The organism is Streptomyces sp. R-07, assembly GCF_049913175.1.
GTDB lineage: Bacteria > Actinomycetota > Actinomycetes > Streptomycetales > Streptomycetaceae > Streptomyces.
The window spans coordinates 5473912-5700290 of the sequence record NZ_CP183978.1 but is presented as its reverse complement, the minus strand read 5'-3'; the positions used below and the strand labels follow the sequence as shown (position 1 = coordinate 5700290).

At 71.7% G+C, this 226379-nt stretch carries 198 protein-coding genes, 2 pseudogenes and 2 riboswitches (2 of these 202 only partly in view); of the genes and pseudogenes, 75 read left to right on the top strand and 125 right to left on the bottom strand.

Annotated elements, in window-relative coordinates; genetic code table 11:
- The 3 genes from ACN9M0_RS26290 to ACN9M0_RS26280 form a co-directional block, all read right to left on the bottom strand.
- A protein-coding gene (locus tag ACN9M0_RS26290; protein ID WP_426405328.1) for a polysaccharide lyase 8 family protein crosses the window boundary here: on the bottom strand, positions 1-1999 show its 5' portion. Its footprint begins 323 nt before the window's first position; only the first 1999 of its 2322 coding nucleotides appear in the window; it begins with the start codon at positions 1997-1999; the stop codon falls past the left edge of the window.
- 115 nt (positions 2000-2114) lie between these two features.
- Positions 2115-6008, bottom strand: a complete 3894-nt coding sequence (locus tag ACN9M0_RS26285; RefSeq protein ID WP_426404317.1) for an endo-alpha-N-acetylgalactosaminidase family protein — start codon at positions 6006-6008, stop codon at positions 2115-2117.
- Positions 6009-6137: 129 nt separating this feature from the next.
- Complete coding sequence (locus ACN9M0_RS26280; RefSeq protein ID WP_366035936.1) at positions 6138-6647, bottom strand: hypothetical protein; 510 nt, start codon at positions 6645-6647, stop codon at positions 6138-6140.
- A 261-nt stretch (positions 6648-6908) separates the two neighbouring features.
- Between ACN9M0_RS26280 and ACN9M0_RS26275 the strand changes: the two genes are divergently transcribed.
- On the top strand, positions 6909-7520 hold the full coding sequence (locus tag ACN9M0_RS26275) for a YceI family protein (protein ID WP_366035937.1): 612 nt from the start codon (positions 6909-6911) through the stop codon (positions 7518-7520).
- A 531-nt stretch (positions 7521-8051) separates the two neighbouring features.
- Here ACN9M0_RS26275 and ACN9M0_RS26270 read toward each other — a convergent pair.
- The gene (locus ACN9M0_RS26270; protein ID WP_426404316.1) at positions 8052-9203 is read right to left on the bottom strand and encodes a serine hydrolase domain-containing protein; all 1152 of its coding nucleotides are present in this window, start codon (positions 9201-9203) and stop codon (positions 8052-8054) included.
- 31 nt (positions 9204-9234) lie between these two features.
- On the bottom strand, positions 9235-9684 hold the full coding sequence (locus tag ACN9M0_RS26265) for a DUF4267 domain-containing protein (protein WP_366035939.1): 450 nt from the start codon (positions 9682-9684) through the stop codon (positions 9235-9237).
- A gap of 199 nt (positions 9685-9883) precedes the next feature.
- Between ACN9M0_RS26265 and dnaN the strand changes: the two genes are divergently transcribed.
- On the top strand, positions 9884-10987 hold the full coding sequence (gene dnaN / locus ACN9M0_RS26260; RefSeq protein ID WP_366035940.1) for a DNA polymerase III subunit beta: 1104 nt from the start codon (positions 9884-9886) through the stop codon (positions 10985-10987).
- Positions 10988-11004: 17 nt separating this feature from the next.
- Here dnaN and ACN9M0_RS26255 read toward each other — a convergent pair whose 3' ends face one another.
- From ACN9M0_RS26255 to ureA, 7 genes are all read right to left on the bottom strand, one after another.
- On the bottom strand, positions 11005-12363 hold the full coding sequence (locus ACN9M0_RS26255) for a hypothetical protein (RefSeq protein WP_366035941.1): 1359 nt from the start codon (positions 12361-12363) through the stop codon (positions 11005-11007).
- Positions 12364-12406: 43 nt separating this feature from the next.
- Positions 12407-14023, bottom strand: a complete 1617-nt coding sequence (gene cimA, locus ACN9M0_RS26250; RefSeq protein ID WP_366035942.1) for a citramalate synthase — start codon at positions 14021-14023, stop codon at positions 12407-12409.
- 282 nt (positions 14024-14305) lie between these two features.
- Entirely contained in the window at positions 14306-15625 is a 1320-nt protein-coding gene (locus ACN9M0_RS26245) for an MFS transporter (protein WP_426404315.1), read from the bottom strand.
- A gap of 75 nt (positions 15626-15700) precedes the next feature.
- A complete protein-coding gene (locus ACN9M0_RS26240) occupies positions 15701-16246 on the bottom strand; it encodes a TetR/AcrR family transcriptional regulator (RefSeq protein WP_366036134.1) in 546 nt (181 codons plus the stop codon).
- Positions 16247-16442: 196 nt separating this feature from the next.
- A complete protein-coding gene (locus tag ACN9M0_RS26235) occupies positions 16443-17459 on the bottom strand; it encodes an agmatine deiminase family protein (protein WP_426404314.1) in 1017 nt (338 codons plus the stop codon).
- A 10-nt stretch (positions 17460-17469) separates the two neighbouring features.
- Positions 17470-19152, bottom strand: a complete 1683-nt coding sequence (locus ACN9M0_RS26230) for an urease subunit alpha (RefSeq protein WP_366035945.1) — start codon at positions 19150-19152, stop codon at positions 17470-17472.
- Positions 19152-19847 carry an urease subunit gamma gene (ureA, locus tag ACN9M0_RS26225; RefSeq protein WP_366035946.1) on the bottom strand — a complete coding sequence of 232 codons (696 nt, stop codon included), beginning with the start codon at positions 19845-19847 and terminating at the stop codon, positions 19152-19154. Before ureA ends, ACN9M0_RS26230 begins: the two co-directional genes overlap by 1 nt.
- Positions 19848-19994: 147 nt before the next feature.
- Between ureA and ACN9M0_RS26220 the strand changes: the two genes are divergently transcribed.
- The gene (locus tag ACN9M0_RS26220) at positions 19995-21416 is read left to right on the top strand and encodes a cytosine permease (RefSeq protein WP_426404313.1); all 1422 of its coding nucleotides are present in this window, start codon (positions 19995-19997) and stop codon (positions 21414-21416) included.
- A 3-nt stretch (positions 21417-21419) separates the two neighbouring features.
- Here the strand turns inward: ACN9M0_RS26220 and ACN9M0_RS26215 are convergent, their stop codons facing one another.
- The 3 genes from ACN9M0_RS26215 to ACN9M0_RS26205 form a co-directional block, all read right to left on the bottom strand.
- Positions 21420-22508: a branched-chain amino acid aminotransferase gene (locus tag ACN9M0_RS26215; protein ID WP_366035948.1), complete on the bottom strand. Its 1089-nt coding sequence runs from the start codon at positions 22506-22508 to the stop codon at positions 21420-21422.
- A 258-nt stretch (positions 22509-22766) separates the two neighbouring features.
- Positions 22767-23807 carry a 3-isopropylmalate dehydrogenase gene (locus tag ACN9M0_RS26210; protein ID WP_366035949.1) on the bottom strand — a complete coding sequence of 347 codons (1041 nt, stop codon included), beginning with the start codon at positions 23805-23807 and terminating at the stop codon, positions 22767-22769.
- A 92-nt stretch (positions 23808-23899) separates the two neighbouring features.
- A complete protein-coding gene (locus tag ACN9M0_RS26205; RefSeq protein ID WP_366035950.1) occupies positions 23900-24034 on the bottom strand; it encodes a hypothetical protein in 135 nt (44 codons plus the stop codon).
- 317 nt (positions 24035-24351) lie between these two features.
- Between ACN9M0_RS26205 and ACN9M0_RS26200 the strand changes: the two genes are divergently transcribed.
- On the top strand, positions 24352-24693 hold the full coding sequence (locus ACN9M0_RS26200; protein ID WP_366035951.1) for a PadR family transcriptional regulator: 342 nt from the start codon (positions 24352-24354) through the stop codon (positions 24691-24693).
- Complete coding sequence (locus ACN9M0_RS26195; RefSeq protein WP_426404312.1) at positions 24690-25433, top strand: hypothetical protein; 744 nt, start codon at positions 24690-24692, stop codon at positions 25431-25433. Before ACN9M0_RS26200 ends, ACN9M0_RS26195 begins: the two co-directional genes overlap by 4 nt.
- A gap of 6 nt (positions 25434-25439) precedes the next feature.
- Here the strand turns inward: ACN9M0_RS26195 and ACN9M0_RS26190 are convergent.
- Positions 25440-25831, bottom strand: a pseudogene (locus ACN9M0_RS26190) (GNAT family N-acetyltransferase); the annotation flags it as partial.
- Positions 25832-25927: 96 nt separating this feature from the next.
- On the opposite strand from ACN9M0_RS26190, the gene ACN9M0_RS26185 reads away from it, so the two are divergent.
- The gene (locus ACN9M0_RS26185) at positions 25928-26806 is read left to right on the top strand and encodes an alpha/beta fold hydrolase (RefSeq protein ID WP_366035954.1); all 879 of its coding nucleotides are present in this window, start codon (positions 25928-25930) and stop codon (positions 26804-26806) included.
- 75 nt (positions 26807-26881) lie between these two features.
- Here the strand turns inward: ACN9M0_RS26185 and ACN9M0_RS26180 are convergent, their stop codons facing one another.
- Positions 26882-27337 (bottom strand): MarR family winged helix-turn-helix transcriptional regulator, encoded by a 456-nt coding sequence (locus tag ACN9M0_RS26180; RefSeq protein ID WP_426404311.1) that lies wholly within the window; start codon positions 27335-27337, stop codon positions 26882-26884.
- 131 nt (positions 27338-27468) lie between these two features.
- On the opposite strand from ACN9M0_RS26180, the gene ACN9M0_RS26175 reads away from it, so the two are divergent.
- Positions 27469-28482, top strand: a complete 1014-nt coding sequence (locus ACN9M0_RS26175) for a zinc-binding alcohol dehydrogenase family protein (RefSeq protein ID WP_399696009.1) — start codon at positions 27469-27471, stop codon at positions 28480-28482.
- 74 nt (positions 28483-28556) lie between these two features.
- Here ACN9M0_RS26175 and pruA read toward each other — a convergent pair whose 3' ends face one another.
- On the bottom strand, positions 28557-30188 hold the full coding sequence (gene pruA, locus ACN9M0_RS26170) for an L-glutamate gamma-semialdehyde dehydrogenase (RefSeq protein WP_366035957.1): 1632 nt from the start codon (positions 30186-30188) through the stop codon (positions 28557-28559).
- Between the two features lie 30 nt (positions 30189-30218).
- Positions 30219-31145, bottom strand: a complete 927-nt coding sequence (locus tag ACN9M0_RS26165) for a proline dehydrogenase family protein (RefSeq protein WP_366035958.1) — start codon at positions 31143-31145, stop codon at positions 30219-30221.
- Between the two features lie 183 nt (positions 31146-31328).
- Here ACN9M0_RS26165 and ACN9M0_RS26160 point away from each other — a divergent pair, with 183 nt between their 5' ends.
- A complete protein-coding gene (locus ACN9M0_RS26160; RefSeq protein WP_366035959.1) occupies positions 31329-32441 on the top strand; it encodes a PucR family transcriptional regulator in 1113 nt (370 codons plus the stop codon).
- Between the two features lie 113 nt (positions 32442-32554).
- A complete protein-coding gene (locus ACN9M0_RS26155; protein ID WP_366035960.1) occupies positions 32555-33547 on the top strand; it encodes an NAD(P)-dependent alcohol dehydrogenase in 993 nt (330 codons plus the stop codon).
- On the opposite strand, the gene ACN9M0_RS26150 is transcribed toward ACN9M0_RS26155, so the two are convergent.
- From ACN9M0_RS26150 to ACN9M0_RS26120, 7 genes are all read right to left on the bottom strand, one after another.
- On the bottom strand, positions 33519-34100 hold the full coding sequence (locus ACN9M0_RS26150; RefSeq protein WP_366035961.1) for a TetR/AcrR family transcriptional regulator: 582 nt from the start codon (positions 34098-34100) through the stop codon (positions 33519-33521). The two genes, ACN9M0_RS26155 and ACN9M0_RS26150, sit on opposite strands and share 29 nt — an antisense overlap.
- A 71-nt stretch (positions 34101-34171) precedes the next feature.
- A complete protein-coding gene (gene serA / locus ACN9M0_RS26145; protein ID WP_366035962.1) occupies positions 34172-35761 on the bottom strand; it encodes a phosphoglycerate dehydrogenase in 1590 nt (529 codons plus the stop codon).
- A gap of 238 nt (positions 35762-35999) precedes the next feature.
- A complete protein-coding gene (gene ilvC, locus ACN9M0_RS26140; protein ID WP_093873951.1) occupies positions 36000-37001 on the bottom strand; it encodes a ketol-acid reductoisomerase in 1002 nt (333 codons plus the stop codon).
- A gap of 119 nt (positions 37002-37120) precedes the next feature.
- Positions 37121-37648, bottom strand: coding sequence for an acetolactate synthase small subunit (gene ilvN, locus ACN9M0_RS26135; RefSeq protein ID WP_366035963.1), 528 nt, complete (start codon positions 37646-37648; stop codon positions 37121-37123).
- A gap of 31 nt (positions 37649-37679) precedes the next feature.
- The gene (locus ACN9M0_RS26130) at positions 37680-39530 is read right to left on the bottom strand and encodes an acetolactate synthase large subunit (protein WP_366035964.1); all 1851 of its coding nucleotides are present in this window, start codon (positions 39528-39530) and stop codon (positions 37680-37682) included.
- A gap of 228 nt (positions 39531-39758) precedes the next feature.
- Complete coding sequence (locus ACN9M0_RS26125; RefSeq protein WP_426405327.1) at positions 39759-42629, bottom strand: putative bifunctional diguanylate cyclase/phosphodiesterase; 2871 nt, start codon at positions 42627-42629, stop codon at positions 39759-39761.
- Between the two features lie 473 nt (positions 42630-43102).
- A complete protein-coding gene (locus ACN9M0_RS26120; RefSeq protein WP_366035965.1) occupies positions 43103-44068 on the bottom strand; it encodes a 2-hydroxyacid dehydrogenase in 966 nt (321 codons plus the stop codon).
- A gap of 75 nt (positions 44069-44143) precedes the next feature.
- Between ACN9M0_RS26120 and ACN9M0_RS26115 the strand changes: the two genes are divergently transcribed.
- From ACN9M0_RS26115 to ACN9M0_RS26105, 3 genes are all read left to right on the top strand, one after another.
- Complete coding sequence (locus ACN9M0_RS26115) at positions 44144-45139, top strand: aldo/keto reductase (protein ID WP_426404310.1); 996 nt, start codon at positions 44144-44146, stop codon at positions 45137-45139.
- A gap of 102 nt (positions 45140-45241) precedes the next feature.
- The gene (locus ACN9M0_RS26110) at positions 45242-46357 is read left to right on the top strand and encodes a PQQ-dependent sugar dehydrogenase (protein ID WP_399696012.1); all 1116 of its coding nucleotides are present in this window, start codon (positions 45242-45244) and stop codon (positions 46355-46357) included.
- Positions 46354-46680: a DUF6191 domain-containing protein gene (locus tag ACN9M0_RS26105; RefSeq protein WP_426404309.1), complete on the top strand. Its 327-nt coding sequence runs from the start codon at positions 46354-46356 to the stop codon at positions 46678-46680. The genes ACN9M0_RS26110 and ACN9M0_RS26105 overlap by 4 nt, the downstream gene beginning before the upstream one ends.
- On the opposite strand, the gene ACN9M0_RS26100 is transcribed toward ACN9M0_RS26105, so the two are convergent.
- The 8 genes and pseudogenes from ACN9M0_RS26100 to ACN9M0_RS26065 all read right to left on the bottom strand — a co-directional run bounded on the left by ACN9M0_RS26100 (position 46564) and on the right by ACN9M0_RS26065 (position 56127).
- Positions 46564-49620, bottom strand: coding sequence for a helix-turn-helix transcriptional regulator (locus tag ACN9M0_RS26100; protein WP_426404308.1), 3057 nt, complete (start codon positions 49618-49620; stop codon positions 46564-46566). The two genes, ACN9M0_RS26105 and ACN9M0_RS26100, sit on opposite strands and share 117 nt — an antisense overlap.
- A 7-nt stretch (positions 49621-49627) precedes the next feature.
- Positions 49628-49825 (bottom strand): hypothetical protein, encoded by a 198-nt coding sequence (locus ACN9M0_RS26095; protein ID WP_366035969.1) that lies wholly within the window; start codon positions 49823-49825, stop codon positions 49628-49630.
- A 161-nt stretch (positions 49826-49986) separates the two neighbouring features.
- The gene (locus ACN9M0_RS26090) at positions 49987-50565 is read right to left on the bottom strand and encodes a hypothetical protein (RefSeq protein ID WP_426404307.1); all 579 of its coding nucleotides are present in this window, start codon (positions 50563-50565) and stop codon (positions 49987-49989) included.
- 35 nt (positions 50566-50600) lie between these two features.
- Positions 50601-51158, bottom strand: a complete 558-nt coding sequence (locus ACN9M0_RS26085; protein WP_366035971.1) for a GNAT family N-acetyltransferase — start codon at positions 51156-51158, stop codon at positions 50601-50603.
- Positions 51136-53373, bottom strand: a complete 2238-nt coding sequence (locus ACN9M0_RS26080) for an MMPL family transporter (RefSeq protein WP_426404306.1) — start codon at positions 53371-53373, stop codon at positions 51136-51138. Before ACN9M0_RS26080 ends, ACN9M0_RS26085 begins: the two co-directional genes overlap by 23 nt.
- Positions 53374-53581: 208 nt before the next feature.
- Positions 53582-54364: pseudogene (locus tag ACN9M0_RS26075) on the bottom strand (phospholipase domain-containing protein); the annotation flags it as partial.
- Positions 54365-54505: 141 nt separating this feature from the next.
- Complete coding sequence (locus ACN9M0_RS26070) at positions 54506-54715, bottom strand: zinc ribbon domain-containing protein (RefSeq protein ID WP_426404305.1); 210 nt, start codon at positions 54713-54715, stop codon at positions 54506-54508.
- A 479-nt stretch (positions 54716-55194) separates the two neighbouring features.
- Positions 55195-56127, bottom strand: a complete 933-nt coding sequence (locus ACN9M0_RS26065) for a hypothetical protein (RefSeq protein WP_366035974.1) — start codon at positions 56125-56127, stop codon at positions 55195-55197.
- Positions 56128-56293: 166 nt separating this feature from the next.
- Between ACN9M0_RS26065 and ACN9M0_RS26060 the strand changes: the two genes are divergently transcribed.
- Both ACN9M0_RS26060 and ACN9M0_RS26055 read left to right on the top strand, forming a co-directional pair.
- Positions 56294-56827, top strand: a complete 534-nt coding sequence (locus tag ACN9M0_RS26060; RefSeq protein WP_399696016.1) for a DUF6232 family protein — start codon at positions 56294-56296, stop codon at positions 56825-56827.
- Entirely contained in the window at positions 56824-57171 is a 348-nt protein-coding gene (locus tag ACN9M0_RS26055) for a hypothetical protein (protein WP_366035976.1), read from the top strand. The genes ACN9M0_RS26060 and ACN9M0_RS26055 overlap by 4 nt, the downstream gene beginning before the upstream one ends.
- Here the strand turns inward: ACN9M0_RS26055 and ACN9M0_RS26050 are convergent.
- Complete coding sequence (locus ACN9M0_RS26050) at positions 57168-57566, bottom strand: ATP-binding protein (RefSeq protein WP_366035977.1); 399 nt, start codon at positions 57564-57566, stop codon at positions 57168-57170. The genes ACN9M0_RS26055 and ACN9M0_RS26050 overlap by 4 nt on opposite strands.
- Positions 57567-57679: 113 nt before the next feature.
- Between ACN9M0_RS26050 and ACN9M0_RS26045 the strand changes: the two genes are divergently transcribed.
- The gene (locus tag ACN9M0_RS26045; RefSeq protein ID WP_399696018.1) at positions 57680-58507 is read left to right on the top strand and encodes a helix-turn-helix domain-containing protein; all 828 of its coding nucleotides are present in this window, start codon (positions 57680-57682) and stop codon (positions 58505-58507) included.
- Entirely contained in the window at positions 58504-58749 is a 246-nt protein-coding gene (locus ACN9M0_RS26040) for a DUF397 domain-containing protein (protein ID WP_426404304.1), read from the top strand. The genes ACN9M0_RS26045 and ACN9M0_RS26040 overlap by 4 nt, the downstream gene beginning before the upstream one ends.
- Here ACN9M0_RS26040 and ACN9M0_RS26035 read toward each other — a convergent pair.
- A complete protein-coding gene (locus ACN9M0_RS26035; protein WP_426404303.1) occupies positions 58746-59744 on the bottom strand; it encodes a winged helix-turn-helix domain-containing protein in 999 nt (332 codons plus the stop codon). The two genes, ACN9M0_RS26040 and ACN9M0_RS26035, sit on opposite strands and share 4 nt — an antisense overlap.
- Before the next feature lie 130 nt (positions 59745-59874).
- Here ACN9M0_RS26035 and ACN9M0_RS26030 point away from each other — a divergent pair, with 130 nt between their 5' ends.
- Together ACN9M0_RS26030 and ACN9M0_RS26025 are read left to right on the top strand one after the other, a co-directional pair.
- On the top strand, positions 59875-60804 hold the full coding sequence (locus ACN9M0_RS26030; RefSeq protein WP_426404302.1) for a hypothetical protein: 930 nt from the start codon (positions 59875-59877) through the stop codon (positions 60802-60804).
- A gap of 74 nt (positions 60805-60878) precedes the next feature.
- Complete coding sequence (locus ACN9M0_RS26025; RefSeq protein ID WP_366035982.1) at positions 60879-61313, top strand: hypothetical protein; 435 nt, start codon at positions 60879-60881, stop codon at positions 61311-61313.
- 107 nt (positions 61314-61420) lie between these two features.
- Here ACN9M0_RS26025 and gatB read toward each other — a convergent pair whose 3' ends face one another.
- The 12 genes from gatB to ACN9M0_RS25965 form a co-directional block, all read right to left on the bottom strand.
- The gene (gene gatB, locus ACN9M0_RS26020; RefSeq protein ID WP_366035983.1) at positions 61421-62932 is read right to left on the bottom strand and encodes an Asp-tRNA(Asn)/Glu-tRNA(Gln) amidotransferase subunit GatB; all 1512 of its coding nucleotides are present in this window, start codon (positions 62930-62932) and stop codon (positions 61421-61423) included.
- Positions 62933-62947: 15 nt separating this feature from the next.
- Complete coding sequence (locus ACN9M0_RS26015; protein ID WP_366035984.1) at positions 62948-63193, bottom strand: hypothetical protein; 246 nt, start codon at positions 63191-63193, stop codon at positions 62948-62950.
- Positions 63190-64689 (bottom strand): Asp-tRNA(Asn)/Glu-tRNA(Gln) amidotransferase subunit GatA, encoded by a 1500-nt coding sequence (gene gatA, locus ACN9M0_RS26010; protein ID WP_399696022.1) that lies wholly within the window; start codon positions 64687-64689, stop codon positions 63190-63192. The genes ACN9M0_RS26015 and gatA overlap by 4 nt, the downstream gene beginning before the upstream one ends.
- A gap of 6 nt (positions 64690-64695) precedes the next feature.
- Positions 64696-64992 carry an Asp-tRNA(Asn)/Glu-tRNA(Gln) amidotransferase subunit GatC gene (gene gatC, locus ACN9M0_RS26005; RefSeq protein ID WP_015036350.1) on the bottom strand — a complete coding sequence of 99 codons (297 nt, stop codon included), beginning with the start codon at positions 64990-64992 and terminating at the stop codon, positions 64696-64698.
- Between the two features lie 92 nt (positions 64993-65084).
- Positions 65085-67199 (bottom strand): putative bifunctional diguanylate cyclase/phosphodiesterase, encoded by a 2115-nt coding sequence (locus tag ACN9M0_RS26000; protein WP_366035986.1) that lies wholly within the window; start codon positions 67197-67199, stop codon positions 65085-65087.
- 313 nt (positions 67200-67512) lie between these two features.
- Positions 67513-69693: an NAD-dependent DNA ligase LigA gene (gene ligA, locus ACN9M0_RS25995; protein ID WP_366035987.1), complete on the bottom strand. Its 2181-nt coding sequence runs from the start codon at positions 69691-69693 to the stop codon at positions 67513-67515.
- A 15-nt stretch (positions 69694-69708) separates the two neighbouring features.
- The gene (locus ACN9M0_RS25990; RefSeq protein WP_366035988.1) at positions 69709-70707 is read right to left on the bottom strand and encodes a methionine synthase; all 999 of its coding nucleotides are present in this window, start codon (positions 70705-70707) and stop codon (positions 69709-69711) included.
- Between the two features lie 2 nt (positions 70708-70709).
- Positions 70710-71408: an SDR family oxidoreductase gene (locus ACN9M0_RS25985; RefSeq protein WP_366035989.1), complete on the bottom strand. Its 699-nt coding sequence runs from the start codon at positions 71406-71408 to the stop codon at positions 70710-70712.
- Between the two features lie 14 nt (positions 71409-71422).
- Positions 71423-71893: a hypothetical protein gene (locus ACN9M0_RS25980; RefSeq protein WP_426404301.1), complete on the bottom strand. Its 471-nt coding sequence runs from the start codon at positions 71891-71893 to the stop codon at positions 71423-71425.
- Between the two features lie 101 nt (positions 71894-71994).
- Positions 71995-73803 carry an alpha/beta hydrolase gene (locus ACN9M0_RS25975; protein WP_426404300.1) on the bottom strand — a complete coding sequence of 603 codons (1809 nt, stop codon included), beginning with the start codon at positions 73801-73803 and terminating at the stop codon, positions 71995-71997.
- On the bottom strand, positions 73800-74174 hold the full coding sequence (locus ACN9M0_RS25970; protein ID WP_399696027.1) for a hypothetical protein: 375 nt from the start codon (positions 74172-74174) through the stop codon (positions 73800-73802). Before ACN9M0_RS25970 ends, ACN9M0_RS25975 begins: the two co-directional genes overlap by 4 nt.
- A gap of 255 nt (positions 74175-74429) precedes the next feature.
- Positions 74430-74963: a TIGR00730 family Rossman fold protein gene (locus ACN9M0_RS25965; protein ID WP_399696028.1), complete on the bottom strand. Its 534-nt coding sequence runs from the start codon at positions 74961-74963 to the stop codon at positions 74430-74432.
- 77 nt (positions 74964-75040) lie between these two features.
- On the opposite strand from ACN9M0_RS25965, the gene ACN9M0_RS25960 reads away from it, so the two are divergent.
- Positions 75041-75625, top strand: a complete 585-nt coding sequence (locus ACN9M0_RS25960) for an alpha/beta hydrolase (RefSeq protein WP_366035991.1) — start codon at positions 75041-75043, stop codon at positions 75623-75625.
- On the opposite strand, the gene mnmA is transcribed toward ACN9M0_RS25960, so the two are convergent.
- Complete coding sequence (mnmA, locus tag ACN9M0_RS25955) at positions 75622-76740, bottom strand: tRNA 2-thiouridine(34) synthase MnmA (protein WP_366035992.1); 1119 nt, start codon at positions 76738-76740, stop codon at positions 75622-75624. The genes ACN9M0_RS25960 and mnmA overlap by 4 nt on opposite strands.
- A 61-nt stretch (positions 76741-76801) precedes the next feature.
- On the opposite strand from mnmA, the gene ACN9M0_RS25950 reads away from it, so the two are divergent.
- Entirely contained in the window at positions 76802-77476 is a 675-nt protein-coding gene (locus ACN9M0_RS25950; RefSeq protein ID WP_426405326.1) for an N-acetylmuramoyl-L-alanine amidase, read from the top strand.
- Here the strand turns inward: ACN9M0_RS25950 and ACN9M0_RS25945 are convergent.
- The 11 genes from ACN9M0_RS25945 to ACN9M0_RS25895 all read right to left on the bottom strand — a co-directional run bounded on the left by ACN9M0_RS25945 (position 77469) and on the right by ACN9M0_RS25895 (position 89918).
- A complete protein-coding gene (locus ACN9M0_RS25945) occupies positions 77469-78632 on the bottom strand; it encodes a cysteine desulfurase family protein (protein ID WP_366035993.1) in 1164 nt (387 codons plus the stop codon). The genes ACN9M0_RS25950 and ACN9M0_RS25945 overlap by 8 nt on opposite strands.
- 466 nt (positions 78633-79098) lie before the next feature.
- Entirely contained in the window at positions 79099-79947 is an 849-nt protein-coding gene (locus ACN9M0_RS25940; protein WP_366035994.1) for a thioesterase family protein, read from the bottom strand.
- 24 nt (positions 79948-79971) lie between these two features.
- Positions 79972-80649: a trimeric intracellular cation channel family protein gene (locus ACN9M0_RS25935; RefSeq protein ID WP_366035995.1), complete on the bottom strand. Its 678-nt coding sequence runs from the start codon at positions 80647-80649 to the stop codon at positions 79972-79974.
- Between the two features lie 129 nt (positions 80650-80778).
- Positions 80779-82008, bottom strand: a complete 1230-nt coding sequence (locus tag ACN9M0_RS25930; protein ID WP_426404299.1) for an ABC transporter ATP-binding protein — start codon at positions 82006-82008, stop codon at positions 80779-80781.
- 8 nt (positions 82009-82016) lie between these two features.
- Positions 82017-83123 carry an ABC transporter ATP-binding protein gene (locus ACN9M0_RS25925; RefSeq protein ID WP_366035997.1) on the bottom strand — a complete coding sequence of 369 codons (1107 nt, stop codon included), beginning with the start codon at positions 83121-83123 and terminating at the stop codon, positions 82017-82019.
- Positions 83120-84118, bottom strand: a complete 999-nt coding sequence (locus ACN9M0_RS25920; protein ID WP_366035998.1) for an ABC transporter permease — start codon at positions 84116-84118, stop codon at positions 83120-83122. The genes ACN9M0_RS25925 and ACN9M0_RS25920 overlap by 4 nt, the downstream gene beginning before the upstream one ends.
- A 114-nt stretch (positions 84119-84232) precedes the next feature.
- Complete coding sequence (locus ACN9M0_RS25915; RefSeq protein WP_366035999.1) at positions 84233-85996, bottom strand: ABC transporter substrate-binding protein; 1764 nt, start codon at positions 85994-85996, stop codon at positions 84233-84235.
- Between the two features lie 110 nt (positions 85997-86106).
- Positions 86107-87135 carry an ABC transporter permease gene (locus ACN9M0_RS25910; protein ID WP_366036000.1) on the bottom strand — a complete coding sequence of 343 codons (1029 nt, stop codon included), beginning with the start codon at positions 87133-87135 and terminating at the stop codon, positions 86107-86109.
- A gap of 362 nt (positions 87136-87497) precedes the next feature.
- Positions 87498-88292, bottom strand: a complete 795-nt coding sequence (locus tag ACN9M0_RS25905) for an enhanced serine sensitivity protein SseB C-terminal domain-containing protein (RefSeq protein ID WP_366036001.1) — start codon at positions 88290-88292, stop codon at positions 87498-87500.
- Positions 88293-88369: 77 nt separating this feature from the next.
- The gene (locus ACN9M0_RS25900; RefSeq protein WP_366036002.1) at positions 88370-89110 is read right to left on the bottom strand and encodes an enhanced serine sensitivity protein SseB; all 741 of its coding nucleotides are present in this window, start codon (positions 89108-89110) and stop codon (positions 88370-88372) included.
- A gap of 145 nt (positions 89111-89255) precedes the next feature.
- Complete coding sequence (locus tag ACN9M0_RS25895; protein ID WP_366036003.1) at positions 89256-89918, bottom strand: AAA family ATPase; 663 nt, start codon at positions 89916-89918, stop codon at positions 89256-89258.
- 160 nt (positions 89919-90078) lie between these two features.
- Positions 90079-90178, top strand: a riboswitch (glycine riboswitch).
- Position 90179: 1 nt separating this feature from the next.
- Positions 90180-90291, top strand: a riboswitch (glycine riboswitch).
- 61 nt (positions 90292-90352) lie between these two features.
- On the opposite strand from ACN9M0_RS25895, the gene gcvT reads away from it, so the two are divergent.
- The 10 genes from gcvT (at position 90353) to ACN9M0_RS25845 (ending at position 99046) form a co-directional block, all read left to right on the top strand.
- Positions 90353-91477, top strand: coding sequence for a glycine cleavage system aminomethyltransferase GcvT (gene gcvT, locus ACN9M0_RS25890; RefSeq protein ID WP_366036004.1), 1125 nt, complete (start codon positions 90353-90355; stop codon positions 91475-91477).
- 77 nt (positions 91478-91554) lie between these two features.
- On the top strand, positions 91555-91935 hold the full coding sequence (gcvH, locus tag ACN9M0_RS25885) for a glycine cleavage system protein GcvH (protein ID WP_366036005.1): 381 nt from the start codon (positions 91555-91557) through the stop codon (positions 91933-91935).
- Positions 91936-91967: 32 nt separating this feature from the next.
- Positions 91968-93236, top strand: coding sequence for a serine hydroxymethyltransferase (gene glyA / locus ACN9M0_RS25880; protein WP_366036006.1), 1269 nt, complete (start codon positions 91968-91970; stop codon positions 93234-93236).
- Positions 93237-93396: 160 nt separating this feature from the next.
- On the top strand, positions 93397-94767 hold the full coding sequence (locus tag ACN9M0_RS25875; protein WP_366036007.1) for an L-serine ammonia-lyase: 1371 nt from the start codon (positions 93397-93399) through the stop codon (positions 94765-94767).
- Between the two features lie 252 nt (positions 94768-95019).
- Positions 95020-95292, top strand: a complete 273-nt coding sequence (locus ACN9M0_RS25870) for a hypothetical protein (protein WP_366036008.1) — start codon at positions 95020-95022, stop codon at positions 95290-95292.
- Positions 95289-95681, top strand: coding sequence for a type II toxin-antitoxin system VapC family toxin (locus tag ACN9M0_RS25865; protein ID WP_399696033.1), 393 nt, complete (start codon positions 95289-95291; stop codon positions 95679-95681). Before ACN9M0_RS25870 ends, ACN9M0_RS25865 begins: the two co-directional genes overlap by 4 nt.
- A 2-nt stretch (positions 95682-95683) precedes the next feature.
- Complete coding sequence (locus tag ACN9M0_RS25860; protein WP_426404298.1) at positions 95684-96223, top strand: effector-associated constant component EACC1; 540 nt, start codon at positions 95684-95686, stop codon at positions 96221-96223.
- Positions 96223-96750, top strand: coding sequence for a caspase family protein (locus ACN9M0_RS25855; RefSeq protein WP_426404297.1), 528 nt, complete (start codon positions 96223-96225; stop codon positions 96748-96750). Before ACN9M0_RS25860 ends, ACN9M0_RS25855 begins: the two co-directional genes overlap by 1 nt.
- A 25-nt stretch (positions 96751-96775) precedes the next feature.
- Positions 96776-97879 carry a hypothetical protein gene (locus ACN9M0_RS25850; protein WP_426404296.1) on the top strand — a complete coding sequence of 368 codons (1104 nt, stop codon included), beginning with the start codon at positions 96776-96778 and terminating at the stop codon, positions 97877-97879.
- A gap of 270 nt (positions 97880-98149) precedes the next feature.
- Positions 98150-99046, top strand: a complete 897-nt coding sequence (locus tag ACN9M0_RS25845; RefSeq protein ID WP_426404295.1) for a hypothetical protein — start codon at positions 98150-98152, stop codon at positions 99044-99046.
- 297 nt (positions 99047-99343) lie between these two features.
- Here ACN9M0_RS25845 and ACN9M0_RS25840 read toward each other — a convergent pair whose 3' ends face one another.
- Positions 99344-99559 carry an EF-hand domain-containing protein gene (locus ACN9M0_RS25840; protein ID WP_366036014.1) on the bottom strand — a complete coding sequence of 72 codons (216 nt, stop codon included), beginning with the start codon at positions 99557-99559 and terminating at the stop codon, positions 99344-99346.
- A gap of 73 nt (positions 99560-99632) precedes the next feature.
- On the opposite strand from ACN9M0_RS25840, the gene ACN9M0_RS25835 reads away from it, so the two are divergent.
- Complete coding sequence (locus tag ACN9M0_RS25835; protein WP_366036015.1) at positions 99633-100271, top strand: GNAT family N-acetyltransferase; 639 nt, start codon at positions 99633-99635, stop codon at positions 100269-100271.
- Positions 100272-100322: 51 nt separating this feature from the next.
- Here the strand turns inward: ACN9M0_RS25835 and ACN9M0_RS25830 are convergent, their stop codons facing one another.
- The 6 genes from ACN9M0_RS25830 to ACN9M0_RS25805 form a co-directional block, all read right to left on the bottom strand.
- Positions 100323-101516 carry a YncE family protein gene (locus tag ACN9M0_RS25830; protein WP_366036016.1) on the bottom strand — a complete coding sequence of 398 codons (1194 nt, stop codon included), beginning with the start codon at positions 101514-101516 and terminating at the stop codon, positions 100323-100325.
- The gene (locus ACN9M0_RS25825; protein WP_426405325.1) at positions 101516-102103 is read right to left on the bottom strand and encodes a polysaccharide deacetylase family protein; all 588 of its coding nucleotides are present in this window, start codon (positions 102101-102103) and stop codon (positions 101516-101518) included. The genes ACN9M0_RS25830 and ACN9M0_RS25825 overlap by 1 nt, the downstream gene beginning before the upstream one ends.
- 570 nt (positions 102104-102673) lie before the next feature.
- Complete coding sequence (locus ACN9M0_RS25820) at positions 102674-103180, bottom strand: ATP-binding protein (protein WP_366036018.1); 507 nt, start codon at positions 103178-103180, stop codon at positions 102674-102676.
- A 75-nt stretch (positions 103181-103255) separates the two neighbouring features.
- Entirely contained in the window at positions 103256-104023 is a 768-nt protein-coding gene (locus tag ACN9M0_RS25815; RefSeq protein WP_366036019.1) for an enoyl-CoA hydratase/isomerase family protein, read from the bottom strand.
- A 107-nt stretch (positions 104024-104130) separates the two neighbouring features.
- Complete coding sequence (locus ACN9M0_RS25810; protein ID WP_366036020.1) at positions 104131-105387, bottom strand: L,D-transpeptidase; 1257 nt, start codon at positions 105385-105387, stop codon at positions 104131-104133.
- Between the two features lie 163 nt (positions 105388-105550).
- Positions 105551-106801, bottom strand: coding sequence for a L,D-transpeptidase (locus ACN9M0_RS25805; RefSeq protein ID WP_399696038.1), 1251 nt, complete (start codon positions 106799-106801; stop codon positions 105551-105553).
- A gap of 143 nt (positions 106802-106944) precedes the next feature.
- Between ACN9M0_RS25805 and glgX the strand changes: the two genes are divergently transcribed.
- Positions 106945-109149 carry a glycogen debranching protein GlgX gene (gene glgX, locus ACN9M0_RS25800; protein ID WP_399696039.1) on the top strand — a complete coding sequence of 735 codons (2205 nt, stop codon included), beginning with the start codon at positions 106945-106947 and terminating at the stop codon, positions 109147-109149.
- 9 nt (positions 109150-109158) lie between these two features.
- On the opposite strand, the gene ACN9M0_RS25795 is transcribed toward glgX, so the two are convergent.
- Positions 109159-110394: a hypothetical protein gene (locus ACN9M0_RS25795; RefSeq protein WP_426404294.1), complete on the bottom strand. Its 1236-nt coding sequence runs from the start codon at positions 110392-110394 to the stop codon at positions 109159-109161.
- Positions 110395-110597: 203 nt separating this feature from the next.
- Here ACN9M0_RS25795 and ACN9M0_RS25790 point away from each other — a divergent pair, with 203 nt between their 5' ends.
- Both ACN9M0_RS25790 and ACN9M0_RS25785 read left to right on the top strand, forming a co-directional pair.
- The gene (locus ACN9M0_RS25790) at positions 110598-112376 is read left to right on the top strand and encodes an ABC transporter ATP-binding protein (RefSeq protein WP_426404293.1); all 1779 of its coding nucleotides are present in this window, start codon (positions 110598-110600) and stop codon (positions 112374-112376) included.
- Positions 112373-114217: an ABC transporter ATP-binding protein gene (locus tag ACN9M0_RS25785; protein WP_426404292.1), complete on the top strand. Its 1845-nt coding sequence runs from the start codon at positions 112373-112375 to the stop codon at positions 114215-114217. The genes ACN9M0_RS25790 and ACN9M0_RS25785 overlap by 4 nt, the downstream gene beginning before the upstream one ends.
- A 138-nt stretch (positions 114218-114355) precedes the next feature.
- On the opposite strand, the gene ACN9M0_RS25780 is transcribed toward ACN9M0_RS25785, so the two are convergent.
- Entirely contained in the window at positions 114356-115840 is a 1485-nt protein-coding gene (locus ACN9M0_RS25780) for an MFS transporter (protein WP_426404291.1), read from the bottom strand.
- Between the two features lie 135 nt (positions 115841-115975).
- On the opposite strand from ACN9M0_RS25780, the gene ACN9M0_RS25775 reads away from it, so the two are divergent.
- Complete coding sequence (locus ACN9M0_RS25775; RefSeq protein WP_399696042.1) at positions 115976-116887, top strand: TetR/AcrR family transcriptional regulator C-terminal domain-containing protein; 912 nt, start codon at positions 115976-115978, stop codon at positions 116885-116887.
- A 244-nt stretch (positions 116888-117131) separates the two neighbouring features.
- A complete protein-coding gene (locus ACN9M0_RS25770) occupies positions 117132-119156 on the top strand; it encodes a M4 family metallopeptidase (protein ID WP_366036028.1) in 2025 nt (674 codons plus the stop codon).
- Positions 119157-119228: 72 nt separating this feature from the next.
- On the opposite strand, the gene glgP is transcribed toward ACN9M0_RS25770, so the two are convergent.
- The 6 genes from glgP to ACN9M0_RS25740 form a co-directional block, all read right to left on the bottom strand.
- On the bottom strand, positions 119229-121793 hold the full coding sequence (gene glgP / locus ACN9M0_RS25765; RefSeq protein ID WP_426404290.1) for an alpha-glucan family phosphorylase: 2565 nt from the start codon (positions 121791-121793) through the stop codon (positions 119229-119231).
- Positions 121794-121905: 112 nt separating this feature from the next.
- Positions 121906-123234, bottom strand: coding sequence for an FAD-dependent monooxygenase (locus ACN9M0_RS25760; protein ID WP_366036030.1), 1329 nt, complete (start codon positions 123232-123234; stop codon positions 121906-121908).
- Positions 123235-123449: 215 nt separating this feature from the next.
- Positions 123450-124535, bottom strand: a complete 1086-nt coding sequence (locus ACN9M0_RS25755) for a monodechloroaminopyrrolnitrin synthase PrnB family protein (RefSeq protein ID WP_366036031.1) — start codon at positions 124533-124535, stop codon at positions 123450-123452.
- A 124-nt stretch (positions 124536-124659) separates the two neighbouring features.
- Positions 124660-126084, bottom strand: coding sequence for an MFS transporter (locus ACN9M0_RS25750; RefSeq protein ID WP_426404289.1), 1425 nt, complete (start codon positions 126082-126084; stop codon positions 124660-124662).
- Entirely contained in the window at positions 126081-127511 is a 1431-nt protein-coding gene (locus ACN9M0_RS25745; RefSeq protein WP_426404288.1) for a 4-hydroxyphenylacetate 3-hydroxylase family protein, read from the bottom strand. The genes ACN9M0_RS25750 and ACN9M0_RS25745 overlap by 4 nt, the downstream gene beginning before the upstream one ends.
- Before the next feature lie 137 nt (positions 127512-127648).
- Positions 127649-128647, bottom strand: a complete 999-nt coding sequence (locus ACN9M0_RS25740; RefSeq protein ID WP_426404287.1) for an AraC family transcriptional regulator — start codon at positions 128645-128647, stop codon at positions 127649-127651.
- A 118-nt stretch (positions 128648-128765) separates the two neighbouring features.
- Between ACN9M0_RS25740 and ACN9M0_RS25735 the strand changes: the two genes are divergently transcribed.
- From ACN9M0_RS25735 to glgB, 5 genes are all read left to right on the top strand, one after another.
- The gene (locus ACN9M0_RS25735) at positions 128766-129707 is read left to right on the top strand and encodes an SDR family oxidoreductase (RefSeq protein WP_366036035.1); all 942 of its coding nucleotides are present in this window, start codon (positions 128766-128768) and stop codon (positions 129705-129707) included.
- Positions 129708-130022: 315 nt separating this feature from the next.
- Positions 130023-132008, top strand: coding sequence for an alpha-1,4-glucan--maltose-1-phosphate maltosyltransferase (locus ACN9M0_RS25730; protein ID WP_426404286.1), 1986 nt, complete (start codon positions 130023-130025; stop codon positions 132006-132008).
- Positions 132005-133699 (top strand): maltose alpha-D-glucosyltransferase, encoded by a 1695-nt coding sequence (gene treS / locus ACN9M0_RS25725; protein WP_366036037.1) that lies wholly within the window; start codon positions 132005-132007, stop codon positions 133697-133699. Before ACN9M0_RS25730 ends, treS begins: the two co-directional genes overlap by 4 nt.
- A gap of 233 nt (positions 133700-133932) precedes the next feature.
- A complete protein-coding gene (locus ACN9M0_RS25720) occupies positions 133933-135270 on the top strand; it encodes a maltokinase N-terminal cap-like domain-containing protein (protein ID WP_366036038.1) in 1338 nt (445 codons plus the stop codon).
- Positions 135271-135670: 400 nt separating this feature from the next.
- On the top strand, positions 135671-137908 hold the full coding sequence (gene glgB, locus ACN9M0_RS25715) for a 1,4-alpha-glucan branching enzyme (protein ID WP_399696050.1): 2238 nt from the start codon (positions 135671-135673) through the stop codon (positions 137906-137908).
- Here glgB and ACN9M0_RS25710 read toward each other — a convergent pair.
- Entirely contained in the window at positions 137895-140189 is a 2295-nt protein-coding gene (locus ACN9M0_RS25710; protein WP_426404285.1) for a HelD family protein, read from the bottom strand. The genes glgB and ACN9M0_RS25710 overlap by 14 nt on opposite strands.
- A 261-nt stretch (positions 140190-140450) precedes the next feature.
- Between ACN9M0_RS25710 and thrS the strand changes: the two genes are divergently transcribed.
- Positions 140451-141752, top strand: coding sequence for a threonine--tRNA ligase (thrS, locus tag ACN9M0_RS25705; protein ID WP_426404284.1), 1302 nt, complete (start codon positions 140451-140453; stop codon positions 141750-141752).
- A 15-nt stretch (positions 141753-141767) separates the two neighbouring features.
- On the opposite strand, the gene ACN9M0_RS25700 is transcribed toward thrS, so the two are convergent.
- The 3 genes from ACN9M0_RS25700 to ACN9M0_RS25690 are packed head-to-tail and all read right to left on the bottom strand — an operon-like array spanning position 141768 to position 143089.
- Positions 141768-142106 carry a thioredoxin family protein gene (locus ACN9M0_RS25700; RefSeq protein WP_366036042.1) on the bottom strand — a complete coding sequence of 113 codons (339 nt, stop codon included), beginning with the start codon at positions 142104-142106 and terminating at the stop codon, positions 141768-141770.
- Between the two features lie 5 nt (positions 142107-142111).
- Positions 142112-142522 carry a MerR family transcriptional regulator gene (locus tag ACN9M0_RS25695; RefSeq protein WP_399696052.1) on the bottom strand — a complete coding sequence of 137 codons (411 nt, stop codon included), beginning with the start codon at positions 142520-142522 and terminating at the stop codon, positions 142112-142114.
- Positions 142523-142564: 42 nt separating this feature from the next.
- Positions 142565-143089 carry an Lrp/AsnC family transcriptional regulator gene (locus ACN9M0_RS25690; RefSeq protein ID WP_366036044.1) on the bottom strand — a complete coding sequence of 175 codons (525 nt, stop codon included), beginning with the start codon at positions 143087-143089 and terminating at the stop codon, positions 142565-142567.
- Between the two features lie 67 nt (positions 143090-143156).
- Here ACN9M0_RS25690 and ACN9M0_RS25685 point away from each other — a divergent pair, with 67 nt between their 5' ends.
- Both ACN9M0_RS25685 and ACN9M0_RS25680 read left to right on the top strand, forming a co-directional pair.
- Entirely contained in the window at positions 143157-144053 is an 897-nt protein-coding gene (locus tag ACN9M0_RS25685; protein ID WP_426404283.1) for an NAD-dependent epimerase/dehydratase family protein, read from the top strand.
- The gene (locus tag ACN9M0_RS25680; RefSeq protein ID WP_366036046.1) at positions 144053-144934 is read left to right on the top strand and encodes an aldo/keto reductase; all 882 of its coding nucleotides are present in this window, start codon (positions 144053-144055) and stop codon (positions 144932-144934) included. The genes ACN9M0_RS25685 and ACN9M0_RS25680 overlap by 1 nt, the downstream gene beginning before the upstream one ends.
- Positions 144935-145231: 297 nt before the next feature.
- On the opposite strand, the gene ACN9M0_RS25675 is transcribed toward ACN9M0_RS25680, so the two are convergent.
- Complete coding sequence (locus ACN9M0_RS25675; RefSeq protein ID WP_366036047.1) at positions 145232-146584, bottom strand: cation:dicarboxylate symporter family transporter; 1353 nt, start codon at positions 146582-146584, stop codon at positions 145232-145234.
- Positions 146585-146771: 187 nt separating this feature from the next.
- Here ACN9M0_RS25675 and ACN9M0_RS25670 point away from each other — a divergent pair, with 187 nt between their 5' ends.
- The 4 genes from ACN9M0_RS25670 (at position 146772) to ACN9M0_RS25655 (ending at position 150687) form a co-directional block, all read left to right on the top strand.
- Positions 146772-148424 (top strand): sensor histidine kinase, encoded by a 1653-nt coding sequence (locus ACN9M0_RS25670; protein ID WP_366036048.1) that lies wholly within the window; start codon positions 146772-146774, stop codon positions 148422-148424.
- Positions 148421-149116 (top strand): response regulator, encoded by a 696-nt coding sequence (locus ACN9M0_RS25665; protein ID WP_366036049.1) that lies wholly within the window; start codon positions 148421-148423, stop codon positions 149114-149116. The genes ACN9M0_RS25670 and ACN9M0_RS25665 overlap by 4 nt, the downstream gene beginning before the upstream one ends.
- Before the next feature lie 197 nt (positions 149117-149313).
- On the top strand, positions 149314-149922 hold the full coding sequence (locus tag ACN9M0_RS25660) for a helix-turn-helix domain-containing protein (protein ID WP_399696137.1): 609 nt from the start codon (positions 149314-149316) through the stop codon (positions 149920-149922).
- 24 nt (positions 149923-149946) lie between these two features.
- Positions 149947-150687 (top strand): tyrosine-protein phosphatase, encoded by a 741-nt coding sequence (locus ACN9M0_RS25655; protein ID WP_366036050.1) that lies wholly within the window; start codon positions 149947-149949, stop codon positions 150685-150687.
- Positions 150688-150832: 145 nt separating this feature from the next.
- On the opposite strand, the gene ACN9M0_RS25650 is transcribed toward ACN9M0_RS25655, so the two are convergent.
- On the bottom strand, positions 150833-151825 hold the full coding sequence (locus ACN9M0_RS25650) for a hypothetical protein (protein WP_426404282.1): 993 nt from the start codon (positions 151823-151825) through the stop codon (positions 150833-150835).
- A gap of 741 nt (positions 151826-152566) precedes the next feature.
- Entirely contained in the window at positions 152567-153592 is a 1026-nt protein-coding gene (locus ACN9M0_RS25645) for an ATP-dependent 6-phosphofructokinase (RefSeq protein ID WP_366036052.1), read from the bottom strand.
- A 305-nt stretch (positions 153593-153897) separates the two neighbouring features.
- Between ACN9M0_RS25645 and pta the strand changes: the two genes are divergently transcribed.
- The 3 genes from pta to pyk all read left to right on the top strand — a co-directional run bounded on the left by pta (position 153898) and on the right by pyk (position 158727).
- The gene (pta, locus tag ACN9M0_RS25640; RefSeq protein ID WP_426404281.1) at positions 153898-155991 is read left to right on the top strand and encodes a phosphate acetyltransferase; all 2094 of its coding nucleotides are present in this window, start codon (positions 153898-153900) and stop codon (positions 155989-155991) included.
- Positions 155988-157214, top strand: coding sequence for an acetate kinase (locus ACN9M0_RS25635; protein WP_366036054.1), 1227 nt, complete (start codon positions 155988-155990; stop codon positions 157212-157214). Before pta ends, ACN9M0_RS25635 begins: the two co-directional genes overlap by 4 nt.
- 82 nt (positions 157215-157296) lie before the next feature.
- Complete coding sequence (gene pyk / locus ACN9M0_RS25630; RefSeq protein WP_366036055.1) at positions 157297-158727, top strand: pyruvate kinase; 1431 nt, start codon at positions 157297-157299, stop codon at positions 158725-158727.
- A gap of 78 nt (positions 158728-158805) precedes the next feature.
- Here the strand turns inward: pyk and ACN9M0_RS25625 are convergent, their stop codons facing one another.
- The 4 genes from ACN9M0_RS25625 to ACN9M0_RS25610 all read right to left on the bottom strand — a co-directional run bounded on the left by ACN9M0_RS25625 (position 158806) and on the right by ACN9M0_RS25610 (position 163023).
- Positions 158806-160113, bottom strand: coding sequence for a hypothetical protein (locus ACN9M0_RS25625; RefSeq protein WP_399696138.1), 1308 nt, complete (start codon positions 160111-160113; stop codon positions 158806-158808).
- On the bottom strand, positions 160103-160672 hold the full coding sequence (locus ACN9M0_RS25620; protein WP_366036057.1) for a DUF6114 domain-containing protein: 570 nt from the start codon (positions 160670-160672) through the stop codon (positions 160103-160105). The genes ACN9M0_RS25625 and ACN9M0_RS25620 overlap by 11 nt, the downstream gene beginning before the upstream one ends.
- 115 nt (positions 160673-160787) lie before the next feature.
- Complete coding sequence (locus ACN9M0_RS25615) at positions 160788-161453, bottom strand: DUF6230 family protein (RefSeq protein WP_366036058.1); 666 nt, start codon at positions 161451-161453, stop codon at positions 160788-160790.
- 604 nt (positions 161454-162057) lie between these two features.
- Positions 162058-163023, bottom strand: a complete 966-nt coding sequence (locus ACN9M0_RS25610) for a tetratricopeptide repeat protein (RefSeq protein ID WP_366036059.1) — start codon at positions 163021-163023, stop codon at positions 162058-162060.
- A 331-nt stretch (positions 163024-163354) separates the two neighbouring features.
- On the opposite strand from ACN9M0_RS25610, the gene ACN9M0_RS25605 reads away from it, so the two are divergent.
- On the top strand, positions 163355-163987 hold the full coding sequence (locus ACN9M0_RS25605) for a TetR/AcrR family transcriptional regulator (protein ID WP_366036060.1): 633 nt from the start codon (positions 163355-163357) through the stop codon (positions 163985-163987).
- 61 nt (positions 163988-164048) lie between these two features.
- Here ACN9M0_RS25605 and ACN9M0_RS25600 read toward each other — a convergent pair whose 3' ends face one another.
- The 4 genes from ACN9M0_RS25600 to ACN9M0_RS25585 all read right to left on the bottom strand — a co-directional run bounded on the left by ACN9M0_RS25600 (position 164049) and on the right by ACN9M0_RS25585 (position 168035).
- Positions 164049-165749, bottom strand: coding sequence for an acyl-CoA mutase large subunit family protein (locus ACN9M0_RS25600; RefSeq protein WP_366036061.1), 1701 nt, complete (start codon positions 165747-165749; stop codon positions 164049-164051).
- A gap of 73 nt (positions 165750-165822) precedes the next feature.
- Positions 165823-166155, bottom strand: a complete 333-nt coding sequence (locus ACN9M0_RS25595) for a DUF3817 domain-containing protein (RefSeq protein ID WP_366036062.1) — start codon at positions 166153-166155, stop codon at positions 165823-165825.
- A 44-nt stretch (positions 166156-166199) separates the two neighbouring features.
- The gene (locus ACN9M0_RS25590) at positions 166200-166709 is read right to left on the bottom strand and encodes a MarR family winged helix-turn-helix transcriptional regulator (RefSeq protein WP_399696056.1); all 510 of its coding nucleotides are present in this window, start codon (positions 166707-166709) and stop codon (positions 166200-166202) included.
- Between the two features lie 9 nt (positions 166710-166718).
- Positions 166719-168035, bottom strand: a complete 1317-nt coding sequence (locus tag ACN9M0_RS25585; protein WP_366036064.1) for an MFS transporter — start codon at positions 168033-168035, stop codon at positions 166719-166721.
- An 81-nt stretch (positions 168036-168116) separates the two neighbouring features.
- Between ACN9M0_RS25585 and ACN9M0_RS25580 the strand changes: the two genes are divergently transcribed.
- Positions 168117-169109 carry an ArsR/SmtB family transcription factor gene (locus ACN9M0_RS25580; protein ID WP_366036065.1) on the top strand — a complete coding sequence of 331 codons (993 nt, stop codon included), beginning with the start codon at positions 168117-168119 and terminating at the stop codon, positions 169107-169109.
- Positions 169110-169140: 31 nt separating this feature from the next.
- Here ACN9M0_RS25580 and ACN9M0_RS25575 read toward each other — a convergent pair whose 3' ends face one another.
- The 5 genes from ACN9M0_RS25575 to ACN9M0_RS25555 all read right to left on the bottom strand — a co-directional run bounded on the left by ACN9M0_RS25575 (position 169141) and on the right by ACN9M0_RS25555 (position 172053).
- Entirely contained in the window at positions 169141-169821 is a 681-nt protein-coding gene (locus ACN9M0_RS25575; protein ID WP_426404280.1) for a TetR/AcrR family transcriptional regulator, read from the bottom strand.
- Positions 169818-170501, bottom strand: a complete 684-nt coding sequence (locus ACN9M0_RS25570; RefSeq protein WP_366036067.1) for a DUF4166 domain-containing protein — start codon at positions 170499-170501, stop codon at positions 169818-169820. The genes ACN9M0_RS25575 and ACN9M0_RS25570 overlap by 4 nt, the downstream gene beginning before the upstream one ends.
- Entirely contained in the window at positions 170498-171262 is a 765-nt protein-coding gene (locus ACN9M0_RS25565; RefSeq protein ID WP_426404279.1) for a hypothetical protein, read from the bottom strand. The genes ACN9M0_RS25570 and ACN9M0_RS25565 overlap by 4 nt, the downstream gene beginning before the upstream one ends.
- A gap of 156 nt (positions 171263-171418) precedes the next feature.
- Positions 171419-171712 carry an MTH1187 family thiamine-binding protein gene (locus ACN9M0_RS25560; protein ID WP_043219759.1) on the bottom strand — a complete coding sequence of 98 codons (294 nt, stop codon included), beginning with the start codon at positions 171710-171712 and terminating at the stop codon, positions 171419-171421.
- On the bottom strand, positions 171709-172053 hold the full coding sequence (locus ACN9M0_RS25555) for a DUF3817 domain-containing protein (RefSeq protein WP_366036069.1): 345 nt from the start codon (positions 172051-172053) through the stop codon (positions 171709-171711). Before ACN9M0_RS25555 ends, ACN9M0_RS25560 begins: the two co-directional genes overlap by 4 nt.
- A 107-nt stretch (positions 172054-172160) precedes the next feature.
- On the opposite strand from ACN9M0_RS25555, the gene ACN9M0_RS25550 reads away from it, so the two are divergent.
- The 4 genes from ACN9M0_RS25550 (at position 172161) to ACN9M0_RS25535 (ending at position 174840) form a co-directional block, all read left to right on the top strand.
- Positions 172161-172799, top strand: coding sequence for an AIM24 family protein (locus ACN9M0_RS25550; protein ID WP_041662875.1), 639 nt, complete (start codon positions 172161-172163; stop codon positions 172797-172799).
- Positions 172799-173449: an AIM24 family protein gene (locus ACN9M0_RS25545; RefSeq protein ID WP_366036070.1), complete on the top strand. Its 651-nt coding sequence runs from the start codon at positions 172799-172801 to the stop codon at positions 173447-173449. The genes ACN9M0_RS25550 and ACN9M0_RS25545 overlap by 1 nt, the downstream gene beginning before the upstream one ends.
- On the top strand, positions 173446-174231 hold the full coding sequence (locus ACN9M0_RS25540; RefSeq protein ID WP_366036071.1) for an AIM24 family protein: 786 nt from the start codon (positions 173446-173448) through the stop codon (positions 174229-174231). The genes ACN9M0_RS25545 and ACN9M0_RS25540 overlap by 4 nt, the downstream gene beginning before the upstream one ends.
- A gap of 132 nt (positions 174232-174363) precedes the next feature.
- Positions 174364-174840 (top strand): MarR family winged helix-turn-helix transcriptional regulator, encoded by a 477-nt coding sequence (locus ACN9M0_RS25535; RefSeq protein WP_366036072.1) that lies wholly within the window; start codon positions 174364-174366, stop codon positions 174838-174840.
- A gap of 63 nt (positions 174841-174903) precedes the next feature.
- Here the strand turns inward: ACN9M0_RS25535 and meaB are convergent, their stop codons facing one another.
- Entirely contained in the window at positions 174904-175860 is a 957-nt protein-coding gene (meaB, locus tag ACN9M0_RS25530; RefSeq protein ID WP_366036073.1) for a methylmalonyl Co-A mutase-associated GTPase MeaB, read from the bottom strand.
- 24 nt (positions 175861-175884) lie between these two features.
- On the bottom strand, positions 175885-177087 hold the full coding sequence (locus ACN9M0_RS25525; RefSeq protein WP_366036074.1) for an acetyl-CoA C-acetyltransferase: 1203 nt from the start codon (positions 177085-177087) through the stop codon (positions 175885-175887).
- A 137-nt stretch (positions 177088-177224) separates the two neighbouring features.
- Between ACN9M0_RS25525 and mce the strand changes: the two genes are divergently transcribed.
- The 7 genes from mce to ACN9M0_RS25490 all read left to right on the top strand — a co-directional run bounded on the left by mce (position 177225) and on the right by ACN9M0_RS25490 (position 187729).
- Positions 177225-177677: a methylmalonyl-CoA epimerase gene (mce, locus tag ACN9M0_RS25520; protein WP_366036076.1), complete on the top strand. Its 453-nt coding sequence runs from the start codon at positions 177225-177227 to the stop codon at positions 177675-177677.
- Positions 177678-177890: 213 nt separating this feature from the next.
- Positions 177891-182528 carry a polarized growth protein Scy gene (gene scy, locus ACN9M0_RS25515; RefSeq protein ID WP_426404278.1) on the top strand — a complete coding sequence of 1546 codons (4638 nt, stop codon included), beginning with the start codon at positions 177891-177893 and terminating at the stop codon, positions 182526-182528.
- Positions 182529-182642: 114 nt separating this feature from the next.
- Complete coding sequence (locus ACN9M0_RS25510; RefSeq protein ID WP_366036078.1) at positions 182643-183578, top strand: cellulose-binding protein; 936 nt, start codon at positions 182643-182645, stop codon at positions 183576-183578.
- A gap of 65 nt (positions 183579-183643) precedes the next feature.
- On the top strand, positions 183644-184612 hold the full coding sequence (locus ACN9M0_RS25505) for an ABC transporter ATP-binding protein (protein WP_366036079.1): 969 nt from the start codon (positions 183644-183646) through the stop codon (positions 184610-184612).
- A gap of 3 nt (positions 184613-184615) precedes the next feature.
- Positions 184616-185395 (top strand): ABC transporter permease subunit, encoded by a 780-nt coding sequence (locus tag ACN9M0_RS25500; protein WP_366036080.1) that lies wholly within the window; start codon positions 184616-184618, stop codon positions 185393-185395.
- A 298-nt stretch (positions 185396-185693) separates the two neighbouring features.
- The gene (locus ACN9M0_RS25495) at positions 185694-186899 is read left to right on the top strand and encodes an ATP-binding cassette domain-containing protein (RefSeq protein ID WP_426404277.1); all 1206 of its coding nucleotides are present in this window, start codon (positions 185694-185696) and stop codon (positions 186897-186899) included.
- The gene (locus ACN9M0_RS25490; RefSeq protein ID WP_366036082.1) at positions 186896-187729 is read left to right on the top strand and encodes an ABC transporter permease; all 834 of its coding nucleotides are present in this window, start codon (positions 186896-186898) and stop codon (positions 187727-187729) included. Before ACN9M0_RS25495 ends, ACN9M0_RS25490 begins: the two co-directional genes overlap by 4 nt.
- A gap of 17 nt (positions 187730-187746) precedes the next feature.
- Here the strand turns inward: ACN9M0_RS25490 and ACN9M0_RS25485 are convergent, their stop codons facing one another.
- Positions 187747-188073: an ATP/GTP-binding protein gene (locus ACN9M0_RS25485; RefSeq protein ID WP_366036083.1), complete on the bottom strand. Its 327-nt coding sequence runs from the start codon at positions 188071-188073 to the stop codon at positions 187747-187749.
- Between the two features lie 198 nt (positions 188074-188271).
- Here ACN9M0_RS25485 and ACN9M0_RS25480 point away from each other — a divergent pair, with 198 nt between their 5' ends.
- Positions 188272-189306: an LLM class flavin-dependent oxidoreductase gene (locus ACN9M0_RS25480; RefSeq protein WP_366036084.1), complete on the top strand. Its 1035-nt coding sequence runs from the start codon at positions 188272-188274 to the stop codon at positions 189304-189306.
- A 226-nt stretch (positions 189307-189532) separates the two neighbouring features.
- Here ACN9M0_RS25480 and ACN9M0_RS25475 read toward each other — a convergent pair whose 3' ends face one another.
- Positions 189533-189925, bottom strand: a complete 393-nt coding sequence (locus ACN9M0_RS25475; protein ID WP_015036224.1) for an SCO5389 family protein — start codon at positions 189923-189925, stop codon at positions 189533-189535.
- Positions 189926-190207: 282 nt separating this feature from the next.
- On the opposite strand from ACN9M0_RS25475, the gene nucS reads away from it, so the two are divergent.
- Positions 190208-190879 (top strand): endonuclease NucS, encoded by a 672-nt coding sequence (gene nucS / locus ACN9M0_RS25470; protein ID WP_366036085.1) that lies wholly within the window; start codon positions 190208-190210, stop codon positions 190877-190879.
- A 79-nt stretch (positions 190880-190958) separates the two neighbouring features.
- On the opposite strand, the gene ACN9M0_RS25465 is transcribed toward nucS, so the two are convergent.
- The 3 genes from ACN9M0_RS25465 to ACN9M0_RS25455 form a co-directional block, all read right to left on the bottom strand.
- Positions 190959-193553, bottom strand: a complete 2595-nt coding sequence (locus ACN9M0_RS25465) for an ATP-binding protein (protein ID WP_426404276.1) — start codon at positions 193551-193553, stop codon at positions 190959-190961.
- A 218-nt stretch (positions 193554-193771) separates the two neighbouring features.
- Positions 193772-194095 carry an STAS domain-containing protein gene (locus tag ACN9M0_RS25460; RefSeq protein WP_041131268.1) on the bottom strand — a complete coding sequence of 108 codons (324 nt, stop codon included), beginning with the start codon at positions 194093-194095 and terminating at the stop codon, positions 193772-193774.
- Positions 194096-194221: 126 nt separating this feature from the next.
- The gene (locus ACN9M0_RS25455) at positions 194222-195070 is read right to left on the bottom strand and encodes a 3-hydroxyacyl-CoA dehydrogenase family protein (RefSeq protein WP_426404275.1); all 849 of its coding nucleotides are present in this window, start codon (positions 195068-195070) and stop codon (positions 194222-194224) included.
- 242 nt (positions 195071-195312) lie between these two features.
- Between ACN9M0_RS25455 and ACN9M0_RS25450 the strand changes: the two genes are divergently transcribed.
- Genes ACN9M0_RS25450 through ACN9M0_RS25440 form a run of 3 tightly spaced genes read left to right on the top strand, consistent with a single transcriptional unit; the run spans position 195313 to position 198246 of the window.
- Positions 195313-196245, top strand: a complete 933-nt coding sequence (locus ACN9M0_RS25450) for an EamA family transporter (RefSeq protein ID WP_426404274.1) — start codon at positions 195313-195315, stop codon at positions 196243-196245.
- A complete protein-coding gene (locus tag ACN9M0_RS25445) occupies positions 196242-197048 on the top strand; it encodes a hypothetical protein (RefSeq protein WP_366036089.1) in 807 nt (268 codons plus the stop codon). The genes ACN9M0_RS25450 and ACN9M0_RS25445 overlap by 4 nt, the downstream gene beginning before the upstream one ends.
- Before the next feature lie 46 nt (positions 197049-197094).
- On the top strand, positions 197095-198246 hold the full coding sequence (locus ACN9M0_RS25440) for a cysteine desulfurase family protein (RefSeq protein WP_426404273.1): 1152 nt from the start codon (positions 197095-197097) through the stop codon (positions 198244-198246).
- A 41-nt stretch (positions 198247-198287) separates the two neighbouring features.
- On the opposite strand, the gene ACN9M0_RS25435 is transcribed toward ACN9M0_RS25440, so the two are convergent.
- Entirely contained in the window at positions 198288-198926 is a 639-nt protein-coding gene (locus ACN9M0_RS25435; RefSeq protein ID WP_366036091.1) for a TetR/AcrR family transcriptional regulator, read from the bottom strand.
- A gap of 105 nt (positions 198927-199031) precedes the next feature.
- Here ACN9M0_RS25435 and ACN9M0_RS25430 point away from each other — a divergent pair, with 105 nt between their 5' ends.
- From ACN9M0_RS25430 to ACN9M0_RS25420, 3 genes are read left to right on the top strand one after another with little or no spacing between them, the layout of a single operon-like run.
- On the top strand, positions 199032-199805 hold the full coding sequence (locus ACN9M0_RS25430) for an ABC transporter ATP-binding protein (protein WP_366036092.1): 774 nt from the start codon (positions 199032-199034) through the stop codon (positions 199803-199805).
- 10 nt (positions 199806-199815) lie between these two features.
- Complete coding sequence (locus tag ACN9M0_RS25425; RefSeq protein ID WP_366036093.1) at positions 199816-200565, top strand: ABC transporter permease; 750 nt, start codon at positions 199816-199818, stop codon at positions 200563-200565.
- A gap of 14 nt (positions 200566-200579) precedes the next feature.
- Positions 200580-201152, top strand: a complete 573-nt coding sequence (locus tag ACN9M0_RS25420) for a cob(I)yrinic acid a,c-diamide adenosyltransferase (protein WP_366036094.1) — start codon at positions 200580-200582, stop codon at positions 201150-201152.
- On the opposite strand, the gene ACN9M0_RS25415 is transcribed toward ACN9M0_RS25420, so the two are convergent.
- Positions 201069-201692, bottom strand: a complete 624-nt coding sequence (locus tag ACN9M0_RS25415; protein ID WP_426404272.1) for a hypothetical protein — start codon at positions 201690-201692, stop codon at positions 201069-201071. The two genes, ACN9M0_RS25420 and ACN9M0_RS25415, sit on opposite strands and share 84 nt — an antisense overlap.
- A gap of 137 nt (positions 201693-201829) precedes the next feature.
- Here ACN9M0_RS25415 and ACN9M0_RS25410 point away from each other — a divergent pair, with 137 nt between their 5' ends.
- The 3 genes from ACN9M0_RS25410 to ACN9M0_RS25400 all read left to right on the top strand — a co-directional run bounded on the left by ACN9M0_RS25410 (position 201830) and on the right by ACN9M0_RS25400 (position 205632).
- Positions 201830-203026: a sensor histidine kinase gene (locus ACN9M0_RS25410; protein ID WP_366036096.1), complete on the top strand. Its 1197-nt coding sequence runs from the start codon at positions 201830-201832 to the stop codon at positions 203024-203026.
- Positions 203023-203661: a response regulator transcription factor gene (locus ACN9M0_RS25405; protein ID WP_366036098.1), complete on the top strand. Its 639-nt coding sequence runs from the start codon at positions 203023-203025 to the stop codon at positions 203659-203661. Before ACN9M0_RS25410 ends, ACN9M0_RS25405 begins: the two co-directional genes overlap by 4 nt.
- A 210-nt stretch (positions 203662-203871) precedes the next feature.
- Positions 203872-205632 carry a glycosyl hydrolase family 18 protein gene (locus ACN9M0_RS25400; protein WP_399696139.1) on the top strand — a complete coding sequence of 587 codons (1761 nt, stop codon included), beginning with the start codon at positions 203872-203874 and terminating at the stop codon, positions 205630-205632.
- Between the two features lie 54 nt (positions 205633-205686).
- Here the strand turns inward: ACN9M0_RS25400 and ACN9M0_RS25395 are convergent, their stop codons facing one another.
- The 21 genes from ACN9M0_RS25395 to thrC all read right to left on the bottom strand — a co-directional run.
- Positions 205687-206133 (bottom strand): DUF2550 domain-containing protein, encoded by a 447-nt coding sequence (locus ACN9M0_RS25395; protein WP_366036099.1) that lies wholly within the window; start codon positions 206131-206133, stop codon positions 205687-205689.
- A gap of 146 nt (positions 206134-206279) precedes the next feature.
- Positions 206280-206654 (bottom strand): F0F1 ATP synthase subunit epsilon, encoded by a 375-nt coding sequence (locus ACN9M0_RS25390; protein WP_189799849.1) that lies wholly within the window; start codon positions 206652-206654, stop codon positions 206280-206282.
- Positions 206655-206766: 112 nt separating this feature from the next.
- Positions 206767-208209: a F0F1 ATP synthase subunit beta gene (atpD, locus tag ACN9M0_RS25385; protein ID WP_366036101.1), complete on the bottom strand. Its 1443-nt coding sequence runs from the start codon at positions 208207-208209 to the stop codon at positions 206767-206769.
- Positions 208209-209126, bottom strand: coding sequence for a F0F1 ATP synthase subunit gamma (locus ACN9M0_RS25380; protein ID WP_366036102.1), 918 nt, complete (start codon positions 209124-209126; stop codon positions 208209-208211). The genes atpD and ACN9M0_RS25380 overlap by 1 nt, the downstream gene beginning before the upstream one ends.
- A gap of 20 nt (positions 209127-209146) precedes the next feature.
- Positions 209147-210745, bottom strand: coding sequence for a F0F1 ATP synthase subunit alpha (atpA, locus tag ACN9M0_RS25375; protein ID WP_366036103.1), 1599 nt, complete (start codon positions 210743-210745; stop codon positions 209147-209149).
- Between the two features lie 152 nt (positions 210746-210897).
- Positions 210898-211713, bottom strand: a complete 816-nt coding sequence (locus tag ACN9M0_RS25370; RefSeq protein WP_366036104.1) for a F0F1 ATP synthase subunit delta — start codon at positions 211711-211713, stop codon at positions 210898-210900.
- Positions 211710-212255, bottom strand: a complete 546-nt coding sequence (locus tag ACN9M0_RS25365) for a F0F1 ATP synthase subunit B (RefSeq protein WP_366036105.1) — start codon at positions 212253-212255, stop codon at positions 211710-211712. The genes ACN9M0_RS25370 and ACN9M0_RS25365 overlap by 4 nt, the downstream gene beginning before the upstream one ends.
- 41 nt (positions 212256-212296) lie before the next feature.
- Complete coding sequence (atpE, locus tag ACN9M0_RS25360; RefSeq protein WP_024761915.1) at positions 212297-212563, bottom strand: ATP synthase F0 subunit C; 267 nt, start codon at positions 212561-212563, stop codon at positions 212297-212299.
- 91 nt (positions 212564-212654) lie between these two features.
- Entirely contained in the window at positions 212655-213464 is an 810-nt protein-coding gene (gene atpB / locus ACN9M0_RS25355; RefSeq protein WP_366036106.1) for a F0F1 ATP synthase subunit A, read from the bottom strand.
- Positions 213465-213689: 225 nt separating this feature from the next.
- The gene (locus ACN9M0_RS25350) at positions 213690-214103 is read right to left on the bottom strand and encodes a hypothetical protein (protein ID WP_366036107.1); all 414 of its coding nucleotides are present in this window, start codon (positions 214101-214103) and stop codon (positions 213690-213692) included.
- Between the two features lie 264 nt (positions 214104-214367).
- Complete coding sequence (locus ACN9M0_RS25345; protein WP_366036108.1) at positions 214368-215675, bottom strand: MraY family glycosyltransferase; 1308 nt, start codon at positions 215673-215675, stop codon at positions 214368-214370.
- Between the two features lie 107 nt (positions 215676-215782).
- Positions 215783-217054 (bottom strand): serine hydroxymethyltransferase, encoded by a 1272-nt coding sequence (gene glyA, locus ACN9M0_RS25340; RefSeq protein ID WP_366036109.1) that lies wholly within the window; start codon positions 217052-217054, stop codon positions 215783-215785.
- A 133-nt stretch (positions 217055-217187) separates the two neighbouring features.
- Entirely contained in the window at positions 217188-217835 is a 648-nt protein-coding gene (locus ACN9M0_RS25335) for a protein-tyrosine-phosphatase (protein ID WP_366036110.1), read from the bottom strand.
- On the bottom strand, positions 217832-218479 hold the full coding sequence (locus tag ACN9M0_RS25330) for an L-threonylcarbamoyladenylate synthase (protein ID WP_366036111.1): 648 nt from the start codon (positions 218477-218479) through the stop codon (positions 217832-217834). Before ACN9M0_RS25330 ends, ACN9M0_RS25335 begins: the two co-directional genes overlap by 4 nt.
- Positions 218480-218519: 40 nt before the next feature.
- Positions 218520-219365, bottom strand: coding sequence for a peptide chain release factor N(5)-glutamine methyltransferase (gene prmC, locus ACN9M0_RS25325; RefSeq protein WP_366036112.1), 846 nt, complete (start codon positions 219363-219365; stop codon positions 218520-218522).
- Positions 219366-219405: 40 nt separating this feature from the next.
- Positions 219406-220482 (bottom strand): peptide chain release factor 1, encoded by a 1077-nt coding sequence (gene prfA / locus ACN9M0_RS25320; protein ID WP_366036113.1) that lies wholly within the window; start codon positions 220480-220482, stop codon positions 219406-219408.
- Between the two features lie 97 nt (positions 220483-220579).
- Complete coding sequence (rpmE, locus tag ACN9M0_RS25315) at positions 220580-220798, bottom strand: 50S ribosomal protein L31 (RefSeq protein WP_030321069.1); 219 nt, start codon at positions 220796-220798, stop codon at positions 220580-220582.
- A 136-nt stretch (positions 220799-220934) separates the two neighbouring features.
- Positions 220935-222029 carry an LCP family protein gene (locus tag ACN9M0_RS25310; RefSeq protein ID WP_366036114.1) on the bottom strand — a complete coding sequence of 365 codons (1095 nt, stop codon included), beginning with the start codon at positions 222027-222029 and terminating at the stop codon, positions 220935-220937.
- Between the two features lie 206 nt (positions 222030-222235).
- Complete coding sequence (gene rho / locus ACN9M0_RS25305; RefSeq protein ID WP_399696070.1) at positions 222236-224278, bottom strand: transcription termination factor Rho; 2043 nt, start codon at positions 224276-224278, stop codon at positions 222236-222238.
- Between the two features lie 417 nt (positions 224279-224695).
- Positions 224696-225613 carry a homoserine kinase gene (gene thrB / locus ACN9M0_RS25300; protein WP_366036116.1) on the bottom strand — a complete coding sequence of 306 codons (918 nt, stop codon included), beginning with the start codon at positions 225611-225613 and terminating at the stop codon, positions 224696-224698.
- A 359-nt stretch (positions 225614-225972) separates the two neighbouring features.
- Positions 225973-226379: the 3' portion of a threonine synthase gene (gene thrC, locus ACN9M0_RS25295; protein ID WP_366036117.1), read on the bottom strand. The gene runs 664 nt beyond the window's last position; only the last 407 of its 1071 coding nucleotides appear in the window; its start codon lies off the right edge, out of view; its stop codon occupies positions 225973-225975.

Below are 226379 nucleotides of genomic sequence, written 5' to 3'. Positions count from 1 at the left end.
CGAGAACGTTCAGCCAGTCGGGGTCGGCGCCGCGGGCGGCGAGCGTACGCGGCGAGGCGCCCGGCATCAGGAGGTACGCGTACGAGGCGGCGACCGGGTCGGTGCCGTGGTCCAGCCAGAGGGTCTGGTAGCGGCGGGTCCGCCGCTCGGCGGAGCTGGTGGTGTTGATGTCGCTCCAGGCCCCGGTGCGGTCCTCGCGGAGGGTGCGGAGGTTCCCGGTCCCCTGGGGGAGGACCCAGCCGCCGTGACCCTCCAGGTGGGCCCAGCCGTCGCCGGTGGTGAGGGCCTGGGTGCCGCTCTCCCCCAGGAGGCGGTTGTCGACGACCGTCTCGACGGGCACGCCGTCGGTCGCGGTGATCCCGGCGCCCAGGCAGATGACCGCGTCCGCCGCGCAGAACCAGGACTTGCGGGCCTCCAGGGTGGAGCCGAGGCCCTTGAGGTGCTGGCCGACGGCCGCGTACTCGCCGTCGGTGGCCCCGCCGACCCAGTGGACGGCCGGCCGGGGCGCGCCCCACTCGCCGCCCGCCCGGTCGGCGAGGCGCTTGGTGGAGACGGTGGTGCCGGGGAGGCGGTACGGGTCGACGGTGGGCCAGAACCAGTCGGTGTACTGGTCGCCGAGGTCCGGGGTCCACCAGGAGAGCATCCCGGCGCCGGTGTGCCAGCCGCGCGGGTTCTCGCCGTTGCCGCACTCGTAGTACGTGATCCGGTTCGAGGCCATGGCGATGTTCGCGGCCCAGCCGGGGCGGCGGTGGACGGCCCGGTCCATGGCGGCGAAGAGCCGGTGCCCGGTGGGTTCGGGGGCGGCGGGGACGGGCGCGGCGGCCACGGCGTGCAGCCGGGCGAGGTCGGCGACGCCGAACTGGCGGGCGGCGAGGACCGGGGAGACGGTGTCGCGCTCGATCCAGCCCTTCACGCGCGCGTGCCACCGGTCCCGCTCGGCGGCGGACGCCCCGCCGGCGAGGAGGGCGATGGCCGCGATGACGCCCTGGGCGTGGAAGTGGTCGGAGCGCATGATCTGCCGGTCGTCGTTCTTGAGGTAGCCGCGGCTGACGGCGCGCCCGTTGACGCTGTCCATCATCAGGCCGTCGTAGATGAAGGGCGCGTAGGCCTTCTCGACGCTGTCGAGGACGATCTGCCGGTTCGGGTCGGTGACGGCCCAGCTGGAACCGGCGAGGAGGGAGAACAGCCGGCCGAGGCCGTCGAGCATGACCTGCCCGTACGTGCCGGAGTAGGCGACCCAGGTGTGCTGGACGAAGGAGCCGTCGGCGTAGAGGCCGTCGCCCTGGGTGACGTACGGGAAGACGGGCGAGAGGGCGTCGCGGGCGAGGGCGATCTTGGCGGGGTTCGCGCCGAGGACTCCGCGCAGGGTGACCGAGCGGCAGAGGTCGACGCGGTTGGCGCCGGTGGAGGTGCCGGAGTAGTTCGCGAGGATCGAGTCGGGCACGAAGTGGTCGACGGCGGCGCAGGCGGCGGCGATGCGGTCGGCGCCGAGGCGGGGGTGGAGCGCGGCCACGATGTCCATCAGCAGGCGGGGGCTGCCTATCTGCCACTCCCACCAGTTGCCGTAGCGCGGGGCGCCCGCCCTGTAGACGGTGGCGGAGAGGTGGTCGAGGCCGCGCAGCACGTCGCCGAGCAGGCTCTCGTCGCCGGTGAGGCCGGTGCCGGGCTGTACGTACGCCTGGGTCATGGTCCACAGGCGGCTGTAGCTCTGGGAGATGCCGGCCGGCGGGTCGAAGGGGGCGTCGGGCCAGAGCGAGGTGGGGGTGGCGGCCATGCCCGCGCGGAAGGCGCGCGCGAGCGTGCCCGTCTCGGCGAGGCGTCCGGCGTAGGGCTCGGCCCCGGCGTCGAAGCCGGAGCCGAGCTGGAGGTCGAGCCAGCGGAGCCGCAGGGTCTCGAACTCGTCGGCCGGGTCGGCCGCGTGGGCGGAGGGGGACAGCGCGAGGGCGGCCGCGGTGGCGGCCGTCGTGCTCAGGAAGGTGCGGCGGGACCAGAGGGGCAGGGACACGGGAGCCTCCCGGGGGAAGTGGTGGAGACCGGTCGGCGCCCGGTGTAACACCCTGTTTCCGACGCAATCAATGAGCACGACAGCACCTGGGGAAAGCGCTTACCGCCCGTCAGCTCCCGCAGTGGAAGCGGGCGCTGCCCCAGTCCGCGTGGTCGTTGCCGTTCCCGTCGCCGCCGTCGTCGACCACCAGGTCGACGTAGGAGGCGCCGGTGACGTCGGCGGTGAGCGGCCAGGCCGGGTCCGCGGCCTTGAGGACCGGGGACGTCACCTTCTCCGCGCCGTCCGCGAGGACGCTGAACCGGACGCTGCCCCGGGTGGTCTGGACGTCGTCCACCCCCACCTCGGCGGTGAGCGAGGTGCACCGGCCGCCGAGGTAGTAGCGGACCTTGGCGGGGGCGTGGGTGCCCAGGCCCTTGGCGTAGGCCACTCCCCCGATCCGCAGCGGGGAGCCGTCGCCGGTGCCCGTCTCGCCGTTGGAGAGGTCCCGCTCGACGGGTCCCCAGCCGTTGGTGGCCGAGGTCCAGTCGAGGTCGCTCGCCCAGCTGTCGGCGGAGGGCGGCGGGGGCAGGGTGCGGACGGTGGTGGCGGCGGTCAGCTTCCGCTCGCCTCCCCCGAGGCCGTACGCGACGGAGGCGCCCAGCGGGTACGGCTGGTACGCCGCGTCCACCGGCGGCGTCACCTGCCAGGTGGCGGTGGCCTCCGTGCCGGGCGCGACCGCGCCGAGGGCGACGGGGGCGGCCGGTTCGGCGGTCCAGCCCTCGGGGAGGGTGAGGACGGCCTGGGCGCCGGTGACCTCGGTGGCCTCGTCGTTGCCGAAGGTGGCCGTGACCTGGTTCGGGCGGCCGGGCTCCAGGGTCTCGGGCGCGGTGACCGTGAGGGTGCCGCAGGCGGCGCGCTCGGCGGCCGGGCCGAGGTCGGTGACGGTGAAGCCGTCCAGGACGAAGTCGGCGCCCTCCGGGGCGTCATCGCGCTTGCGCAGGCCGGTCCAGGTGTCGCCGCAGCCGGCGGTGACGGTCTCGGCGAAGTGCCCGGTGCTCGTCCCCCAGCTACCGCTGGGAGGTGCCCCCAGCTGCCCGATCGGGGTGCGCCGGGTCTCGACGGCCGGTCCGTTGCCGTTCGTACGGTCGTAGCCGGTGACCCACTCGTACGCGCCCGCGTGGCTGGACTGGTAGTCGTACTCCACGCGGTAGCTGTGTCCGTCCGTCATCGGGACGGTCCAGGGCGCGGTCCGGTAGACGAGTCCGCTGTTCTCGTCGTGCGACTTGAGGCTCTCGGCGCCGCCGATGACGTCGTCGATCAGCTTTCCGTTCCAGCCGGCCTGGGTGTACGGGGCGTGCAGCTGCGCGATGTGGGTGCGGGGGTCGGTCGTGCCGCCGGCGTCACCCTTGAGGAAGGGGCCCCAGCCCTGGTCGACGGCCTCGAAGTCCTCGTACACCGCGGTCCCGGCCTTGGCGGCGGGGGCGTTGGCGACGATCCGTACGTCGTCGACGCGGACGGTCGCCGGGCTGCCGCTCGCGGCCTGGATCCGCAGCGGGGCGGAGCCGTCGGCGGGGGCGGTGAAGGTGACCTTGGCGCGCTGGAAGCGGGTGCCGTTCCAGTCGGAGGCGGCTACCCGGTCCTCCAGGGAGGAGCGTTCGACGGTGACGGAGGCGCCGCCGGCGGAGAGGGTGGTCCGGCGCGTCTTCCCGGGCTCGACCTCGATCAGGGCGGAGGCGGTGTACCGCTTGCCGGGGGTGAGGCCGGTGATCTGCTGGCTGACCGAGGCGGTGGCGGTGCCGCTGAGCCTGGCGCTGTTGCGGCCCTGGCCGTCGGTGTCACGGGCGACGGTGCCCGCCTTGGTCCAGCCGCCGAGCTTCGCGTCGTTGAAGCCGGGGTCCTTCACCGGGGTGCCCTGGCCCCACTGCGGGGCGGTCTGCGCGGGGGCGCTGTCGGGGTAGAGGACGTAGGGCTGTCCGGCGGCGGCGTCGAGGGTGATCCGCCCGCCGGAGGGGCGCACGGTGGCGGTCTTCACGCGCCCGTTGTCGGTGAGCTTGTACACGGTGTACGCGCGCGTGCCGTCGGGGACGGCCCAGCTGGTGGTCCCGCCGCCCTTGTTGTAGTGGTAGAGCTTCTTGCCGCCGTCCCAGGGGAGCAGGTAGCTCTCGCCGTCGAGGACCTTGCGGCCGTTCTCGTAGAAGGTGCGGCGGCCGTTCTCGACGGTGCCGCGGACGCCGCCGGTGAAGGTGATGTCGTCGCCGTTCCAGCGGGTGATCTTCTGCTGCTGGAGGTACTTGGCGGGGAGGTTCCGCTGCCAGATGTTGGCGGAGAAGGCGTTCCAGTCGGTCTCGCCGGTCCAGCCCTCGAAGTCGACGAGTGCGGTCTGGCCGAGGACGGGATGGTTGTTCCAGACGTCCTTCTCGCCGTTGCGGATGAACCGGACGATCTGCGAGTTGAGGCCCTTGTTGGTGGCGCCCCCGTAGTCGAGGTCGTTGGCCCAGTGGGACCAGAGGGAGGCCCGCTCGAACTTCTCGGACCACTCGGTGGCGACGTTCCAGCCCTGCGCCTGGACGGCCTGCATCGTCTTGTCGGCGATCCAGCCGTGCGTGTAGTAGACGTCGATGTACAGCATCGACAGGTTGGGGTCGGTCTCGTCGCGGAGCTGCTGGAAGCGGCGGGCGAGGTCACCGCTGGTGATGTCCCGGCGCTGGTCGATGTAGTAGCTCTGGTTGAGCCAGTTCCAGCCGGGCTTCGTCTTGTCGACGAGGGTCTCGCTGAAGTTCTTCGCCTCGGGGTACGACTCGGTGGCGTTCACGTGGACGCCGAAGCCCGCGCCCCACTTCTTGCCCTCGCGGAGGAGGGTGTTGAGGTCGGCGAGGCCGCCGGCCCGCTTGTTGTAGTTGCCGCCGTAGTCGGGGTGGGCGGAGTCGTGGCCCTCGGAGCCGTACCCCTTGAGCAGCGCGAACTGGCCGAGTCCGTCCGTGGAGAGCGAGATCCGCTTGACGTCGTCGAGGGTGCGCAGGAAGGGGTGGGTGGCCTGGGAGGCGAAGTTGAACGGGATGTGGGCGACGACCCTGCGGGGCGTCTGGTCGCTGCCGGGGGCCTTGATCCCGATCGTGCGGAAGGCGACGGCGCCGTCCTGCCAGTCGGTGGTGCCGTCGGCGTTGGCGTCGGGGGTGACGACGACCTTCGCCCAGGGCAGGTTGTCGCCGCTCTCGGGCTGCGGGGCGCCGGCGCCGCGGTAGGTCCACTGGCCGGACCAGACGCCGACGCGGGTCTCCGTGCCGCTCCTGCGGGCCTGGTGCCAGAAGCGGGCGCCGTCGCGGGCGGAGGCTCCGGAGGGCTTGTCGTAGCTGGAGTTGGACTCGACGGCGGCGGCGAGCTGTCCGGTGTTGACGATCGCGTAGCTCGCGCCGACCGGGTTCGCCTCGGCGGCGGTGGTGTCGGTGACCTTCGCGAAGACGTCGGCGGTACGGGTGGAGTCCGGGTCGAGCCGGGTGAAGGCGGTGGCGGCGCCGGTGTCCGAGGAGCCGACGGAGACGAGGTCGTGGCCGGGGACGTCGATCGTGCCGACGCGGAAGGCCTCGGTGTCGCGGACGGCGGTCACCTTGAAGGTGGTGGTCCGGCCGTCGACGCCGAGCCGGGCGTCGATCTCGACGCCGGGCAGGTCGGGGAAGACGAGGGTGTACGCGGCGGAGGTGGCGGTGAGGACGGGGGCGCCCTTGGCCTGGACGGCGTGGGCGGTGCCGTTGAGCACCACCTGCGTGACCGGGGCCGTACTCCCGAGGAGACGGGCGCCGCTCGCGCGGTCGGTGTACGAGAGGACGCGGGGGAAGTCCTCGGCGACGGCGACGGCGAGCTGGTCGGAGCCGATCTCGGCGGCTGCGGTGTCGGTGGCGGCGGCGGTAGCGGTGGTGGTGGCCGTGGTGCCGTCCGCCAGGGCGGGCCCGGAGAGGGCGAACACGGTGGCCGACGCGGCGGCGAGCGCGCAGACCGTGCGGACTCTGGAGGAGAGGGGGAGGGACATGCGGACCAGTCAGCCGCGCCCCGGCGGCACCGTCAACGAGATCGAGCCGCGCGGGCCCCTCCAGTCCAAGAACCCCCTTCGGTTAGTCCAAGTGACCGCCGAAGGGGGCTTCTTGGGCCCGGCGGTCGGTCAGCAGCCGCCGCAGTTGTAGAAGGTCACGTCCCAGTGGCTGCCCTCGTCGGCGTAGACGTTGCCCGCGCCGGACTTCCACTGCGGGGCTCCGTCGCCGCGCAGCCCGATGTAGGTGAACGTGTTCTTGATGTAGCTGCCGACGCAGGTGTACTTGCTGAAGTCGAGCTTGTAGCCGTTCCAGTGCGAGTACGTGCCGCTCGCGTGGCCGACCTCGGTGCCGCCGGTGATGTTGAGGGCGCAGCCGCTGGCGCTCTTGAGGGTCTGGGCGCCCTGGGCGGTGGCGAGGTTGAGCTGCTCGAAGGACGTGCAGGTGGAGTTGTAGCGGTCGGAGCAGTTGCCGGACGAGGACCAGGTGATCCCGGAGGCCCGGAACATCGAGGTCGCGGTGGCGTGGCTGATCTTGGTGACCGCGTGGGCGTCGGTGGCGGTGGTGAGGGCGCCGAAGCCGGGCGCGAAGAGTGCGCCGAGGACGAGGGCGACTGCGGTGAGGACGGAGCGGAGCTTCACGGGGGGATCCTCCTGCTGGTGACCGTGACGGATGGGGACGGCTGTGCAGGTGGTGCTCGTCGCGCAGGGAGATGGTGCCGTAGTTCTACGCGCGTCCGCCAGAGGGCGGGCGCGCGTAGTTCTACGCGCGTCCGCAAGAGGGTGTCGATGCCGACGTGACGCCGTCCGAATGAACCCCTTCCCCAGATGTTGAATGTTGAACGGAATAGGGTTACAGTCATTCTCGTTGAAGGTTCAACAAACACCGACAAGGAGCACGTCATGGGTATCTTCGGCCGCAAGAACACCGAGTCCGCCGTCGCCACCGCCACCCTGCCGGTCGACCCGGCCCTGGCCGCCCTCACCGGCGACTACTCCATCGACCCGGCGCACAGCAGCATCGGCTTCACCGTCCGTCACGCGATGGTCACCAACGTCCGCGGCACCTTCGCCGAGCACGAGGGCGCGCTGAAGCTCGACGGTTCGAACCCGGGCGCCTCCACCGCCTCCATCGACATCAAGATCGCCTCCATCGACACCGGCATCGGCGACCGCGACGGTCACCTGCGGAGCGGCGACTTCTTCGACGCCGAGCAGTTCCCGCTGATGAGCTTCCGCTCCACGAGCGCCGAGCAGCTGGGCGGCGACAAGTACCGGATCACCGGCGACCTGACCATCAAGGACGTCACCAAGCCGCTCGCCATCGACCTGGAGTTCAACGGCACCGCGACGGACGTCTACGGCAACGAGCGCGTCGGCTTCGAGGGCTCCGCCGAGATCCTCCGCTCCGCGTGGGGCCTGACCTGGAACGCGGCCCTGGAGACCGGCGGCGTCATGGTCAGCGACAAGGTCAAGCTGAACTTCGACATCTCCGCGATCAAGAACGCCGCCTGATCCCTCCGCCGGCACCCTGAACACACGAGCGCGCCCGCCCTCCGCGACAGCGGAAGGCGGGCGCTCGGCGTTGCGTGACGCCCCGGGCGTCAGCCGTGCTTCTCGGCGGCGGCACGGAAGCGAGGGCGGTCCTCGCTGCCCCGGTGAGGTCGCCCACTGCTCGCCCCTCGGCTTCGTCTTCCCCTTCAGCGGGTCGGCCCCGGTGAGGACGCGGTACTCCCCAACCCGTTCGGGTCCTTCGACGACCCGGTCCGGGACAGCCCCGCCCTGCCCGGACCCGGCCATCGCGGTGGAACCGGCCCCCGACCGCCCCGCCGGGGGCTCCCCCTCGAACGAGAGCGCCCTCGCGACCCCGAGGGCGACGATCCCCGCGACCACGCCGAGGACGATCCTCTGCCGATGGCCTCGCCCTGGGCGAAGGCCTCGGAGGAGGGGTCCACGGCAGGGGTGATCATGACGAGGATCGTCGGGGCGCCGCAGGCCCGCGCCGCGGTTACGGTCCCGCATCGCCCGGCGGCACGATCGCGCAGGTCAGACGGCCTTCGCCGCTGCCTCGACGACCGCCGGGACCAGGCGGTCGTTCTCCGGGGCGCCCGGGCCGGACATGAAGCCGAAGCGGCGGCGGGTGTAGCTGTACGCGAGGCCCGTGGCCGGGTCGGCGAAGGACTGGGATCCGGGGGCGCCGCTGTGGCCGATCGCCGTGTCGCTGAGGGACGGATGGCGGGTGGCGAGCGGGACGAAGCCGAGGCCGAAGGCGTTCTCCTCGCCCGTGACGAGGTCGGTGCCTCGGGAGTGGATCCGGGCGAACTCGGCCAGGGTGTCGGGGGTGAGCAGCGGGGGCCGGCCGTCGAGCTCGCCGGCGATCGCCGCGTACATCCGGGAGAGGCCGCGGGCGGTGCCGATGCCGCCGCCGGAGAGCGGCGCCTCGGCCCGTACGGCCCGCGCGTTGGCGTAGGCGACGATGTCGAGCGGCGGATCGGCGTGCAGGTCGAACGCGACGGCCAGCAGACTGTCGGGGGCGATCGGGTTCTCGGCGAGCAGGGCCTGCTGGGCGGGGGTGGGCAGCATCGGCAGGGCCGTACGGAAGCGCGGTTCGAGCTCCTCGGGCAGGCCGAGGTAGTAGTCGAGGGCGTACGGGGCGCGGACCCGCTCCTCGAAGAGTTCCCGGGCCGTCCGGCCGGTGGCCCGCAGCACCACCTCGCCGACCAGGGCGCCGATGACCAGGGCGTGGTAGCCGTGGCCGGTGTCCGGCTCCCAGAAGGGGCGCTGGCCGGCGAGCCGCGCGGCGATCGCCCGGTCGTCCGCCAGCTCGTCGAGGGTGAAGCCGCCGTCCGTGCCGATCACCCCGGAGCGGTGGGCGAGCAGCTGCCGCAGGGTGATCTCCTCCTTGCCCTCGGCGGCGAACTCGGGCCACCAGGAGGCGACTTCGCGGTCCAGGTCGAGGACGCCGTCCTGGACGAGGAGGGCGGCGACCAGGGCCATGGCGCCCTTGGAGGACGAGTAGAGCCCGAGCAGGGAGTCGCCGTCGACGCCGTCACCACCCCAGAGGTCGACGACGAGTCTGCCCCGGTGGTGGACGGCGAGCTGGGCGCCGCCGTCGCGTGCCTCGTCCGCGACGATCCCCGCGAACACCTTGCGTACGGACTCGAATCCGGGCTCCACAGTGCCGTGGACGTCGGTCATGGTCGCTCCCCCGTGGGTGTCGTCGTCGCGGTCAGACAGCAGAACGATCAAGAGCGCGAATCCCTTCCCGCTCACCGGAGTTCGCTCCGGTTCCACTCCCGGACGAGCTCGCGAAGAGGAGTCCGGCGGCGAGGAGGACGGCGGCGCAGGTGGCGGCGTGGACGCCGAGCGCGACGGCGTACGGGCCGCCGTGGGCGATGACGGTGAGCGCGTCCACGAAGGGGGCGATCGCCAGACACAGCATGACCCAGGCCAGCGAGCGGCGCCGGCCGAGCGCGAGGAGGGTGAGCACGACCGCGCCGTTGGCGAGGTCGCGGCCCGCCTTGACCGTGAAGTATCCGGCGGCGTCGCCCTCGGGCCAGGAGGGGAGGCCGAAGCCGGAAGCGGCGGTCTCGGGGTCGAGCAGGAACCGGGTGCCGAACGAGAGGCAGAAGAGTCCGAGCAGGGCGGTCAGGACGGTGGCGAGGCGGTGGGTCTTCATGGGTCCCCCAGAGTGTTGATCCGGCATCGATCCAGCGCGAGTTAGCATCGCTAGTACCTGTGCCAACGCTAGACCTGGCGCAGCCCTCGTGTCTAGCAGCGCTAGCAACCGAGCGCGCCCGTGCACCGACAGGGCCGCCGAACGCGCCTGAAACCGCTGGTCAACGCCTTTGTCAGTGGCGGCCGCTAGCGTCGTCGGCATGGAATTCCGCATCGACAGCGCCGTGTTGACCGAAGCCGTGGCCTGGGCCGCGCGCGTCCTCCCGGCCCGCTCCCCCATGCCCGTCCTCGGCGGTCTGCTCCTGGAGGCGGCGGACGGAAGACTGCGCGTCTCGGGCCTCGACCACGAGGCCTCGGCCCGCGTCGAGGTCGAGGCCGACACCGCCGTCGAGGGCCGGGCGCTGGTCCTCGGCCGGCGTCTGCTCGACATCTGCAAGGTCCTCCCGAGGGGCGGCACCGAGCTGGCCGTGGAGGGCGCCCGCCTCTCGGTGACCTCGGGCGGCGCCCGCTTCGGCCTCTCCCTGCTGCCGCTCGACGACTACCCGGCCGCGCCGGCACTGCCCGAGGTGCGCGGCCTGGTGGACGGGGACGCCTTCGCCGCGGCGGTCGGCCAGGTCGCCGTGGCCGCGGGCCGTGACGACTCGCTGCCCGTCCTCACCGGGATACGGCTCGCCCTGGACGGCGCCACCATGACGCTGGCCGCCACCGACCGCTACCGGTACGCGGTCCGCACCCTGAAGTGGAAGCCGGAGGCCGACGCCCCCGCGGAGGGCGCCGACGTGGTCGTCCCGGCCCGCCGGCTCACGGAGATCGCCCGCTCCCTCGCGGGCGCCGGCCCGGCCCGGCTCGCCCTCGACGGCGGCTCGATCGGCTTCGAGAGCGCCGGCATGCGCACCACCACCCGGCTGCTCGACGGCCGGCTCCCCCGCCACGACAAGCTGTTCGCCCTCGGGGAGCACGCGCTCGCGGTGACCGAGCGGGCCCCGCTGACCGAGGCCGTCAAGCGGGTCGCGGTCGTCGCGGAGGGCGACAGCCCGGTCCAGCTGGCCTTCTCCCCCACCGGCCTGCATCTCCAGGCGGGCTACGAGGACGACGTGGCCTCCCAGCACCTCCCCGGCACGCTCACGGGACCGGACTCCCTGACGGTCGCCTTCAATCCGGGCTACCTCCTGGACGCGCTGGGCTCCCTGGACGCCCCCGAGGTCCGCTTCCACCTCCTGGGACCCGGCCAGCGCGCCCTGCTCACCAACGGCCCGGACGCGACCCACCGCCATCTGCTGATGTCGGTGAAGCCGCTGGTCTGACCCGCCCGGAAAGGGGGCTAGAACCCGCCGCCGCCGTCGAACCCGCCGCCCCCTCCGAAGTCGCCGCCGCCGAAGCCGCCACCGTCCCCGCCGCCGAAGTCGCTCGAACCGAAGCCGGACGAGTCGAAGTCGGCGCCGGAGAAGTCACCGCCCTGGAAGTCGCCGCCGCCGTACTCGGAGGCGTAGGCCGGGGTGGAGAGCATGGAGCCGAGCATGGTGCCCACGAGGAGGCCGGGGAGCATGCCGCCGCCGAAGTAGCCGCCGGCCCAGGGGCCGTAGGCGGGGCCCGCCTCCCAGTAGGGGCGGCGGCCGGTGTCGGTGTCGACGGTGCGGGCCACGGGGTCGAGGCCGTCGTCGACGCGGGCCGCGTCGGCGGCGCAGACGGGGACCTGACGGGGGGCGCCGCCGGCCGGGGTCCAGGTGCGGTCATCGGCGGCGGGGCCGTGGCGCGGGTCGAAGAAGCAGGGCGGTCGGCGCTCCGGCAGCGGGCGGGACTCCCGGCGGGCGGCCAGGACGGCGAGGGAGAAGCGGCCGTCCTCCAGGGCCTGGGTGACCTCGCGGACCTCGTGCGGGCGGGTGACCGCGCCCATGCGGGACTTGGCCGTGTCGTACGAGTCGAGGGCGCGCTCGTAGTCGCCGCGCATGGCGTCGTCGGCGCCGGCCTCGGCGGGGTGGAAGTCGAGGCGTTCGAGTTCCTCGCCGAAGGCGGTGATGTCCTCGTCGACGACGACCCGGAGCCGGTCGAGGGCGGCGCGCTCCTCGGCCTCCTTGCGGAGCCGGTTGCGGCGGACGACCGCGTAGGCGCCCGCGCCGCCGGCGACGACGACCGCGCCGAGGGTCACGAGCCCGGCGACGGGGACGCCGGAGTCGGTGCCGACGGAGCCCCAGGAGGCGGGGGCGGAGCCGCGCAGGGTGGGCAGGGCCTGGTCGACGAAGTTGTTGAGCTCGGTGACGGCGTCGGCGCCGGGCTGGCGGACGGAGGTGACGAGGTTCCGTACGGCCTGCTCGGACATCACCCGGGGGTCGGCGCCCGCGTTGAAGCCGTCGCCGAGGCGGATGGCGTAGAGGCCGGTGATGCCGGTCTGGGTGCGCAGGTTCCGCAGCAGGTTCTCGGGCGGGAACTGCGCGTTCGCGGGGAGCACCGCCACGAAGAGCGGCTTGTCCGCGTCTTTGATCTTCTGCGCGAGGGCGTTCGCGTCGGCCGTGGAGAGTTGTCCGGCGGCGCCGGGATCGACGTACACCGGCCCCTGCTTCAGGGCGGCTGCCGCGTCGGGAACGCCCGTGGCCCTGGCGCTCGCGAGGGGCGCCAGGACCAGCAGCAGGAGCAGCGTCAGCCCGCCGAGCGCCGACCATACGGATATCGCCCTGGTCCTCATGGTTCGACGCTACCCGAATCGAACCAAACGGGATATAGAGGAACTATTCGGCGGGGTCGATCCCGGCGCGCAGGAGGCCGTACGTGAAGGCGTCCTCCAGGGCCTGCCAGGACGCGGCGATGACGTTCTCGCCGACGCCGACCGTGGCCCACTCGCCGTTGCCGTCGCTGGTGGTGACCAGGACCCGGGTCGTGGACTCGGTGCCGTGGCGGCCCTCCAGGATGCGGACCTTGTAGTCGACCAGCTCGAACTTCGCGAGCTGGGGGTAGATCCGCTCCAGGGCCACCCGCATCGCCCGGTCGAGGGCGTTGACCGGGCCGTTGCCCTCGGCGGTGGCGACGATCCGCTCGCCCTTGGCCCAGAGCTTCACGGTCGCCTCGTTGGCGTGGGTGCCGTCGGGGCGGTCCTCGACGATCGCGCGCCAGGACTCCGTACGGAAGTAGCGGCGGGCCCGGCCCTCGGCCTCCTCGCGGAGCAGCAGCTCGAAGGAGGCGTCGGCGGCCTCGTACGTGTAGCCCTTGAGCTCGCGCTCCTTGACCCGCTCGACGACGCGGCCGACGAGCTCGCGGTCGCCGCCCAGGTCGACGCCGAGCTCCTTGCCCTTGAGCTCGATGGAGGCGCGGCCGGCCATGTCGGAGACGAGCATCCGCATGGTGTTGCCGACCAGCTCGGGGTCGATGTGCTGGTAGAGGTCGGGGTCCACCTTGATCGCGGAGGCGTGCAGTCCGGCCTTGTGGGCGAAGGCGGAGACGCCGACGTACGGCTGGTGGGTGGAGGGGGTGAGGTTGACGACCTCGGCGATGGCGTGCGAGATCCGGGTCATCTCGGCGAGCGCGCCCTCGGGGAGGACCTTCTTGCCGTACTTGAGCTCCAGGGCCGCGACGACGGGGAAGAGGTTGGCGTTGCCGACCCGCTCGCCGTAGCCGTTGGCGGTGCACTGGACGTGGGTGGCGCCCGCGTCGACGGCGGCGAGGGTGTTGGCGACGGCGCAGCCGGTGTCGTCCTGGGCGTGGATGCCGAGGCGGGCGCCGGTGTCGGCGAGGACGGTGGCGACGACGGCCTGGATCTGGGCGGGGAGCATGCCGCCGTTGGTGTCGCAGAGGATGACGACGTCGGCGCCGGCCTCGCGCGCGGCGCGGACGACGGCCTTGGCGTAGTCCGGGTTCGCCTTGTAGCCGTCGAAGAAGTGCTCGCAGTCGACGAAGACCCGGCGCCCCTGGGAGGTCAGGTAGGCGACGGTGTCGCGGACCATCTCCAGGTTCTCGTCGAGCGTGGTGCGGAGGGCGAGCTCGACGTGCCGGTCGTGCGACTTGGCGACCAGGGTGATCACCGGGGCGCCGGAGTCGAGGAGCGCCTTGACCTGGGGGTCCTCGGCCGCGCGGCCCCCCGCCCTGCGGGTGGCGCCGAAGGCGACGAGCTGCGCGTTCTTGAACGCGATCTCCTGCGTCGCGCGGGCGAAGAACTCCGTGTCGCGCGGGTTGGCGCCGGGCCAGCCGCCCTCGATGAAGCCGACGCCGAACTCGTCGAGGTGCCGGGCGATGGTCAGCTTGTCCGCGACGGTGAGGTTGATGCCTTCACGCTGCGCCCCGTCGCGCAGCGTCGTGTCGAAGACATGGAAACTGTCGTCGAGGCGCGAGCCCTCGGCGTTCTCCGTGGTCATGGCTGTGATGGCTCCTGTCGGATGTGGCTCCGGAAGGTATGGATCCACTTGCCCCCATTCTCACGCGCTGTCCGCTTCCGGCGTGGGTGGGGCCGGAAAACGAAAAAACCCCTCGCGGGTGCGAGAGGTCTGCGCGCGGGTCTGGGGCACGGTGTCCGCCTGCGTGGGGATCGTTCCACGCCTCAGCGGCCACTGCGGACCGGCGCGCTGCTGCCGGTAATCATCGTGGTAGCAAGCACGCCGGAAGTCTGACACAGGTCCCGGACCGCCGGGACGGCGGTCTCACGATACGGGCAGTTGATCTCGCGGCCGCTCGGACTGGGCGGCGCCGACGCGACCCAGGTCGATGTCCCGGGTCTCCCGCATCGCGAGGTAGACGACCAGGGAGACGGCCGCGCAGCCCGCCACGTACCAGTAGAAGCCCGACTCGACGCCGGCGTCCTTGAACCACAGCGCCACGTACTCGGCGGTGCCGCCGAAGAGGGCGTTGGCGATCGCGTACGGCAGGGCGACGCCGAGGGCGCGGATGCCGGTCGGGAAGAGCTCGGCCTTCACGCAGGCGTTGATCGAGGTGTAGCCGGTGACGACGACCAACGCGAGGAGGGAGAGGCCGAGCGCCGGCCAGAAGGAGCCGGCGTGCTTGAGCATCGTCAGGATCGGGACGGTGAGGACGGTGGAGCCGACCGCGAAGGTGATGAGGAGCGGCCGGCGCCCGATCCGGTCGGAGAGCCGCCCGGCGAGCGGCTGCAGGCAGGCGAAGACGATCAGGGCGCAGAAGGAGACCAGGGTGGCGGTCTGCTTGGGCAGTCCGGCGGAGTTGGACAGGTACTTGGTGAGGTAGGTGGTGTACGTGTAGTAGGCCACGGTCCCGCCCATGGTGAGCGCGATGACGAGGAAGGCCTCCCGCTTGTGCGCCCACAGGGCCTTGAGGGTGCCCTGCTGTCCCCGCGCGACCCCGGAGTCGGCGGTCTCCGCGTACACCTCGGTCTCCAGCATGGTGCGGCGCAGGTAGAAGACGACGGCCGCACCGAGGGCGCCGACGACGAAGGGGATGCGCCAGCCCCAGGCGTGCAGGGCGTCGGCGGACAGGGTGTGCTGGAGGACGAGCAGCAGGCCGAGGCCGAGGATCTGTCCCGCGGTCATCGACACGTACTGGAAGCTGGAGGCGAAGCCTCGGTGCTGCGGCGCGGAGGCCTCGGTGAGGTAGGTGGCGCTGGCCGCGTACTCGCCGCCGACGGAGAGACCCTGGAGGAGGCGGGCGACGAGGAGGACGGCGGCGCCGCCGTAGCCGGCGACGGAGTACGTCGGGGCGACGGCGATCAGCACCGCGGAGGCGGACATCAGCGTCACGGTGAGGGTGAGCGCCGCCTTGCGGCCCTTCCGGTCGCCGACCCGGCCGAGGAGCCAGCCGCCGACGGGCCGCATGAAGAAGCCGACGGCGAAGATGCCGGCGGTGTTCATGAGCTTGGCGGTGTCGTTGCCCTCGGGGAAGAAGGCCCCCGCGAAGTAGGTGGCGAAGCTCGCGTACACGAACCAGTCGAACCACTCGACCATGTTGCCCGCGGAGCCGACCCAGATCTTCTTCCAGTGCTCTCGTCCCATGGGCAGGAACCGTGCCGGAGGGGGCGCGGCACCGACAAGGGTGCAGCGCGCAACGATCGGGAGTACTTACGTGCGTTACGTTCGCGCGATCAGGGTTTCGGAGACGAACTCCCGCACGTGACCGAGGACTTGCTCCCGCCCCGTACCCGGCAGACCGACGGCGACGTGCACGCTGAAGCCGTCGAGCAGGGCCCTCAGGCGGGTGGCGAAGCGGTCCGGGTCGACCGCCCGGAACTCGCCGCGCGAGACTCCCTCGGCGAGGATCGCGACGAGGTCCCGGTGCCAGGCCCCCTCGATGGCGGCCTGCCGGGCACGGGCGTCGTCGTCGGCGTTCTGGGACCGGTTCCAGACCTCCAGCCAGAGCGTCCAGTGCGGGTCCCGGGGCCCGTCGGGCACGTAGACGTCGATGTACCCGTCGAGCCGGTCGCGCACCGCCCCGGGCCGGGACAGCAGCGCGCTCCGCTCGGCCCCGAGCCGGCCCTCGCTCCACTCCAGGGTCTGCAGCAGCAGCTCGTCCTTGGTGCGGAAGTAGTAGAGGAGGTGCCCGCTGCTCATCCCCACCTGCCGCCCGAGCCCGGCCATGGTGAGCCCGTCGAGCCCGCGCTCGGCGATGGTGTCCATGGCCGCGGCGAGCACGTCCTCACGGGGCGGTGCGGCCTGGTTGCGGCGACGGGGGTGGGGGGTGGGCGGATTGCTGCTCTGACTCACTCGTACGTTCTACAGGATGCGGCCGTCGGGCAGCGGGGTCGCCGTCGGGGTGCGGGACCGGCACGGCCGCACGCCCTCTCCCGGCGTGCGGCCATGACCAGCGGTTTTCTCAGACTTTCGGCTGCTGCTGCGTGATGCAGTGGATGCCGCCGCCGCCCGCGAAGATCGTGCGGGCGTCGACCAGGACGACCTCGCGCTCCGGGAAGAGGCGGCGGAAGATCTCGGCCGCGAGTTCGTCGTGGGGGTCGTCGAAGGCGCACAGGACGACGCCGCCGTTGCACAGGTAGTGGTTGATGTACGAGTAGTCGACCCAGTCGCCCTCCTCGTCCTTGAGGACGGTCGGGGCCGGTATCTCGACGACCTCCAGGGGGCGGCCCTGGGCGTCGGTCTGGCCGCGCAGGATGTTCACGTACATCCGGGAGCGCTCGTAGTCGGGGTGGGCCGGGTCCTGCTGGCTGTGGACGAGGACCGTGCCGGGGCGGGCGAAGGCGGCGACGATGTCGACGTGGCCCTGGGTGCCGTAGATGCCGTAGTCGCCGGCGAGGCCGTGCGGGAGCCAGACGGCCTTCGTCGTGCCGAGCTTGGCGTGGATCTCCTGCTCGACCTGCTCGCGGGTCCACTCGGGGTTGCGGCCGGAGCCGAGCTGGACGGTGTCGGTCAGCAGGACCGTGCCCTCGCCGTCGACGTGGATCGCGCCGCCCTCGTTCACCAGCGGAGACGGCAGTACGGGGACTCCCGCCACGTCCGCGACATGGCGGGCGATCTTGGAGTCGTGCTCCCAGCGGGCCCAGTCCTGGGCTCCCCAGCCGTTGAACACCCAGTCCACGGCGGCGAGTTCGGTGCCGTCGGTGACGAAGGTCGGGCCGATGTCGCGCATCCAGGCGTCGTCGAGCTCGCGCTCGACGAGGTCGATCTCCGGGCCGAGGAGCGCGGCGGCCGACTCGGCGTCGCCGGGTGCGACGACCATCGTCACGGGCTCGAAGCGGCGGACGGCGCGGGCCACCGACGCCCAGGCGGTGCGCGCCTCGGCGAGTTCCTCCTCGTTCGTGAAGGTGGGGTTGGGGCTGGGCCAGGCCATCCAGGTGCGCTCGTGCGGCATCCACTCGGCGGGCATGCGGAAGGTCATGAGTCAGGTCCTAGAGGAAGTAGAGGCGGTTGAGGGAGACGGACTCGGCCGCCTCGGAGCGGATCGGGGAGCCGTCGAGCGAGACGAGACCGGTGCGGCCGTCGACCTGCACGTCGCCGACGCGGGAGTTGAGCCGCAGGTCGGCGGGGCCGATGCCGCGGGTGCCGCGGACGGGGACGCGCCGGCGGCGGGTCGGCATCGCGTCGGAGCCGAGGTCGACGGCTGCCTGTGCCACGAACGCGACGGAGATCTCGGCGGGCGTGGCGCCGTGCGCGCCGAACAGCGGTCCGAGGACGAGCGGTTCACAGGTGTCGGTGGCGGCGTTCGGATCGCCCACGACCCCCCACGCGGGGAAGCCGTTCTTGATGACCATCTGCGGCTTGGCGCCGAAGAACTCCGGCCGCCAGAGCACGACGTCGGCCATCTTCCCGACCTCGATCGAGCCGATCTCGTGGGCGAGGCCGTGGGCGATCGCCGGGTTGATGGTGAGCTTGGCCATGTAGCGCAGCACGCGCGCGTTGTCGTCGTGCGCGCCGTCGCCCTCCATGGGTCCGAGCTCGGCCTTCATCTTCCCGGCCATGGCGAAGGTCCGGCGTACGGTCTCGCCGGCCCTTCCCATCCCCTGCGCGTCGGAGGAGGTGATCCCGATCGCGCCGAGGTCGTGCAGGACGTCCTCCGCGCCCATCGTCCCGGCCCTGATCCGGTCGCGCGCCATGGCCGCGTCGCCGGGCAGGTCGGTCTTCAGGTCGTGGACGGAGACGATCATCCCGTAGTGCTCGGCGACCGCGTCGCGGCCGAAGGGGAGCGTGGGGTTGGTGGAGGAGCCGATGACGTTCGGCACGCCCGCCATCTTCAGGACGTTGGGGACGTGTCCGCCGCCGCAGCCCTCGATGTGGAAGGCGTGGATCGTACGGCCTTCCAGGACGCTCAGGGTGTCCTCCACCGACAGGCACTCGTTCAGGCCGTCGCTGTGCAGCGCGACCTGGACGTCGTGCTCCTCGGCGACCCGCAGCGCGGTGTCGAGCGCCCGGGTGTGGGCGCCCATGTCCTCGTGGACCTTGAACCCCGACGCCCCGCCCTCGGCGAGCGCCTCGACGAGCGGCGCCGGATCCGAGGACGAGCCGCGGGCGAGGAAGCCGATGTTGACCGGCCACGCGTCGAAGGCGCTGAAGGCGTGCTTGAGGGCCCAGGGCGAGTTGACGCCGACGCCCCAGACGGGGCCGAACTCCTGGCCGATGACCGTGGTGACGCCGCTCGCGAGCGAGGCCTCCATGATCCTGGGCGACAGGAGGTGGACGTGGGTGTCGACGGCTCCGGCGGTGGCGATGAGGCCCTCGCCGGAGACGATCGAGGTGCCGGTGCCGACGACGACGTCGACCCCGTCGAGGGTGTCGGGGTTGCCGGCCCGGCCGATCGCGTGGATCCGGCCCTCGCGGATGCCGACGGACACCTTGCGGATGCCCTGCACGGCGTCGATGACCAGGACGTTGCTGATGACGACGTCGCAGGTCTCGCGGACGGCCGCGGCCTTGAGGTGGAGGCCGTCGCGGGCGGTCTTGCCGAAGCCGGCGAGGAACTCGTCGCCGGGCTTCTGGGAGTCGGACTCGACGCGGACGACGAGCCCGGAGTCGCCCAGGACGACTCGGTCGCCGGCGCGTGGGCCGTGCACGGATGCGTACTCGTACGGGTCCATCAGTCCTCGTCTCCGTTCTCGACGCCCAGGTAGCCGCAGGCCGCCGCGCGTCGCAGGGCCTCTTCCTTCGCGCCGGGCGCGTCCAGCGGGCCGTCGACCAGGCCGGCGAAGCCGATGGCGACGCGGGCGCCGCCGATCGGCACGAGCCCGACCTCGGCCTCGCCGCCCGGGTCGAAGCGGAAGGAGGCTCCGGCCGGGATCGCGAGCCGCATGCCGTAGGCGGCGGCGCGGTCGAAGTCGAGGCGCGGGTTGACCTCGAAGAAGTGGAAGTGGGAGGTGACGCTCACCGGGACCGTCGCCGTGTTCCGTACGGTCAGCCGCACGTCCGGCTCCGGCTCGGGATGCTCGGGTCCGGGCAGCAGCGCGCCGGGGGCGTCCGCCCCCGGTGAGCCGCCGCCGATCGGGCCGGAGACGACCGCGAGCCGCGAGCCGTCGTCGAAGACGGCCTCGACGTGGACCTCGGTGACCACGTCGGCGACGCCGGGCAGGACGTCGTCGGGGCCGAGGACGGAGCGGGCGGCCTCGATCGCCTCGGCGAGTCGCTTGCCGTCGCGGGCCGCCTCGCAGACGGTGTCCGCGATGAGCGCGGTCGCCTCGGGGACGTTGAGCCGCAGGCCCCGGGCCCGGCGGGCGCGGGCGAGCTCGGCGGCGCCGAAGAGCAGCAGCCGATCGCGTTCCGTGGGGGTCAGTCGCACGCCCCATACACCTCCTGCAATTGCGACACGTTTGAGCGACACTCTAAATGTTGAGACGCCCGCTTCCAAGCATTGACGTCGCCGACAGGCGTAGGTCACATTGAGCGCCGCTCTAAAACTTCCCCTTCGCCCCCGCAGGGAGTCCTCATGCCGATAGAACAGCGCGGAGTCGACACGATCCCCGAGGCCGAACGCACCAGCGGCCCCCGCGACCTCGTGTCGATCCTGCTCGGATCCAACCTCTGTCTGGGGGTGATCGTCTTCGGCTGGCTGCCGGTCTCCTTCGGCCTGGGCTTCTGGGCCTCTGTGACATCCGTCATCACCGGCACCCTCGTCGGCGTCGCGGTCACCGCCCCGCTCGCGCTCGTCTCGCTCCGGACCGCGACCAACCTCTCCACCTCCTCCGGCGCCTTCTTCGGCGTCCGCGGCCGGCTCGTCGGCTCCGTGGTCGGGCTGCTGCTCTCGCTCGGTTACACCGCGCTGACCCTCTGGATCGGCGGCGACGTGATGGTGGGCACACTCGCCCGCCTCGTCGGCCTGCCGACCGGCGGCACCGCCCACGCCGTCGTCTACGCCTTCCTCGCCGCCTGCACGGTGGTCGGCGCGGTGTACGGCTACCGGCTGCTGCTCCGGCTGAGCAAGGCCCTCGCGATCGGCATGACGGTGCTCCTCGCCGTCGGCCTGGCCGCCTACGCCGGTGACTTCACGACGGCCGCCGTCCCGGACACCCCGTACCTGCTCGGCTCCTTCTGGCCGACCTGGCTGCTCTCGGCGGTCGCGGCGGGGCTCAGCGGCCCCGTCGCCTTCATCACCCTGCTCGGCGACTACACCCGGTACGTCTCCCCCGAGCGGTACAGCGCGAAGACCGTGTGGCGGGCCACCTGCCTGGGCCTGACCGTGGGCCTGCTGGTCCCGCAGCTCTTCGGCACGTTCACCGCCCTGGCGGCGCGCGGCGGCCTGGACTACGCGGGACCGCTCGTCGCCGCGTCGCCCGTCTGGTACCTCGTACCGCTGCTCGTCTCCGCCACCGCCGGCTCCGTCGGCAACGCCGGCCTGATGCTGTACTCGATGGGGCTCGACCTCGACGCGATCCTGCCGAAGGCCACGCGCGCACGTGCCACCCTCGTGGTCGCGGCGGTGGCGACGGCCTTCGTCTTCGCCGGCCACTTCGCCTCGGACGCCCAGACGGCGATGACCTCGTTCGTGCTGCTGCTCACCGCGATCGGGACCCCGTGGGCGGTGATCACCCTGATCGGGCACACGCGCTGCGGCGGTGACTACGACCCGGAGGCGCTCCAGGTCTTCAACAACCGCTCGCGCGGCGGGATCTACTGGTTCTCCGCGGGCTGGCACCCGCGCGCCACCGCCTCCTGGGCGGTCGGCGCGGCGGTCGGCCTGGCCGCGGTGTCGACGCCGCTCTACGAGGGGCCGCTGCTCGCCCTCACGGGCGGGATCGACTGCAGCTTCGTGTTCTCGGGGATCGTGGGCGGCGCGCTGTACGCCGTCCTGACGCCGAACAGGGCTCCCGGGACCGTGACGGCCCCGGAAGCCCTGGCGACGACGGAGTAGCGACTAGCCGAGCTCGTGCATCCAGCCGTGGACGTCCTCGGACTTGCCGGTCTGGATGGCGAGCAGCGCCTCGCGCAGCTTCATCGTGACCTCGCCGGGCTCCCCGCCCGACTGCTGCCACTCACCCCGGGCGGACTTGACCGTGCCGACCGGGGTGATGACGGCGGCGGTGCCGCAGGCGAAGACCTCGGTGAGGGTGCCGTTCTCGGTGTCGGCCTTCCACTGGTCGATGGAGACGCGGGCCTCCTCGGACGCGTAGCCGAGGTCCCCGGCGACCTTGAGGAGCGAGTCGCGGGTGATGCCCGCGAGCAGCGAGCCGGTGAGGGTCGGCGTGACGATCTTGTCCCCGTACACGAAGTACAGGTTCATGCCGCCGAGTTCCTCGACCCACTTGTGCTCGACCGCGTCGAGGTAGCAGACCTGGTCGCAGCCCTTGGCCGCCGCCTCGGCCTGCGCGAGCAGGGAGGCGGCGTAGTTGCCGCCGGTCTTGGCGTCGCCGACGCCGCCGGGGACGGCGCGGACGCGGTCCTCCGAGGCCCAGATGGAGACGGGCTTCACGCCGCCCTGGAAGTACGGGCCGGCCGGCGAGGCGATGACGACGAAGAGGTACTCGTTGGCCGGGCGGACGCCCAGGCCGACCTCCGTGGCGATCATGAACGGACGCAGGTAGAGCGAGTCCTCGCCGCCGTGCGCCGGAACCCACGCCTCGTCGTGCCGGACCAGGACGTCACAGGCCTCGACGAAGGTCTCCACCGGCAGCTCGGGCATGCCGAGCCGGCGGGCCGAGGACTGGAAGCGGCGGGCGTTGGCGTCGGGACGGAAGGTGGCGACCGAGCCGTCGGGCCGGCGGTAGGCCTTCAGGCCCTCGAAGATCTCCTGCGCGTAGTGCAGGACGTTCGTGGCCGGGTCCAGGGAGAGCGGGCCGTACGGCACGAGCTGGGCGTCGTGCCAGCCGCGGCCCTCGGTCCACCGGATGGTGACCATGTGGTCGGTGAAGTGGCGGCCGAATCCCGGGTTGGCCAGGATCGCCTCGCGCTCCGCGGCGGACAGCGGGCTGGAGGAGGGCTTGAGCTCGATCGTGGGCGTCGTCATGAGTGCGTGTCCTTCACCGGTTGTGATGGGGAGGACCGCGCGCGCATGCCGTCGTCGGGGACTGTCGTCCCTGACGAGCCGGCGTACGGGCATGCCCGTATGCCGCGGCCCCACGTTCGATTATCGCCCGTGGGGACCTGTGCGGAAAACGGGTGCGCGCGGTCCGGGGTCGGGGGGAAGCGCCCCGCGGCCGCGCAAGGAACGGCCGCCGGGCGCTTGTGCGACCCGGCGGCTGCTGCTGATGTCAGTCGGCGCGGGTCAGCTCGCTACTCGCGCGGCGAGCGCGTCGCCGATCTCGTCCGTCGTGCGGACGCTGTCGCCGCGCTCGGTGAGGTCGGCCGCGACGGCCTCCTCGACCCGGGCGGCCTCGGTCTCGTAGCCGAGGTGGCGGAGCAGGAGGGCGACGGAGAGGACGGTGGCCGTGGGGTCGGCCTTGCCCTGGCCCGCGATGTCCGGCGCGGAGCCGTGGACCGGCTCGAACATGGACGGGAACTCGCCGCTCGGGTTGATGTTGCCGGAGGCGGCGACGCCGATGCCGCCGGAGACGGCCGCGGCGAGGTCGGTGATGATGTCGCCGAAGAGGTTGTCGGTGACGATCACGTCGAAGCGGGCCGGGTCGGTGACGAGGAAGATCGTCGCGGCGTCGACGTGCAGGTAGTCGGTGGTGACCTCGGGGAACTCGGCCGCGACCTTGTTGAAGATGTCGGTCCAGAGGTGGCCGGCGAAGGTCAGCACGTTGTTCTTGTGGACCAGCGTCAGCTTCTTGCGCGGGCGGGCCTGGGCGCGGGCGAAGGCGTCGCGGACCACGCGCTCGACACCGAAGGCGGTGTTGACCGAGACCTCGGTGGCGACCTCGTGCGGGGTGCCCTTGCGGATGGTGCCGCCGTTGCCCGTGTACGGACCCTCGGTGCCCTCGCGGACCACGACGAAGTCGATCTCGGGCTGGCCGGCGAGCGGGGTGGCGACGCCGGGGAGCAGCTTCGACGGACGCAGGTTCACGTGGTGGTCGAAGGCGAAGCGGAGCTTCAGCAGGAAGCCCCGCTCCAGGACGCCGGACGGCACCGACGGGTCACCGATGGCGCCGAGCAGGATGGCGTCGTGCTTCTTGAGGGAGGCGAGGTCGGCGTCGGTGAGGGTCTCACCGGTGGCGTGGTAGCGCTTGGCGCCGAAGTCGTACTCCTCGGTCTCCAGCTTCACGTCCTGGGGAAGGACGGCCGCGAGGATCTTGAGGCCCTGGGCCACGACCTCCTGGCCGATGCCGTCGCCGGGAATGACTGCGAGATTGATGCTGTGAGACATGTCGGCACCCTACTCTTCGTCCCATCGTCTGACACGTCGTGTCCGCCATGTGGACGAACCGCCATGTCGGGGGACGGACGTCAGGACGGTCCTCAGTGGCCGGTGGAGCCGCCGTTGTCACGGCGGTCGAGGGCGCGCTGGAGGGCGGCGGCGGCGTTCTGGCGGGCCTCGTCGCTGGGACGGTTGGCGGCGGAGTGGCGGACGCGGCGGGCGGTCTGAGTGGCCATGAGGGATCGACTCCTTGAGATCAGTGGTGATCCGGAAGTGCGGAGATCAGTGGTGATCGAAGGCGCCGGAAGGGGCGGGGAGCGCCGCCGCAGGGGTTGCCTGCACAGGGCGTCGCGCTCTCGACCGCCATTCGCTGATGAAGCGAGACGTTCGGCTTCTACAAAGCTAGGGCAGCGTGCCGCATCTGTCTCCACAATTACTCGGACTTCCTACTATCTGAGACGGCGGGCCACCGGGGGTCACCGCCCGGCGACCCGCGCTAGCAGGCCTCGCCATCTAGATTGCATTCCTACCTAGGTAGTGATGGGATGCACCCATGGCCGCAGACCGCAGACCCAGCTGGCTCAAGGGAGTCCTCGACCTGCTCGTCCTCTCCTGCCTGACCGACGGCGAGAGTTACGGGTACGAGATCGCGAAGGCGCTCGACGGGGCGGGCCTGGGCGAGATCAAGGGCGGGACGCTCTATCCCGTACTGAACCGCCTGGAGCAGGCCGGTCTGGTGGAGGCCGAGTTCCGCGCCGCCGAGCGCGGGCCCGGGCGCCGCTACTACCGGCTCACCGGCCCGGGCCGGGCACACCTCGCGGCCGAGAGCGAGGCCTGGACGGAGTTCCACCGGGCCGTCCGGACGCAACTGCACGCAGGGGGAACCACACCATGACCACCGACGCCTACTTCGCCGAACTGACCGACGCGCTGCGCGCCGCGGGGGTGCCCGAGGAGCAGATCGGGCGGACGACCGCCGAACTGCGCGGGCACCTCGCGGAGACGGGGACCGCACCGGAGGAGGAGTTCGGGCCGGCCGGGGCCTTCGCGGCCCGGTTCGGCGGACTCGCCCCGGCCCCCGGGGAGCCGGACGAGGCGGCGGAGCACTGGACGTGGACCGCCGACCTGTTCAACGACCGCCGGATGCTGGCCGTCCACGGCGCCCAGGGCTGGGAGGTGGAGGGCCTGGACGGTCTCGGCCGCTTCGTCTGCCGCCGGGCGCCCGGGGTCGCGCTCGCCTGGGAGTACCGCCGCGAGGTGACCGCCGGCCACCGGCGGACCCGCGTGCTCGACGAGCTGACGCCGGAGGGCTGGGAGTTGTGCGGCGAGTGGCTGGTGTACGGCTACTTCAAGCGGCCGCGCGCGGCGACCGCGGGACCGGCGGGCACCCTGGAGGCGCCGCCGGCCGCCCCGCACCGGTGGCTGTTCCTGAGCCGCCGGGGCAAGGCGGTGCTTGCCGCATGGTGCGTGCTGGTCGGAGGCGCGGCGGCCGCGTTCTTCATCGGGGCGCTCGGAGCCCCCGGGCTCGCGATCGTGATCGCCCTGGCCTCGGCGCTCTCCGCCGTGTACACCTCCCACCTGGAGACTGCCGCGGGCCGCGCCCGGCAGAAGGCCGGTGCCGCCGACCGGGGCTGACGCCCCTCACATCACGTCGCCGTCCCGCCGGTCGAAGACCAGCGGGGCGGCGGGGTCGTGCAGGGCCCGGCCGCCCGCGGGGCGCAGGAGGACGAAGCCCTCCTCCTCGGCGAGGTGGACGATCCCCCCGGGCGAGAGCGCTTCGAGTCGGCCCTCCCACACGCTCCAGCCGCGCGCCCGGTAGAGCGCGGCCCCGTCGTCCGAGGCGCCCGGCGCCCGGCGCCCCGAAGGCGTGCGCCCCCATCGATCACCCGCTCGAGTCCGGCCATCACCGCGCCGCCGAGCCCCCGCCGCCGGAAGCCCTCCCGGACGGCGACCCCTTCGACGTATCCGACGCGGCGCGAGCGGCTCCGGTGGAGCGCCCGGCGCAGCACGACGGCGCCGTGGGCGGTGACACCCCGGTCGCCCTAACCCTTAAAGACTCCTTGACAGGTTAGCCGGGCCCCGATTGAATCTCCCCATAACCAGTGAGCGACACATAAGGGGTTAGAACGATGTCCGTGCTGCCGATCCACCACCGCACCGTCACCGTCCGGGGCCACGAGATCGCCTACCGCGAGGCCGGCCCGGCCGACGCGCCCGCGCTGCTCCTGCTGCACGGCTTCCCCACCAGCTCGCACATGTTCCGCGACCTGATCCCCCTGCTCGCCGACCGGTACCGCCTGATCGCCCCCGACCACCTGGGCTTCGGCCGCAGCGCCGCCCCCTCGGCCGCCGACTTCGACTACACCTTCGCCGGACTGGCCGCGCTCACCGCCGAGTTCACCGAGGCCATCGGCCTCGACCGGTTCGCTCTCTACATCCAGGACTACGGCGCCCCCATCGGCCTGCGCCTCGCCCTCGCCCACCCCGAGCGGATCACCGCGATCGTCAGCCAGAACGGCAACGCCTACGAGGAGGGTCTCGGCGCCGAGGCCTGGGCCCCGGTCCTCGCGCTGATCGAGGAGCGCACCCCGGGGACCGAGGAGCCGGTCCGCGCGATCCGCTCGCTCGACGGGATCCGGTGGCAGTACGAGACGGGCGTCCCCGCCGAGTACCGGGACCTGCTCAGCCCCGACGCCTGGCACCACGACGCCGCCCTGATGGCCCGCGAGGGCCAGGACGACATCCAGCTGGGCCTGATCGCCGACTACGGCTCCAACTTCGACCTCTACCCGGCCTTCCAGGAGTACTTCCGCACCTCCCGGGTCCCTCTCCTCGCCGTCTGGGGCGAGGGCGACCAGGTCTTCGTGCCGGCGGGCGCCGAAGCCTTCCGCCGCGACCTCCCGGACGCCGAGATCCACCTCCTCCCCACGGGCCACTTCGCCCTGGAGACCCACGCGCCGGCGATCGCCTCGCTGATCGACGACTTCCTGAAGCGGAACGCGGCCTGACGGAACGCGGCCTGACGGAACAGCCGGCCCGATCCGCCCCACCCGCCGAAACCCGACCCGCCCGGCCCGGACCCGTCAGCGGGTGCGGGTCGGCGGCGTCTGGTCGACGAGAACGGCCGTCGTGCGGTCGAGGAGGTCGCACAGGGCGGCGTGCTCGACCGGCGTGAACGCGTCCGTGAGCGCCCGCTCCAGGACGATCACCTCCTCGTACGCCCGACCCAGCACCGCCCGGCCCTCGTCGGTCATCGTGACGATCTGCACCTTGGCGTGCACGGGCGACGGGTCGCGGCGGATGAGCCCCTTGCCCTCCAAGGTGGCCAGGACGCTGGCCATGCTCTGCTGGGTCACCCCGCAGGCACGTGCCGTCTGGGCCGCGGACATGCCTCCCTCCCGCGAGAGGGTGAGCAGCACGGTGTACTGGATCATGGTCAGCCCGTGTCCGCGCAGCACCGCTTCGTGGTGCGCCATCAGCGCCTGTTCCGCGCGCCTGATCCGGCTGCAGAGGTACTCCTCGACGGGCATGTCCGCCATGCGCTCGCTCCCTTGCTTCCCGCGCGGCACCCACATTCACAGAATTCTGTGTTGACTCAGGTACCTGTCACATCTACCGTTCCCGTGACGGCACGACACAGGATACTGAGTCAGCACAGGAGGCTGCTTCCATGAGGGCGATCGTTCTCGACAGCGACGACCACTACCGGATCACCGAGCTCGACGAGCCCGCACCCGGCCCCGGCGAGGTCGCGGTCCGCGTGGCGTACGCCGGTGTCCAGTGGGGCGACACGATGGTCAAGGACGGCCTCTTCCCCGTGCCGCGCCCCTTCGTCCCCGGCTTCGAGGCGTCCGGGCACATCGTCGCGGTCGGCCCGGGCGTCGACGGCGGCCGCGTCGGGGAGGCCGTCGCCGCGCTCGCCCCGGGCGGCGCCCACGCCGAGGTCGTCGTCGTGCCCGCCGTCCTCGCGCTCGCCGTCGGCGAGCTGTCGCTGCGGACGGCGGCGGCGTTCGGCTGGGGCACGCCGACCGCCTACGACCTCGTCCACACCGTCGCCCGCGTCCGCGAGGGCGAACGCGTGCTGATCCACGGCGCGGCCGGCGGCGTCGGCGGCCTCGCCGCCCAGTTCGCCCGGCTGGCCGGAGCCGGCCGGATCGTCGGCGTGGCCGGCAGCGCCGACAGGGCGGCCTACGCGGCCCGGTCCGGCTTCGACCGGATCCTGCTGCGCGAGGAGTTCCCCGCCGGGCTCGACGACGAGCCGTTCGACGTCGTCCTCGACCCGGTCGGCGGCCCCACCCGGCAGGCCGGACTGCGCGCCCTCGCACCGCACGGCCGCCTGGTCGCGTACGGCGCCCTCGGCGGCCACGCGCCCGTCCTCGCCGACGCCGACGACCTGCTCGGGGACGGCCGGTCGCTGATGACCTACAACGGCAACCTGCTGAGCCGGACCCATCCCGAGCGCCTCGCCGACTCCGCCCGCCGGGCTCTCGACCTGCTGGCCGCGGGGCGGATCCGGATCGACGTCACCGCCGAGTACGACCCGGCGGACCTCGGCCTCGCCGTACGACGGCTGCGGGAAGGCGCCACCCACGGCAAGAGCGTCCTTCGCGTCGCCGGACGGCTCGCCCCCCGCCCCGCCTCCCCCACCGCGGACAGCCGCCCGGCCACCCCGGCCGGCACATGAGAACCGCCCCCGTCCTCAATTGGGGGTAGAGGAGGGGGGCGGTGATCAGGGGCCGCTCACGCGGCGGGCGGGCGTCAGCCCATGTGCGGGTAGCCGTACTCGGTCGGCGGGACCAGCGTCTCCTTGATGGCGCGGGTCAGCGTCCAGCGCATCAGGTTCTGCGGGGCGCCGGCCTTGTCGTTGGTGCCGGAGGCGCGGCCGCCGCCGAAGGGCTGCTGGCCGACGACGGCGCCGGTCGACTTGTCGTTGATGTAGAAGTTGCCCGCGGCGAAGCGGAGCTTCTCCATCGTGTACGCGGCGGCCGCGCGGTCGCCGGAGATGACCGAGCCGGTGAGGGCGTAGTCCGAGACCGACTCCATCTGGGTCAGCATCTCGTCGTACTTGTCGTCCTCGTAGACGTGGATCGCGAGGATCGGGCCGAAGTACTCGGCCTTGAAGACCTCGTTCTCCGGGTCGTCGCAGACGATGACGGTCGGGCGGACGAAGTAGCCCACCGAGTCGTCGTAGGTGCCGCCGGCGATGATCGTGCAGCTCGGGTCGGCCGCGGCACGGTCGATCGCCGCCTTGTTCTTGGCGAACGAACGCTCGTCGATGACGGCGCCGATGAAGTTCGACAGGTCGGTGACGTCACCCATGGTGATGCCGTCGATCTCGGCCGCGAACTCCTCCTTGAAGCCGTCGTTCCAGATGGACGCCGGGACGTACGCACGCGAGGACGCGGAGCACTTCTGGCCCTGGAACTCGAAGGAGCCGCGGTTCAGCGCGGTCTTCAGGACGGCGCGGTCGGCGCTGGGGTGGGCGACGACGAAGTCCTTGCCACCGGTCTCGCCGACGATCCGCGGGTACGAGCGGTACTTCTCGATGTTGTTGCCGACCGTCTTCCACAGGTGCTGGAAGGTCCTGGTCGAGCCGGTGAAGTGGATGCCGGCCAGGTCGCGGTGGTTCAGGGCCACCTCGGAGACGGCGATGCCGTCGCCGGTCACCAGGTTGATGACGCCCTTCGGCAGGCCGGCCTCCTCCAGGAGCTCCATGAGGAGCACGGCGGAGTGGGTCTGCGTCGGGGACGGCTTCCAGACCACCACGTTGCCCATGAGGGCGGGGGCGGTGGGCAGGTTGCCCGCGATGGCCGTGAAGTTGAACGGCGTGATCGCGTAGACGAAGCCCTCCAGCGGGCGGTGGTCCAGACGGTTCCACACACCCGGGGAGTTCGCCGGCGGCTGCTCGGCGAGGATCTGACGGGCGTACGCCACGTTGAAGCGCCAGAAGTCGACGAGCTCGCAGGGGGTGTCGATCTCGGCCTGCTGGGCGGTCTTCGACTGGCCGAGCATGGTGGACGCGGCCAGCGTCTCGCGCCACGGGCCGGCGAGCAGCTCGGCGGCGCGCAGGATGATCGCGGCGCGGTCGTCGAAGGACATCGCGCGCCAGGCCGGGGCCGCGGCCAGGGCCGCGTCGATCGCGTCCTGGGCGTCCTGCTCGGTGGCGCCGCGGAAGGTGCCGATGACGGCCTGGTGGTTGTGCGGCTGGACGACCTTGAACTCCTCGCCGCCGCCGAGGCGCTTCACACCGCCGATGGTCATCGGCAGCTCGCGCGGGTTCTCGGCCAGCTCCTTGAGCTTGGTCTCCAGACGGGAGCGCTCCGGGGAACCGGGGGCGTAGCTGTGCACCGGCTCGTTGACCGGAGCGGGGACCTGGGTGACAGCGTCCATGAGTCTCGATACTCCTTGTGAGAGGTGGGCTCAGCCCTTGGTGAGGATGGAGCGGACGAAGAAGAGGAGGTTGGCCGGCTTCTCCGCGAGGCGGCGCATGAAGTAGCCGTACCAGTCGGTGCCGTACGCGGTGTAGACGCGCATGCGGTGGCCCTCGGCGGCGAGCCGGTTCTGCTCGTCGCTGCGGATGCCGTACAGCATCTGGAACTCGTACTCGTCCAGCTTGCGCCCGGCGCGGCGGGCCAGCTCCTGGCCGATGGAGATCAGGCGCGGGTCGTGCGAGCCGATCATCGGGTAGCCCTCGCCGTCCATCAGGATCTTCATGATCCGGACGTACGCCTTGTCGATCTCGGGCTTGTCCTGGATGGCGACCTCGGCGGGCTCCTTGTAGGCGCCCTTCACGATCCGGACGCGGGAGCCGTTCGCCGCGAGGCGGCGGGCGTCGTCCTCGGTGCGGAAGAGGTACGCCTGGATGACGCAGCCGGTCTGCGGGAAGTCCTTCCGCAGCTCCTCGTGGATGGCGAACATCGAGTCGAGGGTGGTGTGGTCCTCGGCGTCCAGGGTGACGGTGGTGCCGATCTCGGCGGCGGCCGCGACGACCGGGCGGACGTTCGCCAGGGCCAGCTCGTGGCCGTCCTCCAGGGACTGGCCGAACATCGAGAGCTTCACGGACATCTCGGCGCGCTCGCCGAGGCCGAGCTCCTTGAGGCGGCCGATGAGCTCCAGGTAGGCGTCCCGGGCGGCGTACGACTGCTCGACGGTGGTGATGTCCTCACCGACGACGTCGAGGGTGACCTCCAGGCCGCGGGCGCTCAGCTCGGAGACGATCGGGACGACGTCCTCGACCGTCTCACCGGCGATGAAGCGGGCGACGACCTGCTTGGTCCCGGGGGCGGCCGAAACGAGACGGCGCATCTTGTCGCTGCGCGACGCGGCGAGGATCACGGGACCCAGCACGGGGACCTCCAGAAGGACAGGGTGACGAAGGGTGCCGTACCCGGTCTTTCCTAATGATCCGGGAACAGCACGAGGAACCACCGTGAAACCTATGGATCGCTCCGATCGTCCGCCATCTACAGCTGTCACGCATCCGTGCACGGCATCTCATACATATGTCTGAGGGGGTGCGAGAATGGCGCTGTGAAGGGCGATTACCAAGAACTGGTGGACGAGATCTCCGCGCTGCTCGGCGAGCCGGCGACGCTGGAGAACCGCGATTTCGGGCTGATCGCCTTCGGCGCCCACGACAGCGACGACGACACCGCGATGGACCCCGTGCGGACGCGGTCGATCCTGACCCGGAAGTCGACCCCGGCGGTCCGCGCCTGGTTCGAGGGCTTCGGCATCACCCGGGCGACGGGCCCGGTCCGCATCCCGGCCGCTCCGGACGCCGGGGTGTTCCGGGACCGCCTCTGCCTGCCCGTACGCCATCGGGGCGTCGTCCTCGGGTACGTCTGGCTGCTCGACGCCGAGCCCGGCCCCACGCCCGCCCAGCTCACGGCCGCGATGGAGGTCGCCACCCGGATCGGCGGCCTCCTCGCCGACGAGGAGCGCGCGGACGCCGACCTCTCGCGCGAGTTCGCCGCGGTCCTCACCGCCGGGCGGGGCTGGCAGAGCGACATGGCCGTCGCGGCGCTCCGGGTGGCCCTGGGGCCCAGCGCGGACGGTCTGCACGCCGTCGTCTGCGTGACCCCCTGGCGGGGCGAGGCCCCGTCGATCCGTGCGGTCCCCGGCGCGGCGGCGGTCGCCGCGCTCCCCGAGGGCGAGTCCCTCGCCGTCCTCGTACGGCTGCGCACGGCCGAGGACCTCTCCCCCGCCCACACGGCCGCCGACCGGCTGCGTGCCACCGCCCCGGCCGGCATCGCGAACCCGCGCCGGGGCCTCACGGAGCTCCCGGCGGCCTGGCGCGAAGCGAACACGGCGGCCCGCGCCGCCACGGCGCAGCCGACGCTCGGCCCGGTCGCGGAGTGGGCCGGGATCGGCCCGTACCGCCTGCTCGCGGCGCTCTACCACCCCGAGATCGACCCCGTCGTCGCCCCGCTGCTCACCCCCGCCCACGCCGAACTGGCCCGCACCGCAGAGGTGTTCCTCGACAACGCGGGCCAGGCGGGCCGCACGGCGGCGGCCCTGGGAATCCACCGCCAGACCCTCTACTACCGGCTGTCCCGCGTCGAACAGCTCACCGGCCTGGACCTCGACGACGGCGAGGACCGCCTCCTGCTCCACATGTCGCTGAAGTCGGCCCGGCTGTAAGCCTCCGGGGTGACGGCGCCTCAGGGTCTTGTCCGGGTCGTCCCCGATGTCCCCGTGCCGCCAGAGGCCCTACCGTCATGAGTGGTGGGAGCGTCGGAAGGCGAGGGGGCGTCATGAAGGCATGGGTGCAGGACCGGTACGGATCGGCGGACGTGCTGGAGTTCGCGGAGGTCGAGCGGCCGGTGCCGGGCGAGCGGGAGGTGCTCGTCCGCGTCCACGCCGCCGCGGTGAACGCGGCGGACTGGCACCTGATGCGGGGCGACCCCTATGTGGCCCGGCTCGCCCTCGGCCTGCGAAGACCGAAGGAGCGGATCCGGGGCAGGGACTTCGCGGGCCGCGTCGAGGCCGTGGGCGCCGGGGTGACCGGGCTGCGCCCCGGGGACGAGGTCTTCGGGGAGGCACCCGGGACCTTCGCCGAATACGTGTGCGCCTCCGAGGAGGTGACGGAGCGCAAGCCGGCCGGCCTGACCTTCGAGCAGGCGGCGGCGATACCGCTGGCGGGCAACACCGCCCTGATGGGTCTGCGGGACCTGGGGAAGGTGCGACCGGGCGCGAAGGTCCTGGTCAACGGGGCTTCGGGAGGCGTCGGCACCTTCGCCGTCCAGCTCGCGAAGGCCTTCGGCGCGGAGGTGACGGGGGTGTGCAGCACCCGGAACGCGGCGCTGGTCCTCGGGCTCGGCGCGGACCGCGTCGTCGACTACACCCTCGAGGACTTCACCACCGGCAGGGACCACTACGACCTGGTGTTCGACCTGGTGGGCAACCGGTCGCTGTCCGAGCTCCGGCGGGTCCTCTCCCCCGCGGGCGTGCTCGTCCTGTCCGGCGGCGGGGTCTTCGAGGGGGGCAGCGCCTTCGGGCCGATGGGGCTGCTCCTCAAGGGCCGGTTGCTCTCCTTGTTCTCCGGCCGCCGGCTCCGCGTCCTCACGGCGGAGCCGCGCCGGGAGAACCTGGCGGCGCTGCGGGAACTCGCCGAGAGCGGCGGCATCGCCCCGGTGGTCGAGCGGACCTATCCGCTGGACCAGGCGGCGCGGGCCCTGCGGTACGTCGAGGAGGAGCACGCCCGCGCGAAGGTCGTCCTCAGCTGTCCTCCCCCATCAGGACCTTGAGGCCCGCGGTGAGGTCGTCCGCGGTCGGCGCCGTCTCCGGGTCGACCATCCACTGGATCATGACGCCGGTCGCCAGGGCCTGGCAGAGCAGCCCCGCCACCCGGGCCTTCTCCGGGTCCGCCTCCGGGTCGAGGCCGAGGAAGCCCTCGGCCATCCCGAGCCGGCCCTCCCGCTGCGGCTCCTTGATCGCGTCGCGCAGCTTCTCGTCGTCGTCGAGCCGGGTGACGATCTCGGTCTGGAGCTTCCAGACCGGCCTGCTCGCCTCGGCCGCGCCGATGACCTGCTCCCAGACGGCGTGGAAGCGCCGGTACGGGTCGGCCGGCAGCTCCCGCTTCCGCTCGCCGGAGCCGGCGGGGCCGACCTGCTCGCCCCACTCCTCGGTGAGGGCGAGGAAGGCCTGCTGGAGCAGGGCGTCCTTGGAGCCGTAGTGGTAGCCGATGGAGGCGAGGTTGGTGCCCGAGGCGGCGACGATGTCGCGCGCGGTGGTGCGCCCGTACCCCTTCTCCAGGAGGCAGCGCTTGGCGCCTTCGAGGAGGTCTTCCTTGTGTCCCATGACAGCACTGTACCCGGCCACTAGACACTTGTGTAAGACGAGCGTCTAGCAACCGGGTACGGAGAGGTGCGTCAGATCAGGTTGACCGAGCGGGCCGAGGCGGCGCCGATCTCCTCCGCGATCTCCGCGAGCACCGGAGCGGGCAGCGTGTCGTCCACGGTGAGCACGACGAGCGCCTCGCCGCCCTCCTCCGCGCGGGAGACCTGCATGCCGGCGATGTTCAGACCGGCCTCGCCGAGGATCCGGCCCACGGTGCCGACGACACCCGGGCGGTCCTCGTAGCGCAGCACGACCATGTGGTCGGCGAGCGCCAGGTCCACGTCGTACTCGCCGACCGCGACGATCTTCTGCAGGTGCTTGGGACCGGCGAGCGTGCCGGAGACCGAGACCTCCTGGCCGTCCGACAGGGTGCCGCGCACGGTGACCATGTTGCGGTGGTCGGGCGACTCGGAGCTCGTCGTCAGGCGCACCTCGACACCGCGCTCCTGCGCGAACAGCGGGGCGTTGACGTACGACACGGTCTCGTCGACCACGTCCTCGAACACGCCCTTGAGCGCCGAGAGTTCGAGCACCTTCACGTCGTGCTGGGTGATCTCGCCGTAGACCTCGACGTCGAGACGGGCCGCGACCTCACCCGCGAGCGCGGTGAAGATCCGGCCGAGCTTCTCGGCGAGCGGCAGACCCGGCTTCACGTCCTCCGCGATGACACCGCCCTGGACGTTGACCGCGTCCGGGACCAGCTCGCCCGCGAGCGCCAGGCGCACCGACCTGGCGACCGCGATACCGGCCTTCTCCTGGGCCTCGTCCGTGGACGCGCCGAGGTGCGGGGTGCAGACGACCTGGTCGAGCTCGAAGAGCGGGGAGTCCGTGCAGGGCTCCTTCGCGTACACGTCGAGGCCCGCGCCGGCGACCCGGCCCTCCTTCAGCGCCGAGTACAGCGCCGCCTCGTCCACGATCCCGCCGCGCGCGGCGTTGACGATGCGGACCGAGGGCTTGACCTTGTGCAGCGCCTCGTCGCCGATGAGACCGATGGTCTCGGGGGTCTTCGGCAGGTGGACGGTGATGAAGTCGGCGACCTCCAGGAGTTCGTCCAGGGCCAGCAGCTTCACCCCCATCTGGGCGGCGCGGGCCGGCTGCACGTAGGGGTCGTACGCGACGATCTTCATGCCGAACGCGGACATGCGCTGGGCGACCAGGACGCCGATGCGGCCGAGGCCGACGACGCCGAGGGTCTTCTCGCTCAGCTCGACGCCCGTGTACTTGTTGCGCTTCCACTCGCCGTTCTTCAGCGCGGTGTTGGCCTGCGGGATGTTGCGCGCGGTGGCGACGAGCAGGCCGCACGCGAGCTCGGCGGCGGTGACGATGTTCGAGGTCGGGGCGTTCACGACCATCACGCCGGCCTTGGTGGCGGCGGAGACGTCGACGTTGTCCAGACCGACACCGGCGCGGGCCACGACCCGCAGCTTCCCGGCGGCGGCGAGGGCCTCGGCGTCGACCTTGGTCGCGGATCGGACCAGGATCGCGTCCACATCGGCGATGGCGGGGATCAGCTCGGCCCGGTCGGCGCCGTTGCAGTGCCGGATCTCGAAGTCCGGGCCCAGTGCGTCGACGGTGGCGGGCGACAGCTCTTCAGCGATGAGTACGACAGGTTTCGAGCTCACGTGAGTCCTCACAGATCCAGTGCGGACGGCCGTCCCGACGGCCGCAGGCGGTGGAGGGGGCTTGCCGCGTGAAAGCGCACGACGCTGTGGGCCTGAACGCGAATGTTGTTGAGAAGTGTAGTGGTGCGACGGCGCCGTTCATGCGCCTCGTTGGAAGGATCACCCGTCCGTGGTTGGACGGGGTGTCCAACGATGTGGCGAGGGGCCGGACACGGTGTCCGGCCCCTGCCGTGAAGGCTTACGCCTCCTCGTCGTTCACCCAGCTCATGAGCTTGCGCAGCTCCTTGCCGGTGGTCTCCAGGAGGTGGTTGGCGTCCTGGGTCTTGTACTCGTTGTACTTCTTCAGGCCGCCGTGGTACTCGGCCATCCACTCCTTGGCGAAGGTGCCGTCCTGGATCTCCGCGAGGACCTTCTTCATCTCGGCCTTGGTGGCCTCGGTGATGATCCGCGGGCCGGTGACGTAGTCGCCCCACTCGGCGGTCTCGGAGACCGACCAGCGCATCTTCTCCAGGCCGCCCTCGTACATGAGGTCGACGATGAGCTTCAGCTCGTGCAGGCACTCGAAGTACGCGATCTCCGGCTGGTAGCCGGCCTCGGTCAGGGTCTCGAAGCCCGCCTTGACCAGAGCCGCGGTGCCACCGCAGAGGACGGCCTGCTCACCGAACAGGTCGGTCTCGGTCTCCTCGGTGAAGGTCGTCTTGATGACGCCGGCACGGGTGCCGCCGATGCCCTTGGCGTACGAGAGCGCCAGCGCGAAGGCGTTGCCGGTCGCGTCCTGCTCGACGGCCGCGATGCACGGAACGCCGCGGCCCTCCTCGTACTGACGGCGGACCAGGTGGCCCGGGCCCTTCGGGGCGACCAGGGCGACGTCGATGCCCTCGGGCACCTTGATGAAGCCGTAGCGGACGTTCAGGCCGTGGCCGAAGAAGAGCGCGTCGCCCTCCTTCAGGTGGTCCTTGATGGACTCCTCGTAGACCTGGGCCTGGATCGGGTCCGGCGTCAGGATCATGATGAGGTCGGCCTCTTCCGCCGCCTGGGCGACGGAGACGACCCGCAGGCCCTGCTCCTCGGCCTTGGCCTTGGACTTCGAGCCCTCCTGCAGACCGACGCGGACGTCGACACCGGAGTCACGGAGCGACAGCGCGTGGGCGTGGCCCTGGCTGCCGTAACCGATCACCGCGACCTTACGGCCCTGGATGATGGACAGGTCGGCGTCGTCGTCGTAGAACAGCTCGGCCACTGGGTATCTCCTTGAGGTGCTGGTGTTGCGTCCCACCGTACGGCGGGGAGCGGGAGGAAGGTTTTCGGGTCTCGTCAGTCGGACCGCCGGATGGACCCGCGGTCGACCTCGGACGACTCTCAGGCGCTGCGGTCGAGGGCCCGCAGGGACCGGTCCGTGATGGACCGGGCGCCACGCCCTATGGCGATCGTGCCGGACTGGACGAGCTCCTTCACGCCGAACTGCTCGAGCATCTTGAGCATGGCGTCGAGCTTGTCACTCGAACCGGTGGCCTCGATGGTGACCGCCTCGGGCGAGACGTCCACGGTCTTGGCGCGGAACAGCTGCACGATCTCGACGATCTGGGAGCGGGTCTCGTTGTCGGCGCGGACCTTCACCAGGACGAGCTCGCGCTGGATCGCAGCGCTGGGCTCGAGTTCGACGATCTTCAGGACGTTGACCAGCTTGTTGAGCTGCTTGGTCACCTGCTCCAGGGGCAGGTCCTCGACATTGACCACGATGGTGATGCGGGAGATGTCGGGGTGTTCGGTGATGCCGACGGCGAGGGAGTCGATGTTGAAGCCGCGGCGGGAGAACAGGGCGGCGATCCTGGCGAGGATGCCGGGCGTGTTCTCGACGAGAACGGAGAGCGTGTGCTTGGTGGACATGTCTGGGTCTCTTCCTTTTCGCTCTGCTCGCTCAGTCGTCTTCGCCGTCGCCGAAGTCGGGGCGGACGCCCCGCGCGGCCATGACCTCGTCGTTCGAGGTGCCGGCGGCGACCATCGGCCAGACCTGGGCGTCCTCGTGGACGATGAAGTCGATCACGACCGGGCGGTCGTTGATGGCGTTGGCCTCGGCGATGACCTTGTCCAGGTCGGCCGGGTCCTCACAGCGCAGGGCGACACAGCCCATGGCCTCGGAGAGCTTGACGAAGTCGGGGACGCGGGTGCCCTTGTTCGCCTGGACGTCGTCCGGGCCGGAGTGCAGGACGGTGTTGGAGTAGCGCTGGTTGTAGAAGAGCGTCTGCCACTGCCGGACCATGCCCAGGGCGCCGTTGTTGATGATGGCGACCTTGATCGGGATGTTGTTCAGGGCGCAGGTGGTGAGCTCCTGATTGGTCATCTGGAAGCAGCCGTCGCCGTCGACCGCCCAGACCGTGCGGTCCGGCATGCCGGCCTTGGCGCCCATCGCGGCGGGGACCGCGTAGCCCATGGTCCCGGCGCCGCCGGAGTTCAGCCAGGTGGCCGGCTGCTCGTAGTCGATGAAGTGCGCGGCCCACATCTGGTGCTGGCCGACGCCCGCGGCGAAGATCGTGCCCTCGGGGGCGAGCTGACCGATGCGCTGGATGACCTGCTGCGGCGAGAGGCTGCCGTCCTCCGGCAGGTCGTAGCCGAGCGGGTAGGTCTCGCGCCAGCGGCTCAGGTCGCTCCACCAGGCGGTGTAGTCGCCCTTGTTGCCCTCGCTGTGCTCGGCCTGGACGGCCTGGACCAGGTCGGCGATGACCTCGCGGGCGTCACCGACGATCGGGACGTCGGCGGCGCGGTTCTTGCCGATCTCGGCCGGGTCGATGTCCGCGTGGACGATCTTGGCGTACGGGGCGAAGCTGTCGAGCTTGCCGGTGACGCGGTCGTCGAAGCGGGCGCCGAGGGCGACGATCAGGTCGGCCTTCTGCAGCGCGGTGACGGCGGTGACCGCGCCGTGCATGCCCGGCATTCCGACGTGCAGCGGGTGGCTGTCGGGGAACGCGCCGAGCGCCATCAGGGTCGTGGTGACCGGGGCGCCGGTGAGCTCGGCGAGGATCTTCAGCTCGGCGGTGGCGCCGGCCTTGATGACGCCGCCGCCGACGTACAGGACGGGCCGCTTGGCCGCGCTGATCAGCTTGGCGGCCTCGCGGATCTGCTTGGCGTGCGGCTTGGTCACCGGGCGGTAGCCGGGGAGGTCGGTCTGCGGCGGCCAGCTGAAGGTGGTCTTCGCCTGCAGGGCGTCCTTGGCGATGTCGACCAGGACCGGCCCCGGGCGGCCGGTGGAGGCGATGTGGAAGGCCTCGGCGATCGTCCGCGGGATGTCCTCGGCCTTGGTGACGAGGAAGTTGTGCTTGGTGATCGGCATCGTGATGCCGCAGATGTCCGCCTCCTGGAAGGCGTCCGTGCCGATCGCCTTCGACGCGACCTGGCCGGTGATCGCGACGAGCGGGACGGAGTCCATGTGCGCGTCGGCGATCGGGGTGACCAGGTTCGTCGCGCCGGGGCCCGAGGTCGCCATGCAGACGCCGACCTTGCCGGTGGCCTGGGCGTAGCCGGTGGCGGCGTGCCCCGCGCCCTGCTCGTGACGGACCAGGATGTGGCGCACCCGCTTCGAGTCCATCATCGGGTCGTAGGCGGGGAGGATCGCGCCGCCGGGGATGCCGAAGACGGTGTCCGCGCCCACTTCCTCGAGAGAACGGATGAGGGACTGCGCACCCGTGACGTGCTCGACGGTGGTGGCGGGCTGCGCGCCGCCGCGGGGCCGCGGCTGCGGATGGTGCCCGGTGGCCTGGTCGGTCATCAGCATCTCTTCTCGAAGCAGAGGGTTTTTGCGAGGTGTTTTGCGAGGGTTTGCTGCGTTTTTGGGGTGAGCCAGTGCAACAAAAAACCCCTCGTGCCGTGAGGCAAGCGAGGGGAGCGCGTCGGGTGCGTTCTCAGCGGGGCCTACGGGGGCCCTGCCTCAGCCGACGCGCTTTCCAAGTACGAGAATTCGGGTGCGCATGGCAATGACCCTCCCTCTCCGCCCTCGCCACTGTCAAGTGGGTGGGACAGGCGTCTCAGTATTTGAGCGGATCGGGGGACGGTTTCCGACACGGACGGGGACCGCTCCGGGCAGCGGGTACTCGTCCCGTACGAGGGCCCTGCGCAGGCGGTACTCGTCGAGCGGGCCCGAGAAGGCCATGCCCTGGGCGTGGCTGCAGCCCATCGCGCGCAGGGCGATGACCTGCTCCGGGACGTCGACGCCCTCGGCGACGGTCTGCATGCCGAGCTCGCCGGCGATGCGGAGCACCCCGCGCGTGATCTTGCGCAGCCGGGCCGATTCGACGACGCCTTCGACGAGCCCCCGGTCCAGCTTCAGTATGTCCACGGGGAGCCGGCGCAGGGCGTTGATCGCCACGTGTCCGCTGCCGAATCCGTCGAGCGCGATCCGCACCCCGAGCCGGCGCAGGGTGACCAGGCGCTGTTCCAGCTCGTCGAGCGAGGTCCGGGGGTCGCTGTCGGCGAGCTCGACGATCAGCGAGCCCGACGGCAGCCCGTGCCGGGTGAGCAGCGACTCGATCGAGCCGAGCGGCAGCGAGCGGTCCAGGAGGCGCCGGGCGGAGAGCCGGATGGACACGGGTGTGCGATGGCCGATTCCCGCCCGCTCGGCGGCCTGCTCCACGGCCTCCTCGAGGAGCCAGCGGCCGAGCTCGGCGGTGCGCTCGCCGTCGTCGGTGACCCGGAGGTACTCCGCCGGGGTGAAGAGGATGCCCTGGCTCGAGCGCCAGCGCGCCTGCGCGCTGACGGCGGAGATCCGGCCGGTGGCGAGGTCGACGACCGGCTGGTGGAGCAGGGCGAACTCGCCGTCGTGGAGGGCGGTGCGCAGCCGGGCGGCCAGCTCGGTGCGCCGGACGACCTCGGCCTGCATCTGCGGGGCGTAGAGCTCGACGCGGTCCTTGCCCGCGGCCTTGGCGCGGTACATGGCCAGGTCGGCGTTGCGCAGGAGGTCGCCGGCCTCCATGCCGGGCTCGGCGAAGGCGACGCCGATGGAGGCGGCGACCCGCACCTCGTTGCCGCCGTCCACGCGGTACGGCTGGGAGAGCGTGAGCCGGAGCCGGTCGGCGATCTCCTGGACCTGGTTCCGGCGGGCCGCCCGGTCGCGTCCGCCGTCGCCGAGGATGAGGGCGGCGAACTCGTCGCCGCCGAGCCGGGCGGCGGTGTCCCCGGCGCGTACGGAGTCGTGGAGGCGGCGGGCGGCCTGGACGAGGAGGTCGTCGCCCGCCTGGTGGCCGAGGCGGTCGTTGACCCCCTTGAAGCCGTCGAGGTCGATGAAGAGCACGGCGGTGCCGGGGTCGGAGGAGCGGCGGCCGCTGAGCGCCTGCCGGACCCGCCGGGTGAAGAGGGCCCGGTTGGGCAGGTCGGTGAGCGGGTCGTGCTCGGCGTTGTGCTGCAACTGCGCCTGGAGGCGCACCCGTTCGGTGACGTCCCGGCTGTTGAAGATCAGGCCGCCCTGGTGCCGGTTCACGGTCGACTCGACGTTGAGCCAGCCTCCCCCGCTCTCGGCTTCGCTCGCGCGGGAGGTACCCCCATGGCCCGAGCGGAAGCGGCATTCGATCCGGGTGGTGGGCTCCTCGGCGGGCGAGGCGGCCAGGAAGCGCCGCACCTCGTGGACGACGGCGCCGAGGTCCTCGGGGTGGATGAGGGCGGCGAGCTCGGAGCCGATGAGCTCGTCCGCGTCCCGTCCGTACACGCCGGAGGCGGCCGGGCTGACGTAGCGGAGCACCCCGGTGGGCGCGGCGATCATGATGACGTCGCTGGAGCCCTGCACGAGTGACCTGAAGTGGTTCTCCTTCTGGGCCAGTTCGTGGGTGAGGGCGATGTTGTCGAGGAGCATGATGCCCTGGCGTACGACGAGGGCGAGCACCACCGTGCAGCCGGTGAGGACGACGACGCGGTCCACCCGGCGCCCCTCGACGACGTTGTACAGGATGCCGAGAGTGCAGACGGCCGCGGCGAGGTACGGGGTGAGGGCGGCGAGCGAGCCGGCGACCGGGCGGCTGTGGAGCCACTGGCCGCGCGCGGGGGCCGCGCTGTCCGGCGGGCGCCGCACGCCCCAGGGCGCGTAGGCCAGGAGCAGCGAGCCGGCGAACCAGCCGGCGTCGAGCAGCTGGCCGGAGGCGTAGTTCTCGCGGAGCAGCGGCGAGGTGAACAGGGCGTCGCACAGCACGGTCAGGGCGAGCGCGGCGATCGCGGTGTTCGTCGCCGAGCGGTTCGCCTGCGAGCGCCGGAAGTGCAGGACGAGGACCATGCTGACGAGCACGATGTCGAGCAGCGGGTACGCGAGCGACAGGGCGGCCTGGGCGACGGACTCGCCCTCGAAGTGCGCGGTGCGGGCGAGGGCGAGGCTCCAGGAGAGCGTGAGCAGGGAGCCCCCGATGAGCCAGGCGTCGAGACCCAGGCAGACCCAGCCGGCCCGGGTGACGGGCTTCTTGGCGAGGACGAGGAGGCCCACGATGGCGGGCGGCGCGAAGAGCAAGAAGAAGAGGTCCGCCGCGGAGGAGTCCGGCACGTCGGTGCGGAGGACGACCTCGTACCAGCCCCACACGGCGTTCCCCGCGGCCGCCATGAAGGAGGAGAAGGCGAAGAGCAGCCAGGCCGGGCGGTCGCTGCCGCGGTGGCCTCGGCCGTAGAGGAAGCAGGAGACCGCGGCGGCGAGCGCGGCGGCGCTGAGCCCGAAGTCGCCCATGAAGAGCGCCAGTCGGGGGGAGCCCCAGCCGAGGGAGGCTCCGGTGGTGTAGCCCGCGCAGACGAGTCCGAGGGCGACCTGGGCGACGGCCCCGCCGAGGCGGGGGCGGTCGGGGTCCGGGTGGCCGGAGCCGCCGCTGCCGACGGGGCGGCGTGTGAGGACCGCCCCGGGCGCGCTCACCGGGTCCTCCGGTGCCGGGCCGCCGCACCCGGCCGCGTCGTGCGGGCGCGCCGCCGGTTCGTCGGCACCACCGGGGGTGTGCCCGTCGCGGTCATGGGCGTCACGGTCGTGGATGTCGCGGTCGGTGTCCGGCGGCGCGGCGGCGCGTGGCGCCCGGTGTGGCGCCGCCTGGTCCGGCACCGAGCGTGCGAGGCCCCTGGTGAGACCTGGAAGGCTCGCCGGCGGCGGCGTCGCCGCGCCGGATCGTCGGTCCTCCGGCCGTGCTTCACCCGTCGCCCCCCTCGGATTCTGATGACCCGTCACTTCGCTCCCCAGCGTCAGCCCGTACTCGACGCAGTCCCCCGCCACGGGACGATACACCAGGACCGTCACTCAGGGACAGGGTCGCAGTACTCTCCGTGACGGCCAGGGGGCTTGTGCGCGGCGCGTGTCGGGGGCGCGCATCACCCGCCCGGCCGAACGCGGCCCTCCGGTCAGCCGGTGGTGAGGAGGACGTTGGCCAGCTCCTCGCCCGCCGCGAACCGCCGCAGCTGTCCCGCGATCAGCCGCTTCGCCCTCGGCATGAAGGCAGAAGTGGAACCTCCCACATGGGGACTGATCAGGACACCGGGAGCGTGCCACAAAGGGTGCCCGGCCGGCAGCGGTTCCGGGTCGGTGACGTCGAGCGCCGCCGTGATCCTGCCGCTCTCGACCTCCTTGAGCAGCGCGGTCGTGTCGACGACCGGGCCCCGGGCGACGTTCACGAGGAGCGCCCCGTCCTTCATCCGCCCGAGGAACCCGGCGTCGGCGAGATGCGTGGTCGCGGGCGTGAGCGGAGTGGAGAGCACCACCACGTCCGCCTCCGGCAGCAGCGCCGGCAGGTCCGTCAGGGCGTGCACCGGGCCGCGCTCTGTGGTGCGCGCGGAGCGCGCGACGCGCGCCACCCGCGCGCACTCGAAGGGCGCGAGCCGGTCCTCGATGGCGGAGCCGATCGATCCGTACCCGACGATCAGGACGGACTTGTCGGCGAGGGCCGGGTAGAAGCCGGCCCGCCACTCCTCGGCGTCCTGGCCGCGCACGAATCCGGGGATGCCGCGCAGCGAGGCGAGGATCAGGGCGAGCGTGAGCTCGGCGGTGCTGGCCTCGTGGACGCCCTTCGCGTTGCAGAGGGCGACCCCGGGCCGCAGCGCGCCGATGCCCGGCGTGACGTGGTCGATGCCGGCGGACAGGGTCTGCACGACCCGGAGGGAGGTCATCCCGGCCAGCGGCCGTACGGCGATCTCCGGCCCCTTCATGTACGGGACGACGTAGAACGCGCAGCGCGCCGGGTCGGCCGGGAACTCCGGACCACCGTCCCAGAAACGGTAGTTCAGACCCGACGCGTCCGGTGCCGGGAGGCCCTCGATCTCGTCGGCGGGAACGGGAAGCCACACGTCAGCGGTCGTGTCTTCGAATCTCATGACCGGGAGGCTATGCGAAGAATCCCGCGCGCCATTGGTTACTTTGGGGGACGGCACAGGGAGGGGTACCGGCAGGTGGAGCGCAGGACTATCGGGGCGACGGCGCTCGACGTGGGTGCGATCGGCCTGGGGTGCATGCCGATGAGCTGGGCGTACAGCCGTTCGGAACAGCGGGGGGACCGCTCGCTGCGGACCGTGCACGCGGCGCTCGACGCCGGGGTGAGCCTGCTCGACACCGCCGACATGTACGGGCCGTTCACCAACGAGCTCCTGGTGGGACGGGCGTTGAAGGAGCGGCGGTCCGAGGCCTTCGTCTCGACGAAGTGCGGACTGCTCGTCGGCGACCAGCACGTGGTCGCCAACGGCAGGCCGGGATACGTGCGTCGGGCCTGCGACGCCTCGCTGCGACGGCTCCAGACCGACGTGATCGACCTGTACCAGCTGCACCGGGCGGACCCCGAGGTGCCGGTCGAGGAGACCTGGGGCGCCATGGCCGAGCTGGTGTCGGCGGGCAAGGTGCGGGCGCTCGGCCTCTGCGCCGTGGGGGCGCGGGCGGTGCGGCGCGGGGGCGACCTGCACGAGGGAACGATCCGGCAACTGGACCGGATCCAGCAGGTCTTCCCGGTGGCGGCGGTGCAGGCGGAGCTGTCGGTGTGGTCGCGGGAGGCGCTGGTGCGGCTCCTGCCCTGGTGCGCGGCGCGGGGCGTCGGGTTCCTCGCGGCGATGCCGCTGGGGAACGGCTACCTGACCGGGACGCTGACCCCGGGCGGCGGCTTCGAACGGGACGACCCGCGGGCCCGGCACGCCCGGTTCACGGCCGAGATGATGGCGGCGAACCAGCCGATCGTGGCGGGACTGCGCCGGGTGGCCGCGCGGCACGGGGCGGACGTCACCCCGGCGCAGGTGGCGCTCGCGTGGGTGCTGGGCCGCGGGCCGCACGTCGTGCCGGTCCCGGGGGCGAAGCGGGAACGGTGGGCGGTGGAGAACGCCCGGGCTGCCGCGCTGCGGCTCACGGCGGAGGACCTGACGGAGATCGCGGCGCTTCCTGCGCCCCGCGGGTCCTGGGACTGAGGCTCGCGGAACAACGGGCCCGGCGGCCGGGAACCTGATCGGGGCGAGCGGTGTATCAAAGGGTGTACGGATGCCGCTCGACTCGTCGAAGGGGACCGGACCATGAGCCGTCCTGTCGTGAAGGCCCTGTGGGGCGCCGCCGTGCTGGTGCTCGTGGCCGGCTGTTCCTCGGGAGGCACCGAGGAGCGCCCGGGCACGGCCCCGCCGACGTCGGTCTCCCCTTCGGCGGCCCCGTCCGCGACCGGCGGTGGCCGGGTGTCGGTGACCGGCACGCTCACCGAGGGGCTGAAGTCGCCCTGGGGCCTCGCGGAGCTGCCCGGCGGCGATCTGCTCGTCTCCTCGCGGGACGAGCGGACCATCACCCGGATCGACGGGCGGACCGGCGCGAAGACCCCGCTCGGCGAGGTGCCCGGGGTGGTCCCGGGCGGTGAGGGCGGGCTCCTGGGGCTCGCGGTCCGGGACGGCCGGGTGTACGCGTATCTGACGGCCGCCTCGGACAACCGCATCGTGCGCATGCGGTACGGCGGCGGGGCGGGCGACCGGCTCGGCCCGCCGGAGCCGGTGCTGACCGGCATCCCGAAGGGGTTCGTGCACAACGGCGGACGGATCGCGTTCGGGCCGGACGGGATGCTGTACGCGGGGACGGGCGAGACGGGCCGGACCGGTCTGGCCCAGGACCGGGCGTCGCTGGGCGGGAAGATCCTGCGGATGACCCCGGAGGGCAGACCGGCGCCGGGCAATCCCTTCCCGGGCTCGGTGGTCTATTCGTACGGCCACCGCAATGTTCAGGGGCTCGCCTGGGACCCGGAGGGAAGGCTGTGGGCGGCCGAGTTCGGGCAGAACACCTGGGACGAGCTGAACCTGGTGAAGCCGGGGCGGAACTACGGCTGGCCGGAGGCCGAGGGCCGGGCCGGGCGGGCCGGTTTCGTGGACCCGGTGGCCCAGTGGCCGACCTCGGAGGCCTCCCCCAGCGGCATCGCGTACGCCCGGGGCGCGATCTGGATGGCCGGGCTCAGGGGCGAGCGACTGTGGCGTGTCCCGCTCTCCGGGGCGGAACGATCCGGGGACCCCGAGGCGTTCCTGAGAGGTGAGTACGGACGTCTGCGCACGGTCCTCGCGACGGGCGGCGGCCGGCTCTGGCTGATGACCAGCGAGACCGACACCCGGGGCACGCCCGGGCCTCGGGACGACCGGATCCTCCGTCTGGAGGTGCGGTGAAGGAGGCGGTGACCGTGTTCGGTGGACTGGACGAGTTCTTCGCGCCGGGGCGCAGGCACACCGAGGAGGAGAAGCGCAGGCAGGCCCTGACCCGGGAGGACCCGGGGGACGCGGACCCGGCGAGCGGTCCGATAGACCTGCGCTCGGGCCGGGTGACGATACGGATCCCCCGCCCGGGGGCGGGGGACGCGGCGTCCGGTGAGGGGTCAGAGGGGCGTGTCGAGGATGTGGAGGCGGTGGGCCAGGGCGGCGGCCTCGCCGCGGCCGGCGACGCCGAGCTTGGCGAGGATGTTGGAGACGTGGACGCTGGCCGTCTTCGGTGAGATGAACAGCTCCTCGGCGATCTGACGGTTGGTGCGGCCGGCCGTGACCAGGCGCAGCACGTCCTGCTCCCTGGGGGTCAGACCGAAGGTGTCGTCGCCGGGCTCCGCCGGTGCCTGCGGCTGTGTCTCCGGGGTGAGGGAGAGGCGGGCGCGGGCGGCGAGGAGCTCCACGTCCTCGCGGAGCGGACGGGCGCCGAGACGGACGGCAGTGGCGTGGGCCTCGCGGAGCAGGGCCGCCGCCTCCTCGCGGCGGCCGCCCTCGACGAGCAGGGCGTCGGCGAGGCGGTGCCGGGCGCGCGCGAGCTGGTGCGGGCGTTCGAGGGGTGCCCAGGCGGCGACGACCTCGGCCCAGCGGGCGGCGGTCTCGCGGCCCTCGGCGCGGGCGAGCTCCTCGGAGACCTGCTGGGAGTAGGCCTGCCAGACCGGGGCCGGGGTGGCGAGGCCGCGGACGCAGCGGCGGACGAGGGCGAGCGTCTCGGGGCGCCCCTCGTCGGCGGCGGGCAGTCCCCGGCTGTCGGCCTCGGCGGTGACGGCGGTGAGGACGAGCGGCCAGCCGTAGCGGTGGGTGCCGGGCGGGAAGCCGGTCTCCGCGATCGCGGCGAGCTGGTCCCGTACGTCCGCGAGGTGTCCCTCGGCGGCGGCGACGGCGATCGCGACCTGCGCCATGGGCAGGGTGTACTGCGGGATCGGGTCGCGGGTGCCGTAGCGCGCGCGGGCCTCGGCGAGGTGCTCGGCGGCCCTGGCCGGCTCGCCGCGGAAGGTGGCGAGGTGGGCGAGCTGGAGCAGCGCCGTGCCCCCCGGCTTGGTGCTGCTCGCCCCGGAGCGGAGCAGCAGCTCGGCCTCCTCCTTGCTGCGGTCCCACTCGCCGAGCGAGACGAGCGACTCGGCGAGGTTGGCGCGGATCCAGCCCGCGCTGTCGACGAGCCCGCGGGAGCGGGCCAGTTCGATGCCGGCGACGGCGATCTCCACGGCCTCGGCGGAGCGGCCGAGCGCCTCCATGGAGGAGGAGAGGTTGATGTGGGCGCGGGTGGCCTCGTGGAACTGGCCGAGGGCGACGGTTCGTTCGCGCGCCTCGTGCAGCGCGGCGAGGCCGCCCTCGGCGTCGCCGGCCGACACCATGATGGTGCCGAGGGTGATCCGGGCGTTCAGCTCGATCGGCTCGGCCTTCACGAACCGCGCGTACTCGACGGCGCGTTCGGCGGCGGCGAGCGTCTCGGGGCCGGGGTTGCGGAGCATGCCCCAGCCGGCCGCGCCGACCAGGACGGTGGCGTGGACGGCGGACGGCGGGAGGCCCTTGACCAGTTCCTGGGCGCGGGCGATCTCCGGCCAGCCGTCGCCCCGGCCGAGGTTGGACTGGAGCCGGGCCATCTCGGTCCAGAACCAGGCGGCGCGCAGCGGGTCGTTCTCGCTGCTGTCGAGGATCCGGAGCGCGGTCCGGCAGATCTTCGCGGCCCGCTCCCGCTCTCCGCTGAGCCGGGCGGCGACGGCGGCCTCGGCGAGCAGGTCGAGGTAACGCAGCGAACTGGTCTCGGGGTCGCAGCCGCAGGCGGGGTACGCGTCGGCGTAGTCGATGGGGCGCAGGGAGTCGCGCGTCTCGCCGGGGACCTTGTCCCACAGCTCCATGGCCCGTTCGAGGAGGCTGAGCTGCTCGGCGTAGGCGTGCCGCTTGCGGGTCTCGACGGAGGCCTGGAGGACGGCGGGGAGGGCCTTCTCCGGGGCGTGCGCGTGGTACCAGTACGTGGCGAGCCGGGTGGTCCGCTCGTGGGGGCGGACGAGCCCGGGGTCGGCCTCCAGGGCCTCGGCGTAGCGCCGGTTGAGGCGGGAGCGTTCGCCGGGCAGCAGGTCGTCGCTGACGGCCTCGCGGACGAGGGAGTGGCGGAAGCGGTAGCCGTCGCCGTCGGGGACGGCGAGCAGGATGTTGGCGCCCACGGAGGCCCGGAGCGCCTCGATGAGCTCGTCCTCGGGGAGCCGGGCGACGGCGGCGAGCAGTCCGTACTCGACGGTGGAGCCGCCTTCGGCGACGATCCTGGCGACGCGCTGGGCGGCCTCGGGGAGCGTCTCGACCCGCACGAGCAGGAGGTCGCGCAGGGAGTCGCTGAGCTGGCCGGCGGCGCAGCCGGCCTCGTGGGAGACGACGAGCTCCTCGACGAAGAAGGCGTTGCCGTCGGAGCGTTCGAAGACCTCTTCGACGAGTCCGGGGTCGGGTTCGGCGGCGAGGATGCCGGTGAGCTGGCGGTGCACCTCGGTGCGGGTGAAGCGGGCGAGCTCGATGCGGCGGATGGTGCGGAGCCGGTCGAGTTCGGCGAGGAGGGGGCGCAGCGGGTGGCGGCGGTGGATGTCGTCGGCGCGGTAGCTGGCGACGACCACGATCCGGCCGCGGCGCAGGGTGCGCAGGAGGTACGTGAGGAGGTGCCGGGTGGAGGCGTCGGCCCAGTGCAGGTCCTCCAGGACGAGCACGATCGTGCGGTCGGCGGCGAGCCGTTCCAGGAGGCGCACGGTCAGCTCGAAGAGCCGGGCGGTGGAGTCCTCGTCGGAGGGCTCGTGGCTGCCGGGGACGCCCAACTCGGGCAGCAGGCGGGCGAGTTCGCCCTCGTGGCCGTCGGCGGCGGCGGTGAGTGCGCCGGGCAGGTGTCGGTGGAGCGCGCGCAGAGCGGCGGCGAAGGGCGCGAAGGGCAGGCCGTCGGCCCCGAGTTCGACGCAGCCGCCGAGCGCCACGACGGCGCCCTGGTCGCAGGCCGTGTCGAGGAACTCCTCGATGAGCCGGGTCTTGCCGACGCCCGCCTCGCCGCCGATGAGCAGGGCCTGGGGCTCTCCCGCGGTCGCGCGGGAGAGCGCCTCGGTGAGGGCGGTGAGTTCGCCGGCGCGGCCGACGAAGACGGGGCTGACTGACCTGGTCTCCACGGCGCCGAGCATCGCACAGACATCCATGCCGTCGCTCATACGGGGGTCACGCGGCCCGGACGAAGTGACCGCGACCGCCGTCGGCCGCCTGCTCCTCCGTGTGGTGACCCCCGATCCAGCGGCCGAAGAGGTGCAGGCCCCGGCCGGCGCCGGCGGCCGCGGCGGCCTCGTGGCCGAGACGCTGGGCGGCGGCCTCGCGGATGAGCTCGGCGTGGTTCATGCGCTGGAGTTCGTACTCGAACATCGTGTGCTCCCTGGGTTTCTCGGTTTCGGTATCGCTCTCTTGCGATGCCTCTACTTTCGTTTCCCAGGGGGTGCCGTCACATCGGGCGAGTGCCGCATGTTCGGGGTACGGGGGTCCTTAGGAGGGTCCTGGGGGGGGCCTTAGGCGACGCCGTAGGGACCTCAGGAGCCGGTGGTCGGGAGGCTCAGGAACAGGTCGAAGTAGGTACCGACCGACAGGAGCAGACCGAGGCCGCCCAGGACGGCGCCGGCCACGGCGACCGCGCGGACCCAGGCGGGGCGGCGGGGCAGGGTGAGCACGAGGACGGCGACGATCAGGGCGAGGAGGGCGAAGACACCGTTCACCAGCGCGGTGCTGTGCCAGGCGTCGCCGTAGATCTCGTTGATCTGCTGGGCCGGGGTGCCGCCGCCGGAGGTCTTGATCTGCCCGATGAGCGTCTCGCGCTCGGCGACGACCTTCCCGGTCCAGGTGCCGGTGAGGGCGACGGCGGAGAGGGCGGCGGAGACCACGGCCGCGGCGCCTGCACCGATGCCGGTGGCCTCCGGGGAGGCCGCCTCGTCGTCCTGCTCGTCGTCGTCCTCGGCGTCCGCCTGCTCGTCGAGAAGCTCCACGGCGTCGTCCACGGAGTCCACGGCGGTCTCGGCGGGCTCGGCGGCCGACACCTCCGCGGCGTCGTCGGTCTTCTCCGTCTCGGCCGTCTCGGTCTCGGTCTCGGTCTTCTCGGTCGTCTTGGTGTCCATGCGGCGCACGCTAGGGGGCCCACATGAGAGCGGCCTTAAGACGCCTTCGCCGCGCGCCACTCGGGGGCGAGGACGGCCCAGATCTCCGTGTCCGCGCGGGTGCCGCGGTACAGGTAGTTCTCCCGCACCACGCCCTCCTTCGTCATGCCGAGGCGGCGGGCGACGGCGATGCTCGGCAGGTTCTTCGTGGAGGCGTACCACTCGACGCGGTGGATGCCGCGCTCTTCGATCGCCCAGTCGATGATGGCCCGGCAGGCCCGGGTGATCAGTCCCTTCCCGGCGGCGGAGGGCTCCAGCCAGCAGCCGGCCTCGGCGGTCCCGTTCGCGGCGTCGAAGGTCCGGAAGAGGACGCCGCCGACGAGGGTGCCCCCGGTCCAGATGCCGTAGAGGCGGCCGGTGTCGCTCGCGGCCTTCTCGGCGTACGAGGTGAGGTAGGCGCGGGCGGAGTCGAGGTCCGCGACGACGTCGGGGAGGCCGATGTGCTGTCCGACGAACTCCCGGCCCCGGTCCATGTGGGTGAGGAATTCCTCGGCCTGCCAGGGCTCCAGGGGCCTGAGCTCGGCGCCGTCGTCACCCAGCGATATCGCGAACATCGTCGTTCTCCTCCGCAGTCGGAACCGTCACACGCTGTACGGGGATCTTCGCACGGGCGTCCGCGGCCTCCCGGCACTCGGGCGGTTCGATGCTGATGCGGGGCAGGAGGCGGTCGAGCCACTTCGGCAGCCACCAGTTCGCGCCGCCGAGCAGGTGCATGAGCGCGGGCACGAGGAGCGTGCGCAGGACGAAGGCGTCGAGGGCGACCGCCGCCGCGAGCGCGATGCCGAACATCGCGATGACCCGGTCGCCGCTGAGGACGAAGGCCAGGAAGACGGAGATCATGATGACCGCGGCGGAGTTGATCACCCGGCTGGTCTCGGCGAGGCCGACCCGGACCGCCCGCCGGTTGTCGCCGGTCTCCAGCCACTCCTCGTACATCCGGCTGACCAGGAAGACCTGGTAGTCCATGGAGAGCCCGAAGAGGACGGAGACCATGATCACGGGGAGGAAGGGTTCGATCGGTCCCGCGCTGCCGAGGCCCAGGAGCTCGCTCCCCCAGCCCCACTGGAAGATCGCGACGACGATGCCGAAGGCGCCGGCGACGGCGGCGACGTTCATGACGGCGGCCTTGAGCGGGATGCCGATCGAGCGGAAGGCCAGCAGGAGCAGAAGACAGCCGAGGGCGATGACGACGCCGACGAAGAGCGGCAGCTTGCCGACGATGATCTCGGCGAAGTCGTCGTACGAGGCGGTGACGCCGCCCACGTGCACGTCGAGGGAGGTGCCCGCCTCGGCCTTCGGGAGGACGTCCTCGCGGAGCCGGTCGACGAGCTCGCTGGTCGCCTTCGACTGCGGCGAGGAGTCGGGCACGACCGTGAGGACGGCGGTGTCGGCCGCGCTGTTGTACGTGACCGGGGAGACGGACGCGACGCCCTTGGTGGCGGTGAGGACGGCCGGCAGCTGGTCGAGGGCGCCCCGGTCGTCGGCGCCGTCGAGTCCCGCGACGAGGGTGAGGGGCCCGTTGACACCCGGGCCGAAGCCCTCGGCGAGCAGGTCGTACGCCTTGCGCGTGGTCGCGGTGGCCGGGCTGTTGCCCTGGTCGGAGGTGCCGAGGTGGAGCGAGAGGGTCGGCAGCGCGAGCACGCCCATGACGAGGACGGCGACCCCTCCGAGGAGCTTGGGGTGCCGCTCGACGAAGGCGGACCAGCGGGCGGCGAAGCCGGTGGGCAGCTCGGGCTGCGGCCCGCGCTCGGCGAGCACCCGGCGTTCGCGCCGGGACAGCGCCCGGGTGCCGATGAACGAGAGCAGCGCCGGCAGCAGGGTGACGGAGGCGGCGACGGTGAGGAGCACGGTGAGCGAGGCCGCGATGGCGACGCCGTTGAGGAAGCTGAGCTGAAGGATCAGCATGCCGAGGAGGGCGATGCAGACGGTGGCCCCCGCGAAGACGACGGCGCGGCCGGTGGTGGCGACGGCGGTCTCGGCGGCCTCGGCGACGGAGAGGCCGCGTTTGAGGCCTCTGCGGTGCCGGGTCACGATGAACAGGGCGTAGTCGATGCCGACGCCGAGGCCGACGAGCATGCCGAGCATGGGGGCGAAGTCGGCGACGGTCATCAGATGGCCGAGGAGCACGATCCCGGAGTACGCGATGCCGACGCTGACGAGCGCGGTCGCTATGGGGAGCACGGAGGCGGCGAGCGAGCCGAAGGCGAGGAAGAGGACGACGGCCGCGACGGCGACGCCGACGATCTCGGCGATGTGCCCGCCGGGGGCCTCGGTGAGGGCGACGGCGCTGCCGCCGAGCTCGACCTGGAGGTCGTCGGTGGCTGCGGCTCCGGCGGTGTCGACGAGGGCTTGGGCCTGGGCCTCGGGGATGTCGTCGGACTGCGCGCCGAAGGTGACGGTGGCGTAGGCGGTGTGCCCGTCCTCGCTGATCTGTCCCGCGGTGTCGCCGTACGGGGAGGTGACGGCGGCGATGCCGGGGAGGTCGGTGACCTCGTCGAGCATCGCGGTCATGCGCCGTTCCACGGCGTCGGCGCGGACGCTGCCCCGGTCGCTGTGCCAGACGATGGTGTCGGTGTCGCCGCCGAGGCCGTGGAAGCCGCGGTCGAGGAGGGCGGTGGCCCGGCCCGACTCGGTGCCGGGGACCTCGTAGTCGTTGGAGTACGCGCTGCCGGCGAGGGTCGCGCCGGCGGCGGTCCCGCCGAGCGCGAGGAGCCACAGGAGGACGACGACGAGACGGTGCCGGATGCACCATCGGGCGATGGCTGCCAAAGGACGTGCTCCCTGGGTGGTTCGTGGATCTTGCACGGGAGCTGCCCGAGAAGAACGCATGACCTGACGCATGACCTGCCTGCGCCCACGCGCCCACTGTCGCAGCCAAACGTGATCGTTTGCCCCTTTCGTGTCGATGCTCACAGGTATGGGCGGGGACTCGGGACTTCCGTCCCGGACCCCCGCCCACCCGGGTCACCGTGGGTGCTCAGCCGGAGACGCCGGCGCGGCCGTTCTCGATGTGGCCCATGAGGCGGCGGCGGAAGCCACCGGGTGCGGTCACCTCGAGGTCGTACCAGCCGTGCGCGTCGGCGGCCGAGTGGACGACGGTACGGGTCTTCCCGGGCTTCACGGTGACGGTGCGGGTCCAGTCGGCGAGGTCGTCCTCGTCCACGTACCGAGCGGCCTGAGGTCGAAGGCGAGCGGGGCGGATCCGGTGTTCCGGACGGTGAGGTGCAGGTCGCGGTCGTGGTGGTCGACCCGGGTGGCGAGCTCGGCGCCGCCCGCCGCGGGGCCCTCGAACTCGCGCCGGAAGCCGTTGGGGCCGGTGATCGTGAAGCGGTAATGATCACCCGGAACGGGGACGGTCCACTCCCCCTCCCCCCTGACGTCCTGGTGCTGCGGGACGGTGAACTCGCCCGCGTACGGGTAGCGCGCGAAGTGCGCGCTCGCCTTCCCCGTGTTGCGGAGCGCGACCGTCACGGAACCGGCACCGGTCGTCGCGGAGGCGTCCGGCTGGTACGGCAGCGGGCGGGCGGGGCGGACGCCGGGCTCCTGGACGGGCATCCGCTGCGCGGCCGGCGGCTGGGGCCGCCAGCGGCCGGTGAAGGGCGGGATCGGGCCGGGCTGCTCGACGGCCGGCGGGTCCGGTGGAAGTCGAAGGCGGAGGTGAGGTCGCCGGTGACGGTCCGCCGCCAGGGGGTGATGTGGGGCTCCTCGATCCCGGTCAGCTCCTCCAGGAGGAGATCACGAAGGTGTGGTCGAAGGTCTCGGGCGGAGAGCTCGATGTTGTTGTCGGTCACCTTCTCAGCCGTGCGAGCCGAGCTTGCGCGCTCGGCCGTGCACACTTCGTCGCGCCCCCGACTGCCTCCTACGACAGGACGGTCACGGGTCGCATCCACCCTCCCCACGTTCAAGGGGAGGGTGCGGGTGCGGTGACGAACACCCACGCCGAGCGTGCGCGGTCGCGCACGTTGACCCCGGCGACGACGTCGGCCGGGCCAGCGAGCCCGCACCGACGACAGCCGAACTGGTCCCGAGTGAGCCGGTTGGCTCGTTCGGTGTGCCCACAGCGCGGACAATGCTGCGAGGTATAGGCAGCGTCCACTTCGATGAACGGCACCCCGGCCTTCCTTGCTTTGTAAGCGAGGTGCTGTCCGAGCTGGTGGAACGGCCACGATCAGGAACCACTTCCCGCCACGCCGGATCAGGTCGCTCTCGCCCTTTCGGTAGGCGACCAGCGTGGCGAGCTGACTGGAGGAGCAGGCAGAGCGGATCCCCTTCGACCGCCCGTCCACGGTCCAGATCGACACCGTACGCGCGTCGTACCGCCCCTTCTTTCCCTTGGCGAAGGCAACCTGTGAGGTGTAGGTGGCAGCCTGGTTGCACGCGCGCAGGGTCGCCTCAAGCGCCAACGCCTGCCCGGGCGTCGGCAGCAACTTCACCTGCACGCCCAGCTTCATGACTTCGGACCGTAGTGCGACCGGCACGTGCGTGACCGCCCTTTACCCGACAATCACCGCACTCAGCGACGTCACGGACAATCGTTGGACCTTCGCTTCCGGCCACGAACGTCCGCCCGCCACCGCGCCCCCCTGAGCGTCAGGTCCCGGTCGGGATGACGCAGTGACCGGGGCCGCCCGGGAGGACGCGCTTCTCGTCGTACATCTCGTACATGTCGACGCGAGCCCCCTTGGCCGCCTCTCCCGCCTTCCACCGCCCCTCGGCGAAGAGCGGGTGGAGGTAGCCGTCCTTCGGCGCCGAGCAGTCGTGGTTGCCGACCTCGCTCGCGTACGCGCCCAGGACGAGCTTCCCGCCCCTCGACGTGACCGTGAACTGGCGCCGTACGGCGATCCGCGCCACCTCGGGGACGCCCGGGAGCACGTCGTGGCCGACATCTGCCCGCACCAGCGGGTAGACGAAGGCGTAGTCGACGTGGACCACCAGCTCCCCCGCCGCCGAGACCTCGTAGGTCATCGCGCCCCGCGTCCTGATGCCGGTCTCGGCCGCGTACACCTCTTGGGGATCGAAGTGGGTGACCATGTCCTTCCGGACGGCGGCGCCGGCTCCGCGCGGATCGAGCAGGGCGAGCGCCGCCGCGGGCTCGGCGCCTGCCAGGGTCTCCTCCGAGAGGTTGGTCTCGACGAGCAGGGTCTTCACGTCCTCCAACACGGCGCTGATGTCCTTCGCGGTGAGCCCGCCGGACGGCATGGCCACGGGGACGTGGATTCCGTCGGCGTCTTCCTCCCAGCCGACCGCGGGCGAGTTCCGGAACGGCATGTCGACCGTGTACGGCCATTCCAGGGGCCAGACCTCCTCACGGAGCGCCCCCGCGCCGAACGGCTCGTACGGCGGCCGCTCCCCCTCCGTCACGTCGGCCAGCCAGAACCCGAACCCGCCGAGGAGCAGCACCCCGGCACCGGCCGCCAGCGCGACCTTGCGGCGCCGTACCGTCCGGTCGCGCCGCAGCGCCTCCTCGCGTCCCGGATCGTTCGCCTGCGCGCGCAGCCGAGCGACGTAGTCCGTGGGTTCCACCGACACTTCCTGTCCCCTCCCCTGCCCCGCCAGGCTCGGCAGAGCGGAGCGGAGCCTCTCACATGGCGGCGCGGCCCGTCATCGGGGATTTCCCTTGCTGACCGGCGGGGTTCGCGAGCATCCTGAGCGCGACGCACGGCCACGGCGCTGCATGAGGGGAAGTCGTATGGCCAGACGCAAGGTCATCAGGGTCGAGGTCAGCAAGCGGGTTCTCTGGATCGGTGCCGAGGCGTACCCCCTGCAGAACATCGCCCGGGCCACGACGGTCAAGATCAAGCCCGAGCGTGCGAAGGCCGTGGGGCGCTTCCTGAAGTACGTGCTGATCACGGCGCTCCTGGCGGCCGGCGGGCTCGCCGTCGCCCAGCACGGTGAGGTGTCGAGCAGCGACCGGGAGCTGATCACCCAGGGGGTGACCGTGACCGCGAGCGTGCTCGGGGCGGCCTTCCTCCTCCAGCTGATCCTCGTCCTGATCACGAAGACGTACTACGCGCTGGTCATCGAGACCTCGGGCAACCCGCGCACGCTGCTGGCCAGCGTGGACCGCAACGAGGTGCACGAGCTCGTGCGCGACATCATGCGGGCCATCGACGACCCGGCCTTCCCCGGCTTCGTCAAGCAGATGACCACCTACAACATCGGCAGCATGCGGGACTTCTACAACGCGTCCGGTGCGGGCAGCGTGGGGAGGATGGGGCAGTGACCGGCAACGGTGAGTTCCACATCAGCAACATGCGCGACTTCTACAACGCGTCCGGGGACGGGGCCGTCGGCCGGATCGAGAACAACCAGCAGGCCGCGCAGGACCCGCAGGTCGTCTACGAGGCCGTGATCCGCGCGATCGAGACCCTCCGGGGTCAGGTGTCCGCCGAGGACCGCATGGTCCTCGACGCGTCCCTGGAGACCATCCGCGAGGGCGACGACGCACCGCCCGGCGCCTTCCGCCGGGCGCTCGGCACGGTCTCCGGCGTCGCCGCCCTCGTCGGCGAGGTCGGCGTCCCGGTGGCGGAGGCGGTCCGCCGACTCCTCGGGCTGCTTGCCGGCTAGGGACACGAGGACGCGAACTCGCACCAGACGATCTTGCCGGGGTTGCGCGTGCCCACGCCCCAGCGGTCCGCGAGGGCACCCACGAGGAGGAGGCCCCTGCCCGACTCGCCGGAGGGCTCGCGGGCGGCCGGGGTGCCGTCGCCGCTGTCGTGGACCTCGATACGGAGGGGGCCGGGGCGCTCCAGGTAGAGGTGGAGGCGGTAACCGCGGCCGGGCGGCACACCGTGGAGCAGCGCGTTGGTGGCGAGCTCGCTCACGCACACCAGTACGTCGTCCGCGCGTCCGTCCAGCCCCCAGTCGGCCAGCGCCTTGCGGGTGAAGTCGCGGGCGAGGGGCACGGATCGGCGTTCACGACGGTAGAAGGCCTCGCGGAACAGGGGGAGTCGGTCGCTCATGGCGATCACGGTGACGTCTCGCGCCCCACGCGCCCCAGGGCATCGAGCCGTACAAATTCTTTGTACGGGGCCGGAACGCGTCGAGTACGTACGGAGCGGGGAAGGCACCGATCATGCAGCGCGGCACGAACTCCAGGAAGAAGGTCCCCTCATGGGAAGTGGTCGGCGCCCTGGTGGCGCTTTATCGGAAGCAAGCAGGCCTGACCCAGCCCCAGTTGGCCACCCAGGCGTGCGTGGCGCTGGAGACGCTGGGCTCGATCGAGCAGGGGCGCCGGGCGCTGCGGCTCGGGCTCGCGGGTGAGCTGGACGGCATCCTGAACACGGGCGGCGCGCTGGCGGTGGCGGTCGGGAAGGCACCGAAGAAGGAGCGGTATCCGGCGTTCGCCCAGGAGTTCATCGAGCTGGAGGCGCAGGCGCTCAGCCTTTGTTCGTATCAGAACGGGGTGGTCCCCGGCCTGCTTCAGACCGCCGAATACGCCCGCGCGGTCTTCGACTGCCTGTATCCGCCGATCACTCCACAGGAGGCGGAGGACCGGATGCTCGACCGGCTCGATCGCCAGGGGATCTTCGAGCAAACGCCGTGGCCGCCGATGATGTCCTTCCTCCTGAACGAATCCATCCTGGAGCAGCCCATCGGCGGACGCGAGGTGCTTCGAGGGCAGATCCTCCATCTGCGCGAGATGGCCGAACTCCCCTTCCTCGCTCTTCAGATCATCCCGAAGTCACGGACGAGACATGCTGGACTCGCCGGGCCCATGGTGCTCGTGGAAACACCCGCTCACGATCACGTCGCCTACATCGAGGGGCAGCGGGTGAGCTTCCTCATCGACGACCCCGACGAGGTCGGCATCCTCCAGGCCAAATATGGAATGCTGCGGTCACAGGCCCTGACGCCCGAGGACACCATGGGCCTGCTGGAGCACCTGGCAGGAGTGACATGAGCGCAGCAGAACTTTCATGGTTCAAGTCCAGCTACAGCAGTGACGAAGGCGGCGACTGCCTCGAAGTCGCCTACGACTGGCGCAAGTCCACCTACAGCGGCGACGAGGGCGGCAACTGCGTCGAGGTGGCCGCCCACCCCGCCGCCGTGCACGTCCGGGACTCCAAGCTCGGCGAGACCAGCCCCGTCTTCAGCATCTCCCCCACCGCCTGGGGCACCTTCGTCGCCCGGGCGGCCTCCTAGACGGACAGGCGGACGTTGCGGCCCTCAAGGAGTGCGCGGCCCAGCTTGGTGACCGTGTGCAGGGTCGTGTTGCGGTGGCGGTGGCTGGAAACCAGTGCCGCCTCCCGCAGGGCCGCGACATGGCGGCTGGCGTTGGGTGCGGTGGTGCCCGCGCGGCGGGCGAGCTGGCCCGTCGTGGCGGCGCCGTCCGCGAGGGCGGCCAGCAGGACGGCCCGCGTCGGGCCGATCAGCGCCGCCAGCGGCCGTCCGTCCGCCGGCCCCACCTCCGGCGTGGCCCAGTGGGGCTCGTGTTCGATCGGGTGGACGAGGACCGGGGGGAGGGTCGGGTCGGCGAACGTCGTCGGGGCGTGGCGGCAGAAGAACGACGGCTGGAGCAGCAGGCCACGGCCGCCGAGGTAGAGGTCCTGGTCGACGGGGAAGGCGAGCCGGAGCACCGGGTACTCCCAGCGCGCCGACGGGTGGAGCGTGCTGAGGAGCGCGTCCCAGCCTCCCTCCACGAGCACCGCCGAGCGGCGCGCCGTGTCCCGGCTCACCTGCGCCCAGATCCGCTCCCAGAACGGACCGAGCACGGTGTCGACGTACGCGTGCGCCGCGTCGGCCAGCCTGCCCACCGCCCCGGACTCCCCCGCCAGCAGCTCACGGCGGCAGATGACCGGCAGGCGCCGCTTGGGGTTCTGGATGTCGAACTCCCGTAAATCCTTGGTCACCTGACGCAGGGGTGTGGAGCGCAGCGCCTCCAGACGGTCGCCGAGGCCCCCGCCCACCGCCGGGGTCAGGAAGTCCACCGAGTACCCGACGGGCGGCGCGAGTGCCGTCAACAACCGTGTGGTCGCGGGCACTCGGGGCAGCGACTCCCGCAGCCATGGGCCCAGGAGCACACCCGAGTCCCGTCTTCGCAGCCGGTACAGGCTCATGAGCATCTCCCACATCGGGTCGGGTCCCGTGGCGATCCTGATCCGCCCCAGGTCTTCCCCCGTGAAGTGAATGCGCAGCATCTCAACCCCTTCGACCAGGGCAATTACGTTCCAGCGCACGGACGTTCACGAAACTCCCCCGGTGATCGCAGACTCTGAACCGTTCGATTTACGGACCAGCTCACTCACCAACAGAACGGGGGAAGGCAAAATGCCCGAGATCCTGGCGAAGCAGCGTCGTCGCGGGCGTGTCCCGTCGCGGCGGCTCGTTCACGCGATCGCCGCCGGGATGGTTCTCGCCGTATCCGCCGGGTGTTCCGGTTCGACCCCGGCGCCCGCCACGGCAGCGAGGCCGACGACCTCCTCGAACCCCGCCGAGCTGACCGCGCTGCACCGGCTGCCGCCCGTCACCGGCCTGCTGTTCACCCCGCAGCCGCGTGCCACCGAGGCGCAGCAGAAGGTCGCCATCGCCTGCATGGCCGAACGGGGCTACCGCTACGCCCCCGTCCCCCCGCCCAGGACCTCGGGCGCCGACGAGCGCCCGCAGCCCTTCGGCCTGGAGTCCACGTCGCCCCGGCGCGCGACCCCCACCGCGCCCTCCGAGGCGCCGCCCAAGCCCGGCAGCCCGGAGAGCACCGACGCGTACGCGCGGGCGCTCTTCGGCGACGAGGCCAAGCGGGTCAAGGCCATGGGCGCACGGTTGAGCGTCTCCCGGCCGGGCAACGGCTGTCTCGCCGAAGCGGAGACGCGGCTGCTCGGCGACGGCCGGATGCGCTGGCTCCAGGTGCGGATCCTGCTCTTCGAGGCGCAGGAGCAGGCACGCAAGGACGTGGAGAAGGACTCGGCGTTCCGCACGGCGACCACGCGCTGGCGAGAGTGCATGGACCGGGCCAAGGTCAAGGCCGAGGATCCCGTACGGGTGCAGATGTCGCTGCGCTCGGACGCGGACCGGAGGAGCAGCCCCGTCGCCGCGGCGGACCTGCGCTGCAAGACGGAGACCGGCTATCTGGCCACGGCGTACCACCGGCTCGCCGCCGTCCAGCAGCGCTGGCTGGACGCGCACCCCGACGTCGGCCGGGACTTCGAGAAGCTGTCGGCCCGCCAGGACAAGGCGGCCGGCGAGGTGCTGACCACCAGCTGACCACCACAGTCTTCCGTTCCTGAGCCCAGGAACGGATGTTCCCCGACAATCCCGCAAACGAAAGAGAGATTGACATGGCCATGTCTAGGAAGTTCGCCGCCGTCGCCGGCGCCACCGCGCTCCTCGTGGGCGGCGGCATCGCGACCGCGTCGACCGCGTCGGCCGGCCCCAGCTGTCCCTCGGGCTACCACTGCCTCTTCGAGGGCAGCATCGGGTCCTCCGTGCACAACTACTTCAACAGCGACAACGACTTCAGGAACGACTACTTCACCAGCGGTCACGTCGTGAACGACAACTCGTGGTCGGCCAGCAACTCCAGCACCGGCGGCTACGAGAGCCACTACTACTACGACCCCGGCTACGTGAACCTCGACTTCTGCGTGAATCCGGGCAGCTACGTGACCCACGACCGGCTGTCGGACGACTTCGTGGACGGCAACGGCTACGGCCAGCGCGACGAGGCCAGCTCCCTGCAGCTGCTGCCGACCACGTCGATCTCCTGCTTCTGATCCGCACACCCGCACCAAGGGCCCCGCACTGAAGGCCCGCACAAAGAGGCGGCCCCGCACCGGACATCCGGTGCGGGGCCGCCCCCTTGAGCCGTACGAGAACGGGATCAGCCCTCGCTGACGCCCAGCTTCTCCAGGATCAGGTCCTTGACCTTCGCCGCGTCCGCCTGGCCCCGGGTGGCCTTCATGACCGCGCCGACCAGGGCGCCGACCGCCGCGACCTTGCCGCCGCGGATCTTGTCGGCGATGGCCGCGTTGCCCGCGATGGCCTCGTCGACCGCCGTGCCGAGCGCGCCGTCGTCGGAGACGACCTTCAGACCGCGCTTCTCGACGACCTCGTCCGGGGTGCCCTCGCCGGCGAGGACGCCCTCGATGACCTGACGGGCCAGCTTGTCGTTCAGGTCGCCGGAGGCGACCAGGGCCGACACACGGGCCACGTCGGACGCCGTGATGGACAGCTCCTCCAGGGAGACGCCCTGCTCGTTGGCGTTACGGGCCAGCTCGCCCATCCACCACTTGCGGGCCGAGGCCGCGTCCGCGCCCGCCTCGGTCGTGGCGACGATCGCGTCGACCGCGCCCGCGTTGAGGATGGCCTGCATCTCCACCTCGGAGACGCCCCACTCCTCGCGGAGCCGGTTGCGGCGCACGCGGGGAAGCTCGGGCAGGCCCTTCCGCAGTTCCTCGACCCACTCGCGGGCCGGGGCGACCGGCACCAGGTCCGGCTCGGGGAAGTAGCGGTAGTCCTCGGCGTTGTCCTTGATGCGGCCCGAGGTGGTGGAGCCGTCGTCCTCGTGGAAGTGACGGGTCTCCTGCACGATCGTGCCACCGGCGGTGAGCACGGCCGCGTGCCGCTGGATCTCGAAGCGCGCAGCCCGCTCCACCGAACGGAGCGAGTTGACGTTCTTCGTCTCCGAGCGGGTGCCGAAGGTCTTGGTGCCGTTGCGGCGCAGCGACAGGTTCACGTCGCAGCGCATCTGGCCCTTGTCCATGCGCGCCTCGGAGACGCCCAGGGCGCGGATCAGCTCGCGCAGCTCGGCGACGTACGCCTTGGCGACCTCGGGGGCCCGCTCGCCCGCGCCCTCGATCGGCTTGGTGACGATCTCGATGAGCGGGATGCCGGCCCGGTTGTAGTCGAGCAGCGAGTGCGAGGCGCCGTGGATGCGGCCGGTCGCGCCACCGATGTGGGTGGACTTGCCGGTGTCCTCCTCCATGTGGGCGCGCTCGATCTCCACGCGGAAGATCTCGCCGTCCTCCAGCTGGACGTCCAGGTAGCCGTTGAAGGCGATCGGCTCGTCGTACTGGGAGGTCTGGAAGTTCTTCGGCATGTCCGGATAGAAGTAGTTCTTCCGGGCGAAGCGGCACCACTCGGCGATCTCGCAGTTGAGCGCGAGACCGATCTTGATGGCGGACTCGACGCCGATCGCGTTGACCACCGGCAGCGAGCCGGGCAGGCCGAGGCAGGTCGGGCAGGTCTGCGAGTTCGGGTCCGCGCCCAGCTCGGTCGAGCAGCCGCAGAACATCTTCGTCTTCGTGCCGAGCTCGACATGGACCTCCAGGCCCATGACGGGGTCGTACTCGGCGAGCGCCGCTTCGTACGACAGCAGTTCAGTGACAGTCACGGTGGAACTTCCCTCTCAGCCCAGCAGGACGTCGTCGTCGCCGAGCCGCTTCAGCTCGCGGTACAGGATGGCGAGGCCGGTGACGATGGCGGCGGCGGACACGACGGCGTCGACGAGCTTGAGCGTGTCGTGCTCGGCGCGGGCCTTCTTGATCTGCTTCGTCACCGCGATGGCGCCGAAAGCAGTGGTGCCCATGGACAGGTACGTGCCGGTCTTGGACTTCTTGAAGCCCTTGGCCTTCTGCAGTGCACTGGTACTCACAGCGACGGAGCCTCCTCGAGCAGGGGGTGGCCCCACTTTTCCACGAAGGCGGCCTCGACGGCGGCGCCGACCTTGTACAGCCGGTCGTCCTTCATGGCGGGGGCGATGATCTGCAGACCGACCGGGAGACCGTCCTCGGGCGCGAGGCCGCAGGGCAGCGACATGGCGGCGTTGCCGGCCAGGTTGGTCGGGATGGTGCACAGGTCCGCGAGGTACATCGCCATCGGGTCGTCGGCGCGCTCGCCGATCGGGAAGGCGGTGGTGGGGGTCGTCGGGGAGACGATGACGTCCACCTCCTCGAAGGCCTTCTCGAACTCGCGGGTGATGAGGGTGCGGACCTTCTGCGCCGAGCCGTAGTACGCGTCGTAGTAGCCGGAGCTCAGCGCGTACGTACCGAGGATGATGCGGCGCTTGACCTCGTCGCCGAAGCCGGCCTCACGGGTGAGGGCGGTGACGTCCTCGGCGGACCGCGTGCCGTCGTCGCCGATCCGCAGGCCGTAGCGCATGGCGTCGAAGCGGGCCAGGTTGGAGGAGCACTCCGACGGCGCGATCAGGTAGTACGCCGAGAGGGCGAGGTCGAAGGTCGGGCAGTCCAGCTCGACGATCTCGGCACCCAGCGACTTCAGCAGCTCGACGGACTCGTCGAAGCGCTGCACGACACCGGCCTGGTAGCCCTCGCCGCGGAACTGCTTGACGACGCCGACGCGCATGCCGGCGACCGAGCCGTTCCGCGCGGCCTCGACGACCGGCGGGACCGGGGCGTCGATGGAGGTCGAGTCGAGCGGGTCGTGCCCGGCGATCGCCTCGTGGAGGAGGGCCGCGTCCAGGACCGTGCGGGCGCAGGGGCCGCCCTGGTCCAGGGAGGAGGAGAAGGCCACCATGCCGAAGCGGGAGACGCCGCCGTAGGTCGGCTTGACGCCGACGGTGCCGGTGACGGCGGCGGGCTGGCGGATGGAGCCGCCGGTGTCCGTGCCGATGGCGAGCGGGGCCTCGTACGCGGCGAGGGCGGCCGAGGAGCCGCCGCCGGAGCCGCCGGGGATCCGGGTCAGGTCCCAGGGGTTGCCGGTCGGACCGTAGGCGCTGTTCTCCGTGGAGGAGCCCATCGCGAACTCGTCCATGTTGGTCTTGCCGAGGATGACGACGTCGGCGGCCTTGAGGTTCTTGACCAGGGTCGCGTCGTACGGCGGGATCCAGCCCTCGAGGATCTTCGAGCCCACGGTGGTCGGCATGCCGACGGTGGTGAAGATGTCCTTGAGCGCGAGCGGCACACCGGCGAGCGGGCCGAGCTTCTCGCCCCGGGCGCGCTTCTCGTCGACGGCGCGGGCCTGGGCGAGGGCGCCCTCGCGGTCGACGTGCAGGAAGGCGTGGACCTTCTCGTCGACGGCCTCGATGCGGGCGAGGTGGGCCTCGGTGACCTCGACGGCGGTGAGCTCGCCGGCGGCGATCTTCCCGGCGATCTCGGCCGCGGTGAGCTTGATGATGTTGTTGTCCGTCATGACTTCTTAGTCCTCCCCCAGGATCTGCGGCACCTTGAAACGCTGCTGCTCCTGGGCCGGGGCGCCGGAGAGCGCCTGCTCGGGGGTGAGCGACGGACGGACCTCGTCCGCGCGCATGACATTGGTCAGCGGCAGCGGGTGAGAGGTCGGCGGTACGTCTTGGTCGGCGACCTCGGAGACGCGGGCGACCGCGCCGATGATGTCGTCGAGCTGGCCGGCGAAGTGATCGAGTTCTTCGCCCTTCAGCTCCAGACGCGCCAGCCGTGCGAGGTGGGCGACCTCCTCGCGCGTGATGCCAGGCATGCGGATCCTCACGGGGTGAGCTTGATGGTGTCGAACCATCCTATGGCTCCGGTGCCGCTGCCCGTGCCCCCAACCCGGCTCCGGTCCGGCCGTTACGGGACGACCTGGCCCGAGGGGTGGTCCAGGTCGACCTGGGCGGCGATGTCGGCGGGGCGGCGCCAGCCGTGTTCGCCGCGGGCCAGGAGCCAGGCGGTGGCCTCGCCGGGCGGCATGGCGGCGGCGACCAGCCAGCCCTGGACGGCGTCGCAGCCCAGGTCACGCAGGCGCTCCCAGGTCTCGTCGTCCTCGACGCCCTCGGCGACGACGAGGAGGCCGAGCGAGTGGGCGAGGTCGACGGTGCAGCGGACGATCTCGGCGTCCTCGGTGTCGACGGCGAGCCGGGCCACGAAGGAGCGGTCGATCTTCAGTTCGCTGACGGGCAGCCGGCGCAGATGGACGAGGGAGGAGTAGCCGGTGCCGAAGTCGTCGAGGGACATCTTGACGCCGTGGCCGGTGAGGCCGTTCAGCGTGTCGGCGGCCCGCTGGGGGTCCTCCAGGAGCACGTGCTCCGTTATCTCCAGCTGGAGGGCGCCGGCCGGGACGCCGTGGCGGGCGAGCCGGGCGGCGACGGCGCCGGCGAAGCCGGGGGTGTGGACGTCGCGCGGCGAGACGTTGACGGCGACGGGGACGTTGAGGCCCTGGGCGCGCCAGCGGGCGACCTGGGCGAGGGCGGTCTCCAGGACGTACTCGGTGAGGTGGGGCATCAGGCCGGAGGACTCGGCGATGGCGATGAACTCGTCCGGCGGGACCTTGCCGCGCTCCGGGTGGACCCAGCGGACGAGCGCCTCCAGGCCGGCGACCTGGCCGTCGAAGCGGACCTTGGGCTGGTAGTGGAGTTCGACCTCGCCGGCGTCGAGGGCGCGGCGGAGGTCGCCGAGGAGGCCGAGCCGGTCGGGGGTGTTGGAGTCGCGCTTGGACTCGTAGACCTCGACGCCGGTGCGGTCGCGCTTGGCCTGGTACATGGCGACGTCGGCGCGGCGCAGCAGGCCCTCGGCGTCCAGGGCGTGGTCGGGGAAGACGGCGACGCCGGCGCTGGCCTCCAGGACGAGGGTGAGCCCGTCGAGGTCGAGCGGGGAGGACAGCTCGGCGACGAGGTGGCGGGCGACGCGCTGGGCGCTGGTGGTGGAGTCTGCGGTGGGCAGCAGGACGGCGAACTCGTCGCCGCCGAGCCGGGCGGCCTCGGCGCCGCGGGGCAGCGCGAGGCGGAGGCGTTCGGCGATCTGGAGGAGCAGCCGGTCGCCGGCGAGGTGCCCGAGGGTGTCGTTGACCGAGCGGAAGCGGTCGAGGTCGATGAGGACGAGGGCGGCGCGGGCCCCTTCGCCCTCGGCCTCCTCCAGGGCGGTCCAGGCCCGCTCCAGGAGCCACTGGCGGTTGGGGAGCCCGGTGAGCGGGTCGCGGAGCTGTTCCTCGGCGCGGGCGCGGGCGATCCAGAGGGTGGAGTCGAGGGCGATGAGGGGGACGGCGAAGAGCGGCAGGAGGATCGGCCGGGTGGCGGCGACGACGCAGATGAGCGGGGCGATGCCGAGGAGGGCGACGGCGACGAGGCCCTGCCGGAGGAGGGCGGTGCGGGCGATGGTGGGCAGTCCGCGGCCCTGGGGGGCGAGCGTGTACCACAGGACGAGGCGGGTGACCACGAGGTAGGTGCCCGCGGCGAGGACGACTTCCGGGAGGTCCCCGATCGTCCAGTCGAGGGGCTGCCAGGGCTGGTCGACGGTCGGTACGTCTCCGAAGAGCGCGAGGACGAGGGCGGCGGCGCCGACCCCGAGGATGTCGGCGGCGCCGTGCAGGAGGCTCTGGCGCCAGCGGTGCCGGCGGGCGGCGCCGACCAGGGCGACGACGGTCAGCGAGACGAGTCCGGCGGGCACCCAGCCGTACAGCAGGAGGACGGCGAGGGTGAGGGCGCCTCCGGAGCCGGTGCCGCCCCACCAGCGGTCCCGGCCGAGGGCGACCAGGTGGCCGACGATGAGGCCGGTGAGGACGGCGAGGGACCAGCCGGCGACGCCGCCGGGGAAGAGTCCGTGGCCGGCGCTGAGGGCTCGCTGGAGCCCGGCGACGAGCACGACGGCTGCGATGGCCACCACGGCTGCGGGCAGCCGGGAGGGAAAGCCCAGGGGGACCACACGGCCGTGCGGCCGTGGGACCGGGGCGGCGCTCTCGGTCGGTTCCATTCCCGTCCCTCTCACAGGCGGCGGTGCCGTCGGTGTGCGATGGGCCGCGGTGACGCGGCCGTCCGTCGTCCGGCCCGTCGTCCGGCCTGCGGCCGCCGGCAGGCGGCCGCTCCCGGTGTCATGGGGCCGTTGTCCTGGCGCCACGCCGGCAGAGCCCCCGGGCGGGCGTGCAGGACTGGACGCACGGTCACCACACTAGGCCGCCGAGGGCTTCGACGGGCAGCGCTCTCCCTCTCTTGCCCGAATGAGACCCGGCCACCCGTAACGATCTGGTATGCGCCGAACGGGTGAGCTTCCGGTGGCCGCCCGGGGGCTATTCGGCGACGGGCACCGCGGCCTCCCGAGCCGCCTCGGGCCCCTGTTCGAGCAGGACGGAGAAGCCTTCCTCGTCCAGAACCGGAACCTTCAGCTGCATCGCCTTGTCGTACTTCGAACCAGGGTTTTCACCGACCACCACGAAGGCGGTCTTCTTCGAAACGGAACCGGTCACCTTCGCTCCGAGCCGCTGGAGCGACTCTTTTGCGCCATCCCTGGTGAACTTCTCCAGGGTGCCGGTCACCACCACCGTCAGACCTTCCAGCGGACGGGGTCCCACATCCTCGCCGGCGCCCTCGTCCTCCAGGCTGACCCCGGCGGCGCGCCACTTGCGCACGATCTCGCGGTGCCACTCCTCCGAGAACCACTGCTTCACCGCGGCCGCGATGATCCCGCCGACCCCGTCGACGGCCGCCAGCTCCTCCTCGCTCGCCTGCTCGATCCGCTCCAGCGAGCGGAACTCACGGGCCAGCGCCTCGGCCGCCACCGGCCCCACGTGCCGGATCGACAGACCGTTGATGAAGCGGGCGAGCGGGCGCGTCTTCGCCGCCGCGATGTTCTCCAGCATGGCGAGCGCGTTCTTCTTCGGCTCGCCCTTCTGGTTGGCGAATACCGTGACGATCTTCTCCTCGCCGGTCTTCGGGTCCCGCCGGGGCAGCCCGCTGTCCGGGTCGAGGACGTACGCCTTGATCGGAAGCAGCTGCTCGATGGTGAGGTCGAAGAGGTCGCCCTCGTCCGCGAGCGGGGGCTCGGAGGGCTCCAGGGGGCGGGTGAGCGCCGCCGCGGCCACCGCGCCGAAGTTCTCGATGTCCAGGCACTGCCGCCCGGCCAGGAAGAAGAGCCGCTCGCGGAGCTGGGCCGGGCAGGTCCGGGCGTTCGGGCAGCGGAGGTCGATGTCGCCCTCCTTCATCGGCTTCAGCGGCGTCCCGCACTCCGGGCACTCGGCGGGCATCACGAACTCCCGCTCGGTGCCGTCCCGCAGGTCGGCGACCGGACCGAGGATCTCCGGGATCACGTCGCCGGCCTTGCGCAGCACGACGGTGTCGCCGATGAGGACACCCTTGGCCTTCACCACCTCCTGGTTGTGGAGGGTGGCGAACTCGACCTCGGAGCCCGCGACCGTGACCGGCTCGACCTGCGCGTACGGCGTGACGCGCCCGGTCCTGCCGACGCCGACCTTGATGTCGACCAGCTTGGTGTTGACCTCCTCCGGCGCGTACTTCCAGGCGATCGCCCAGCGCGGGGCGCGCGCGGTGGAGCCGAGGCGGCCCTGGAGCGGGATCTCGTCGAGCTTGACGACGACCCCGTCGATCTCGTGCTCCACGGAGTGACGGTTCTCCCCGAAGTACGCGATGAACTCGCGCACGCCGTCGAGCGAGTCGACCACCTTGTTGTGCCGGGCGGTGGGCAGGCCCCACTCGTGGAGCAGTGCGTACGTCTCCGAGAGCCGGGCGATGTCGAAGCCCTCGCGGGCGCCGATGCCGTGGACGACCATGTGGAGCGGGCGCGAGGCGGTGACCTTCGGGTCCTTCTGCCGGAGCGAACCGGCCGCCGCGTTGCGCGGGTTGGCGAAGGGCTTGTCACCGGCCTCCACCAGGCGGGCGTTGAGCCCCTCGAAGGCCTCCATCGGGAAGTAGACCTCGCCGCGGATCTCCACGAGGTCGGGGATCCGCTCCCCGCGCAGGCGCTCGGGGATGTCGGCGATCGTCCGGACGTTGGGCGTGATGTCCTCGCCGGTGCGGCCGTCGCCGCGGGTGGCGGCCCGGGTCAGCCGCCCGTGCTCGTAGGTGAGGTTGACCGCGAGGCCGTCGACCTTCAGCTCGCACAGGTAATGGAAGTCGGGGGTGCCGACGTCCCGCGCGACCCGCTCGGCCCAGGTGGCCAGCTCCTCCTCGTCGAAGGCGTTGTCCAGGGAGAGCATCCGCTCCCGGTGCTCGACGGAGGTGAACTCGGTCTCGTACTGCCCGGCGACCTTCTGGGTCGGCGAGTCCGGGGTCCGCAGCTCCGGGTACTCCTCCTCCAGCGCTTCGAGCGCGCGCAGGAGCTTGTCGAAGTCGCCGTCGCTGATGACCGGCTGGTCCTTCACGTAGTACCGGAAGCGGTGCTCCTCGACCTGCTCGGCGAGCTCGGCGTGCTTCTCCCGTGCCTCGGCGGGCAGGGCCCCCTGTTCGACTGCCACCGTTTCGTCCTCCCGTTACTCAGGGTTGTCCGCGAGCGACCGTGCCGCTCTGACGCAGTGGGCGAGCGCCGCCCGGGCATAGGCGGGCGAAGCACCCGCGAGCCCGCACGAGGGGGTGACCACGACGGACTCCGCCAGAGTCCCCGGATTCAGCCCCAGCCTGCGCCACAGCGTCCTGACACCCATGACGCTACCTCCCGGGTCCGACAACGGGCCGTCAGTGGACGGCACCACACCGGCGAACAGCTTCGTCCCGGCCTCCACGGCCTCGCCGATCGGCTCCTCGTCACGTTCGGTGAGGAGCGAGAAATCGAACGAGACGCCCGCCGCCCCGGCCCGTCGCAGCAGCGCGAAGGGCACGTCGGGGGCGCAGGAGTGGACGACCACCGGCCCGTCGTGGACGGCCGTCACGTCCCGCAGGGCGCTCTCCACGACCTGCCGGTCGACGGCCCGGTACGTGCGGTAGCCGCTGGCGGTACGGACGTGGCCGCGCAGCACCGCGGTGAGCGAGGGCTCGTCGAGCTGGAGGACCGGCCGCGCCCCGGGGATCCGCTTGCGCAGCTCCGCGAGGTGCGTGCGGAGGCCCTCGGCGAGGGAGCCCGCCAGGTCGCGGCAGGCCCCTGCGTCGCCGAGGGCGGCCTCGCCACCGCTCAGCTCCAGGGCCGCGGCGAGCGTCCACGGGCCCACGGCCTGGACCTTGAGCGGGCCCTCGTACCCCTGGGTGAACTCCTCCAGGGCGTCGAGGTCCTCGCCGAGCCAGGAACGGGCCCGCCTGGTGTCGCGGCCCGGCCGGTCGCTGACCCGCCAGCCGCTCGGCTCCACGTGCGCGTACAGGTCGACGAGCATCCCGATCGTCCGGCCGATCATGTCGGCGCCGGGGCCGCGCGCGGGCAGCTCGGCGAGGAACGGGAAGTCCTCGAAGGATCCGGTGACCGTCTTCGCCGCCTCGCGCGCGTCGCCGCCGGGCAGGGACCCGACGCCGGTGGCGGGCCCGAAGAGCTTCGTCTCGACCATCTCTATCGTCCCGGGCGCACGGTGAGGTCGTTGATCTCCGCGTCGCGCGGCAGGTCGATCGCCGTGAGGATCGCCGTCGCGACCGACTCGGGGTCGATCCAGCGGGAGGCGTCGTACTCCTTGCCCTCCTGCTGGTGGACCTTCGCCTGCATGGGGCTGGCGGTGCGGCCCGGGTAGACGGAGGTCACCCGCACGCCGTTGGCGTGCTCCTCGTGGCGCAGGGAGTCCGCGAGGGCCTTGAGGCCGTGCTTGGAGGCGGCGTACGCGGCCCACTCGGCGTGCGCGTTGAGCCCGGCGCCCGAGTTCACGAAGACGACGTGGCCCTGGGAGACCCGCAGCTGGGGCAGGAAGTGGCGGGTCAGCTCGGCCGGGGCGACGAGGTTGACGTTCAGCTGGTGGTGCCAGGTCTTCGGGGTGAGGTCCCCGATCGGGCCGAGGTCGACGACACCCGCGATGTGCAGCAGGCTGTCGACCCGATCCGGGAGGCTCTGGTGCGAGAAGGCCCAGGACAGCCGGTCCGGGTCGGCGAGGTCCCCGACGAGGGTCCGCGCGCCGGGGAACAGCGCCGCCAGCTCCTTGGCCCGCCCCGCGTCGCGCGCGTGGAGCACGAGTTCGTCCCCGCGCCCGTGGAGACGGCGCGCGACGGCCGCGCCGATGCCGGAACCCGCTCCGGTGATCACATGTGTAGCCATGGGAGCCATGCTCCCACCTGCGGTCAGGAGGAGGGGGCGGGGGCGGGAGCCGTGGCGGACCAGAAGTCGGAGCGGACGTTGGGGGTGGGGATCTTGCCGTAGGGGTACGCGGGGCCGTTGGGCTTGGTGGCCGGTTCGGCGACGTCGGAGTGCTCGACACACGGGGTGGTGAGATCGAAGAACGCCTGGCCCTTGTACCCGACCGTGAGGTCGAACTCGAAGCCGTCGGGACTCCTGGCGAAGATGGACGGCATCTCCCGGTCCTGGTTCACACCGGTGATCTGGTAACCGCTCTTCTTCCAGAACCGCTCGATCACGCCGAGGAAGTTACCGCGCCGCTGCTCGGAGATGACGGTCGTCACAGCCCGGCGCCGCGTCACCGTGCAGCTTCCGCTGGTCCAGGTGTCGTGGGCCCACTGGACCTCAGGCGCGACCGCGCCCAGCGTGGCGTCCAGAATCGTGTCTGCCCGCTCCGCCGCTTTCTGCATGTTCATATCTGTCCTCGCTCCTCGGCCGCCCTGCCCTGCACACCCCGCGAGCACCGCGCCCGCCAGGATGACGGGGACGGCCGTCCGAACCATCCGCCCCAGTCTCTTCATCGGTGCTCCTCCGTAGTGATCAGGTCGGATCGCCCGGCGACGATCCTGGAGATGTTGTTGGCGGACTCAGGGTCCAGTTCCGGCGTGAAGTACTGGGAGTGGGCGTCGAAGCCGCCCCCTTCGACAATCATGCGGGGCCCGTCGTCGACCTTGAAGCGGCGGGCGTCGAAGGCCTCGCTCGCCGGGTCCTTGCCGAAGTACACGTCGTCGTTGCCGATGTCGAAGAGGTCGCGGGCGGGCAGGACGCCCAACGGGCCGCCCAGCGCCCAGCCCAGCGCCGCCTCACCCTTGGTCGGCAGGTGGGTCACAGGGTCGTTGTCCGCCGCGCCGACGAAGACGTGGTCCTTGCCGACACCGAGTTCCTCGGCCTTCTGTGCGTCCACGCCGGGGCTGCCGAGGAGGATGACGTCGTCGGCACCCGGGATTCCGCCGGACTGCTGGGCGGCCGTACCCACGGTGAGCGAGCCGTAAGAGTGTCCGATCGCCGTCACATGAGGGTCCCTGTTCTCGTTCGTCGCCGAGAGTCCCGCCATGAACTGGTTGTACGCCGGGGCGCCTCGCTCGGCGTCGCCCCTCGTCATGACGTCCACGTTCTGCGGGGCGTCGTAGCCAAGCCAGACGATCGCGGCACTGGACGGATCGAAGCGCCGGGCACCCCTAGCCGTGTCCTGGGCCCGCTTCATCGTGTCCGTGACGAACTCGTCGTTGAGCTTCGTCCCCAGACCTGGAACGTACGCCGAGACGTTCTTCGACGTGTCCGGGTTTCCGTACGCGACGATCGCGCGGCCGTTGCCCTCGTCGCCGATGCCGAGCAGGAACATCGGCGGGTCGCTCGGCTTGTTCAGCTTGTCCTGGATCATGCGGAGGGCGTCGAGCTTGGTCGTGGCGTCGTCGCCGCCCTGACGGGCCAGATCGTCCATCAGGATGGGGAGGTAGTTGCGGTTCGCCTCGTCGCGGGCGACCGACGGGATGCCGTCCAGGCCGCCGACCAGGTCGGGCGCGATCTCGAGGTACTCCCGGCGCTGTTCCTCGGTGAGCCCGTCCCACCACTTCTTGCGCTCGGTGGGGCTCTTGTCGTCCGGGACGTCCTCGCCGAGGTACGTGCCGGCCTTGCTGCGGACGTCGACGGTGTCCCGGGCGACGTCCTTCAGCGTGGCCTCGGTGACGTCGAGGCCCTTCTCCGCGCGCAGCCCGCTCAGGGTCTTCGCGTACCGGGCGTCGATCTCTCCGGCGGACCGGACGGCCCGCGCGATGCGGTCGGCCACGTCCTGCGCCTTCGCCGCGTTCGGGTTGAGCGGCTTGAAGCCCTGGTAGCCCGGGTACAGGGGCGACTGCCCGCCGACGCCGAAGCCGGGCGGTTCGAGGGGGAGGCGGGCACTGCCCCGGACGCTGCTGCCCGGGGCTTCCTGCTTCGCGCCGGTCAGGTCCTCGACCTCGGCGGCCGGGTAGCTCACGGAACCGTCCTCGTGGACGGTGAGGTTCAGGGCAGCGGCGTCCCCGAGGGCCTGCTTCAGCTGGTTCTGCGGTTCGGCGAGATCCGCGGCAAGTCCGTTGAGCGCCGTCCGGACGAGGCCGCACTCGCTGTGCACGTACTGGAAGTTGCGGCTCAGGCGCTGGAGCCGGCCGAGGGCCGCCTCCGCCGATTCACTCTCCTGGGTCTCGCGGAGCTTCGCGGACATCGCACGGTCGACCCGTACACGATCGGCGTCCGAACGGTTCGACACCTCGTGCCAGGTGTCTCCCGCCTCCGTCAGTGCGGAGGTCCTGAGGTCCCGTAACAGCTGCCAGGTGAGGGGACCGGTCATCGCCGCTCACCGGCCTTGCCGCCGGCATCGACGCCCTTGAAGGACCTCTCGATGGCGGTCTCGGTCTCGCCCATCTCCTTGGCGACCGTCAGCAGGGTCCCCTTGAGCTGCTCACACTCGTCCCGTAACGCCCCGAGGCGTTCCTCCCAGGACGTCCGCACGCCGGTGAGTGCCGTGACGGCGGTCAGTCCGGCGGCCCCGACCCCGAGGCCCTCGTGGCCGGGACCGAATAACGACCGGCTCGTCTCGGCGCCGGCCCTGAGGTCGCCCGCGGTGCCGGAGGCGCTGGTCCAGGGGCCTCCGCTGTGCTTGAGCCTGCCGTCCGCTCCCCCGCCGGTCCCCGGTTCCGGGGCCGTCGAGGCGAGGCTCATGACGGCCCCTCCGTCGTCCGCCGACCCCAACAGCTCCTGCCAGCGCTCCGATAACGACATCGCCGCCCCCGTCTCGTCCGCGTTCTGATTCCGCTTCCGCTTCCGCGCGGCACGAAGCTAGCGCAGAACATGACCACGTACGCAGTAGCGAACGACTTCCGGACAGAGAAATCGCGTCAGTTCATAGCAGCACACTCACGAGTGCGCAAGAGCACGCGTACACACATCGCACACGCAATCGATGAGGCGCACCGCTCAGCTGAGGCGGGACTCCAGGAACGCGAGGGTCGTCGCGCCGTCGTCGGCGAAGAAGACGAGGTCGGTGAGCGGGATCGGGAGGAAGCCCTCGGTCTCCATGCGGTGGAACTGGGCCTTCAGTCCGTCGTAGAAGCCCGCCGTGTTGAGGAGCACGACCGGCTTGGAGTGCTTGCCGTGCTTCTTCAGCTCCAGGATCTCGGTGGCCTCGTCGAGGGTGCCGGTGCCACCGACCATGACCACGATCGCGTCGGACTTGGCGAGGAGGAGCGCCTTGCGTTCGGCCAGGTCCCCGGCGACGACCATCTGGTCCGTGTTCGGGCGGGCCTTGTGGGCCAGGAAGTCGACGGTGACCCCGACGAGCCGGCCGCCCGCCTCCTCGACGCCGTCCGCGACGACCTTCATGAGGCCGGTGTCGGAGCCGCCCCAGACGAGGGTGTGGCCGGCCTTGCCGAGCAGGCCGGCGAACTCGCGGGCCGGGGCCGTGTAGCGCTCGTCGAGGTCGGCGGCGGAGAGGAAGACACAGATGTTCATGGACTCCACCGTAGGGGGTCCGGAAAAAGTCCGGCGGGCGGCGATGAGTTCCGGTGACGGTCCCGGTCTGCCCTGCCATGGACGAGGTGAGCACCACGCTGAGCAGGGTCCGGGGCCGGGTCGTGTCGCGGGACGGTACGGAGATCGCGTACGAGCGGTACGGGGACGGGAGCGCCGACGGGCGGTCGGTCGTGCTGGTGGGCGGGGCGCCGGGCGCGGACGGGAGCGGGCGGGCGCTGGCCGAGCTGCTGGCCCGGCGCTTCTCCGTCGTGACGTACGAGCGGCGCGGGCCGGCCGCGGTGGAGCGGGAGATCGAGGACCTGGCGGCCGTCCTGGAGGCGGCGGGCCCGGGCGCGGCCGTGCACGGCACGGAGACGGGCGGTGCGCTCGCGCTCGCGGGGGCGGCGGCCGGGCTGCCGGTGGGCGCGGTGTCGGTGTACGAGCCGACGGACACGGTCGGCGAGGAGGACCTGGGGCGGGTCGCCCCGCGCGTGCTCGTGGTCGACGGGGGCGCGAGCCCGGCGGCGACCCGTCGCGCGGCCCGGGCCCTGACGGCGGCCCTCCCCCGGGCCCGGCACCGCACCCTGACGGGCCAGACGGGCGAGGTGGCCCCGCACGTCCTGGCCCCGGTCCTGGAGGAGTTCCTGGACGAGCCGCTCTAGGCCGTGGCCGTCGCGGTCGTACGCCGCGTCGTCGCCGCGATCGTGGCCGAGCCGACCACGCGCGTGCCGTCGTACAGGACGATCGCCTGGCCGGGGGCCACGCCGCGGACGGGCTCGTCGAAGGTGACCTTCAGCTCCCCGTCCTCCATCGCCGCGCTCACCGGCGTCTCGCCGCCGTGGGCGCGGAGCTGAGCGGTGTAGCGGCCCGGTCCTTCGGGGGCGGTGCCGCACCAGCGGGGCTTGATCGCGGTGAGGGCGGTGACGTCGAGGGCCTCGGCGGGGCCGACCGTGACGGTGTTGTTCACGGGCGAGATGTCGAGGACGTAGCGCGGCTTGCCGTCCGCGGCCGGGTGGCCGATCCGCAGGCCCTTGCGCTGGCCGATGGTGAAGCCGTACGCGCCCTCGTGGCTGCCCACCTTCGTCCCTGCCTCGTCGACGATGTCGCCGTCCGCCTTGCCCAGGCGGGCGGCCAGGAAGCCCTGGGTGTCGCCGTCGGCGATGAAGCAGATGTCGTGGCTGTCGGGCTTCTTCGCGACCGCGAGCCCGCGCCGCTCGGCCTCCGCCCGGATCTCGTCCTTGGTGGTGAGGGTGTCGCCGAGCGGGAACATCGCGTGCGCGAGCTGCTTCTCGTCGAGCACGCCGAGCACGTACGACTGGTCCTTGGCCATGTCGGAGGCCCGGTGCAGCTCGCGGGTGCCGTCCTCGTTCAGGGCGACGGTGGCGTAGTGGCCGGTGCAGACCGCGTCGAAGCCGAGGGCGAGCGCCTTGTCGAGCAGCGCCGCGAACTTGATCTTCTCGTTGCAGCGCAGGCACGGGTTGGGCGTGCGGCCCGCCTCGTACTCCGCGACGAAGTCGTCGACGACGTCCTCGCGGAACCGCTCGGCGAGGTCCCACACGTAGAAGGGGATGCCGATGACGTCGGCCGCCCGGCGTGCGTCGCGCGAGTCCTCGATCGTGCAACAGCCGCGCGCTCCCGTACGGAAGGACTGCGGGTTCGCGGAGAGGGCCAGGTGCACGCCGGTGACGTCGTGGCCGGCTTCGGCGGCACGGGCGGCGGCGACGGCGGAGTCCACTCCACCCGACATGGCGGCGAGAACACGGAGAGTCTTAGTCATAGCCCTACCAGGGTACGGGGCGCCGGGAACCGCGATCGCGGTGATGAGCGTTCTCCGTGGCATGGGGAGCCAGTCGAAGGGCACGGGGAGCGGGGCGGACGGGCGGCGCGTGGGCCGGAGGGCCGTGCTGATCGGCGGCGCGGCCGCCGCGGTGGGCACGGTCGCGCTGGCCAGGGACGAGCTGGGGCGTCTGTGGTGGCGACTGCCGGGGATGGAGAAGAAGCGGGCCGAGGGGGAGCTGGACCACAAGGGCGCCGAGTGGACGTCGGCGGCGCGGGCGAACTGGCGGCGGGCCGACCGGCCGGACGACTACACGATCGACCGGGTCGTGATCCATGTCGTCCAGGGCAGCTACGCGAGCGCCCTGAAGGTCTTCAAGGACCCGGGGCACGGGGCCGCCGCGCACTACGTGGTCCGCAAGGACGGTCACGTGGCGCAGATGATCCGCGAGCTCGACGTCGCCTTCCACGCCGGGAACCGCGACATGAACGAGCGGAGCATCGGCATCGAGCACGAGGGCTTCGTCGACCGGCCGCAGGACTTCACGGCGGCGATGTACGAGGGTTCGGCGCGGCTCACCGCCGACATATGCGCCCGGTACGGGATACCCGTGGACCGGGAGCACATCATCGGGCACGTCGAGGTCGAGGGCACCGACCACACCGATCCCGGTCCGCACTGGGACTGGGACCGGTACATGGGGCTCGTACGGCGGGAGCGGACGAAGCTCAGCTGAGGCCCGCGGTCCTCGCGCGCTCGACGGCCGGGCCGATCGCCCCGGCGACCGCCGCGACGTCCTCCTTCGTGGAGGTGTGGCCGAGGGAGAAGCGGAGGGTGCCCCGGGCCAGGTCCGGGTCGGTGCCGGTGGCGAGCAGGACGTGGCTGGGCTGGGCGATGCCGGCGGTGCACGCGGAGCCCGTGGAGCAGGCGATGCCGGCCGCGTCGAGCAGCAGGAGCAGGGAGTCGCCCTCGCAGCCGGGGAAGGTGAAGTGGGCGTTGGCGGGGAGCCGCTCGACCGGGTCGCCGCCGAGGATCGCGTCGGGGACGGCCGTACGGACGGCGGTGACGAGTTCGTCGCGCAGGGCGCCGACCTCGCGGGCGAACTCCTCGCGTCCTTCGGTGGCCAGCCGGGCGGCGACGGCGAAGGCGGCGACGGCCGGCACGTCGAGGGTGCCGGAGCGGACGTGCCGCTCCTGCCCGCCGCCGTGCAGGACGGGAACGGGGGTGTGCTCGCGCCCCAGGAGCAGGGCGCCGATGCCGTAGGGGCCGCCGATCTTGTGGCCGGAGACGGTCATCGCGGCGAGTCCGGAGGCGGCGAAGTCGACCGGGACCTGGCCGACGGCCTGGACGGCGTCGGCGTGCAGGGGGACGCCGAACTCGGCGGCGACGTCGGCGAGTTCACGGACCGGCATGATCGTGCCGATCTCGTTGTTGGCCCACATGACGGTGGCCAGGGCGACGGAATCGGGGTCGCGGGCGATCGCCTCGCGCAGGGCCTCGGGGTGGACGCGGCCGTGGCGGTCGACGGGCAGGTACTCGACGGTGGCGCCCTCGTGCGTGGCGAGCCAGTCCACGGCGTCGAGGACGGCGTGGTGCTCGACCGGGCTGGCCAGGACGCGGGTGCGGCGGGGGTCGGCGTCGCGCCGGGCCCAGTACAGGCCCTTCACGGCGAGGTTGTCGGCCTCCGTGCCGCCGGAGGTGAAGACGACCTCGCTCGGCCGCGCGCCGAGCGAGGCGGCGAGCGTCTCGCGCCCCTCCTCGACGGTCCGCCGGGCCCGCCGTCCGGCGGCGTGCAGGGAGGAGGCGTTGCCCGTGACGGCGAGGTGGGCGGTCATCGCCTCGATCGCCTCGGGCAGCATGGGCGTGGTCGCGGCGTGGTCGAGGTAAGCCATGGTGGGTCGATTCTACGAGCCCGGGTACGCGGGCCCGGCGCCCGGCCCTTATACGCCGCGGACCGGGGCGGTTCTCGGCCGCGGGGGCTTGAGCCTCCGCCCGTCGCGGGCGACGCGCTCGCCGGCGCTCGTCGTGGGCCGCGCCTCCGCCTCGCCGTTGTGGGCAGTCGTTCCGCTGGGGCGGAACGGGTGGGCACCACGGACGGCGCCCTTGTCGGCGCCAGAGGCTTCCGCGCCCTGACCCGCACCCCTTTGTGCGGCGCGCGCGTGGTGCGGGTCCAGGCGCGGAACGCCGAGGCGCCGCTGGGGGCGCCGTCCCGTGGGCCCACCCTCCCCCAAGCTCTCGGCTTCGCTCGAGCAGGCGGGACCCCCATCGCCCCTGGGGGTCCCCCGGACGAAGCCTGGGGGAGGGACGATTGCCCACACGGGCAGGGCGCGGGCCCACACGGGGCCCGCACCCGCGGGGTCAGGGGCGTGGGGCGCGGGCCAGTTGGCGGGACTGGGCTACCAGGCGGTCCGCGCTGTCCCAGACCTCGGCGTCCTCCTCCAGGAAGCCGCCGGCCAGGTTCCGGGTGGTGATCGAGATCCGCAGCGGGCCCGGGGCCGGGCGGCAGCGGACGTGGGTGGTGAGCTCCACGGTCGGGGTCCAGCCCTTCAGGCCCAGCTCGAAGGAGGTCGGCGGCAGGGCGTCGACCGCGAGGAGCAGGGACAGGGCGTCGGGCTCGCGGCCGTCGGCCAGACCGAACCAGGCGCGCATCTCGCCCTTGCCGGAGGGGGCGCCGATCGCCCAGCCCACGCAGGCCGGGTCGAGCCGGAGGTCGAGCCGGTCGGCGATCGCGGAGGAGCCGGGGATCCTCGGGGCCGGGTTGTCGGCGGCGCTGAAGCAGTTCTCGATCGGGGCCATCGCCGGGGGCGTCGCGGAGGTGCGGACGTCGTCGGGGAGGGCGTCGAGGTCTCCGTACGAGGCGAGGACGCGGATGCGCTCGACCTCGGTGCCGTCCTCGGCGTACTGGAAGAGCGAGGCCTGACCGGTGGAGAGGGTCCGGCCGGTGCGGACGGTCTCCGTCCGGATCACTGCGGGGCCCGGCACGGAGGGCGTGAGGTAGTGCGCCGAGATCGTGAACGGATCCGGGTGCGGGAGGTGGTCGCCGAGGGCGCGGCCGAGCAGGGCGAGGAGGTAGCCGCCGTTGACGGCGTGGATGATCGTCCAGCCGGCGGAGAGGTCGGCGTCGTAGACACCGGGCTCCCGGAGGGCGACGGCGGTGTCGCGGTCGAACTCGTGGGGCGCGACGCTGGTCTCGGTGCTCGTGCTCATGTTTCCGACGGTACCGCAGGGTAGCTACTGAGCGGTAGCTTTTTCGGGCTCCTCGCGGGCGGAGGAGCGGCGGTTCCAGGCGCGGGGCGCGCGCCAGTGGTAGCGCATCGCGAGGAGCCGGAGCGCGAAGGCCGTGAGGACGGCGGCGCCGCTCGTGAACGCGTTGAGCATGTCGAACCGGATGCACAGCACGACCATCGTCGCGCCCACGATCGCCGGGACGGCGTACAGGTCCCGGTCCCAGCGCAGCAGCGACGGCACCTCGTTGGCGAGCACGTCCCGCAGCACACCGCCGCCGACGGCCGTCGCGAGACCGAGCACTGCGGAGGAGGTGAGGCCGAGGCCGTAGTCGTACGCCTTCGTCGTCCCCGTCACGCAGAAGAGCCCCAGGCCGGCCGCGTCGAACACGTTGACGGCGGTCTGGGTGCGCTCGACCTGCGGGTGGAGGAAGAAGACGAGGGCCGTCGCGATCAGTGGCATCAGGAAGTAGCCGAGATCCGTGAAGGCGGCGGGGGGCACGGCGCCGATGATCAGGTCGCGGAAGAGACCTCCGCCGAGGGCGGTGACCTCGGCGAGGACGGCGATGCCGAAGACGTCGAAGTTCTTGCGGACGGCGAGGAGGGCGCCGGAGATGGCGAAGACGAAGATGCCGACGAGATCGAGGGCGTGTTGGACGGAGGGGGTGAACAATTCGTGGAGCACGGCCCCATTGTCCCGGTTGTCCCGCCCGCCCCCGGACGCGGGGAGGCCCCTGTCGCCGTGCGGCGACAGGGGCCTCCCGGTCTCCCTCGGGGTCTCTCTCGAGGGCCCCCTCGGGGTCACCCCCGGGGCTCACTCCCCGGACGCGTCGTCCTCCGCGTCGGCCTTCACGTCGGCCTTCACGTCAGCCGTCGCCTCGGCCTTCGCTTCAGCCTCGGCCTCGCCCTTCACGCCGGCCTTCACGTCAGCCTCGGCCTCGGTCTCCGGTGCCTCGGTCTTCGCCACCGGCTCCGGCTCCGGCTCCGGCTCCGGCTCCGACGGATCCGGCTTCTTCGTGATCGTGACGTCCACCGACTGGCGGGCCTCCGGGACCGTCACGCCGTCCGCGTTCTCCGGGTGGTGGCAGGCCACGCGCTGGCCCGGGCGGAGCTCCAGGAGCGGCGGCTCCTGGGTGCGGCAGACGTCCGTGGCCTTCCAGCAGCGGGTGTGGAAGCGGCAGCCCGGCGGCGGGGCGATCGGGGACGGGACGTCGCCCTTGAGCAGGATGCGCTCGCTCTTGACTCCCCGGCGGCGCGGGTCGGGGACCGGCACCGCGGACATCAGGGCCCGGGTGTACGGGTGCATCGGGTTCTCGTACAGGGACTTGCGGTCCGCCAGCTCGACGATCTTGCCGAGGTACATCACCGCGATGCGGTCCGAGACGTGCCGGACGACCGAGAGGTCGTGCGCGATGAACACGTAGGTGAGGCCGAGCTCGTCCTGGAGGTCGTCCAGGAGGTTGACCACCTGCGCCTGGATGGAGACGTCCAGGGCCGAGACCGGCTCGTCCGCGACGACGAGCTTCGGCTTGAGGGCCAGGGCGCGGGCGATGCCGATGCGCTGGCGCTGGCCGCCGGAGAACTCGTGCGGGTAGCGGTTGTAGTGCTCGGGGTTCAGGCCGACCAGGCCCAGCAGCCGCTGGACCTCCTTCTTCACGCCGCCCTCGGGCTCGACGCCCTGGAGCTTGAAGGGGGCCGAGACGATCGAGCCGACCGTGTGGCGCGGGTTCAGCGAGCCGTACGGGTCCTGGAAGATCATCTGGACGTCCCGGCGCAGCGGGCGCATGCCCGACACGCCGAGGTGCGAGATGTCCGTGCCCTGGAACTCGATCTTGCCGCCGGTGGGTTCGAGCAGACGCGTGATCAGCCGGCCCATCGTGGACTTGCCGCAGCCGGACTCGCCGACGACGCCGAGGGTCTCACCGGGGTAGACCTCGAAATCCAGTCCGTCGACCGCCTTGACCGCACCGGTCTGACGCTGGAGCAGGCCCTTCCGGATGGGGAAGTGCTTCTGCAGGCCGGTGACCTTGAGCAGAGGTTCCATGTTGTCGCTCACAGTTTCGGCGCAATCTCTTCGTTCCAGATGCGGGTCCGCTCCTCCTGCGGCATGTGGCAGGCGGAGTGGTGACGCTCTCCGACGAGCGTCAGCTCCGGGCGCTGGGTGCGCGTGATGCCGCCCTTGGGGACGTCCGCGTACGGGCAGCGCGGGTTGAAGGCGCAGCCGCTGGGGACGTTGATGAGGCTGGGCGGGTTGCCCTTGACCGGGATGAGCCGCTCGGTCTGCTCGCGGTCGATCCTCGGCATCGAGCCGAGCAGGCCCCAGGTGTAGGGGTGCTGCGGCTCGTAGAAGACGGACTCGGCCGGGCCGCGCTCGACGCAGCGTCCGCCGTACATGACGAGGATGTCGTCGGCGAGCTCGGCGACGACGCCGAGGTCGTGGGTGATGATGACGACCGCGGAGCCGAACTCCTTCTGGAGGTCCCGCATCAGATCGAGGATCTGCGCCTGCACGGTGACGTCGAGCGCCGTGGTGGGCTCGTCGGCGATGAGCAGTTCGGGGTTGTTGACGAGCGCCATGGCGATCATCGCGCGCTGGCGCATGCCGCCGGAGAACTCGTGCGGGTAGTTCTCGAACCGCTTGGCGGGCTCGGGGATGCCGACCCGGTCGAGGAGTTCGATGGCCCGCTTCTTCGCCGTCTTCTTGTCGACGTCGTTGTGGACGCGGTACGCCTCCACGATCTGGTTGCCGACCGAGTAGTACGGGTGCATCGCGGACAGCGGGTCCTGGAAGATCATCGCCATCTCGCGGCCGCGCATCCGGCGGACCTCGTCGGGGTCCGCCGTGAGGAGCTCGCGGCCGTTCAGCCAGATCTCGCCGGAGATCTTCGCCTTCTGCCGGCCGTACTGGCCGACGGTGTGGAGGCCCATGATGCCGAGCGAGGTGACCGACTTGCCGGAGCCGGACTCGCCCACGATGCCGAGGGTCTTGCCCTTCTCCAGCTGGAAGCTGAGACCGTCGACCGACTTGACCAGACCGTCGTCGGTCGGGAAGTGGATCTTCAGGTCGCGCACGTCGAGGAAGGCGTCGGAGGGGGCGGACTTCCCGGTGTCGACGGGCTCTCCCACCGCCGCGCCGGTCTTCGTCAGCTTGTCCGTCATGCGAGCCTCACTCGGGGGTCGATCACCGCGTACAGCAGGTCCACCACGAGGTTCGCGATGACGACGCAGGCGGCGGTGATGAGGGTGACGGCCAGGATCAGTGGCAGGTCACGCTCGCTCACGCCCTTGATGGCGAGGCCGCCGAGGCCGTGGAGGCTGAACGCGGTCTCGGTCAGGATCGCGCCGCCGATGAGGGCGCCGAGGTCCATGCCGAAGATGGTCAGGATGGGGGTCATGGTGGAGCGCATGGCGTGCTTGCCGAGCACGACCGGCTCCGGCAGACCCTTGGCCCGCGCGGTGCGGATGTAGTCCTCGCCGAGGACCTCCAGCATGGTGGCGCGGGTGAGCCGCGCGTACATCGCCGCGTACAGGAAGGCGAGGGTGACCCAGGGCAGGAGCAGTCCGCCGAACCAGCCGCCGAAGGACTCGGTGATCGGCACGTACGAGGCGTCGACCCACTTGAGCTGGGTGCGGAAGACGAGCATCGCCAGCATGGCGGTGAAGAAGATGGGCAGCGAGACACCGGCGAGCGCGGTGATCATCGCCGCGCGGTCGATGATCGTGCCCCGCTTGAGCGCGGAGACCACACCCGTGGACACGCCCAGGACCAGCCACAGCACGGCGGCGCCGATGACCATGGACAGGGTGACCGGGAAGGCGTCGACCAGCATGGTCCAGACGTCCTGCTCGGTACGGAACGAGTAGCCGAAGCAGGGCGCGGCACAGTGGATCGTGTCGCCGCCGCCGGTGTAGTCCCGGCCGACGAAGATGCCGGAGACGAAGTGCCAGAACTGCACCAGGATCGGCTCGTCCAGGCCCAGCTTCTGCCGGATGGCCTCGATGGAAGCCGGATCCGCCTGCTTGCCGACGAACATCGCGGCAGGATCGCTGCCGGTCATCTTGGGGATGAGGAAGAAGATGCTGAGCGTCACCAGAGTGACGACGAGCAGCATCACGACGACTGCGAAGAGCCGTCGGACTATGTATGCAAGCATGCGGTCGGCCGGCCGGTGGCCGGGGAACCCGATCGGGTTCCCCGGCCACCGCCAACGGCCATCACCTGCCCTTCGGACCTGGCGGCGGGTGGTGCGCCGGTGTAGCGGGTCGGATTACTTGACGACGCCGAGCGACGCGTAGTCGTAGCGGCCGTTGTAGGCGTCCGCCGTGTAGACGTTGGTCAGCCGGGAGCTGCGCCAGATGATGTTCTTCTCGTGGGTGAAGGGCAGGTAGACCGCGGCCTCCGACACCTTCGTGTTGATCTGCTTGTAGAGCTCGCCGGCCTTGACCGGGTCGGTCTCCTTCAGCGCCTGGTCGAACAGGCCGTTGACGGCCTTGTCGTTCAGCTCGGAGAAGTTGTTGTTACCGCTCTGCAGGATGAAGCGGCCGTCGACCAGCGGCTGGAGGAAGCCCTGACCGGTCGGGAAGTCGGCGCCCCAGCCCATGATGATGATGCCGTAGCCCTTCTCCTTGACCACCTTCGGCGAACCGATGATGCCGGAGGTCTGGGCGCCGTCGAACTGGTCGATCTGGGCGTCGATGCCGACGGCCTTCAGCGACTGCTGGAGGGACTCGGCGGTCGCGATCTCGATCTTCTTGTTGTTGCGGACCGCGATCGTGGTCTTGAAGCCGTTCGGCTTGCCGCACTTCTTCAGCGCGTCCTTGGCCTTGGTCAGGTCCGCGGCGCCGGCGAGCTTGCCGTACGGGTCGGCCTTCGGGTCGGCACCCTTGATCGCCGGCGGCAGCATGTTGGAGGCGATGTCGCCACCGGCCTGCGGGCCACCACGGGCGGTCTGGAGGGACTTCGAGTCGGCCGCGTAGATGATGGCCTTGCGGCACTCGATGTTGGGGATCACCGTCTGCGGGAAGACCGCGTAGCGGATGAAGCCCGTCTGCGGGTTGTCGACGTTGCCCTTGTGCTGCTGGAGCACCTTCTGGCGGGCGGCGGCACCGACACCGGTCGCGTTGATGTCGAGGTCGTACTCGCCCTCGACCAGACGGTTGTCCATGTCGTCGGCGTTCGTGGTGAACGTGACGCTGATGGTGTCCGGCAGCGCCTTGCGGATGTTGTCCGACTTGGCGTCCCAGTTGGTGTTGCGGACGAGCTTCATGGACTTGTTCGGCGTGTACGACTGCCACTTGTACGGGCCGGAGGAGAACACGTTCAGGCCGTACTTGGCCTTGGTGTCCTTGTCCTGGCGGACCGGGGAGGCGGCAGGCATGGCCAGCATCTGCAGGAAGTCACCGTTGGCGACCGGCAGCTTGAAGATGATGGTCTTGTCGTCCGGGGTCTCGATCGCCTTCAGACCGAGCTTGTCCGCCGTGGTGTCCTTGTACGGGCCCTTGTACTCGCCCTTGGGGTCGAGGACCTGCTGGAGGTAGATCGGGCCGCCGGAGATGACGTCCTGCGCCCAGATGCGCTCGATGCCGTACTTGATGTCCTTGGAGGTGATCGGCTTGCCGTCCTCCCACTTCACGCCGTCCTTCAGCGTGAACGTGTAGGTGAGGCCGTCGGCCGAGACCTTGCCGGCGTCCGTGGCGAGGTCGGGGACCAGCTCGGTGGAGGCGGCGCCCGGCTCGGACTTGAAGCTGACCAGCTGGCGCGTGTAGTAGCGCTGGAAGTCCCACACGAAGCCGTAGTAGCCGCGCTGCGGGTCCCACGAGTCGGCCTCCTGCGAGCCGATGAACTTCAGCTCGCCGCCCTTCTTGTCGGAGGCGTTGGCAACCTTGTTCACGGCGGCGTTGAAGCCGGCCGCGCCCGCGTTGCCCTTGCCGCCACCGTTGTCGTTGCCGCCGCCACAGGCGGTGGCAGCGACCATCGTGGCCGCCGCAAGCAGCGCGCCCGCGGCGATTCTGCGCTGAGAGCTCTTCAGCATGGGTCCAGCAACCTCCGGGATAGTGGCGGCCGTTACGGCGGTCCGCCGATTTGGGGTGGGCCTCCTGTCGCCAGCGGCAGGGGCGGGTCTTGCGTGTCGTCGGCGAACGGTCAGCGGGAGCCCTTCGGGTCGAGCGCGTCACGCACGCCGTCGCCGAAGAGGTTGAACGCCAGAACGGTGATGAAGATCGCGAGGCCGGGGATCACCATGAACAGGGGGTCCGCCTCGTAGGTGGTGATGGCCGTCGACAGCATCTGGCCCCAGGAAGCGGTGGGAGGCTTCACACCCGCGCCGAGGAAGCTGAGCGCCGCTTCGGTGAGGATGTTGGTGGGGATCATGAGAGTCGCGTAGACCATGATCGGGGCGATCAGGTTCGGCAGCAGCTCGCGGCGCAGGATGTAGAGGCGGCCGGCGCCCAGGCTCTGGGCGGCCTCGACGTACTCGCGGTTGCGCAGCGAGAGCGTCTGGCCCCGGACGATGCGGCCGACGTACGGCCAGCCGAAGAAGCCGATCACCACGACCAGCGCGGCGATGCGCACGCCCGATCCGTCCAGGCCGAGGAACTCGTTCGGCAGCACCGAGACCAGGGCGATCGTGAAGAGCAGCTGCGGGAACGCCAGCATGACGTCCATGATCCGGCTGAGGGCCGCGTCGATCCAGCCACCGAAGTAGCCCGCGATGATCCCGAGGATCGTGCCGAGGAAGACCGCGAAGACCGCCGCCAGGAAGGCGACGAGCAGCGAGATCCGGGCGCCGTAGACGATCCGGCTGAAGACGTCACGGCCGTTGACGGGCTCGACGCCGAACAGGAAGTCGCCGTTCGCACCGCCCCAGGAGCCGATCGGGGTGCCGAACAGCGGGTCGATCTGGTCCTCGTGGAACTCGTCCGGCGGGTGGCCGAGGAGGCCGACGATGACCGGCGCGAAGATCGCGACGAGGATCAGGAAGACGACGACGAAGGCGCCCGCGAGGGCCAGCTTGTCGCGCTTGAGCCGGGTCCAGGCGATCTTCCAGGGCGAGCGCCCCTCGATCGCCTTGCCGGTGGCGCCGGAGTTGTCCGGAGTGCCGGGAGCGTCGGGCGCGCCGTCGACGGTGGCGGTCGCCTCGCCCGCACTCTTCTCGTGCAGTGGTGCCGTCATCGTGGTGAGGACCCCTCTCGGCCGCCGGTAGCCGGCCCTTGCCCGCCGCGGGTAGCGGCTCGGTGGAACAACCTGCTGGACATCGGCTCGAAAGGAGTCGAACGTCCTGTGTTCCGGGGAGTCTTCAATGCGCTTGTGATCACCCGCCAGACCTGAAGGTGAATGTTTGCTCAAACGTGATGCGGTGCTGCGACTTCCGTTATCCGGACGTCGTGATCACCTGAGCGGACCAACCGGGTCCCTCTTCCGCGCAATCGGACATGTCGCTCAACAGGTGTCGTGAGGTGTCGAATTGGGGTGAACGAAGGCCTCCGGAGCGGACTCCGGAGGCCTTTGCCGACAACTGGGACACGAGGGACGTCTCAGTATCCGGACGGAGTCGCCGGGGGGTATCCGTACCCCGGTACGGAGGCGGATCCGCGTCCGGCGTGCGCCTCGCGGTCGTAGAAGGGCCGCGCGTTCGCCCGCAGCCACAGGGCCACCGGGTCGTACGCGTCGGAGAGCGCGACCGTCGAGACGGGCAGCCCGTCGGGTACGGCGCCGATCGACTGCCGCATCATCGAGCGGACGTTGTCGACGGCCGCCGCGGACGTGTCGTACAGGTCGAGACCGATGGCGAGGTACGGGGAGCCGAGCGCCGGCTGCACCCAGCCGCGGCGCAGCGCCCGGACGGCCGGTGTGCGGTGCGCGTTCTGCGTGAGCAGGGCGTAGAACTGCGGGATCTCCAGGGCGGGCTCGGTGACGCGCAGCGGCCCGGCGGGCATCCGGTCGAGACCGGTGGCGATCCGGCGCAGGTCGGCCCAGGGGATGCCGAGGCCGCCGCCGGGGGCGTGCGGATTGAGCCAGACGCCCCAGCGGTCGGGGTAGAGGGCCCGGGCCATCTCGCGGCCGGTGACGAGCTCGTGGGCGCGGTTCCAGCCGGAGGCGGCGAGCTCCTGGGCGGAGGTGACGCAGGGCGCGTAGCCGAAGCCGTCGACCTCCATGTTCCCGTACTGGGCGTCGGGCGAGCCGGGGGCGCCCTGCCAGAGCAGCATCCAGAGCTCGCCGTCAGCGAGGGCGTGCAGCAACTGCTCGTACGCGTCGTAGCGTCCGGGTGCCACCTGGCGCAGCATGTGCTCGACCCGTCCTCCGGTCGCAGCGGTGCCTGACGCGCTCACCCTGGGTCCCGCCCCTCTTCCGTCCACCACGTACGTCTGTCCAGCGATCGAGTCAGTTCAGCTTAAACAGGGGGCCGTCACACGGCGGCGCGCTGGTAGAAGGGGCGTACCCGCTCCAGCATCCAGTCGCCGACCGGGTCCTGCGCCATGTCGAGCAGGATCAGGTTGACCGGCCAGGCGACCTCGACCCGGCCGAGGGCGCGGCCGAGGGCGTCCAGGGGCGCGGTGCGGTCGGCTCCCTCCCAGTGGGAGAGCTGGACGCCGATGAAGAGGGCCGGTTCGGTGCCCTCGACGCTGGCGAGGGCGCGGCGGGCGGTGGCGACGACTCCGGTGGCCTCGAACTCGGCGGAGGCGGCGGCGAGGAAGTCGACCGGGTCGTCCTGCCAGTCGGGCTCGAAGAGCCGGACGCGGCCGCCGCTGGCGGGGCCGTCGAGCGGGGTGCGGCCGGCGCGGCAGAGCTCGGCGACGGCGGGCGGGGGCAGCGGGACGCCGACGGTTCCGCCGGGGTTCACGGCGATGCCGAGCTGCGGGGGCAGGCCGCGGGCGAAGTCACGGGCGGGGGCGACGGTGAAGGACATGTGGTCGCCGACGCAGGCGAGGAACTGCTGCTCGGAGCTGAAGACGGGGACGTACGCCGCGCCGTCGATCTCCAGGGTGGCGAGGTCCAGGCCGGGGCTGTCGGGGCCGCCGCCGTTGGGCAGGGGCACCCAGACGGGGCTGCGGCCCAGCACCTCGACCAGCCGGCCGCCCGCCTCGGGGTTGCCGAGTGAGGCGGCGAGGACCTCTTCGAGCTCGTTGCCCGGCCACGTCACGTCCACGGTCCCGTTTCCCCTTCTCGCACGGCCTGCCGCACCGGCCGCCCGGCAGCACCCTAACGCCGCCCCGGCGCCGCCGTGGCCAAAAGGGAAGGGTACGGGCGTCCCGGGACGGGTATGGGACGCCCCCACCTCCTGGAACCGTCCCTCAGGCCGCCTGGCGGAAGCCGATCCTCCGCAGGGAGTCGGCCGCGTCCCGGTCGAGGAGGGTCGCCGAGGCGCAGCCGTGCGGCAGGCTGCCCGACTCGGCGGCCCTCAGGAGCCGGCCGACGGCCCGCCGGTGCCGTGCGAAGGCGTACGCGGAGACGCCCCGGCCCCGGGCGTGCTGGCCGGCCCTCGCGGTGTCCGGGGCGACGTCGAGGAGGAGCAGGTGCAGGGCGCGGCCGCGCCGCCGCGCCTCGCGGGCGAGCCAGCCCCGCACCCAGGACTGGGTGCCGCAGTCGTGGACGATCACGCTGGCGCCGGAGCGCAGGGCGCGGCGCAGTCCCGCGTAGTGCGCGATCCGGACGAGGGGGCGGTAGACGGCGTACGGCAGGAGGCGGGGCATGCGGGCCTCCCAGCGCTCGCGGGCGTCCTGGGAGTCGATGCCGCTGCCCTCGGCGGCGCGCTTCATGAGGGTGGACTTGCCGCTGCCGGGCAGCCCGGAGACGACGACGAGGTCGCCGGCGGCGAAGGTGAGGGCGCGGGGGCCGCGGCCGCCGCGCTCGCGCAGGTCCCGCAGGAGGCGGCCTCGGCGGCGGCTCCGGGCGCGGGCCCGCTGGGTCGGTATGCCGGTACTCGTCGCGTATGCGCCGGTGTGCTGGATCCTCATCGCTCTCCCCCTGTCGGGTCTCAGGAGACCTGAGGAGACCCTTGCCCACGAAGTGTAAAGAAACGGTAATGCGGCACAAGTGATTTGCCCGGCCGACACCGCGTGCGATGATGTGCGCGCCAGGCGCGCACAGTCGCCGCACAATCGCATACCGGCCGCTCGAATCCGCGCGGGAGAGTTCCGGACCGCCGAGCGCGTCCGGGCGCCGAAGGAGCAAGACCCTCCCTTGAATCTCTCAGGCCCCGTACCGCGCGGATGAGGCAGATCTGAAAAGCGGGACACCGTGTCGTGTCCCCACCCAAGGTGCAAGCCGATCTCTCGGTGACGAGATGCTCTCGGTGAACCTCTCAGGTTCCATGACAGATGGGGAGGACGTCCTCGCCCGTCATGTGTTTTCGTCACCGATCACGCCCTTGGGACCCGGGAGCCACCCCATGAGCACTGCCCCCCGCCTGACCGCCCTCGATGCCCTGCATCGTTCGCTGGGCGCGACCATGACCGACTTCGCCGGCTGGGACATGCCGCTGCGGTACGGCAGCGAGCGCGACGAGCACAACGCCGTCCGCACCCGCGCCGGTCTCTTCGACCTCTCGCACATGGGCGAGATCACGGTCACCGGCCCGCAGGCCGTGGAGCTCCTCGACCACGCCCTGGTCGGCAACATCTCGACCGTGGGCAACGGCCGCGCCCGCTACACGATGATCTGCCAGGAGGACGGCGGCATCCTCGACGACCTGATCGTCTACCGCCTCGGCGAGACGGAGTACATGGTCGTCGCCAACGCCTCCAACGCCCAGATCGTCCTGGACGCGCTCGTCGCCCGCTCCGAGGGCTTCGACGCCGAGGTGCGCGACGACCGTGACGCGTACGCCCTGATCGCGGTCCAGGGCCCGGAGTCCCCCGGCATCCTGAAGTCGATCACCGACGCCGACCTGGACGGCCTGAAGTACTACGCCGGCCTGCCCGGCACGGTCGCGGGCGTGCCGGCGCTGATCGCCCGCACCGGCTACACCGGCGAGGACGGCTTCGAGCTGTTCCTGAAGCCCGAGCACGCCGAGGGCGTCTGGCGGGCGCTGACCGAGGCGGGCGAGGGCGTCGGCCTGATCCCCTGCGGCCTGTCCTGCCGTGACACGCTCCGCCTGGAGGCGGGCATGCCGCTGTACGGCCACGAGCTGACCACCGCCCTCACCCCCTTCGACGCGGGCCTGGGCCGGGTCGTGAAGTTCGAGAAGACGAGCAACGAGGGCCGCTTCGTCGGCCGCGAGGCGCTGGAGAAGGCCGCCGAGCGCGCCGAGACCGCCCCGCCGCGCAAGCTCGTCGGCCTGGTCGCCGAGGGCCGCCGGGTCCCGCGCGCCGGCTTCCAGGTCGTCAAGGACGGCGAGGTCATCGGCGAGGTCACCTCCGGCGCCCCGTCCCCGACCCTCGGAAAGCCGATCGCGATGGCGTACGTGGACGCGGCGCACGCCGCGCCCGGCACCCAGGGTGTAGGTGTGGACATCCGCGGCACCCACGAGCCCTACGAGGTCGTCGCCCTGCCGTTCTACAAGCGCCAGAAGTGACGCAGTCGTCTCACCTCGCGTCTCACCCCGCAAGACCCACGTTCATCAGTACTCCCCCGATCCAGGAGAATCAGGTCATGAGCAACCCCCAGCAGCTGCGCTACACCAAGGAGCACGAGTGGCTGTCGGACGCCGTGGACGGCGTCTCGACCGTCGGCATCACGGAGTTCGCGGCCAACGCGCTCGGTGACGTCGTCTTCGCCCAGCTCCCCGAGGTCGGCGACACCGTCACCGCGGGCGAGACCTGCGGCGAGCTGGAGTCGACGAAGTCGGTGAGCGACCTCTACTCCCCCGTCACGGGCGAGGTCGTCGAGGCCAACCAGGACGTGGTGGACGACCCGTCCCTGGTGAACACGGCTCCGTTCGAGGGTGGCTGGCTGTTCAAGGTGCGCGTCGCGGGTGAGCCGGACGACCTGCTCACCGTCGACGAGTACGCCGCGTTCTCCGCCGGGAACTGAGACCGGGCCCGAGACCCCCTAGGGATCGATTCATGTCGCTTCTGAACACTCCCCTCCACGAGCTGGACCCCGACGTCGCCGCCGCCGTCGACGCCGAGCTCCACCGTCAGCAGTCCACCCTCGAGATGATCGCCTCGGAGAACTTCGCTCCGGTCGCGGTCATGGAGGCCCAGGGCTCCGTCCTCACCAACAAGTACGCCGAGGGCTACCCCGGCCGCCGCTACTACGGCGGCTGCGAGCACGTCGACGTGGCCGAGCAGATCGCGATCGACCGGATCAAGGACCTGTTCGGCGCCGAGTACGCCAACGTCCAGCCGCACTCCGGCGCCTCCGCGAACCAGGCCGCCCTCTTCGCGATCGCCCAGCCCGGCGACACGATCCTGGGTCTGGACCTGGCGCACGGCGGCCACCTCACCCACGGCATGCGCCTGAACTTCTCCGGCAAGCAGTTCAACGTGGTCGCGTACCACGTGGACGAGGCCGGTCTGGTCGACATGGCCGAGGTCGAGCGCCTCGCCAAGGAGCACCGCCCCAAGGTGATCATCGCGGGCTGGTCCGCCTACCCGCGCCAGCTGGACTTCGCGGAGTTCCGCCGGATCGCCGACGAGGTCGAGGCCTACCTGTGGGTCGACATGGCCCACTTCGCGGGCCTGGTCGCCGCCGGTCTGCACCCGAACCCGGTCGAGTACGCGGACGTGGTGACCTCCACCACGCACAAGACGCTCGGCGGCCCCCGCGGCGGCATCATCCTGGCGAAGAAGGAGTTCGCGAAGAAGCTGAACTCCTCGGTCTTCCCCGGTTTCCAGGGCGGCCCGCTGGAGCACGTGATCGCGGCCAAGGCCGTCTCCTTCAAGATCGCGGCCTCGGAGGAGTTCAAGGAGCGCCAGCAGCGCACCCTGGACGGCGCCCGCGCCCTCGCCGAGCGCCTGGTCCAGGACGACGTCACCGCCCACGGTGTCTCCGTCCTGTCCGGCGGCACGGACGTGCACCTGGTCCTGGTGGACCTGCGCAACTCCGAGCTCGACGGCCAGCAGGCCGAGGACCGTCTCCACGAGGTCGGCATCACGGTCAACCGGAACGCCGTTCCGAACGACCCGCGCCCGCCGATGGTCACCTCCGGTCTGCGCATCGGCACGCCGGCGCTCGCGACCCGCGGCTTCCAGGCCGAGGACTTCGCCGAGGTCGCCGACGTCATCGCCGAGACCCTGAAGCCGGGCTTCGACGCCGACAAGGCCGCCGCCCTCAAGGCCCGGGTGACCGCTCTGGCGGAGAAGCACCCGCTGTACCCCGGCCTGAAGTAATTTCGTACGCTTTAGTTCCAGTCTCGTTCGTACGAAGCTTCGGGGCACCGCGCACACTGGACAGTGAGCGCGGTGCCCCACGCCATGTCTTCACGTCTTCACGCTTTTCTGCTCCACCCCGGCAGACAACGGCGTCTAGCCCCCCACAAGGAGTCCTCCCGTGGCCATCTCGGTCTTCGACCTGTTCTCGATCGGCATCGGCCCGTCGAGCTCCCACACGGTGGGCCCCATGAGGGCGGCCCGGATGTTCGCCCGCCGCCTGAAGAACGAGGGCCTGCTCGCCCACACGGCGGCGATACGAGCCGAGCTGTACGGCTCGCTCGGCGCGACCGGCCACGGCCACGGCACGCCCAAGGCGGTCCTCCTCGGCCTGGAGGGCAACTCGCCCCGCACGGTGAACGTCGAGACGGCCGACGAGGAGTTCGAGCGGATCAAGGCGAGCGGCCGGATCAACCTGCTCGGCGCGCACGAGATCCCCTTCGACTTCGACGCCGACCTGATCCTGCACCGGCGCAAGGCGCTCCCGTACCACGCCAACGGCATGACGGTCTTCGCGTACGACGCCGAGGGCGGCCTCGTCCTGGAGAAGACGTACTACTCCGTCGGCGGCGGCTTCGTCGTCGACGAGGACGCCGTGCAGGGCGAGAACCCGATCGTCCCCGACGACACCGTCCTGAAGTACCCCTTCCGCACCGGTGACGAGCTGCTGCGGCTCGCGAAGGAGACCGGGCTCTCGATCTCCTCGCTGATGCTGGAGAACGAGAAGGCCTGGCGCACCGAGGACGAGATCCGCGCGGGCCTCCTCGAGATCTGGCGGGTCATGCAGGCCTGCGTCTCGCGCGGCATGTCCCGCGAGGGCATCCTGCCCGGCGGCCTGAAGGTCCGCCGCCGCGCCGCGACCTCCGCCCGCAAGCTGCGCTCCGAGGGCGACCCGGCCGCGCACGCCATGGAGTGGATCACCCTCTACGCGATGGCCGTGAACGAGGAGAACGCGGCGGGCGGCCGGGTGGTCACCGCCCCGACGAACGGCGCGGCCGGCATCATCCCGGCGGTCCTGCACTACTACATGAACTTCGTGCCCGGCGCCGACGACGACGGCATCGTCCGCTTCATGCTCGCGGCGGGCGCGGTCGGCATGCTCTTCAAGGAGAACGCCTCGATCTCCGGCGCCGAGGTCGGCTGCCAGGGCGAGGTCGGCTCGGCCTGCTCCATGGCGGCGGGCGCCCTCGCCGAGGTCCTCGGCGGCTCCCCCGAGCAGGTGGAGAACGCGGCCGAGATCGGCATGGAGCACAACCTGGGCCTGACCTGCGACCCCGTCGGCGGCCTCGTCCAGATCCCGTGCATCGAGCGGAACGGCATGGCGGCGGTCAAGGCCGTCACGGCGGCGAAGATGTCGATGCGCGGCGACGGCAGCCACCTGGTCTCCCTCGACAAGGTCATCAAGACCATGAAGGAGACGGGCGCCGACATGAGCGTCAAGTACAAGGAGACCGCGCGCGGCGGGCTCGCGGTGAACATCATCGAGTGCTGAGGCTGTAGGCCCTGACCAGCGCGTTTACTTCTTTCAGCGCTGTCAGGGCCTTCCCTGCTTGCACGGCGGAAAGTCCCTGGAATCTCCCTGGGACAGAGGTGAAAGTCCCTGAGAAGTCCCAGGCGGACCCCCCCCGCTGATGGGCGTGTGGCCTGGGAGTTCGCGGCATCCGCGCAGCGATGATGTCCCTCGGGCACGGCGGATCGAACAATCACCCCACACAATAACAAAAGTCTTGTTAAACTGGGCCCCATGGCTACCTCCCCGGCGCCCGGCGAAGGACCCGTCCGACCCGTATCGGTCTCGCTCCACGAAGGCACCATCGCTGCCCTCAAAGCACGTACAGGCAAGCGAGGCATGTCCGCCTACGTCGAGTCCCTCATCCAGCGCCAACTGGAACGGGACCGACTGCGCGAACTCATCGAGGATGCGGAAGCCGACCATGGCCCGGTCGACCAATCGGCCGTCGACGCCAAACGTGCGATCCTCCGCGGCGAGACGGCCAGCTCGGCGGACGCCGCGTGAGCGGCACGCTCGTCCTGGACTGCGAAGGCCTGTCCAAACTGGTACGACGCACACCTGAGATCACCGAGTGGCTGACGGCAGCCGAAGCCGAAGACATCCGCGTCGTCACCAGCTCCGTCACCCTCGTCGAAGCACGCGACCCCAAGGTCAACCAGGCCCGCTTCGACTATGCCGTCTCCCGAGTGAACATCATCCCGCCCAACGAAGCCATCGCCCGCCATGCGAGCAAGCTCCTGGCCACGGCCGGACTGCACGGCCACAAGTACGCCCTCGACGCCATCGTGGCCGCCACCGCGCTCACCTCGCCGGCCCCAGTGACCGTCCTGACATCGGACCCCGAAGACCTCCTGATGCTCTGCGGCCCCAGCGTCCGCATCATCAAGGTCTGACCGTGAGGCCGCGCCTCGACCCACCCCTTGCGCGGATCAGAACACTGCACGGCAGGCCAGTGCGCAGCCGGTACGCAACTCCTCATCACTCCGGCCAACACGACGCAGAAGCAGGCCTGTTAGGGAAGTACTCTTCTGCCCGGGTTGATAGCTGCGGCAGGAGCGTCGGACCGGCTACTACTCCATGCCGTGAGCGCGGGCACCAGGATCGTAGGGGGCGTCACGCGAAGGCCGACCTGACACAGGCCTCTGAAGCTTCTGATCGCATGAACGCGGGCGAGACCATCGATATGTTCGTCAGCAATGGCCTTGCCGCCGCAAGCTTGCTGGTGAACATCGTGGTCGCCTGGCGAGCAGCCCGCCCTTCGCCGCAGGGGACCGTGACCTTCGACCGCGACGGTACGACCGTGACCGTGCACGATTCGTCGGAGGAAACCCTTCGCCGAGTCGTGGATCTGCTGGCGTCCGCGCCTCCCGGCGGAGCTTCAGGGGCGACTGACACGGGAGAGTCATCGGCGCCGTCGGGCTCCGGAAACAGGTGATGAGTCTGCCTGATCCCGACGGCACCCGTGTGGTGCTGATCGGGGCGTCGGAGTACCAGCGCTTCCCGGACTTGCCAGCGGTGCGCAACAACCTCAGCAGGCTTGCCGAGCTGTTCAGATCCCCGCGCTTCGGCGGCCTCCCTGCCGGGCACTGTGCGACAGTGCTTGATCCCGCTGATGCCAAGGCGATGCTCGACGCTGTGCATCAGGCGGCGAGTGAAGCGACAGACACGCTGGTCGTGTACTTCGTCGGCCACGGCATACGGTCGCCGGTTGCTACAGCGGTGCCGCGCTGGAGGGGTACATGGGCGCCCCGGAGGAGTTCGCGGACCAGACCGCCATCGAGGGCAGTCGAGGATCACAACGCTGCGGGACGCCATGCTGTCCAGCACTTCGGCGCGGAGGTAGTCGAAGGACACGGATCCGTACAGCTTCCCGCTTTGCTCCGAGTTCCTGAGCGCGAGATGCAGAGAGCCGTCCAGCCGTTAACGATGGCGTTCCCGGGGCGTCCAACCCTCTCGACATGAACTCCCTCTACCGGCACGTCCGCCGTTGCCTGGAATCGCGGGGAATGCCGGTACCCAGCAACGGGCCGGGGGCCAGGGTCACGCCATCGCACTGTTCCGCAACCAGTGGGTTCCGCCTACCGAGAAGCCGACCCTCGCAGCACAGCGGGAAGATTGGTTCCGCGAGATTCGAGAAGGGCTGCTTTGGCATTTAAAGGGTGTCCCGGCGCTTGGCAAGGACCGTCTACGCAACGACTTCGGCGAGCCTGCGCTCATCCGGTCCCTGCTGGTCATGCGAATCGCCGTTCTGCTCGCCCGGGGAGAGGGCACAGCGAACATCAGGGACATGCTGACCTCCAGCCCGGTTTTCGCCGTGCCCGGCCCCGATGTCGACGAGCTCACCGAGCTCATCGATAAGGTTCAGTTCGGATTCGAGCACGACGGGCTGACCAACACCATTGTGGTCGACGGCCTGGGCCTGCTGCCCTGGAGTCCGGAGAGCACGTACGTGCTGCTCATCGAGTACTGGGCTGCGCAGCGAGGTCGTACGGTGCCTCGTACACGTGTGGAACAAGAACTCAGCGAGCTTTGGGACACCACGGACTCACGTGTCCTTGCAGCGCACTCCTCGCTACCGTCCTTCCCGTTGGAGGCGTACCCCAATCTGTGGGAGAGGCTGAAGGCCGAGCCGGACTTCCGCGTCGGCAACGCCGGAGCCATGGTGCTCACCCAGCGTGGTGGCGGCGACCAGGCCTGGGAGCGGTGGATGTCCACTCGTCCCTGGAGCACCCTCAAGGCTAGTCGCCTGGTTGGCCTAGGCGATGATCTCGTTCGTTGTCAGGCCGCGCGCGCTCTCAGCCGTCTCCTCGATCAGGCTCCGCCGGGCGATGGCTTCCGCGGAGTTCTCGAGCGGGCCACAAAGGTCATCCAGGGGCAGTTGGACCACATCGCCCTGGCCGTGGAGGGCATGAGCGCCATCGAGTACGACCTGCTACGTGAGCGCAGCGGGGACGAACACTTCCAAGACGGCTGCCTCACCACCTTCCAGGAGCATCTGCTACAGCGGTACCAGGCCTCCTCCCCCGCATACACCGTCGGATTCCTTGTAGATATCCGGCGACAGGAAGTCCCTGAAAAATCCCTGACATGACGCACAGGCGCGCTTGTCGTACCGAATTGGCAGGTCAGAACCACCACCACATGCGGCCGGCATACGCGTCAAGTACAAGGAGACCGCGCGCGGCGGTCTCGCGGTGGACATCATCGAGTGCTGAGGCCACGGCCCCTTCCGTTCTGCTTCCCGTCCTGCTTCGTCCGCTTCGTCCGGTGAGGTGATCGTGGGCCGCGCGCGGCCTACAATCCGCGACCGCGGATGATCACGACCCCTGGTGATCACGACACCGGACGAGGCGGAGAAGAGATGCGGATACTCCTGTGGGTGGCGGCCGGCCTGGCCGTGATGGCCGCGGTCAGCGGCTGCGGGACGCCACAGGCCTCCGGCCCGGCGGCCGGGGCCGCGAGCCCGGCGGCCGGCGCCGTGACGGCTTCGGCGTCGGCCGCCGCCACGAAGGACAGCACGGCGGACAGCACGGCCGACCTGCTGGCGCGGGCGAGGGCGGCGATGGACGCCGAGGCCGGGTGGACCTTCACGGTGACCGGCGAGGAGTCGCTGAAGCAGTCCGGCGCGCCGAAGGAGCAGGGCAGCGCCGCCTCGTACTCCGCGACGGTGGACCGGACCGGCAGCCCGGAGGCACTGCACCAGTCCGGCACGGTCCTGAGCAAGGGCAGGCGCACGCCCGAGGAGCTGTTCGCCGTGGACGGCACGGGGTACGTGCGCGAGGGCGCACCCGGCACCCCCTGGACCGAGGGGCCGCTGACCGACCCGGGGATCGCCGCCAAGGTGGAGGACCCGCTGACCGCCCTGGACTCCTTCGGCGACTACGCCGGGCGGGGCGAGCGGATCGAGGTCACCCGGACCGGCGACGAGATCCGGCTCCGGGTCCGGATCCCCTCCGGGTACCTCGCCGACCGTACGGAGCGGCCGGCGATCGCGAAGGCGGCCCGGGAGTTCCGGCCCACCCTGGACAAGCTGCGGAAGGTCGGGGTCACGGCGGGCGAGAAGCGGATCGTCCTGACCGGGTACGAGGAGACCCTCGTCCTGGACGCCCGCACCCACCGGATGACCTCCTACCGGTCCTCCTTCGGGTTCGCCGTCCCGCACGAGGGTCGGCAGCTCCGCTACGAGCAGCGGCTCGGGGCGGACACGCGGTCCGTCTTCACCGGACGGATCGAGGCGCCCGACGCCACGTCCTCCTGAGGAGACAGCGGGGTCAGGGCGCGACCCCGTGCGGGTGCGGCACGACCGTGAGGAGTGCCGAGACTCCCACGATCGCCGCGAGCGCGGTCACCTCGATCCGGGCAGGAGCCTCGGCGTCGCGGCCGGACAGCATCCGGCTCCTGGCCGCCAGGGCCGGCAGGCTCGACCTGCCGAACAGCGCGAGCTCACCGTCCGGGAAGCGTCACCGGACGATCGTCACCGGGCCACGGACGGGCGGCAACTCACGTTGCTCCGCCCGCCCGGGCCAGCGAGTCAGGCCCTGGCCCGAGCCTTGCGTCAGGCCTTGTTCAGGTGGCCCCAGAACTCGTCCCAGGAGAGCACGCCGTCGCCGTTGTCGTCGCGCTGCTTGATGAGCGCCTCGGCGACCGTCTCGGTGACGTTGAAGTCGCCCAGCTGCGCCATGACGTGCTTGTACTCCGCGGCGGTGATGAAACCGTCGCCGTCCACGTCGAACTTGTTGAATGCCGTGCGTGCCGAGTCGATGTCCGCCACTGCGTCCGCCCCTTCTTGGTGCTTGTCTGAGGGGGCCAGATTAGCTGGCTCGCTCGTGCCGGATGATGGGGGTATGAGCGACGAGGTGGCACGGATACTGGCGGCGGCGGCGCACGGGGAGTTCCCGCCCCCGGACGGCTCGACGACGGTGGTTCCGCAGCCGGGCCCGCGGGACGCGGGGGTGCTGGCCTTCACCGCCCACTCGGTGGTCTTCACGGACGCCGACCCGGAGTGGGTGCGGACCGAGCTGGCGGCCACGTCGAGCGACCCGCTCGCGGCGAGCATGAACCCGGGCTTCCTGCTGGCGCTGATGGCCCGCACGGGCCGGCACATGAACACGATCGACCTGCTCACGGTGGCCGACGCGCTGCCCGGCCCTCCCCCGCTGGAGCTCCGTGAGCTCGACGACCCCGCGCATCCCCGGGTGGAGCGGGCGCTGAAGTACCGCGACGAGGTCCGGGTGTGGGCGGCCGACGGCGGGGTCCTGATCCTGGGCCGGGGTGTCGCGGGCCGCTGGGAGGCCGCGATCGAGGTGGACGAGGAGGTACGCCACCGGGGCCTGGGCCGGGCCCTGGCGACGGCGGCCCGCCACCTCGTCCCGGGCGAGGTGGTGTGGGCCCAGCAGTCCCCCGGCAACGCCCGCAGCGTCCGTGTCTTCCAGGCGGCCGGCTACCGCCCGGTGGCCTCGGAGGCGCTCCTGATCGCCGGCTGAGCCGTCGATCGGAGGATCGGCCCGACCACCGGAGGATGCCGGTGCGGCCGACTACCGGAAGATGCCGGTGTGGCCGAGGGAGTAACGGCCCGGCTGGGGGTAGACGGCGAGGCCGTGGGGGCCGCTGCCGACGGGGATGCGGGCGAGCTGCTTGCCGGTGGTGGTGTCGATCGCGTAGACCTCGGAGTTGTAGCGGCCCGACAGCCACAGGACCTTGCCGTCGGCGGAGACGCCGCCCATGTCGGGGGAGCCGCCGTCCGGGAGCCACCACTTCTTGGTGAGCTTGTTCTGCTGGAAGTCGAAGACGGAGATCGAGCCCTCGCCGCGGTTGGAGACGTACATCTCGCGGGAGTCCCGGCTGATGTAGAGGCCGTGGGTGCCCTTGCCGGTGGGGAGCAGGGTGGGGGTGGTGAACTTCTCGCCGTCCAGGACCCACATGCCGTGGGCCATCATGTCGGCGATGTAGAAGGTCTTGCCGTCCGGGGAGATCTTCACGTCCTGCGGCATGGCTCCCTCGAAGGGAAGTTTCTGCTGGCCGACCACCTCCATCTTCTCGGTGTCGACCTTGAGGAGTTCGCCGGAGAACTCGCAGGAGACGACGAAGTAGCGTCCGTCGGCGGAGAAGTCGGCGTGGTTGACGCCGTAGCAGCTGACGGGGACGGTCTTCTTCCGTTCCATGGTGTGCGGATCGCGGAAGACGAGTTCGCGGTCGAGCGAGGCCATCACGATGGCGTACTTGCCGTTGGGCGTGAAGTAGAGGTTGTACGGGTCGTGGACCTCGACGGGTTTGCCGGCGACGCCGGTGGCGGGGTCGATGGGGGTGAGCGTGTGGCCCCGGTCGTTGTTGACCCAGAGGGTCTTCATGTCCCAGGAGGGGACGACGTGCTGGGGCTGGTTGCCGACCGGGATGGTCTCGACGACCTGGTAGGTCGTGGGGTCGATGACGGAGACGGTGTTGGAGTTGGTGTTGGGGACGTAGACCCGGGAGGGGAAGTTCCGTACCACCGGGGAGAGTCGGTTCGGCCGGTCGGCGGCGTAGACGTCGTGCGGGTCGAGCAGGGGCGGCATGCCGGGGAGTCCGGCGGGAGCGGCGGCCGGTTTCGGCAGGGCGGGGGCGGCGGCCTTCTTCACGGGGGCGCCCTCGGGGTGGTTCGCGCTGCCGCAGCCGGCGAGGCCGGCGAGGAGGGCGGCGGCGAGGAGGGCCCGGGTCCGTGTCGAGAGGGGGCTCTTCTTGAGGTGTGCCATCAGCTCAGCAGCTCCGTGGTGGTGACCGCGCTCAGGCCGCGGCGGTCGAGGTCGGCGAGGAGGAGGGGCAGCGCGGCGGCGGTGTCCGGGTAGCCGAAGTGCAGGCTGACGACGGATCCGGCGCGGACGGTCCCGGTGACGTTGCGGACGACGGCCGCCGCGCCGGGCGAGGTGAAGTCGAGGGAGTCGACGTCGTACGAGAGGACGTGCGGGTATCCGGCGCGCCGGGCGGCGCGCAGGACGGCGGGGGCGGCGTGCGGCGTGCGGGAGGGGCGGAACCAGGTGCCGACGGAGCCGGTGAGCCGGCGCAGCCGTCCCGCGCAGGCCTCGATCTCGGCGAGGGCCTCGTCCTCGGTCATGGCGTTGACGTCGATGTGGTGCTGGGTGTGGTTGCCGAGGTCGTGGCCGCCGTCGAGGACGCGGCGGGCCATGTCGGGGTGGGTGTCGAGCCAGCTGCCGACGGCGAGGACGGTGACGCGGGCGCCGGCCTTCTCCGCCTGGGTGAGGAGCTGCCGGGCGAGGGCGGGGTCGCCCTGGCCGTGGAAGGTGAGGGCGACGCGGGGCCGGTCGCGGGGGCCGTGGGTGATCTCGTCCGGCTGTCCGGGGAAGCGGCGGGGGGCCGGGGCGGCGACGGGCGCGGGGGCGGGGTGGCGCCCGGCGGCGTGGGCGGGGGGTGGGGCGGGGTTCCGTGCCGCAGGCGGTGGCGAGGGCCCCCGCGAGGGCGGCGGCCGCGCCCGCGCGGAGGGCTCCTCGGCGGTCGGTCGGCTTCACGCGACCATTTAAGGGCGATGTCGCCCGATTGGTCACGATTAGGCCAATTCAGGACGTTTACGGGTGCGCGGCGGGCGTCCAGCATGCGGACGAGCCCGGCAAACAACCGATGAACCGCATAGCCATTCACTGTTTGCAAGGCGAGTGCTGCACGTCACCAACGATTCATCATTAAACTGTCCGCTTTTGACCCAGATTGCCCCACTAGGGACTTTTGGCGGCAAGGCCCCCCGTCTGCCATAGTCGGAGACACGACCCCCATTGACCCGGGCCAGGTCGACATAGCAGCCGTGGATACACCCCCCCCGTCCACGGCGCACCACACGGCAGCCCCCACGCGCCTCACCTTGGCGCACGGGGGCTTCCGTGCGTCCGGGGCCGCGTTCTCAGGGGCGGTCGGCGACCCGCATCTCGAACCAGGTCGTCTTGCCGCGGGGCGCCAGGTCCACGCCCCAGCGGTCGGCGAGCTTGTCGACGAGGAAGAGCCCGCGGCCGCTGATGTCGAGCTCGTGCACCGGCATCAGACAGGGCAGTCCGCGCGAGGGGTCGCGCACCTCGATCCGGATCCAGCCGCGGCGCCGCTGTAACCGCAGCGCGAAGACCCGGGCGCCGGTGTGCCGGACGGCGTTCCCGACGAGCTCCGAGACGAGGAGCACCGCGTGCTCGGCGATCTGCGGGCCCAGCCCCCACTGCCGGAGCACGACGTGCTGGGTGAGCCTGCGGGCCACCCACGCGGACTCGGGGCGGGACGGCAGCCGGACATCCTCATCGGCCGGGTTGCCGTACAACTCCACTGCGTCGGCGGCCTGTTCGTCGTCCGCGGCCGGTGACCACCGCGGCGCGGCGGCGCTCGCGCGCTGCCACGGTTGTTCCCTACCCTCCAGGCCCGCCATGCCCCCCATCATGGCCGTACGGAGGCACCCGCGGGGGCCGTTCCGGCGGAATCGGCCCCCACTCGTGAAGGATCGTCAGGCGAACTTCGCCTTCCCCGGGCCCTCCTCGACGAAGCTGCGCATCCCGGTCTCGCGGTCCTCGGTGGCGAACAGGGCGGAGAACCAGGTGCGCTCGATGGCGAGACCGGTGTCGATGTCGGCCTCCAGGCCCTGGTCGATCGCCTCCTTCGCGGCCCGCAGGGCGACGGCCGGGCCCTGCGCCAGCCTGGCGGCCCAGGCGTGTGCCTGCTCGTACACCTCGGCGGCCGGGACGACCCGGTCGACCAGACCGAGCGTGAGGGCCTCGTCGGCCTTCACCATCCGGCCGGTGAAGATGAGGTCCTTGGCCTTGGAGGGGCCGACGAGCCGGGACAGGCGCTGAGTGCCGCCGGCGCCGGGGATCAGGCCGAGCAGGATCTCCGGCTGGCCCAGCTTGGCGTTGTCGGCGGCGATCCGGTAGTCGGCGCAGAGCGCGAGCTCGCAGCCGCCGCCGAGCGCGTAACCGGTGATCGCGGCGACGACCGGCTTGGGGATGCGGGCGACGGCGGTGAAGGACTCCTGGAGGGCGCGCGAGCGCTTGACCATGGCCACGTGGTCCATGACCTGCATCTCCTTGATGTCCGCGCCGGCCGCGAACACCTTCTCGCCGCCGTAGAGGACCACGGCCCGCACGTCGTCGCGGTCGGTGGCCTCCTGGGCCAGCTCGCGCAGCCGGTCCTGGGTGGCGATGTCCAGGGCGTTCATCGGGGGGCGGTCGAGGCGGATCGTGCCGACGCCTTCGGCGACTTCGAGGTTCACAGTCATGGCAGAAGGTTAGTGTCGGGGGGCTTGGGGGGTCTCCCCCCAAAAGGCACAGCACGAGAAGGGGCCCGGTGCTGTTGCTCACAGCACCGGGCCCCTTCAGGAGTGGCTCAGGCGATCCACTCCGACCAGTCCATGTTCCAGCCGTTGAGGCCGTTCTCCGGCGCGATCTGCTTGTCCTTCGAGTTCTTCACGACCACGACGTCGCCGATGATCGAGCTGTCGTAGAACCAGGCCGCCGGCATCGAGCTGTCGCCCGCGCCCCGCGCGTCCTGCAGACCGACGCAGCCGTGGCTGACGTTGGCGGAGCCGAAGGTGGAGCCGGAGGCCCAGTAGTTGCCGTGGACGAAGGTGCCCGAGTTCGACAGGCGCATCGCGTGCGGCACGTCCTTGATGTCGTACTCTCCGCCGAAGCCGACCGTGGCGCCGTTCATGCGGGTCACCTTGAACTTCTCGCTGATGACCATCTGACCGTTGTACGTGGTCGTGGACGGCGCGCCCGCGGTGATCGGCAGCGTCTTGATGATCGCGCCGTCCCGCTCGACCTTCATCGTCTTGGCAGTCGCGTCGACGGTGGAGACCTGACGGCGGCCGATGGTGAAGGAGATCGTCTTCTTCTGCTTGCCGTAGACGCCGGGGCGGCCCTCGACGCCGTCCAGGTTCAGCGCGACCGTGACCTTGGTGCCCGCGGCCCAGTAGTCCTTGGGACGGAAGTCGAGGCGGTCGTTGCCGAACCAGTGGCCCTCGATCTCGACGGCCGGGACGGCCGTCACCTTGATGGCCTTCTCGACGGCCTCGGGGTCGGTGATGCCCCGGGTGAAGTTGATGGACACCGGCATGCCGACGCCGACGGTCGAACCGTCCTCCGGCGTGTACTGGCCGATGAAGGTGTTCTTCGGGACCAGCGTGGTGAAGGTGGTGTCCTTCGCCGACTCACGGCCGTCGGCGTCCTTCGCGATCGCGTGGACCTTGTACTGGGTGGCCGCCGCCAGGTGCGCGGTCGGCGACCAGCTGGCGCCGTCCGCGGCGATCTTGCCCTCGATCTGAGCGCCCTTGGAGTCGGCGACCGTGACCGTGGTCAGCTTGCCCTGCTCCGCGGTGACCTTGAGGACCCCGCTGGTGGCGACCGAGTCGGCGCCGTCCTTCGGAGCGATCGTCACGACCGCCTGGGAGGCCGCGTTCTCCTGCTTGCCGCCGCCCTGGGCGCCCGGCGCCTGTCCCCCCGCACCGCCGCCGGTGGCCGTCTCGCCCCCGCCGCAGGCGGTCAGGACCAGGAGCAGCGCCCCCGCTGCCAGTGCCTGCAGCTTGACGCCCCCGCGCCGCCGCGTGCTCTTGACCGATGCCCCCGATATCGGCTGCCCGTTCACTGTGGTCGTCTCCCCTCGCACGGCCTGGCAACGCCACGGCCCCACCCCCGTGTGCATCCACTCGCGCACACAGCGCTAGATAATCACACCGCAGGACACGAAAGTTCCTCGCGAATGTCACCGTTCAGTCGCAGTCGTCGTGGTACGCGGGGACGACCCGGGATCAGTGCAGCGCGGAGCCCGCCTGCCACTCGCTCCACTCCAGGTTCCACCCGCCGAGGCCGTTGTCGGGGGCGACCTCCTTGTCGCGGGAGTTGACCACCTCCACCACGTCGCCGATGAGCGTCCGGTCGAAGAACCAGCCCGCGGGCGAGTCCGCGCTGCCGCCCTTCTCGTCCCGGAGGCCCACACAGCCATGGCTGACGTTGGCCGAGCCGAAGGTGGAGGCCGCGGCCCAGTAGTTGCCGTGCAGGAAGGTCCCCGAGTCGGTGAGGCGCATCGCGTGCGGCACGTCCTTGATGTCGTACTCGCCGCCGAAGCCGACGGTCCTGCCGTCCATCCGCGTCACGTCGTACAGCTCGGTGACGACCATCTTCCCGTTGTACGTGGTGGTCTTCGGCGCGCCCGCGGTGACCGGCACGGTGGCGAGGACCTCGCCGTTCCGCCTGACCTCCATGGTGTGCTCGGCCGCGTCCACCAGGGAGACCTGGGAGCGGCCGACGGTGAAGCCGACCGTCCTGCGCTGGATGCCGTACACGCCGGGCGCCCCTTCGACGTCCCGCAGACCGATCTCGACGGTGACCTTCGTGCCCGGCCGCCAGTACGCGGCGGGCCGGAAGTCGAGCCGCTCCTTGCCGAACCAGTGGCCGACGACCTCCACCGGCGGCACCGAGGTGATCCGGATGGCCCGCTCGACCTCCGCCCGGTTCTCGATCGGCCTGTTGAACCCGAAGGAGACGATCATGCCGGTGCCGACCGTGGAACGGTTCTCCGGCTTGAAGTAGCCGATGAAGCGGGACTCCGGGACCACGGTGGTGAAGGTGGTGTGCCGGGCCGAGCGGCGCCCGTGCCCGTCGAGCGCGACCGCGTCCACGCTGTACTTGGCGGCCAGCGCGAGCCGGGTGTCCGGCCGGGGGCGCCAGCGCAGCCCGTCCGCGGAGACCTCCCCGGCGACCTCTGACCGCCGGCCGTCCTCGACCTGGACGACGCTCACCCGTTCGAGCCGTCCGCTGTCCACCTTCACCTCGACCGGCCCGTCGGCCTGCACCGCCCGGCTGCCGTCCTCCGGACTCACCCGGATGACGTCGCCAGGGGCCCGCGCCTTGCCCGGCAGGCTGATGTCGACGCCCCCTTCGCCGTCCGCTCCGGTGCAGCCCGCGAGCCCCGCCGAAAGCCCCGCCATCAGTCCCGCCACGACGAGGGCATGCCTCGCCCGCTTCCATACGCATGTCACGCCCGGCCCAACGACGGCCACCCTCCAGGGGAAACGTGCGTGCGGGTCATGTTGGGAGCACGGCCGTGCGGGCAGAACAGGGAGAGAACCCCGCGCGGGAGCGGCGGCCGGGACGCCGCCGGTCCCCCGGGTGCGGGCCCGACGAGCCGCGGGAGGCCGGGACGGTGTCGAGCGCAGCCGAGCAGGAGGCGGTACCGGAGCATGCCCTGGAGCGGGCCGGGCCACCGGTGTGGCCGGGGGCGCCGACGCCGCTCGGCGCCCGCTGCCGGGTCGGCCCCGGCGGGGTGACGGGCACCAACTTCGCCCTGTGGGCGGGCGGCGCGGAGGCCGTCGAGCTGTGCCTCTTCGACGCCGACGGGGCGGAGACACGACTCCCGCTGACCGAGCTGACGCACGAGATCTGGCACGGCTTCGTGCCGGGCGTCGGGCCGGGACAGCGGTACGGCTACCGGGTGCACGGCCGCTGGGACCCGTGGACGGGCGCCCGCTGGAACCCGGCGAAGCTGCTCCTCGACCCGTACGCGCGGGCCGTCGACGGCGACTTCGCGGCGCTGCCCCCGGAGGCGTACGGGCACGTCCGGGACTGGCCGCAGCAGCACGTGGCCGACACCGTCCGCGACGAGCGGGACTCCGCCCCGTACGTCCCGAAGGGGGTCGTCGTCCATGACGACGACGACTGGTCCGACGACCGCAGGCCCAAGACGCCCTGGCAGGACTCGGTCATCTACGAGCTGCACGTCAAGGGCTTCACGAAACGGCACCCGGGCATCCCGGAGCACCTGCGGGGCACGTACGCGGGGCTCGCGCACCCCGCCGCCATCGACCATCTCGTACGGCTCGGGGTGACGGCCGTCGAGCTGCTGCCGGTGCACCAGTTCGCGCACGAGGACCACCTCCTGCGGCGCGGGCTGCGCAACTACTGGGGCTACAACTCCCTCGGCTACTTCGCCCCGCACGCCGGCTACTCCTCCTCCGGGACGGCCGGGCAGCAGGTCGGCGAGTTCAAGCGGATGGTGCGGGCGCTGCACGCGGCCGGGATCGAGGTCATCCTCGACGTCGTCTACAACCACACGGCGGAGGCGGGCGAGCTCGGCCCCACCCTCTCCCTGAAGGGCATCGACAACCGCGGCTACTACCGGCTCCAGTCCGACGCCCGCCGGTACGCCGACTACACGGGCTGCGGCAACACCCTGCACGTCGTGCAGCCGCAGGTCCTCCGACTCATCACCGACTCGCTGCGGTACTGGGTGACCGAGATGGGCGTCGACGGCTTCCGCTTCGACCTGGCGGCGGCCCTCGCCCGCTCCTTCCACGACGTCGACATGCTCTCCCCCTTCCTGGCCGTCATCGCCCAGGACCCCGTCCTGCGCCGGGTCAAACTGATCGCCGAACCGTGGGACGTCGGCAACGGCGGCTACCAGGTCGGCGCCTTCCCTCCGCTGTGGACCGAGTGGAACGACCGCTACCGGGACGCCGTACGGGACTTCTGGCGCGGGGCGCTGCCCGACGTGCGGGACCTCGGCTACCGGCTGTCCGGCTCCAGCGACCTGTACGCCTGGGGCGGGCGCCGGCCGTACGCCTCGGTCAACTTCGTCACGGCGCACGACGGCTTCACCCTCCGCGACCTGGTGACGTACGAGCGCAAGCACAACGAGGCCAACGGCGAGGGCAACCGGGACGGCACCCACGACAACCGCTCCTGGAACTGCGGGGTGGAGGGCGAGACCGATGATCCGGAGATCCGGGAGCTGCGGCTGCGTCAGCAGCGCAACCTCCTCACCACCCTGCTCCTGTCCACCGGGGTCCCGATGCTCGTCGCCGGCGACGAGATGGGCCGCACGCAGGGCGGCAACAACAACGCGTACTGCCAGGACAACGAACTCGGCTGGCTCGACTGGTCCCTGCCGGAGGACCCCGGCCGGGGCGAGCTGCTCGCCCTGTCCCAGCGGCTGCTCGACCTGCGGCACCGCCACCCGGTTCTGCGCCGCCGGGCCTTCTTCTCCGGCCGGCCGCAGGGCGCGGACGGGCTGCGGGACCTGGCCTGGTTCACCGCCGAGGGCACCGAGATGACCGAGCGGGACTGGTACGCGCCCACGGCCACCCTCGGCCTCTACCTGTCCGGCCGCGACATCCCGGGCCGGGACGCGCGGGGCGAGCAGATCACCGACGACAGCTTCCTCGCCGTCCTGCACGCCGGCCCCCGCCCCCTGGACTTCCGGCTGCCGGGCCCGCCGTGGGCGGAGTCGTACGAGCTGGTCGTGGACACGGCGCGGGAGGACCAGTCGACGGCCCCGGGCACCCACCACCCGGGCGACGGCACGCTCACGGTGGGGGCCCGGTCGGTGGTGCTGCTGCGGGTGCGGGCGTGAGGGGGCGGGTCAGCGGAGGGTGACGTAGCAGGTGTAGTCGCCGCGGACGGTGGAGTCGGGGCCGGTGTACTCGTAGCTGATGCTCGTACCGCCGTAGACCGTGTACGAGCCCGCGGGCCGGGCTCCCGAGGTCCACGCGGCGGGCGCCGAGCGGAAGCCGGCACGGCACTTCTCGCCGGCCGCCGCCTCCCCCACGCCCCGCGGGTCGCCCTGGACCGTCTTGTCGACCCGCGCCCGGCCGAAGACGCGGAGCTCCGCGTCCTTGCCGCAGGGGACCTTCAGGACCCGGTCCAAGGACCCGAGACCGGTGTCCGTGGAGGCGCAGGCACCGGGCTTCAGCTTGTCCATGGTGGTGGTGACCTGTTCGGCGTCCTCGGACCGCTCGCCGGCGGGCACGGGCGGCACCGTCGTCCTCCCGTGGCCGTCCAGGACGTACTGCGCGCGCAGGGAGGAGACCCCGGTGAGGACGCCCTTGGCGTGCAAGACGCCGAGCACCGGCCGGAAGTCGGCCTCGGCGCGGACCAGGCGGCCGTCCTTGTCGAGGACCACGGTCAGCGGAACCTTGTCGGCGGCGCCCGGGTCCAGATGGAGCGCGACGTCGTCCGGCAGGGCGTCGGAGGCGGACGACGCGTAGACCTTCAGCTCGTAGCGGCGCCCACCGTCGCCGGTCTTCTCGGGGGTCCGCTCCGGGTGCTCGTGGCGCACCACCTCGGCCAGGGTGCGGCCCCAGGGAGCGGTCTCGCCCGCGTACTCCAGGAAACCGGAGACGCTGTCGGCGAAATCCATGGAGCCGGACGCGGAGTAGCGGAGCCAGGTGCCGCGCGAGGTCCGGTAGCTGACGTCGTTCTCCTCGACGGCGAACTGCTCGCGGGCGGTGGCGCCCGGGGCGCGGCCGAGGTCCTCGGTCGCCGCCTTCTCGGGGAAGCGGCGCGGGATGTCGACGGTCCGCTCGACGCGGGCGGTGTCCTTGGCGTAGTCGAGCACTCCGGTGGTCCGCTCGACGGCACTGCCCCCGGCCGAGCCGTAGGTGACGGTGGCGGTGAAACGGGCCGAGCCGGTCGCGGCGGTCGCCCTGGAAGCCGCGCTCAGCTGGTCCGCGAGCCGCTCCTCGAAGACCGGCTTGCCGGTCGGCGAGGCCCCCTTCGCGGCCGGTCGCTCCACCGGGCCGGCCGTCTGGCAGCCGACGGCCGCGAGCAGCAGCGGCAGCGTGACGGCCGCCGTGCGGAGTCTTCTGGAATGCCTCATCGTCGTTCTTCCCACCCCTGGTCGATCTTCAGGGCAGGGATCCTACGGAGCGCTCCCGTCCGGAAGGCGGGCGGGCCCCGCGCGGGGCTCAGGTCCGCCCAGGATGCCCCGGTCGCTCGAACCGGCATCAGCCATCGGTCGATGCGGGGTACGACGGAAAACCGGATGAGACGTGTCAGTGGCGAACCGTATGGTCGGACCTGATGCCCGAGAAACCGAACCCCCCGCAATCCGACCGCTCGGCGGTCCGTGTCCTGCTCCGACTCTGGCCGTACGTACGGCCCGTGCGGGGCCGGCTGTTCACGGCCGCGTTCGTCGCGATCGTGGCCTCCTGCCTGTCGCTCGTCATCCCGCTCGTCCTGAAGTGGCTGGTGGACGGGCCCGTCGCGGACCGGGACCCCGGGGGCGTCTGGCTCGGTGCGCTGTACCTCCTGCTCCTCGGGGTCACCGAGGCCGCCCTGTTCGGCCTCCGCCGGTGGCTGGTGGCACGGCCGCTGTCCTCGGTGGAGGCCCGGATGCGAGCCGACCTGTACAGCAGGCTGCAGCGCCTTCCGATCGCGTTCCACGACCGGTGGGCGTCCGGGCAGCTGCTCTCGCGCGGGACGACGGACCTGATGCTGGTCCGGATGTTCCTGGCCTTCCCGCTGACCTTCCTGCTCGTCAACGGCGTGACGATCCTCGCCGGTTACGTCCTCCTGCTCGCCCAGGACTGGTCCCTCGGCCTGGTGCTGCTCACACCCGTCATCCCGCTCGTGATCGTCTGCTCCCTCTTCGAGCGCCGGTACGGGGTGGTGGCGCGCACGGCCCAGGACCAGGTCGGCGACCTGACGACGGTCGTCGAGGAGAGCGTCCTCGGCATCCGGATCGTGAAGGGCTTCGGCCGGAACCGCAGCCAGGCGAAGGCCTTCCGGGAGCTCGCCGGACAGCTGCGCGGCACGGAACTCCTCAAGGCGCGGCTGCTCGCGTGGATCTGGGCGGTCATCACCGTCGTACCGGAGCTGGCCATCGGCGCGGCCCTGGTGCTCGGCACCGTGCAGGTCGCGGACGGGGACCTGTCGGCGGGCACGCTCGTCGCGTTCCTGTCGACGGCGATGGCGCTGCGCTGGCCGGTGGAGTCGATCGGCTTCCTGCTCGCGATGAGCCAGGAGGCGGCGACCGCGACGGAACGCTACTTCGAGGTGATGGACGCGGCGGAGGAACCGGAGACCGCCGACGGCACCGTGGGCGGCGGCGTCCCGGACGGGGTCCGCTTCGAGGGCGTCTCCTTCCGCTACCCGGACGCCCCCGAGGAGGCGCCGCCCGTCCTGGACGGCATCGACCTCCACATCCGCCCCGGCGAGACACTGGCCCTGGTGGGCGGCACGGGCTCCGGCAAGACGACGCTCACCGCCCTCGTCCCGCGCCTGCACGAGGCGACGGCCGGCCGGATCCTCCTCGACGGCGAGGACATCGCCCTCATGGAACGGCGGAGGCTGCGCTCCCTCGTGTCGATGGCGTTCGAGGAGCCCACGCTGTTCTCGGCGAGCGTCGGCGAGAACGTCCTGATGGGCGCCGAAGGAGCGGGCGAGACGGACCTCCGGCGCGCCCTGGGCGTCGCACAGGCGGACGGCTTCGTCGACAGGCTCCCGGACGGCACGGCGACCCAGGTCGGCGAGCAGGGCCTCAGCCTGTCGGGCGGCCAGCGACAGCGGCTGGCCCTCGCCCGCGCGGTGGTCGGCAAGCCCCGGTTCCTGGTCCTGGACGACCCGCTCTCGGCGCTCGACGTCCACACGGAGGCCCGGGTCGAGGCGGCCCTGCGGGAGGTCCTCAAGGAGACGACGGCCCTCGTCGTGGCGCACCGCCCGTCGACGGTGATGCTCGCCGACCGGGTCGCGCTGCTCTCACGGGGACGGATCGCGGCGGTGGGCACGCACCAGGAGCTGCTCCGCGAGAGCACCGAGTACGCCTGGCTGATGTCCGGCGAGGGGGACGAGAACCGATGACGGACACCACGCTCACGAAAACGTCGGAGAAGCAGGCCCCGGCCGAAGCGTCCGACCCCTTCGACCGCGACGACCTCCCCGCGCCCCGGGGAGCGACAGGAGCCCTGCTCCGCTCCCTCCTGGCCACCCACCGGACCCGTGTCGCGATCGCGGCCCTGGTCCTCCTCGTGAAGGAGGGCGCGGTCCAGGCGGGCCCGCTGCTCGTCGCGTACGCGATCGACCGGGGCGTCCCGGCCTTCCGCGCGGGAGACCACGGTCCGGTCGTCGCCGTGGCCGTCGGCTACCTGCTGTGCGCCGCCCTGTCGGGCGCCCTGCAGTACGCCTTCGTACGCGGCACCGCGAAGATCAACCAGGACGTGCTGCTCGACCTGCGTGGCCGGATCTTCCGGCACGCGCAGCTGCTGAGCGTCGACTTCCACGAGCGGTACACCTCGGGCCGGCTGATCTCCCGCTCGACCACGGACGTCGAATCACTACGAGAACTGCTCTCGGAGGGCCTCCAGGAACTGATCGGGGTGGTCCTCTCCTTCACCTCGATCTCGCTGATCCTCCTCTGGCTCGACCGGGGCATCGGAACGACGGCGATCGCGTCCTTCGTACCGCTGTACCTTCTGATCCGCCTCTACCGGCGCCGCGCGGGCGAGGTGTACGCGGAGCGTTCGACGGCGATCGCAGGCGTGATCGTGAAGTTCGCGGAGACGATGAACGGCATCCGCCCGGTGAGGGCGTTCCGCCGCGAAAGCACCAACGACACGGAATTCGCGCAGCTCAACCACCGCCACGAACGAAGCAACGGCGACGCGCTCCTCGAGATGGCCCGCTATGTGGTCGGCTCGCGCCTGGTGGCGAACACGGCGGTGGCCGGCATGTGCCTCTGGGGCGCGTACAGGGTCGCGGACGGAACACTGGAACTGGGCGTCCTGGCGGCGGCGGTGCTCTACATGCGCCGCCTGTACGACCCGATCGACCGTCTCGGCATGTTCCTGAACTCGTACGAGTCGGCGGCGGCTTCCCTCACCAAGATCGCCGGCCTACTGGCCCAGGAACCCGGAGTCCCGGAGACGAAGAACCCCCGCGAACTCCCGGACCGCACCGGGACACCGGGCAGGGAGATCACCTTCGACCAGGTCAGATTCGCCTACCGCACAGGCGGCGAGGTGCTGCCCACCTTCGACCTGACGATCCCGGCGGGCCAGACGGTGGCGGTGGTAGGAGCGACGGGCGCAGGGAAATCAACCCTGGCAAAACTCCTGGCAAGGTTCTACGACCCCACAGAAGGCCACGTAAGACTCGACGGCGTAGACCTCAAAAACCTGACCACACCAACCCTCCGCCGCGGAATCGTGATGGTCACGCAGGAGGCGTTCCTCTTCTCGGGCACGGTGGCGGACAACATCGCGATCGGCCGCCCGGACGCGACGCGCGAGGAGATCGAGGCGGCGGCGAAGGCGATCGGGGCGCACGAGTTCATCACCACCCTCCCGGACGGCTACGACACGGACGTACGCAAGAGGGGCGGCCGGATCTCCGCCGGCCAGCGCCAACTGGTCGCGTTCGCCCGCGCGCTCCTGGCGGACCCGGCGGTCCTGATCCTGGACGAGGCGACGAGTTCCCTGGACGTGCCGGGCGAGCGAGCGGTGCAGCGGGCGATGGACACGGTCCTGGCGGGCCGTACGGCGGTGGTGATCGCCCACCGTCTGTCCACGGTCGAGGTGGCGGACCGGGTCCTCGTCATGGAGTCGGGCCGGATCGTCGAGGACGGACACCCGTCGGCCCTGGTGAAGGGCGAGGGCCACTACGCGGGCCTGCACCAGGCGTGGCGGGACAGCCTGGTGGGCTGAGGGAAAACCGGCGACGGACAGAGGGGGGACGGGCAGGGGGTCGTGTTCGGGACGTGACGCGTGATTCGTGGCGCCCCGGCGCCGTACATCACGCAGTCCCGAACACGACCCCTTACCCGTCCCCGACGACCCGACCACTCAACGCCGCCGCAGGAGCACCAGCGACAACACAGCCGCAAGCAGCATCAACAGAGCGGCCCCGAGAGCGGCCCCGGACATCGCCGACACGAAGGCGCTCCGCGCGGCTTCGAGAACACCGGCCGGGGCCCCCAGCGCACCCCCGAGCGTCTCGCGAGCGGCGGCGGGCGCCGAAGAGGGCATGGCCGCCGTGTAGACCGCGGCACCGACGGACCCGAGGAGAGCCATCCCGAGCGCCCCGCCCAGCTCCGACCCCGATTCGAGCACGGCGGCGGCGGCACCCGCGCGCTCGGGCGGGGCGGCGCCGAGGGCGAGTTCGTTGGCGAGGGTCATCGCGGAGACGAGCCCGGCGGCGTAGACGGCGCTGCCGACGAGGATCACCCAGAAGGGCGTGGCGCGGTCGACGGCGACGAGCCACCCGAACCCGGCCGCGGAGACGAGGAACCCCCCGCTCATGACGTAGGCCCGGTCGACCCGCTGGGCGAGCACCGCGGACACCGGCGCGGCGAGCATGACGCCACCGGTGGGGACGAGGCTCCACAGGGCGGCTTCGAGGGGGCTCTGGCCGAGGACGGACTGGAGGTACTGGGTGAGGAAGACGGCGAAGCCGACGGTCGCGGCCATGGCGAACAGGTTGACGAGGAGGGAGCCGCCGTACGCAGGGGTACGGACGAGCCGCAGATCAACCATGGGATCGTCAAGCCGCCCCTGCCGCCGAACGAAGAAGAGCCCGACGACAAGCCCGACGACAACACAGACGGCGGGCACGGCAGCCCACCCGCCCTTGGCGAGCTCCTTGATCCCGTAGATGACGGGGAGCAGGGCGACGAGCGAGAGCACAGCGCTGAGGACATCGAACCGCCCGCCGCCGGACGCGCCCTTGGACTCGGACACGAGCAGGGGCGTGAGGACGAGCAGCAGCAGCATCGCGGGCAGGTTGATGAGGAAAACCGAGCCCCACCAGAAGTGTTCGAGGAGGGCGCCGCTGACGACGGGCCCGAGGGAGATGCCGCTCGCCATGACGGTGGTCCACAGGGTGACGGCCTTGGTGCGCTGGGCCGGGTCCTGGAAGAGGGTGCGGATCAGGGCGAGGGTGGACGGCATGAGGCAGGCGCCGGCGACGCCGAGGAGCGCGCGGGCGCCGATGAGGGCGCCGGAGCTGTGGGCGTAGGCGGCGGCGACGGAGGCGGCGCCGAAGAGGGCGGCGCCGAAGAGGAGGAGCTTGCGGCGCCCGACGCGGTCGCCGAGGGAGCCCATGGTGACGAGGAGTCCGGCGAGCACGAAGCCGTACATGTCGAGGATCCACAGCTGCTGGGTCGCGCCGGGCCGGAGGTCGGCGGCGATGGAGGGGATCGCGAAGTAGAGGACGGAGACGTCCATGGAGACGAGGAGGAGGGGGAGCATCAGGACGCCGAGGGCGGTCCATTCGCGCCGGCCGGCGCGGCCGGGCCCGGTGGCCGGCTGAGGTTCTGCGGTGAGTGTCATGCGAGCAGAGAAGCAAGAGGACGCGTACAACGCCACAAACGTCCTAGTGCACTCACCTCACCCCGTCAACTCCCCATCAGAACAACAGGTCACACCGGCGTACACCGCACAGGTGCACTAGTACACTCCCACCCCATGACGACCGAGCCGCCCTACCTGGCCATCGCCGCCGAGATCCGACGCCGTGTCCGCGCCGGGGAGCTGGCCCCGGGAGACCGGGTGCCGTCGACGCGGGCGATCACGCGCGAGTGGGGCGTGGCGATGGCGACGGCCACGAAGGCGCTGGCGGCGTTGCGCCAGGAGGGCGTGGTGCGGGTCGAGCCGGGGGTGGGCACGGTGGTCGTGGAGCCGGCGAGGCGGGCGGCGGCGACACCGGCTCAGACGGCGCTCACGCGGGAGCGGATCGTCGGGGCGGCGCTGGAACTGGCGGACGCCGAGGGCTTGAACGCGCTGACGATGCGCCGGGTAGCGACGGCGCTGAACACCTCGACGATGGCGCTGTACCGGCATGTGCCGGGCAAGGCGGAGCTGGTGCGGCTGATCGCGGACGCGGCGTGCGGCGAGGTGCCGCTGGGTCCGGTGCCGGCGGACTGGCGGACGGGCCTGGAGCGGGGGGCGCGGTGGCTGCGCGGGGTGTACGCCCGGCACCGGTGGATGGCGCACGCGATGGCGTCGTTCACGCGGCCGGTCGCGACGCCGAACGCGATGAAGTACACGGAGTGGGTCCTGCGGGCGCTCCGGGGGACGCCGCTGCCCCCCGCGGACAAGCTCCACGCGCATCTGGTGATCTTCGCGTTCGTCCAGGGCCTGTCGATGGCGGACGACCTGGAGGAGCAGGCGCGCCAGGACACGGGGATTTCCGACGGCGAGTGGATGGAACAGAATGAGCCACGGTTCGACGCGATCCAGGCGGGCGGCTCGTACCCGGAGTTGATGGCGGTCACCAGCGGTGGGGGCTTCGGTCTGGACCTGGAGACGCTCTTCGAATTCGGGCTCCGCCGGACGTTGGACGGCATCGCGGCCATGATCGAGGAAACGTCCGGTTAACGAACACGGACATTCGGACAGCGGACGATTTCCGGCCAACTTCCTGACGCGGTCCTGACAGGTCCCCGTCATTCCTGTCACTCTCTCCCCGGCTCTTCGCACCACAGTTCACCGCTTCACCCGAACGAGTTCCGCGTCACAAGGACGAGTTCGGTGTCACACGTACCTGCTCCACAGCTCTCCTTGCTCCGCCCGGACGGGCTCACCCAAGTCCGCCGGTACCCCCCTCGCATAAGGAGTCTGCGTGAGATCCACGCCCAGCCGTCGCGCCACCGCGACCGGCGCTCTGATCGCTGCCGCCGCCATGCTCACCCTCGGCGTCCAGTCCGGCACCGCCTCCGCCGGCACCTTCGGGGCCGACGCCCCCGCCGCGGGGCACTCCCTCGGCAAGGTCAACCCGGGCAAGCTCCCGGCCGACCTCTCCCCCGCCCAGCGCGCCGCGCTGATCAAGGCGGCGGACGCCGACAAGGCCGAGACGGCCAAGTCCCTCGGCCTCGGCGCCCAGGAGAAGCTGGTCGTCCGTGACGTGGTCCAGGACCGCGACGGCGCGACCCACACGCGCTACGAGCGCACCTTCGCCGGGCTGCCCGTCCTCGGCGGCGACCTGATCGTCGACGAGACCAAGGCCGGCGCCACGACCGGGGTCATCAAGTCGAGCCGCGCCGAGCTCAAGAACGTCGACCTCAGCGCCTCCGTCGCCCCGGCCGCCGCCGAGAAGCAGGCCGTCGGCCTCGCCGCCGCGGACGGCTCGAAGAAGACCGCCGCCGACCGCGCCCCGCGCAAGGTCGTGTGGATGGCCCAGGGCGCGCCCGTCCTCGCGTACGAGACCGTCGTCGGCGGCCTCCAGCACGACGGCACCCCGAACGAGCTGCACGTCATCACGGACGCGAAGTCCGGCGCGAAGCTGTTCGAGTGGCAGGGCATCGAGACCGGCATCGGCAACACGATGTACAGCGGCCAGGTCACCCTCGGCACCGCCCCGTCGTACAGCCTCACGGACACGACGCGCGGCAACCACAAGACGTACAACCTCAACGGTGGCACCTCCGGCACCGGCACGCTGTTCACCAACAGCACCGACACCTGGGGCAACGGCCTGGCCTCCAACAAGGAGACCGCCGGCGCGGACGCGCACTACGGTGCCGCGCTCACCTGGGACTACTACAAGAACGTGCAGGGCCGCTCCGGCATCCGCGGTGACGGCGTCGGCGCGTACTCCCGGGTCCACTACGGCAGCGCGTACGTCAACGCCTTCTGGTCCGACTCCTGCTTCTGCATGACCTACGGCGACGGCGTCAGCAACACCCACCCGCTCACGTCCATCGACGTGGCCGCGCACGAGATGACGCACGGCGTCACCTCCAACACCGCGGGTCTGAACTACAGCGGCGAGTCCGGCGGCCTCAACGAGGCCACCTCGGACATCTTCGGATCGACCGTCGAGTTCTACGCCAACAACTCCTCGGACGTCGGTGACTACCTCATCGGCGAGAAGATCGACATCAACGGCGACGGCTCCCCGCTGCGCTACATGGACAAGCCGAGCAAGGACGGCGCGTCCAAGGACTCGTGGTACTCGGGCATCGGCTCGGTCGACGTCCACTACTCCTCGGGCCCGGCGAACCACTTCTTCTACCTGCTGTCCGAGGGCAGCGGCTCGAAGACCATCAACGGCGTGACCTACAACTCGCCGACCTCCGACGGCCTGCCCGTCACCGGCATCGGCCGTGACAAGGCCGCGGCGATCTGGTACAAGGCGCTCACCAGCAAGTTCAGCTCCACCACCGACTACGCCGGCGCCCGCACCGGCACGGTCGCGGCGGCCACCGACCTCTACGGCGCGACCAGCGCCGAGGTCACGGCCGTCCAGAACGCCTGGGCCGCCGTGAACGTCGGCTCCCGCCCCGGCGGCGGCGGTGGCGGCACGGTGTTCACCAACGACGCCGACGTCTCCATACCGGACAACGGCGTCGCGGTCACCTCGTCGCTCAGCGTCACCGGTGTCACCGGCAACGCGCCGAGCAACCTGGCCGTCGGCGTGAACATCGTCCACACCTACATCGGTGACCTGGTCGTCGACCTCATCGCCCCGGACGGCTCGGTGTACAACCTGAGCAACCGGGCCGGCGGCAGCACCGACAACATCAACCAGACGTACACCGTGAACGCCTCGTCCGAGGTCGCCAACGGCACCTGGAAGCTCCGCGTCCAGGACAAGGCGTCGATCGACACCGGCTACATCAACAGCTTCAAGCTGACCTTCCCGTAGAGGGAAGGCCCGCACGGCCTGAAGTGACATGACGGACGCCCGGAGGGACCTTTCCCTCCGGGCGTCCGCGCGTCAGCGCAGGAGGACTCCCGCCCCCTCCCCCGTCGTCTCCTCCGGCAGGGCCGCGAGGCCGAGTTCGGCCGGGTGGGCGAGCAGCGGGTGGGCGGGCAGGACGCGGACCGTGCAGCCGAAGGAGCCGGTGCGGTCGAGCTCCAGGGTGCCCGCGTAGGGGAGCCGCCCCTCCAGGTCGGGCCCGCCCGCCGGCTTCAGGGTGACGGTGCGGGGGGCGGCGAGGGTGTCGTCGGCGTCGACCCGGCCGGTGACGGCCTGCACCTCGACGTCGTCGGGGCCGAGCGCGCCGAGCGCCACCCGGACCCGGACGACGGGGGTCGCGCCCAGCTCCGCGTCGGCGAGGTCGTCCGCGAGCCCGTCGCCGACCTCGACGTGGTCGACGGTCACCTTGGGCCAGGCCTCCCGGACCCGGGCCTTCCACGCCGCGAGGTCCCGCGCCCGGTCCGGGGTGAGGGCGCGGCGGGCGCCTGCCGCGGGCACGTACAGCTTCTCGACGTACTCGCGGACCATCCGGTCGGCGAGCACCTTCGGGCCGAGGTCGGCGAGGGTGCGGCGGACCATGGCCGTCCAGTCGGCCGGCACCCCGTCGGGGCCGCCGTCGTAGAAGCGGGGGGCGACGCGGCGCTCGATCAGCTCGTAGAGGGCGGCGGCCTCCAGGTCGTCGCGGCGGTCCTCGTCGGCGGCGGCCGCGCCGTCGGCGGTGGGGATGGCCCAGCCGAAGTCGGGCTCGAACCACTCGTCCCACCAGCCGTCGAGGACGGAGAGGTTGAGGCAGCCGTTGAGGGCGGCCTTCATGCCGCTGGTGCCGCAGGCCTCCAGGGGGCGCAGCGGGTTGTTGAGCCAGACGTCGCAGCCGGGGTAGAGCCCGCGGGCCATCTCCATGCCGTAGTCGGGCAGGAAGACGATCCGGTGCCGGACCCGGGGGTCGTCGGCGAACCGGACGAGTTCCTGCACGAGCCGCTTCCCGCCGTCGTCGGCGGGGTGGGCCTTGCCGGCGACGACGAGCTGCACGGGCCGCTCGGGGTGGAGGAGGAGGGCGCGCAGCCGGTCCTTGTCCCGGAGCATCAGGGTGAGCCGCTTGTACGAGGGGACGCGGCGGGCGAAGCCGATGGTGAGGACGTCGGGGTCGAGGACGGACTCGGTCCAGCCGAGTTCGGCGGCGGCCGCGCCGCGGTGGCGCCAGGAGGCCCGGAGCCGTTCCCGTACGTCGGTCACGAGCCGTTCGCGGAGGGTGCGGCGCAGCTCCCACAGCTCGCGGTCGCTCGCGTCCGGGGAGAGCCGGCCGACCTCGGGGGCGACCCAGGTGGGGGCGTGGACGCCGTTGGTGACGGAGGTGATCGGCACCTCGTCGGCGTCGAAGCCCGGCCAGAGTCCGGCGAACATGGAGCGGCTGACGGCGCCGTGGAGGGTGGAGACGCCGTTGGCCCGCTGGGCGAGGCGCAGGCCCATGGCGGCCATGTTGAAGACGCCGGGTTCGCCGCCGAGCGGGGTCTCGTCGCCGAGGGCGAGGACGCGTGCGGTGTCGACGCCGGGGAGCGCGCCGTCCTCGCCGAGGTGGCGGGCGATCAGGCCGCGGTCGAAGCGGTCGATGCCGGCCGGGACGGGGGTGTGGGTGGTGAAGACGGTGCCGGCCCGGACGGTCTCCAGGGCGCTGTCGAAGTCGAGGCCCTCGCCCTGGAGTTCGCGGACGCGTTCGAGGCCGAGGAAGCCGGCGTGGCCCTCGTTGCTGTGGAAGACCTCGGGTGCGGGGTGGCCGGTGAGCCGGGTGTAGGTGCGGACGGCGCGGACGCCGCCGATGCCGAGGAGCATCTCCTGGAGGAGCCGGTGCTCGCTGCCGCCGCCGTACAGCCGGTCGGTGACGCTCCGTTCGCCGGGGGCGTTCTCCTCGACGTCGGAGTCGAGCATGAGGAGCGGGACGCGGCCGACCCGGGCGATCCACAGGTGGGCGTGGAGGCTGCGGCCTCCGGGGAGGGCGAGGGTGATCCGGGCGGGGGTGCCGTCGGCCTCGCGGAGCAGGGTGACGGGCAGCTCTCCGGGGTCGAGGACGGGGTACTGCTCCTGCTGCCAGCCGTCCCGGCCGAGGGACTGCCGGAAGTAGCCGTGCCGGTAGAGCAGGCCCACGCCGATCAGCGGGACTCCGAGGTCGCTGGCGGACTTGAGGTGGTCGCCGGCGAGGATGCCGAGGCCGCCGGAGTACTGGGGCAGGGCGGCGGCGACGCCGAACTCGGGCGAGAAGTAGGCGACGGCGGCCGGGGCGTCGCCGGGCCGGCCCTGGTACCAGCGGGGGGCGTGCAGATACTGGTCGAGGTCCTCGGCGGCGGCGCTCAGCCGGGCCAGGAAGTCCTGGTCGGCGGCGAGCGCGGCGAGCCGGGGCGCTTCGAGGGCGCCGAGGACCCGGACGGGGTCGGCGCCGGCCGGGGTCGCCGCGCCAGGGGCGTCGAGGGACGCGAAGAGCGCCCGGGTGGGCTCGTGCCAGGACCAGCGCAGGTTGTGCGCGAGGTCGGCGAGGGGTCGAAGGGTGTCGGGGAGGACGGGACGCACGGTGAATCGACGGATTGCCTTCACGTTGTCCACCTTCGCAGGCGAGTACGGAGCGGAGCGGGCGCACCACGCTGTGCGTCCGGCGTGCCGCTCCGACGGTAGGGCACGGTGGCCCGCGCGGCCACGGCGCACGGGGTCAGGCGGTGGGTACCGCCGGCTCGTACGGGGAGCCCTGGTTCACGGTGGCCGGGTCGAACGCTCCGGTGGCGGCGTACCGTCCGGCGATCGCGGCGAGTTCCTCGGCGGGGATGACGTCGTCGATGTCGGTGAAGCCGTGCGGGGCGCGTGCGTGGGCGAGGTTGATGACGACCTCGGGGCCGAGCTCCCGGTTGGCGCGCTGGAGCGCGGTCATGGCGGGGCGGCGCTCCCGCTCGTAGGCGGCGAGGCCCTCGGCGGGGTCGGGGTGCCGGGCCAGGGCGTGGGCGAGGGCGCGGGCGTCGACGATCGACTGGGTCGCCCCGTTGGAGCCGATGGGGTACATGGCGTGGGCGGCGTCTCCGATGAGGGTGGTGCGGCCGTGGGTCCAGCGGTCGAGGGGTTCGCGGTCGACCATCGGGTACTCGTGCGCGGTGTCGGCGGCGCGCAGGACGGCGGGGACGCTGACGCCGTCGAACTCCCAGCCCTCGTAGTACGGGAGGAAGGTCTCGACGGGGACGGCGCGGTTCCAGTCACCGCGCAGCCGCTCGTCGCCGGCCGCGCCGGGGGTGTCGGCGGGCCGGGCGAGGGCCCAGTTCACGAGGACCTCCCGGCCGGGTCCGGTGGGCCGGCTCATCGGGTACACGACGGCCTTCTGCCGGTCGTCGCCCGCGATGAGCATGAAGGAGCCCACGGCCCGCGCGGGCATCCGGGACACCCCCCGCCACACCAGCATCCCGTTCCACGCGGGCCCGCCCTCCGCCGGGTTGAGCGCCGCGCGGACCGCCGAGCGGATGCCGTCGGCGCCGACGAGGACGTCCGGTTCGAGGGAGGCCCGGCCCCGGACGGGGCCGTCGCGGTGCTCCAGGCGCAGCCGGGGCCGTCCGTCCGGGAGCAGTTCGACGCCGGTCACGCGGACGCCCGTGACCAGGGCGGCGGTGCCGAGCCGGGCGCGGACGGCGCCGGCCAGGACCTGCTGGAGGTGGCCGCGGTGGACGGACAGCTGGGGCCAGCGGTAGCCGGCGCCGAGGCCGCGCCGCTCCCGGGATATCAGGCCGCCCGAGCGGTGGTAGTAGCGCAGCTCGCGGGTGGGCAGGGAGCCCGCCTCCAGGGCGTCGAGCAGGCCGAGGGCGGCGAGTTCGCGGACGGCGTTCGGCATCAGGTTGAGTCCGGCGCCGACCGGACGGATGGCGGGTGCGGCCTCGACGACCGTCACGCGCTCGAATCCGGCGGCGTGCAGCGCGAGGGCGGCGGTGAGTCCGGCGATGCCGCCGCCGGCGATCATGATGTGCGGGCTGTGGCCGGGGTACGTCTCGGTGTGGGGGGACATGTCGACTCTGCTCCTTCGCGCGGTTGGGGGGTGTCTTGTCGATCAGGCCGGATCAGGGAGCGGCGTCTGGTGCCGTGCATCGCAAGGCGGAGGAGGGAGTCGACGCGGTGGGGGCACCTCCCAGCGGTAGCTGGGGGACGTCGGCGAGTGACGACAAACGCGGCGAGGCGCGGCACCAGACGCCGCGAGCCCGGCCTGATCGACGAGACACCCCCCTACGCGGCCGGCGGGCCGACGGGCGCCCCTGCGGGACGGCTCCGCGCGCCCGCGCGGCGCACCATGGTCTCGTTCTCCCTGGTCAGGTCCAGGATCGAGCGCAGCAGCGCGACGGGGGCCCCGCCGCTGCCCTCCTCGTACAGGCGCACGTCGTCGCTGTACGCCTTGCGGGCGATGCCGATGTGCCGGGCCCGGAAGGTCTTCAGGATCCGCAGGACGCGGCCGAGCGCCTCCGCCGAGTCGGTGAGCGCGGGCGGCAGCCGGTCGGCGCCCTCCCAGCTGACCGCCGCCGACAGCTTGCTGACGGCGGAGACCCCGCCCCGGTGCCGGGCGTGGAAGGCGCGCCAGGACGGCAGGGCGTACGGCAGGGACTCGGCGAGGAAGGCGTCGTAGGCGGCGTCGGAGCGGTCGCACTGCCACAGCGTCAGGTCGACCAGCCAGAGCGGGACCTGTGCGGCGGCCGGGCCCAGGTAGTCGCGGCCCGCGATCTCGACGTCCTCGAAGTAGGGGCGGAGGGTGAGGGCGAAGTACTCGGGCGGGACCTGCGCGACGGTGAGGTCGATGGAGTCGACCATGGCCCGCACGTGGCCGGCGACCCGGTCGAGGGCGGCGGCGAAGCCGGGGTCGTACGGTTCGAGGCGGGCGACCCGGGCGCAGTCGTCGAGGGCGGCGACGAGCCCCGGGAACACCATCCGCACGGCGTCCTGGAGCCGGGCCTCGGTCGCGTCGCCGGTGTAGGTGCGGCGGCGGGGGCCCTTGGGGTTCCAGGTCGTGTAGTGGTGGACGGTGTCCCGGGGGACCATGTCCGTGCGGCGGCCGAGAAGTTCCAGGACGGGCAGCGCCTCCGGGACGGCGGCCAGCGGCTGCACGCCGTGCCGTTTCAGGGAGCCGAGCAGGATGCCGAGGTCCCGCATCGCCGCGAGCGCGCCGCCGACGCTCCACTGCGCGGCGTGCTCGGGGGCGGGCACCAGGGCGCGCAGGGCGACGGTCAGCGCGGCCGTGTCGGCCCGCGCGTTCAGCACGGGCACCGCGGCGAGCAGGGCGTCGGCGCCCAGCGGGTCGGCGGCACGTATGTCCTCGGTCATGTGGCGCGGGTCGCCGAGCAAGGCTGCGCTCCTCTTTGTCGGGGGCTCGGTTCGCCTCCGGGCGCTGGTGGGGCCCTTCGGCTCACTCGCCGGGTGGTCGTGGGCGTCGAAGCGTGGGGACGGGTCAGTACGGGTCGGGCACCCGCTCCTTCGGTGCCGCGGCCCGCTCGGGCAGGTGCAGGCGTACGGAGAGGAGGGCGGCCAGGGCGGCGAAGGCGGCGCCGGTGAGCAGCGCGGCGCGGAAGCCGGCGGTGTCGGCGGCGGCGCGGGCCGCGTCGCCGGCCTCGGTACGGGTGGTGGCGACGGCCACGAGGACGGCGAGGCCGAGGACGGAGCCGAACTGCTGGCTGGTGTTGACGAGTCCGGAGGCGAGTCCGGTCTCCTCGGGGGCGGCCTCGGCCGTGGCGGCCACGTTGGTGGTGACCATGACCAGCGGGAGGGCGGCGCCGAGCAGGAGGCTGGGGGCGAGGACGGTGCTCGCGAACGAGCCGTCCGGGGTGAGTGCCAGGGCCAGCCAGAGGGTCCCGGCGCACAGCAGGACGAAACCGAGGGTCATGGCGCGGTGCAGGCCGACCCGGAAGATGATCCGGCCGGTCTGCGGGGCGACCGCGACGACGACGAGGGACAGCGGCAGGAGTCCGAGGCCGCCGCCGAGGGGCGCGTACCCGAGGACGCTCTGGAGGTAGAGGCTGACCAGGAAGAACATCGGGAACAGCGTGGTCTGGGCGAGCGCGGCCAGGGCGTTGGACATCCGGAGCGCGGGCCGGGCGAGGACCGCGGGCGGAACGAGCGGGGCGGCGGCCCGGGTCTCCACGAAGGCGAAGGCGAGCAGCAGCGCCAGGCCCGCTCCGCCGGCGCCGAGGGTGCGGGCCGAGAGCCAGCCCGCTTCGGCGCCGCCGACGAGGGCGTACGCCACGAGTCCGAGGCCGGCGGTCGCGGTGAGCGCCCCGGTGAGGTCGAAGCCGCCGCGGAACGCCCGCCCGGTGCGCGGGTCGAGGACACGGACGGCGAGGAGCGCGAGGACGGCGGCGAGCAGCACGTTCAGCCAGAACGTGGCGCGCCAGCCGAGGAGGTCGGTGAGGACGCCGCCGAGGACCGTGCCGAGGACTCCGCCGAGGCCGCCCATGGCGGCGAAGGCGCCGAGGGCCTTGTGGCGGGCGGGGCCGTCGGGGAAGAGCAGGAGCAGCAGCGCGAAGGCGGCGGCCGCGGCGAGGGCGGCGCCGACGCCCTGGACGGCGCGGGCCGTCACGAGGGCGTCGGCGGCCGGGGCGAGACCACCGGCGGCGGAGGCGACGGCCAGCAGGCCGAGGCCGCCGAGGAAGACCCGCCGGTGGCCGAGGAGGTCGGCGAAGCGTCCGCCGAGGAGGAGCAGTCCGCCGAAGGTGATGAGGTAGGCGTTGGCGACCCAGGAGAGGCCGGTGGAGCCGGAGCCGAGGTCCTCGCCGACGGAGGGCAGCGCGACGTTGACGATCGCGGTGTCCGTGATCAGCAGCAGCTGGGTGGAGGCGAGGAGGACGAGCGACCCGCGGCGCGGCACCACGGTCGTCACCGGGTCGTCCCCAGGCCGTAGCCGTCGAGGCAGGCCCGGGCGAGGCTCTCGCACTCCCCCGCCGCGCCGGCCCAGGTCTGCATGGTCAGGTAGACGTGCGGGGCGCCGTGGTAGAAGCGCTCGTACTGCTCGTGACGGCCGGCGAACTCCGAACCGAGGGCGTCCCAGGCGAGTTTGAGGAGCTTGACGCGGTCCTCGGCGGGGTGTCCCGGCGTCGAGAAGTAGCGGCGGACCAGCGGCCCGAGTTCGGGGTGGAGGAGGTCGCGGCCGCTCGCGGGGAGCTGGACGAGGGCGCCGCCCGCGAGGAGCTTGATGTCCTGGACGGCGCGCGGGTAGAGCTCGCCGGCCATGATCCGCTGGGCGAAGGAGATCTCCTGCCCGGGGCGGACGCCGCCGCGTCCGCCGTCGACCTCCTCGTACGAGGCCTCGGCGGCGAGGACGAAGGCCTTGGCCTGGGCCACCATGCCGAGGAGCCGGCCGAGGGCCTGGGTGACGGCCGGCAGCTTCTCGGTGCCGTTGGAGCGGGCGACGAGGATCGCGAGACCGGTGAGGAACTCCAGCTTGGTCCAGAAGCGGGTGGCGGACTGGTGGACGAAGTTCAGGTAGGCGGGGGTCTGCCACCAGATCGCGCCGGTGGTGGCCGGGTCCCGGTAGGTGAGGACCCGCTCCCAGGGCACGAAGACGTCCTCGCAGACGAGCATCGCGTCGTTCTCGTCGTACCGGGAGGAGAGCGGGTGGTCGAAGACGGACCGGGAGCGCTCCTCGTAGGAGGTGCGGGAGATCAGCTTGAGGCCGGGGGTGTCGAGCCGTACGGAGAAGGTGACGGCGTGCTCGGTGTCGTCGGCGGCGAGGGGTTCGATGGTGCCGACGAGGAGCTCGTCGGCGAAGACGGCGCCGGTGCCGACGGTCTTGGCGCCGCGGACGACGATCCCGCCGTCGCGTTCGGCGACGACCCGCAGGGCGAGGTCGTCCTCGCCGCGGCCCGAGGCGGGGTTGGTGAGGGTGAACGCGGTGTGCAGGTCCCCCTCGGCGAGCCGGCGGTGGAAGGCGAGGGCGTGCTCGGCGCCGTCGAAGGCGTCGCCGGTGAAGACGGCGGGCGCGGCGGCGAATCCGGCCGCGCCGGCGGCCATGTGGTCGGGGGTGCGGCCGAGGAAGCCGTAGCTCGCCTCCGCGGTCGTGCGGAAGGCGCGGCGGCGGGCGACGAGGTCCTCGTAGGAGCGGGGCACGGCACAGGCGCGGCGCACCCCGCCCTGGACGAGGACGGGGTGGTGAACGGGGTCGTCGGCGAGGTCGTACAGACCGGCGAAGGAGGCCGCGGTGGACCGGAAGGCGGGGTGGGCGGTGACGTCCTTGACCCGCTCCCCGTCGAGCCAGATCTCGCGCCCGTCGCGCAGTCCCTCCAGATACTCCTGCCCGGACCTCGTCACCGGTGTCTCGCCTCTCCTCGGATGCCACGGCTGTGCCGGTCCGAGCCTGTCCGGGGTGTCCCGGCCGGACAATGAACGTCCGTCCAGGGGTCCTTAAGAACCGTCCAGGGGCTCCCGAAGATGTCAGGTCGGGTGGATCAGGCGGCCCTGGCCTCACCCGAGCGGTACTCGCCGGGGGTCACCCCGAACCACTTGCGGAAGGCGAGGTGGAAGCCGACGGCGCTCCGGTAGCCGACGCGGGCGGGCAGCGCCGACTGCGGGAGGGACGTCTCGGCGAGGAGCCGGCCGGCCTCCTGCATGCGGCGGGCGGAGAGGTACCGGGCGGGTGACTCTCCGACCAGCTCGCGGAAGGCGGCGGTGAACGCGGAGCGGGACATGCCGACCTCGCGGGCGAGGCAGTCGATGGTCCACGGCTCGGCGAAGCGGGTCGCCATCATGACGACCGCGCGGCTGATCCCGGGGTGGCGGAGCAGCGGCAGCGAGGCCGGGTTGCCGGCGAGCTCGCGGAGCAGCGGGCGCAGCGCGAGGACGAGCGCCATCTCGAAGGCGCGCAGGGTGATGAGCCGGTCGCCGGGGCCTACGGGCCGGTCGGGGGCGGCGAGCAGCCGGAGGGTGTCGCGGAGCAGCGGTTCGCGGTCGACCTGGGGGCCGTCGAGGACGAGGGCCCAGGGCAGCGAGGTGTAGAGGCCGGTGGCGGCGCTGGCGTCGTAGTGGAGCCCGGCGCACAGGAGGCGGCTCTCGGGTCCGCTGCCCTCGATGACGATCTCGCCGGAGGTGCCGGGCTGCCGTTCGGGCAGGACGGCCTTGAGCGGGACGCCCTGGCGTTCGGGCCGGTCGGAGAGGCGGTGCGCGGCGCCGGTGGGGAAGACGACGAGGTCGCCGGCGTGGAGTTCGACGGGGGTCTCGTCGTCGGCGGTGATCCAGCAGTCGCCCTCGACGACGTAGTGGAGGACGGCGCAGCTGCGTTCGGCGTCGCCCTCGATGGCCCAGGGGGCCCGGACGTGCCAGCGGCTGTCGAAGACGCCGGTGAGCCGGAGGGGTTTGAGGAGTTCGCTCAGCAGGTCGTCGTGTTCGCCCTCGACGACGGGGTCGAGGGGGTCGCGCTGGTCGTGACGGTCGGTTCCCACGGTTTCCATGGACGATCCTTCAACTTCCGCCCCGGTTTGTTAATTGAACGGCCGAAGCCGCCGCGGCGAGCCTGGAGGGACGACGTCACGGCAGCGGTGACAGCCTATCGAAGGGCCTCAGACACACATGTCCAGTGAGATTCCGATGCGGGTGGCGGTCGTGGGCGCGACCGGCTTCCAGGGCGGCGCGGTGGCCCGCCTCCTCGCCGAGCGCCACCACGGGGTGCGGACCCTGACCCGGCGCGCGGACGCGGACCGGCCGCCGCTCCCCGGCGCCTTCTTCGTCCCCGGCGACCTGGGGGCCGCCGGCGACGTGCGGCGGCTCTTCGAGGGGACCACGCACGCGTTCGTCACGATGCCACTGGTGTACGACGAGGCGCGGGTGGAGACGTACGCGCGGAACATCGCGGAGGCGGCGCTCGCGGCGGGGACGGGCCGGCTGGTGTTCAACGCCAACACCCGGCTCCCGCTGGGTCCGACGGACGTCGCCGCGTTCGAGACGCGGCGGCTCGCCGAGCGGGTGCTGAGGGACAGCGGGGTGCCGCTCGTGGTGGTCCGGCCGCCGGTGTACCTGGACAACCTGTTCTCGCCGTGGAACGGGCCCGCCCTGGTCGACGAGGGCGTCCTCGCCTATCCGCTGCCGGAGTCCGCGCGGACGGCCTGGCTGTCGCACCGGGGCCTGGCGGAGGCGGCGCTCGCGGCGCTCACCCGGGAGGGCCTGGAGGGCCGGACCTTCGACATCGGCGGCGACCGCGCGCTGACGGGCCGCGAGCTCGCGGCGGCCTTCGGCCGGGGTCTCGGCCGGACGGTGCGGTACGAGGAGCTGGATCCGGCCGTGTTCGAGCGGAGCCTCGCGCAGCTGCTCGGCCCGGAGACGGCGGCCGGGGTGGCCGGGATCTACCACTACATGGCGAGCGGCGGCGATCCGCTGCTGATGACGGACGACGACGGGGTGTCGTCGGAGGTCCTCGGCCTGGAGCCGCCCCCGGTGGAGGAGTGGGTGGCCCGCCAGCCCTGGCAGGTGTGGTCGACGGACGCGGAGGAGCCGGACGCCTCGCCGCGCACCTGACGCCACGACGAGATCGAGCCCCGCCCCACAAAGGCGGGGCCTCTTTCTTGTCCGGCTCCTGTGCTTGCCGATTCGCCTACGCCCGAGTAGTTAACAAAGCGCCGGATTGCCCACCCGAGAACCAGGGGAAGGCTCCTGCGGTACACCCCCGAACCCGTGTCCCCGAACCCTCCGTTCATCCCTGTGGACCCGCCATCCGAGTGAACGCGGACAGGAGCCGTCATGCCCGCAACCCGCCGGCCGCCGACGGAGCTAGAAAGAGCGCACCACCACCCGCACCCCCGTAACCCGTCAGGTGATGCTGTGAATCCGCTCATGGGACGCATTCCCGTACTGGACGTCCGCCCGCTGGTCGACTGCGGCCGGCGCCCCGCGAAGGCGGTGGCCGGAGAGTCCTTCGAGGTGACGGCGACCGTCTTCCGCGAGGGCCACGACGCGGTCGCCGCCAATGTCGTGCTGCGCGGCCCGTCGGGCCGCCCCGGCCCCTGGACCCCGATGCGCGAACTGGCGCCGGGCACCGACCGGTGGGGGGCCGAGGTCACCCCGGACGCCGAGGGCCTGTGGACGTACACCGTCGAGGCGTGGAGCGATCCGGTGGCCACCTGGCGCCACACGGCGAGGATCAAGATCCCGGCCGGGATCGACTCCGAACTGGTCCTCGCCGAGGGGGCCGAGCTGCACGAGCGGGCAGCGAAGGGCGTCCCGAAGAAGGGCGGCGGCCGGGAGGCGGTGCTCGCGGCGGCGGACGCGCTGCGGGACGGGTCCCGCCCGGCGGCCGTGCGGCTCGCGGCGGCGCTCGCCCCTCAGGTGGTCGACGCCCTGGACCGCCATCCGCTGCGCGAACTGCTGTCCGCCTCGCCCTCGTTGCCGCTGCAGGTGGAGCGCGAGCGGGCCCTGTTCGGTTCCTGGTACGAGTTCTTCCCGCGCTCGGAGGGCGTGCGGAAGGTGAAGGGGCGCACGGTCCCGGGGAACTTCCGTACCGCGGCCGAACGGCTCCCGGCGGTCGCGGCGATGGGCTTCGACGTGGTGTACCTGCCGCCGGTGCACCCGATCGGCGAGACCCACCGCAAGGGCCCCAACAACGCGCTGTCGGCGTCGCCGAGCGACGTCGGCGTGCCGTGGGCGATCGGCTCGCCGGAGGGCGGGCACGACGCGCTCCATCCGGACCTGGGGACCTTCGAGGACTTCGACGCGTTCGTGGCGCGGGCCCGGGAGCTGCGTCTGGAGATCGCGCTGGACTTCGCGCTCCAGTGCTCGCCGGACCACCCGTGGGTGGAGAAGCATCCGGAGTGGTTCCACCACCGGCCGGACGGTTCGATCGCGTACGCGGAGAACCCGCCGAAGAAGTACCAGGACATCTACCCGATCGCGTTCGACAAGGACATGGACGGGATCGTCGCGGAGACCGTGCGGGTGCTGCGCCACTGGATGGACCACGGGGTGCGGATCTTCCGCGTGGACAACCCGCACACCAAGCCGGTGGTGTTCTGGGAGCGGGTCATCGGCGAGATCAACCGGGCGGACCCGGACGTGATCTTCCTGGCGGAGGCGTTCACGCGCCCCGCGATGATGCGGACGCTCGGCGCGATCGGTTTCCAGCAGTCGTACACGTACTTCACCTGGCGGAACACCAAGGAGGAGCTGACGGAGTACCTGACGGAGCTGTCCGGGGAGACGGCCGCGCAGATGCGGCCGAACTTCTTCGTGAACACCCCCGACATCCTGCACGCCTACCTCCAGGAGGGCGGCCGGCCCGCGTTCGAGACGCGCGCCGTGCTCGCGGCGACGCTGTCGCCGTCCTGGGGCATGTACGCCGGGTACGAGCTGTGCGAGAACACCCCGCTGCGGGACGGCAGCGAGGAGTACCTCGACTCGGAGAAGTACGAACTGAGGCCGCGGGACTGGGAGTCGGCGGAGCGCGCGGGGGCCACGATCACCCCGCTGATCACCGCCCTGAACCGGATCAGGCGCCGTCACCCGGCCCTCCGCCGGCTGCGGAACCTGACCTTCCACGACACCGACAACGCGCAGGTGATCGCGTACTCGAAGCGCTCGGGTTCGAACATCGTTCTGGTGGTCGTCAACCTCGACCCGCACCACACCCAGGAGGCTTCACTCTCGTTGAACATGCCGGAACTCGGCCTCGCCTGGCACGAGACCGTGCCGGTGCGCGACGAGCTCACCGGCGAGACCTATCACTGGGGCAGGGCCAGTTACGTGCGCCTGGAACCGGGTGTCACACCCGCGCACGTCCTCGTCCTGCGACCGTCCCCGCAGACCGGAGGGTCACCCACATCATGACTGTCAACGAGCCCGTCCCCGACACCTTCGAGGACACCCCCGCCAAGGACCGTGATCCCGACTGGTTCAAGCGGGCGGTGTTCTACGAGGTCCTCGTCCGCTCCTTCCAGGACAGCAACGGCGACGGTGTCGGCGACCTGAAGGGCATCACGTCCAAGCTGGACTACCTCCAGTGGCTGGGCGTGGACTGCCTCTGGCTGCCACCGTTCTTCAAGTCCCCGCTGCGGGACGGCGGCTACGACGTCGCCGACTACACCTCGGTGCTGCCGGAGTTCGGCGATCTGGCCGACTTCGTGGAGTTCGTCGACGCGGCCCACCAGCGCGGCATGCGCGTGGTCATCGACTTCGTCATGAACCACACCAGCGACCAGCACGACTGGTTCCAGGAGTCGCGGCGCGACCCGGAGGGCCCGTACGGCGACTACTACGTCTGGGCCGACGACGACAAGCAGTACGCGGACGCCCGGATCATCTTCGTCGACACCGAGTCCTCCAACTGGACCTTCGACCCGGTCCGCAAGCAGTACTACTGGCACCGCTTCTTCTCGCACCAGCCCGACCTCAACTACGAGAACCCGGCGGTGCAGGAGGAGATCCTGTCCGCGCTGAAGTTCTGGCTGGACCTGGGGATCGACGGCTTCCGGCTCGACGCGGTGCCGTACCTGTACCAGCAGGAGGGCACCAACTGCGAGAACCTCCCCGCGACCCACGGCTTCCTCAAGCGGGTCCGCAAGGAGATCGACGACCACTACCCGGACACGGTGCTGCTCGCCGAGGCGAACCAGTGGCCGGAGGACGTCGTCGACTACTTCGGCGACTTCCGCTCGGGCGGTGACGAGTGCCACATGGCCTTCCACTTCCCGGTCATGCCGCGGATCTTCATGGCCGTGCGGCGCGAGTCGCGCTACCCGGTCTCGGAAATCCTGGCGAAGACCCCGGAGATCCCCTCCGGCTGCCAGTGGGGCATCTTCCTGCGCAACCACGACGAGCTCACGCTCGAGATGGTCACGGACGAAGAACGCGACTACATGTACGCCGAGTACGCCAAGGACCCGCGCATGCGGGCCAACATCGGCATCCGGCGGCGGCTCGCCCCGCTCCTCGACAACGACCGCAAGCAGATGGAGCTGTTCACCGCGCTGCTCTTCTCGCTGCCCGGCTCGCCGGTGCTCTACTACGGCGACGAGATCGGCATGGGCGACAACATCTGGCTGGGCGACCGGGACGGGGTGCGGACCCCGATGCAGTGGACCCCCGACCGGAACGCGGGCTTCTCCTCCTGCGACCCGGGACGGCTCTACCTGCCGGCCATCATGGACCCGGTCCACGGCTACCAGGTGACCAACGTCGAGGCGGGCATGGCCTCTCCGTCCTCGCTCCTCCACTGGACGAAGCGGATGATCGAGATCCGTAAGCAGAACCGGGCCTTCGGGACGGGGACGTACACGGAACTCCCGGCCTCGAACCCGGCGGTGCTGGCCTTCCTGCGGGAGGACGGCGACGACCTGGTGCTGTGCGTGAACAACTTCTCGCGGCACGCGCAGCCCACCGAGCTCGACCTGCGGCGCTTCGACGGCATCCAGCCGGTGGAGCTGATCGGCGGGGTGCGGTTCCCGGCCATCGGCCAGCTGCCCTACCTCCTGACCCTTGCGGGACACGGCTTCTACTGGTTCCGTCTCAAGAAGGCCTGAGCGGGGGTCAGTTCCCGCTCGTACCGGGTGGGGCGGTTTCCCCCGTCCCACCCTGGGCACTGTGAACGACACACGAATCAGGTCCATCCGGGCCTTCTTGCCGGGCCCATACGGATCTTCCCCTTCCGACACGTCCCGCACATCCGGACAGCCATAGCCGCAATCCGGGACACTCTGCGCATTTGAACGCATACGAAAGCCACTTGCGCGCCCCGGGGAAAGGACGCGATGCCATGCCGGAGACCGCATCCACCACCCGGGCCCCGGACGCCCTCCTTCCGTCCCTCGCTCCCCTGCTCCACGAATGGCTGCCACGGCAGCGCTGGTTCGCGGGCAAGGGCCGCCGGGTCACCGGATTCACGCTGGAAGCGGCCACCGAGCTGCTGCCCCTGGACGGCACCGGGCCCGGACTCCTCCATCTGCTCGTACGGGTCGAACAGCCCGGCCGCCCGGCCGGCACGCCCGCCGACTGCTACCAACTGCTCCTGGGCGTACGGACCCAGCTGCCGCCCCGCCTCGCCCCCGCCCTGATCGGGCGGATCCGGCAGGGGCCGCTCGCCGGACGGGCCGTCTACGAAGGGCTGCGCGACCCGCGGCTCGCCGGGCTGCTGTACGAGCGGCTGCGCGCCCCGGGCCGGACCGGCCCCCTGCGCTTCCACGCCACGACGGCACTGCCGCCCGCGCTCGCCCCGCGCATGCTCGACGCGGAGCAGTCCAACTCCTCCCTGGTCTACGGAGATTCGTTCATCCTGAAGATCTTCCGGAGGGTCAGCCCGGGAGCCAACCCCGACCTGGAACTCCCCCTCGCGCTCAGCCGGGCCGGCTGCGCCCGGGTCCCCGCGCCCGTCGCCTGGTTCGAGTCGGGAGCCTCCACCCTCGGCGTCCTCCAGCCCTACCTGCGGGACTCCCGCGACGGCTGGCGGCTCGCGCTCGACGCCCTCGCCGACGGGCGGGAGTTCACGACCGAGGCACGGGCGCTGGGCCGCGCGACGGCCGAGGTCCATCTGGCCCTCGCCCAGGCGCTCCCCACCCGGCGCCTCGCCCGGGCCGAGACCGAGCAGCTGGCCGCAGCGATGGACCGCCGGCTGCACACGGCGGCGCAGGCCGTCCCCGCGCTGCTGCCGCACGTGCCGGGCCTGCGCGCCGTGTTCGCGGCGGCGAGCGGCGGGGCCGCGGTGCAGCGCATCCACGGCGACCTGCACCTCGGGCAGACCCTGCGGGGCTCCGACGGCGGCTGGGCGATCATCGACTTCGAGGGCGAACCTGCGAAGCCGCTCGACGAACGGCGCAGCCCCCAGCCCACCGTCCGCGACGTCGCCGGGATGCTCCGCTCCTTCGACTACGCGGCCCGCACGCACCGGCCCTGGAACGCGGACTGGGCCTCGCGCTGCCGGGCGGCGTACTGCACGGGGTACGCGGAGGCGGCGGGCGCGGACCCGCGGGCGGACCCGGCGCTCCTGCGGGCCTACGAGACGGACAAGGCGGTCTACGAGGTCCTCTACGAGGCCCGGCACCGCCCGGACTGGCTCCCGGTCCCGATGTCAGCGATCGAACGCCTGTCGACGACATGACCGCCGCACCGGATCCGCCCGCCCGCCCCGCCCGTGTGGGCAATCGTCCCGCAGGGCGGGACGGGTGGGCACACGGGACGGCGCCCTTGCGGGCGCCTCCGCCTTCCGCGCCTGGACCAGCACCACGAACGCGGCGCACCAACGGGTGCGGGTCAGGGCGCGGAAGCCTACGCCCGGCAACGGGCGCCGTCCGTTGTGCCCACCCGTTCCGCCCCTGCGGAACGTATGCCCACAACGAACGGGGGTGGCGGGCGCCGACCCGTTCGGCGCAGTCGGGGGGTCCGTCGCACCGCGTCCCGCCTGCGCAAGCCCGACGCGCCCCGTTCGGCCGAGTGTCCCGCGCCCACGCTGCACCGTTCCGTACCCGTACCCCCTTCCCCTGCCCTTAGGAGGCACCCCCGTGACCGCCCGTTCCGCAGGCAAGACGGCCAAGACGCCCCGCAAGGCGCCGGCGCTCGACCCGGGCGACCGGGTCCGGCTGCTCGCCGGGGAGCATCACGATCCGCACGGCGTGCTCGGCGCGCATCCGGTCAAGGGCGGGGTCGTCGTCAGGGCGCTGCGCCCCTGGGCGAAGGAGGTGACCGTCCTCACCAAGGGCAGGCGGATCCCGCTGCACGACGACGGCGACGGGCTGTTCTCGGCGGTGCTGCCGCTGCTGCGCAAGGTGCCGGCGTACGAGCTCCGCGTCCGGTACGAGGACGGCGCCGACGAGCTCGCCGTGCACGACCCGTACCGCTTCCTGCCCTCGCTCGGCGAGCTGGACCTGCATCTGATCGGCGAGGGCCGGCACGAGGAGCTGTGGACGGCGCTCGGCTCGCGCACGATGACCCACGAGGGCGTCGCCGGCACCCGGTTCGCCGTGTGGGCGCCGAACGCGCGGGGCGTGCGGGTCACGGGTGACTTCACGCACTGGGACGGCACGGCGCTGCCGATGCGTTCCCTGGGTTCGACGGGCGTGTGGGAGCTGTTCGTGCCGGGGGTCGGCGAGGGCGCCGTCTACAAGTACGACATCACGCGGCCCGACGGCTCGCACACGCTCCGCGCGGACCCGATGGCCCGCCGTACGGAGTGCCCGCCGAACACGGCGTCGATCGTCACCGAGTCGCACTACGCGTGGGACGACGCGGAGTGGATGGAGCGGCGCGGGGCGCGCCCGCCGCACGAGGCGCCGATCTCCGTGTACGAGGTGCACCTGCCGTCCTGGCGGCCGGGGCTGACCTACCGCGAGCTGGCCGAGCAGCTGCCCGCGTACGTCCGTGATCTCGGTTTCACGCACGTGGAGTTGATGCCGGTCACCGAGCACCCCTTCGGAGGGTCCTGGGGCTATCAGGTCACCGGGTTCTACGCGCCGACGGCCCGCATGGGCACCCCGGACGACTTCCGGTTCCTGGTGGACGCGCTGCACCGGGCGGGGATCGGGGTCCTGATGGACTGGGTGCCGGCGCACTTCCCGAAGGACGACTGGGCGCTGGCGGAGTTCGACGGGCGTCCGCTGTACGAGCACGAGGACCCGCGGCGTTCGCACCATCCCGACTGGGGGACGCTGGAGTTCGACTACGGCCGCAAGGAGGTGCGGAACTTCCTCGTCGCCAACGCCGTGTACTGGTGCCAGGAGTTCCACATCGACGGCCTGCGGGTGGACGCGGTGGCGTCGATGCTCTACCTCGACTACTCGCGGGAGCACGGCGAGTGGCTGCCGAACGAGTTCGGGGGCCGGGAGAACCTGGACGCGGTGGCGTTCCTGCAGGAGATGAACGCGACGGTGTACCGGCGCTGCCCGGGGATCGTGACCTTCGCGGAGGAGTCCACGGCCTGGGACGGGGTGACGCGGGCGACGGACCAGGTGGGTCCGGGCGGCTTCGGCGGTCTCGGCTTCGGCATGAAGTGGAACATGGGCTGGATGCACGACTCGCTGGAGTACGTGCAGAAGGAGCCGGTGCACCGCAAGTACCACCACCACGAGATGACGTTCTCGATGGTGTACGCGTACAGCGAGAACTACATCCTGCCGATCTCGCACGACGAGGTGGTGCACGGCAAGCGGTCCCTGGTGTCGAAGATGCCGGGCGACTGGTGGCAGCAGCGGGCCAACCACCGTGCCTATCTGGGCTTCATGTGGGCGCACCCCGGCAAGCAGCTGCTCTACATGGGGCAGGAGTTCGCGCAGGGCGGCGAGTGGTCGGCGGACCACGGCCCGGACTGGTGGCTGCTCGACCCGGCGTACGGGGCGGAGGCGGACCACCGGGGCGTGCGGGATCTCGTCCGTGACCTGAACACGGTGTACGCGGCGACGCCCTCGCTGTGGGAGCGGGACACGGTTCCGGACGGTTTCCAGTGGGTGGCGGGGGACGCGGCCGACGACAACGTCTTCGCGTTCCTGCGCTTCGACGGCTTCGGTTCGCCGTTGCTCGCGGTGTGCAACTTCTCGCCGGTGGTGCGGCACGACTACCGGCTCGGGGTCCCGGACACGTTCGCGGCCTGGGCGGAGGTCCTGAACACGGACGCGGCGCGGTACGGCGGCGGGGACGTGGTGGGCACCGACCCGGTGAAGACCGAGTCGGTGCCGTGGCACGGCCGTTCGGCGAGCGTGCGGATGACGCTGCCGCCGCTGGCGACGGTCTGGCTCAGGCCGGCGTGACGGCCGGCGTGACGGCCGGTGTGACGGCCGGTGTGACGGCCGGTGTGACGGCCGGCCTGATCACGCCGAGGCGCTGAGTGGCCCGGGTGAGCGCCACGTACAGGTCGTTGACCCCGTGCGTGGCGCCGTCCCGGATGCCGTCGGGGTCGACGACGAGGACGGTGTCGAACTCCAGGCCCTTCGCCTGCCGGGGGTCGAGGAGGACGACCGGCCGGGTGAGGTCGGGCTTCGAGCCGTACGCGGCGTCCGGGAGGGCGGTGATCAGCCCCGGGTGGAGCTCGGCCGGGGCGATCACGGCGATCCGGCCCTCGCCGCGGAGCTCGGCGGCGACCGCGTCGGCGGCCTCCTTCACCGGGTCGTCGACCGTGCGGTCCCAGGGTTCGACTCCGGTGGAGCGGACGGAGCTCGGCGGCTCGAACTCCGGGTCGGCCTCCCGTCGCACCGCCGCGGCGACGGCCATGATCTCGGCGGGCGTGCGGTAGTTGACGCCGAGGCGGACGTGGTCCCAGCGGTCCTCGACGTACGGGCCGAGGATGCTCCGCCAGGCGCCGACGCCGGCCGGGTCGCCGGTCTGCGCGGGGTCGCCGACCAGGGTCATGGAGCGGCTGGGGCTGCGGCGCATGAGGAGCCGCCAGGCCATGGCGGAGAGTTCCTGGGCCTCGTCGACGATGATGTGGCCGAAGGCCCAGGTGCGGTCGGCGGCGGCCCGCTCGGCGGCGGTGCGGTGGTCGGCCTCCTCGTGGCGTTCGGCGAAGCGCTCCGCGTCGATGATGTCGTGGGCGGAGAGGACCTCGGAGGCGTCCTTGTCGAGTTCCTCCTTGTCCTCGAACTCGTAGGTGCGGGAGGCGAAGGAGACGTCGAGGACGCCCTGCGCGTACTGGATCTGCTTCTGGCGTTCGGCCTCCTCGGCGGCGCGGAGGGCGGAGTCGTCCTCGCCGAGGAGTTCGGCGGCCTCGTCGAGCAGCGGCACGTCGGCGGGGGTCCAGGGTCCGCCGTCGCGCCGGATCGCCTCGGCGTCGGCCTCGTCGAGGTGGGTGGGGTCGGCGAGGTAGCCGGCGAGGAAGTCCCGCGGGGTGAGCGCCGGCCAGAGCGTGTCGATCGCCGCGTACACGTCCGGGTTGGCGGCGATGCCCTTGGCGAGCAGGGCGATGTCGTCGGGGCCGAGGAAGTTGGGGCCGCCGTAGGGGTCGGCGCCGATGCGGTCGGCGAGCTGTTCGGCGAGCGCGTCGAGGATCCGGAAGACGAAGTAGGGGCGGGCGAGGTTGTGCGGGAGGGCGGTCTCGCGGGCCTTGTGGCGGGCTTCGAGGGTCATGTCCCAGTCGATGACCAGGTCGCCGTCCTCGTGCCGGACGATCAGCGGTTCGCCGCGCTCGGGGACCTGCTGGCGGTCCCGTACGGCCGCGGCGAGGGCCTCGGCCATGGCGGCGGCGCCCTTGACGGCGGCGGCGCGCGGGGTGTCGGTGCCGGTGGCGCGGACGCCGGGGAAGAGCTCTGCGGGGGTGGCGAGGAGGACGCCGGTCTCGCCGAGGGAGGGCAGGACGTTGCCGATGTAGCCGAGGAAGGCGGGGTTGGGGCCGACGATGAGGACGGCCCGCTTGGCGAGCTGCTCGCGGTGCGCGTAGAGGAGGTACGCGGCCCGGTGCAGGGCCACGGCGGTCTTGCCGGTGCCGGGGCCGCCCTCGACGACGAGGACCCCGCGGTGCGGGGAGCGGATGATGGCGTCCTGTTCGGCCTGGATGGTCTGCACGATGTCGTGCATGCGTCCGGTGCGGGCGGCGTCGAGCGCGGCGAGCAGCACCTCGTCGGCGTCCCGGCTCTCGTGGCCGGTGCGGGTGGCGTCGGCGAGGTCGAGTACCTCGTCGTGGAGCGCGGTCACGGTGCGTCCGCGGGTGCTGATGTGCCGGCGGCGGGAGAGGCCCATCGGCTCGTACCCGGTGGCGAGGTAGAAGGGGCGGGCGATCTCGGCGCGCCAGTCGACGACGAGCGGGGTGCGGTTCGGGTCGTCCTGGCGGATGCCGAGCCGGCCGATGTGGTGGTCGCGCCCGTCCTTGAAGACGAGGCGGCCGAAGCAGAGGCCGGTCTCCCCCGCGTTGAGCGCGGAGAGCAGCCCGGACTGCTCGGCGACCATCACGTCCCGTTCGAGCCGCCCCTGGCTGCTGCCGACCCCGGGGGTGCGGAGCGCCTGTCCGACGGCGGCTTCGGCCTGGTCCCTGAGGTCGTCGAGTCGTGCGTAGAGATCGGTGATGAATTGCTGCTCATTCCGAAATTCCTCGGTTGACAATTCGACTCCCGGCGCGATACAGTGCGTTTATTGAACTTCTCCGCGTCTCCGGTGTGCCCGGACACGGAATCCATGAATATACGCGATGCGATACCCCGACTGTCAATTCTAGTCGGGGTATTTCTGTGTGCCGCGCCGAGATGCCCCGCCGGAAAACGAGGTGCGGCCCGCGCCGGCCCCTTGCTACGGTCCCCGCATGAAGCGCGCTGCGATGAGGACGACGACGCCGGAGAGTGTCCCGGCGCGCTGACCGTTGTTCCAGTGACGAAGCCCCGGGGCGAGTGCCCCGGGGCTTCGCGCTGTGGTCACTCGCCCGCCGTACGCGAGGAGACCACCGTGCACGACCACCGCAGGCTCGGCCGCGAGCTGAACATCTTCGACACCGACCCGCTGATCGGCTCCGGGCTGCCGTACTGGCTGCCCGACGGCGCCGTCGTACGCCACGCCCTGGAGGAGTACGTCCGCGGGGCCGAGCGCCGGGCCGGGTACCGGCACGTGTACTCCCCGGTCCTCGGCAAGCGCGAGCTGTACGAGGTCTCAGGGCACTGGGCGCACTACAGCGACGACATGTTCCCGCCCATGGACCTCGGCGGCGAGCAGTTCGTCCTGCGGCCCAGCCTCTGCCCCCACCACGCGCTCATGTACCGCGCCCGCCCGCACAGCTACCGCGACCTGCCGCTGCGCATGGCCGAGCTCGGCGGCATGTACCGCTCCGAGCTCTCCGGCGTCCTGGGCGGGCTGACCCGGGTCCGGGCCATCCAGCTGAACGACGCGCACGTCTTCTGCACCCTGGAGCAGGCCGCCGAGGAGGCCGCCGCCGCCCTGGACCTGATCCGGCGGGCGTACGAGGCGCTCGGCATCGTGCCCGCCCGGTACCGGCTCTCGCTGCCCGGGCCCGGCGGGAAGTACGTCGCCGCCCCCGAGCTGTGGGCGCGGTCCACCGCCCTGCTGCGCGAGGTCCTCGACGCCTCCGGGCTGCCCTACGAGGCCGCCGAGGGCGAGGCCGCGTTCTACGGGCCGAAGATCGACGTCCAGGTCGCCGACGCCGCCGGCCGCGAGTCCACCCTGTCCACCGTGCAGATCGACTTCCACCAGCCCGAACGGTTCGACCTGCACTACATCGGCGCGGACGGCGCCAGGCACCGGCCCGTGATGATCCACCGCGCCGTCATCGGCAGCGTCGAGCGGGCCGTCGCCCATCTCCTGGAGCGGCACGGCGGCGCCTTCCCCGCCTGGCTGGCCCCCGTGCAGTTGATGATCCTGCCGGTCTCGGAGGCCGAGCTCCCGCAGGCCGGCCGGCTGGCCGCGCGGTGCGCCGGGCTCGGACTGCGGGCCGAGGTCGCGGGTCCGGAACGGGGCAGCCTGGGCGCCCGCGTCCGGGAGGCCAGGCTCGTGCCGTACCAGGCGGTCGTCGGCGCCCGGGAGGCCGCAGACGACCTGGTGGCCCTCCGCCTCCGCGACGGCCGCCGGCTCCCCGCCGCCCCGGCCGAGGAGATCCTCGGCCGGATCGGGGACCTGATCGGGTCCCACGCCACCGAGCTCTGGGGCCAGGAGTCGTCCTGATCGGCACAACACCCCCTAGCCGAGTACGTCCTCCAGGTCGGCCAGGAGGCGGCGCTTCGGGCGGGCGCCGACGATCGACTTCACCGGCTCGCCGGCCCGGAAGACCATGAGGGTCGGGGTCGCGAGGACCCCGTACCTCATCGTGGTCTCCGGGTTGCGGTCCACGTCGATCTCCACGATCCGCAGCCGCGCCGCCTCCTCCGAGGCGATCGCGCCGAGCACCGGCTTCAGCTGCCGGCACGGCCCGCACCACTCGGCCGTGAACTTCACCAGGACCGGCAGCTCGGCGCCCAGCACCTCCGCGCCGAAGTCCGCGTCCGTGACCTCGGCCACGCTCTCCGCGTACGTCGTCATCCCCGTCACCCTTCCGTCTCCGTCACCACTTCGAGTTCGCACCGGGGCTCCGGGCCGTGCGGCAGTTCCGCCTCGGCCCGCAGCAACTGGGCGCCCACCTCGGCGCGTACCGCCCGGAGCTGTTCGATGAGCCCGTCCAGTTCGGCGACCTTCCGCCGGTAGACGGCGATCGACGCGGGACAGGAGTCCCCCGCCGGGTGCCCCGCGCGCAGGCAGTCGACGAACGGCCGCGTCTCCTCCAGCTCGAACCCGAAGTCCTGCAGGGTCCTGATCTGCTGGAGCAGCCGCAGGTCGTCCTCGTCGTACGTGCGGTGCCCCTGGTCCGTACGCCGGGCGGTCAGCAGACCGCGGGACTCGTAGTACCGCAGGGTCCGCGTGGTCGTCCCGGCCCGCTCGGCCAGCTCTCCGATGCGCATGTCCCCGACCGTAGGCCTTGACGCCGACGTCAGGGCAAGGGGTCAGCGCGAGGTCGGCGGGAGGAGGGGTTTGCGGACGACCGGGGAGGACAGCACGATCGACGTCGTGGTCCGGCCGAGCGCCGAGGTCTGCTCCAGGACCTCTTCCAGGTGGATGGTGTCGGTGACGGCGACCTTCAGGATCCAGCAGTCCTCGCCCACCACGTGGTGGACCTCCAGGACCTCGGGTCGGGCGGTCAGCTCCAGGGTGCGGGGGTGCTTCAGGGTGTAGCCGCCGTGCGGGTTCACGCGGATGAAGGCCTGGATGCCGTAGCCGAGGAGCGCCGGGGAGACGTGCGCGCCGTAGCCGGTGACCGCCCCGCTCGCCTCCAGGCGGCGGACCCGTTCGGTGACGGCCGCGGGGCTGAGCCGGACGCGGCGGCCGAGCTCGCTGAGCTTGATGCGGCCGTCGGTCTGCAGGAGGTCCAGGATCTGCCGGTCGATGGGGTCGAAAGCGGCTGCCGAGGTTTCGTCGGTGGCGGCGCGCGAATGCCGTGGTTCCTTCGGCGGGACGGCCTGCACTCCCATGTTTCCCCCTTCAATCAGCGAGCGCACAACGTAACACTTGTCCCCGGAAGCAAGGGAGTTGGGATTCATGGACATTCTGGTCATCGGCGGAAACCGCTATTTCGGAAAGCGGCTCATCGCGCTGCTGCGGGAATCCGGGCACCGGATCACGGTGCTCAACCGGGGTTCTTCCGCCGCGCCGGAAGGAATCGAGCAACTGGTCGCCGACCGCGACGACGAGAACGCGCTCGAATCCGTTCTCGCGGGCCGTTCCTTCGATGTCGTCGTGGACCAGGTCTGCTACACCCCGCGCCAGGCGGAGATCGCCCGGCGCGTGTTCGGGACGCGCACCCGGCGCTATGTGATGACCTCGACCGTGGAGGTGTACGAGTACGAGGACTCGGCCGCACCGGTCGCCGAGTCGGCCCTCGACCTGGGTTCGGTGACCGTCGACACGGGCCTGGCCTGGGAGGACCCGGAGTTCCTCGGGGCGCACTACGGGGAGGGGAAGCGGCAGGCCGAGGCGGTCTTCGCGGCCGGGTCGCCGTTCGCCTGGACCTCGGTGCGGGTGGCGCACGTGCTCGGCGGCGCGGACGACTTCACCGGCCGGCTCGACCACTACGCGCGGCGGATCCGCGCGGGCGAACCGATCGCGGTACCGGTGGTGAACCACCCGGCGACGTATGTGTACGTGGAGGAGATCGCCGCTTTCCTCGCGTGGGCGGTCGAGTCGGACTTCACCGGGCCGGTGAACGCGCATTCCCACGGTCCGCTCACCACGGCCGACATCTGCGCGGAGATAGAGAAGCTGGCGGGCGGCCGGACGGTCTTCCAGGAGGTGGAGGTCGGCGAGGTCTCGCCGTTCTCCTTCGCCCGCTCGTACGGCATGGACAACTCCCGTGCGACTTCGCTCGGTTATTCGTTCGGCGATTCCGGCGAGTGGCTCGCGAAGGCCGTCGCCGAGACGGTCGGGGCGGTGCGCTGATGTCGTACCGGATGCTGGGGGACGTACGGGTCGGGGCCGTCGGGCTGGGCACGATGCCGCTCTCCATCGAGGGCCGGCCGGACGAGGCGCGGGCCGTCGCCACCGTGCACGCCGCCCTCGACGCGGGGGTGACCCTGCTGGACACCGCCGACTCCTACCACCCGCCGGGCGGCACGCCGGGCGAGGGCGAGCTGCTCGTCGGGCGGGCCCTGGCCTCGTACGGCGGTCGCACGGACGAGGTGCTGGTGGCGACGAAGGGCGGCCGGGGGCGGACGGCCGACGGCGGCTGGACCGTGGACGGACGGCCCGAGCACCTGCGGCGGGCGGCGGAGGGCTCGGCGCGGCGGCTCGGCGGGGACGCGATCGGGCTGTACCAGCTGCACAAGCCGGACCCGGGCGTGCCGTACGCCGAATCCCTGGGTGCGGTACGGGAGTTGCTCGACGCGGGTACAGTGCGGCTCGCCGGGATCTCGAACGTGGACGTCGAGCAGATCCTGCTGGCCCGCGAGGTCCTGGGCGACCGGCTGGTCTCCGTACAGAACCGCTACTCGCCGGCGGTACGGGACAGCGAGGCGGAGCTGCGGCTCTGCGCGGAGCTCGGCCTCGCCTTCCTGCCGTGGAGCCCCCTGGGCGGGATCTCCCGGTCCTCCCTGGACGGGGCGTCCGCCCTGGAGGAGGACCCGGAGTTCGGAGCGTTCCACCGGGTGGCGCGGGCGCGCGGGGTCAGCCCGCAGCGGGTGGCGCTGGCCTGGCTGCTCGCCCGCTCGGAGACGGTGCTGCCGATCCCGGGGGCGAGCCGGCCGGAGACGGCACGGGACTCGGCGGGGGCGGCGGACCTCCGCCTCTCGGCGGAGGAACGGGCGGAGCTGGACGGCCGGTGACAGCGAGGAGGGGCCCCGGCAGGCTGCCGGGGCCCCTCCTCCCGAGGCCCGGATCCGGCTCAAGGCCCGGGACTCGGGGTCTCACACGGCCACGCCCCACCCCGGGGGCCGGGGGGGGCCGAGGCCCCGGGGTTCGGGGCCTCGGCCCAGGGCCTGAGGCCCGGGGCCGAAGCCCCCCCGGGGCCGGGGCCAAGGACTGAGGCCCGGGGCCGGGGCCGAAGCCCCCCGGGGCCGGGGCCAAGGACCGGGGGCCGTGGCCGCTGCCCGAGGGGCGGGGCCCCGAAGGGCCCCCGGCCGTCAGACGCCCGCTCGGGCCTTCTCCTCGTCCGGGTCGGCGCGCTGGTCCGGGACCGGGGTCGGTGCGTGGTCGTCGACGAGGGTCTTCTCGTCGAAGGGGACCCGGCCGGCGAGGACCTCGGTGACCCGCGCCTTGTCGATCTCCTTGGTCCACGTGCCGACGAGCACCGTCGCGACGGCGTTGCCCGCGAAGTTGGTGAGGGCGCGCGCCTCGCTCATGAAGCGGTCGATGCCGACGATCAGGCCCACCCCGTCGACCAGCTCGGGCCGGTGCGACTGGAGGCCGCCCGCGAGGGTGGCGAGGCCCGCGCCGGTGACGCCCGCGGCCCCCTTCGAGGCGATGATCATGAAGACGAGGAGCGAGATCTGCTCGCCGATCGAGAGCGGGTCGCCCATCGCCTCGGCGGTGAAGAGGGAGGCCATCGTCAGGTAGATCGCGGTGCCGTCGAGGTTGAAGGAGTAGCCGGTCGGCACCGTGATGCCGACGACGGGCTTGCTGACGCCCAGGTGCTCCATCTTCGCGATCAGCCGGGGAAGGGCCGACTCGGAGGACGAGGTGGAGAGGATCAGCAGGAACTCGCGGCCCAGGTACTTCAGGAGGGACCAGATGTTGATCCCGGCGACCAGGCGCAGGAGCGCGCCGAGCACGACGAAGACGAAGAGTCCGCAGGTCAGATAGAAGCCGATCATGATGACGGCGAGGGACTTGAGGGCGGCGGCCCCGGTCGCGCCGACGACGGCCGCGATCGCGCCGAACGCGCCGACCGGAGCGGCCCACATGATCATGCCGAGGATGCGGAAGACGAGCCGCTGGATGTGCCCGATGCCGCGCAGGACGGGTTCGCCGGCGGCGCCCATGGCCTGGAGCGCGAAGCCGGCGAGGAGGGCGACGAGGAGGGTCTGCAGGACCTCGCCCTCGGTGAAGGCGGAGACGATGGTCTTGGGGATGATCCCGAGCAGGAAGTCCGGCGTGGACTCGCTCGCGCCCTCGGCCTGCTTGGCGCCGGCCTCGGCGAGCTCCTTGGTGAGGTGGAGCCCGGAGCCGGGCTCCAGGAGGTTGCCGACGAGCAGGCCGATCGCGAGTGCGACGGTCGACATCACGAGGAAGTAGCCGAGGGCGAGCCCGCCGACGGCGCCGACCTTCGCGGCCTTCCGGACCGAGCCGACGCCGAGCACGATCGTGCAGAAGATGATCGGCGAGATCATCATCTTGATCAGGTTGACGAAGCCGGTGCCCAGCGGCTTGAGCTCGACGGCGACGCCCGGCGCCACGAACCCGACCGTGATGCCGAGCAGTACGGCGCCGATGACGGCCAGATACAGATAGTGGGTACGGTCCCGGCGTGCGGCCACGGGGTCCTCCTCGTGCTGATGGGTGTCCACGTCCCGGTGGACCTCCGCGACTATCCATCAGCCTGTGACCCGGGTCACGGTTACGTACGTTTCGTTCACGACCGAAACGAGAACCGGCCCCGGCGGGCAGGGCACGATTCGGGAACGCGTCGCCGCCGCGCACGTTCCCACGTGCACACTTACCCGCATGCGCCTCCCCTTCCCCCGCCCCCGCAGCCTGGCCGGCCAGCTCTTCGCGATGCAGGTCGTGCTCGTGGCCGTCGTGGTGGCGGGGTGCGCGGTCTTCGCGTACGTCACGGACCTGACGCAGGCCGAGGAGACCGCGCGGCGCCAGGCGACGGCGACCGCCGCCGCCGTCGCCGACTCCCCGTCCGTGGTCGCCGCCGCCCGCTCCGCCGACCCGACGGCCGCCCTCCAGCCGTACGCGGAGTCGCTGCGCCGGCACGCGGGCGTCGCCTTCGTGGTGATCATGGCCCCGGACGGCACCCGCTGGACGCATCCCGAGCCCGCGCAGATCGGCCGCACGTACCTCGGCCACATCGAGGAGGCGCGGCAGGGCCGGCTCTACTCGGAGACGCACCTGGGCGTCCTCGGCCCCTCCGTGCGGACGGTGGCGCCCGTCCTCGACCACGGCCGGGTCGTCGCCCTGGTCAGCGCGGGCATCACGATCGACAAGATCAGCGAGCAGGTACGGGAGCAGGTGGCCGCCCTGCTCGGCATGGCGGGCGCGGCGCTCGCGCTGGGCGGCGCGGGGACGTATGTCGTGAACGCGCGCCTGCGCCGCCACACGCACGGCATGAACGCGACGGAGCTCAGCCGGATGCACGACTACCACGAGGCCGCGCTCCACGCGGTCCGGGAAGGGCTCGTGATGCTCGACGGACGGCGGCGGATCGCCCTCATCAACGACGGGGCCCGGGAACTCCTCGGCCTCGACGACGGCGTCGTCGGCCGGCCCGCCGCCGAACTCGGCCTGCCCGCGACGCTGACCGGCGCGCTGCTCTCCTCGGAGCCGCGCGTCGACGAGACGCACCTGACGGCCGACCGGGTCCTCGTGGTCAACACCCGCCCGGTGGTGGGCGGGGAGCGGCGCGGCACCGTCGTCACCCTCCGGGACCGCACCGAGCTCCAGGCGCTGTCCGGTGAGCTGGACTCCGAGCGGGGCTTCACGGAGGCGCTCCGCTCGCAGGCCCACGAGGCGGCGAACCGGCTGCACACGGTCGTGTCGCTGATCGAACTGGGCCGGGTGGCCGAGGCCGTGGAGTTCGCGACGGCGGAGCTGGAGCTCGCCCAGGCGCTCACCGACCGGGTCGTCGACGCCGTCGGCGAACCGGTCCTCGCGGCGCTGCTGCTCGGCAAGGCGGCACAGGCCAACGAGCGGGGCGTGGAACTGGTCCTCACCGACGACAGCCGCATCGACGACGGCCGGGTGCCGGCGGCCCTGCCCTCCCGGGACCTGGTGACGATCCTCGGCAACCTCATCGACAACGCGGTGGAGGCGGTCGGCGGGACCCCGCACGCGCGCGTCACGGTCACGGTCGCGGCCCGCGCGGGCGACGGCGAGCTGCTGCTCCGCGTCGGCGACAGCGGCCCGGGCGTCCGCCCCGCCGACCGGGAGGCGGTCCTCGGGCGCGGCTGGTCCACCCGGGGCCCCGGCCGCGGCCTGGGCCTCGCCCTGGTCGGCCAGGCGGTCTCCCGCGCCTCGGGCACACTGGAGGTCACGGACGCGGAGGAGGGCGGCGCGCGGTTCACCGTACGGCTGCCGCTGCCGCTGCCGGTGCCGCCGCCCCGGGAGGCCGGGACCACCGGAACGGACGCCGGCTCGGAGGTGACCGCGTGAGTACGAGACCTCTCCGGGTCCTCGTCGTCGAGGACGACCCCGTCGCGGCCGACGCCCACGCGCTCTACGCGGGGCGCGTCGAGGGCTTCAGCGTCGTCGGGGTCGCGCACTCGCGGGCCGCCGCCGTGCGGATCCTCGACCGGACGCCGGTCGACCTGATCCTGCTCGACCTCTACCTGCCCGACGGGCACGGCCTCCAGCTGCTGCGCGCGCTGCGGGCCGCCGGGCACTCCGCCGACGTCATCGCGGTGACCTCCGCGCGCGATCTGGCGGTCGTCCGCGAGGGCGTGTCGCTCGGCGTCGTCCAGTACGTCCTGAAGCCGTTCGCCTTCGCCACGCTGCGGGACCGGCTCGCCCGCTACGCCGAGTTCCGGGCGGCCGCCGGGGAGGCCTCCGGGCAGGACGAGGTGGACCGGGCCCTCGCCGCGCTCCGTGCCCCGCACCCGGCCACGCTCCCCAAGGGGCTGAGCGCCCCGACGCTGGAGGCGGTCACCCGTACCCTCCGCTCCACGCCCGCGGGGCTCACGGCAGCCGAGGCCGGAACGGCGGTCGGGATCTCCCGGATCACCGCGCGCCGCTATCTGGAGCACCTGGTCACGGAGGGCCGGGCGGTGCGCGCCCCGCAGTACGGGCAGATCGGGCGGCCCGAGCTCCAGTACCGCTGGCTCGACGGCCCGGCGCGCGGATACTGAGCGGGACCCACCGGACCTCGTCGAGCGGAACCGCGGTTACCGAGCGGTTCCCATGTTCCTACGACGCGGTACGTTGGGCGAACGCACCGTAGCCAGCCGTCACCCTCCGCACCTACCGTGGCCGGGTGCACCAACCCTCACCGTCCTCCCCGCCCTTCGACGCCGTGGCCGCGCGCCGGCTCCGCGAGGCTCTCGGCATGGCCCCCGGTCACGTCGCCTACGGCCTGCGGGCGCAGTACGGCCTCCTGGTCACCCCGGACACCGTGGTCGACTGGGAGCGCGGCAGGGCGGTCCCGAGCGAGCAGGAGCTCACCGCCCTCGCGGGCGTCCTGTGGTGCTCCCCCGCGGAGCTGATCGCCGCCGCCACGACCCTGCGCGAGCACCGGGTGGCGCGCGCACTCTCCGCCGAGGAGCTCGCCCGACGGGTGGGCGTGTCGGCCTCTGCGTACCAGCGGATGGAGGACGAGGGCCGCTGGCGCGGCACCGAACGCCAGACCTTCGCCCTCGCCGAGGCGCTCGGCCTCGACCCCCGCGCCCTGATCACGGCGACCGGCGGCGACGAGCCCCTCGCCGAACTGCTGCGCGACGCGGCCACCACGCGCTGGCAGGCGTACGTGAAACCGACCGTGAAGATGGTGCCGCTGCCCAAGCGGATCGTGGAGTCCGCGCTCCAGCGGCTGCACACGGAGTACCACGCCCGGATGGCGGCGACCAGCAGCTGGGGCGCCTCGGCGGCGACCGGCGACGAGGGCCGCGCCTACCTGGAGGAGATCACCGCCCACTTCTGGGCGGCGGTGGGCCCGTAGCGACGGGGCCATAGATTGGCCTCCGTGAGACGACACATACCCTTCGACCGACTCCACAACTTCCGTGACCTGGGCGGCTATCGGACCGCCGACGGCGGGACCGTGCGGTGGGAGATCCTCTACCGCTCCGACTCCCTCGGCAAGCTCACGGACGCCGCCCCGGCCGACCTGGAGCGCTTCCGCGCGCTCGGCGTGGGCACGGTGATCGACCTGCGCTATCCGTGGGAGATCGCTGCCAAGGGCCGCCTGCCGGAGACCGAGGACGCCGCCTGGCACAACCTCTCCATCGAGCACCGCCCCTACGACCAGGAGGCGATCGACCCCGCCCTCGACCCCTGGCGCTACCTCGCGGACCGCTTCGCCGAGGTCGCCGAGGACGGCGCGGAGGAGCTCCGTACCGCCCTGGAGCTGATCGCCGCCGCCGAGGAACCGCTCGTCTTCCACTGCGCCTCCGGGAAGGACCGTACGGGTCTCCTCGCGGCCGTCGTCCTCGGCCTCCTGGAGGTCCCGGACGAGGAGATCCTCGCGGACTTCGCCCTCACCGAACTGGCCACGGAGCGGCTGATCGACGACTGGCGGGCCACGCACCCGGGCCGGGAGCCGCGCTGGCCGGGCTACGGCCGCGCGCCCGCCGACATCATCCGGCTGTTCCTCGCGGACCTGCGCGAGCGGTACGGCTCGGTGTACGCGTACGTCACCGGCCACGTCGGTCTCGACCCGGCGGTGGTGACGGCACTCAAGGCCCGCCTGGTGGAGGCCTCTTAGGGACCCCCCCGGGGGTCTCAGACCTTGGGAGAAGCAGGTGCAGGTGCGGGCGCGGTTCGCCGCCGACGACGGCTTCCGGGCCCGCTTCCTCAAGCCACCACGGCCGGGGTCCACGCTCGCCGAAATACGCTGAGGGCCGGCCCCGTCAGTCCTCCCGGTCGAAGTCGAAGAGCTGGCCCGCCGCGTCCGGCGCGCAGGGCGCCTGGGCGAGGCGGGCCCAGGCGGCCGAGCGGTCGCCGACGACGGTGACGCAGCTGCCGGGGGTCGCGGAGCCCACCGGGACGATCCGGTAGCCCTCGACGGGAGTTCCGTACGCCTCCAGGGCGAAGGACTCGACCCGGGTCGGGTCGCCGCACTCGGAGTCCTCGTACGCGGCGTCGGGTATCCGGCCGCCGGAGGGTATGCCCGAGCAGCCGGGACCGGAGTCGGGGTGGTCCGAAACGATCCTCCACCGGCCGCCCCCCACCTCCGCGAGCGAGTAGCCCGGGAGGCCCGCGGCCGCGCAGGGCACCTGGTGGACCTGGCCGGTACGGGGGCCGCGCCGCTCGCCGAGGCAGTACTCGGTGCCGACCACCCGGATGCGGACGTCCCCGGCGGCGGGTGCGGTGGGTGTACGGGGCGGATGCCCGCCGTGGCCGTCCCGCAGGAAGGCGACGACGCTGACGCCGGCGAGGACGAGCCCGGCGAGCGCGACCACCGCGACGAGACCGCGCCGTATCCGTGACCGGGGCCCGGGCCGACCCCCGCCCGGGTCCGCGACCCCGCCCAGGTCCGCACCCGGCTCCGGGTCCGGGTCCGGAGCCGCATCGCCGTCCGGTCCCTCATCCGCGCCCGGCCAGGCGGGCGCCCCTCCCCGTGCCGCCAGCCCGTTCCGTACCGTCTGCCAGTCCTCCACCTCGGCCGGTGTGACCCCGCACGCGCGGACGAACATGGTGAGCAGCTCCGCGCGCGGCAGGGTGGGGCGGGACAGCATGTTCCCCACCGTGGAGCGGGGCAGGTCGTCACCGTGCGCCTCCGCACGCGCCGACAGCTCTCGGTGGGTCAGGCCCGACCAGACCTTGAGGGCCTGGAGGCACGCGAGGAACTCGGCGGGGCTCCTTGCCTCCCGTGGATCAGGAGCGTGCTCCCCCGGCGTCATCCGCGTCTCCCCCTTCGGCCGGACAGGGTTGGGACATGTCCGGGACAGCCCAAGCGTCTCTGATCAGCTGAGTGATCCCATGTCAGACATAGTGTCTCGCGCGGGTTCTGTCCACCGTGGAGGGGTGGCGCGGGCGTGCAGGTGGAAGCCCGCGCCCAGTGCTGCCCCTCGTGGCCGGTGCCGGTCGGTGGGGGTGCTGATCGTTGTCACGTCCTGGTGCCGGTGGGCTGCGCGGGGCAGCCGGGCCGTCGGGGTGATGACCGCGCGGGTTTCGAGGTTGTCCACGACCGTGCGGATGGCCATGGTGCCGCTGGTGCGGTCGGTGATGGTCTTGGTCTGGTGGGTGAGGCCGCGTGCGGCGATCCGTCGCCACGCGCCCTGGTCGCGGTCGCCCTGCCAGCCGCATCCGGTGCGGTCGGGGCAGATGGCCCCACACGGACCGACGTCACCATCACCACAACACCGCGAAACCCTACGGACAGCCAAGGAAATGCGTCAGCCTTGTTGATCTCGCGCCGGGGCTCAAGAGTGGAATCCGGCACCTCCGGGGGATGCCGGGCACGGCGAAGTGGCCCCGACCGTCCACGGGGGGATGGTCAGGGCCACTCGGGTCGTACGGGGTCCCGGAGGGAATCCGGCAAGGGTCGGGGCGGAGATCCCGGCGGACCGGAGGCCCGGGCCGGGCAGGCCGGGCCTTGTCCGGGTACGGGCCTCGTCCGGGCCGGGTACGGGCCCGTCCCGTTAGAAGACCGACTCCGCCTCGCGCATGCGGTCCTCGGGGACCGTCTTCAGCTGGGTCACGGCCTCGGCGAGCGGAACCATCTCGACGTTCGTGCCGCGCAGCGCCGTCATCCGACCGAAGTCGCCGCGGTGCGCCGCCTCCACCGCGTGCCAGCCGAAGCGGGTCGCGAGCACCCGGTCGTACGCGGTCGGCGTGCCGCCGCGCTGGACGTGGCCGAGGATGACCGGGCGGGCCTCCTTGCCGAGGCGCCGCTCCAGCTCGACGGCGAGCTGGTTGCCGATGCCCTGGAAGCGCTCGTGACCGAACTGGTCGATCTCGCCCTTCTTGTAGTCCATGGAGCCCTCGGCCGGGTGGGCGCCCTCGGCGACGCAGATGACGGCGAACTTCTTGCCGCGGGCGAAGCGCTCCTCGACCATCTTGACGAGGTCGTCGACCTGGAAGGGACGCTCGGGGAGGCAGATGCCGTGGGCGCCGCCGGCCATGCCGGACTCCAGGGCGATCCAGCCGGCGTGGCGGCCCATCACCTCGACGACCATCACCCGCTGGTGGGACTCGGCGGTGGTCTTGAGGCGGTCCATGGCCTCGGTGGCGACGCCGACGGCGGTGTCGAAGCCGAAGGTGCGGTCCGTGGAGGAGATGTCGTTGTCGATCGTCTTGGGGACGCCGACGACGGGCATGCCGGCGTCCGAGAGCATCCGGGCGGCGGTCAGGGTGCCTTCGCCGCCGATGGGGATGAGGACGTCGATGCCGTACTCGCGGGCCAGGTCGGAGGCGGAATCGGCGGCCTCGCGGAGCCGGTTCCGCTCCAGGCGGGCCGAGCCGAGGATGGTGCCGCCGCGGGCCAGGATGCCGCTGACGGCGTCGAGGTCGAGGGGGCGGTAGTGGCCGTCGAGGAGGCCCTTGAACCCGTCCTCGAAGCCGATGACTTCGTCGTCGTGGCCGGTCAGCGCCCGGTGCACGACCGACCGGATCACTGCGTTCAGGCCGGGGCAGTCGCCGCCTGCGGTGAGAACTCCGATGCGCATCGTGCTGTGTCTCCTGCTCGGTCGCGGTCCTTGGTGAGCCATCGCAATTCTCACACGCGCAGCCTGACGGGTGCGCTCGTCGTCGGTCCGCGCGTCCCCGCGGGCGGCCCCGTGGAGGCCTTTCGTCCCGGGTTTCCGGGCCCTTCGTCCGGCGGGCGACGTAACCATCGGCGGGGGTATTGTCAAGGGGGTAATGCCGCCCTATCGGGGCTTTCTGAGCACTGTCGATTGACGCACGGGCCGCGCAAAGGTGCCGCGAGGACACCGCTCGGCCCCTTCCGCAGGACTGGACAGGAGACCACGGCGTGACGCGCAGCGTGTACGTGACCGGGATCGACCGCGGTGACGGCCGCCAGGTCGTCGAGCTGGGAGTCATGGAGCTCCTGACCCGCCAGGTGGACCGGGTGGGGGTGTTCCGTCCGCTGGTGCACCACCGTCCGGACCGGCTCTTCGACCTGCTGCGCGCCCGCTACCGGCTCGCCCAGGACCCGTCGACGGTGTACGGCATGGACTATCACGAGGCCTCCGCGCTCCAGGCCGAGCAGGGCACCGACGAACTGGTCTCCCGGCTCGTCGACCGCTTCCACGCGGTCGCCCGCGACTACGAGGTCGTCCTCGTCCTCGGCACCGACTTCGCCGCCACCCAGCTCCCCGACGAGCTCGCGCTCAACGCGCGCCTGGCCAACGAGTTCGGCGCCTCCGTCATCCCGGTGGTCGGCGGCAAGGGCCAGCCCGCCGAGTCCGTACGGGCCGAGGCGCGCAACGCCTTCCGGGCGTACGACGGGCTCGGCTGCGACGTGCTCGCGATGGTCGTCAACCGGGTGGCCGGCGAGGACCGCGGGCCCATCGCCGAGCGGCTCACGGCCCGGCTGCCCGTGCCCTGCTACGTCCTGCCCGACGAGCCGGCGCTCGCCGCGCCGACGGTCGCCCAGATCACCCACGCGCTCGGCGCCTCCGTCGTCCTCGGCGACGACGCGGGGCTCGCGCGGGACGCGCTCGACTTCGTCTTCGGCGGCGCGATGCTGCCGAACTTCCTCAAGGCGCTGACTCCGGGCTGTCTCGTCGTCACCCCCGGGGACCGGGCCGACCTGGTCGTCGGCGCGCTCGCCGCGCACTCGGCGGGCACGCCGCCGATCGCGGGCGTGCTGCTCACCCTGAACGAGCGGCCCGACGACGAGATCCTGACCCTGGCGGCCCGCCTCGCGCCCGGCACGCCGGTGATCTCCGTGCCCGGCAACAGCTTCCCGACGGCCACCGAGCTGTTCGCCCTCGAAGGCAAGCTGAACGCGGCGACCCCGCGCAAGGCGGAGACCGCCCTCGGCCTCTTCGAGCGGCACGTGGACACCACCGACCTCCTCAAGCGGATCTCGGTCGCGCGCAGCGGCCGGGTCACGCCGATGATGTTCGAGCACGAGCTGCTGGAGCAGGCCCGGGCCGACCGGCGCCGGGTGGTGCTCCCCGAGGGCACCGAGGAGCGGGTGCTGCGCGCGGCCGACGTGCTGATCCGCCGTGACGTCTGCGACCTGACGCTCCTCGGCGACGTCGAGACCATCCGCAAGAAGGCCGCCGACCTGAGCGTGGACCTGGGTGCCACGCAGCTGATCGACCCGCAGACCTCGGAGCTGCGCGACACGTTCGCGGAGAAGTACGCGGCGCTGCGGGCCCACAAGGGCGTCACCGTCGAGCTCGCGTACGACGTCGTCTCCGACGTGAACTACTTCGGCACCCTGATGGTCCAGGAGGGGCTGGCCGACGGGATGGTCTCGGGGTCCGTGCACTCCACGGCGGCGACGATCCGGCCGGCCTTCGAGATCATCAAGACGAAGCCGGAGGCGTCGATCGTCTCCTCGGTGTTCTTCATGTGCCTCGCCGACAAGGTCCTGGTGTACGGCGACTGCGCGGTCAACCCGGATCCGAACGCCGAGCAGCTCGCGGACATCGCCGCCCAGTCGGCGGCGACCGCGGCCCGCTTCGGCGTGGAGCCGCGGATCGCGATGCTGTCGTACTCCACCGGCACCTCGGGCTCCGGCGCCGACGTCGACAAGGTGCGGGAGGCGACCAAGCTGGTCCGCGAGGCGCGTCCCGAGCTGCGGATCGAGGGCCCGATCCAGTACGACGCGGCCGTCGAGCCCTCGGTCGCGGCGACGAAGCTGCCGGGTTCGGAGGTGGCCGGCCAGGCGACCGTGCTGATCTTCCCGGACCTCAACACCGGCAACAACACCTACAAGGCCGTGCAGCGTTCGGCCGGCGCCGTGGCCGTCGGCCCGGTGCTCCAGGGTCTGCGCAAGCCCGTGAACGACCTCTCGCGCGGCGCGCTCGTCAGCGACATCGTCAACACGGTCGCCATCACGGCGATCCAGTCCCAGATCCCCACCCCGGCTCAGGAGCTCCCCGCATGACCGGCACCCCCACCCGCGTCCTCGTCCTCAACTCCGGCTCCTCGTCGGTGAAGTACCAGCTGCTCGACATGCGTGACGACAGCCGCCTGGCGCAGGGGCTCGTGGAGCGGATCGGCGAGGAGACCTCCCGGCTCGTGCACACCCCGCTGCGGGGCGGGGAGAAGCGCGAGAAGAACGGGCCGATCGCCGACCACGCGGCCGCGCTGAAGGCGGTCGCCGAGGAGCTGGCGGCGGACGGTCTGGGGATGGACTCCCCCGAGCTGGCGGCGATCGGCCACCGGGTGGTGCACGGCGGGCTGCGGTTCACGGAGCCGACGGTCATCGACGGCGAGGTGCTCGCGGAGATCGAGCGGCTCGTGCCGGTGGCGCCGCTGCACAATCCGGCGAACCTCGTCGGCATCCGTACGGCGATGGCGATGCGCCCGGACCTGCCGCAGGTGGCGGTCTTCGACACGGCCTTCCACACGACGATGCCGGAGTCGGCGGCGCGGTACGCGATCGACGTGGAGACCGCCGACACGTACCGGATCCGCCGGTACGGCTTCCACGGCACCTCGCACGCGTACGTCTCGCGGGAGACGGCGCGGCTGCTCGGCAAGGAGCCGGAGGAGGTGAACGTGATCGTGCTGCACCTGGGGAACGGCGCGTCCGCCTCGGCGGTGCGGGGCGGCCGGTGCGTGGACACCTCGATGGGCCTGACGCCCCTGGAGGGCCTGGTCATGGGCACCCGCTCGGGCGACATCGACCCGGCGGTGACCTTCCACCTCAAGCGGGTGGCGGGCATGTCGGCGGATGAGATCGACGTGCTGCTGAACAAGAAGTCGGGGCTGGTGGGGCTCTGCGGCGACAACGACATGCGGGAGATCCGCCGGCGGATCGACGAGGGCGACGAGCGGGCGGCGCTGGCCTTCGACATCTACGTGCACCGCCTGAAGAAGTACATCGGCGCGTACTACGCGGTGCTCGGCCGGGTGGACGCGGTGGCGTTCACGGCGGGGGTCGGTGAGAACGCGGCGCCGGTGCGGGAGGCTGCGATCGCGGGCCTGGAGGAGCTGGGGCTCGCGGTGGACGCGGACCTCAACTCCGTACGTTCCGACGAGGCACGGATCATCTCGCCGGTGTACGCGCGGGTGGCGGTGGCCGTGGTGCCGACGGACGAGGAGCTGGAGATCGCGCGCCAGAGTTACGCGCTCGTTCTGGACGGGGCGAGCTCGAACGAGTGAACGCCTGAGCGGGCCCGCGCCCATTTGTACTTTCCGCCAGACGGAATATTCCGCAGTGAAACAAACCGATAGGATCCGCCTCATGCGCCGTTCCAAAATCGTCTGCACGCTGGGCCCCGCCGTCGACTCGTATGAGCAGCTGAAGGCTCTCATCGAGGCCGGTATGAACGTGGCCCGATTCAACTTCAGCCACGGATCCCAGGCAGAGCACCAGGAGCGGTACGACCGCGTCCGGCAGGTCTCCGCGGACACCGGGCGCGCCGTCGGCGTCCTCGCCGACCTCCAGGGCCCGAAGATCCGTCTGGAGACCTTCGCCGAGGGACCGGTCGAGCTGGTGCGCGGTGACGAGTTCACCATCACCACCGACGACGTCCCCGGGGACAAGTCGATCTGCGGCACCACCTACAAGGGTCTGCCCGGCGACGTCTCCAAGGGCGACCAGGTCCTGATCAACGACGGCAACGTCGAGCTGCGGGTCGTCGAGGTCGACGGCCCCCGCGTCAAGACCATCGTCGTCGAGGGCGGTGTCATCTCCGACCACAAGGGCATCAACCTGCCCGGTGCGGCGGTCAACGTCCCCGCCCTGTCGGAGAAGGACGTCGACGACCTCCGCTTCGCCCTGCGGATGGGCTGCGACATGGTCGCCCTGTCCTTCGTCCGCGACGCCGACGACGTCAAGGACGTCCACAAGGTGATGGACGAGGAGGGCCGCCGGGTCCCCGTCATCGCCAAGGTCGAGAAGCCGCAGGCCGTCGAGAACATGGAGGCCGTCGTCGCGGCCTTCGACGCGGTCATGGTGGCCCGCGGCGACCTGGCCGTCGAGTACCCGCTGGAGCGGGTCCCGATGGTGCAGAAGCGTCTGGTGGAGATGTGCCGCCGCAACGCCAAGCCGGTCATCGTCGCCACCCAGATGATGGAGTCGATGATCACCAACTCGCGGCCGACCCGCGCCGAGGCGAGCGACGTCGCCAACGCGATCCTGGACGGCGCGGACGCGGTCATGCTGTCGGCGGAGTCCTCGGTCGGCGCGTACCCGATCGAGACCGTGAAGACGATGTCGAAGATCGTCGCCGCGGCCGAGGAGGAGCTGCTCTCCAAGGGCCTCCAGCCGCTGGTGCCGGGCAAGAAGCCGCGCACCCAGGGCGGCTCCGTCGCCCGCGCGGCCTGCGAGATCGCCGACTTCCTCGGCGGCAAGGCGCTGGTCGCCTTCACGCAGTCCGGTGACACGGCCCGCCGGCTCTCCCGCTACCGGACGCAGCAGCCGATCCTGGCCTTCACGACCGACGCGGACACCCGCAACCAGCTCACCCTGAGCTGGGGCGTGGAGTCCTTCCTCGTCCCGTTCGTGGACACCACCGACGCGATGGTCGACATCGTCGACGCGGAGCTCCTCAAGCTCCAGCGGTACAGCGCGGGCGACACCATGATCATCACCGCCGGCTCGCCCCCCGGCGTCCCCGGCACGACCAACATGGTCCGCGTCCACCACCTGGGCGGCGCCGAGAAGGCCTGACCTCCCGAGGCATGACGAAGCCCCCGTCCGGTGCGGACGGGGGCTTCGTCGTGTGCGGCTCCCGGAGTGGTACGGGGGTCAGCTGGGCTCGATCGTGTTGCGGAGGCCCGAGACCTTGAGGGTGCCGCCGAACTGGCCCGCCTGCTTGAGCTTCACGCTGGTGAAGAAGGCGAAGGGGACGTCGAGCGGCGGCGGGGACTCGGGGGCGAAGGTGATCGGGATGAGGCCGAAGAGGTTGCCCTTCAGCTCCTCGGTGTACATGGTCACCGTGCCGTTGCGGATGGTCGAGGTCGTGCCCTTGTCCGAGCGGATGTGAGCGGTGCGGCCGTCGGAGTGGTCCGTCATCTGGTGCAGGTCCTTGATGTCCACCGAGGACGCGGTGAACTTGAGGACCTTCTTGATCTTGCCGCCGGCGGTCTTCACCTCGACGATGCCGTGGTACTTGAGGCCGCTCAGCGTGAGCAGGCTGCTCTCCAGGCGCCAGGGCTCGTCCGGCAGGAGGGGGATGCCGGGCTCCAGCTCGGCGTCGGCGAGCGCCTGCTGGTCGAGCTCGGGGCACGGGAAGCGGGGCTTGGCCCCGTCGGGTATGTCCGTGTCCTTCGTGACGTCGAGCCCCTTGGCGCTCTCCGGGAGCTCCTGGACCTCGGCACCGGCCTTCGCGGCGGCCTTCTCGATCTCCGTCCGCGTCTTCTCGGCGGCCGGGTCGGCCGCGGTCTTCGGCTTCGCGGACGCGGTGGCGTCCGGGGCCGGCGCGTCGGTGGCCGGCGCCTTCTCGGCGGGGGCCTCCGTCTGCTGCGGAGCGGCGGTCGTCGGCGCCGCCGTGGTGGGCGTGGCCGTCGGCTCCGTGTCGGGGCCGTCGAAGAGGTCCTTCAGGGCGTCGCCGAGGCCCAGCGGGTCCAGCGGGTTCTTGGACTGCGTCGGCGAGGGGGTGGCCGTGGGGGTCGCGGTGGGCGCGGGGGCGGCCGTGGCGCGCTCCTGCGTCGTCTGCGTGCCCGTCTGTCCGGTCGCCGTCGCGGTGGGCGTCGGGGTCGCGGACGGAGTCACGGTGGCGGACGACGTGGCGGTCGCCGAGGGGGTGTCCGTCGGCTTGACCGTGGCGGTGCCGGTGGGCTTGGCGCCGTCGTTCGGCTTCGCCGTGTCGGAGGCCTCGGGCGTCGGCTCGTCCGAGCGCGTCACACAGGGGCCGGGGGCGAAGGGGATGTCCTTGTCGTCGGCGAGGGCGAGCCTGGGCGTGAGCCCCATGCCCACGAACACCGCGGTGGGCATGGCCGCCAGTGCCATCGCCTTCCCGGCGGGGCCCTGGATCCTGTTCAGCAGCGACTTGCGCGGGGCCGCGTGACGCGGGCCCTCCTTCGCGAGCGCCGACTGATTCTCGTCACCCCGCACTGTTCCTCCCGCCATTGGCGTCGATCGTCGTTTCGGTCGCCTGGTGCTCCGCCTCGCGCTGCTCCGGGACCGCGGCCGCGGGCACGACCTGCGTCTCGGGCTCCGCGCCGGCCTCGTCCGAGGCCTCGGGCCGACCGTCGTGCTCTGCGTCCGCGATCTCCTCGACCGGGGGCGCGGGCGCCCAGGCGGCGGACAGGCCGCCTCCGATGAGGGCGAACAGGAATCCGATGACGAGGCCGCCGAAGTTCGACACCGGGATGGAGACGAGTGCCAGGACGATCGACGCGACACCGGCGAACACCCGGACGACGGGCTGGAACCACATCGTCAGACCGAGGGTGACGAGCAGGACGCCGATGATCAGCGCACCCGATCCGGCGGTCGTCTGCATGGCCATGGTGATGTTGCCGAGCCGCATGTCCCCGTAGGGGAGGTAGGCGATCGGTACGCCGCCGATCATGGTGAACAGTCCCGCCCAGAAGGGCCGGGTCTGCCTCCAGACCTTGAACCGGTTCTCCTTTTGGGGGACTTCGCGGGAGGCGGGGATCTCGGCGCTCATGGAACAGCTCCCTGGAAGCGGTGTTGCTGAGAAAGATTGAAGGAACCCTGCGGGTGGGACCGCACGGGACGGCCCCACCCTCCGGATCGGATCGGTCCTCAGGGACCGGCCGGTCCTAGTAGCACTCGGCGTCCGTGCCGCGGTGCAGCGACAGGTGCAGGTCGGGCAGCTTGAAGGTGCCGGCCGTGGTGGCCCAGGCCTTCTGCTGCACGTTGTTCAGCGTCGCCTGGTCGGCACGCTGGCCGAAGCCGTACGGGTTGGCCTTGGTGTTGGGCTGGATGCCCGGCTTGCCCGGCTGCTTCGCGAGCGCGCCCGCGGCGACGCCGATGTCGAGGTTCTTGAACTCGGCGTCGGTCTTCAGGTCCGAGACATCGAGGTAGATGTCCTTCGCGTAGACCTTGTCCTCGTCCTTGCCGGTCTTGACGGCGTCGGTGCCGGCCTCCAGGCGGAGGGTGACGTCACCGATGAACGGCACCTTCGGCGTGACGACCGACTGGCACATGTTCGTGATCCAGGCCTCGGAGAAGCCGGACACGGCCACGGGGGCGGCGAAGTCCTTGCCCTCGAGGTCCTTGCCCGCGTCCACGCTGCCGTACTGGACGAAGTCCGTACCGACGAGGCTGTTGGCCTTAACCTTGAATTCCTGGCCGGAGATGCTGAAGGACGCGGCGAGCGCGCCCTGGGCCAGGCCGACACCGATCGCGGCCGTCGCGGCCACGCTCGGGACCATGACGACGGCGAACCGCTTCCATCTGGTCCCGCCACGAACCTGGGACTTCATGAGAATTCCTCCTTCTCGGACGTACATCTCCGGAGGGGCCCGGGGGCCCGCCCTGGGATGGGAGAAGAGCTACGTCCTCGGGAAGGAGAGCGCCGAGGCATCAGGCGGCGCGATGCGCGTCCGAATCACCGGCGATCACCCCCGAGCGACAACCATGGATCACGCCTTCGAGCGCGACCTGATTTCGGACAGGCCCCGTTCGTGAGAGCGGGAACCCCCCTGTCCGCGACCGGTGCCGGAACACCGGTCCACTCGGTGGGGACCCTCGCCGCGATCCCGGTTGGTTGCCGGGGTGGTGCGGTTCGGACCGAGCGTCGCCGATCGTGGTCCATTCCGGGCCCCCGCACAAGGGGGTTCGTTACTGGCTAGTAACGGGTGGATAACCACGCCATGGCGGGGCGGTACCGAACGGGCACGCTGGGTACGTTCGAGCGGTGGGGAATGTCGGCAGATCATCGTATGAATCCGGACAGAACGCCGGGTTCGATTTACTGCAAGTAACAGCGGCCGCGATTACCAAGTTTTGGTAAAGCGCGGCCGCGATTTGTCACCCTGCTGCCAAATCGTCAAACGATCCGGCGCCCTGCACCAGGCAGGAGGAGCCTCAGAACAGCACCCGGGCGAGGGCCTGCCGGGCCGCCGTCACGCGCGGGTCGTCGGTGCCGATCACCTCGAACAGCTCCAGGAGACGCAGCCGCGCCGCGTTCCGGTCCTCGCCCGCCGTGCGGCGCACGGTCTCCACGAGGCGCCCGAAGGCGTCCTGCACGTGACCGCCCACCAGATCGAGGTCGGCGGCGGCGATCTGCGCGGTGACATCGGCCGGGTTGTCCGCCGCGGTCCTGCGGACGGCGCCGGGGTCCAGGTCCTGTACCCGGGTGAGCAGTTCGGCCTGCGCCAGGCCGAGCTTGGCCTCCGGGTGGGCCGGGTCGTCGGCGAGCACGTTCTTGTACGCCTGGACGGCACCCGCCAGGTCACCCGCGTCGAGCGCGGACATGGCCGCTTCGAGGAGGGCGTCGTACGGGCCGGCCGGCCGCGCGGCGGGGGCCGAGGCGTCGGCGTCGGTGTCCACGGCGATGCCGGTGAGACCGAAGCGCTCCTCGCCGACCTGGATCAGCTGGTCGAGGGTCTCCCGGATCTGCGCCTCGGGCACCGCGCCCTGGAACAGCGGCAGCGCCTGACCGGCGACCACAGCGAAAACGGCCGGAATTCCCTGGATGCCGAACTGCTGCATCAGCATCTGGTTGGCGTCGACGTCGATCTTCGCGAGCAGGAAGCGGCCGTTGTACTCGACGGCGAGCCGCTCCAGGAGGGGGCCGAGCTGCTTGCACGGCTCACACCACTCGGCCCAGAAGTCGAGGACGACCGGAACCTCGGCGGAGCGCTGGAGCACATCGCGCTCGAAGCCGGCCTCATCGACGTCGATCACCAGGGCCGACGGGGGCACCGCGGCGGAACCACCCTGCCGGGCGGCTTCGGCGCGCACCTGCTCCGCCTTCGCCTTGGCCTCTCCGGCCGCCTTCACCGCGGCGAGGTCGACGACGCCGCTCATGGACATGTTTCGGGGCTGCATGGATACATCCTCCCCCTTCCGCGCGCGTAACCGGTAAGCCATGGCTGAACCGTGCCGTCCGCGCATCTCCCGCCGGTGTGCGAGACGCGTGGACGACACGGTTCTTCGTCTTCGGTGGCGCCGGATCCCCACCCGACACCTTTGTGTTTCGCGCCGGGTCCCCACCCGGCACTGTGGTTGTCGCTCAGGCCGCTCAATGCCTTTCGCTACAGGTCGTAGCGTAACTCCAGGGAGGGAGCGCGCGGGAGGGAGCGAGCGGGATCCGCACGGTGAACTGCCTCACATCACCGGCCTCTGGCGCGGTACCTACCGGCGGGTATGGTCATTTTCCATGTGCAGCCGTACCAAGCCCCGCAGCACCCGCACCGGGCGCCCCCGCTCCACCGAGGCCGACACGGCCATCCTGGAGGCGACCCGCGCGGCCCTGGTCGAGCTGGGCTGGTCCAAGCTCACGATGGGGGACGTCGCCGGCCGCGCGGGGGTTGCGAAGACGACCCTCTACCGCCGCTGGGCCAACAAGAACGAGCTCGTGGTGGACGCCGTCGCCGTCCTCTTCGACGAACTCGAACTGCCCGACCTGGGTTCCCTCCAGGCCGACATCGAGCACGTGGTCCTGCAGTTCGCGACCCTCCTCGAACGGCCCGAGACGAAGACGGCCCTGATGGCGGTCGTGGCCGAGTCGACCCGGGACGAGCCGCTGCGCGAGCGCATACGCACCTCGATCGTCGACCGTCAGAAGCGACTGGTCCTCGCGGGCCGCGAGCGGGCGCAGCAGCGCGGCGAACTCCCCCAGGAGCACCCCGCGACCACGGTCGCCGCCCTCGACGACCTGATCTTCGACGTGGTCGCCGGCGCGGTGGTGCACCGCGCCCTGGTGAGCGCGGAGGCGGTGGACGAGCCCTGGGCGGCGCGCCTCTCCGCGCTGCTCCTCGGTGGTCTGGGCGCGGCGGCGGCCACGGGCTGAGCGGGGAACACAGCGGGGGCGGTACGGGAGTTCCCGTACCGCCCCTGTCGTGTGCGGGGGATCAGAAGCCCGGGGGCTCCGTGTAGACGCCCCACTCGTCGCGCAGCGCGTCGCAGATCTCGCCGAGCGTGGCCTCGGCCCGTACGGCCTCCAGCATCGGCGTGATCATGTTCGAGCCGTCGCGGGCCGCCTTCAGCATCGCGTCGATCGAGGCGCGGACCTTGGCGTCGTCACGGCGCTCCTTGCGCTCGCCGAGGACGCGGACCTGCTCCCACTCGACCTCGTGGCTGACCCGCAGGATCTCCAGGTCGCCGGTGACCGAGCCGTGGTGGACGTTGACGCCGACGACCCGCTTGTCGCCTTTCTCCAGGGAGCGCTGGTACTGGAAGGCGGACTCGGCGATCTCGCCGGTGAACCAGCCGTCCTCGATGCCGCGCAGGATGCCGGAGGTGATCGGGCCGATCGGGTGCTGCCCGTCCGGGTGGGCGCGCCGGCCGCGCTCCTTGATCTGGTCGAAGATCTTCTCGGCGTCGGCCTCGATGCGGTCGGTGAGCTGCTCGACGTACCAGGAACCGCCCAGCGGGTCCGCGACGTTGGCGACGCCGGTCTCCTCCATCAGCACCTGCTGGGTGCGGAGCGCGATCTCGGCGGCCTGCTCGCTGGGGAGCGCGAGGGTCTCGTCGAGGGCGTTGGTGTGGAGGGAGTTGGTGCCGCCGAGGACGGCGGAGAGGGCCTCGACCGCGGTCCGCACGACGTTGTTGTACGGCTGCTGGGCGGTGAGGGAGACGCCGGCGGTCTGGGTGTGGAAGCGGAGCCACTGCGCCTTGTCGGTCTTGGCGCCGTAGACCTCCTTCATCCAGCGGGCCCAGATCCGGCGGGCGGCGCGGAACTTGGCGATCTCCTCGAAGAAGTCGAGGTGCGCGTCGAAGAAGAAGGAGAGGCCGGGGGCGAAGACGTCGACGTCGAGGCCGCGGGAGAGGCCGAGTTCGACGTAGCCGAATCCGTCGGCGAGGGTGTACGCGAGCTCCTGCGCGGCCGTCGCCCCGGCCTCGCGGATGTGGTAGCCGGAGACGGAGAGCGGCTTGTACGCGGGGATGCCCTGCGCGCAGTGCTCCATCAGGTCGCCGATGAGGCGCAGGTGGGGCTCGGGCTCGAAGAGCCACTCCTTCTGCGCGATGTACTCCTTGAAGATGTCGGTCTGGAGCGTGCCGTTGAGCACGGCCGGGTCGACGCCCTGGCGCTCGGCGGCGACCAGGTACATGCAGAAGACCGGGACGGCGGGCCCGGAGATCGTCATGGAGGTGGTGACGTCGCCGAGCGGGATGTCCTTGAAGAGGACCTCCATGTCGGCGGCGGAGTCGATGGCGACACCGCAGTGGCCGACCTCGCCGAGCGAGCGGGGGTCGTCGGAGTCGCGGCCCATGAGGGTCGGCATGTCGAAGGCGACGGAGAGGCCGCCGCCTCCGGCGGCCAGGATCATCTTGTACCGCTCGTTGGTCTGCTCGGCGTTGCCGAAGCCGGCGAACTGGCGGATGGTCCAGGTCCGGCCCCGGTAGCCGGTCGGGTGGAGTCCCCGGGTGTAGGGGTACTCACCGGGCCAGCCGATGCGCTCGAACCCCTCGTAGGTGTCGCCGGGCCGGGGCCCGTAGACCGGCTCGACGGCGTCGCCGGAGAGCGTGGTGAAGTCGGCGTCCCGCTTGCGGGCCTTGTCGTAACGGGCCTGCCAGCGACGGCGGCCTTCCTCGATGGCGTCAGCGTCCATGCTTCGAATTTACTAGGACGTCCTAGTAAATGTCGATGGCAAACCCCCGCACATCAGTGCGGGGGGTGAGTGCTCAGGCCTCGACCGGCTCCGGCCGCGCGCCGCTGACCAGCGGAAGCGTCTCGGCGACGACCTTGCGCTCGACGAAGAAAGCAGCGGTCGGAATCGTGCCGGAGACCAGCACCCACAGCAGCTTGCCGAACGGCCACTTCGCCTTGGAGCCCAGGTCGAAGGCGAAGACGAGGTAGATGATGTACAGGACGCCGTGCAGCTGGGAGACCGCGAAGGTCAGGTCCTCGCCGACGCCGAAGCCGTACTTGGCGACCATGCACGCGCACAGGATGAGGAGCATGACCGCGGTCACGTATGCCATGACGCGGTAGCGGGTCAGCACGCTGGATTTCATGCCGTCGAGCGTAACGGCACGTTCCGGGCGATCTTCGCGGGGGGTCAGCCCTCGTCGAAGTCGTGCGCCGACACCCGGAGCGGGCGCAGCATCGCGAAGATCTCCCCGCACTCCTCGGCGTCGTACGCACCGAGACCGAAGTCCATCTCCATCAGGTCGCGGGTCGCGGCCTCGACCACCTCGCGGCCCTTCTCGGTGATGGAGGCGAGGGTGCCGCGCCCGTCGTTGGGGTTGGGCCGCTTGTCGACGAGACCCGACTTCACGAGGCGGTCCACCGTGTTCGTCACCGAGGTCGGGTGGACCATCAGTCGCTCGCCGATCTTGGACATCGGCAGCTCGCCCGCCTTGGAGAAGGTGAGCAGGACCAGCGCCTCGTACCGCGCGAAGGTCAGCCCGTACGGCTTGACGACCGCGTCGACCTCCGCGAGGAGGATCTGGTGGGCGCGCATGATCGAGGTGATCGCGGCCATCGAGGGGACCGGTCCCCAGCGCTTCTGCCAGAGTTCGTCGGCTCGGGCGATGGGGTCGAAGGGGAGACTGAGGGGCTTCGGCACGCGTCGACCTTACCGACTGGTCATATGCCGGTCAGCCCCGTCTCGCCTTTCGGTCGCCCGCAGCTCGGCGGCGGCGGCGCACAGGCACAGCGTGCCGAGGACGCCCGTGCCCGCGACGACCGCGTGCACCGGGGCGAACTCGGCGGCGATCCCCGCCCCCGCCATGCCGATCCCCTGGACGGTCATCATGCCCGCGGTCATCAGGGTCATGGCCCTCCCCCGCTGCTCCTCGGGGACGGCGGCGACGAACCAGGCGTCGAGGCCGAGGGTGTACGCGCCGGTGGCGCCGGCCAGGAAGAGGGCGACGGCCGCGAGGGCGACGCCGGGCTCGGGGGCGTACAGCAGGTACGGCAGGACGCTCACCAGAGCGAGCGGCAGCACGACCCGGGAGCGGGTCGCGGCGGACAGGAACGATCCGGCGAAGAGCTCGCCCGCGATGGTGCCGAAGGGCAGCGCGCACATCAGGAGGCCGAGGGCGGCGGTGGAGACGCCGATCTCGTCGGCGTACGGGGCGGCGAGCGCCTCGGGGACGACGGCGAAGAGCGGCGGCACCCAGAACATCACCATCAGGGCGCGCACCCGCCGGTTCCGCAGCACGGCCCAGGTGCCGGAGAGCCCGCTGACCGCGGCCCCGGACGCCCGGGCGGGGCGGCGGGCGGTACCGAGGCGCAGCAGCAGCGCGGAGACGAGGAACGTGGTGGTGGTGACGGCGAGGGCGCCGCGCGGCGGCACGAGGGTGAGGAGGACGCCGCCGGCGGCGAAGCCGGTGAGGAGGGCGCTCTGCGACACGATCCGGAGGAGGGAGCGGCCGAGGACGAAGAGGTCGCCCTCGCCGAGGATGTCGGCGAGGGTCGCCATGCGGGTGCCGTTGAAGACGGGCGAGACGACGGCGATGGCGCAGCGCAGGACGAGCAGGACGGCGACGGGGGTGGCCGGCACGACCATGAGCGCGACGCAGCCGGCGCACAGGAGGTCGCAGACGACGAGGATCCGGCGGGGCGGGAGCCGGTCGGTGAGGCCGGCGAGGAGGGTGCCGCCGAGGAGGTAGGGGAGGAAGCCGAGGGCGAAGGTGAGGGAGGAGAGGAGCGGGGAGCGGGTCAGGTCGTAGACGAGCACCGTGAGCGCGAGCTCGCTGACGACGACCCCGAGCAGCGAGAACAGATGCGCCACGAACACGAACCGGAACTCGCGGACGGCGAAGACGGCGCGGTAGCCGGGGGACGTGGGTGCGGCCTCGGTTCCGATGGTCGCGGGCCTGGCCTTCGACTCGGGGGCAGGGGCGGGCGCGGGCGCCGAAAGAGGCGTCCGGATGTCGTTCTCGGGCATGGGGGCAGCCTGCCGGGCGTGGGGGCCGGGCCCTAGACTTTCGGTTCCAGGCGAATGTTCAGAGCCATCCCCGGAGGGCCCGTGCCGTACCACCTGCGTTTCGGCGAGGCCGACCCGTTGCGGATCCGTTTCGCCATCTCGCCGCTCTGGGAGACGCATTCCGCGGTGCGGGTGCTCGCGCGGCCCGCGAAGCAGGGGTACCACCTGCCGTGGATGCGGCGGATCGCGGGCGCCGCGCGGGAGCTCGACCTCCGGCCGCTGCAGCTGCTCATGCCGCTGCGCGGGCACAGCCCCGACTTCCTCTACCCGCCACCCCTCGGCCCCGCCGCCGCGTTCGAGGACGAGATCGCGGCCGTACGGGAGACCGATCCGGCGCTGGTCCTGAACGACTTCGAGCGGGCGCTCGCGGAGACGCCGGGGGCGGCGGACACCGCGGAGGGCCGGCGGCTGCTCGCGGATCCCGCCGGCGCGGTGCTGCGGCTCGCGGACCTGCTCAAAGCCGCGTGGGAGGCGCTGATCGCCCCGGAGTGGCCCCGGCTGCGCGCGCTCCTGGAAGCGGACGTGGCGTACCACTCGCGGCGGCTCGCGGAGGGCGGCCTCGAACGGCTCCTGGGCGAGCTGCACCCGTCCTTCGACTGGACGGCGGAGACGGCCACGCTGCGGGTGGACTATCCCGGGGAGCACGACCGGCCGCTGGAGGGGCAGGGGCTCGTGCTGATGCCCTCGGTGTTCACCTGGCCGGATGTGGTGAGCGGCTTCGATCCGCCGTGGCAGCCGACGGTGGTCTATCCGGCCCGCGGGATCGGCGGGCTGTGGTCGGAGGCCGGGGACCGCACCCCGGAGGCGCTGGCCCGGCTGCTCGGCCCGGTGCGGGCGGACGTGCTGTGCGCCCTGGCCGAGCCGATGGGGACGACGGCGCTCGCCCATCTCCTGGGCCGGGCGCCCTCGTCCGTCTCCTCGCATCTGACGGTGCTGCGGGACGCGGGGCTGCTGACCTCGCGGCGGTACGGCCACCAGGTGCTGTACGAGCGGACCCCGCTGGGCATCGCGGTCTCGCAGCCGGAGGCGAACTGACCGCCGCGCCGGGTGCGGCCACCGGGCCCGGCTACCGGGTGCGGCCGCCCTGTCGTCGCAGCGTGTACGTGACGGCCTTCCGCGCCACCGGGTTCAGCTCCTCGATCGCGGCCATCAGGGCGCCGAGCTGCTCCAGGGCGGTGAGCGCGGCCTCCGCGCCCGCCGGGTCGACGCCTTCGTAGAGTTCGAGTCCGACGAAGGAGGCGGCGACCGCGCGGGCGAGCCCGGCGGGGTCGGTGAACTCGGCGAGCGGGGTCCCGGCGAGGACGCGCACGAGCACCTGCTCGATCTCGGCGATCCACAGGTCGAGTCCGGCCGCGGTGGCCGGGGCGAGCCGGGGGTGGGTCTGGGCGCCGGCGAGCAGCTGTCCGAGGACGGCGACATGGCCGGCGTCCCGCTCCTCGGTGTGCATCTCGCGCCCGAAGGCGAGCAGTTCGGAGAGGCTGCGGACGGAGCGGAGCCGCTCCCGGTGGCGGGCCACCCGCAGCTCGGCGCCGTGCCGGCAGGCGGCGGAGAGCAGTTCGTCGACGGAGCCGAAGTGGTAGAAGACCAGGGCCTGGTTGACGCCGGCGGTGGTCGCGATCGCGCGCGCGGAGGCCTTGGCGATGCCCTGCTCGACGAGGGTGCGCAGGGCGCCGTCGAGCAGCTTCTCCCGGGTCTCCTGACTCCGGGCGTCCTGCGCCTTCGCGCCCTGTGCGGTCCGCCCGCTCACACCCGTACCTCCTCGCGCACCGGGCGCAGCCCGGCGCGCACCCCGTGGGAGCCTACGTCGGCGTAGGTGGCGGTGAACGACCCCTGGTAGCCGAAGAGCGGCCCGAAGTGGCGGTTCACGACCCGGACGTCGATGCGGAAGCGGCCGGTGCGCTCGTCGAAGCACTCGCGCACCTCGGCCCGGCCGCCCAGGAGCTCCGGGACGCGCACGTCCAGCGGTCCTTCGCGGAAGCGGTGTTCGCCGGAGGTGATGAGGAGCGAGCCGTCGGGTTCGGCGGTGAGGTGCAGGTCGCTGGCGAGGTGCTGGTGGGTGCCGAGGTAGTCGAGGACGCAGCCGCGCTCGGGACTGTGGACCATGGTGGCGTCGAAGCGCCGAGGGCCGCCGGGCAGGGCGAAGGTGCGGACGAAGGTGACGGTCTCGCGTCCGTACGAGTCGGTGTAGGGGACGTTCTCGATGGTGAAGGGGACGTCGTGGCCGGTGCGGGGCAGCAGGATGTTCCGCAGCCCGCCGAGTGCGAGGAAGGGCTTCACGAAGGCCCGGCCGTGCCAGATGCGGTCCATGACGCCGTGTCCGACGCACAGCTCGCCGCTCGCGAGCCCGACCGAGAAGCGCCGCTGGAGCTCCGGGTGCAGGCGCTCGAACGCGGCGTCCCCCATGGCGGTGCGGAAGATCGAGGTCACGACTGCTCCAGGGCGGCGAGGAGCGGGGGCTCCGGGGTGCGGGCGGGCTCCAGGGTGGCGAGGAGCCGGGGCTCCCGGGTGCGGGCGGGCGGGGTGCGCAGACAGCGCCGGGCCGCGGGCACGCGCGACGAGGGCGGTACGAGGACGGCGGCGGCGAGCCCGAGGACGGTGAGCGGCACGGCGGCGAGCGACACGAACCCCAGCGGCAGCGAGGTCGCGGTCCACGGCACGGCCACGAGCAGGACGCGGGCGAGGAGTTCGAGCAGCCAGCGGTTGCGCGAGCGCTCGGGGGTGATGCCCCGCTCGCACCAGAGCCGCAGCCGGTCGAAGGACCAGGCCGTGGCCCAGCCCATCAGGGGCCGGAAGACGAGCCGGTCGGCGAGCCGGCCGAGGCGTCCCCAGCGCGCCCGGTAGTCGTAGCCGGTGAGGAAGCGGATGCCGTCGGGGGTCGGTACGTAGCGCCAGTAGCCGCTGCCCTCGGCGAGGAGCGAGAGCGGGTGCGGCGAGGCGAACCGGAGGGCGGAGACCCGGTCGCCGCCGGCCCGGTGGCGCTCCCCAGCGGAGACACCGGTGCCGGCGACGACCAGGAAGGGCAGCACGCGCGTGGCGTAGCGGAAGTGCTGGGGCTCGCCCTCGGCGCGCGGAAGGTATCCGATCTCCGTGAACCGCAGGTCCCACCGCTGGTGGCGGTCGGGTTCCTGCGTGCGTTCCCAGAGCGTCTCCAGGTCCGCGCGCACGCGCGTCTCGATGTAGAGACCCATGGGTGTTCCCCCAGTTCGACCAGCATTTTGAGCGACTGCTCAAAACTGCCTCGGGAGGGAAGGTAGCCGATTTTGAGCACCCGCTCAACCACAGGGAAGACAGAAGCCCCCGGTCCTGGATCAGGACCGGGGGCTTCGTCGGGCTCGCGGGCGGCGTCAGGCGCCGAGGTGGCGCTCCACCGTCTCGACCTTGGCGGTCAGGCCGTCCGTCACGCCGGGACGGATGTCGGCCTTCAGGACGACCGAGACGCGCGGCGCACGCGCCTCGACGGCGGCGACGGCGCGCTTCACGACGTCCATCACCTCGTCCCACTCGCCCTCGATCGAGGTGAACATGGCGTCGGTGCGGTTCGGGAGGCCGGACTCGCGGACGACCCGGACCGCGTCGGCGACGTACTCACCGACCTCCTCCCCGACACCCAGCGGGGTCACGGAAAAGGCGACGATCATGCCTGCACCGCGCTCTCCGCGCGGGCGCGGGAGGCGATGACCGCGTCCTCGGCCTCACGCTTCAGCTTCCGCTCGGCATAGAAGCCGCCCAGGGGCAGCACCGAGAGGACGAAGTACAGGGCGGCGGTCCCGAAGCTCCACTTGGTGCGGTTCCAGGCGTCCAGCCAGAAGAGGACGTAGAGGACGAAGAGGATCCCGTGGATCGCACCCATGACCGGCACCGCGTTGAAGTCCGTCGTCCGCTTGAGCACCGAGCAGACGAGCAGGAGCAGGAACGATACGGCTTCCGGCGCGGAGACGAGCCGGAGCCGGTGGAGGGAGGAAGCGGTCTTGATGTCCACGGAGGGGGTCACCTTCGTTCGATCTTGTGAACGGATGCACAAGGGCCCGTCCATTGTGCACGCCGACTTTGCTGTCTCTTTGACCGGGGGCCCAGTACCTTCCTCGGGTGGCAACGTTCCGACTCCAAGGCAGCAAGGTGCTCGCCGTCTCCATGACAGGCGACGCCGTCAAGGCGAAGAACGGCTCGATGGTCGCCTACGACGGCCAGATGGCGTTCAAGAAGATGAGTGGCGGTGGTGAGGGCCTGCGCGGCATGGTGACCCGCCGGCTCACGGGTGAGCAGATGGAGGTGATGGAGGTGCGCGGCCAGGGGACCTGCTGGTTCGCCGACCGGGCCTCCGAGATCAATCTCGTCTCCCTGCACGGCGACAAGCTGTGGGTGGAGGCCAGCAATCTGCTCTGCACCGACGCGGGGCTGCGCACCGGCACCACCTTCACCGGGCTGCGCGGTGGCGCGACGGGCAACGGCCTCTTCACCACGACGGTCGAGGGCACCGGCCAGGCGGCGATCATGTCGGACGGCCCGGCGGTGGTGCTGCGGGTGACCCCGCAGTACCCGCTCCAGGTCGACCCCGGCGCGTACATCGCCCACCAGGGCAACCTCCAGCAGCACTTCCAGTCCGGGGTGACCTTCCGCACCCTCATGGGCGAGGGCGGCGGCGAGGCCTTCCAGATCCGCTTCGAGGGGGACGGGCTCGTGTACGTCCAGCCGAGCGAGCGGAACACGATCGGGGGCGACGTCTGATGCCGTTCCGCGAGATCAACTCGAAGATGGTCGAGGCGACCGTCATCCCCGGGCAGCGGATGTTCAGCCAGCGCGGCGCGATGCTCGCGTACCGCGGCGACGTCAGTTTCACGCCGAACATGGCGGGCGGCCAGGGCGGCCTGATGTCGATGATCGGCCGCCGGGTGGCCGGCGAGGCGACCCCGCTGATGACCGTCGAGGGCAACGGCACGGTGATGTTCGGGCACGGCGGCCACCACATCCAGGTGATCGCACTCACGGGCGACACCCTGTACGTCGAGGCGGACCGGCTGCTCGCCTTCGACGGGACCCTGGAGCAGGGCACGATGTTCATGGGCTCGCAGGGCGGGGTCATGGGCATGGTCCGCGGCCAGGTGACCGGCCAGGGCCTCTTCACCACGACCCTGAAGGGCCACGGCTCGGTGGCGGTCATGGCGCACGGCGGTGTCATCCAGCTGCCGATCACCCCGGACCGCCCGGTGCACGTGGACCCGCAGGCGTACGTGGCGCACCACGGCGACGTGCGGAACAAGCTCTCCACCGCGCTCGGCTGGCGCGACATGGTGGGGCGCGGCTCGGGCGAGGCGTTCCAGCTGGAGCTGAGCGGCAGCGGCGCGGTGTACGTCCAGGCCTCGGAGGAGAAGCTGTGAGCACCCCTGTCATCCACGACCCGCACTCCCTGCCGTCGGACGACAACGTCAATCCGTACACCTTCTGCGTGGAGCTCAAGGGCTCCCAGTGGTTCCTGCAGAAGGGGAAGATGATCGCCTACTACGGGCGGATCGAGTTCAACGGCATCGGGCACGGGCGGCTCGACCGGCTGGTCCGGACGTCCTTCCACTCGCCGCTGCACGCGAGCGACTGGGTGGTGGCCGAGGGCAGCGGGAAGATGCTGCTCGCGGACCGGGCCTTCGACGTGAACTCGTACGACCTGGACGAGGGCAATCTGACGATCCGCTCCGGGAACCTGCTGGCCTACCAGCCGACGCTGGCGCTGAAGCAGTCGATCGTGCCGGGTTTCGTGACGCTGATCGGCACGGGCAAGTTCGTGGCCGCGTCGAACGGGCCGGTGGTCTTCATGGAGCCGCCGATGCGGGTGGACCCGCAGGCGCTGGTGGGCTGGGCGGACTGCCCCTCGCCCTGTCACCATTACGACCACGGCTACATGACGGGCGTGATGGGCGGCGTGCGCGCGCTGACGGGCATCGGCGGGACCTCGGGCGAGGAGCACCAGTTCGAGTTCGTCGGGGCGGGCACGGTGCTGCTCCAGTCGACGGAGCTGCTGATGGCGGAGCGGGCGATCGGCGGGCCGCCGGCGCAGGCGGGTGTTCCGGGCGGGCACGGGGCACCGGGTTCCGGCCAGGGACCGCTGGGCTCGGTACCGCGCCTTCCCGGCCAGCTCGGCGACCTCCAGCGTCGCTTCGGCCTGTAGCCGGTAGTCTGCGGAGTGTGACGTCCTCGAACGTCTGCGCCGGTGCCGGACCCCGGGGCGCCCGAAGCGTGGTGCCCGGCGTCACACCCCCCGACTTCGTCAAGTATTCAACTTCTTAGGTAGAATCCATATATGGAGACCGAGACGGCCACCCCCTGGCTCACCGACGGCGAGCAGTGCGCCTGGCGCACGTTCCTGGACGTCCAGAGAATGCTGACGTACCAGCTGGAGCGGGACCTCCAGCCCTTCGGCCTGACGATGAACGACTACGAGATCCTGGTGAACCTCTCGGAGTCACCGGAGCGCCGGCTGCGCATGAGCGACCTCGCCGCGGCCACCCTCCAGTCGAAGAGCCGACTCTCCCACCAGATCACCCGCATGGAGAACGCGGGCCTCGTACGCCGCGAGAACTGCGAGTCCGACCGACGCGGCCTCTACGCCGTCCTGACCGACGACGGCATGGAGACCATGCGCAAGGTCGCCCCGCACCACGTCGAGTCGGTGCGCAAGCACTTCATCGACCAGATCGGCGGCGAGGCCCTGGGCGACCTCCACGAGTCCCTGAAGCCGGTCGCCGAGCAGCTCCGCGGCCGCCGCGGCAAGCCGTGACCTGACAAAGACGCGAAGGGCCTCTCCGGTCACCGGAGAGGCCCTTCGCGTACGTACCGGGGATCAGTTTCCGGTCAGGCTCGCGACCAGCTCGTCGGAGGCCGCGTACGGATCCAGGCCGCCCGCCACGATCCGCTCGGCGAGGGCGTCCAGACGCCGGTCGCCGTGCAGGTCGCCGATGCGCTCGCGCAGGGCCGTGACCGCGATGGTCTCCACCTCGCGCGCCGCACGGGCCCGGCGGCGCTCCGCCAGGACCCCGTGCTCCTCCATCCAGGCGCGGTGCTTCTCCAGGGCCTCCACGACCTCGTCGATGCCCTCGCCGCGCGCCGCGACCGTCTTCACGATCGGCGGCCGCCAGTCGCCCGCGCCCCGCGCCTCGCCGAGGCCCAGCATGTGGTTGAGCTCGCGGGCGGTCGCGTCCGCGCCGTCCCGGTCGGCCTTGTTCACCACGTACACGTCGCCGATCTCCAGGATGCCCGCCTTCGCGGCCTGGATCCCGTCGCCCATGCCCGGTGCGAGCAGCACCACCGAGGTGTCGGCCTGGGAGGCGATCTCCACCTCCGACTGCCCGACACCGACGGTCTCCACCAGGATCACCTCGCAGCCGGCCGCGTCCAGGACGCGGATGGCCTGCGGAGCCGACCAGGCGAGACCGCCCAGATGGCCGCGAGTGGCCATGGAGCGGATGTAGACGCCCGGGTCCGAGGCGTGCTCCGACATCCGGACCCGGTCACCGAGCAGCGCCCCGCCGCTGAACGGGGAGGACGGGTCGACGGCGAGGACGCCGACCCGCTTGCCCGCCCGCCGGTACGCGGAGACCAGCGCGGACGTCGACGTGGACTTGCCCACGCCCGGCGAGCCGGTCAGGCCCACCACGTACGCGCCGCCGGTGAGCGGCGCCAGCGCCGCCATCACCTCCCGCAGCTGCGGGGACGCCCCCTCCACGAGCGAGATCAGCCGGGCCACGGCCCGCGGCCTGCCCTCTCGTGCCTGGGCGACGAGTTCGGGGACGTCCACCATCTGCGCTGCTCCTCGGGTAGGTGCTTACTTGCCGGACACGCGGACGATCAGCGCGTCGCCCTGGCCGCCACCGCCGCAGAGGGCCGCCGCGCCGATGCCGCCGCCGCGCCGCTTGAGCTCCAGGGCGAGGTGCAGGACGACACGGGCGCCGGACATGCCGATGGGGTGGCCGAGGGCGATCGCGCCGCCGTTGACGTTCACCTTCTCGGGGGTAACGCCGAGGTCCTTCATTGACTGGACGGCGACCGCGGCGAAGGCCTCGTTGATCTCGATCAGGTCGAGGTCGTCGACGGTCAGGCCCTCCTTCTTGAGGGCGTGCAGGATCGCGTTGGACGGCTGCGACTGGAGCGAGTTGTCCGGGCCCGCGACGTTGCCGTGGGCGCCGATCTCGGCGATCCACTCCAGGCCCAGCTCCTCGGCCTTGGCCTTGCTCATCACCACGACGGCGGCGGCGCCGTCGGAGATCTGCGATGAGGTGCCGGCGGTGATGGTGCCGTCCTTGGCGAAGGCGGGGCGGAGCTTGCCGAGGGACTCGGCGGTGGTCTCCGCGCGGATGCCCTCGTCCTTGGAGAAGACGACCGGCTCGCCCTTGCGCTGCGGGATCTCGACCGGGGTGATCTCGGCCTCGAAGATGCCGTTCTTCTGGGCGGCGGCGGCGCGCTGGTGCGAGAGGGCGGCGATCTCGTCCTGCTCGGGGCGCTTGATGCCCAGCCGGGTGTTGTGCTTCTCCGTGGACTCGCCCATGGCGATGTTCTCGAAGGCGTCGGTGAGACCGTCGTACGCCATGGCGTCGAGCATCTCGATGGCGCCGTACTTGAAGCCCTCGCGGGACTTCGGCAGCAGGTGCGGGGCGTTCGTCATGGACTCCTGGCCGCCGGCGACGACCACGTCGAACTCGCCGGCGCGGATCAGCTGGTCGGCGAGCGCGATGGCGTCGAGACCCGACAGACACACCTTGTTGATGGTGAGCGCGGGGACGTTCATCGGGATGCCGGCCTTGACGGCGGCCTGACGGGCGGGGATCTGCCCGGCGCCCGCCTGGAGCACCTGGCCCATGATCACGTACTGCACCTGGTCGCCGCCGATGCCGGCCCGGTCGAGGGCCGCCTTGATGGCGAAGCCGCCCAGGTCGGCGCCCGAGAAGGACTTGAGCGAGCCGAGCAGGCGACCCATGGGCGTGCGGGCGCCCGCGACGATCACTGAGGTGGTACCGGTCGTTCCAGACATGAGGCACGGCCCCTTGGGATGAGGAGTGAACGAGGGTTTACCGCCAATGTACTGAGGGGCGTCGTGTCAGGTCATCGTCCGGCCGGTGTGACGGCGCGCACGTTGCGTAACCACCTTTCCGGCGCTGCACTGGAGGCATGCTGACGCGTATCGACCACATCGGGATCGCCTGTTTCGACCTGGACAAGACTGTCGAGTTCTACCGTGCGACGTACGGTTTCGAGGTCTTCCACTCCGAGGTCAACGAGGAGCAGGGCGTCCGCGAGGCCATGCTCAAGATCAACGACACCTCTGACGGCGGGGCCTCCTACCTCCAGCTCCTCGAGCCGACCCGCGAGGACTCCGCGGTGGGCAAGTGGCTCGCCAAGAACGGCGAGGGCGTGCACCACATCGCCTTCGGCACGGCGGACGTCGACGGGGACGCGGCGGACATCCGCGGCAAGGGCGTCCGGGTCCTCTACGACGAGCCGCGGATCGGCTCCATGGGCTCCCGGATCACCTTCCTCCACCCCAAGGACTGCCACGGCGTCCTCACGGAACTGGTCACCTCGGCCAAGCCGTCCGCTGACCACTCCTCAGCGGAGCACTGACCTCCGGATTCCTGGCCCGGTAGAGTGGGCGGCTCCGGGCCGGGGCCGGTCGGGGCCGTTCCGTGCGGCACCGAAGTCGGGATGTCGGGGTCGTCCGATCTGCCACGATTCCCCGGGGGTCCGTCCTCGGCCGTGAGGGCGTGCTCTTTGGAGTTGCGACCAGGGTTGGGGTATCCCCTGCTCGAAGAGCTCGGGGAAGGATGGGACCGCGCAGTGCGGGGCTACGAACGCCAGGAGAGCCACCGAGCTGAAGACGACCATCTCGCCAGGTTCGAAGCCGAGATGGACCGGCTGAAGACCGAACGCGAGAAGGCCGTCCAGCATGCCGAGGACCTGGGCTACCAGGTCGAGGTCTTGCGCGCCAAGCTCCACGAGGCGCGCCGCACCATCGCGTCCCGGCCCGCTTACGACAGCGCCGACATCGGCTACCAGGCCGAGCAACTGCTGCGGAACGCGCAGGCCCAGGCCGAGCAGCTCCGCCAGGACGCCGAGCGCGAACTGCGCGAGGCCCGCGCCCAGACCCAGCGCATCCTCCAGGAGCACGCCGAGCACCAGGCCCGGCTCCAGGCCGAGCTGCACAACGAGGCCGTCCAGCGCCGCCAGCAGCTCGACCAGGAGCTCAACGAGCGCCGCCAGACCGTCGAGGCGCACGTCAACGAGAACGTCGCCTGGGCCGAACAGCTGCGCGCCCGCACGGAGTCCCAGGCCCGCCGGCTGCTGGAGGAGTCCCGCGCGGAGGCCGAGCAGGCGCTCGCCACCGCCCGCGCCGAGGCCACCCGGCTCACCGAGGAGACCAGCCGCCGCGTCGGCACCGAGGCCGAGGCCGCCCGTGCCGAGGCCGAAGCGATTCTGCTGCGCGCCCGCAAGGACGCCGAGCGGCTCATCGGCGCCGCCTCCAGCCAGGCTCAGGAGGCCACCAGCCACGCCGAGCAGCTCCGCTCCACCACCGCCGCCGAGACCGACCAGGCCCGCCGCCAGGCCACCGAGCTCTCCCGCGCCGCCGAGCAGCGCCTGCAGGAGGCCGAGGAGAAGCTGCGGCTCGCCCGCGCCGAGGCCGACAAGGCCCTCACCGAGGCCAAGGACTCCGCCGCCAAGCAGCTCGCCTCCGCCGAGTCGGTCAACGAGCAGCGCACCCGCACCGCCAAGACGGAGATCGCCCGGCTCGTCGGCGAGGCCACCAAGGAGGCCGAGGCGCTGAAGGCCGAGGCCGAGGAGAAGCTCCGCGAGGCGACCGCCGAGGCGGAGAAGCTCGTCACGGAAGCCTCCGAGAAGGCCGTCAGGGCCGCCGCCGAGGACTCCGCCGCCGCGCTCGCCAAGGCCGCCCGCAACGCCGAGGAGATCCTCACCAAGGCCTCCGAGGACGCACGCGAGACCACCCGCAAGGCCTCCGAGGAGGCCGAGCGGGTCCGCCGCGAGGCCGAGACCGAGGCGGACCGGCTGCGCGCCGAGGCCGGCGAGCAGGCCGACGAGCTGCTCGGCTCGGCGAAGGACGACACCAAGGAGTACCGCGCCAAGACCGTCGAGCTCCAGGAGGAGGCGCGCCGGCTGCGCGGCGAGGCCGAACAGCTGCGCGCCGAGGCCATCGACGAGGGCGAGCGGATCCGCGGCGAGGCCCGCCGCGAGGCCCTCCAGCAGATCGAGGAGGCGGCGAAGACCGCCGAGGAGCTCCTCACCAAGGCCCGTACGGACGCCGAGGAGCAGCGCACCAAGGCCGGCGCAGAGAGCGAGCGGGTCAAGTCGGAGGCGATGGAGCGCGCCCAGACGCTCCGCACCCAGGCCGAGGAGACCCTGGAGCGCACCCGCGCCGAGGCCGAGCGGCTGCGCGCCGAGGCCGAGGAGCAGGCCGAGGCGGTCAAGGACGCGGCCGAGGCGGCCGCCGCCGGGCTGCGCGCGGACGCCGAGCGGGCCGCCGAGGCGCGCCGCGCGGAGGCCGCCGAGGAGCTGACCCGGCTGCACAACGACGCCGAGGCGAAGGTCGCGGCCGCCGGCGAGGAGCTCTCCGACGCGCGGACCGAGGGCGAGCGGATCCGGCGCGAGGCCGCCGAGGAGACCGAGCGGCAGCGGACCGAGGCCGCCGAGCGGATCCGTACCCTCCAGGAACAGGCCGAGCAGGAGGCCGAGCGGCTGCGGGCCGAGGCCGCGTCGGACGCGTCCACCGCCCGTACCGAGGCCGAGTCGGCTGCCGTACGGCTCCGCAGGGAGGCGTCCGAGGAGGCCGAGCGCCTGCGGTCGGAGGCCCAGGAGACCGCCGACCGGGTGCGGGCCGAGGCCGCCGCCGCCGCCGAGCGGGTGGCCGCCGAGGCCGCCGAAGCCCTCGCCGCCGCGCAGGAGGAGGCCGTCCGGCGCCGCCGGGAGGCCGAGGAGACCCTCGAATCGGCCCGCTCCGAGGCCGGCCGGGAGCGCGAGCACGCCCGGGAGCAGTCGGAGGAGCTCCTCGCCGCCGCCCGCAAGCGCGTCGAGGACGCGCAGACCGAGGCGCAGCGCCTGGTCGAGGAGGCGGACACGCGGGCGACCGAGATGGTCACCGCGGCCGAGCAGACCGCCCAGGAGGTGCGGGACTCGGTGGCCGGGCTGCGCGAGCAGGCCGAGGAGGAGATCGCCGGGCTGCGCAGCGCCGCCGAGCACGCGGCCGAGCGGACGCGCACCGAGGCGCAGGAGGAGGCGGACCGGGTCCGCGCCGACGCGTACGAGGAGCGGGAGCGGGCGTCCGAGGACGCCGTCCGCACGCGGGCGCGTGCCCAGGAGGAGTCGGAGGCCGCGAAGGCGCTGGCGGAGCGGACGGTCACGGACGCGCTCGCCGAGGCGGAGAAGCTGCGGACGGACACCGCCGAGTACGCGCAGCGGGTACGGACGGAGGCGACGGACTCGCTCGCCTCGGCCGAGCAGGACGCGGCCCGCACCCGCGCGGACGCCCGGGAGGACGCGAACCGGATCCGTTCGGAGGCCGCCGAGCGCGCCGAGACGACGGTCGGCGAGGCACGGGCCGAGGCGGACCGGATCGGGGCCGAGGCGGAGCAGATCCTGGACGAGGCCCGCAAGGCCGCGGACAAGCGGCGTGCGGACGCGGCCGAGCAGGCCGACACCCTCATCGGCGAGGCCACGACGGAGGCCGCGCGGATCGCGGCGGAGGCCGCCGAACTGCGCGCCGCCGCCGAGCAGGTCAAGGCGGACGGCGAGGCGCACGCGGAGGCGCTGCGCGACGCGGCGCTCGCCGAGGGCGAGCAGGTCCTCGACGAGGCCCGCAAGGCCGCCGACAAGCGCCGCACGGACGCCGCCGAGCAGGCCGACACCCTCATCGGCGAGGCCACCGCCGAGGCCGAGCGGCTCACCGCCGAGGCGGTCGAGCTCATGGAGACGACCGAGCAGGAGGCCCAGCGCCTGCGGACCGAGGCCGAGCAGGTCAAGGCCGAGGGCGAGGCGCAGGCGGAGGCGCTGCGGGCCGAGGCCCGCGCCGAGGGCGAGCAGGTCCTCGACGAGGCCCGCAAGGCCGCCGACAAGCGCCGCGCGGACGCCGCCGAGCAGGCCGACACCCTCATCGGCGAGGCCACCGCCGAGGCCGAGCGGATCGCGGCCGAGGCCGCCGAACTGCGCGAGACGACCGAGCGGGACTCCCAGCGGCTGCGCGCGGAGGCCGAGCAGGTCAAGGCCGACGGCGAGGCGCACGCCCAGGCCCTGCGGAACGCCGCGCTCGCCGACGCCGACCAGATCCTGGACGAGGCCCGCAAGGCCGCCGACAAGCGCCGCGCGGACGCCGCCGAGCAGGCCGACGCCCTCGTCGGCGAGGCCACCGCCGAGGCCGAGCGGATCGTGAACGAGGCGGCCGAGCTGGCCGATTCGGTCGGCGCGGACGCCCGCGCCGAGGCGGGCCGGACCGTCGGCGCCGCCTCGGAGGAGGCCGAACGGCTGCGCGCCGAGGGCGCCGAGGCGATCGCCGAGGCCCTGCGGGACGCCGAGCGGATCCGTACCGAGTCGGAGCGGGTGAAGGCGGACGCCGAAGCCGCGGCCGAGCAGATGCGCGCGGAGGCCCGCGAGGCGGCGGACCGCACCCTCGACGAGGCCCGGGAGGCCGCGGCCCGGAAGCGTTCGGACGCCGCCGAGCAGGCCGACCAGCTCGTCGCCAAGGCCCAGGAGGAGGCGCTGCGCGCCACCACCGAGGCCGAGACGCAGGCCGACACGATGGTCGGCGCGGCCCGCAAGGAGGCCGAGCGGATCGTCGCCGAGTCGACCGTCGAGGGCAACTCGCTGGTGGAGAAGGCCCGTACGGACGCGGACGAGCTCCTGGTCGGGGCGCGCAGCGACGCGACGGCCATAAGGGAGCGGGCCGAGGAGCTGCGGGGCCGCATCGAGGGCGAGATCGAGGAACTGCACGAGCGGGCGCGCCGCGAGAGCGCCGAGCAGATGAAGACGGCGGGCGAGCGGGTCGACAACCTGGTGAAGGCCGCGACGGAGCAGCGCGCCGAGGCCGAGGAGAAGGCGAAGGAGATGCTCTCCGAGGCGAGTTCGGAGGCGAGCAAGGTCCGCATCGCCGCGGTGCGCAAGGCGGAGGCGCTCCTCAAGGAGGCCGAGCAGAAGAAGGCCTCGCTCGTCGCGGAGGCCGAGGGCATCAAGGCGGAGGCCGAGCGGATCCGGGCGGAGGCCGCGGCCGAGGCCGAGAAGACCGTCGCGGAGGGTCAGCGCGAGCTGGAGGTGCTGACGCGCCGCCGCAAGGACATCAATGCCGAGATCTCCCGTGTCCAGGACGTCCTGGAGGCGTTGGAGTCTTTCGAGACGCCGTCCGCCGGAAAGGACGGGGTCAAGGCGGGTGCGTCGTCGGGGTCCACTCGTACGGGTGGCAAGGCCCAGGACGGCTAGCCACTCAAAAGGCTGGACATTCTCCAGATCAAACGGGCATACGCTCGATGACACGCCGCTTCGGCCCCTAGGATTCCCTCTAACACCTCACCGGTCTCATTCGACAGGAAACCCATGAGCGACACATCCTCCCCCTTCGGCTTCGAGCTCGTGCGGCGCGGTTACGACCGCGGTCAGGTGGACGACCGCATTACCAAGCTCGTGTCCGACCGCGACAGCGCCCTGTCCCGCATCACCTCCCTGGAGAAGCGCATCGAGGAGCTCCACCTCGAGACGCAGAACGCCCAGGCGCAGGTCACCGACGCCGAGCCGTCGTACGCGGGGCTCGGCGCCCGGGTCGAGAAGATCCTCCGGCTGGCCGAGGAGGAGGCGAAGGACCTGCGTGAGGAGGCCCGTCGCGCCGCCGAGCAGCACCGCGAGCTGGCCGAGTCGGCCGCCCAGCAGGTGCGCAACGACGCGGAGTCGTTCGCGGCCGAGCGCAAGACGAAGGCCGAGGACGAGGGCGTCCGGATCGTCGAGAAGGCGCAGGGCGAGGCCAACTCGCTGCGCGCCGAGGCGCAGAAGGACGCGCAGTCGAAGCGCGAGGAGGCGGACGCCCTCTTCGAGGAGACCCGCGCCAAGGCCGCCCAGGCCGCCGCGGACTTCGAGACGAACCTGGCGAAGCGCCGCGAGCAGTCGGAGCGGGACCTGGCCTCGCGCCAGGCGAAGGCCGAGAAGCGCCTCGCGGAGATCGAGCACCGCGCCGAGCAGCTCCGCCTGGAGGCGGAGAAGCTGCGGACGGACGCGGAGCGCCGGGCCCGTCAGACGGTGGAGACCGCGCAGCGCCAGGCCGAGGACATCGTGGCCGACGCGAACGCCAAGGCCGACCGGATCCGTTCGGAATCGGAGCGCGAGCTCGCGGCGCTGACGAACCGCCGCGACTCGATCAACGCGCAGCTGACCAACGTCCGCGAGATGCTGGCGACGCTGACGGGTGCCGCGGTGGCGGCGGCCGGCTCCCCGATCGACGACGAGCGCGCGGCCGGCGTCCCGGCCCAGCAGTCGCGGTAACAAGTTCGACGCACCCCCCGTCATTCCGGTGGCGGGGGGTTTTGCGCGCCCGTAGGTTGGGACGCATGATCGAGCTGGAGGACCTGACCAAGCGCTACGGGACGACGACCGCGGTCGACCACCTCTCCTTCCAGGTGCGTCCTGGCGTGGTCACCGGCTTCCTCGGGCCGAACGGGGCGGGCAAGTCGACGACGATGCGGATGATGCTCGACCTGGACAACCCGACGAGCGGGACGGTCCGGATCGACGGCAAGCACTACCGGGACCTGGCCGAGCCGCTGAAGTACATCGGGGCGCTGCTCGACGCCAAGGCGATGCACGGCGGCCGCTCCGCGTACAACAACCTGCTGTGTCTGGCGCAGTCCAATCGCATCCCGGCGAGCCGGGTGGGCGAGGTGCTGGACCTGGTGGGTCTGACGGCGGTCGCGAAGAAGAAGTCGAAGGGTTTCTCCCTCGGCATGGGGCAGCGGCTCGGCATCGCGTCGGCGCTCCTCGGTGATCCCGAGATCCTGATGTTCGACGAGCCCGTCAATGGTCTGGACCCCGAGGGAATTCACTGGATCCGCAATCTGATGAAGGCCTTGGCGGCCGAGGGCCGGACGATCTTCGTTTCCAGCCACCTCATGAGTGAAATGGCGCTGACGGCCGATCATCTGATCGTGATCGGGCAGGGGAAACTGCTGGCCGACACCTCGATGGCGGATTTCATCCAGCAGAATTCCCGGAGTTATGTACGGATGCGCTCTCCGCAGCAGGAACGGCTGCGGGACGTGCTCCACACGAACGGATTCGTCGTGGTCGAGGCGGGCAACGGGACCCTTGAGGTGGACGGGGCGACGACGGAGAAGCTGGGCGAACTGGCGGCGGAGAACGGTCTGGTGCTGCACGAGCTGAGCGCGCAGCGCGCCTCCCTCGAAGAAGCGTTCATGCAGATGACGGCCGGCGTGGTGGAGTACCACGCGCACGGCACCGACGTACACGGCGGCGCCTCGGCGCCCGGCCCCCACTGGGGCACGACCTCCGAGGGAGCCTGAACGATGGCAGCGGCAACCGCGGTCCTGCAGTCCGAGTGGACCAAGATCCGGACGGTGTCGTCGACCGTCTGGACGCTGGCGAGCGCCCTGTTCGTCACGGTGGCGATGAGCGCGGCGCTGTGCGCCCTGTTCAAGTCGACCTTCGACGATCTCAGCGACGTGGAGCGGGCCACCTTCGACCCGACGTTCGCCAGCTTCTCCGGGATGATCCTCGGCCAGCTGGCCATGGTGGTCTTCGGTGTCCTGGTGGTCGGCACCGAGTACTCCTCGGGCATGATCCGCACCTCGCTCGCGGCGGTCCCGCAGCGCGCCACCTTCATCTTCTCGAAGATCGCGGTGGCCGGCGTCCTCGCCCTGGTCGTGGGCCTGGCGACCAGCTTCCTCTCCTTCTTCCTCGGCCAGGCGCTGCTCGGCGAGCACCGCACCACCCTCGTCGCGGACAACGTGCTGCGCGCGGTGGTCGGCGGTGGCCTCTACATGGGGCTGATCGCGATCTTCTCGATGGGCGTGGCGACGATGCTGCGGTCCTCGATGCTGTCGCTGGGCATCCTGGTGCCGTTCTTCTTCCTGATCTCGCAGATCCTCTCGGCGGTGCCCAAGGCCAAGGAGGTCGCCAAGTACTTCCCCGACCAGGCCGGCTCCAAGATCATGCAGGTGGTGCCGGACGCGATGGGCTCGGAGAAGGCGCCGTACGGCCCCTGGGGCGGCCTCGGGATCATGCTGATCTGGGTGGTGGTCTCGCTCCTCGGCGGCTATCTGGTGCTGAAGAAGCGGGACGCCTGACCCCCGCCGCCGCCAAGCGCCCGCGCGGGACGCTGCCTGACCCCCGCCGCCAAGCGCCGGCGCGGTACTCCTGACCCCCGCCGCCAGGCGCCCGCGCGGGACGCCTGACCCGTCGGCCCTTCCTCGCGCGTCCCCTGGGGGAGAACCCCGAGATTTCCCCCGGGGGCGGCCCGGAGACTCTCTCCGCTTCGCCGGAACCGTCAACGGCTGGATAAGCTCCTAGCTCATACGGGGGGCTCCGGCCGACGGCCGCCACGCCCCGACATGGATGCGACCGACCTGTCGATGGGGCTGGAGAATGATCGAGGCAGTCGGCCTGACGAAGCGCTACGGCGCCAAGACGGCCGTGTACAACCTTTCCTTCCAGGTGAGGCCCGGTGTCGTCACCGGGTTCCTGGGGCCCAACGGGTCCGGCAAGTCGACGACGATGCGCATGATCCTGGGGCTCGACCGCCCCACCGCGGGTCATGTCACGATCGGCGGCCACCCCTTCCGGCAGCTGCCGAACGCGCCCCGGCAGGTCGGCGCGCTGCTCGACGCCAAGGCCGTGCACGGCGGCCGGAGCGCGCGCAGCCATCTGCTGTCGCTCGCGCAGCTGGCCGGCATCCCGGCGCAGCGCGTCGACGAGGTCCTCGGCGTGGTCGGCCTCCAGGACGTCGCCAAGCGGCGCTCGAACGGCTTCTCGCTCGGCATGGGGCAGCGGCTCGGCATCGCGGCGGCCCTCCTCGGCGACCCGCAGGTGCTGCTCTTCGACGAGCCGGTCAACGGCCTGGACCCCGAGGGCATCCTCTGGGTGCGGAACCTGATGAAGAAGCTGGCCGCCGAGGGCCGCACGGTCTTCGTCTCCAGCCACCTCATGAGCGAGATGGCGCTGACGGCGGACCATCTGATCGTGATCGGCCGGGGGCAGCTGCTCGCGGACATGAGCGTCACGGACTTCATCTCGGCGAACTCCGCCGACTTCGCCCGGGTGCGGAGCCCGGGGACCGAGCCGGCGCAGCGGGAGAAGCTGAGCTCGGTGCTCATGGAGGCCGGCGGCCAGGTGCTGTCCGAGCCGGACGGGGCGCTGCGCGTCACGGGCCTGCCCCTGCCGCGGATCAGCGATCTGGCGCACGGCGCGGACGTACGGCTCTGGGAGCTGTCCCCGCACCAGGCGTCCCTGGAGGAGGCGTACATGCGGCTGACGCAGGGCGCCGTGGACTACCGCTCCACCGACGACCGCCTCGCCCACCTCCAGCCGCCCGTGCACCCCGGGCAGCCGGGGTACGGGCTGCCGCCGCAGCCGCAGGTCCATGAGGTGCCGCAGCAGGGCTGGTACGCCCCGCCGCCGCCCGGACAGAACCCGTACGGCGCCGCTCCGCAGGGCTCCTACGCCCCCGCGCCCGGTCCGTACGCCGGGACCCCGCAGGCCCCGCAGACCCCCGCGCCGGGTCCGTACGCCCCTCCGGCCGCTTCGCAGCCGGGCCTCCCGCAGCCGAGCGACACCCCGAAGGACGCCCGATGACCGCCCCCGCCCACCACCACGCCCCGGCGCCGCACGCCTACGTCTCCCCCATCCCGGTCCGCGCCGCGCACCTCGGTGACGCGCTCGCCTCCGAGTGGACGAAGATCCGCTCGGTGCGTTCGACGATGTGGACGCTGGGGGTGATGGTCCTTCTGATGGTCGGCATCGGGATCGGCGTCGCCGCCATCGCCGCGGCCTCCGACGCCCCGATGGGCGAGGAGTCCGCGCTCGGCTTCGGCTTCTTCGGGATGCTGCCGGCGTCGATCTGCGTGATCACGCTGGGCGTCCTGACGATCGCCTCCGAGTACGGCACGGGCATGATCCGTACGACCCTGACGGCCTGTCCGAGCCGGGCCCGGGTGCTCACGGCGAAGGCGCTCGTCTTCTTCCTGCTGGTCTTCACGCTCACCACCGTGGTCACGACGCTCGTGGCGGTGGCCCAGGTCGCCATGGTGGACGCGACCGAGCCGACGGCCGCCGAATGGCTGCGGGCGACGGTGGGTGCGGCCGCCTATCTCGCGACGCTCGGGCTGCTCTCGATGGCGGTCGGCACGCTCATCCGGCACTCGGCGGGCGCGATCACCGTGATGATCGGTCTGCTGCTGCTGCCGCTGGTGGCGGCCATGTTCATGTTCTCGCAGTCGCTGAAGCCGGTGCAGGAGTTCCTGTTCACCTACGCGATCCCCTCACAGATGATCGCGCTCTACAGCGAGCGTCCCCCGTTGGGCGACTCGGGCCCGGCGGGCTGGGAGCCGCTGCTGATCATGGCGGCGATCGCGGCGGCGGCGCTGGGCGGCGCGTTCGCCCTGCTGAACAGCCGGGACGTGTAGGACGGTACTCCCGGGGCTCAGTACCTCGGCGCGTTGCGGGACCGCTGCACCCTGCTGGTGCGGCGGTCCTTCGCGTTCCAGCAGGCCTTGTGCCAGTGCCGCCGGTCGTCCACTCCGCCCCACTCCGGCCAGGCGACCACGTGCGGGGCGCCGGACGGGATCTCCTGGTCGCAGCCCGGGCAGCGGTAGCGCTTGCCCGGTGCGCTCGCACCCGCGACGAGCCGGACGAACCACTCCTCGCCCTGCCAGCTCTCGGTGCGCTGCACACCGCCGTACCGGTCGCCGTGATCGCCCTGCTGCTCGGGCTTCTCGCCGCCTCGGGAGCGGTTGTGACGCGGGGACACGGGCACACCTCACAGGGTCTGGGAACACGGACCGTTCCCTCCAGCCTACGGGCCGCCACGCGGTGCCCCGGGCCCCGTCCGGGACGGCTTAGCCGAAAATCGCAAGAACTTCATGAACGGCCGTTGCCTTTGGCACGTGTCAGACGTTGATGCCAGTGCGAGGGGAGATACGCGTCGGCCGCAAGGAGGCAGAAGGCGATGCGCGTGGGTACGTTCGTTCTGGCAGCCCAGTTCCCGGGCCAGGGCCAGGGGGAGGCACTGCACCGGGCGGTGCGGACCGCCGAGGTCGCCGAGGAGGCGGGGCTCGACTCGGTCTGGCTGGCCGAGCACCACTTCGTGCCGTACGGGGTCTGCCCCTCGGCCGTGACCCTGGCCGCCCTGATCCTCGGCCGCACCCGGCGGCTCCGGGTCGGTACGGCGGTGAGCGTGCTGCCGACCGTCCATCCGGTCGCCCTCGGCGAGCAGGCGGCGCTGCTGCACCTCACCTCGGGCGGCAGGTTCACCCTGGGGGTGGGCCGGGGCGGGCCCTGGGTCGACCTGGAGGTCTTCGGCGCGGGCCTGCCGGCGTACGACAAGGGCTTCCCCGAATCGCTCGACCTGCTGCTGCGCTGGCTCACCGAGCCGCGCGTCGGCGCCCAGGGGGAACGATTCGCTTTCCGTGAGGTGCCAGTGGTGCCCCGCCCCGACGAGCTGATCGGCGGAGCGGCCGCACCCGAGGTGGTGGTGGCCTGCACCTCGCCGAAGAGCGTGCGGCTCGCGGCGGAGCGCGGACTGCCGATGCTGCTCGGCATGCACTGCGGCGACGAGGACAAGGCCGAGATGGTCGCGGCCTGGGCGCGGTGCGCCCGGGAGGCCGGGCGGGACCCGGACGAGATCGCGCGGATCGGGGCCGGGCACGTCTCGGCGGGAGTGGCCCAGCTCGCGGACCGGGGGGCGGACGCGGCGGAGGCCCTGGTGAAGGCGATGCCGGGCTGGCTGCGGCAGGGGCTCGACGCGCACGTGACGGTGGACGGCCGGCACCGGTCGATGCGGGACCCCGTCGCGTACACGGAGCTGCTGTGCGGACTGCACCCGGTGGGCACGCCCCGACTGGCGGCGGACCGGCTCGCGGCGACCGCGGAGCGTACGGGCATCACGCGCTTCGCCCTGCTCGCGGAGGGCTCGGGCGACCTCGCGGCGACCGAGGAGAACGTCCGGCGCCTGGGCGCGGAGGTCCTGCCGCTCCTGGTGTGAGAGCGTTCACCGCCTGTCCCGGCGTGAGAGCGTTCACCGCCCGTCCTTGCGTGAGAGCGGTCACCACCCGTCCTTGCGTGAGAGCGGTCACCACCCTCGCGGTCCTCATGCTGTTCATGACCTTGGCGTCCGGGACCGTGCTGCCGCTCCCGCACCAGTCGGCGGCGATGCGCGTCGGCGCGCATCGATCGCCTTCTCCCGCGATGCGGAGCGGCAGCACCATGTCTCAGCAGTCGCGCAGTTCCGGCGACTGGTTCAGCAGCTGTCCCCGTACGGACGTGAAGCGGGCGAGCCGCTCGTCCACCGACGGATCGAGCGGGAAGACCGCCACACGGTGGCAGTTCTGGAAGGCGAGACGCACCCCGAAATGCCGCTGCAGCGCGCCACGAATGGCATCGCTCGCGAGCGCGCGCAGCAGCTGACCACGTGCCTGCTCATTCGGCGGCGGCGTCTGGTTGTCGGCGAACTCTCCGCCGTCGACCTTCAGCTGTGCCACCAGAGAACTGATCATCTCCCATGCGTAGGGCAGGGAGGTCCGGACGCAGTCGACGAAGTCGGCTTCGTCGACCTCGCCTCGCTCGGCCTGTTCCAACAGTGCCGGTGAGACGTCGAGCGACATGGGTTCTCCTCTCGCGACCCCGCGGACGGGGTCTTGCGGGCAGGGACGAAGGCCGGCCGTGCGCCACGCAGCGTGCACGGACGACGACCTCCAGCTTCCACGGTAAGCGCGCAGTCCGGGCCGCACCAGAAGAATGGGCACACAACCGGCTGATAACCGACGGGTGTTCGGCTCACGACGACCCCCGGCCGACCCCTGGCCGACCCCCGGCCGCCTCCCCGCCGTCTCCCGGACGACGCCCGAATCGCGCGGAAGAGCGCCCGTCTTGTAGCGTTGCGGACCATGCGTCTCGTCATTGCCCGTTGCTCCGTGGACTACGCGGGCCGGCTCACGGCCCACCTGCCCTCCGCCCCCCGTCTGATCCTGGTCAAGGCAGACGGCAGCGTCTCGATCCACGCGGACGACCGGGCGTACAAACCGCTCAACTGGATGTCGCCGCCGTGCACCCTGAAGGAGGGTGCCGACGGTGAGGCCGGCGTCTGGACCGTGATCAACAAAGCGGGCGAGAAACTGATCATCACGATGGAGGAGATCCTCCACGACTCCTCGCACGAACTGGGCGTGGACCCGGGTCTCATCAAGGACGGCGTCGAGGCGCACCTCCAGGAGCTGCTCGCCGACCGCATCGAGACCCTCGGCGAGGGCTACACCCTGATCCGCCGCGAGTACCCGACCGCGATCGGCCCCGTGGACATCCTGTGCCGGGACTCCGACGGCGCGACGGTCGCGGTGGAGATCAAGCGGCGCGGCGAGATCGACGGCGTCGAGCAGCTGACCCGCTACCTGGAGCTGCTCAACCGCGACCCGCACCTGGCACCGGTGAGGGGCGTCTTCGCGGCCCAGGAGATCAAGCCGCAGGCGCGGGTCCTCGCGACGGACCGCGGGATCGGCTGCGTGGTCCTCGACTACGACGCGCTGCGCGGCATCGAGGACGACAAGCTGCGGCTGTTCTGACGTCGGCGGGAGTACGAGTACGGGGACGGCCCCGGGCGCGGTGAGCGCCCGGGGCCGTCGCCGTGTCGCGGTACGGGGGTCAGGCGGACGGCTCCGCGCCTGCGGAGGTCTCGGACGCGGAGGGCGCGCCGAGGGTGGTGGTCTCGCCCGTCATGGGCGGGGTGGTCGACTCCGTCGGCGCGGTCGTGCTCGGCTCCGGCGAGGGCGTCGCCGACGAGGTGGTCGGCTTCGGAGAGCTCGTCGTGGGCTTCGGGCTGGAGCTCGTCGGGCGCGGCGGGCGCGTGGTCGTACGCGGGCTCGTCGGCGGTGCCGTCGTCGTCGGGGGAGCCGTGGTGGTCGGGCTGTCCGAGGACGAGGGGGTGCCGGAGGTGCCGGGTGTGCCCGAGCTCGTCGGGCCGGACGGCGAGGCGCTGCCGGAGCCGGACGGGCTCGGCGAGTCCGAGTGGGTGGCCTCCCCCGTCTGCGCCGGGTCGGCCTCGCCCTCGGCCGGCGGCTCCTCGCCGTCGAGGCCGTCGTCGGTGCCGCTCTCGCTCGAGGTGCTGTCGGAGGTGACGCGGTCGGTGGCGGGGTTCTCGCCGTTGCCCGAGGTGGCGCCGAGGGTCACGACGGTGCCGAGGACCGCGACGAGCAGCGCGCCCGCGCCGACCGCGACGAGGTTGCGGCGGGCGCCGCTGAGGATGCCGCCCTTGAGGCCGGGGCGGCGGCCGTCCCTCCCGGCGGTGGCGGGGCCGGCGACGAGCGTCGGGCCCTCGTCGGCGAAGTCGGGGAACGCGGGCACAGGGGCCGCCGCGGGGGTCCGGACGGGTCCGCCCGGCAGCGGGGCCGTGAGGGGCTCCTTGCTCATCAGGGCGGGGCGGGCGGCCGGGCCGCGCAGGGCGGGGGTGCCGCGCGGCGGGGAGACGGGCTCCTCGGGGAGGGGCGCGGCGGCGTGCTCTCCGGAGAGGTCGGCGACGAGCGCGAGCGCCCTGCGGCCGGCGACGGTGCCGCGCTTGTCGGCGAGCACCCCGCGCATGGCGATGGAGGCCTCCAGCTCGGCGCGGGCGCGCTCCAGGTTCCCGGCGCAGATCGCGAGGACGCCGAGCTCGTGGTGGAAGTAGGCCTCCTCGGCGACGTCTCCGGTGAGCCGGGCGGCTTCCTGTCCGGCGCGCAGGGCCCGCTCCCATGCGCCCCAGTGCAGTCCTGCGGCGAAGGCGGGCGCGGCGGCGCGGGCGAGGAGGACGGCGGTGGTCCGGTGCTCGGCGTCGGTGGCGGCCCCGGCGCCGGGGATCAGGGTGGTGAGGGCGGCGAGCAGGGCGTCGGACTCGGCGGCGGCCCGCTCGGGGGTGACGGAGGGGTGGGCGGCCCACCAGGCGTAGTGCTGGGCGACGGTGTGGGCGCGGTCGGCGGCCTCGTGCTCGTAGCCGTGGGCGAGGAGCTGGGTGAGGACGCCGGTGGCGAGGCGGTAGCGGGGGCCGACCGGGGAGAGCAGTCCGCAGGCCACGAGTTCGCCGAGGGCGGCGTCGGCGTGGGTGTCGCCGACGAGGGCCGGGAGGTGCGCCTGGTGCGGGACCTCGCCGCCGAGGGCGACGGCGAAGCGCAGGGCGGTCTGGGCGGAGCGGCTGAGGCGGGAGGCGAGGAGGGCGGCGGGGGCGGCGCCCTCGCCGAGGCTGGGCAGCGGTATCTCGCGCAGTTCGACGTCGGAGTCGTCGACGCCGTCGAAGGCGGCGGCTGCGGCGGCCGCCGCGGCGGCGGGGTCGGCGGGCCCGAAGGCCTCTTCGAGGGCGCCGAAGGCGTCGAACTCGGCGGGGGTGACGCGCAGCCGGTCGCGCTGCCGGAGCAGGGCACCGGCCTGGACGAAGCGGAGCGGGAGGCCTTCGGACTCGAACCACAGGTCGCCGGCCCAGTTGGCCTCCTCGTCGGTGAGGGGGCGGCCGACGGCGCTCTCCAGGAGCTTCAGGGCGGCGCCGCGGCCGAGGCCGGCGAGGAGGATCTCCTCGATGTGGGCGTCGGCGGAGGGCGCGGGCGTGTCGGGTCCCGCGGCGAGGAGGAAGGCGCACTCGGGGGCGGCGGCGAGGAGCTCGTCGAGGGCGGCGCCGCCGAACTCGAGGTCGTCGACGACGACGACGGCGCCGATGTCGCGGGCCCGGTCGAGGAGGGTGTCCCGGTCGGGGCGGTGGCCGGGGGCGTACCGGACGGCGGTGAACAGCTCGTGGAGCAGCTCGGTGGGGGTGCGGTGGTGGCCGGAGAGGCGGACGACGCCGTCGGGGGCGAGGCCGGCGCAGTCGGCGGCGACGGCGTCGAGGAGGGCGGTGCGGCCGGATCCGGGGGCGCCGGTGAGGCGGGCGGAGCGGCCTCCGCCGAGGATGCCGGTGAGCCGCTCGCGCTCCTCGTGGCGTTCGAGGAGGGGCAGCTCGGGCGCGGCGGGGCCCGGCGGGACGGGCGGGGCGGCGGCGCGGGCGGCCTCGGCGCGCTCGTCGGGGGTGCGGGGCCGGGGGGCGGCCGGTTCCTGCCCGGGCGGGCAGGGTTCGATCTCGCTGCCGTCGACGGGGTTGACGGTGAGGAGCAGTTCGCCGGAGACGAGCCGGACGACGCGGGCACGCGTGGGCGCCGGCGCGGGCACGCCGCGGCCCTGGCGGGCCTCCTCGCCCTCGGTCTCGTGACCGTACTCCTCCGACCCAGGGTTGATCGGGTCCATGGTCCAAGCTCCCAAGAAGCGGTGTCCGGTGCCCGCCGGGTGATTCCGTCCGTGTGCAGGCGGGTCCGTCAATGTGCGGGCGACCGAACCCTAGACCGTGGTCAGACGCTCGGGAACAGCCGGGGTGCTCCCGAGACCAAGACGTCACGGTCTCGTGAGGATTGAGCGTGACGCCTGGTCCACACAGCTGCTTCACACACGGCGGGGCCGGGGAGGAGTCATACGCGGGGCAGGGACTCCAGGGCGAGGCCGCCCTCGATGGCGAGGATGCGGTGCAGCCGGGTGGCGACGAGGAGCCGCTGCATCTGGGGCGGCACCCCGCGCAGGACGAGGCGCCGGCCGCAGCGGCCGGCCCTCCGGTGGGCGCCCATGATGACGCCGAGTCCGGTCGCGTCCCAGGAGTCGAGGCCGGTCAGGTCGAGCACCAGGTCGCCGACTCCGTCGTCGACGGCCGTGTGCAGGACCGTGCGGGCGTCCGCCGCGCTGCGGACGTCGAGGCGGCCCCCGACGACCAGCTCGACGTGGTCGCCCCTGATGTGCATATGCGCTCCCCGAGAGTGCTCCGTCTTCGCAACAACTGACTGCCGCACGGGCAGATACGTTGCGCCTTGTCAGCGAACCGATACCTGAATTCACCCCACGGAGTGAGGCGGGGTGGCGGGTCCGGCTCAGTACTTGTAGAAGCCCTGCCCGCTCTTGCGGCCGATGTCACCCGCGTCCACCATCCGGCGCATCAGCTCCGGCGGCGCGAACTTCTCGTCCTGGGACTCGGTGTAGATGTTGTTGGCGGCGTTCACCAGGATGTCGATGCCGGTGAGGTCGGCGGTCGCGAGCGGGCCCATGGCGTGGCCGAAGCCGAGCTTGCAGGCGATGTCGATGTCCCCGGCGGTGGCGACGCCCGACTCGTGGAGCTTGGCGGCCTCGACGACGAGGGCCGAGATGAGGCGGGTGGTGACGAAGCCGGCGACGTCGCGGTTGACGACGATGCAGGTCTTGCCGACGGACTCGGCGAACGCGCGGGCGGTGGCGAGGGTCTCGTCGCTCGTCTTGTAGCCGCGGACCAGCTCGACGAGCTGCATCATCGGCACCGGCGAGAAGAAGTGGACGCCGACGACGGCCTCGGGGCGCTCGGTCACCGCGGCGATCTTGGTGATCGGGATCGCGGAGGTGTTGGAGGCGAGGACGGCGCCGTCCTTGGCGATCTTGTCGAGCGAGCGGAAGATCTCGTGCTTGACGTCGAGGTTCTCGAAGACGGCCTCGATGACGACGTCCGCGTCGGCGACGGCGTCGAGCTCGGTGGTGGCGGTGATCCGGCCGAGCGCGGCCGCGGCGTCCTCGGCGCCGAGCTTGCCCTTGGCGACGAACTTGTCGTACGACGCCTTGATGCCGTCGGTGCCGCGGGTCAGGGCGGCGTCGGTGACGTCACGCAGGACGACGTCCCAGCCCGCCTGTGCCGAGACCTGTGCGATGCCGGAACCCATGAGTCCGGCCCCGATGACGGCGAGCTTCCTGGCCACGATCTTCCACCCCTCAACACCTGTTCACTTCTGGCTCTCCGGCGGAGATTAGCGGTCGCGGGGCGCCATGTGACCGCGAAGTAATGCGCGTCACGCCCTCTTTGACGGACGTCACACTCACGACACCCCCCAGGGGGCCGCGCCGTCCCTTTCGCGCCCCCCTTCGGTCGCGGCATACCCCTAGGGGGTATAGAGTCTTCGGCATCCGTCCGGCGGTCGACGCCTGGAGAGGAGGTGCCGTCATGCGTTCGTACGCCCTCGGAGCCGCGCCCGCCCCGCTGCTGCTCCTCACCGGCATGGTCAGCCTGCAGTTCGGGTCCGCCTTCGCGAAACGGCTCTTCGAGGAGACCGGCCCGGCCGGCGCGACCCTGCTCCGGCTGGTCATCGCCGCCGCCCTGCTCTGCCTGCTGTCCCGGCCGGCACCACGGCTGCTGCGCACCCACTGGCGCCTGCTGCTCCCGTACGGGGCCGTCCTCACCGTCATGCAGTTCGCCTTCTACGAGGCCACCGCCCGGCTGCCCCTCGGCGTCGTCGTGACGCTGGAGTTCAGCGGGCCGCTGCTGCTCGCCGCGCTCACCTCGCGCCGCGCCCTCGACCGGCTCTGGGTCGCGGTCGCGGCCGCCGGCCTGCTGGTGCTCGGCGGGACGCGGGGCATGGACGATCCGGTCGGCCTCGCGGCGAGCCTGCTCACCGGCGCGGCGCTCACCGGATACATCCTGCTCGGCGCCCGCGTGGGCCGCGCGGTCCCCGGCGGCTCCGGCCTGGCGCTCGGCCTGACCGTGGCCGCCGTCCTCGCGCTGCCCACCGCCCCGGTGCTCGGCCTGCCCTCCCCCGCCGTCCTCGTCGACCCGGAGGTGCTCGGGGCCGCGCTCGCGGTGGCGGTCCTGACGACCGTCGTGCCCTTCTCGCTGGAGTTCGCGGCGCTGCGGCGGATGCCGCCGCGGGTCTTCGCCGTGCTGTCGACGGTGGAGCCGGTCATCGCGGCCCTGGTGGGCCTCGCCCTCCTGGGCGAACACCTTTCCCCCGCACAGTGGGCCGCCGTGCTCTGCGTGGTGACGGCGGCGGTGGGCACGGCCGTACCCTCCTCGGCCGCCAGGCCCGATCCAGCCCCACCCGAAGGACCTCTCGCACCGTCCGATCGATCCCCTTCCCGGAAGAACGGAGTGCACAGTTGAACACCCTCGCCACCCCCCGGACCCTCGCCACCCCAGGGACCCTCACCACCCCCCGGACCCGCACGGTCCCCGTACCGCCCCGTGTCGCGCCCCTCCTGGAGACCGTCGACCGCTCGGTCCGCTCGGCGGTCCTCGTCGCGGGCGGCTACTTCGACACGGCCGCCGGCATCGGGGAGTTCTCGCTCAGCTCCTTCGCCCTCGCCCGGGAGACCGGCGCCGCCGCCCGCCGCCTGCACCGCGGCAACAAGGTGGTGTACGACGTCATCGTCAACGACCTCGGCATGTCCTGTTCCGACGAGGTCTGTACGCTGCCGGCCGCCGGCCCCGCCCCGCTCGACCTCGCCCCGCTCACCGCCGCGGCCGCGGAAGCCGGGACCTCCTTCACCGTCACCCGCGAGCGCACCCTGCGCAATCGCGCCGCCCGCGCCATGAAGCGCCGGCTGCGCGAACCGGCGGAGCACCCGCTGTTCACCCTGGAGGGCGACGAGATCCTCTTCCGCTCCCGGCAGTACGCGAAGGTGCTCGCGGGGACCGTCAAGGACGACCACGTCGTACCGCGCTGCCCGCTGATCGTCGCCGAGTACTTCGCCCGCTACTTCGACCGGCTGCGGGCCGCCTTCCCCGACTGCGCCCGCCGTCACGTCGTCGACATCAACTCGCTCGCCGACCGGGACAAGGTGACCAAGGGCGCCGAGATCTACCTCCGGACCCAGGCGGACCCCGACGAGGAGATCGTCCTCGTCTTCGCGGACGCGGCCTGCGCCGACCCGATCGCCCTGCCGTACACCGCGGACGACTTCTGACGGACCGCCACCGACCGGAACCAGGACGAGGACAGGGAGTTCAGGCATGGCCACGATCTATCTCGACCACCAGGCGACCACACCGGCGGACCCGGCGGTCGTCGAGGCGATGAGCTTCGCCGCCACCCACTGCTTCGCCAATCCGTCCAGCCCGCACGCGGCCGGCATCCGTGCCTTCCGCGAGGTCGAGCGGGCACGCGGGGCCGTCGCCCGGCTGATCGGGGCGGCGCGCAGCGAGATCTACTTCACCTCCGGCGCGACGGAGGGCAACAACCTCGCGATCAAGGGGGTCGTCACGCCCGGCGAGCGCCGCCATGTGGTGACGACGGCGGTGGAGCACAAGTCCGTGCTCGACAGCTGCCGTTCGCTGCGGGCGGCGGGGCACGAGGTGACCGTGCTGCCCGTCGACGCCGAGGGCCGGGTCTCGGCGCGCCAGGTCGCGGCGGCGCTGCGGCCGGACACGGCGCTGGTCTCGGTGATGCTGGCGAACAACGAGCTCTCCACCATCCAGCCGGTGGCGGAGATCGGCGCGGTCACCCGGGCCGCCGGGGTGCCGCTGCACTGCGACGCGACGCAGGGCGTGGGCTCGCTGCCGGTCGACGTCCGGGCGCTCGGGGTGGACCTGCTCACCTTCTCCGGGCACAAGATCTACGGCCCGAAGGGCGTCGGCGTGCTGTACGTGTCCAACGGCCTGTCGGACCGGGCCCCGCTCGCGCCGCTCCTGCACGGCGGCGGTCAGGAGCGCGGGCTGCGGGCGGGCACGGTCAACACGGCCGCCGTCATCGGCCTCGGCGCGGCCGTGGGCGTGCTCGCGGCGGGCCGGGAGGAGGAGTCGGTCCGGCTCGCCGGGCTGCGGGACCGGTTCCTGGCGACGCTCGCGGAGCTGGTTCCGTACACGCTGAACAGCGGTACGGGCCCGGGGTTCCTGCCGCACGCGGTGAACCTGTCCTTCGCGGGCACGGACGCCCAGCAGCTGCTCCTGGAGGTCACGGACATCGCCGTGTCGACGGGTTCGGCGTGCAACAGCTCGGCGCAGGAGCCCTCGCACGTCCTGACGGCGGCCGGTCTGGCGCCGGAGCGGATCCGGGGCAGCATCCGGGTGGGCTTCGGCCGCTTCACCACGGAGGAGGACGCCGTCCACGCGGCCCGCGCCCTCGCGGCCGGGGTGTCGGGCCCGGCGGCCCGGGCGGCGGCCTGACGACCGGCGGCGAAGGGCCCGCCCGGGTGCCGGGCGGGCCTTCAGCCCTCGCGCACCGCGTACGTCAGGACCTTCTCGCTCAGCAGCTCCTCGATCTCGTCGAGGAGGACGAGGGCCTCGCGGGAGACGGCGGTCGCCTTGCGTCCGGCGGTCATCTCGCCGGTGATGTAGCCGACGACGGTGTTCTCGATCCAGGCGATCTGGCCACCGACGAGCAGCGGCAGCGGGTCGTCGCCGGCCGCGCCGGTCTCCTCGCGCAGGGTGGTCACGACGGCCTCGTGGACCTGGTCCCGCAGGTGGAAGAGGCGGGCCTTGAGGGTGGGCGCGTGCTCGATGACGTTCATGAAGGCGTCGAAGCCGTCCATGAGTCCGTACGCCGGGGAGACGGCCCCGATGTCCTGGCGCAGCTCGCGCAGGACCGCGTGGGCGGCGGACTCGCCCCGGTCGCGGCCGCGGATCATCCGGGCGAGGCGCAGGGTGACGCCGTCCATCCGGTCGAGGAAGAGGTCCTCCTTGGCCGGGAAGTAGTTGTAGACGGTGTTGACGGAGACGTCCGCCGCCTCGGCGACGTCCGCGACGGTCACGCTCACGAATCCGTGCTCCAGGAAGAGCCCGGTCGCGATGTCCGAGATCCGCTGCTTCGTCTCGCGCTTCTTGCGTTCCCTGAGTCCCTCGGCCATGGCCTCATCCTAGGCTCCCTGAAATTTCGGTGCCCCTGAAATCTTGCTCCGTCTGAAATTTTGGTGACGTTGCAAAATTTCAGTGACTCTGTTTTCGTGGTCGCCATGCCCATCATCAGCACAGCCGGGCTCGCCCGGACCTTCACGACCAGGAGCGGCCCCGTGGAGGCCGTCCGCGGGATCGACCTGACCGTCCGGCCCGGCGAGATCCTCGGACTCCTCGGCCCCAACGGCGCCGGCAAGACCACCACCCTCCGGATGCTCACGACGCTCCTGCCGCCCACCGGCGGTGCCGCCACCGTCGCCGGCCACGACCTCGTCAGGGACCCCGCCGCCGTACGCCGGTGCATCGGGTACGTCGCCCAGTCCGGCGGCCTCGACCCCCAGGAGACCGTCCGCTCCGAGCTCGTCATGCAGGGCAGGCTCTACGGGCTGGACCGGGCCCGTGCGACCGCCCGTGCCGACGAGCTCGCGGCCGACCTCGGCCTCACCGGGCTCCTCGACCGGAAGACCCCGGCGCTCTCCGGCGGCCAGCGCCGCCGGCTCGACCTCGCGATGGGGCTCACCCACCGCCCGGAGGTCCTGTTCCTCGACGAACCGACGACCGGCCTCGACCCCGGCAGCCGCGCCGACCTGTGGGCCCTGGTCCGGCGGCTGCGCGACGAGCACGGCACCACCGTCGTCCTCACCACGCACTACCTCGACGAGGCCGACGCGCTCGCCGACCGGCTCGTGATCGTGGACAAGGGCACGGTCGTCGCCGAGGACAGCCCCGCCGGCCTCAAGGCCGCGCACGGCGTGACCAGCCTCCAGGAGGCCTTCCTCGCCGCCACCGGCCGCGCCCCGGCCCCCGCCGACACCACCCCCGTAGCGGTCTAGGAGACCCGTGATGCTGCTCCACGACACCGCGCTGCTCTTCGGGCGCTACGCCCGCCAGACCCTGCGCTCCCCGTTCCAGATCTTCTTCGGCGCCCTGATGCCGCTGCTCTACCTGTTCTTCTTCGGACCGCTGCTCACCGGCATCCCGCTCGGCCGCGAGGGCGACTCCTGGCAGATCCTCGTCCCCGGCCTGCTGCTCCAGCTCGGCCTCTTCGGGGCTTCGTTCGCCGGCTTCTCGATCATCATGGAGAAGAACTGGGGCGTGTTCGACCGGATGCGGGTCACCCCGGTGAGCCGGCTCGCCCTGCTGCTCGGCCGGGTCCTGCGGGACGCCGCGCTCTTCGTCTTCCAGGCGGTCCTGCTCGTCCTGGTGGCGATCCCGATGGGCCTGCGGGCCCCGGTCGCCGGCATCCTCCTCGGCTTCGGCTTCGTCGCCCTGCTCTCCGCCGCGCTCGCCTCGCTGTCGTACGCACTGGCCCTGAAGCTGCGCACCCCGCAGGAGTTCGGCCCCGCGATCAACACGCTCGCGATGCCGGCGATGCTGCTCTCGGGCCTGATGCTGCCGATGGCGCTCGCCCCCGGCTGGCTCGACGTGGTCTCGCGCCTCATGCCGCTCCGCTATCTGGTGGACGCGGTCCGGGAGGCGTACATCGGCCACTACACGACGCCGACCATGCTGTACGGGGTGCTGGTCGCCCTCGCGCTGACGGCGCTCGCCGTGACGGTCGGCACACGCACGTTCCGGAGCGCCGGTGCCTAACTAGGCTGGACCCCATGGTCAATCTGACGCGTATCTACACCCGTACCGGCGACAAGGGCACCACGGCGCTCGGCGACATGAGCCGGACCGCCAAGACGGATCTGCGGATCTCGGCCTACGCCGACGCCAACGAGGCCAACGCCGCCATCGGGACGGCCATCGCCCTCGGACAGCTCGACGAGGAGCTCGTGAAGGTCCTCGTCCGCATCCAGAACGACCTCTTCGACGTGGGCGCGGACCTCTGCACGCCGGTGGTGGAGAACCCCGAGTACCCGCCGCTGCGCGTCGAGCAGGGCTACGTCGACAAGCTGGAGGCCGACTGCGACCGCTTCCTGGAAGAGCTCGACAAGCTGCGCTCCTTCATCCTGCCGGGCGGCACGCCCGGGGCGGCCCTGCTGCACCAGGCGTGCACGGTGGTCCGGCGGGCGGAGCGCTCCACGTGGGCGGCCCTGGAGGTGCACGGCGAGACGATGAACGCCCTGACCGCCACGTACCTCAACCGGCTATCGGACCTGCTCTTCATCCTTGCCCGCACGGCGAACAAGGAGGTCGGGGACGTGCTCTGGGTCCCGGGCGGCGACCGCTGAGCCGGCCTCCGGGTCCTTCTTCGGCCGGACGAAGTAGCTCAGCGCGATCAGACCGTGGATGCCGACGGCCCGCCAGGCGGCGAACATCCAGCTCCGCAGGCCGTCGGTGTTCCCGTCGTCGCCGACGTACCAGAGGGCGAGGAGCAGCAGGACCGTGGCGATGGCGCCGCCGACCAGCGTGCCCAGCCAGATCCTGCCCTCGTGACGGGCGCGCGCCATGCCGTACTTCGGGGGCTTCGGGGGCGGCGGGGCGCCGCCGAGGCGGTGGGCGGCGTGGCCGTCGAGCCACTTCACGGTGCGGTGGCCGTGGCCGACCGTGTAGCCGATGTACAGCGCGGCGAGGCCGTGCTCCCAGCCGGGTTCGCCGCCGTTCTTGAGGTCGATCGCGGTGGCGACGAGGAGCACGACCTCCAGCAGCGGCTCGCCGAGCAGCAGCGCCATACCCGTCCGGGGCATCTTCAGGAGGTAGCGGGTGGCGAGGCCGGCGGCCAGCAGGACCCAGAAGCCGACCTCGCAGAGCACGATCAGCGTGACGATCACGGCGGTTCCCCTCTCGGTTCCCCTTCAGCGTCCCGTGGGTCCGCGCCCGGTTCGTCGTCGCCGGTGACGAATCGGGCCTACATCCTTCGACGGAGGGACGGATCGGCCGGGGCGAGGAGGTCCCGGCCCGGTGCGGCATGTTGGATGAGTACGTGACAGTCCCCCGCCCGCACCGCGACGACCTGCTCATCGCCGCCACCGGCCTCGTCGGCGGCCTGCTCCTCTGGTCGTTCGGTCTTCACACCCAGGTGGACCGGCTGTTCACCCAGCGCTGGGCGACGCTCGTGCCGCTCGTGGTGATGGCCGGGTGCGAGGCGATGCGCCGGACGGCGCCCAGGGCGGCGCTGACGGTCGGCACGCTCGCGATCGTCGCGGACCAGTTCACGTACGGAAGCCTGGCCACCGTCCTGATGTTCACGGACGTCGTCTACGCGGCCGTCGTGTACGGGCCGACCGCCCACGCCCGCCGCGTCCCGTACTCCACCGGTCTCGTGACGGTCGGGGTGACGATCGGCTTCCTCGTCTGGTGGCAAAACGCGTACGCGCTGCTCGTCGGGGTCATCACCGGCATGATCTCCTTCCTTCCGGCGGTGACGGGCGCCATCGTCCGCAACCACCGCGAGGCGGCGGACGCCGCCCGGCTGCGGGCCGAACAGACGGCGCTGCTCGCCGAGATGGACCGGGCGCAGGCAGTGGTGGCCGAGCGGGCGCGGATGGCGCGCGAGCTGCACGACATGGTGGCGAACCACCTCTCGGCGATCGCGATCCACTCCACCGCCGCGCTCTCCCTCGACGAGCCGGCCACCACCCGGCAGGCGCTGACGGTGATCCGGGAGAACAGCGTGGCGGGTCTCGCCGAGATGCGGCGGCTCATCGGACTCCTTCGGGACAGCAGCGGGGACGCCGAGCCGGGAGCGGTGCCGAGCCTCGACGCACTGGACGGTCTGCTCGCCCGGGCCCGGACGAACGGCTCGTCCGGCGGGCTGGAGTTCGTCCTCCACGACACCCGGCCCGCGGGCGGAGCCGCCCTGCCGGCGCCGGTGGAGCTGGCCGCGTACCGGATCGTGCAGGAATCGCTGGCCAACGCGGTCAAGCACGCCTCCCCCGGTACCGTCACCGTGCGGGTGGGCCGCGGCGACGGGGTCCTGACCGTGGCCGTCGACTCGCCGTACGGGAGGCGGCCGGGGCCGTCGGCGCCCGGGACGGGTTCGGGACTGGTGGGGATGCGGGAGCGCGCGGAGCTGCTCGGCGGGGAGTTCCGGGCGGCGGCCGCGGGAACGGTCTGGCAGGTGCGGGCCGTGCTGCCCGCGGACGAGAAGGCGGGGAACGCATGACGATCCGGGTGGTCGTGGCCGAGGACCAGTCCGCGGTGCGGGCGGGGCTCGTGCTGATCCTGGGCAGCGCGCCGGACATCGAGGTGGTCGGCGAGGCGGCGGACGGCGAGCGCGCGGTGGAGCTGGCACGCGAACTGCGCCCGGACCTGGTCCTGATGGATGTGCAGATGCCCCGGATGGACGGGGTGACGGCGACCCGTCTGGTGGTGTCGGAGGGTCTCGCCGACGTGCTCGTCCTGACGACGTTCGACCTGGACGAGTACGTCTTCGGGGCGCTGCGGGCCGGGGCCTCGGGCTTCCTGCTGAAGGACACGGAGGCGAAGGACCTGATCACGGCGGTACGGACGGTGGGGCGCGGGGAGGGGCTGATCGCCCCGGCGGTGACGCGCCGGCTGATCGCGGAGTTCGCGGCCCCGAGCCGTCCGGCGGCGGACTCCGCCGTACTGGACGTGCTGACGCCCCGGGAGCGGGAGGTGCTGGGGGCGCTCGGCCTGGGTCTGTCGAACGCGGAGATCGCGGTACGCCTCGACATGGCGGAGGCGACGGTGAAGACGCACGTCAGCAAGGTGCTGGGAAAGCTGGAGCTGCGGAGCAGGGTCCAAGCGGCCGTACTGGCGCAGGAGTTGGGGGTTTAGCAGATCTTTGCCGACGTTGGTCTGGACCTCTTGACGATTGGTCCAGACCTTCCTACGCTCGCGGGGCGCGCGCATCTCCACGGACCACCCCCACCTTGTCCGTCCGCAACTTGAGGAGCACCGTTGAGCACTCAAGCACCGACGCGCAGAGCAGGGTTCAGACACCGGACCGCCGCCGGACTGACCGCCCTGATCCTGCCGCTGGCCGCCATGGTCGGCCTCGCCTCCCCCGCCGAAGCCGCCGCCTCGGCCACCGCGACCTACACCAAGCCCCAGGACTGGGGCACCGGCTTCGAAGGCAAGTGGACGGTGAAGAACACCGGCACCACGACCCTCTCCTCCTGGACCGTCGAGTGGGACTACCCCTCCGGCACCGCCGTCACCTCCGCCTGGGACGCCACCGTCACCAGCTCCGGCACCCACTGGACCGCCAAGAACGTCGGCTGGAACGGCACCCTCGCCCCCGGTGCCTCCGTTTCCTTCGGCTACAACGGCACCGGCTCCGGCGCGCCCACCGGCTGTAAGATCAACGGCGCTCCCTGCGACGGCACCAGCCAGCCGGGCGACAACCCGCCCTCGGCCCCCGGCACCCCGGTCGCCTCGAACATCACCGACACCTCGGCGAAGCTCACCTGGACCGCGGCCACCGACGACAAGGGCGTCAAGAACTACGACGTCCTGCGCGACGGCACGAAGGTGACCACCACCACCGGTCTCACCTTCACGGACAGCGGCCTCACCGCGGGCACCGACTACGCGTACACCGTCGTCGCCCGCGACACGATCGACCAGACCGGCCCCGCCGCCGGCCCGGTCGCCGTCCGCACCACCGGCGGAGGCGGCGGCCAGCCCCTCCCGAACGCCGTGAAGATGGGCTACTTCACCAACTGGGGCGTCTACGGGCGCAACTACCACGTGAAGAACATCGTGACCTCGGGCTCCGCGTCCAAGATCACCCACATCAACTACGCCTTCGGCAACGTCACCGGCGGCAAGTGCACCATCGGCGACTCCTACGCCGACTACGACAAGGCCTACACCGCCGACCAGTCCGTCGACGGCGTCGCCGACACCTGGGACCAGCCGCTGCGCGGCAACTTCAACCAGCTCCGCAAGCTGAAGAAGGCCTACCCGAACATCAAGATCCTGTGGTCCTTCGGCGGCTGGACCTGGTCCGGCGGCTTCGGCCAGGCCGTACAGAACCCGACCGCCTTCGCCCAGTCCTGCTACGACCTGGTCGAGGACCCGCGCTGGGCCGACGTCTTCGACGGCATCGACCTGGACTGGGAGTACCCCAACGCCTGCGGCCTGTCCTGCGACACCAGCGGCGCGGCCTCCTTCAAGAACATGATGCAGGCCATGCGCGCCAAGTTCGGCGCCAACAACCTGATCACCGCTGCCGTCACGGCCGACGCCTCCGCCGGCGGCAAGATCGACGCCGCCGACTACGCGGGCGCCGCGCAGTACATGAACTGGTTCAACGTCATGACGTACGACTTCTTCGGCGCCTGGGCGGCGCAGGGCCCGACGGCCCCGCACTCCCCGCTCACCTCGTACGCCGGCATCCCGCAGGCGGGCTTCAACTCCGCCGAGGCGATCGCCAAGTTCAAGGCGAAGGGCGTCCCCGCCAACAAGCTGCTGCTCGGCATCGGCTTCTACGGACGCGGCTGGACCGGCGTCACCCAGGACGCCCCCGGCGGCTCGGCGACCGGCCCCGCGCCGGGCACCTACGAGCAGGGCATCGAGGACTACAAGGTCCTCAAGAACTCCTGCCCGGCCACCGGCACCGTCGCGGGCACGGCATACGCCAAGTGCGGCAGCAACTGGTGGAGCTACGACACCCCGGCGACCGTGAACTCGAAGATGAGCTGGGCCAAGAACCAGGGCCTCGGCGGAGCGTTCTTCTGGGAGTTCAGCGGTGACACCGGCAACGGCGAGCTGGTCGGCGCCATCAACAGCGGCCTGAACTAGCCGGAACGACGAAGCGGGGGACGGCGCAGCACGCCGTCCCCCGCTTCAGCCGTATCAGGCCACGTTCACTCGCTGCCCGGGAGGCGCCGCCTCCAGCCAGGCCATGAAGCCCGTCCGGGCGTCCTCGCTCATCGCGAGCTCCAGGCGGACGCCCTCGTACATACAGGGCTGGATCACCGCGTCGGAGAGCAGCGCGAGCTCCTCCTCGCCCGCCGGCATCCGGCGCTCCAGGGCCACGATGGAGGAGCGCTCCAGGACCCGGCGCGGGCGGGGCGAATACGAGAAGACACGGAACCAGGCGATCTCGTCACCGCTGTAGCGGGCGACGCCGTACACCCAGCCCTTGCCGGTCGGATCCGGCTCGTCGGGGATGTCCCAGCGCAGCGAACAGTCGAAGGTGCCGCCGGCGCGCTGGATCAGCCTCCGGCGCAAGCCGAAGACGAAGAGCCCGATCACCACCAGTGCGACGACCAGGCCGCACACGAGCAGAGCGAGGAACATCTTCACCGACCTCCTCGCTGCGTCCCGTAGCCGGCACCGCCGGCAGAACCGAATACAACCTGCATCTGCATCGCCTCAGCCGCGACACGCTCCGGAGTATTCCGGACCGTGCCGCGGCTGAGGGCACTACTACTCGGCGCGGACCGTCAGCGGACGGACACCGCGCGCAGCCGGACCTCGGCGCGCCGCTCGGCGGCGGCGTCGGAGTCCGTCTTCGCACGCTCCAGCGCGCGCTCGGCGCGCTGGGCGTCGATCTCGTCCGCCAGCTCGCAGATCTCCGCGAGCAGAGACAGCTTGTCGTCGGCGAACGAGATGAATCCGCCGTGGACGGCGGCGACGACGGTCGCGCCCTCGCTCGTACGGATGGTCACCGGGCCCGACTCCAGCACACCGAGCAGCGGCTGGTGGCCGGGCATGACGCCGATGTCGCCGGAGGTGGTACGCGCGATGACCAAGGTGGCCTCGCCGGACCAGACACTCCGGTCCGCGGCGACCAGCTCGACGTGCAGCTCAGCAGCCAAGGGTGGCTCCTCGGGTCACCACCCGGCGGTCGTGCCGGGTGTTGGGGTCAATTCTAGGGGGCGTGGAGAGGGGGACGGGACGGATCCCGCCCCCCTCAGGCGAGCACGAGGCTCAGGAGACGCCGAGCTCCTTGGCGTTGTTCTTGAGGTCCTCAAGGCCACCGCACATGAAGAACGCCTGCTCCGGGAAGTGGTCGAACTCACCGTCGCAGATCGCGTTGAACGCGGCGATCGACTCGTCGAGCGGAACGTCCGAACCGTCCACACCGGTGAACTGCTTCGCCGCGTGGGTGTTCTGGGACAGGAAGCGCTCGACACGGCGGGCGCGGTGGACAACGAGCTTGTCCTCCTCGCTCAGCTCGTCGATACCGAGGATCGCGATGATGTCCTGGAGGTCCTTGTACTTCTGCAGGATTCCCTTGACGCGCGTGGCGGCGTCGTAGTGCTCCTGCGCGATGTAGCGCGGGTCCAGGATCCGGGACGTGGAGTCCAGCGGGTCCACGGCCGGGTAGATGCCCTTCTCGGAGATCGGACGGGAGAGAACCGTCGTCGCGTCGAGGTGGGCGAAGGTGGTCGCCGGCGCCGGGTCCGTGAGGTCGTCGGCGGGGACGTAGATCGCCTGCATCGAGGTGATCGAGTGACCACGGGTCGAGGTGATGCGCTCCTGGAGGAGACCCATCTCGTCGGCCAGGTTCGGCTGGTAACCCACCGCGGAGGGCATACGGCCGAGCAGGGTCGAGACCTCGGAACCGGCCTGCGTGAAGCGGAAGATGTTGTCGATGAAGAACAGCACGTCCTGCTTCTGCACATCGCGGAAGTACTCCGCCATGGTCAGACCGGCGAGGGCCACGCGCAGACGGGTGCCCGGGGGCTCGTCCATCTGGCCGAAGACCAGCGCGGTCTTGTCCAGAACGCCGGACTCTTCCATCTCCGCGATGAGGTCGTTGCCCTCACGCGTGCGCTCACCGACACCGGCGAACACGGAAACGCCCTCGTGCAGCTTCGCCACACGCATGATCATTTCCTGGATCAGAACGGTCTTGCCGACACCGGCACCACCGAACAGACCGATCTTTCCACCCTTGACGTACGGGGTGAGAAGGTCGACGACCTTCAGGCCGGTCTCGAACATCTCGGTCTTCGACTCGAGGTCCGCGAACGCCGGGGCCTTGCGGTGGATGGACCACCGCTCGCCGACCTCGGACTCGGCCTCGGGCTCGTTCAGGATCTGGCCCAGCGTGTTGAACACGCGACCCTTGGTGACGTCACCGACGGGCACCGTGATGCCGTCGCCGGTGTCGACCACGGGGGCCTGGCGGACCAGACCGTCGGTGGGCTGCATCGAGATGGTGCGGACAATGCCGTCACCGAGGTGCTGCGCGACCTCGAGGGTCAGCGTCTTGATCGCGCCCTCCTCGGCCGGGTCGGCGACCTCGACGTGCAGGGCGTTGTAGATCTCCGGCATCGCGTCGACGGGGAACTCCACGTCGACGACCGGGCCGATGACCCGGGCGACGCGGCCCGTGGCGGCGGCCGTCTCAACAGTGGTCGTCATTACTTGTCACTCCCCGCGGTCGCGTCGGCCAGGGCTGCGGTGCCACCGACGATCTCGCTGATTTCCTGGGTGATTTCGGCCTGGCGGGCCGCGTTGGCAAGTCGGGAGAGGTTGTTGATCAAGTCTCCCGCGTTGTCGGTCGCCGACTTCATCGCGCGGCGCGTGGCGGCGTGCTTGGAAGCAGCCGACTGGAGCAGCGCGTTGTAGATACGGCTCTCGACGTAGCGCGGCAGAAGGGCGTCGAGGACGTCCTCCGCCGACGGCTCGAAGTCGTACAGCGGACGGAGGGTGTCCGGCTCGCCGGCCTCCTTCGCCACCTCGTCGAGGCTGAGGGGCAGCAGCCGGGCCTCGATCGCCGTCTGGGTCATCATCGAGACGAACTCGGTGTAGACGATGTGGAGCTCGTCCACACCACCCTCGGCCGTGTCCTTCTCGATCGCCTCGATCAGCGGTGCCGCGATCTTCTTGGCGTCCGCGTACGTGGGCTCGTCCGTGAAGCCGGTCCACGTGTCGCTCAGCTTCCGCTCACGGAAGTTGAAGTGCGCGACACCACGGCGACCGACGACATAGATGTCGACCGCGCGGCCCTCGCCCTCCAGCTTCTTGATGAGCTTCTCCGCCGCCTTGATGGCGTTGGAGTTGAAGGCACCGGCCAGACCGCGGTCGCTCGAGAGGAGCAGGACCGCGGCACGGCTCGGGTTCTCCGCCTCGGTGGTCAGCGGGTGCTTGTCGTTCGCACCGGTTGCCACCGCCGTGACCGCGCGGGTGAGCTCGGTCGCGTACGGAGTCGACGCCTGCACCTTGCGCTGCGCCTTGACGACACGCGAGGCGGCGATCATCTCCATCGCCTTGGTGATCTTCTTCGTCGCGGTGACGGATTTGATGCGACGCTTGTAGACCCGGAGCTGCGCTCCCATGAGTCAGGTCCCTTCCGTCGTCACTTCGAGACGTTGACGGCGGCAGGGGCGTCCGCGCCGAGCAGCTTGCCGTCGGACGTCTCGAACTGCTGCTTGAACTCCGCGATGGCGTCGGCGACGGCCGTCAGGGTGTCGTTCGACATCTTCTTGCCCTCACGGATGGAGGTCATGAGACCGGAGTGGCTCTGGCGGAGGAACGCCAGGAGCTCGGCCTCGAAGCGGCGGATGTCGGCCACCGGGACGTCGTCCATCTTGCCGGTGGTACCGGCCCAGACCGAGACGACCTGGTTCTCCGTGGGCATCGGCTGGTACTGAGCCTGCTTGAGCAGCTCGACCATCCGCTGACCGCGCTCCAGCTGCGCCTTCGAGGCCGAGTCCAGGTCGGAACCGAAGGCCGCGAAGGCCTCCAGCTCACGGAACTGGGCCAGGTCCACGCGGAGGCGGCCGGCGATCTGCTTCATCGCCGGGTGCTGGGCGGAGCCACCGACACGGGAGACCGAGATACCGACGTTCAGGGCCGGACGCTGGCCGGCGTTGAACAGGTCGGACTCCAGGAAGCACTGGCCGTCGGTGATGGAGATGACGTTGGTCGGGATGAACGCGGAGACGTCGTTGGCCTTCGTCTCGACGATCGGCAGACCGGTCATCGAACCCGCGCCCAGCTCGTCCGAGAGCTTCGCGCAGCGCTCGAGGAGACGGGAGTGCAGGTAGAAGACGTCACCCGGGTAGGCCTCACGGCCCGGCGGGCGGCGCAGCAGCAGCGACACGGCGCGGTAGGCGTCGGCCTGCTTCGACAGGTCGTCGAAGACGATGAGGACGTGCTTGCCCTGGTACATCCAGTGCTGACCGATGGCGGAACCGGTGTACGGCGCCAGGTACTTGAAGCCGGCCGGGTCGGACGCCGGGGCGGCGACGATCGTCGTGTACTCGAGCGCACCGGCCTCTTCCAGGGCGCCGCGAACGGACGCGATGGTCGAGCCCTTCTGGCCGACGGCGACGTAGATGCAGCGGACCTGCTTGTTCACGTCGCCCGAGCGCCAGTTGTCGCGCTGGTTGATGATCGTGTCGACGCACAGCGCGGTCTTGCCGGTCTGACGGTCACCGATGATCAGCTGACGCTGACCACGGCCGACCGGCGTCATGGCGTCGACGGCCTTGTAGCCGGTCTCCATCGGCTCGTGCACCGACTTACGGGCCATAACGCCCGGGGCCTGCAGCTCGAGGGCGCGGCGGCCCTCGGTCGCGATCTCGCCGAGACCGTCGATCGGGTTACCGAGCGGGTCGACGACGCGACCCAGGTAGCCCTCACCGACACCGACGGAGAGGACCTCGCCGGTGCGCTGCACCGACTGTCCCTCCTCGATACCGCTGAACTCGCCGAGGACGATCGCACCGATCTCGCGCTCTTCGAGGTTCAGCGCGAGACCCAGGGTCCCGTCCTCGAACTTCAGCAGCTCGTTCGCCATGGCCGAGGGAAGACCCTCGACCTTCGCGATACCGTCACCGGCCAGGCTGACCGTGCCGACCTCCTCGCGCGAGGCCGCGTCCGGCTGGTACGACTGGACGAAGTTCTCCAGTGCGTCCCGGATCTCCTCCGGCCGGATCGTGAGCTCCGCCATCTGGGTTCCCTGCTCTCCTTGTTGGGCCCGAAGTTTCTTAAGGGGTCTGGGGGCCGACCCCCAGGAATCTTCTGCAATCTCTGCACGGCCCAACCGGGCCGCTGGTGATGCTGTGTTGCTGTGCTGCCTTGATGCTGCTGTGGTCGCTGCCGTCAGCCGGCCAGTCGACGGGTCGCCTCGCCGAGGCGCTCCGCGATGGAACCGTCGATGACCTCGTCGCCGACCCGCACCGTGATCCCGCCGAGGACCGCGGGGTCCACGTCCATGTTCAGGTGCATCTCGCGGCCGTACAGCTTGGCCAGAACGGCGCCGAGGCGCTGCTTCTGCTGGTCCGACAGCGGCACCGCCGAGGTGACGACGGCGACCATCCGGTCCCGGCGCGCCGCGGCGAGCTTGGACAGGGACTCGAGTCCCGCTTCCAGGCTACGTCCCCGGGGCTGGGTCACCAGACGGACGACCAGACGCTCGGTGGTCGCGTGGGCCTTGCCGCCGAGCAGGCTGCTGAGCAGCGTGCCCTTCGCGGTGGCCGTCGCGGCCTTGTCCGTCAGCGCCGAGCGGAGCTCGGTGCTGGAGGACACGATCCGGCCGAACCGGAACAGCTCGTCCTCGACGTTGTCCAGCGCACCCGCCTTCTGCGCCGCGGTGAGGTCGGCGGTGTTCGCCAGCTCCTCGGCCGCGTCGACCAGGTCACGCGAGCGCGACCAGCGGGAACGGACCATGCCCGACACCAGGTCGACGGCCTCGCCGCCCACCTGGCCGCGCAGGAGTCGCTGCGCGAGCTCGGCCTTGGCCTCACCCGACTGCGCGGGGTCGGTCAGGACCCGGCGCAGCGACACCTCGCGGTCGAGCAGCACGGTGACGGCGGCCAGCTCGTCCGCGAGCTTCGTCGCGTCGACCGGGGTGTTGTCGGTCAGCGCGTCGAGGGACTCGCGGGCGGCGGACAGTGCCTCGCGGCTCGCTCCGTTCATCGGACAGCCTCGGCCTTCTCCTCGAGCTCGTCGAGGAAGCGGTCGATGGTGCGGCTCTGGCGGGCGGTGTCCTCGAGGGACTCGCCGACCAGCTTGCCGGCCAGGTCGGTGGCGAGCTTGCCCACGTCCTGACGCAGCGACGCGGACGCGGCCTTGCGGTCGGCCTCGATCTGCGTGTGGCCGGCCGCGATGATCTCCTCGCGCTGGCGCTGGCCTTCCGCCTTCATCTCCTGGATGATCGCGGTGCCCTGCTCCGTGGCCTCCTGGCGAAGACGCGCGGCCTCGTGGCGAGCCTCGGCGAGCTGGGCCTTGTACTGCTCCAGCACACTCTGAGCCTCGATCTGGGCCGACTCGGCCTTCTCGATGCCACCCTCGATGGCCTCGCGGCGCTCGACCAGAACCTTGTTGATGTTCGGGAGGAGCTTCTTGGCGAGGAAGCCGAAGACGATGACGAAGGCGATCAGGCCGATGACGAGCTCGTCGAGATGCGGGATGAGAGGAGGCTGCGCCTCTTCACCCTGCGCAAGAAGCAGAGCGTTCACATCAGTGCCTTCCGTAAAAAGAATCGGGCAGTCGGTCCGGCTTACTGGTAGACGAAGCCCATGACGATGCCGATGAGGGCGAGCGCCTCACAGAAGGCGAAGCCCATGATCTGGTTGGTACGGATGAGACCAGCGGCCTCGGGCTGGCGGGCGAGCGCCTGCGTACCGTTACCGAAGATGATGCCGACGCCGACGCCGGGGCCGATCGCGGCGAGGCCGTAACCGATCGAGGCGACGTTGCCGACGACGTTGGTCTTGGCGCTGCCACCTTCGGCGGCGAGGTTGATCATGTCGAGAGCAGCGGACATGCCGTTACTTCCTTCTCTTTCAATGACCCGATGGGGGTTGGCCACCGGACGACTGATGGATTCGGGGGTGGAGCTACGGGGCCGGGGAGGCTCAGTGGTGCTCGGAGAGCGCGCCCTGGACGTAGCTGCAGGCCAGGAGGACGAAGACGTACGCCTGGACGGCCTGGATGAAGAGCTCGAAGGCGGTCATCACGAGGACCATCACGAACGAGGCGCCGGCGTAGACGAAGCCCAGGCCGTTCATGAGGTACCAGGTGGCCAGCGAGAACATCACGATCAGCAGGTGACCGGCGAACATGTTCGCGAACAGTCGCACCGCGTGCGTGAAGGGCCGGATCAGGAGGTTCGAGAAGAACTCGAGGACGACGACCATCGGGAGGATGGCACCGAGGGACTTGTCGTAACCGACGATGTTCTTCCAGCCGCCCACGAAGCCGTGCTTCTTGAAGGTGAGCGAGATCCACATGACATACACGATCAGCGCGAGACCGGCCGGGAAGGCGATCAGCGAGGTGACCGGGAACTGGGCGAGCGGAATGATCGACCAGAGGTTCATGATCCAGACGAAGAAGAACAGCGACACCATGAAGGGGACGTACTTCTCGCCGTCCTTCTTGCCGATGATCTCGTAGACGATTCCGCGTCGCACGAAGTCGTAACCGGCCTCGCCGACCATCTGCATCTTGCCGGGGATCAGCTTGGGCTTGTTGAAGGCGGCCCAGAAGAACCCGACGACCACGATGGAGCCGAGAACGGCGAGCAGCATCGGCTTGGTGATCTCGATGCCGGCCACCGTGGCGATGGGCTCGTACATGAACGTGTGCAGGCCCGGCGCCGGGAAGCCACATCCACTGAAGATGTGGCAATCCGGGTCGAAGGCAAGCGTCTTGTCAGCACTCACCGCGGGCTCCTTCAGCGTGGCGCATAGGTACGGCAACCTCGTTGTGTCGGCGCGGCGCGCAGCCGCGGGTCGGCACTGGACTGGTCTTACGAATAAGGGGGCGGCGGTTCGGCATCGAGCCTCTCGCTGGGACAGGCGCCGTTTCGGATGCCCGCGTCCGCAGTGCCGCAGTTGGCACCGGACGATAGCAGGAAGCCGAACGCGGCTTTATCCCGGCCCTACCCTTCACGACTTCGACCCCGTGTTTCCGGGGTCGATGTACGTGATCTTGGCCTTCATGTAGGCCCGGGCCTGTGCGGCGACCCACACCACGGTCGTCGCGAGCAGCGTGAAGGCGAAAGCCTTGAAGTCGAACAGCGTCGTGTTCTTCAGCAAGGCCAGGAAGATGAAGAGCACCAGCAACTGGGCCGTGTAGAGCATGAGCCCCATGGCCTGGAAGAGGTGCGGGAGCGACTTTGCCGTCCGCTGGAGAACCAGCTGCCCGATCCCCATGAAGAGAAGGACCACCAGGGTGCCGACAACGGCACCGAGCGCACCCTTGCCACCGGCGACCACCCCGCTGATGACCGTGGCGATGGCGCCGACGGCTGCGGTGGGTACGGCGGTGTGCAGAAGGATGCGTGCGTCGTTCGACGGCATGGCGGTGTCTCCGCTTGCTCTGGAGGGGGCGGTGGTGTCGTCAGGGACGAGCGTAAGCCCGGTCCGAGGTGGGTCTCGGGGCCAACAGACCGTCGCACTACGGTCTTTCGGCACTGTCGCCGGGTCTCGTGAACCGTATCACAAACTATTTGAATAGGTCTTTACCCATAAGGTGTGCCAACCGTCACACATGAGAGTTACCCCGCGCGTGTGTGCACGACAGCGGGGCACCTTGTCTGCTATTGGCCCTGGATGGGGCTTTCGTCAACCACGCGCCCCGGCCTTACTCCTGTCGGAGAAGCGCGAACGGTGACCGATGGCGGTCGCTCCGTTGACCCCCGCGGGGACGGGCTCCCGCTCCCCCTCGACGGCGTCGAGGGTCTCCGCCACCACGGCGGCCGGCTTGCGGCGGCGGTAGCGGGGCGGCACGACGGCCTGCGCCCAGCGGGGAGCGCGCGGCGTGAAGCGCGGCAGCAGGAGCAGCACGAGACCGATCGCGCTGAGCGCGACCACCCCGAGGACGATCCACATCGACGTCGAGTGGACCGAGTAGGCCAGCGTGCCGAAGGCGATGAGCGCCGACCAGAAGTACATGATCAGCACCGCGCGGCTGTGCGAGTGCCCGATCTCCAGGAGCCGGTGGTGCAGGTGCCCGCGGTCGGCCGCGAACGGCGACTGACCCTTCCACGTACGACGGACGATCGCCAGGACCAGGTCGGCCATCGGGATCGCGATGATCGTCAGCGGCAGCACGAGCGGGATGAAGACGGGCAGGGCGGCGTGGGTGGCCTGCCGGGTCGAGCCCTCGAAGATCTTCAGCGCGTCCGGGTCGACCTGGCCGGTGATCGAGATGGCGGAGGCCGCCAGGATCAGGCCGATCAGCATCGAGCCCGAGTCGCCCATGAAGATCCGCGCCGGGTGCATGTTGTGCGGCAGGAAGCCCAGGCACATGCCCATGAGGATCGCGGCGAAGAGGGTCGCGGGGGCGGCCGCCTCGATCGTGTAGCCGTACCAGAGGCGGTACGCGTACAGGAAGAAGGCCGCGGCGGCGATGCAGACCATGCCGGCGGCGAGACCGTCGAGGCCGTCGACGAAGTTCACGGCGTTGATGGTGAGGACCACCAGGGCGACCGTGAGGAGCGTGCCCTGCCCGGGGGTGAGGGCGACCGTGCCGATACCGGGGATCGGCAGCCACAGGATCGTCAGACCCTGCGCGACCATCACGCCCGCCGAGATCATCTGCGCGCCCAGCTTGATGAGCGCGTCCAGCTCGAACTTGTCGTCGAGAACGCCGATCAGCCAGATCAGCGCGGCGCCGGAGAGCAGCGCGCGGGGCTCGTTGGACTGCTCGAAGACGCTGTTCAGGTTCTGCAGGTGGTCGGCGACGAGGAGTCCCGCGCACAGCCCGAAGAACATGGCGATGCCACCGAGCCGCGGAGTCGGTTCTCGGTGTACGTCGCGGGCGCGGATCTCAGGCATCGCCCCGGTCGCGATGGCGAACTTCCGCACCGGACCGGTGAGCAGATAGGTCACCGCGGCCGTGACACAGAGCGTCAGCAGGTAATCACGCACGGGCTGCCCCACAGGAATAGCTGGCCATCTCAGCCCCACACCCTAGCCGTGCCGTCCATGTGCTTGGAGACACCGGGGCCACCCGAACGGTTGCGTTCGGCCTCCGGTCAGCGCCCATACGGGGGAAATCGGGAGGTCAACTCCCGTACTTCCGCGCGTACCCGGGCCGTTTCCCCGGGGTCGTCCCGCAACGCGACGGTGAACAGTGCGGCAATTCTCGCCATCTCCGGTGCGCCCATCCCCTGCGTGGTGACGGCGGCCGTACCGAGCCGGATCCCGCGGCTCTCCCCGGCCCCGACGCGTACGGCTCCGCCGTGTGGCAGGGCGCAGGTGTCGAGCACCATGCCGGCGGCGGCGAGCCGGGCGCGGGCGGTGCGGCCCTCGACGCCGAGGGGTGCGGGGTCGGCGGTGATGAGGTGGGTGTCGGTGCCGCCGGTGGTCAGCGCGAAGCCCTCTGCGGCGAGCGCGGCCGCGAGGACCTCGGCGTTCTCGACCACCTGATGGGCGTACGCGGTGAACGCCGGAGTGGACGCCTCGCCGAAGGCCACCGCCTTCGCCGCGATCGTGTGCATCTGGGCGCCGCCCTGCGTGAACGGGAACACCGCCCGGTCGATCCGCCCCGCGAGCTCCTCGCCGCAGAGGATCATTCCGCCGCGCGGCCCCCGCAGCACCTTGTGTGTCGTCGCGCACACCACGTCGGCGTACGGGACGGGGGTGGGGGCCGCTCCCCCGGCGACCAGACCGATGGGGTGGGCCGCGTCCGCGATGAGGTAGGCGCCGACCTCGTCGGCGATCTCGCGGAAGATCGCGTAGTCGAGGTGGCGGGGGTACGAGATGGAGCCGCAGACGATCGCCTTGGGGCGGTGGTGGCGGGCGAGCGCGGCGACCTGCTCGTAGTCGACCAGCCCGTTCTCGGCGTCGACGCCGTACGGGACGAAGTCGAACCAGCGGCCGGAGAAGTTGGCGGGCGACCCGTGCGTGAGGTGCCCGCCGTGGCCGAGCCCCATGGCCAGGACCGTGTCACCGGGCCTGAGAAGGGCCGCGTACGCCGCCAGGACGGCCGAGGAGCCGGAGTGGGACTGCACGTTCGCGTGGTCGGCTCCGAAGAGCGCGGTGGCCCGCTCGACGGCGATCCGCTCGGCGGCGTCGGCGTACTCGCAGCCGCCGTGGTGCCGGGCACCCGGGTAGCCCTCGGCGTACTTGTTGGCCAGCGGGGAGCCGAGGGCCGCGAGGACGGCGGGCGACGTGAAGTTCTCGGCCGCGATCAGCTGCAGACTGTCGGCCTGCCGCCGCATCTCCCCGAGCAGCACGTCGGCGACCTCGGGGTCCTGCCGGCGCAGGACGTCGAGTTCCTCATCGGGGGGCGCGGTGACCGGCATGCCACCAATGTAGGCGCGCCCCCGCCACCCCGCCCCTCAGCGCCGGGCCGAGACGCCCGTCAGCGCGGTGACCACCGGATCGAGGGCCTGGTTGAGCCCCTCCTCCCGACGCGCCCCTCACACCGCTCGGCCCTCAGCGCCGGGCCGAGACGCCCGTCAGCGCGGTGACGACAGGGTCCAGCGCCTGATTGATCTCGTCGCCGATCGAGCGGAAGAACGTGATCGGCGCGCCGTACGGGTCGTTGACCTCGTCGGCGTCGACCGAGGGGGCCAGGAGCCACCCGCGTAGAGCCGCGGCCGCGCGGACCAGGGCGCGGGCGCGTTCCACCATGCCCTCGTCGCGGGCGTCCGGGAGCGTGGCCGGGTCGATCGCGCGGACCAGGCGGGTGAACTCCTTCAGGGTGAAGGTGCGCAGGCCCGCCGAGTGGCCCATCGAGATGACCTGCGCCCGGTGGTCGCGGGTCGCCGTCAGGACCAGGTCGGCGCGGATGACGTGCTCGTCGAGGAGTTCACGGCCGACGAAGCCGCTGTAGTCCGCGCCGAAGTCGGCGAGGACCAGTTCCGCGTTGGCCTCCATCGGGGCGCCCTCGTGGCCCCAGGTGCCCGCGCTCTCCACGATCAGGCCGCCGCCGAGGGGGTCGCCGAGGCGGTCGCTCAGGGCATGGCGGGTCAGCCGCTCGGTGATCGGCGAGCGGCAGACGTTGCCGGTGCTGACGTGGAGGATGCGGAAGGTGTCGCTGTCTTCGTGCCCCGCTATGCCACGCCCCTCAGGGGCGGTCAATGTGCCACCTCGAGGTCGGGTACGACCTTCCGGAGCTCCTCCGGGGAGAGCGCGCCCTCGCGCAGCAGCACCGGCACCTTGCCCGTGACGTCGACGATCGAGGACGGGACGATGCCGGGGGTCGGGCCGCCGTCGAGGTAGACGGAGACGGAGTCCCCGAGCATCTGCTGGGCCGCGTCGCAGTCCTCCGGCGCCGGGTGGCCGGTGAGGTTGGCGGAGGAGACGGCCATCGGGCCGACCTCGGTGAGCAGCTCGATCGCGACCGGGTGCAGCGGCATCCGGATGGCGACGGTGCCCCGGCTGTCGCCGAGGTCCCACTGGAGGGACGGCTGGTGCTTGGCGACGAGGGTGAGCGCGCCGGGCCAGAAGGCGTCGACGAGCTCCCAGGCCTGCTCGGAGAAGTCGGTGACCAGGCCGTGGAGGGTGTTCGGGGAGCCGATGAGCACGGGCGTGGGCATGTTGCGGCCGCGGCCCTTGGCGGCGAGCAGGTCACCGACGGCCTCGCTGCTGAAGGCGTCCGCCCCGATCCCGTACACGGTGTCGGTGGGGAGCACGACCAGCTCGCCCCGGCGGACGGCGGACGCGGCCTCGCGCAGACCGGTCACGCGGTCGGTCGCCTCGTTGCAGTCGTATCGCCGTGCCATCAGTTCCCGGCCTCCTCGTACACGTGGTTCGTCATGGCGGTCATGGCATCGCCTTGCGGGCGGTCGCGAAGCGCGGCCGGTTGTTCAGGTCCGGGTGGTCGGCGGCGTCGGCCCAGCCGGCCTCTTCGTTGAAGATCCACGGGACCTGTCCGCCCTGGGTGTCCGCGTGCTCGATGACGACGAGGCCGCCGGGGCGCAGCAGCCGGTGGGCGGTGCGCTCGATGCCGCGGATGGTGTCGAGGCCGTCCTCGCCGGAGAAGAGGGCCATCTCCGGGTCGTGGTCGCGGGCCTCGGGCGCCACGTACTCCCACTCGGTGAGCGGGATGTACGGCGGGTTGGAGATGACCAGGTCGACCTGGCCGTCCAGGTCGGGGAGCGCGGTGAGCGCGTCGCCCTGGTGGACGGTGACGCGGGAGCCCTCGGCGTTCTTGCGGGTCCACACGAGGGCGTCGTCGGAGAGCTCGACGGCGTGCACGCGCGAGCGCGGCACCTCCTGGGCCATGGCGAGGGCGATGGCCCCGGAGCCGGTGCACAGGTCGACGATGAGGGGTTCGACGACGTCCATGGCGCGTACGGCGTCTATGGCCCAGCCGACGACCGACTCGGTCTCGGGGCGGGGCACGAAGACGCCGGGCCCCACCTGGAGCTCCAGGTAGCGGAAGAACGCCCGGCCGGTGATGTGCTGGAGCGGCTCGCGGGCCTCTCGGCGGGCGACGGCCTCCCAGTAGCGGGCGTCGAAGTCCGCGTCCTTGACGTTGTGCAGCTCCCCCCGCTTGACGCCGTGCACGAACGCGGCGAGCTCCTCGGCGTCGAAACGCGGTGAGGGAACGCCGGCGTCGGCCAGCCGCTGGGTGGCCTGGGCCACCTCGGCAAGCAGCAGGTTCACGCTGGTCCTCCGTGGTGCGGGGTGGGGCTTGAGGGGGGCCTTACGCTGAGGCGAGCTTCGCCGCCGAGTCGGCGTCGACGCAGGCCTGGATCATGGGGTCCAGCTCGCCGTCGAGCACCTGGTCCAGGTTGTACGCCTTGAAGCCGACGCGGTGGTCCGAGATCCGGTTCTCCGGGAAGTTGTACGTACGGATCTTCTCGGACCGGTCGACGGTGCGGACCTGGCTGCGGCGGGCGTCGGCGGCCTTGGACTCGGCCTCCTCCTGGGCTGCGGCGAGAAGCCGGGAGCGCAGGATGCGCATGGCCTGCTCCTTGTTCTGGAGCTGGCTCTTCTCGTTCTGGCAGGAGGCGACGATGCCGGTCGGCAGGTGGGTGATGCGGACGGCGGAGTCGGTGGTGTTGACCGACTGACCGCCGGGGCCGGACGAGCGGTAGACGTCGATGCGCAGGTCGTTGGCGTGGACCTCGACCTCGACCTCCTCGGCCTCGGGCGTGACGAGCACGCCGGCGGCGGAGGTGTGGATGCGGCCGGCGGACTCGGTGGCGGGCACGCGCTGGACGCGGTGCACCCCGCCTTCGTACTTGAGCCGGGCCCAGACGCCCTGGCCGGGCTCGGTGGCGCCGTTGCCGCCCTTGGTCTTCACCGCGACCTGGACGTCCTTGTAGCCGCCGAGCTCGGACTCGGTGGCGTCGATGATCTCGGTCTTCCAGCCGACGCGCTCGGCGTACCGCAGGTACATCCGGAGGAGGTCGCCGGCGAAGAGGGCGGACTCGTCGCCGCCGGCACCCGCCTTGATCTCCAGGATGACGTCCTTGTCGTCGCTCGGGTCGCGCGGGACGAGGAGCAGGCGGAGCTTCTCGGTGAGCTCCTCCCGGTCCTTCTCCAGCTGCTTGACCTCGGCGGCGAAGTCGGGGTCGTCGTGTGCCAGCTCGCGGGCGGTCTCGATGTCGTCACCGGTCTGCTTCCAGGAGCGGTAGGTGGCGACGATCGGGGTCAGCTCGGCGTAGCGCTTGTTGAGCTTGCGCGCGTTCGCCTGATCGGCGTGGACCGAAGGGTCCGCGAGCTTCGTCTCAAGGTCGGCGTGCTCGCCGACCAGGTCCTCGACCGCCTCGAACATCGGGGGCTCCTGGGGTTTTCGTCAGTTGCTACGGGGACGGCAAAGCGCCGGTCCCGGCCACCCGCGCGGGGCGGCCGAGGACCGGCGCAGGGGCTCGCTACTTGGCGGAGCCGGCCTTGCCGAAGCGGGCCTCGAAGCGGGCCACGCGGCCGCCGGTGTCGAGGATCTTCTGCTTGCCCGTGTAGAACGGGTGGCACTCGGAGCAGACCTCGGCACGGATGGTGCCCTCGGTGAGGGTGCTACGGGTGGTGAACGACGCGCCGCAGGTGCAGCTGACCTGGGTCTCGACGTACTCGGGGTGGATCTCGCGCTTCAAGGTGTCTCCTAGTTTCGGGAGGGCTCCGGGTCGCCGTCGCGGGTTGCGGCAAGCGTGAACCGGGGCCGACGTACCAGTCTGCCAGGACCGGCCGCATCTCCCAAAACGGGGGTGGGGCCGGAGGTATTCCCCCGGCCTACTTCACGACCCCGTCGGCCTTGCCGGTGGCGGTGTCCTTCGTCGCCGCGGCGGGGATCGGAAGGTCGCTCTTGAGGGCCTTCCAGACCTGCCGGGACTGGGCTTCGAGGGGGACGACGCGGTTGGGGTCCCGGGGGTCGTACTCGACGGGCAGGGTCACCATGTGGACGTTCTGGGCGCCGATGCCGGAGAGGCCCTTGGCGAAGCCCATCAGCTCCTGGACCGAGTCGAGTTCGGAGTCGGGCGTGATGGCCTTGGTGGCGGCGTCGGCGAGGCCGTACAGCTTGGCGGGGTTGGTGAGGACGCCGACGTCCTTGGCCTGGTCGATGAAGGCCTTCATGAAGGCCTGCTGGAGCTGGATGCGACCGAGGTCGCTGCCGTCTCCGACGCTCTTGCGGGTACGGACGAGGCCGAGGGACTGCTCGCCGTCGAGGGTGTGCGTGCCCGGCGCGAGGTCGAGGTGGCTCTTGGAGTCCTCGATGGCCTGCGTGGTGGTGATCTCGACGCCGCCGAGCTCGTCGATGAGCTTCTTGAAGCCGGTGAAGTCGACCTCGATGTAGTGGTCCATGCGGATGCCGGACATCGACTCGACGGTCTTGACGGCGCAGGCCGGGCCGCCGACCTCGTAGGCGGTGTTGAACATGGCCCGCCGCTCGCCGGCGACGGCGCCCCCCTGTCCGTCGGTGCAGGAGGGCCGGTCGACGAGGGTGTCGCGGGGTATGGAGACCACGCTCGCCTTCTTGTGGCCCTCGTAGACGTGCACGACCATCGCGGTGTCGGAGCGGGCTCCGCCCTCGTCCTTGCCGTAGGCGCCGTTGTCGCCGGAGCGGGAGTCGGAGCCGAGGACGAGGATGTCCAGGGAGCCGTTGTCGACGTCGTCGGGGCGCTCGGTGCCGAGCTGGGCGTTGATGTCGACGCCCTGGAGGTTGCCGTCGAGCTTGAAGTACACGTAGCCGAGTCCGGCGCCGCCGAGGACGAGGACCGCGGCGGCCCCCGCTATCAGGATCGGCGCCTTGCGCCGCTTGGCGGGCCGCTTGCGGCGCCGGCCGCCGCCCGCGCCGCGTGCGCGGCCGCTCTCACTCTGCTCGGTCATCGTCTTCCCTCAGCCCTAGGATTCACCTTCTGTGACGGCGATGCACCCGAAAGGGTTGCACGCGGGCCTGTGAGGTTTGGGTGGGATCCGCCCGGAAACAGCACTGCGCCCACCGTGCGGGGCACGGTGGGCGCAGGTGTTCACGCAGGTCACGACGGGGTTACGGGGCCGGGGTCCGGCTCTCGTCGTGTGACGCAGCTCTCGCGTCAGTCGTTGTTGGCGGCACCCGGCGTGGTCTTCTGGATCTGGAGCAGGAACTCGCCGTTCGACTTCGTCTGCTTCATCTTGTCGAGCAGCAGCTCGATCGCCTGCTGCTGGTCGAGCGCGTGGAGCACGCGACGCAGCTTCCAGGTGACGGCGAGCTCGTCGCTGCCGAGGAGGATCTCCTCCTTGCGGGTACCCGAGGCGTCGACGTCGACGGCCGGGAAGATGCGCTTGTCGGCGAGCTTCCGGTCGAGCTTGAGCTCCATGTTGCCCGTGCCCTTGAACTCCTCGAAGATCACCTCGTCCATCCGCGAGCCGGTGTCGACCAGCGCGGTGGCCAGGATGGTCAGCGAGCCGCCGTCCTCGATGTTGCGCGCGGCACCGAAGAAGCGCTTCGGCGGGTAGAGCGCGGTCGAGTCGACACCACCGGACAGGATGCGGCCGGAGGCGGGCGCCGCGAGGTTGTACGCGCGGCCCAGGCGGGTGATCGAGTCGAGCAGGACGACCACGTCGTGACCCAGCTCCACGAGACGCTTGGCGCGCTCGATGGCCAGCTCGGCGACGGTGGTGTGGTCCTCGGCCGGGCGGTCGAAGGTCGAGGAGATGACCTCGCCCTTGACCGACCGCTGCATGTCGGTGACCTCTTCCGGACGCTCGTCGACCAGGACGACCATCAGGTGGCACTCGGGGTTGTTGTGCGTGATCGCGTTGGCGATCGCCTGCATGATCATGGTCTTGCCGGTCTTCGGCGGGGCCACGATCAGACCGCGCTGGCCCTTGCCGATCGGCGACACGAGGTCGATGATCCGCGTGGTCAGCACGCCCGGGTCGGTCTCCAGACGGAGCCGGTCCTGCGGGTAGAGCGGGGTCAGCTTGTTGAACTCCGGGCGGCCGCGGCCGGAGTCGGCGGCCATGCCGTTCGCGGAGTCCAGGCGGACCAGCGCGTTGAACTTCTCGCGGCGCTCGCCCTCCTTCGGCTGACGCACGGCGCCGGTGACGTGGTCACCCTTGCGCAGGCCGTTCTTGCGGACCTGGGCGAGGGAGACGTACACGTCGTTCGGACCGGGCAGGTAGCCGGAGGTCCGGATGAACGCGTAGTTGTCGAGGATGTCGAGGATGCCCGCGACGGGGATCAGGACGTCGTCGTCGGCGACCTGCGGCTCGCCGGCCTGGAAGTCGTCACGGCCACGACGGCCACGGCGGTCGCGGTAACGGCCCCGACGCCCGCGACGGCCGCCCTCGGCGTCGTCGTAGTCGTCCTGCGGACCGGCCTGCTGGCCACCCTGCTGCCCGCCCTGCTGACCCTGGCCGCCCTGGCCCTGGCCACCCTGGCGCTGACGCTGGCCGCCCTGGCCACCGCCCTGCTGCTCGTCGCCCTTGCGGTCGCGCTGACGGTCACGGCGGTCACGGCGCTCGCCGCGCTCCCCGCGCTCGCCCCGCTCGCCGCGGTCACGACGGCCACGGCCCTCGGCGCCGTCGACGGCGGACTCGGCCTTGGCGTCGGCCTGCGGCTCGGCCTTGACCTCGCGGGTCTCGGTGCGGGCCTCGGTCTTGACGACCTGGGCCTCGGCCTTGGCCTCGCCCTCCGGCGAACCGGCGGGGGCGGTGGCACGACGACGGCGGCGCTCACCGGCCGGGGCGTCGTCGGCGGCCGGCTGGCCCGGGATGTCGATCTGCTGCTGGGCGACGGCCTTCTCGGCCTTCTCCGCCTTGGGCGCGGCGGCCTCGGCGGTCTCGCCCGTGCGGGTCTTGGAGGTGGCGCGGCGCTTCGGCTTGGTCTCGGCGGCGTCGGCGGCCTTGGCGGGGGCGGCGGACCCTCCGGCCTGCGCCTCCTTGATGACCTCGATCAGCTGGCTCTTGCGCATCCGCGCGGTGCCCCTGATGCCGAGGCCGGACGCGACCTGCTGCAGCTCGGCCAGGACCATGCCCTCGAGGCCGGTGCCGGAGCGGCGGCGCCGTGCGGTGCCGGTGGCACCTGCGGCGGGCGCGGCGGTGTCGACACTGCTGTCGGCAGTCACGCCCATCAGATCGGTGGTGTCGCTCACGAAGGGTCCTTCCCTGGAGCGGACGTCGGCCATCTGGCTCGGCGACCGGTTGTGCTGTCCGGCAGGGTCCTGGTTCGTGGACCGTGTCCGGGGCGGTGGTCCCGCCGGGTACGGCGGAGAGAGAAAACGTGCTGTGGGTCCGGCCCGAGCGCCCCCTGCTCGGCCCTCACTGCAGAAGAGCGAGGGGTGTCGTGCCGGTTCCGGAGCGTGCTCGAAACTGCTCAGGCAGGCTGCTCAGGCAGTTGGGGAGGCTCCCGGAAGAATCGGTGGTCCCTGATGGGGACACTCAGCACCGCGCCAAAAAGGCGCCGGGTGCTGACTTGAGGTTAACACTACCGGCTCCAACAAACATTCCCCCTCTCCCTCACCGGCAATCTCCTGTCCGAGGCGCTGCCCGGCGCCCCGGCCGCCACACGCCTAGGGCGCCAGCGGCAGGACGCTCGCTCCGGACGCGTCGAGGTCGAGCCGGTTCGCGGCCCAGCCCTCGCCCGCGAGGCGGGCGACCTTGTCGGCCGTCCCGTGTTCGGCCAGCGCGAGGACCGTGGGGCCCGCGCCGGAGATGACCGCGGGGACACCGTCCGCCCGCAGCCGGTTCACCAGGGCGAGGCTCTCCGGCATCGCGGGAGCCCGGTACTCCTGGTGCAGCCGGTCCTCGGTGGCCGAGAGCAGCAGCTCGGGGCGGCGGGTCAGGGCCTCGACGAGGAGGGCGGCACGTCCCGCGTTGGCGGCGGCGTCCACGTGCGGGACGGTGCGCGGCAGGAGTCCGCGGGCGGTCTCGGTCAGCACGGGCTTCCCGGGGACGAAAACCACCGGAACGATGGAATCCGAGGGATCCATCCTGATCGCCCGCGCGGCACCGGACTCGGTCCAGGCGAGCGTGAATCCGCCGAGCAGACAGGCGGCGACGTTGTCGGGGTGGCCCTCGATCTCGGTGGCCAGCTCCAGGAGGGCGGCCTCGTCGAGCTTGGCGTCCCCTCCTATGGTCACGGCGCGGGCGGCGACGATGCCGGCGCAGATGGCGGCGGAGGAGGAGCCGAGGCCGCGGCCGTGCGGGATGCGGTTGGCGCAGACGACCTCGAGGCCGCGCGGCTGTCCGCCGAGCAGGTCGAAGGCCGTGCGCAGGGAGCGTACGAGCAGGTGGCTCTCGTCGCGCGGGAGCGTCTCGGCGCCCTCGCCGGCGATGTCGACGTGCAGCCCGGAGTCGGCGACCCGGACGACGACGTCGTCATAGAGGCCCAGCGACAGGCCGAAGGCGTCGAAGCCCGGGCCGAGGTTGGCGCTGGTGGCGGGGACGCGCACCCGTACGGCGGCGGCGCGGAACGCTGGACCGGCCATCGCTCGTTGACTCTCCTTGATTGCGAAAACGGTGTTTCAGACAACGGGTATTCAAGAGAAGTACTCGGGGACCCGGGGGCCGTCTCGGCCGCGGAGGCGACAACGGCAACGACACCGCGCATATGCGTCGGGGCGGGTTCGGTACAGCCTATCGAAGGAAGGTTCTGTGGCGACATAGGGCGCACAGGAGGCGCACGATGCGTGTCGCGAGCCATCCTGTGCGCCTATGTAGGTTCCTGATCGGGTTTCACCCGATCAGGAACCGGCGTGCCTCGGCTGTTTCAGGCCGGACCGAGGTGCTCGGCCGGGCCCTGACCGCTTCGGACCGGACCGAGGCGCCCGGCCGTGCCTCGGCTGTTTCAGGCCAGGCCGAGGCGCTCGGCGGCGGTCGCGGCGTCGACCGGGACGGTGACCGGCTGCGGCGCGCCGGCGACGGCCCAGTCGGGGTCCTTGAGGCCGTTGCCGGTGACCGTGCAGACGATCGTCTGGCCGGGGTCGACCTTGCCCTGCGCGGCGGCCTTCAGCAGACCGGCGACCGAGGCGGCCGAGGCGGGCTCGACGAAGACGCCCTCCTGCGCGGCCAACAGGCGGTAGGCCTGCAGGATCTCACGGTCCGTCACCTCGTCGATGAAGCCGCCCGACTCGTCGCGCGCGGCGATCGCGTAGTCCCAGGAGGCCGGGTTGCCGATGCGGATCGCGGTGGCGATCGTCGACGGGTCCTTGACGACCTCGCCGCGCACGAGCGGGGCGGAACCGGAGGCCTGGA

Excerpts from the sequence above, each read along its gene's own strand:
- ACN9M0_RS25420 (WP_366036094.1), top strand. The coding sequence starts at position 200,580 with ATGGTCAATCTGACGCGTATCTACACCCGTACCGGCGACAAGGGCACC.
- ACN9M0_RS25475 (WP_015036224.1), bottom strand. The coding sequence starts at position 189,925 with ATGTCGCTCGACGTCTCACCGGCACTGTTGGAACAGGCCGAGCGAGGC.
- ACN9M0_RS25495 (WP_426404277.1), top strand. The coding sequence starts at position 185,694 with ATGATCGAGGCAGTCGGCCTGACGAAGCGCTACGGCGCCAAGACGGCC.
- ACN9M0_RS25960 (WP_366035991.1), top strand. The coding sequence starts at position 75,041 with ATGGACGAGGTGAGCACCACGCTGAGCAGGGTCCGGGGCCGGGTCGTG.
- gcvH (WP_366036005.1), top strand. The coding sequence starts at position 91,555 with ATGAGCAACCCCCAGCAGCTGCGCTACACCAAGGAGCACGAGTGGCTG.
- ACN9M0_RS25380 (WP_366036102.1), bottom strand. The coding sequence starts at position 209,126 with ATGGGAGCGCAGCTCCGGGTCTACAAGCGTCGCATCAAATCCGTCACC.
- ACN9M0_RS26045 (WP_399696018.1), top strand. The coding sequence starts at position 57,680 with ATGCAGCGCGGCACGAACTCCAGGAAGAAGGTCCCCTCATGGGAAGTG.
- ACN9M0_RS25525 (WP_366036074.1), bottom strand. The coding sequence starts at position 177,087 with ATGTCTGGAACGACCGGTACCACCTCAGTGATCGTCGCGGGCGCCCGC.
- ACN9M0_RS25660 (WP_399696137.1), top strand. The coding sequence starts at position 149,314 with ATGGCCCCCGGTCACGTCGCCTACGGCCTGCGGGCGCAGTACGGCCTC.
- ACN9M0_RS26025 (WP_366035982.1), top strand. The coding sequence starts at position 60,879 with ATGGCCATGTCTAGGAAGTTCGCCGCCGTCGCCGGCGCCACCGCGCTC.
- ACN9M0_RS25720 (WP_366036038.1), top strand. The coding sequence starts at position 133,933 with ATGCCGGAGACCGCATCCACCACCCGGGCCCCGGACGCCCTCCTTCCG.
- ACN9M0_RS25895 (WP_366036003.1), bottom strand. The coding sequence starts at position 89,918 with ATGAGGATCCAGCACACCGGCGCATACGCGACGAGTACCGGCATACCG.
- ACN9M0_RS25910 (WP_366036000.1), bottom strand. The coding sequence starts at position 87,135 with ATGACGGCACCACTGCACGAGAAGAGTGCGGGCGAGGCGACCGCCACC.
- ACN9M0_RS25585 (WP_366036064.1), bottom strand. The coding sequence starts at position 168,035 with ATGCCCGAGAACGACATCCGGACGCCTCTTTCGGCGCCCGCGCCCGCC.
- ACN9M0_RS25700 (WP_366036042.1), bottom strand. The coding sequence starts at position 142,106 with ATGACGACGTACGCGGAGAGCGTGGCCGAGGTCACGGACGCGGACTTC.
- ACN9M0_RS25430 (WP_366036092.1), top strand. The coding sequence starts at position 199,032 with ATGCCCATCATCAGCACAGCCGGGCTCGCCCGGACCTTCACGACCAGG.
- ACN9M0_RS25350 (WP_366036107.1), bottom strand. The coding sequence starts at position 214,103 with ATGCCGTCGAACGACGCACGCATCCTTCTGCACACCGCCGTACCCACC.
- ACN9M0_RS25975 (WP_426404300.1), bottom strand. The coding sequence starts at position 73,803 with ATGACCGGTCCCCTCACCTGGCAGCTGTTACGGGACCTCAGGACCTCC.
- ACN9M0_RS25780 (WP_426404291.1), bottom strand. The coding sequence starts at position 115,840 with ATGACACTCACCGCAGAACCTCAGCCGGCCACCGGGCCCGGCCGCGCC.
- ACN9M0_RS25925 (WP_366035997.1), bottom strand. The coding sequence starts at position 83,123 with ATGACGGACAAGCTGACGAAGACCGGCGCGGCGGTGGGAGAGCCCGTC.
- glyA (WP_366036006.1), top strand. The coding sequence starts at position 91,968 with ATGTCGCTTCTGAACACTCCCCTCCACGAGCTGGACCCCGACGTCGCC.
- ACN9M0_RS26035 (WP_426404303.1), bottom strand. The coding sequence starts at position 59,744 with ATGCTGCGCATTCACTTCACGGGGGAAGACCTGGGGCGGATCAGGATC.
- ACN9M0_RS25460 (WP_041131268.1), bottom strand. The coding sequence starts at position 194,095 with ATGCACATCAGGGGCGACCACGTCGAGCTGGTCGTCGGGGGCCGCCTC.
- ACN9M0_RS25760 (WP_366036030.1), bottom strand. The coding sequence starts at position 123,234 with ATGTCCCCCCACACCGAGACGTACCCCGGCCACAGCCCGCACATCATG.
- treS (WP_366036037.1), top strand. The coding sequence starts at position 132,005 with ATGACTGTCAACGAGCCCGTCCCCGACACCTTCGAGGACACCCCCGCC.
- ACN9M0_RS25680 (WP_366036046.1), top strand. The coding sequence starts at position 144,053 with ATGTCGTACCGGATGCTGGGGGACGTACGGGTCGGGGCCGTCGGGCTG.
- ACN9M0_RS25965 (WP_399696028.1), bottom strand. The coding sequence starts at position 74,963 with ATGAACATCTGTGTCTTCCTCTCCGCCGCCGACCTCGACGAGCGCTAC.
- ACN9M0_RS25465 (WP_426404276.1), bottom strand. The coding sequence starts at position 193,553 with ATGGACCCGATCAACCCTGGGTCGGAGGAGTACGGTCACGAGACCGAG.
- ACN9M0_RS26130 (WP_366035964.1), bottom strand. The coding sequence starts at position 39,530 with ATGCTGATGACCGACCAGGCCACCGGGCACCATCCGCAGCCGCGGCCC.
- atpD (WP_366036101.1), bottom strand. The coding sequence starts at position 208,209 with ATGACGACCACTGTTGAGACGGCCGCCGCCACGGGCCGCGTCGCCCGG.
- ACN9M0_RS25330 (WP_366036111.1), bottom strand. The coding sequence starts at position 218,479 with ATGGCACGGCGATACGACTGCAACGAGGCGACCGACCGCGTGACCGGT.
- mce (WP_366036076.1), top strand. The coding sequence starts at position 177,225 with ATGCTGACGCGTATCGACCACATCGGGATCGCCTGTTTCGACCTGGAC.
- ACN9M0_RS25870 (WP_366036008.1), top strand. The coding sequence starts at position 95,020 with ATGGCTACCTCCCCGGCGCCCGGCGAAGGACCCGTCCGACCCGTATCG.
- ACN9M0_RS25490 (WP_366036082.1), top strand. The coding sequence starts at position 186,896 with ATGACCGCCCCCGCCCACCACCACGCCCCGGCGCCGCACGCCTACGTC.
- mnmA (WP_366035992.1), bottom strand. The coding sequence starts at position 76,740 with ATGACTAAGACTCTCCGTGTTCTCGCCGCCATGTCGGGTGGAGTGGAC.
- ACN9M0_RS25755 (WP_366036031.1), bottom strand. The coding sequence starts at position 124,535 with ATGACCGAGGACATACGTGCCGCCGACCCGCTGGGCGCCGACGCCCTG.
- ACN9M0_RS25595 (WP_366036062.1), bottom strand. The coding sequence starts at position 166,155 with ATGAAATCCAGCGTGCTGACCCGCTACCGCGTCATGGCATACGTGACC.
- ACN9M0_RS26270 (WP_426404316.1), bottom strand. The coding sequence starts at position 9,203 with ATGACCGACGTCCACGGCACTGTGGAGCCCGGATTCGAGTCCGTACGC.
- dnaN (WP_366035940.1), top strand. The coding sequence starts at position 9,884 with ATGGAATTCCGCATCGACAGCGCCGTGTTGACCGAAGCCGTGGCCTGG.
- ACN9M0_RS26215 (WP_366035948.1), bottom strand. The coding sequence starts at position 22,508 with ATGACGACGCCCACGATCGAGCTCAAGCCCTCCTCCAGCCCGCTGTCC.
- ACN9M0_RS25400 (WP_399696139.1), top strand. The coding sequence starts at position 203,872 with ATGGTCGGCCTCGCCTCCCCCGCCGAAGCCGCCGCCTCGGCCACCGCG.
- ACN9M0_RS26185 (WP_366035954.1), top strand. The coding sequence starts at position 25,928 with ATGTCCGTGCTGCCGATCCACCACCGCACCGTCACCGTCCGGGGCCAC.
- ACN9M0_RS25685 (WP_426404283.1), top strand. The coding sequence starts at position 143,157 with ATGGACATTCTGGTCATCGGCGGAAACCGCTATTTCGGAAAGCGGCTC.
- ACN9M0_RS26255 (WP_366035941.1), bottom strand. The coding sequence starts at position 12,363 with ATGAGGACCAGGGCGATATCCGTATGGTCGGCGCTCGGCGGGCTGACG.
- ACN9M0_RS26040 (WP_426404304.1), top strand. The coding sequence starts at position 58,504 with ATGAGCGCAGCAGAACTTTCATGGTTCAAGTCCAGCTACAGCAGTGAC.
- ACN9M0_RS26265 (WP_366035939.1), bottom strand. The coding sequence starts at position 9,684 with ATGAAGACCCACCGCCTCGCCACCGTCCTGACCGCCCTGCTCGGACTC.
- ACN9M0_RS25690 (WP_366036044.1), bottom strand. The coding sequence starts at position 143,089 with ATGGGAGTGCAGGCCGTCCCGCCGAAGGAACCACGGCATTCGCGCGCC.
- ACN9M0_RS26085 (WP_366035971.1), bottom strand. The coding sequence starts at position 51,158 with ATGTTCGCGATATCGCTGGGTGACGACGGCGCCGAGCTCAGGCCCCTG.
- ACN9M0_RS25405 (WP_366036098.1), top strand. The coding sequence starts at position 203,023 with ATGACGATCCGGGTGGTCGTGGCCGAGGACCAGTCCGCGGTGCGGGCG.
- ACN9M0_RS25565 (WP_426404279.1), bottom strand. The coding sequence starts at position 171,262 with ATGGGTCTCTACATCGAGACGCGCGTGCGCGCGGACCTGGAGACGCTC.
- ACN9M0_RS25310 (WP_366036114.1), bottom strand. The coding sequence starts at position 222,029 with ATGACCGAGCAGAGTGAGAGCGGCCGCGCACGCGGCGCGGGCGGCGGC.
- atpE (WP_024761915.1), bottom strand. The coding sequence starts at position 212,563 with ATGTCCGCTGCTCTCGACATGATCAACCTCGCCGCCGAAGGTGGCAGC.
- ACN9M0_RS25500 (WP_366036080.1), top strand. The coding sequence starts at position 184,616 with ATGGCAGCGGCAACCGCGGTCCTGCAGTCCGAGTGGACCAAGATCCGG.
- ilvN (WP_366035963.1), bottom strand. The coding sequence starts at position 37,648 with ATGTCCACCAAGCACACGCTCTCCGTTCTCGTCGAGAACACGCCCGGC.
- ACN9M0_RS26205 (WP_366035950.1), bottom strand. The coding sequence starts at position 24,034 with ATGGCCACTCAGACCGCCCGCCGCGTCCGCCACTCCGCCGCCAACCGT.
- ACN9M0_RS26210 (WP_366035949.1), bottom strand. The coding sequence starts at position 23,807 with ATGTCTCACAGCATCAATCTCGCAGTCATTCCCGGCGACGGCATCGGC.
- ACN9M0_RS25740 (WP_426404287.1), bottom strand. The coding sequence starts at position 128,647 with ATGGAAACCGTGGGAACCGACCGTCACGACCAGCGCGACCCCCTCGAC.
- ACN9M0_RS25845 (WP_426404295.1), top strand. The coding sequence starts at position 98,150 with ATGCGGATACTCCTGTGGGTGGCGGCCGGCCTGGCCGTGATGGCCGCG.
- ACN9M0_RS26000 (WP_366035986.1), bottom strand. The coding sequence starts at position 67,199 with ATGGAACCGACCGAGAGCGCCGCCCCGGTCCCACGGCCGCACGGCCGT.
- ACN9M0_RS25670 (WP_366036048.1), top strand. The coding sequence starts at position 146,772 with ATGCGCCTCCCCTTCCCCCGCCCCCGCAGCCTGGCCGGCCAGCTCTTC.
- ACN9M0_RS25600 (WP_366036061.1), bottom strand. The coding sequence starts at position 165,749 with ATGGACGCTGACGCCATCGAGGAAGGCCGCCGTCGCTGGCAGGCCCGT.
- ACN9M0_RS25695 (WP_399696052.1), bottom strand. The coding sequence starts at position 142,522 with ATGCGCATCGGAGAGCTGGCCGAGCGGGCCGGGACGACCACGCGGACC.
- ACN9M0_RS25645 (WP_366036052.1), bottom strand. The coding sequence starts at position 153,592 with ATGCGCATCGGAGTTCTCACCGCAGGCGGCGACTGCCCCGGCCTGAAC.
- ACN9M0_RS25395 (WP_366036099.1), bottom strand. The coding sequence starts at position 206,133 with ATGTTCCTCGCTCTGCTCGTGTGCGGCCTGGTCGTCGCACTGGTGGTG.
- ACN9M0_RS26110 (WP_399696012.1), top strand. The coding sequence starts at position 45,242 with ATGAGCCGTCCTGTCGTGAAGGCCCTGTGGGGCGCCGCCGTGCTGGTG.
- meaB (WP_366036073.1), bottom strand. The coding sequence starts at position 175,860 with ATGGTGGACGTCCCCGAACTCGTCGCCCAGGCACGAGAGGGCAGGCCG.
- ACN9M0_RS26030 (WP_426404302.1), top strand. The coding sequence starts at position 59,875 with ATGCCCGAGATCCTGGCGAAGCAGCGTCGTCGCGGGCGTGTCCCGTCG.
- ACN9M0_RS25790 (WP_426404293.1), top strand. The coding sequence starts at position 110,598 with ATGCCCGAGAAACCGAACCCCCCGCAATCCGACCGCTCGGCGGTCCGT.
- ACN9M0_RS25560 (WP_043219759.1), bottom strand. The coding sequence starts at position 171,712 with ATGATCGTCGCCTTTTCCGTGACCCCGCTGGGTGTCGGGGAGGAGGTC.
- ACN9M0_RS25855 (WP_426404297.1), top strand. The coding sequence starts at position 96,223 with ATGAGTCTGCCTGATCCCGACGGCACCCGTGTGGTGCTGATCGGGGCG.
- ACN9M0_RS25990 (WP_366035988.1), bottom strand. The coding sequence starts at position 70,707 with ATGGTCGAGACGAAGCTCTTCGGGCCCGCCACCGGCGTCGGGTCCCTG.
- pyk (WP_366036055.1), top strand. The coding sequence starts at position 157,297 with ATGCGCCGTTCCAAAATCGTCTGCACGCTGGGCCCCGCCGTCGACTCG.
- atpA (WP_366036103.1), bottom strand. The coding sequence starts at position 210,745 with ATGGCGGAGCTCACGATCCGGCCGGAGGAGATCCGGGACGCACTGGAG.
- ACN9M0_RS25615 (WP_366036058.1), bottom strand. The coding sequence starts at position 161,453 with ATGAAGTCCCAGGTTCGTGGCGGGACCAGATGGAAGCGGTTCGCCGTC.
- ACN9M0_RS26180 (WP_426404311.1), bottom strand. The coding sequence starts at position 27,337 with ATGGCGGACATGCCCGTCGAGGAGTACCTCTGCAGCCGGATCAGGCGC.
- ACN9M0_RS25370 (WP_366036104.1), bottom strand. The coding sequence starts at position 211,713 with ATGAACGGAGCGAGCCGCGAGGCACTGTCCGCCGCCCGCGAGTCCCTC.
- gatC (WP_015036350.1), bottom strand. The coding sequence starts at position 64,992 with ATGCCTGGCATCACGCGCGAGGAGGTCGCCCACCTCGCACGGCTGGCG.
- ACN9M0_RS25440 (WP_426404273.1), top strand. The coding sequence starts at position 197,095 with ATGGCCACGATCTATCTCGACCACCAGGCGACCACACCGGCGGACCCG.
- ACN9M0_RS25510 (WP_366036078.1), top strand. The coding sequence starts at position 182,643 with ATGAGCGACACATCCTCCCCCTTCGGCTTCGAGCTCGTGCGGCGCGGT.
- ACN9M0_RS25410 (WP_366036096.1), top strand. The coding sequence starts at position 201,830 with ATGTTGGATGAGTACGTGACAGTCCCCCGCCCGCACCGCGACGACCTG.
- ACN9M0_RS25775 (WP_399696042.1), top strand. The coding sequence starts at position 115,976 with ATGACGACCGAGCCGCCCTACCTGGCCATCGCCGCCGAGATCCGACGC.
- ACN9M0_RS26155 (WP_366035960.1), top strand. The coding sequence starts at position 32,555 with ATGAAGGCATGGGTGCAGGACCGGTACGGATCGGCGGACGTGCTGGAG.
- ACN9M0_RS25635 (WP_366036054.1), top strand. The coding sequence starts at position 155,988 with ATGACCGGCACCCCCACCCGCGTCCTCGTCCTCAACTCCGGCTCCTCG.
- ACN9M0_RS26095 (WP_366035969.1), bottom strand. The coding sequence starts at position 49,825 with ATGTTCGAGTACGAACTCCAGCGCATGAACCACGCCGAGCTCATCCGC.
- ACN9M0_RS25795 (WP_426404294.1), bottom strand. The coding sequence starts at position 110,394 with ATGAGGCATTCCAGAAGACTCCGCACGGCGGCCGTCACGCTGCCGCTG.
- ACN9M0_RS25610 (WP_366036059.1), bottom strand. The coding sequence starts at position 163,023 with ATGCAGCCCCGAAACATGTCCATGAGCGGCGTCGTCGACCTCGCCGCG.
- ACN9M0_RS25605 (WP_366036060.1), top strand. The coding sequence starts at position 163,355 with ATGTGCAGCCGTACCAAGCCCCGCAGCACCCGCACCGGGCGCCCCCGC.
- ACN9M0_RS25545 (WP_366036070.1), top strand. The coding sequence starts at position 172,799 with ATGCCGTTCCGCGAGATCAACTCGAAGATGGTCGAGGCGACCGTCATC.
- ACN9M0_RS25835 (WP_366036015.1), top strand. The coding sequence starts at position 99,633 with ATGAGCGACGAGGTGGCACGGATACTGGCGGCGGCGGCGCACGGGGAG.
- glyA (WP_366036109.1), bottom strand. The coding sequence starts at position 217,054 with ATGCCGGTCACCGCGCCCCCCGATGAGGAACTCGACGTCCTGCGCCGG.
- ACN9M0_RS26230 (WP_366035945.1), bottom strand. The coding sequence starts at position 19,152 with ATGGACCCGTACGAGTACGCATCCGTGCACGGCCCACGCGCCGGCGAC.
- ACN9M0_RS25785 (WP_426404292.1), top strand. The coding sequence starts at position 112,373 with ATGACGGACACCACGCTCACGAAAACGTCGGAGAAGCAGGCCCCGGCC.
- ACN9M0_RS26150 (WP_366035961.1), bottom strand. The coding sequence starts at position 34,100 with ATGGGACACAAGGAAGACCTCCTCGAAGGCGCCAAGCGCTGCCTCCTG.
- gatA (WP_399696022.1), bottom strand. The coding sequence starts at position 64,689 with ATGACGGACAACAACATCATCAAGCTCACCGCGGCCGAGATCGCCGGG.
- ACN9M0_RS25425 (WP_366036093.1), top strand. The coding sequence starts at position 199,816 with ATGCTGCTCCACGACACCGCGCTGCTCTTCGGGCGCTACGCCCGCCAG.
- ACN9M0_RS25915 (WP_366035999.1), bottom strand. The coding sequence starts at position 85,996 with ATGCTGAAGAGCTCTCAGCGCAGAATCGCCGCGGGCGCGCTGCTTGCG.
- ACN9M0_RS25535 (WP_366036072.1), top strand. The coding sequence starts at position 174,364 with ATGGAGACCGAGACGGCCACCCCCTGGCTCACCGACGGCGAGCAGTGC.
- cimA (WP_366035942.1), bottom strand. The coding sequence starts at position 14,023 with ATGACCACGGAGAACGCCGAGGGCTCGCGCCTCGACGACAGTTTCCAT.
- ACN9M0_RS25830 (WP_366036016.1), bottom strand. The coding sequence starts at position 101,516 with ATGGCACACCTCAAGAAGAGCCCCCTCTCGACACGGACCCGGGCCCTC.
- nucS (WP_366036085.1), top strand. The coding sequence starts at position 190,208 with ATGCGTCTCGTCATTGCCCGTTGCTCCGTGGACTACGCGGGCCGGCTC.
- ACN9M0_RS25815 (WP_366036019.1), bottom strand. The coding sequence starts at position 104,023 with ATGACTGTGAACCTCGAAGTCGCCGAAGGCGTCGGCACGATCCGCCTC.
- ACN9M0_RS25435 (WP_366036091.1), bottom strand. The coding sequence starts at position 198,926 with ATGGCCGAGGGACTCAGGGAACGCAAGAAGCGCGAGACGAAGCAGCGG.
- ACN9M0_RS26240 (WP_366036134.1), bottom strand. The coding sequence starts at position 16,246 with ATGGACACCATCGCCGAGCGCGGGCTCGACGGGCTCACCATGGCCGGG.
- ACN9M0_RS25945 (WP_366035993.1), bottom strand. The coding sequence starts at position 78,632 with ATGGCTTACCTCGACCACGCCGCGACCACGCCCATGCTGCCCGAGGCG.
- ACN9M0_RS25730 (WP_426404286.1), top strand. The coding sequence starts at position 130,023 with ATGGGACGCATTCCCGTACTGGACGTCCGCCCGCTGGTCGACTGCGGC.
- ACN9M0_RS26120 (WP_366035965.1), bottom strand. The coding sequence starts at position 44,068 with ATGAGATTCGAAGACACGACCGCTGACGTGTGGCTTCCCGTTCCCGCC.
- thrB (WP_366036116.1), bottom strand. The coding sequence starts at position 225,613 with ATGGCCGGTCCAGCGTTCCGCGCCGCCGCCGTACGGGTGCGCGTCCCC.
- ACN9M0_RS25970 (WP_399696027.1), bottom strand. The coding sequence starts at position 74,174 with ATGAGCCTCGCCTCGACGGCCCCGGAACCGGGGACCGGCGGGGGAGCG.
- ACN9M0_RS26200 (WP_366035951.1), top strand. The coding sequence starts at position 24,352 with ATGGCCGCAGACCGCAGACCCAGCTGGCTCAAGGGAGTCCTCGACCTG.
- ACN9M0_RS26275 (WP_366035937.1), top strand. The coding sequence starts at position 6,909 with ATGGGTATCTTCGGCCGCAAGAACACCGAGTCCGCCGTCGCCACCGCC.
- ACN9M0_RS25620 (WP_366036057.1), bottom strand. The coding sequence starts at position 160,672 with ATGAGCGCCGAGATCCCCGCCTCCCGCGAAGTCCCCCAAAAGGAGAAC.
- ACN9M0_RS26220 (WP_426404313.1), top strand. The coding sequence starts at position 19,995 with ATGCCGATAGAACAGCGCGGAGTCGACACGATCCCCGAGGCCGAACGC.
- ACN9M0_RS26285 (WP_426404317.1), bottom strand. The coding sequence starts at position 6,008 with ATGTCCCTCCCCCTCTCCTCCAGAGTCCGCACGGTCTGCGCGCTCGCC.
- ACN9M0_RS26090 (WP_426404307.1), bottom strand. The coding sequence starts at position 50,565 with ATGGACACCAAGACGACCGAGAAGACCGAGACCGAGACCGAGACGGCC.
- ACN9M0_RS25930 (WP_426404299.1), bottom strand. The coding sequence starts at position 82,008 with ATGGAACCTCTGCTCAAGGTCACCGGCCTGCAGAAGCACTTCCCCATC.
- ACN9M0_RS25480 (WP_366036084.1), top strand. The coding sequence starts at position 188,272 with ATGCGCGTGGGTACGTTCGTTCTGGCAGCCCAGTTCCCGGGCCAGGGC.
- ACN9M0_RS25735 (WP_366036035.1), top strand. The coding sequence starts at position 128,766 with ATGTCCAGTGAGATTCCGATGCGGGTGGCGGTCGTGGGCGCGACCGGC.
- ACN9M0_RS26175 (WP_399696009.1), top strand. The coding sequence starts at position 27,469 with ATGAGGGCGATCGTTCTCGACAGCGACGACCACTACCGGATCACCGAG.
- ACN9M0_RS26245 (WP_426404315.1), bottom strand. The coding sequence starts at position 15,625 with ATGGGACGAGAGCACTGGAAGAAGATCTGGGTCGGCTCCGCGGGCAAC.
- ACN9M0_RS25650 (WP_426404282.1), bottom strand. The coding sequence starts at position 151,825 with ATGACGCCGGGGGAGCACGCTCCTGATCCACGGGAGGCAAGGAGCCCC.
- pruA (WP_366035957.1), bottom strand. The coding sequence starts at position 30,188 with ATGGACGCTGTCACCCAGGTCCCCGCTCCGGTCAACGAGCCGGTGCAC.
- ACN9M0_RS26100 (WP_426404308.1), bottom strand. The coding sequence starts at position 49,620 with ATGAGCGACGGCATGGATGTCTGTGCGATGCTCGGCGCCGTGGAGACC.
- ACN9M0_RS25820 (WP_366036018.1), bottom strand. The coding sequence starts at position 103,180 with ATGGCGGGCCTGGAGGGTAGGGAACAACCGTGGCAGCGCGCGAGCGCC.
- ACN9M0_RS26235 (WP_426404314.1), bottom strand. The coding sequence starts at position 17,459 with ATGACCTTCCGCATGCCCGCCGAGTGGATGCCGCACGAGCGCACCTGG.
- gcvT (WP_366036004.1), top strand. The coding sequence starts at position 90,353 with ATGAGCACTGCCCCCCGCCTGACCGCCCTCGATGCCCTGCATCGTTCG.
- ACN9M0_RS25985 (WP_366035989.1), bottom strand. The coding sequence starts at position 71,408 with ATGGCTCCCATGGCTACACATGTGATCACCGGAGCGGGTTCCGGCATC.
- ACN9M0_RS25980 (WP_426404301.1), bottom strand. The coding sequence starts at position 71,893 with ATGAACATGCAGAAAGCGGCGGAGCGGGCAGACACGATTCTGGACGCC.
- ACN9M0_RS26195 (WP_426404312.1), top strand. The coding sequence starts at position 24,690 with ATGACCACCGACGCCTACTTCGCCGAACTGACCGACGCGCTGCGCGCC.
- ACN9M0_RS25505 (WP_366036079.1), top strand. The coding sequence starts at position 183,644 with ATGATCGAGCTGGAGGACCTGACCAAGCGCTACGGGACGACGACCGCG.
- ACN9M0_RS25950 (WP_426405326.1), top strand. The coding sequence starts at position 76,802 with ATGGGGAGCCAGTCGAAGGGCACGGGGAGCGGGGCGGACGGGCGGCGC.
- ACN9M0_RS25920 (WP_366035998.1), bottom strand. The coding sequence starts at position 84,118 with ATGCTTGCATACATAGTCCGACGGCTCTTCGCAGTCGTCGTGATGCTG.
- ACN9M0_RS25940 (WP_366035994.1), bottom strand. The coding sequence starts at position 79,947 with ATGAGCACGAGCACCGAGACCAGCGTCGCGCCCCACGAGTTCGACCGC.
- ACN9M0_RS26060 (WP_399696016.1), top strand. The coding sequence starts at position 56,294 with ATGGCCAGACGCAAGGTCATCAGGGTCGAGGTCAGCAAGCGGGTTCTC.
- ACN9M0_RS25450 (WP_426404274.1), top strand. The coding sequence starts at position 195,313 with ATGCGTTCGTACGCCCTCGGAGCCGCGCCCGCCCCGCTGCTGCTCCTC.
- ACN9M0_RS26050 (WP_366035977.1), bottom strand. The coding sequence starts at position 57,566 with ATGAGCGACCGACTCCCCCTGTTCCGCGAGGCCTTCTACCGTCGTGAA.
- prfA (WP_366036113.1), bottom strand. The coding sequence starts at position 220,482 with ATGTTCGAGGCGGTCGAGGACCTGGTCGGCGAGCACGCCGACCTTGAG.